Consider the following 221724-nt stretch of genomic DNA (forward strand, 5'->3'; position numbering starts at 1 on the left):
GAGCTCGTCGCGCAGCGCGATACTGACCGCCGACGCGAACAGTGCCTTGATCGCACGCTGCGACGTCACGTTGCCGGGATCGGCGGAAAACCCGTCCCAGATCCGGGCAGCCTCGGCGGCCGGGTCCGGTGCGTGGTCCGGCGGCGGCGGCATCGACTGCGCGGCTTGCATCGGCTGCATCGGCAACGCCGGCGCGGCGGCCTGCCCGACGCCATCGGCTTCAATACGCTGCTCAAGGTCCGCGGGTGGCCGGTCCGGCCGCGATCCATCCGTTTCGACCAGCGTGATCGTCTCGCCGGAGGCCGCGTTGCGGGCCAGCAGCAACGCATGCTCGTACGCGCCGCGCAATGCCTGAAACGCGTCGGGATCCTCGTCCGCGCGGCGCTGCTTCAATGCCCGTGCATAGGCGCGGCGCACCGCACGCTCATCCGAGCCGTCGTCGATCTCGAGGACACTCCAAGGCCATGCATTCATGCGGGCTCCCGGCTCAAAGGGTGAATTGCGCTTCGATCTGGTCGAGCACGGTGCTCAACTCCCGCCTCACCCGGGGAATCTCGTCGGTCGCCTGCCGTTCGAGCAGCGCCTGGAAACGCGCGATCTGCGCCGCGAGATAGCGGCGCGGCTCGCCGAGCAATTCCTCGTAGATCCGGTCGGCCCTCGCCAGCACGGTGCGGTTCTCGATCTGCTCGCGCGGGTGGATCTTCAGCGACGCCAGGGCCGCGAAGCAGCGTGCGATTTCGTCGGCTGACATGACACCCGGATTCTCCTCGATGACGATCGTCCGCGTCACACCGTCCGGAAACGCCGTTGCCTGGACTTCGAGCACGCCGCTCACGTCGTATGTGAAGCGAACGTCGGCGCCGGCCTGGCCGGCCGGCTTGAGCGGCACTTCGAGTTTCAGTTCGCCGAGCGCGATGTTGTCACGGGTCAGGCGCGCTTCGCCCTGAAACACCCTGATGCTCAGGAACTGCTGGCGATCGCGGATCGTCACGATCTGCTGTTCGCGGCTCACCGGAACGATCGTATTGCGCTCGATGATCGGCAGGAAGTGACCGCCGGAAAAATCGTCCGCCCCGATCTGGATCGACGTGTCGATGCCGAGGCTGTACGGCGCGACGTCGGTCATCACCATTTCGTCGAGCGCGGCATGACGGCCGACGAGCCCGGCCTGCACCGCCGCGCCCAGCGCAACGACTTCGTCCGGATTCAAGTGACCTGCCGGCAGGCGGGAGAACATCCGCGTCACGAGCCGGCGAACCGCGGGCATGCGGGTCGCGCCGCCGACCAGGATGATCTCGTTGAGTTCGCCGAGCGGAATCTTCGCGTCCCGAAGCGCGCGCTCGACCGGCTTGCGCAGCTTGTCCAGCAACGGCTCGAACGCGCGATCGATCTCTTCGCCGCCGACCTCGATCGCGTGATCGACCTCGCCGACACGCAGCTCCAGCGCAACGCGCCCGTTGTCGCTCTGCGTCAGCCGCCGCTTGGCGCCCTCGACCTGACGCCACAGCCGCTGCGTATCACCCGCCGAGAGCGCGCTCGGCTCGATGCCGCGCTTGCGGCAGAACAGCTCGCACAGCGCCTGCGTGAAGTCGTCGCCGCCCAGGAAGTTGTCGCCCGTGCTGGCGCGCACCTCCATCACACCCTCGAAGAAATCGAGCACCGACACGTCGAACGTGCCGCCGCCCAGATCGAAGATCAGGAATTTCCGTTCCCCGTCGCGCTGATGCACGCTGTATGCAAGCGCCGCGGCCGTCGGCTCGTTGACGAGGCGCAACACCTTGATGCCGGCCAGCTCGCCTGCGATTCGGGTCGCCTTGCGCTGAGCATCATTGAAATAGGCCGGCACTGCAATCACGGCTTCCGTCACCGGCTCGTTGAGCCACGCCTCTGCGTCGGCCTTCAGCGACTTCAGCACCAGCGACGACAATTCCTCCGGCCGGAAGAAGCGATCGGCCAGATGCAGTTTCCGTTCCGTGCCCATGTAGCGCTTGAAGCTGGCTGCGGTGCGTTCCGGATGCTTGCTGCGGCGCTCGAGCGCGGGCCGGCCGACCAGCATCGAACCGTCCGCATCGACCGATACGCATGACGGCGTGAGGACATCGCCGAGCGCATTCGGAATGAGTTCGGCCCGGTCCTCCCGCCAGACGGCGATCAGGCTGTTCGTGGTGCCCAGGTCGATTCCAACGATGTGAGACATATGACGGTTCCCCGGATTCGTGCAGGTGCGGGTCGGCGCCCGGGCGGTCATCCGGCCGTGCGACTGGCTTCTGATTGTTTGCGTAACCCTGTGTATCGGCAGCCCGACCGGCAATCTTGAATGCAAGTTCCAGCCGTTCGCCCGAGCACCCACATGAACCAGCGCCCGATTCACCGTTCGTGATAAATCGCAAGCCAGACGGTTTGCTCTTCCGCATGCGTCCACGCGACGCGATGCCGGCAATGCGGCTCGATCAGCACGTAGTCGCCGGGACGCATCTCGTGCAGCGTCGAATCCTCTTCGAACTCGAGCACGGCCGCGCCCGACAGCAGCGCCACCCATTCGGCGCGCGAATCGTCATACCAGAACCCCTCGGGACTTGCGTGTCCCATCGACACGATCCGCTCCACGTTCAGGCGTTGCCCCGTGACGAGCACGTCGATCCGCTCGTCGCCGCCGCGCTTCCCTTCGGGGCTGAACAGGTTGCCGGTTTGAAGTTGCATCGCGTGACCTCGCGTCAGCCTTCGTGTGAAGGCGGTTGGTTCAAAGGTGCCGGGAAAATGTCCACTGTAGTCCGGGAACCGCCATTGCAGCAGGCTTATTTCCAAGGCCCGAAACGGGTAGTCAAGCGCCTGTCTCCCGCTCCCCTTCCCGCCTGCTAGACTGGAAGTTCCCCCAGCAAACCATGGAGGGAGACATGACGACCATCTATGTCGTGAAGACCGGTCAGCAGTTCCTGTGCACCGCCGAGGACGGAGACATCGGCATGGCACCGGCGATTGAAGACGCCATGTCCTTTCTCTCGTATGAGGAAGCGAAAAAAGCGGCGAACGAGCACGCCGACGCCGGATACGAAATCGTGGCCGTCAACATCACCACACACTGACGCGGAGTCCGCTGCGGGGCGCTCCGTGACGGAGGGCACTGGCAATTTTGCCAGCGCCGTGCGATAGGGCGCCCCGGTTGGCTGCGTCCAAAATCATCTGCGAAAGGCCAACCCCTAAACCCGAGCAGTTTGCTGCCGTTAATGAACATTACAGAATGCATTCATTATCACGGTGGCTGGCTTCTCGTTGTCCGTGCCTTGCCGCCGCCAGATGACAAGGTTTCCATGACAATCAAGGCCACCAACTATTCCAGCAGCGCCTACGCTTACCCCGCTCGCGAGCGTGAAAGCGCCAAGAACGCAGACGGCTCGACGAACACGGGGCCTTCCCTCCGGGACTTGCTCAAACGGAACGAGGAGGTTCGTGTCGCATTGAGCGACCTTGGGCGGTCACCGGCGCAAAGCGCGAAGGAGTACGCGCGCAGGCGCCTGGAAGAGCTTGAGGACATGCTGCGAAAGCTGGCAATGCTCGGGATGTCGCCCAAGCAGCTCGCGGCGATGATGAAGGAAGTGAAAGGCCTCGTTGAGCAATACCAGGCTGCGGGAAAAGAACTGGGCGCCGACGTGTCCGCCGCTTCCCCGGCCGTGTCGGGAGACGCCGGAAACGCGAGCAACATCGCGGCGACGGGCAATGGTGCATCAGAGGCCGCAGCAGGCGTCAACGCCGCGTCGCTGGATGCTTCCGCGGCAGTGACGGGAATCGCGACCGGGAATCCGGCGGCCGCTGGTGATGCGACATCGCCATCGGGTGCCGGCCGCCAAGACAGCCCCGCAAACGCCTATCTCGAGATGGCCGGCAATCTTTCCCGTACCAGCGACGCCGCTACCGCCGATGTCACTTTCATGGCGCACGCGAAAAGCCTGCTGGAGCGGCTCAAATCCATGCTGAAGCATGCGAACGAGCAAGGCCACTCGCGCTGATCCGGGAAGAACCTGAAAAAAAGGCCCGACAAGGTCGGGCCAATCGGTGACACAAGGAAAAGGCCGTCCACCACACGGGACGGCCACACCGCTCGCACTACCGCACTACACGACGTTCTTTTCGACGATCGGCCGGTTCTCGAGCACCCGCTCCCAGCCGAGCGACGACAGGTCGAGCGTCGCATAGCGTCCGCCGAGGATCAGCTCGCTGACGCCGCGCCCCGTCGCCGGCCCCTGCTGCAGCCCGTGGCCGCTGTAGCCGTTCGCGAACACGCAGTTATCGAGATCCGGGTGATAGCCGATGATCGCGTTGTGATCGAACACGTTGTACTCGTAATAGCCGGACCAGCAGTGCTCGACGCGCAGCGCCTCGAATTCCGGCACGCGATGCGCGAGCGTCGGCCAGATCACTTCGTCGAACAGGTCGTGATCGACTTCGTCGAGCGGCAGGTCGTCCGGATCCTTGTCCGGGCTCGGCGACGTGCCGCAAATATAGGTCTTGCCCTCCGGCCGGAAATACACGCCGGTCGGATCGATCAGCAGCGGGCACGCCGTCAGCCTCGCCGGCGACGACACGTTGAAGATGCTGCGCCGCCGCGCGTAGACCGGAATGTCGATGCCCATCATCGCGGACAGCGTGCGCGCCCACGCGCCGGCCGCGTTGACCAGCGTGTCGCACGCATGGCGCTCGCCGTCGCGCGTGACGACGTGCGTGACCTTGCGGCCGTCGCGCACGACGCCCGTCACATCCGCCGGCACGTAGCGCGCGCCGAGCGCCTGCGCCTTCTTGCGCAGCGCCTGCACGAGCCCGTAGCCGTCGAACCAGCCTTCGCCGCTGACGCCGTAGGCGCCCGACGCGAGATCGTCGACGTTCAGCCACGGAAACGTCGCCTTCAGCGCGTCGCGATCCATCAGGCGGATGTCCGCGCCGAGACGCGTCTGCAGCGCATGGTTCTCGCGCAGCGTCGCGTCGCCGGCCGGCGTCGCGAGAAACAGGTAGCCGCCCTCGTGCAGATCGATCGACGGCCGGTGGCCGTCGACTTCGAGCCGCTCGCCGAGGGTACGCAGGAATTCGATGCCGTACAGCGACATCTCGATCGACAGCGGCGTCGAGAACTGCTGGCGAATCGACGCGGCCGACAGCGCCGACGACGATCTCGCATAGGTCGGATCGCGCTCGATCACGGTCACGGACACCGTCGGATCGGATGCGCGCAGGAAGTAGGCGATCGAGCTGCCGATGACGCCGCCGCCGACGATTACGACTTGAGAACTCACGACTGACTCCAGATTGCGGATGAATGGCGCGGCGCGCGATGCGCACCGGACTGCTTGCGGTATTTCAGCATGGACGGAACCGGCGGGAAAGCGTCGCGCGCCCCCCGCCCGTCCGCTCAATTCGCCGACTTCGTCGTCACCGGCTGCCACGCGGCGTTCTTCACTTCGTACAGCGTCGAGCTCGGGTTCTTCAGGTCGCCGGTGTCCGTGAACGCGATCGTGCCGGTGATGCCGTCGTAGCTGGTGCGCTTCAGCGCGCCGTTGAAATCCGCGGGCTTCGTCGAATTCGCCTTCTCCATCGCCTTGATCGCGATCCACGTCGCGTCATACGCGAACGGCGCATACGCGAGCATGTCGACGCCGTACTTCTGCCGGAACTTCGTCTCGAACGTCTTGCCCTTCTCGAGGCGCGACAGCGGCTGGCCGTACTCCCACGCCGATGCGCCTTCCGCCGCGCCGCCGGCGAGCCGGATGAAGTTCGCGTTCATCACGCCGCCGCCGGCGAGGAACTGCGCCTTGATGCCGAGCTGGCGCATCCGCTTGACGAGCATCGCCGCCTGCGCGTCGAGGCCGCCGAAGAACACGAGGTCGGCGTTGACGCTCTTGATCTTCGTGAGCTGCGCGCTGAAGTCGACCGCCTTGTCGTTGGTGAACTCGCGGGTGACGATCGTGCCGCCGTTCGCCTTCACCGCCTTCTCGAACTCGTCGGCTTCGCCCTGGCCGAACGCGGTGCGGTCGTCGATGATCGCGATGCGCTTCGCCTTCGTGACGCTCGCCGCATACGCGCCCGCGTTGCCGGCGTTCTGCGTGTCGGTCGCGATCACGCGATACACGGTGCCGAGGCCCGCGCGCGTGATCTCCGGATTGGTCGCGGACGGCGTGATCATCGGAATGCCCGCCTTCGCGTAGATCTTCGACGCGGGCAGCGTCGTGCCCGAATTGAAGTGGCCGATCACGACCGCGACCTGCGCGTCCGCCAGCTGCTGCGCGGCCTGCACGCCGGCGCGCGGATCGCTCTGGTCGTCCTGCGACGCGACGACGAACTTCACCGGCTTGCCGCCGATCGTCGGGCGCGCCGCGTTCGCCTCGTCGACCGCCATGCGCACGCCGTTCTCGATGTCCTTGCCGTACGCGGCGCCGCCGCCCGTCAGCGGACCGGCGACGCCGACCTTGACGACCGCCTCCTGCGCATGGGCCGCGCCTGCCGGGAGCGCGAGGATCGCCGCGGCCAGCGCCGCGCCGGAGAGAGAGCGAATTCGGAACTTCATCGGGCATTCCTTCGGTCTGGGGGGAGCGGATGCGCAGCGCGGCTCCGTCTCCGGGAGCCTTTCACCGCGAAAGAGGTGAGCCGATTGTGGGTAGCCAATACCCGCGCAGCAAACGAAATATCGGAACTAGGTTGTGCGCAATAGTCATCAAGTCGCGGCGAACGCGCGATCCGGCAGGCGACAAGCGTCAGCCGCTCAGGCGCTAGAATAGCCGCTTGTTTCATGCACCGCAGCCGCCGAGAGGAACCGCCATGCCCCGCACAAACAGCCGGTCCGTCAGCATCGCGCCGGACTCCGGCAAGACCGTCCTGTCCAAGGGGCAGAAGGCATTCAACGCACTGATCAAGCAAATCGAGAAGCGCCGCAAGCGCCTGTCGGCATGGGAGCACGTCATTCCCGCGTTCCAGAAGAGATATCTGGACGAGCTGTTGCCGCTCGAACGCGCGTGGACGGATCTGCGCACCACGATGGCTTTCCGGCTCGACGAGGCAAGCGGCCGGAAAGGCTTGACCAAGGCCGAGCAACGCACGATCTCGACGCTGATCGCCAGCATCGCCGGCGACCTGCTCGACGGAAACGCCGACGCGCAGTTAAAGGCCATCTACAACCGGCATGGCGGAACCGACTACGACGTCGAAATCGCCGCCGAATTCGCGACGATGAAGGCCGAGCTGGAAGCGATGCTCGGCGTCGAGCTCGGCGACGATCTCGACATGAGCGCGCATGACGAAGTCCTGCGACACGTTCGGGCGAAGCTGGAACAACAGCAGGCTCGGGAGGAGGCCAATAAGCGGGCGCGGGAAGCGCGGCGGGCCGAACGGCAAAAATCGGCGAAGCAGCTTGCCAAGGAGTCGCAGCAACAAGCTGAACAGGTCGAGTTGAGCCAGTCGATCCGTGGCGTCTATCGCAAGCTCGCCAGCGCGCTGCATCCCGATCGAGAGCCCGATCCGCTGGAGCGCGAGCGCAAGACTGCGCTGATGCAGCGCGTGAACCAGGCATACGACAAGAACGATCTGCTGAAGCTGCTGGAACTGCAGCTCGAACTCGAGCACATCGACCAGCACGCGATCAACCAAATCAGCGAAGATCGCCTGAAGCACTACAACAAGATACTCAAGGAGCAAGTCGCCGAACTCGACCAGGAAATCCGGCACGTGGAATCCCACCTCAGACTCACCTACGGACTTTCTCCGTACGCCGACGTCTCTCCCGACACGGTGTTGCTCAATCTCGCGCGTGAAATCGTCGGGCGCGAGCAGGACATTCGCAATCTGAAGGAAGAGATGCCACTGTTCGACGACGTCGGGAGCCTGAAACGTTGGCTGAAGGAGCTGAAACGTCAGCAGTCGGCCTTCGCTAGCGACGCGTTGCCGTACTGACGCGCGGGCGTCGACGCCCGGCCCGGCGTCGACGCCCGCGTCACACCCCGAGCGCCCGTTTCGCGAGCTGCGCGATATGCAGCGGCGTGCGGCCCGCGCCCTGCTCGATCTGCTCACGGCAGCTGAAGCCGTTGGTGACGACGATCGCGTCCGCGCTCGCCTGCCGCACGAGCGGCAGCAGCTTGCCCTCGCCGATCTTCATCGACAGGTCGTAATGGTCCTCGTTGAAGCCGAACGACCCCGACATCCCGCAGCAGCCCGTGTCGAGCAGTTTCCAGCGCACGCCGAGCTTGTCGAGCAGCGCGGTTTCGCCCTTCATCCCGAACAGCGATTTCTGATGGCAATGCCCGTGGACGATCACGTCCGCGTCGAGCCGGGGCCACGCGAAATCCGCCTGCGCGACGAAATCGGAGAACAGGAACGTCTGCGCGGCAAGGCGCTTCGCGAGCGGTTCGTCGGGCAACTGCTTCAGCAGTTCGTCCTTGAACACCGACAGGCAGCCGGGTTCGAGCCCGACGACCGGCACGCCCGCGCCAATCTCGCCGGCGAGTTCGTCGACCGCCGTGCGCAGCAGCGCGCGCGCCTCGTCGAGCAGGCCGTAGTCGTACAGCGGCCGGCCGCAGCACAGGCGCTTCCGCGGCAACGTCACGTCGTAGCCGAGCGCGGTCAGCACGTCGACCGCGGCCGCCGCGATGTCGGGCGAGAAATGCTCGTTGAACGTATCAACCCACAGAATCACCTTGTTGCGGGCCGGCGACGCGCCCGTGCGTTGGCCGATCCCGCGCCGCTTCGCGATCGCACGGAACGGGCGCGGCGCGAACGCCGGCAGCGCCCGCTGCGGCGCGATGCCCGCGAGCCACTTGCCGATACGCGCCAAGGGCGGGGTCGAGGTCATAAAATTCGTAAGCCGAGGAAAACGGCTCGCCAGCGGCGCCCATTGTCCGATCCTCCCCATGAACATCGCCTGCCGCGGCCGGCGATGCGTTTCGTAGTAGTGCGACAGGAATTCCGCCTTGTACGACGCCATGTCGGTGTGCGTCGGACAATCGGACTTGCAGCCCTTGCACCCGAGGCACGCGTCGAGCGCTTCCTTGACCTCGGCGCTGTTCCAGCCGTCCTTGATCACGTCGCCCTGCAGCATCTCCCAGAACAGGTGCGCGCGGCCGCGCGTCGAGAACTTCTCCTCGCGCGTCGCGCGATAGCTCGGGCACATCGTGCCGCCGTCGAGCGAGCGGCACTTGCCCATGCCGATGCAGCGCTCGATCGCGCGCTGCATCCCGTCGCCCTCGGGGCTCGCGAAGGTCAGCTTCGTCTGCAGCGTCACCGGCTTGTACGCGGGGCCGAGCCGCAGGTTCTCGTCGGCGCGGTACGCGTTGATCACCTTGCCGGGGTTCAGCCGGTTCGCCGGATCCCAGATCGCCTTGAACTCGGCCATCGCCTGCATCAGCTCCGGGCCGTACATGATCGGCAGGAACTCGGCCTTCGCCTGGCCGTCGCCGTGCTCGCCGGACAGCGAGCCGCCGAAGTCGACGACCAGTTGCGCCGCTTCGCGCAGGAAGCCGCGCCACACCTGCACGCCTTCGGCGCTGCGCAGGTCGAACGTGATCCGCGCATGCACGCAGCCGTCGCCGAAATGGCCGTACAGGCAGGTTTCGTAGCCGTAGCGGTCGACGAGCGCCTGGAACGCGCGCAGATAGTCGCCGAGCCGCAGCGGATCGACGGCCGCGTCTTCCCACCCGGCGACCGGATCGGGCTTGGACCGATCGACCGACAGCGCGACGGCCGACGCGCCGGTTTCGCGGATCGACCAGATCTTCTGCTGCTTCGCCTTCTCCTCGACGACGAAGCCGCTCACGTCCGGGCCCGCGCCGCCGCCGTTGAAATACGCCTCGGCTTCGCGCGCCTGCGCGAGCGCTGCATCGACGGTATCCGCACCGAACTCCAGCACGACCCACGCGTCGCCCGGCGGCAGCAGCGCGATTTCGTCGGCCTTCAGCCCGCGCGCCTGCAGCCCGCGGATGATCGCGCGATCGAGGCCCTCGATCGCGATCGGCGCGAAGCGGTTGTAATGCGGCACCGCATCCGCCGCGGTGAAGATGTCGGTGAAGCCGAGCACGAGCAGCACGCGGCACGACGGGCTGTGCACGAGCCGCACCTTTGCCTGCAGCGTGATCGCGCAGGTGCCTTCGGTGCCGACCAGCGCGCGCGCGACGTTGAAGCCGTTCTCCGGCAAGAGCTGGTCGAGGTTGAAGCCGGACACGCGCCGCTTGATCTGCGGAAACTCGTTGCGGATGCGGTCCGCGTAGCGGTCGCGCAGGTCGCGCAACCGGCGGTAGATCTCGCCGCGCCGGCCGCCTTCCGCGATGATCGCGTCGAGCTCGTGCTCGGGCGTCGGGCCGACCCAGAAGCGTGCGCCGTCATAGGTGAGGATCTCGAGCGCCTCGACGTTCTCGACCGTCTTGCCGGCCATCACCGAATGCGCGCCGCACGAGTTGTTCGCGATCATCCCGCCGAGCGTGCAGCGGCTGTGGGTCGCCGGGTCCGGCGCGAACGTCAGGCCGTGCGCCTCGGCCGCGTCGCGCAGCGTGTCGCAGACGACGCCCGGCTCGACGATCGCCGTCTGCGCGTCCGGATCGACCGACACGACGCGGTTGAAGTACTTGCTCGCGTCGGCGACCACCGCGACGTTCACGCCCTGCCCGTTCTGCGACGTGCCGCCGCCGCGCGTCAGGAACGGCACGTCGAAGCGCCGGCACACGGCGAGCGCCGCGGCGAGATCGTCCGCGTCGGTCGGCACGACGACGCCGAGCGGCACCTGCCGGTAGTTCGACGCGTCGGACGCATAGAGCGCCTTCGTGCCGGCATCGAAACGCACCTCGCCGCGCATCGCGGTGCGCAGGTCAGCCGCGAGCGCGTCGAGCAGTTCCTGCCCGACTTCGATCGGAGTCGCGCGCTTCACGATTATTTCGCGGCGTTCGCGGTCATCTTGAAGATGCCCTGCGCGTTGCCGGCATCGAAGCGCAGGTCGGTCACCCAGCGGCGCTGCGCCTGGTCGAACGTGCGCTTGCGGGTGATGAACTCGTAGAACGAGCCGGGCACATGGCGCTTCACGAGCACGCCGTCGCGCGTCCTGAACTCGCGCTCGACGACGTCCGCGCGATACGCGGTCTGGAACACGCGGCCCGAGCGCGAACGCTCGACCTCCGGCTTCATCGGCCGGCCCTTCGCCTTCTCGTCGTCGGACAGCTTGAACACGTCGGCAACGCGGTCGGTCGCGTGATTGAACGCGTTGCCTTCGGTCGCGATCCACGCCATCTCCGCCGATTCGAGCAGCAGCGTCTCGTAGTCGAGCTCGCCCGGCACGTCGTGCTGGCGCGCGAATGCGCCGACGATCTCCGGCAGCAGCGCGTGCGCGGCGTCGAGCGACAGCCAGCCTTCCCGTTCGATTTCCCACAGCAGCGCGACGGCGGCCGGGCTCAGCGGATCGCGCGACGAGCTCACGACGTTCGTCACCGCCTGCTGGAATTCCTTCGAGAAGCGTTCCGGATGCAGCTCGCTGACGAAGAACTGCGCGATCTCGTCGGGCGCATCCTCGTGCGCGTACGCGCGGCCCGTCATGCCGAGCTTGTCGAGCGGATAGCGGCCGTTCAGGCGGAAGCCGAGCGGACGCAGGATGCGCGTGAACGCCGCCTCGCCCGGCGGCAGCGCGCCGGTGTGCGGCCAGCGCACCGTGCGCAGCGCGCCGTGATCGAAATACACCGAGCCGCCGTTGCCGGTCGCGTCGGCCGTGTACGCGCGGCCGTTCGGCGAGCGTTCGAGCAGCCCCTCGAACAGCGCCATGTTCATCGCCTGCGCGATTTCCGCGCGCGTCACGACGCCGTCTTCCCATTCCTCGAGGATGGCCGGCATGTTCAGGGTCGCGAACAGGGCGTCGGTTTTCGCCTGTCCCAGCAGCTTCGTCAGCAAGCTCTCGATATTCGGATTGCGCATCTTGTTTCTCTTCGGGGGGACCGGCCGGCAACGGTGCCGGCGACTCGTCGGCCAGCCGCCCGATGGACGCCCGGCCTTGCGTGGGATGCATTATTCAAATGGTTGCAGGCGGGCGTAAAGCGAGATTAAATTGACACGTAATGAGTTTTTGGAACAATCGGCGGTATTTGCCCGGCGTCCCGCCCCGGGCGATGCCGGCCCGTTCGTCAGACGAAACGACCCTCATGCGCAAATTCAAGATTCCGAACATGGGCGCGCTCGTGGCCTTCGAAGCCGCCGCGCGCCACGAGAGCTTCACGCACGCGGCGAAGGAGCTGTTCCTGACCGAAAGCGCGGTATCGCGGCAGATCGCGACGCTCGAAGCGAGCCTCGGCGTGCGGCTGTTCGCGCGCGTGAAGCAGCGCGTGGTGCTGACCCGCGCGGGCAAGCTGTACGGCACCCAGGTGCGCCGCGCGCTCGAGACGCTCGACCGCGACACGCTGTCGATCATCGCGCACGGCAGCGGCGGCGGCTATCTGGAGCTCGCGGTGCTGCCTACGTTCGCGTCGCACTGGCTGATCCCGCGCATCAAGAACTTCTACGACCGCACGCCCGACGTGCGCGTGAACATGGGCAGCCGCACCGACCTGTTCTCGTTCGAGGACACCCACTTCGAGGCGGCGATCCATTACGGCAAGCCGACCTGGCCCGGCACGTCGGCCGATTACCTGTTCGGCGAGGAAGTGGTGCCGATCTGCTCGCCGGCGCTGCTCGACGGGCCGGTCACGCACGCGCAGGACCTGCTCGCGTACCCGCTGCTGCACTCGACGACGCGCCCCGGCGCGTGGGCGCAATGGTTCGAGACGCTCGGCGTCGAGGACACCCGCACGATGCACGGCGTGCGCTACGAGCTGCATACGATGCTGATCAGCGCCGCGCAGGCGGGGCTCGGCATCGCGCTCGTGCCGAAGTTCTTCGTCGAGGGGCAGCTGCAGCAGCTCGGCCTGATCATGCCGATCGACGCGGCGACGGCCGAGGATTCCGCGTACTACCTCGTCTACCCGACGGAACTCAGCCACAGCAAGCCGCTGGAGCTGTTCAGGGCGTGGCTGCTCGAACAGGCGAGCGCGTATGCGGCGCCGGGGCGGAACGGGGACGATGACGGGGACGAATATGAGGACGACGAAGACGTCGAATGACGCATGGGAAAGGAGGGAGACGCGGCCCGCCTGTCGCGGCCGCGTCGTTCTGCGCGCGGAACGACGGGCCGAAGCCCGCCGCCCCGTGCGTCACTTCAGCCGGCAGTCGCTCGCCGTGGCGATGCCCGATGCGACGTCCGCGCGGCAATGCAGCGTGATCTGCTTGCCGACGAGGCGTTCCGCCTTCTGCTCGTTCGCCGCGTCGGCGAAGGTCACGCGCACGGCCTCGTCGGCGTCCTCGCCGTCGCCGATCTCGGCAAGCTTCGCGCCCGTGAAGCCCTGCTGGAAGCCGAGCAACGTGCCGGTCAGCGCGATCGGCTTGTCGAAGTACTTGTCGCCGCCCGCACCTGAGTAGGCCGCAATCATCTGCGCGGCCGACACCTTGATTTCGCCTTTGGCGGCGAATGCGCCCGATGCGATCGTCAGGGCAAGCGCGGCAAGTGCCATTCGTTTCATGGTCTGGTTTCTCCGTAGTTGAACACACTGCAAAAGATCGGCGCGACAGCGCCGACGAAGGACGGCGGCCTTGCGCGCGCAGGCGGCATCGGTCCGCGACGCCGCGATCGGGCAACCCGTCGACAGCGCATCGCGCAAGGCCGCGCGATTACTGAGGCGGCGCCCGCTCGATCAGCGCGGCGGCCGCAGCGTCGAACAGGTCCGGCGCGGACTTCGCCTTGCGCGCCACAACCTCGCGCACGCTGCCTGCGTAGTCGCTGCCGTCGACGTTGCAGCTCATCGCCGGCGCGTCGGGATTCGCGCCCGCTTCGAGCAGCGCCTTGACGCAATCGGGGTTGTGCGCCATCGCCGCGTAGAGCAACGGCGTCGGGACGCTCTTGGCCGGGCCCGCGGGCCTCGGGGGTTCGATCGGCGTGCCGGGCTTGTGCAGGATCGCGATGCGCTCGGCCGCCGTCGGGTCGGGCTGGCCATTGAGCTCGTAGCCCCGCTCGCAGACAAAGGTCAGCGGCGACGCCCCGGCCTTTGAATGCGCATAGGGATCCGCGCCGCCGTCGACCAGCGTCTTCAGCATCGTGAGATCCGATGCGACTCGACCGAACAGGATCGTGCGGCCGTTCGGGTCGGCGGCGCGCGGGTTGGCGCCGGCCTTCAGCAGCATCCGGACCAGCTCGAGCGAAGGCGTGTAGGCGCTCGCGGCCGTCTCGAGCGGCGTTTCGCCGTTCGGCGCAATCACGTTGACGTCCGCGCCAGCGTCGATCAGCAGTCGCACCGTTTCGATCTGTTCCGGCTTGGCCTCGCCCAGCGACAGATTGCCGATCGTGTACGTCAGCAGCGTCGCGCCGTCCGGCGACATCGGCATGTTGACCGCGACCCCGGACGCCAGGAACAACCCGACCACGTCAGGCACCCGGCTGACGACGGCGAGGCCCATCGGCGTCAGCTCGCCATCCGGCATCGCGTACGGCTGCGTGGCCGTCTTGTTGTACGGGCGGGCGCCCCGCTTCAGCAGCGCCTTGACGCGCGCCATGTTCTCCGGCGTCTTCTTCACCGCGTAATCGCCCATCGCGGCCATCAGGTCCCATTCCTTGCCTTCCAGCGCGTGGCTCGCGCCGGAAAACGCCAATCCGGCGCACAGGCACGCCAGCCCCCGTGCCAGCACAGTGGCAAATCTTCTATTTCTTTCGATCATCCAGGTTCTCAGGTTCTTTTTTGCTCGCAGCGCAAGCGCTGGGCCGCCATTATCAGCGCAATTCGGGAAACGGGAAGCGCTTGGTTCGGGACGCGTTGAATCGGACGCCCGGCGCACCAGGGCGAAAACGATGCAGGCATTGAATGACACAGGCGAGAGGACGCGTGTCCGGCGCGCGCCGGACCGGGCAACCCCGATCCGGCGCACCGGCCAGCCGACCTCGTATCGGCATCGCGGCAGATCCGCTTTTCACGACGCGCGTGCTCTCAGGTTCGCTGTATTTGTTCGACGTTGCCGCGCCACGTCATTATCCGCCTGATCCGGCGAAAGTGAAACGTTTGCGCACGCACTGAATCCGCACCGAATCGCTTCGCGCCGGCCATTCGGAAACATGCTTTCTTTTTCATTACAGCGCCGGTCGGCGTCGCTTTAAATCTTGGACATCCGATTGAGACCGTTCAGCTTCTGCTGGACCATTCCCGCCTCGATCATGTGGCCCCTTATCCGGAAGTGTCAAAGAAGACCCGGCGCCACGCAATCGCCGATCTCGGCGGGGTGTTCGAAGAGGATTGATTGCTATCCCCGATGGGGATATAAAATCGGAAGTGAATTTGACCGATAAAGAGACGCATGACGATGAAGGAAGATCTCGCGGCACTCCCCCAGCAGGAACTGTTGCGCGTGGCGATGAATCGGCTGGGCATGACGCGGGCGGAGTTCGCAGCGCGGCTGAGTATCGCCGTTCGCACGCTGGACAAGTGGCTTCTGCCGGATGGCTCCCATGACGCACGCACAATGCCCGATATGGGCCGATCGTACGTGCTTGATATCCTGCAATGGCAGAAAAAGCGAAAGCCCTCTTGACCATCCCCATTAGGGATATATCCTGTTCTTCAATTTACCTCGCTCTGAGACGCAAATGCCGAATCAAACCGCCGCGCTGCTGAACACGATCGACGCCGACAAGGCGACGCTCGACGCTGCGCGCCCGCTGCCGCAGCACACGGTTGCCTCGCTGCGCGAAAAGCTGTTGCTGGAATGGACGTATCACTCGAACGCGATCGAGGGCAACACGCTGACGCTGCGTGAGACGAAGGTGGTGCTCGAAGGCATCACGGTCGGCGGAAAGTCCCTTCGCGAACACTTCGAGGTGACGAACCATCGCGACGCGATTGTCTATGTCGAGGACATCGTGTCGAAGGCGGAAGTGCTGTCGGAATGGCAGATCCGCAACATCCACAGTCTCGTGCTGAAAGGCATCGACGCCGAAGAGGCGGGCCGGTATCGCCGTGAGAACGTCGTGATCGCGGGCGCGAGCACGACGCCGCCTGACTTCATGCATCTGCCTGTCGATATGGCCGCGTTGATCGACTGGTACGAGAAGGCCGGAGGCATGCATCCGGTCGAGCGGGCAGCGGAACTGCACACGCGATTCGTGAAGATCCACCCGTTCGTCGATGGCAACGGGCGGACCGGACGGCTGCTGCTCAACTTCGAGTTGATGAAGGCGGGCTATCCGCCCGCGATCATCCGCAAAGAGGATCGGCTTGCCTACTACGACTCGCTCGACAAAGCCTGCGTCAGCGGTGACAACGGCGACATCACGCGCCTGGTCATCGAATCGGTGCAGCGTTCGCTTGACACGTATCTCGACGTGCTCGGGCTGCGGCATGCGCCCGCTCCGGATGCAGGTCCGCCGTCGCCGGGTTTTCGGATGTGATTGAGGAAAACGACGTGCAAAATTTTATATTAAGCCCATATGTCGGCTCCCTTTACTACGCAGACCTGTTTCGAATCAGCGGCAAGATCTGGATGATTATGGGCGAAGGCAAGACAGCCGCCGCGCGGATCGCGTCTAAAGAGGTTGGAAGCGACGAGCTGGCCCTGGATGGCGTAGCGCTCGCTATACAAGGCGGACAGCTCGTCGGGCGATTCGATTTGGGGGGCGGGGAAGCTAGTGCAGACCATACCGATAGCCCGTTTTTTCTGATTGACCGAATTGCGTATTGTCTCGACGAGCGACAGACATCAGAAGCTCCCCGTTCTGTGTCAAGAACTGAGCTACATGCCGTGAGCGCGAATCAGATGGCCTATATGGCTGCGACGAAGCCATTTCCCGGTTGGGGAGCGAAGCGTGCTGGGATGTCCGAAGCTGACTATCGGAAATATGAAGATCGCGATCGCCGCGAGGCGAAATTCTTCGAACTCGTAACCCAAGCGAACTTCCGCGATTTCGTCTTCGTTCCCTATATGAAAACGGTCGCGGACAAAGCCGCTCTGTACGCCTAACGTGCGCAACAACGAAGCATCTGGCATCGCGCCAGAACACTACGGTCAACGTAATGACACAAACCTATGTCGGCCAGATTTTCGGCTCGATGTATGACGTAATTGGATGGGTGGTCGCAATCGGGATCTTTGTGTACTTTGGGCTCGGCGCTCAAGGGATGACGATCGAGCAGCGCGCGCGTTCCACGCTGGCTGTTTAACAAGAAAATTTGCTTGGGACTTGCAGCCTTGTCAGCCGTCTTTGCGATCGGCAAGTTTGCCCGCTGGCTTTGAGACGGAAAACAAGTGCATCCACGGATGCAAAATAAACGGAAAGATGAGTGTGATGACGTTACCGCCTTCACCAGAGCCCGATATGGTCGAGGCAATACGCTACGGATGGGCCTCTGATGCCTTGCGGCATGCCTTCACAGAGCTACAGTGCCGCGTCTATCCGGAGCCCGGATCAAGCGGCGCGTCGGCAGATGCGCTGCTACACGATCCGTCGTTCGACTGTCTCTCGTTCTACATCTGCGTTGCTGACCGCGTCGTTAGCTATGCTGCAGCGGCGCGGAAGACAATCATGCACGCCGGTGCGACTTTCGAGATCGCTGGCTTGAGCTGCGTCATGACCGATCCGGCCTGGCAGGGCCGTGGTCTTGGACTGCGGACTGTTGCCGCCGCCACTCGCTGTATGGAGCGAAGCAATCTCGATATTGGCATCTTCACCTGTGATCCGCACCTTGCGCACTTTTATGCCCAAGCCGGCAAATGGGGGGTAGCGCGGAACGTGGTAATGATCGGCAGCCGCGACGAGGGGGCGTTGCGCAGCGACGCCTTGGGCAAGCTCGTGCTGATGCGTCTATTCTCGGCACGAGCCGTTGCAGCCGCGACGACACTCGACCATTCCACCATCGACCTCGACCTGCCGGTCGGGCAGTTCCTGTGACGGCGTGCTTCGGCGACAAGGGGCACGGCCATCGCAGGATGCATTCGGTGCGACTGCACGTACTGCGTGGATCCACAAACGTCGAGAAACGGCATCCAAGTACGGAACCGCGAAGACAAGCATGAAAGGAACTGATTTCTGGTTTATGTGATTGAATGGGTTCGGCGAGCTCTTTCATCGCGCATGCATGGCTCCTAGCGGTGCGGGAACTCTACGGCCTTCTGCGCGACTGCGCCATGATGGTTCCACAGTCGCTGCGCGCTCGCATCACGGCGGCAGTTGACGAATAGGAAAACAGCTAAGCCGCGGCTGTGCCGCATCTATCAACCGCAACATGCGGATACCCTGAATCTTGCATTTTTCCCGCAGTTCCCTTTAAATGGAACTGGTTCCAATCCGTGCTTCCGCCATGCATGCACGTGACGCCTCGTCGTCCGCACGTCATCATGCCGATTCAGGATCGAGGACCACCATCAGGATTCCTCATCGCCCGTCCATCACGGACACCCTCAGCCAAGCGAGACCGTCATGCCCGATTCCGCCGCACTGCAGCAGCTGTTCCCCGCTTACGAAGACATCCCCGCCGAATTCCGGCTGAAAGCGCCGATCCACCAGCGCGTGTCGCTCGTCGACGGCGAGCTGAAGCCGTGGGACGGCGCGACCAAGACGGTGCTGTCGCCCGTGTGCGTGCGGCAGCCTGACGGCAGCGTCGAGCAGCTCGAGATCGGCAGCTACCCGGTGATGGGCGAGCCGGAAAGCGACGCGGCGCTCGACGCCGCGGTGCGCGCGTACGACGCCGGCCGCGGCGAATGGCCGACGATGAAGGTCGAGCAGCGCATCGCGTGCATGCAGGACTTCATCAAGCGGATGGTCGCGCAGCGCGAGCTGGTCGTGAACCTGATCATGTGGGAGATCGGCAAGAGCCTCGCCGATTCGCAGAAGGAGTTCGACCGCACCGTCACCTATATGCTGCAGACGATCGATGCGCTGAAGGAGCTCGACAACGCGAACTCGCGCTTCGTGATCGCCGAAGGCACGATCGGCCAGATTCGCCGCACGCCGCTCGGCGTCGTGCTGTGCATGGGGCCGTACAACTATCCGCTGAACGAGACGTTCGCGACGCTGATCCCCGCGCTGCTGATGGGCAACACCGTCGTGTTCAAGCCGCCCCAGTACGGCACGCTGCTGTTCGAGCCGCTGCTCGAAGCGTTCCGCGCCGCATTCCCGAAGGGCGTGATCAACACGATCTATGCGCCGGGCGCGGTGGTCGTGCCGCACATGCTCGCGTCGGGCAAGATCAACGTGCTCGCGCTGATCGGATCGAGCAAGGTCGCCGATCACCTGAAGAAGCAGCACCCGAAGTCGCACCGGCTGCGCGCGATTCTCGGGCTCGACGCGAAGAACGCGGCGATCGTGCTGCCCGATGCGGACCTCGACCTGACGGTCAAGGAATGCCTGCTCGGCGCGCTGTCGTTCAACGGGCAGCGCTGCACCGCGCTGAAGATGCTGCTCGTGCATCGCTCGATCGTCGACGCATTCCTGAAGCGCTTCACGGAAGAGCTCGCGAAGATGAAGATCGGCATGCCGTGGGAGAAAGGCGTCGGCATCACGCCGCTGCCGGGCATGCACCGCACCGCGTACATGACCGACGCGATCGACGACGCGAAGGCGCACGGCGCGCAGGTCGTCAACGAATCGGGCGGCGTGTTCAGCAAGACGCTGTTCTATCCGGCCGTCGTGTATCCGGTGTCGGAAGGGATGAAGCTGTATCGCGAGGAGCAGTTCGGGCCGATCATCCCGGTCGCGCCGTTCGACGACGTCGAGACCGCGCTCGACTACGTGACGACGTCGGACCACGGGCAGCAGGTCAGCATCTTCGGTTCGGACCCGGCGCAGATCGGCGCGCTCGTCGATCCGCTCGTGAACCAGGTGTGCCGCGTGAACATCAACTGCCAGTGCCAGCGCGGCCCGGACGTGTTCCCGTTCGCCGGGCGCAAGGATTCGGCGGAAGGCACGCTGTCGGTGACCGATGCGCTGCGCGCGTTCTCGATCCGCTCGATGGTCGCCGCGAAGCAGACCGACGGCAGCAAGCAACTGCTCGACGCGATCGTGTCGGATCACCATTCGAAGTTCGTGAACACCGGGTTCATTTTCTGAAGCGGGTGCGGGCCGAACGCGATCGTGGCGGCCACGCATTCGTGGCGACGTGCAAGAATGCCCTCTTTCTCCTCGAAGGGAAGCATCGATGCCTGACATGCGAGACATGCTGCGCGGACTCAAGTCGCTGCCGGGTCCGTACCAGCCGTTCGATCCCGTGCAAGCGCCAGCCGAACCCGTCGCGCTGTTCGCCGAATGGCTGCGGATGGCGATCGACGCCGGCATGCGCGAGCCGCATGCGATGACGTTGTCGACCGTGGACGAAGACGGCAACCCGGACGCCCGCGTGCTGATCCTGAAGAATGTCGACGAGCACGGCTGGCATTTCGCGATCACGCGCACGAGCCCGAAGGGCCGCCAGATCGCGCATCGGCCGCGTGCGGCGCTGACGTTCTATTGGCCGCTGCTGGGCCGCCAGGTCCGCATCCGCGGCCGCGTGCACGACATGGGGCCGGCGGCGCAGGCCGCCGACTTCCTCGCCCGACCGCCGGGATCGCGCGCCGGCGGGCTCGTGGGACGGCAGAGCGAGGTTCTCGCCGCCGAGCATGAGCTCGACGACGCACTGGCGGCTCAACTCGCGCGGCTGCGGGACGCGCCCGATCTGGTGGCGCCGCACTGGGCCGTCTATGCGGTCGAACCCGACACGGTCGAATTCTGGCAAGGCAGCGAAGAACGCCGGCATACGCGCTTGCGTTACGTGCGCGTGACGGACGGCTGGCACGTCGAACGACTTTGGCCGTGACACGTTCGCGCGTGGCAACCGCGATTGCGCATGCCGTCGTCACGCATGTTCCGCGACGACCTCGTTCAGCCACGGCCTCAACCCGCCGAGCGTAAATCCGCCGTCGACCAGGATGCTCTGCCCCGTCACGAACCGCGCGTCGTCGGACAGCAGCCACGCGACGGCATCCGCGACATCCTCGGGCCGGCCGATGCGCCGCAACGGCGTATGCAGCAGGAACGGTCGCATCGCGCGCGCATCGCCCAGCGCGGCTTCCGACATCGGCGTCGCGATCACGCCGGGGCTGACGTTGTTGACGCGAATTCCGTTCGCGCCCACTTCCAGCGCGACCGTCCGCATCAACGCATCGAGCGCCGCCTTGCTGGCCGCGTAACCCGCCGTGCCCGGCACCGCGCCGTGCGCCGTCCACGACGACGTATTCACGATCGCCCCACCGACGCCGGCGGCCAGCATCGCTTCGAGTTCGACCTTCATGCAGGCCGCCACGCCGCGCAGATTGGTCGCGATCACGGCGTCGAAGGCATCGAGCGCCGTTTCGTGCAGCGGCGCGAACCCGCCGAGCATGCCCGCGTTGTTCCACGCCATGTGCAGGCCGCCGAACGTGTCGACCGCGCGCGCGACCAGGCGTTGAACCTGAGCGGCATCGGTCACGTCGGTCGGCACCGCGAGCGCCTGCCCGCCGGCCGCCGCGATCGCCTGCGCCACCGCGTCGATTTCGCCGGCGCGCCGCCCGGCGATCACCACGTTCGCGCCCTCGCGCGCCAGGCGCAGCGCCGCGGCCTTCCCCATGCCGGTGCCGCCGCCGGTGATCAGGATCGTGCGCCCCGCGAAGCGCGCCGGGAGTCGGGATTCGGAATGGGGGGTCGTCATTTTAGGTATCTCCGGAGTCGGGCCGGCAGCGCGTGCCGCCATGCATGTCAAATGGAGCGGCCAGTATGATTAAAAATGTTTTCGAGATAATCTCGTCGGCAATTGATTCAGATTGCAGCCAGAGTGTGAAATGGACCTCCTGACCAGCATGGAAGTATTCGTCCGGGCCGTCGACGCCGGCAGCCTGAGCGCCGCGGCCGCCGCATGCGGGATGTCCGCGACGATGGCCGGCAATCACCTGCGCGCGCTGGAAAGCCGGACCGGGATGAAGCTGCTCAACCGGACGACGCGCCGCCTCGCGCTGACCGAGTTCGGCGAGACCTATTACGTGCGCTGCCAGGAAATCCTGCGGCTGGTATCCGACGCGGACCGGCACGCGCAGCATCGGCACACGCTGCCGAGCGGCAAATTGCGGGTGACGGCGCCGGTATCGTTCGGCAACACGGTGCTCGTTCCCGCGTTGTCCGACTACCTCGCGCAGTACCCGGACATCGACGTCGAACTGACGCTCAGCGATCGCACGATGGACCTGCTGGACGACGGCTTCGATGCCGCCATCCGCATCGGGAAGCCCGCGGATGCGCGGCTGGTCGCACGGCCGCTCGCGCCGTACCGGATGATGGTGTGCGCGTCGCCCGCGTATCTCGCGGCGCACGGCACGCCGACGCATCCCGACGAACTGGCGCGCCACGCGTGCGTGTCGTTCGCGGTTTCAGCGCCAGGGTCGTGGAAGTTCAGGCAGGGAGAGCAGACCTTTATCGCGAAGCCATCCGGCCGGCTGACCGTCAATCAGGGCGAGGGGCTGCGCAATGCGGCGCTGTGCGGGATGGGCATCGTGATGCAGCCCGCGGTGCTGCTGGAAGCCGACGTCAACGCGGGCCGGCTGGTGCCGTTGCTCGGCGAGTACGAGATGCCGAGCCGCCCGATGCACATCGTCTATCTGCCGGACAATCGATCGCCGAAGCTGCGCAGTTTCGTCGAGTTCGCATTGCGGCGGTTCGGTGGATAGGCGGCGCGGTCGTCGAACGACCCTCGATCCGGCCGGAAGCGGCCGGCGTTACGCGATCCCGGCGGCATGCCCGGCCACGACTCGCCAGACAGCGCCGGACTGCCGCCACAGCCGGGTATAGGCGAACTCACCGTCGAACGGCGTCGCGCCGAAGTGGCCTGCCAGCGTGGCCTTCGTGGTGACCAGGATCATCTCGCCGATACGGTGGGCGGCAGTCCCGTGCAAATCCAGCCGTTCCAGGCGCAGCAGCCTGTCGCGGTGAACGGACAGATCGTCGTGTTTCGACAGCACCTGCCCGTCCGGGCCGGTGAAAACGAGGTCGTCATCCAGCAGATTCGCGAGCGCTTCGACGTCGTTGGCCAGCATCGCCGTCCGGAGCGCCGCTTCATATTTCCCGATGATCGTCATGTCGTCCATATCGAAGCCTTGCATCGCCAATGCGTTGTTGAAGTTGCCGGCACCCGTCGCTGCCTTGCCTTCGCTTCGGGCGCGCTCCGTTCCTTACTCCAGCCCCACCAGCGGCATCCCCGGCGACCACGCATCCGCCACCGCCTTCGCGCGCTGGATCTCGCCCGCCGACAAGTCGCGCTCGAGCTCGCGCGACGTAAGTCCCGACAAATCCTTGACGTCGCGGTCGCCGTTCGCGTATTTCAGCGCGGCCTGGTAGAGCGTATAGGCGGTCGACAGGCTGCGCCGGACGCCGCGGCCCTGCTGATACATCACCGCCATGTTCTGAAGCCCTTGCGCATAGCCCTGACGCGCCGCCGCCCGATAGAGCGTCACGCCCTTCTTCACGTCGGCCGGCAGCTTCATGCCCACCTCGTACATCATGCCGAGCGCATTCTGCGCGGGCGCATAGCCTTGATCGGCCGCCATCTGGAAACAATCGGCGGCCGTGCGGAAATAGCGCTTCGCGGGTTGCTCGTTGAAACGGAACAGCCGCCACGCGATGTCGTCGATCCGCACGCCCATCTCGTATTGCATCTTGACGTCGCCGTGCTGCGCGGCGACGAGACTCCATTTCACCGCCTGCTCGTCGTCCGCGTAGCGATAGTGATCGCCGAGCACCGAGGCCGCCTCCGGATTCCCGGCCTTCGCCACCGGCGTCAGTTCGGCGATCGCCGTCGGCCAGTCGTTCTTCTCGGACGCGTCGAGGCCCTCCTGAAGCCCGGCGAACGCCGGCGCCACGCCCAACAGGAAACTCAGACTCAATACGGTTTTTTTCATTTTTTTCGATGGATTCATTGTGATTGGGACGTCGTGCCCTCGACCGTCCGGCGTCGTTCATCCAGTGATCGACGTGTTTCTCTCATGCGATGCCGACGATCCGACTGCGCCGCACCGCCCGGTTTTTTACCGCAGACTCGAACCGCCCGTCAATCGACCAGCCAGATCCGCGACCACGCGCCGCTATTGACCGGCCCATCCGCGAAACGCTACGATGCCCTTCATGCCCAGTCACGCTCGACTCCCCCTTTCTCCGGTGCGCGCATGTTGTCGAAACATGCCGGGGGGAACCTGCGTCTAGCGTATCGCTATGCGTCACTGCATCACATCCTTCTGGCCGCCCGTTGCAAAACCGGCGGCCTTTTCGTTTTCGCGCGCTGCCTTCGAGCCGGAGCAACACGATGCCACTTGCGCTGTACGACACCTGGTCACGCACCCTGCGCCCGTTCGCAGCGATACGCGACGATCATGTCGGCCTGTATTGCTGCGGCCCCACCGTCTATGACCATGCGCATATCGGCAACCTGCGAACCTACGTGTTCGAGGACATCCTGCGTCGCGCGCTGACCCGGAACGGGCATGAAGTCCGGCATGTCGTGAACATCACCGACGTCGGCCACCTGACCTCGGATGCCAACGAAGGCGAAGACAAGATGGAAAAGGGCAGCCGGCGAACAGGCCGATCCGCGTGGGAAATTGCCGCGCACTACACCGACGCCTTCAAGTCGGACTGGCGCGCGCTCAACCTGCTGGAGCCGTCGATATGGTGCCGCGCGACGGATCACATCGCGGAGCAGATCGCCTTTATTGAGGAAATCGAACGAGCCGGCTACGTGTATCGCACCGATGACGGCCTCTATTTCGACACCAGCAAGCAAGACGATTACGGCCTTCTCGCGCGGCTCGATCGCGCCGGCCTGCAGGCCGGCAAGCGGGTTGCCGTCGGCGCAAAGCGGAACGCGACGGATTTTGCGTTGTGGAAATTCAGTCCGGCCGAGGTCAGGCGCCAGATGGAATGGGACAGCCCGTGGGGACGGGGATTTCCGGGCTGGCATATCGAGTGCTCGGCGATGTCCGCGAAGTACCTGGGCGTCTGGTTCGACATCCATTGCGGCGGCGAAGACCATGTCGCCGTGCATCACTGCAACGAGATTGCGCAGACCGAAGCGGCCCACGGCACGCGACTCGCGAACTTCTGGATGCACGGGCACTTTCTGACGCTGGACGCGACGAAGATGTCGAAGTCGAACGGCGATTTCGTTCGCCTGCAAACGTTGCGCGACCGGAACATCGATCCGCTCGCGTACCGTTACCTGTGCCTGACCGCTCATTACCGGAGCAAGCTGAATTTCAACTGGACGTCTCTCGATGCTTCGCAGACGGCGTTGAATCGCCTCAGGCAACTCCATTCCGGCTGGCCCGACGGCGGCAGCGCCGATCCGGCGTTCGTCGCGCGATTCGATGCCGAGGTCGATCAGGATCTGAACCTGCCGCGCGCGCTGGCGGTCCTGTGGGAACTCGTCAAAAGCAACCTGCCGGGCGCAACCATGAAGGCGACGGTGGACAACTTCGACGCAGTGCTGGGGCTCAAGCTGCGCGACTGGCGGCCATCGGCATCCGACGTTCCGGAAGAGGTTCGCGCGTTGCTTGGCGAGCGCGAGCGGGCCCGGGCGGAAAGGAACTGGGCCAGGGCCGACGAAATCCGCGAGACGCTGAAGGCGCGAGGCTGGCAGGTCGAAGACGGCAAGGATGGACAACGCGTGACCGGACTCGCCACGAACGTCACGCATGCCGGGCCGGAATGAGCCGGCCCGGGTGTCAGGTCAACGACGGCCGGCCGCGTCGCGCCGCGTCTCAAGCAAAGCGCCCGCCGCCATCGACATGCAGGATTTCGGCGTTCACATAGCCATTGCCCAACAGGAACGCAATCGCTTCGCCGACTTCGTCCGGCCGCCCGACGCGGCCAACCGGCAACGTGGCCGCCGCTTGGGCAAAGATCGCGTCGCGGCTCTCCGGGCCGAACGCGTCGAACAGCGGTGTATCGACGAACCCCGGCGAAACGACGTTGACCCGGATCGGCTTGAGTTCGAGCGCAAGCGAGCGCGCGAGCGCCTCGACGCCGCTCACCGCGGCGGCGATGACCGCCGTGCCGTCCCCTGATGGACGATCGGAAAGCTGTCCGCTCGTCAGGACGATCGACGCCGTGGGCGGCATCAGCGGCAACGCGGCCCGGATCGCATGCACCGGCCCCGCGATGCGCTCGTGAACCGCGGCCAGCAATTGCTCCGGATCGGAGTCGGCCAGCTTGCCGGCAATGAAGCTGCCCGCGGTAATGACCAGATGGTCGACGCGGGCCATCCCGGCGAACACCGCGTTGACCGCTTGCCTGTCGGCGATGTCGGCCACCGCCGTGCGCGCGCCGCCGATCGTTCGCGCGGCGGCTTCGAGTTTCGCGGGCGTCCGGCCGACGAGCGTGAGGTCGGCGCCGCGCGCCTTGGCCGCCGCCGCTGCCGCAAGGCCGATTCCCGAGCTTCCGCCGAACACGACGACGTGCGCGCCGCCGAGCGCCGATTGCGTGGCTGATTGCATGGTTTTCCTGTCGAAAGAAGTGGAGGTGAGGCAACGTTACGTCATGCCAATCCTGGATGGAATGCGCGAAAATCGCATACGGCCTATTCCACAGGGGAATGACTTGGATTCGCTTCAATCGATGTGGCTGTACACGCGCGCCGTCGAGCTGGGCAGTTTCTCGGCGGTTGCCCGCGAAGAAAAGATCGGGCAGCCGACGATGAGCAAGGTCGTCTCCGCGATGGAGAAGCACCTCGGCGTCAGGCTGCTGCAACGGACCACCACGAGCCTGACGCCGACCGACGAAGGCCGGCGCTTTTACGAGCGCTGCAAGCAGATGCTCGAGACCTATGCCGACGCCGTCGCCGACGTGCGCGGACAGGCGCAGCGGCCGGTCGGCAAGCTGTCGGTCAGCGCGCCGATGGGGCTCGGCGAATTGCGCCTCAACGCGCTCGTGCTCGAATTCCTCGCGCAATATCCGGAGATCGAGGTCGAGCTGAACCTGACCGATCGCATCATCGACCTCGTCGAGGAAGGCATCGACGCCGCGATCCGCATCGGCAACGCCCTTCCCCCGGATGCCGTCGCCCGCAACATCGCGTGGTCGCCGCGCGTGCTGGTCGCGACGCCCGATTACCTGAAGCGCGCGCCGCGGATCCGCCGGCCGGAAGACTTGCCCAGGCATCCGTTCGTCGGCTATGCGCGCGCCGCCGTCGGCGCGCAGCTCGAACTCAGCAAGGGCGCCGAGACCATCGTCGTCCCGACCAACGGGCGCTACCGCGTCAACAACTCGGTCGCGCTGCGCGAATGCTATCTCGCGGGCATCGGGCTGGGCAGTGCGCCGGCGTGGGTCGTGCAGGACCTGATCGATGCGGGGCGGCTGGTCAGGGTGCTTCCCAAGTGGGCAATCCCGCCGCATTCGGTTCACCTGATCACGCCGTCGCGCCGCTACCCGCCGCTGAGGGCGCGCGTGTTCCTGCAGTTCATGGCCGAGCGCATTCCGAAGCTGCCGGGGTTTCATGCGTCGGGGTTTGAAGCAAGCGGCCGCCCCGTCGACCGCCCGCTGCTGTGAGACGATACGACCTGTCGAACGTCATCCTTACGGAGAGTCTGCTTGAAACAAGAAAAAGTGATTGCAGCGTTAGGTCGGGCCAGCGCGCCCATGGCGATTTTCGTGACCGGCGACGGAACCCCGGTGCCGTGGGGAACGGCATACGGCATGGCCGATGCATCCGCCAACCGGCCGTTGGGCATCGACACGCCGCTGCGGGTCGCCAGCAATACGAAGATGTTCACTGCAGCCGCCGTGCTGAGACTTTGGGAGCAAGGCAGGATCGACCTCGATGCGTCGATCGCGTCCGTCGCGACGCCGAGCCTCATTGCCGTGCTGCAGGCAGGCGGCTATCGCACCGAATCGATGAGCGTGCGCCAGTTGATGAATCACAGTGCGGGACTGTACGACCACGGCGACGCCCCGAGCTTCATGCAGACGGTGCTCACCGATCCGTCCCACCACTGGACCCGCGACGAACAGGTCCGCCTGTCGGCCCGGTATGCCGGCCCGCAAAGCGAACCCGGCGCGCGGTTCCAGTACTCCGATACCGGATACGTGTTGCTGGGCGACATCGTCGAACGCGCGACCGGCGAAACGCTTGCCGCGGTGGTGCGCAACGCACTGCGCTTCGACGCGCGGGGCTTGCGTTCGACCTGGTGGGAGCTGATCGAGCAACCGCCGTCGCATATCGAGCCACGGGCGCGCCAGTTCTACGGCGATCACGAAATGACGGCCGTCAACGCGACGATGGACCTCTATGGCGGCGGCGGGCTGGTGATGTCGGCGCGCGACCTCGCGTCGCTGGCAGCCGATCTGTTCGAAGGCAGGGTGTTCGACAACCCGCAGACGCTGGCCGAAATGCTCAAGGCGGACGCACACGAAGGCGCCGACGCATACCGGCTCGGGGTGTTCGTCAGCGAGATCGGCGGCACCGTGTGCTACTCGCATGCCGGCTTCTGGGGAACCGTCGTCTACTACGTGCCTCGGCACCGCATCGCCGTATCGGGTGTCACCACGGCTCGTGGTGCGCGGCCCGAGCTCGAGTCGATCATCGAAACCGCGATCGGCGAGCTGGGCCGCTAAGCCGCTCCGTTCTCCGAATTACCTATTCGCGCCGCTCCATCGGCTCCCCGACGACGAATCCGCCGCCCTGGAAACGCTGCGCCGGATCGTCGAGATCGGCGCTCGGCGCGGTGAGCGCGAAGCGCCCGGCGAACTGCTCGGAGCTGTCGCGCGGACGGAAGCCGAGGAAGCCCGCCTTGGTGTTGTCCCACCACTTGACCGGATTGTCCGACACGCCGTACACGACCACGTGCCCGACGCGATTCGTCAGCAGCGAACAGCGCACGAGCTCGATGAAGTCGCGATAGCTGAGATAGGTGACGAGCATGCGCGGGTTCTTCGGCGCGTCGAACGACGAACCGATCCGCAGGCACACCGTCTCGATGCCGAAGCGGTCGAAGTAGTAGCGCGACAGCGCCTCGCCGAAGCACTTCGTCACGCCGTACAGGCTGTCCGGACGCTGCGGCGAATCGGCGTCGAGGACTTCCGTCACCGGATGAAACCCGATCGCGTGATTCGAGCTCGCGAACACGATCCGCTTCACCCCGTGCTTGCGCGCCGCTTCGTACAGGTTGTACGTGCCGCGGATGTTCGCTTCGAGCAGGTCGTCGAACGGCGCGTCGACCGAAATGCCGCCGAGATGCACGATCGCGTCGACGCCGTCGACGAGCGCCGTGACCGCCTGCCGGTCCGCGAGGTCGACGCCCCGGACTTCCTCGTGCGCAGCCGCGTCGCCCAGCGGCGCGACGTCGCTGACGCGCACGATGTCGGCCCAGTCGGCGAGCGCGCCGCGCAACTGGCAGCCCAGGTTGCCGGCCGCGCCCGTCAGCAGCAGGCGCCGGAACGGCTTGCCCGCTTCGGTGGTTGAGGCGTTCATCGAATCTCCTTGAAACTGGCTTGATTGGAAAACGTTTTCCAACTATAAGTTTGATGCGGGCGCGACGTCAATGACTCAAGCCGTCGCCCTTCTTGCGCTTTGCGCCGACCACTCACACCAGGCCGCGCGCCGGCTTTTTCTGCCACAATCCCGTGCTCAGCGAAGAAAACGTTACCCTCCGCATGAAAAAAGTTTCCCCGACGATTCGCGACGTCGCCGCCGAAGCGGGCGTGTCGGTTGCGACGGTGTCGAAGTACGTGAACGGCGCGCAGCGGTTTTCGCCGACGGTCGAGGCGCGGCTCAAGGCCGCGATCGACAAGCTCGGCTATCGCTCGAACCCGCTCGCCCGTTCGATGATCACCGGGCGCACGCGCACCATCGGCCTCGTCATCCTCGACATCAGCAATCCGCACTTCACGAACGTCGTGAAAGGCGCGAACCGGGTCGCGCTCCAGCACGACTACACGCTGCTGCTCGTCGACACCGACGAGAACCAGGCTCGCGAGCGCGCGCTGATCGAGGCGCTCGCGCCGCGCGTCGACGGGCTGATCGTCAGCTCGCGCCTGCCCGACGAGGGCCTGCGCTGGATGCTCGACCTTCACAAGCCGCTCGTGCTGCTGCGGCGCAGCCCGGACCTGCCGATTCCCGGCGTCGGCATCGACAGCCGGCTGTCGACCTACATGCTCGCGCGCCATCTGCTGAATCTCGGCCACCGGCATATCGCGTACCTCGGCTTCGGGCAGGCGCGCATCAACGACGAGCGCATCCAGGGCGCGCGCGACTGCCTCGCGGAAGCGGGGCTCACGCTCGACGTGCACGACGCGCACGCGCCGACCGCCGAGGCCGGCGAACGCGCGTGCTCGCGCGTGATGCTCGGGCCGCAGCGCCCGCAGGCCGTGATCTGCTACAACGACCTGATCGCGCTCGGCTTCATGAAGGAGGCCGCGTCGCTCGGCTTCAGGCTGCCGCAGGACGTGTCGGTCGCGGGCATCGACAACGTGCCTTATGGCGAATACGCATCGCCCGCGCTGACCACCGTCGACATCCAGAGCGAGAAGATGGGCGAGCTCGCGATGCAGAAGCTGATCGACGCGCTCGCGGGCCACGCGGACGCCGGCTACTCGATGTTCGAGCCGCGGCTGATCGTCAGGGGCTCGACGGCCGCGTGCCGCTGAACGCGGCCGGACGCGGCCGCGAACACTCCGGGTCGCGGCGTCACGCATCAAATCAAGCATCGAGCTTCGCGGGCGCCATGCGCGGCGTGAGCGCATGCATGATCGCGAGCGCCAGCAGATAGGCGAGCGCGCCGATCGCGAACAGCACCCAGTAGTGGCCCGTGCGCTGCAGCACCTGGCCGATCACCTCGGAGAACAGCACGCCGCCGATCGAGCCGGCCATCCCGCCGATGCCGACCACCGACGCCACCGCGCGGCGCGGAAACATGTCCGACGCCGTCGTGAACAGGTTCGCCGACCAGCCCTGGTGCGCGGCGGCGGCGAGGCCGACGATCAGCACCGCAACCCACAGGTTCTGGACCTGCGAGACGAACGCGATCGGCAGCACGCAGCACGCGCAGATCAGCATCGCGGTCTTGCGCGCGGCGTTCACGCTCCAGCCGGAACGCAGCATCGTCGACGAGATCCAGCCGCCGCCGATGCTGCCGACGGTCGTGAGCGCATAGATGCAGACGAGCGGCAGGCCGATGTGCTGCATGTCCATCCCGCGCGACTCGTTGAGCCACTTCGGCAGCCAGAACAGATAGAACCACCAGACGGGATCGGTCAGGAACTTGCCGATCAGGAATGCCCACGTTTCGCGCTTGCGCAGCAGCATGCCCCAGCCGGGCGCGCCGGCGTTCGCGTTGGCGGCGTCGAGCGCTTCCGCTTCGTCGCGCGGCTCGTCGAACTCCCGGCTGAGCGCCTGCGGGTCGGCGGGCCGGTAGAACACGAGCCACACGACCAGCCAGAGAAGGCCGACCGCGCCGATGATCACGAACGCCGCGCGCCAGCCGTAGGTGACCGCGATCGCCGGGATGATCGCCGGCGCGAACACCGCGCCGATGTTCGCGCCCGAGTTGAAGATGCCGGTCGCGAGCGCGCGCTCGCGGCGCGGGAACCATTCGGCCGTGGTCTTGATGGCCGCCGGGAAATTGCCGCCCTCGCCGATGCCGAGCAGCGCGCGCACGGACGCGAAGCCCGTCACCGAGCCGACCGCCGCATGCAGCATCGCGGCGATGCTCCAGAACAGCATCGCCAGCGCATACGACACGCGCGTGCCGAGCCAGTCCACCACGCGGCCGAAGCCCAGCAGGCCGAGCGCATAGAACGCGGAAAACGCCATCACGATCCGGCCGTACTGGACCTGGGTCCAGCCGATGTCGTGCTGGAGCATCGGCGCGAGCAGGCCGAGGATCTGCCGGTCCATGTAGTTGATGACGGTGGCCAGGAACAGCAGCCCGCACACGGCCCAGCGGTAGCGGCTCGCGACGCGCGCGACGCCGACGACGGCAGATTGCATGAATGTCTCCGTTGCGCGCCGCCGCTCGTCGTGCCGCGCGCTTGTTCGTTGCCGGCGACGAGCACCGGGGCGGGTGCGCCGCGGGTCTCGCACGCGGCGCCACGTTTCACCATGCTTTGGAAAACGTTTTTCAAAGAATAGGCAGTTTTCCGACGTCTGACCAGTGCGGGATTTCTATGAGTCATCTCTAAACACGCGGCGCGGAGATACGACTCAGGCGCTGGTCTGAGTTAATCGTTTTTTTACCCGTACTACGGGCCGTCGCCGGGACGCGCGTCCGATTCCGGCCGGGATCCGCGGCCGCGATGGTTTACATTCGTCACCTGAACCTCGATCCGGACACCATCCATGACACCCGGCAACCTGATATCGAGCCCGTTGGGCGACATCGTCGTGCGCGTGGAAGACGACTGCCTGACGGGTCTCTTCTTCGTCGGGCAAAAGTATTTCCCGTCGATCGCGATCGCGACCAGCGAGCAGCCCCTGTCGCCGGTGGCGCAGCAGGCTCGGGAAGAAATCGCCGAATACTTCGCCGGCGCGCGCACGGCGTTCTCGGTGCCGCTGCATCTGCGCGGCACCGGATTCCAGCGGCGCGTGTGGAAGGAATTGCTGGCGATCCCGTTCGGCGCGCTGGCCTCCTATGGCGAGCTGACGCAGCGCATCGGCCTGCCCGTCAGCGCCGCGCGCGCGGTCGGCGGCGCGGTCGGGCGCAATCCGGTGTCGATCATCGTGCCGTGCCATCGCATCATCGGCGCGACGGGCAGCCTCACCGGCTATGCGGGCGGCATCGACAGGAAGCGCGCGCTGCTGTCGCTCGAAAGCGCCGGCCGCCGCTCCGGCAGCGACCATCCGGCGCAATACGTGCTGGCGCTTTGACAGGCGGCTTGCGACGGCGCAGCGCGCCGCGCGCGGCCGTCAACCCGACTTGACGATGCGCCGCGCCGCCTGTTTCGCAAACGCGCCGGGCGTGACGTGGAATTTCTGCTGGAACAGCCCGATGAACGACGACGTCGAGTCGTAGCCCAGCCGCGCCGCCACCGCGCCGACCGCCTCGCCGCCCTCGAGCAGCGGCAACGCCGCCAGCAGGCGCACGGCCTGCCGCCATTCGGTGAACGACAGCCCGGTGTCGTGACGGAACAGGCGCGACAGCGTGCGGCGCGTCGCGCCGACCTGCTGCCCCCATGCGTCGAGGCTGCGCGCGTCGCCGGGATCGGCGTGCAGCGCGCGGGCGATCTTCAGCAGGCGCGGATCGCGCGGCAGCGGCACGGTCAGCGGCGCCGGCCGCAGGCGCTGGATGCGATCCGCGATCAGGCAGGCGAGCGCGCCGTCCGGCCCCGCTTCGTCGTAGTTCACCGGCAGTTCCGCGGTCGCGACGACCAGCTCCCGCAGCAGCGGCGTCATGCACAGAATCCGGCACGTGTCGTCGACGCCGTCGCCGACGATCGCCTCGTCCAGATACAGGCTGTGGAATGCAACGCAGTCGCGCGTCGCGACCGCGTGCGGCACATGCGGCGGAATCCACATCGCATAGTGCGGCGGCAGCAGATGACGCCCGTGCGGCGTGTCGACCTCGATCACGCCCACCGTCGCATACAACAGCTGCGCCCACGGATGGCTATGCGCATCGACGCTGACGTGCCCCGGAATCTCGAACGCGCGGACGTACAGCGGCCTCGGCAGCCGCGTCATCTCCGGCACCGCCGGGACGGCATAGGGTTGGGCCGACGATTGTCCTGCCAGCAGCATAAGACGTCCTCCGAATGCCATTCCGTGCACGGGCGCGGTGATACCTTGACGCACCTTCACCCGACACGGCACGTGTTCATGAGCGCGCACACTACCACCAATCGCAAAACCGTCACCTCGATCCGCACGACGAAAGGCGCCGGCCGCCTCGTCTCGCTGACCGCCTATTCGACGCCGATGGCCAGACTCGTCGACGCAGTCGCGGACGTCATCATCGTCGGCGATTCCGTCGGCATGGTGCTGTACGGCATGCCGAGCACGCTCGGCGTCACGCTGGACATGATGATCGCGCACGGCGCGGCCGTCGTGCGCGGCGCACAGCAGGCGTGCGTCGTCGTCGACCTGCCGTTCGCGACGTATCAGGAATCGCCCGCGCAGGCGTTCCGCTCCGCCGCGCGCCTGCTCGCCGAAACCGGCGCGCAGGCCGTGAAGCTCGAAGGCGGCGCGGAAATGGCCGACACGATCCGCTTCCTGACCGAGCGCGGCGTGCCCGTGATGGCGCACATCGGGCTCATGCCGCAGCAGGTGAACGCGACCGGCGGCTTCAAGGCGCAGGGGCTGGAACCGCGCGCCGCCGAACGCATCTTCGCTGCCGCGCGCGCGGTCGAGCAGGCCGGCGCGTTCAGCGTCGTCATCGAGGGCACCGCCGAAGCGCTCGCGCGCCACATCACGGCCGCGCTCGCGATTCCGACGATCGGCATCGGCGCATCGCCCGCATGCGACGGCCAGGTGCTCGTGACCGAGGACATGGTCGGCGGCTTCGACACCTATACGCCTCGCTTCGTCAAGCGCTATGCGGACGTCAACGCCGTGATGCGCGACGCGATCGCGCAATACGCGCACGACGTCCGGCACAACGCATTTCCCGAAGCGCAGCATTGCTTCGGAATCGGCAAGCCGCTGCAGTTGCTCGGCGCGACGGACGACGCACGCGCCGCTTGATCCCGGCGCACGCGCACCGGCATGCATCGGCAGCGATGCGTCACGTCCGCCGGCGCAGCGCATGCGCGACCGGCGCATTCGCCTCGAACTTCGCGCGATGTGTCGAGAAGAACGTCCGCACGTTGCGGACGTTCGACGCCTCGGTAAACAGCCGTCTCGCGAACGCGTCGTAGTCGGCCACGTCCGCGAGATCGGCGATCACGACGAAGTCCGGCCCCGGCGACACGCGGTAGCACTGCGTGACCGCCGGTTCCGCGCACACGTAGTGCTCGAACGCGTCGTAGTCCTCCGCCGTCTGCCGGTCGAGGCTGATCTCGATGATCGCGGTGACCGCAGAGCCGATCATCTGCTGATCGAGGATCGCGACCTGCCGCCGGATCACGCCGGCGTCCCGCAGCCGGCGCACCCGGCGCAGGCAGGTCGGCGGCGACGACAGCGCGCGCTCGGCCAGCTCCAGGTTCGACACCGACGCATCGTCCTGCAGGATCGCGAGGATGCGGAGATCGAGATCGTCGAGGGTCACGCTGGCCAAGGGGCCTCCCGTTCTTTCAGGCTGAAATTTAATTTCAACATGATACGCGATGATCTTTGCGTTTCAATAATTCATGTTTTTTGAAATTTAATTCCAATTCATCGCCTCTACCATCGCTGTCAGTGATTGAAACAGCACCTTCTACGGAGCGCGATATGTGTGGAATTGTCGGGGCGGTGGCCCAGCGGGACATCCTGCCGAATCTCGTCGACGGCCTTAGGCGGCTCGAATACCGCGGCTACGACTCGTGCGGCGTCGTCGTGTACCGCGACCGGGCGCTTGCGCGGGCGCGCAGCGTCGACCGCGTCGCCAACCTGCAGCGCGAGATCGCCGAGCGCTCGCTGTCGGGCTACACCGGCATTGCCCATACGCGCTGGGCGACGCACGGCGCGCCGGTCACGCTCAACGCGCATCCGCATTTCTCGCCGGGCGACGACGACGCGCGCATCGCGCTGTCGCACAACGGCATCATCGAGAACTGCGACGCGCTGCGCGCGGAACTCGAAGCGCACGGCTATGCGTTCGCGAGCCAGACGGACAGCGAGGCGATCGCCCACCTGATCGATCACCTGTACGACGGCGACCTGTTCGATGCGGTCCGGCGCGCGGTCACGCGCCTGCGCGGCAGCTACGCGATCGCGGTGATGTGCCGCGACGAGCCGCACCGCATCGTCGGCGCGCGCAACGGGATGCCGCTCGTGGTCGGCGCCGGCGACGGCGAGAACTTCCTTGCGTCCGACGCGATCGCGCTGGCGGGCATCACGGACAGGATCGCCTACCTGGAGAACGGCGACGTCGCCGACGTCCAGCTGCATCGCTACTGGATCGTCGATGCGAACGGCCAGCGCGTGGAGCGCGCCGTGCAGCGCGTCGCCGCGCATAGCGGCGCGGCCGATCTCGGGTCGTACCGCTACTACATGCAGAAGGAGATCTTCGAGCAGCCGCAGGCGGTGGCCGACACGCTGCTCGACGTCACGTCGATCATGCCGGAGCTGTTCGGCGACCACGCGTGGCGCGTGCTGAACGATGTCGATTCGGTGCTGCTGCTCGCGTGCGGCGGCAGCTATCACGCGGCGCTGACCGCGAAGTACTGGATCGAGAGCCTCGCGAAGGTGCCGGCCAGCGTCGAGATCGCCAGCGAGTTCCGCTATCGCGACAGCGTGCCGAACCCGAAGACGCTCGTCGTCGCGGTGTCGCAAAGCGGCGAGACGGCCGACGTGCTGGGCGCCGTGCATGCGGCGAAGCAGACGGGCATGCTGCATACGCTCGCGATCTGCAACGTGGCCACCAGCGCGCTGATGCGCGAATGCGCATTGCAGTTCGTGACGCGCGCGGGCATCGAGATCGGCGTCGCGTCGACGAAGGCGTTCACCACGCAGCTGGTCGCGCTGTTCCTGCTCGCGCTGTCGTTGGCGCAGGTGCGCGGCCGGTTGAGCGACGACGACGAGAAGCAGCATCTGCGCGCGCTGCGTCATCTGCCGGATGCGATCGCGAAGGTGCTGGCGCTCGAGCCGCAGATCATCGGGTGGTCGGAGCTGCTCGCGCGCCGGGACAACATGCTGTTCCTCGGGCGCGGGATGCATTACCCGATCGCGCTCGAAGGCGCGCTGAAAATGAAGGAGATTTCGTACATTCATGCGGAGGCGTATCCGGCTGGGGAGCTCAAGCACGGGCCGCTCGCGCTGGTGAGTAATGAGATGCCGGTTATCGCCGTCGCGCCGAACGACATGCTGCTGGAGAAGCTGCGCTCGAACATGCACGAGGTCAGCGCGCGCAACGGCAGGCTGTTCGTGTTCGCGGACGTCGATTGCGGATTGGCGCCGGGTGAAGGGATCGACGTGATTCGGCTCAACGAGTACTACGGGCCGCTGTCGCCGATTTTGCATACCGTGCCGATGCAACTGCTCGCGTATCACGCGGCGATTGCGCGGGGGACGGATATCGACAAGCCGAGGAATCTGGCGAAGTCGGTGACGGTGGAGTGAGGAGGTTCAAGCGCATGCGGCCGTGTTCACAAAAAATGAAAGCGTTCCCGCGCCCTGACTAGAAGCGTTCCCGGAAGGGAGGCTCTTTTAGCGGAGTGGCCCGCCCCAATAGGCCTGGAACGCTTTCGCACTCGCAGGCGCACGCTCACGACTGCCCCGGCTGCTCCAGACACGACACTCGCCGGCATGATGGACGTATCCCTGTTGGGCGCAGCAATGCCCGCTGGTGTTCGGACGGCTTCGAGTTCCGCTGCGATGATGGTTCGCGCCGGACTGCCACGACCGGGAAGCCATCAGTTGGGCGGCCACAACGGGCGGGCATAGCGGCGATGTCGTGCGCCACGAGATGCTGGCTGCTGTCGAGCAGCGCTCCGCGCCACGCAGGCGAGTGCGCCCATCGAATGGCTGTCGGACAACGGTTCGGCCTACATCTCCCATCTCACACGCAGCTTCGCTCGCGAACTGGGCTTGACGCCACTGAACACCCCCGTACGTTCGCCGCACAGCAATGGCATGGCCGAGTCGTTCGTGAAGACCATGAAGCACGATTACAGACAGCAATCGTCGCTCGAGCCATCCGTGCTTGCCCCGCCTCCAACAGCCGAAAGTGCGTTTCGCATTGCGGAATCCACTTCGAATTCCCGCAGCATCATCTTTCCGCCGCTTGAAAACATGTTTTGCATCGCAAAAACCGTCACGTATCCCATTGAAAAATAAGAAAAAATAATGTCTTATGTCTTATATAAGACATCGCCAGATCGCCATCAAGCGGCGTTACTATTTGGTCATGCAGTGCGCTTCGACATACGTAGCGGCACGCTCAACCATTTGCTCAAACGCGCTTTCCTCCTAGGAGATACACATGGCCCAGTATCAAGACGACATCAAGGCAGTTGCCGGTTTGAAAGAGAACCACGGCAGCGCTTGGAATGCCATCAGTCCCGAGTACGCCGCCCGCATGCGTGCCCAGAACAAGTTCAAGACGGGTCTGGACATCGCCAGGTACACCGCCAAGATCATGCGCGCGGACATGGCCGCCTACGATGCCGACCCGTCGAAGTACACCCAGTCGCTGGGCTGCTGGCACGGCTTCATCGGCCAGCAGAAGATGATCTCGATCAAGAAGCACTTCAACAGCACCGAACGCCGCTACCTTTACCTGTCCGGCTGGATGGTGGCCGCGCTGCGCTCCGAGTTCGGCCCGCTGCCGGACCAGTCGATGCACGAAAAAACCTCCGTCAGCGCGCTGATCCGCGAGCTGTACACGTTCCTGCGCCAGGCCGACGCCCGTGAACTGGGCGGCCTGTTCCGCGAGCTGGACGCTGCCGAAGGTGCTGCCAAGGCCGCCATCCAGCAAAAGATCGACAACCACGTCACCCACGTCGTGCCTATCATCGCGGACATCGACGCGGGTTTCGGCAACGCGGAAGCAACGTACCTGCTGGCCAAGCAGTTCATCGAAGCGGGCGCATGCTGCATCCAGATCGAAAACCAGGTGTCCGACGAGAAGCAGTGCGGCCACCAGGATGGCAAGGTCACCGTGCCGCACGAGGACTTCCTGGCCAAGATCCGCGCGATCCGCTACGCGTTCCTGGAACTGGGCGTGGACGACGGCATCATCGTGGCCCGTACCGACTCGCTGGGCGCCGGCCTGACCAAGCAGATCGCCGTGACCAACACGCCGGGCGACCTGGGCGACCAATACAATGCCTTCCTCGATTGCGAGGAATTGTCGGCCGACCAACTGGGCAATGGTGACGTCGTCATCAAGCGCGACGGCAAGCTGCTGCGTCCCAAGCGCCTGCCCAGCAACCTGTTCCAGTTCCGCGCCGGCACGGGCGAAGCGCGCTGCGTGCTGGATTGCATCACCTCGCTGCAAAACGGCGCAGACTTGCTGTGGATCGAAACCGAAAAACCCCATATCGCGCAGATCGGCGGCATGGTCAGCGAGATTCGCAAGGTCATCCCGAACGCCAAGCTGGTGTACAACAACAGCCCGTCGTTCAACTGGACCCTGAATTTCCGCCAGCAGGCGTATGACGCGATGAAGGCCGCGGGCAAGGATGTGTCGGCATACGACCGCGCCCAGCTGATGAGCGTGGAATACGATCAGACCGAACTGGCGGCGCTCGCCGACGAAAAGATCCGCACCTTCCAGGCCGACGCGTCGCGCGAAGCAGGTATCTTCCACCACCTGATTACGCTGCCGACCTACCACACCGCCGCACTGTCGACCGACAACCTGGCCAAGGAATACTTCGGCGACCAGGGCATGCTGGGTTATGTGGCTGGCGTGCAGCGCAAGGAAATCCGTCAGGGCATCGCCTGCGTCAAGCACCAGAACATGTCCGGCTCGGACATCGGCGACGACCACAAGGAATATTTCAGCGGCGAAGCGGCGCTGAAAGCAGCGGGTAAAGACAACACGATGAACCAGTTCTGATACCGGTCATACCCCAAGCAAAACGCCAACCCATACAGGTTGGCGTTTCTTTATCCGGCGAGATGGCTCGCGGGGTTCTCATCGAACATCTTCCTGTGCGCTTCCATGCGGAGTTTCGACACGCATGTCGAAATTGCTAATGCTGGGTCATGTACGCGAGAAGGTCCTGCATCGACAATGCCGGATTCAGATGTTCTTGCTGCTCATAACGTACGATTGCATCAACCGTGCGCGGCCCATATTTCCCATCTGCCGGCCCGCGCAAGTAGCCACGCATAATCAATTGACGCTGAACCGCCCGGCGGACGTCGTCCCCGCTCATCGTCGGAGCAACCGCTTCCGTTGTGCCTGAGGCCGTAAATTTTGCGAGCAGAAGATGCGCTTGCGAGTCTGTAGCGGTATGGGTCATTGCATACGCAATCGCCGGCGTCGCTACCGCGCGCACCGTCGGCACCCATTGCATGGCGCCGGCCGCCCCATACAGCGCACCGACAACGGCGGCGGACGCGGAGAACACGCATGCTCCTTTCAATGGTGCCCAGTTACGCCCTCGCTGTCGGTATTCGATCGGGACCTTGCGTCGCAACAGCGCGCTTGTCATGGCGCTGAGCACCCAACCTGCCGGCGACACCAGCAACATGGCCAGCGTCGCGGATACGACAGCGAATGCCAGCGGCAGCAGCGCACTCCACGGATTCGATAGCGAAAAGTCGGTGAAGCTGTCAGCAGTCAGGATGAAACCTGCGACTGCCGGGAACGCGGCAACGAGCGCCCAAGCCGCACGCGAATTGGGTGGCGATACCTTGTCCAGGATGTGGAGGAATGCTCCTCCAATCGATACAGCCGCCTCCTTCGTGATGAAACCTTCCGCCGCGCTGGCGACGGCATGCTCGGGATTCGCCCGAGCCATCTTGTCGAGCTTCGCAAGCGCGCGCATCGCTCGGTCCAGAACCGGCAACTCACGGAAGGACGAGAAGAAATTCTTGGCCTGCCGCCTGACCTTCGAGCTGCCTCGCCTGCCATTGCTCAATGAAGCAATACGCTCCAGCTCGGGGCGCAGCAGTTGGTCAAATACCGGGGGCGTCACAATAGGGACGATGTTGCTGCCGACCGCAGCAACTTTGTACGGCTGCCGTACGACGTTCAGGCCAAGTTCGACAACGTCGGCTGCGCCCTCATAGCGTGCAACCCAGTTGTCGCTGTCGTTGTACCCCGTGCCAGCCAGTTCGAACGGGACCAATCGCAGAGCACCGGTTGGCCCTCCTCGGTCAAGGGCCCGCACGAGCGCATCGGCCGCAAGCCCTGAATGCGCTGGCACGTGCCACGATGGGCGGGCCAACGCCTGAACACGCGCGACGTCGGTGAGGAATCCATGTCCTGCGCATGTACTGCATGTCTGCGTGCCCGAGCCCCCGCAACGCGCGCACACGACACGCCCACTTCCCATGCAGAAGCCGCAACTCTCGCGTACCGTTTGCGTGTAAGTCTCGTTACGGTTGCCGTTCCATCTTGTATGCGTGACCGTTCGATCCCTCGAGCCGAGGCCCCCGCAACTCGCGCAACCGTGCCGCCCACGTCCAGAGCAGCCTCCGCATGACACTTCGCCGCTGCCACTGCAACTCCCGCATTGACGGAAAACAGAGTACGAGCCGAAATCGTGGACGGGATGAACCGTTGACGACAACTCCAGCCCGCTCGCTCCTGCGATATCGATGCGCTGCATGAACGGAACGCGAATATCGCGGTTGCGTACCGCCTTCTCGCACAGCGCCCGCAAGTGATTCTGGAAGTCGACGGTGTTGTAGCCGAAGTGCCCGCCGGATATTGACGCATTACCTTTCGACGTCGTCGTCGCGACATCGTGCTCGAATCGCCAAACGACATACGCCGTCGCAAGGTAGCGTTCGGCCGACTCGCTCGTCGGCACCACCTGTTCTTCGCGAGCGTGATTGCCGACAAAGAGATGTCGGAGGTTTTTCAGCAAGCCGCGCCCTTGGTCGCTCAGTTCCACGTTATTTTTTCCTGGTCCGCTTATTCTGCTGCCCAATCAGGCAATCTCTCACATCGGCGTAACGGCAAATCCGACCGTAACTTGAGTGGCCGGCGTGCATCTTCAGCGGCGCCGCCACGAGGAACTCACGCTATGCGCTCGAACTCCCGGCGAGCAGTTCGAAGTTGCGCGCGAAGTCGGCGAGGTCTTTCGGATACAGCACGTGGTCGCGAAAAGCGCTGTCATCCAGCTTCAACAAGTAGGCGGCTGCGGCAGCTTCAATCGCCCAATACCCGACGTACCCCCCTTTGCCGCCCTTCTTGGCTTCGAGGTGGCCGTCGTGCCAAGGTGTGTTGGACATTCCCGGATACCAGGCCTCGAGGTATTCATCGATGTCACTGATACATTCGTCTTTCGTCTCGCGATACAGGGAGAACACAAGTGGGCGATATGGGACGTCGTGGAACCAACTATCCACGTCAACGCGGCCTTCGAACTCATACGACAACAAGTCCTCGTACAGCGTGTCCTGGCCGCGATAGGCAGGGTCGAACATCTCGACGATGCGGGGCAGCAGGTCACGTCGATGCATGAGATAGCAAAAGCCGATCAACTGCATGACGTTCTCGTAGTCGCCGATGACGCCAAATGCTAGCGGTGGCTGCTCCGCATCTTCTTCAGACAGCCGTTTCGCTTTGGCGTAGCGCTCGAAAGCATCGACAACCGATTCGAGCTCCAGGCGCAATAGCCCAATGTCCGCGCCGCCCGTGTACATGAGCAAAAAACGGCGGTAGCAATAGGACGAGAGATACAGCAACGTCGCCGCCTTACGCTCATTCTCGGTCTCGCCCGTTGGCGCGATATGTTCCGACCAGTACGTAACGTTGTCACTCAACGAGGTCAACAACCACTTGAAGTAGTCCTCGCCCAGAAAGCGCTGTCGACGTTTCGAATCAAAATCTTCGCTCATGTCCATTGTCTCGTTTTAGTTCCGCGATATCGCGCTGCTGGCTTCGAGCTTGGCTGCTTCGACGTGTTGACGCGCAGAAGGCAGGTAGAACGGCACATACAGGATGTGCCGGGCATACCCGGCTCTCAAGATTGACTCCACCGAAGATTCCGGCACGGCCTGTGGAAGACTCTTCCGAATCCAGGCATCGACGTCGATCAAATCGAAAAAGGCCAACGATCAGGGCACGACGCGCTGCGATTCATCTCCGTTCATGCTCACATGCCGCTCACGGAACCGGTGCACGTCACGCTTCGGATTTTCCATGATCGCGCCGGTACTCCGCCGGCGCCTTGCCCACCAGCTTGCGGAAGTCGCGCGTGAAGTGCGCCTGGTCGAAATAGCCGAGCGCGTGAGCCAGTTCCGCCAGGTCGATCGGCTCGCCGCTGGCGAGCTTGTCGGCGGCTTCATGCAGGCGGTAGCGGCAGATCACCCACTTCGGCGTCACCCCCACATAATCGGCAAAGAGCTGCTGCAGCGTGCGCTCGCCCAGGCCGGCGCGTTCGGCCAGGTCGCGCACCTGCGTGAGACCGATGTCCTGCTGCAGCATCTGCAGGATCGCGTGGATGCGCTCGACCTGCGGATCGGGCCGCGGCAGCACACGCAACAGCAGCGACTCTGCGGCCGATACCATGCCGGCGTCGTCCTGGGCGCCGAGCACGATGTCTTCGGCTTCGGCATCGCTGCAGCCGAGCAGCGTCGACACCGGCAGCACCTTGTCGGTCAGCAGATGCACGGGCTTGCCGAAGAACGCGCGGAAGGCGCCGGGTCGAAAGCGCAGGCCGATCACGCGCCCCGCTTCAGCCAGCGTGGTCTCGAACGCACCCGACACTACGCCGAAGACACCCGTCTGCCGCCGGTCGAACACCAGGTTCACGCACGGATACGGCAGCGTGCGCTGCACATGGGGCGGCTGGTCGCGCAAATCCCATTCGACAATCCAGTGGTGATCCAGCACGCCGGCCAGTTCAGCGCACGGGTGGTAGCGATTCAGGCGGAAGCGCTGGTGGAAGGCCCGTGGGCCGACCACGCCCTTGGGTGTGTCGTTGACGTTACGCAAGTCGGTCATGGCGCAGGCGGTAGATGCGATTTCGCGATGATGCACTGCCGCAGCGGATTTTTCCAAGACGACGGCGCGCGGCCGCCCTACATTCGGATACCTCTTCCCGACCACACTCCGGAGCCCGCGATGCCGCAAGACCGCCACCTGATCCTCTACCACGCCGCGCGCAGCCGTTCGGCCGGCGCCCGCATGCTGCTTGAAGAGCTGAACGCCGACTATGACCTGCACGCGTTCGACCTTTCCGGGGGCGAACACCACGAGCCCGATTACCTGGGCATCAACCCGATGGGCAAGGTTCCCGCGCTGCGCCACGGCGACGTGATCGTCACCGAACAGGCCGCCGTCTACATGTATGCGGCGGAACTGTATCCGGAAGCCGGCCTGGCGCCGGCGGTGGGCGACGCCCTGCGCGGACCGTACCTGCGCTGGATGGTGTTCTACGGTTCGTGCTTCGAGCCGGCCATCGTCGACCGCTCGATGAATCGCCCGCCCGCGACGTACTCGACCTCGCCCTACGGCGACTTCGATGCCGTCGTCAACGCGGTCTGCGCGCAACTGGCCAAGGGGCCCTATCTGCTGGGCGAGCGCTTTACGGCGGCGGATGTGCTGTGGGGCTCGGCGCTGAACTGGACCACGATGTTCAAGCTGATACCCGAGACGCCCGTGGTGCGCGCCTATATCGACCGCATCCTGGCACGCCCGGCCATCGAGCGCGCGCAGGCGGCGGATGCGGCGCTGGCAGCGGAGCATGACAAGGCCAGGGCGGCCGCTGCTCAGGTGGAAGAAAAGGCGATCGCCGGATCCGGCGATCGCTAGGCCGCCTACATCGAGCCAATATTAGAAACGCAGGCGGGACGCAAGAGTAGGGACTCGCGTCGAAACGGGATACATCAACAGCGGCTCAAGTGGATCGCCAGTAACCATCGCCAGGCCGGTGTCGGCGCCCCCGAACGGACGCCAACTCATCTCGGCTTCCTGCGCGCTGGATTCCACGCGTCCTTCCTGCCTGCCGTCGATTCCATCAGCCACTCGCGACCCATCGAGCGCTCCGGGACCGCACTTCGCTTTCGCTCGGCGCCTAGACCGAGGACTGAACACACACGTGAAACAGTCGTTCCGGAAGAACCACGCCTCCGTACGGAACAGCAAACGAAGTCAACAGAATTCTTCCTGATTATTTACGAAACGCACCCGAAAGGCCGCACAGTTTCAAAAAATCAAAAACAACAACAAAGGCAACGAGGTCAAATCACCCCACATAATTCCCATTGAAAATCCGCCGTCACGGCAAGGTTCGAGTTATTTTCCACAGACGGCGCCGGCAAGACATCCGCGAAAATTACTGATACAGTAGACACGTGCGCATGCTAGATTGAAATGTGAACGATAATTTCCCGAAACTATCCAGGGGATTTTTAATCAATTCGTTTACAATGCGCCGGACCACCTTCGCACCTCACAGGGCTACGCCATGAAATGCGACAGCGCAATTGCCAGCCTCATAGAAAATTTTCCAACTTCGGCAAGCCTGAAGGAAGCGGATACCGGCAGATACATTGTAAATAACCTGCACAACTCACTTCAATTTGGAATAAAAAACCCAAAGGATCTTTTGGGGCTGACGATACAAGACATCAGATTCAATCAGCCCGAGTGGGGAACACAGTACGCAAAGTCGATCGAGCGCCTGGATTTTTCGGCGCGCGATAAAAAATCCCACGTGATCGGCAGACACCAATTCCTCGACGATTGCGGAGAGGCGCAGGTCGAGGAAATGGTAAAATTCCCGGTACTGGGAACTCGCAAGAACATCATTGGGATCGTCACCTATCGGCACGACATTACTCGAACTCTCCCGCCGATCAATGTTTATCTGCTTAACAGGAAATTTTATAACACGGCAACGTCGATCGAACGAACGCTCACCTATTTCAAGGTCCACCAGCATTTCATTACTCCCTTGACGGATGCTCAGGTCCGCGTTTTTCTTTTAAGATCGGAGCGACTCAGCACCAAGGAAATCTCCCGATTCCTTCGCATCTCGGACAGAACGGTAGAGTGCCATTTCGCCGCCCTGCGCAACAAGGTAATAGACGGAAACCTTCCCTACGTCCTGTCTCTTGTGAAAGAAAGCGTTTCATGCGATCAAGATTTGACCCAATCCTGAAAATAGCGCTCACGGCCAATCTTTTTGAATGGTATGAATTTTCACTGACCGCCTTCATGGCATTGGAAATCGGCCGACTATTCTTTCCTCCCGCAAGTGACAAACTGGCGCTGGCGCTGAGTTTTTCGGTGTTCGCGAGCAGCTACCTGGCACGCCCGTTCGGCAGCCTGTTTTTCGGCGCCTTGGGCAATCGATACGGCACCGGCACGGCGCTCAAGTTCAGCATGCTGGGAATGGCGACGCCGGCGTCGCTGATCGCATTCCTGCCGACTTATCAGGCGGCCGGCTACGTTGCGACTATCCTGCTGCTGACATTGAAAGTGCTGCAAGGCTTTTGCGCCGGCGGGGAAATGCCATTAAGCGGATATTTCGTGTCGCTCAACGCGAATGACCGGAATCGCGGACCTTATTGCGCGTTCGTCGTGGTCAGCGGATTCATCGGCATGCTATTGGCGTCAGGCACCACGTTCGGCCTGCCGTATCTTGCCAAGGCGCTGCACCCTCTCGCGGACCGGTCGACTGCGGGGCACTGGTCCGAATCGTGGCGCTGGCCGTTTTTGCTCTGCATTCCGTTGTCACTCGCGATCTACTCGCTCAGGTCGTCGGTCAGCAAGGGCCTGAGCGCGCAGGCGCGCCGCACTTCGCGCCGGAAGCCGGCCTTGCCGTTGGTGCAGGCTTTCATCCTGGTTGCGTTCATGGAAATCGTCATCTATGCGTTGCTCGTGTGGATGCCGAATTATCTACACAGCTATCTCGGCGCATCCAGCTTCGACGCGCATTTTTCGAATGTCGTCACCTTGATCATCTTCTCTGCGTCGACGATCGCCGCAGGCTATGGCGCTCGCGTCACAAGCGCGGCCAATCTCGTCCTGGCCGGGATCGTCTCGCTGGTCTTCAGCAGCTATCCGCTGTTCCGTGTGTTGCAGACGGGCGATCCCCTTTTGCAATTGCTTGCGCAAGCCGCTTTGGCACTCATGGCCGGCTGCATCGTCGGCGTCATTTTTGTCGTTCTGGCGGACTTGTTCAAGGAGAGTTGGGGGGATGTCGGCATGGCCAGCACCTACTCCTTTGCCACTGCGATTTTTGGCGGGACCGCGCCCGTCGTGTGCGCTTACCTGATCGAAGTCACGCATCTGGTGACTGCACCCGCAATCTATATTCTGGTAACGGGTTTGCTGGCCGCTCCCGTTGCGTACAGCCTGGCGTCGACGCAACGCGGCCGGATGCGTTTGCGCGTATCAGACTGATCTCCGACAACGATACCGGCCACCCTTTGTATTTCATCGCCTGTCACCCAGCCCGATGCAGCATTCAACCAAGTTGCCGTTGACCTATCTGGTCACGCCGGAACCCTCGGCTGACACACCGTTAGCCGGTTTTCTCGTGGATCTCGAACGCGCGCTGAAGGCGGGCATCCGCCTGGTTCAGCTCCGCGCCAAAACCGTGACGGCAGCGCAGTATGCGTGGCTGGCCGGACAAGCGTTGACGTGTTGCCGGCGCTACGATGCACGGCTGCTGCTGAACGCGCCACCTGACTTAGTAGAGACACTGCAGGCAGACGGCGTACATCTCACCAGCACTCGCCTGATGGCGTGCTCGAGCAGACCGTTGCCTGCCGGATTCCTGGTTTCCGCTGCATGTCACGACGCCTGCCAGATACGGCATGCCAATCGGATAGGGGTCGACCTATTGACCGTCTCGCCGGTTCTGCCGACTGCAACGCATACCACTGCCGAGCCGCTTGGCTGGCCGCGCTTTCGCGAACTCGCTGCGCTGACCTCGATTCCGGTCTTTGCGTTGGGCGGAATGTCCGCCGATACCTTGGCCGAAGCCCGCAACGCCGGTGCATATGGTGTCGCGGCAATTCGCGCGCTGTGGGGAGGGGTTGTTGAAAGATCGTGATCGATGACGCACGGTCAGCGATCTGCTAAGCGCCATCGCCCGATGCTTCGCTTGCGACCTCGCCCGCCTGTATTCCGAAGATTTCCACGCCATCCGGCGTTGCGTGGCCGATCCGAACGGCACGTTGCTCGATCGGCGCGTTCGCGGCGCTTCGGTACCGAACAAATGACTTCCCGTCGGCCGTGATGATCGTGGTCGACGGCACGACGATCGCTCGTTCATTTCGATACACGAGAATCGACAGCCGCGCGCTCATGCCGATCAGGACGCGCCCGATCTGATCCGCGGCCAAAGGCGCCAGTGACACCTTCACCTTGTATCGGCCTACGCCAGCCTGATCTGCACCCTCCAGCGCTTCCGCCCCAAGCGACTCGACGCGCCCAGGCAACTGGATATTTTCGAAGCTGTCGCCGCTGACTTCCACCCGTTGCCCGGGCGTCAACTGACTGATGTCCGTCTCGTTGACACTCGCCACCGCACTCACCCGCTCGACGCTGGACAACGTGATCAGCGCTTGCCCCTCGCTGACTTGCGAGCCTGCACCCAGTGGAGCGCGTCCTGACGATCCACCCGGGTTGACGGCAAACGCCACCACGCCGGAAAAGGGCGCGGTGATGTTGACGTGCTCCCGCGCCCTCGCCAGTGCCGCATACCGGGCTTCGGCGTTCTGGACTTCAATCCGGGCGAGCGCGAGCTCATCCGCGCCGCCTTGTTGAACGAGTGCATTCAATTCGGATTGTGCGCCTGCGAGATTCATCCGCTGGAGTCTCTCTTGCTGTTCCAACGACTCCAGCTCCGAGCGCGACACGATTCCACGGGTAAAGAGCTGCCGTGTATCCGAGAGTTTCTGCGCGACATCGGCCATGCTCAACTGCGCGGTCGCTACGGCACGTCGCGCCCGGCTCACATCCGGACCTCGATCCCAATGCTCGGCATTCCGGAGCGCCCGGCGCGCCTTCAACACATCCGAGAACGCTTCGCGCACCCTGATATCGACCTGGGTCGTATCGAGCGCCAACAACGTGTCGCCGCTCTTGACTTGCTGTCCGTCGACGGCGCGAAGATCGGCAATGCTTCCGGAAAAGGGAGCGGTCAATGTCAGCCTGTCCGCCGGTGCGATATGCCCGGCGAGACCCAACCGAATCTCGACGGGTCGAGGTTCGACGCGAACCCAATGGACTGTCTTCGCGGACTTGTCGGGATTGCTGGCCGTTGCGACATGAAGCAGCGCCAGCACAGCCAGCCCCACTGAAATGCCTGCCCCGGCCCAGGCCACACGCCGACGATCGAACATCCATTTTCTAGTCATTCAGTGAAATGTCCCAGCTCTGCAGTGTCATGCCGAGTCGTTGATCAAGCTCGGTCTGAGCATTCAGGTATCCGATCAACGCGTTCAAGCGCGCATTTTCCGCACTGCGAAGCGCGGTCTCGAAACTCAGCACCTGGAAATTGTTCGATCGTCCGACCTGCAACTTCTCATGCTCGATCTCCAGCGTCCTGCGGGAAAGATCCAGGGCCCGCTGCGAAATCTGATATTGCCGCCAGCGGGACAGCACGTCGCGTACGGCGTCGTCGACATCCTTCCTCAGCCGCACCTCGGATTCGGCCGCCTGGACCTTCGTGGTCTCGACGCCGACCGCCGCGTGCACGTCCGCTTGACGAAGCGTCAAATCGCCAATTGGAATCTGCACCTGCACGCCGACATACCCCTGCCAGTGACGATTCGAGAATGTGCCGAAGTCACCCGCGACGCGATCCCTGCCCTGACCGGCGCCGGCTACGAGGGAGACATCCCACAACCGGTTGTTCTTCGCGACCGCGAGATTGATTTTCGCTTCCTCTTGGGCGATGAGCTGCTTCAGGTAATCGGGCTGATGCGACAGCGCCACGTCCTCGGCTTGCGCCAGACCTATCGCGGTCGTCTCCGCCCGCATATCGTCACTCGCCCTGATACGCGTGGTCAGATCGACGCCGATCAGCTGGAGCAGCGTCGCACGGCTCGACGCCAGCCGGTTGTGCGCCTCTTCGACGTCGAGTTCCTGGGTCGCGACATTGGCCTCGGTCTGGACGATATCCACCGCGGCCATACGGCCGGCCGCAATGAGCGCCTGATTCATCTCGAGCAATTTTCCCGATCGCGCCAGCGCGTCTCTCGTGATCTGGAGTTGTGCCTGCGCGCGCAGCAACTCCCTGTAGGCAATCACGGTTTGCGTGACGGTCTGCGAGACGGCCGACTGAAGGTCGAGCTTGTTGCGCTCCTCGGCGAGGCGCGCCAGGCGAACGGGTGCCGTGGCGATATCGCTGCCCGCGCCGCGAAGCAACGGCTGGATGACCTGCAACGTCACGCCGTCATCCTGGAAGCGGCCGTTGTTGCCGGTACGGCTGAACAGGCTCGTCCACGACAGGCTGAATTGCGTACCGACCTTGCTCAATAGCGTCGCGGTCGGCGCGAGCGCGCCCTGGCTCCCATTCCCGTCCTGGTTTCTCGCGCTGCTGTACTGCCCGGCCAGCACCAGTTTGGGCGTGAACCTGTCTTCGGCCACGCGCAGATCGAATTTCTGCGCGATCCGGCCCAGATAGGCGCTACGAATCTGGCGATTGCCGCGCAGCGCCAGGAAAACGGCATCCTGCAAGCTCACGTCGACCGTTTCCCCATTCAGCGATACGGAACGCGTATGCCCCATGGTCGCCTGTGACGGTTCGAGCCGCTCGGCCGACCAGGTCGTACCGTGGATCGGGATGACGAGCAGCCCCGCAAGCAGCCGCGCATGCTTATGCATCGCGCAATGCCTCGACAGGTGGCAATCGCGCCGCGGAAATGGCCGGATAGATGCCGGAGAAGATACCGATCGCAAGCGAACTGCCCACCCCGAGCGGAAGGGCGAATGGCGCAAACGCAAACTCCCATCCGGACATCCGTGCGAATGCAAAGGCCGCGCCCACGCCGAGCGCGCTCCCGAGTATCGCGCCGGCCGCGCTCACATTGACGGACTCCAGCAGAAACAGCGTGAATATATCGATCCGGCGCGCCCCCAATGCCATGCGCACCCCGATCTCCCGTCGCCGCTCGGAGACGTTCATGAGCATGACGTTCATCACGCCAACGCCCCCGACAAGGAGAGCAATGGCGCCGAGCCCCGCGAGCAGGTACGAGAAGGTTGCCGCCTGCTGCCTCAAGCCGTTCAGGAGCTGCTCCGGAATCTGGACATTGACGTCGCGCCCCGGAAACAGCGCGGTGAGACTCCGATGCAACGGCTCGCCGACCGACGCAAGATCCTGGCCGACCGCCTTTCCGACGATCGCGCTGAGCGCTGCCGCGGGCTGCACGCGCTGCAAGCCCTCGATCGGAACGAGGATCGACTGGTTGACGTCGACCGGGATCATCGGGTTGGGCACAACGCGTTGCACGACACCGATGATCTCGAACAGATAGTCTCCAATCTCGACCTTGTCCCCGGTCACGAGCGGCTGGGTGCCCAGGTTCTGCCAGACGTCCGCGCCCACCACCGCGAAGGTTGCCTTTCGATCGAAGTCCGAAAGAAAGCGCCCCGATTCCGGACGAAGGCCGATAACAGCCGCCAGCGCCGACGTTGCGCCTACGACGGAGATACTGCCCGCCTTGCCGGCGCGCCGCACTTCGAGACCATTGACGGATACCGGCGCCACATACCGAAGCGATGGCACCGCCTTTCGAATCACGTCAGGGTCGATGGTCGTCGGCAGCGCGCCGTCGCCCGGCTTGGGCGGAAACGTGACCACGACAATATCGGTCCCCATGTCCCGGAACGTGCGAAGCGCGTGCGAGGTCGCGCTACGGCCGACGTTGAGCAGCGCGACGATGGCGCCGGCTCCCACGGCAATGCCGAGCAATGCCAGCAGCGAGCGTCGCCCCAGGAGGCGCAAACTGTCGATGGACGCTTGCCAGGTATGGAGCAGCGACGGCCCCCGGCCTTCAGCAGGGGCGTTACGCATCGTCATGAGCGATTGCGGAAGTCATTTCATGGATCGCGCCGGATCGAACCTCGATGCGGCGGCGAAAGCGCCCGGCGAGCGTCGCGTCGTGCGTGACCATCACCAGCGTGACACCATGCTCCTCGTTGAGCGACAGGAGCAGCGCCATGATGTCGCCCGCGGTGGCCGCGTCGAGATTTCCCGTCGGCTCGTCGGCCAGGATGATTGACGGATTCCCGATCAACGCGCGCGCAATGGCGACGCGTTGCCTCTGTCCACCGGACAGATCCGCCGGTCGGTGGCCTGCCCTGTCCGCCAGTCCGACCTGCGCGAGACGTTCCATCGCGGCCTCGCGAGCGGCACCGCGCGCAAGCCCTCGGTAGCTCAGCGGCAACGCGACGTTATCCAGTGCGGTGAGTCTGGGCAGCAGGTTGAAGGATTGAAATACGAATCCGATCTCGCGGTTGCGGATGCGCGAGAGATCGTCATGGCCTGCCTGGAGAATATCCGCCCCGCCGAGAAGGAAGCTGCCCGAACTGGGGCGGTCCAACAGGCCCAGGATATTCAGCAGCGTGGTTTTTCCCGACCCCGAGGCCCCCACCAGCGCACACCGTTCGCCGCGCCGAATCGTCAGGCTGACATTGCGAAGCGCTACGACGAGCTGGCCTCCCATCCGGTATGTGCGGCCCACATTTTCAAGCTGGATCAACGCATCGGAATCGGCTGCTGCACGCACTTGACTCGCTCGGGGTGGATACGAGCACGGATTTTAATCATCCGGTCCATATCCAATTCAAGGAAGTAAGAGCAAAAATACCCGCATTTCCTTGATTGACATACGTGACTGCCAAGTAAAGACGTCTTGATATAGGTTCCGGATTCCCGAAAAAAGCATAAAGCCGAGCTAATTCGAGACAGAATGCGACAGGAAAATATGCAATCCACCCTAAATTATTCCAATTGGCCGTCGTATACGGTTATGCAGGGTCCGAGGACTTGCGACAGCAAGTTCCCCTGCCAGATCTGTCGGGCACCCAGTTCCTGACGTATACAACCGATCCAATATCTGGAACGTATCTTGAAAAAAACAATTCTTAAAGCACTTGGACTCGTCTCATTCGTGGCCGCCACGGTCACGACCACCGCATACGCCGCCGGCAATGACAGCATCACGGTCACCGTGAAGCCGGGCAGCGTGTTCGTTTTGTCCACCGGAAAAGGCCTTGATGTTGGCGAATACTTCAGCCTTACGTTCGGCGACTTCAAGGGGCATACCGGGATCGGGATCACCAACAGGCTGACGTCGGTTCAGTATTCCGTGGCAACGTATCCGGCTGCGATTTCCGACCAGCCGCAGATGTGCTACTTCCGGCCGTACTCGAACACGCCGATTCAATGCGTCGATGTCGCCGCGGGCTCGACGGGAACGACCACGGCGTTCAACAACCAGCAGTTTGGCCCCGGCGCACGGATCACCATCACGCACAAGACCACCGGCACCCCCGGCCACAACCTCCAGCCGTCCGGCCCGGAGACGGTCGTTTTCAACTACTCGTACTAAGCGCCACGCCCGCCACCCTGGTGGTGGGCGTCTTTGGCAGCTCCAGGGAGCTGCGGGAAGTTGCCAAAGCGAGCCGGCCCCATCGAATGGGGCAGCTCGGCTTCGCGATGACCCGCGTTTCCGAGCCGGCCGATACACAGGCCGGCTCCAACGCATCAACGCGGCCTGACGCTTACTTTCAACTTCACCTGAAGCAAGGTCAGCGCACCGAGCACGAACACGGCGACGGTCCACGCGCCGTCATGGTGCAACAGCACGGCGGCGGTCGCGGCGATGCCCGCCAGTCCTTGCTGCAGGAAGCCGCACAAGGCCATCGCATGCGCGCCGTATTCATGTGCGTCGCTGACGGCGGTCGCCATGCTGTTCGGAAACAGCACCGCCTGGCCAAAGATCGTCAGGCAGTACAGCGCGATGAAAATCCACAGGCCGGCGAAATGGTTCAGCAGGCCGCCCAGCCACGACGCGAGCATCAGCGTCGTCGCGAGTGCAAGCAGCGTCGCGCCGGCATGCATCAGCCGCACGCCGCCCAGCCGGCTCACGAGGCGATTGACCAGCATCGCGCCGCTGAAATACGCGACGCCGATCAACAGGCCGATACTGCCGAAGCCCGTCACGTCCAGTCGGAAATGCTCCTGGAACACGAAAGGGCTCACTTCCTGCAGGGTCACGGTCGTCGCGAATCCCAACCCTCCCGCGCACGCGGGCCACAGAAAGCCCGGGCGCCGCAGCACGGCCCAATATGTGCCGGCCATGCCCGACGTGACGGCGGTGTGGCGTCCCGCCTTCAAGGGCAACGAATACGAGATGCCGATCGCCAGCGCGGCGGTGACGGCCATCAGCACGAAACCCGCTTGCCAATGGCTGTACCGGCCGATCAGCCCGCCGATGAACTGGCCGCCGCCCAGTGCCGTGATGAAGGCGATCGACAGCACGGAGAGCCGTCGCGCCAGTTCGTCGCCGCGCCAGTTGTCGCGCACGATGATTCTGGCGATGATCGCCGCGCCGCCGCCCGCGATGCCCTGAATGGCGCGCAATGCCAGCAGCGCCACTGCGGACGTGCAGCTCGCGAGCAGCAGACTGCCGGCTGCGAACAGCAGCAGGGAAATCAGCAACGGGCCGCGCCGGCCCCAGCGTTCCGCGGCGGCGCCCCAGAACAGGACAGGCAGCGCCGCGCCGATCACATAGGCGGAGATGGACAGCTCGGCGGCACCCTGAGTCATCTTCAGGTCGCGCATGACGATGGGCAAGGACGGCAGATAAACCGTCGTCGCCATCTGCGCCATGAATACGATCAGGCACGCCAGCGCCATCGCGCGAAAAGCCGATGCGGTGCTTTCCAGCGGCGCATCTGCGGTGAGAGCCGGTTTGTCACTCATGAGCAGCCTTGGCAGGTCTTTCGCGGAGAACAAAGCATGGAATATCTGGAGATGACCAGCCGGTGCCGATCCGCACGCGCAAGAGATGAAATGCGCGCTGCGATATGGCTATTCATCGAACCCGATGGTCGCAAGTGGGGAATCAATTTTAATCATAATCGCCGGACCCGCACGTAAAAAGCGAAGCAAAAATCCTCGCCATATAGAATGATGATTCTATTTGCGGGATTCCGCCACTCACGTGACGAGCGCTACTTTCCATCGGTACGAGCAAATGAACCCACCCATCACGCTACGCGCGGCAACGCCGGCTGACGTCCCGTTCCTCCTGAGACTGCGCAAGCTCACGATGACGGCGCATCTGCAACGGGCCGGCGTACCCACCGACGACGACACGCACTACGGCCGCATCCGCGCGAACTTCGAGGACGCGAAGATCATCTGCGACGGCACCGAATGCATCGGGCTTCTCAAGTTGAGTCGCGCGACGGATGAGTGGCACCTCCACCAGATCCAGGTATCGCCCGCACACCAAGGCAAAGGCATCGGCAACGCGGTGCTGCGTGACGTATTGGCTGAAGCGGCACGCGCGGGGGTACCCGTCTCGCTGAGCGTTCTTCAGGGAAATCCGGCGCGGCGCCTCTACGAGCAACTCGATTTCAGACTCGTCACGGAAACGCCCATCGACGCGAAGCTGACGTGGCATCCGTGATGCATCGAGTCAGCGCGCTCGCAAGAGCGACGGCGGCACGCCCAGCAGCCGCAGGAAGCTGCGGCGCATGTTCTCGGCGTCGCCGAAACCGCATTCGTTCGCCACGCGCTGCAGCGACGACGCGCCGCTTTCGAGCGCGGCGCGCGCCGCTTCCACGCGCAGTTTTTCCACCGCCTTCGCGGGCGTGAGACCGGTTTCCTCCTGGAACGCCCGCGCAAAATGACGCGGACTCATGCACGCGTGCTCGGCCATATCGCTGACGCGATGACGCGCGCCGAGGTTGCGGCGCACGTGATCGAGCAGCGGCTTGAAGCGGCCGCGCGCGCAGTCCATCTCGATCAGCGCGGAGAACTGTGACTGTCCGCCGGGGCGCCGGTAATAGACGACGAGCTGCCGCGCCACCGCGCGCGCCACCCGCTCCCCCAGATCCTCGCCGATCAGCGCGAGCGCAAGATCGATGCCGGCGCTGATGCCCGCGCTGGTCCAGAACGGTCCGTCGTTCACGTAGATATGGTCGGGCTCCAGATGCACCTGCGGGAACGCGCGGGCGAATTGTTCGCTGCGGGACCAGTGCGTGGTGGCGCGCCGGTTGTCCAGCACGCCGGCCGCGGCGAGCAGCAGGCTGCCCGTGCAGACGCTCGTCACGCGCGCGCCGCGCTTTGCGCAGCGCTGCACGAAGCGATGCAGGCGCGCGTCGGCCATCAGCGCGTCCACGCCGTCGCCGCCGGCGATGAGCAACGTGTCGACCGCGCTGGCCGCAGGCAGTCCTTCGGCTGCCCAGCTCACGCCCGACGAGCTGCGCACGAGGCCGGCTTGCGCGGCGATGGTGCGCATCGTGTAGTGGCCGTCGCGATAGTAGCTGGCGACTTCGAACGCGGCCACGGGACCGGCCGCGTCGAGCAGCTGGAAGTCGGGAAAAACGAGCACGGCGATGCGGTGCGGCATGGCAGAAAAAGCAGGATCAGCGACATTGCTGCCAAAACGATAAGGCGCGACGCTGTGGGGTGTCAATCCACCAGAAGGAGATTCGCGACATGACAGCCGCACCCTACGTCGTCGTTTTCGCGCTGTTCGACAATGTGACGCAACTCGATTTCGCCGGCCCTTACGAGGTGTTCCTGCAACTGCCCGGCGCGCAATGCGTGATGGCTTCGTCCCGCGGCGGGACGATCGTCGCCGACGGCGGCCTCACGATCGCGAACGTCAAGCGGCTGGCCGACATCCCGCACGCGGATCTCGTGTGCGTGCCGGGCGGCCTGAGCGTGGTCGACGCGCTGGGCGACGCCGATTACTTGCGCGAGCTGCGCCGGCTCGCGGAGGGAGCGCAATATGTGACGTCGGTATGCACGGGATCGGTGCTGCTTGGGGCGGCTGGGCTGTTGCGCGGCAAGCGGGCGGCTTGTCACTGGTCATGGCGCGACCTGCTGCCACCGTTCGGCGCGATCGTCGATGAGGCGCGCGTGGTGCGCGACGGCAACGTGATCACCGGCGGCGGCGTGACGGCCGGCATCGACATGGCGCTGTCGGTGATGGCGGAGATTGCCGGCGCGGAGCACGCACAGACGGTGCAGCTTTGCGTCGAGTATGCGCCGGCGCCGCCGTTCGATTGCGGGCGGCCCGAGCGTGCGGCGCCCGAGCTCGTGGAGGCGGTGACGGCGCAGCTCGACCGGATGAGGATCGATCGCTACGCCGCGGTGCAGCGGGCGGCGCAAGCGCTCTGACGCAGAGCCGGCCGCGCTTTCCGCGCGCGCTCGGTCGAGCTCGTTCCTTTGCTGGGCAGGCCCGCCGATGCGCATGCAGAAGACGCATACTCCACGCATCCGTCACCGTCGCGAACCGTGAACTCCCGCGCATCAATGTTGCGCCGCCCACACCGGTTCGCGCAGGCTGTGGAGTTCCTTGTTCCGCGCAATGGTTTCGGGGCCCGGCGGATAGTCGTGGTTGCTGGTCGGCAGCAGACCATCGTGATACGCGCGAATCAGCTCCTGACGGACCTCCTCGCGCGTCTTTCCTTGCGGGGCAGGATTCCCGGACGGGCTGACCGGCGCAATGGCAGCGGCGCCGCGGGTGCTCGACGCGCTACCCGCCGCGTATGCGTTGGGGTAATCGTGACCGCCATCCGCGAAGGCGGACGTGGCAGCGGTTGCGGCAACAACCATGGCGACGACAGTTCGAATGTTCACGTGATCTCTCCGGTTCGAAACCCGGAATCGCGACAGGCGACTCCAATGGCATGCATTCTGGAGAGCGGGCCCTGAATGGCCCGTGACACATGCATGACCTTTCGGTCACGCCGCTTTCATACGCCACCGAACTCAATGGATGCCTCCCGCCTTCAATGCGTCCGTGGTCATGTGTGCGCCAAGCGCAAGCAGCATCACGCCCATGGCCCAGCGTTGAGCCAGCAGGAGTCCCGGGCGACCGGCGAGGAACGTCGCCATGCCGCCGGAGCAAACTGCCACGAAGCCATTGACCGATGCGAACGCGACGATCAACGACGAACCGAGCACGAGCGACTGCCTGAGAACGCTGCCGTCCTGATCGTTGATGAATTGCGGCAGCAGTGACAGAAAGATCATCGCGAGCTTCGGATTCAACAGGCTCGTCGTGGCGCCCATCACGAAGAGCCGGCGAGGCTGTTCCCGGGGCAGATCGCGAACCTCCAGCGGAGAACGGCCACCAGGCTTCACGGCCTGCCACGCCAGATAGAACAGATACATGGCTCCCACCGCGCCCAAAACACTGCCTGCATAAGGCACGCTCAAGAAAAATGCCGTGATGCCGAATGCTGCGCCAAACATGTAGAAGAGGTATCCGAGCATGACGCCCGCAAGCGAAATGAGCCCGGCCGTGCGTCCTTGCGCAATCGAGCGCGACATCACGTAGACCATGTTCGGGCCCGGTGTCACGGCAAGCATTCCGGCGACCGTCAGAAATCCGTACATCGATGCCGAACCGTGCATTGTCGCGCCCCCCAAGTGTTCAACGATCGCAGTATCGGTTTGATGCAAACGCTAGTAAAACGAATTAAACTGAATTCATTGATCAGATTTTCTGAATAAAATGAAGAAGCTCGATCTGGACGTGCTCGAGATGCTCGTGGCGATTGCCGATACGGGGTCGTTTGCGCGAGGTGCGGAGTCCGTGCATCGGTCGCCGTCGGCGGTCAGCATGCAAATCAAGGCGCTCGAAGAAGCGCTGGGAAAGCCGCTTTTCGTGCGAAGCACCCGTAACGTAACGATTACCGCGGAAGGCACGACGCTTTTGGACTATGGCCGTCGCATGCTTGCGATGCGGGATGAAGCATGGGCATCGGTCGTTCGCCCCGAAATGAAGGGCCGCGTCACCATCGGCGTTCCCGATGACTACGCGTCGTCGCTGCTGCCACAGGTTCTGGGAAAGTTCGCGGTCGCGCATCCGCGTGTCGAAATTCGGGTGATCGGCCTGCCCAGCCACGCGCTCGTGCCATTGCTCAAGGACAACACGCTGGACCTGGCGTGCATCACGAAAGCGAGGGGCGTTGCGGGCGAATTCCTCCGGTTCGAGCCGATGGTGTGGGCCGGGTCGCCCGCAAGAAAGGTGTGGAAGGAGCGCCCGCTTCCGATCGCCGTTTTTGCCCATGGCAGTACGGCACGCGCCCATGCCATCAGCGCGCTTCAGCGGGCAAGCATCAAATATCGGATGTCCTACGAAAGCCCGAGCCTGATGGGCCTGATCAGCATGGTCGAAGCAGGGCTCGCGATAGCGCCCCTCGCAAAATGCAGCGTGCCGGGGCACCTCGTTCAGCTATCGCAGAACGAAGGGTTGCCGCCCCTGGACGAACTCGAAGTCGTCCTTGCCCGCAGTGCCCGGTCCGGCCGGCCGCCCTGTGATTTTCTCGCCGGACAGATTCTGGCCGAACTGCGTGTTTGAGCCGGTCGCTCGATGGCCGAGCCTGCAAAGGATAGCCGCCGCATGACAATGCCGCAGCATCACATGATCTCGCCGGTTCGAAACCCGGAATCGCGGCACGTGACTCCAATGGCTTGCAAAATGACTCATCGAGGATGACTGCGGAACACGGGGCAGACCGTCCGCATTCGACTGCAGCCGACATTCGACGCAGCTCACCAGATCGCCGACAATCGAGACTTCCGGCGTGGCTGCCGTCGACATCACGCACCGGGAATAACGATGAACTCACCTGCGGCGTGACCATGGATCGTCTGGAGAGCATGACTGTATTCGTCGAGATCGTCGGTACCGGCAGCCTGGCCGCCGCTGCCGACCGACTCGGCTTGTCGCCAAGCATGGTTGGCAAGCATCTCAACGCGCTCGAAGCGCGCCTCGGCGTGAGGCTGCTTCAACGTACGACGCGAAATCACCACCTCACCGAGGCGGGGTCGCTTTATCTCGATCGATGTCGCGACATTCTCGGGAGAGTCAAGGCAGCCGATGAAGATGCGTCCACGCTCCGCGGCAGTCCCGTCGGTCATCTTCGGATATCCGCGCCGATTTCCTTCGGCGTCACGCAATTGACTCCGGCAATTTCAGCGTTCCTTGCGCAATATCCTGGTGTCGATATCGAACTGATGTTGACCGACGCCCCGGTAGACCCGATCGGCGACGGCGTGGATGTCGCATTCCGATTTGGGCCGCTGGTAGATTCGACCTTGATCGCCAGATCGTTGCCGTCGTACTACAGGATGGTCGTATGTGCGGCTCCTGACTATCTGGCGCGCCGCGGAATGCCGACGGCGCCGCACGACCTGGTCCATCACGACTGCCTTGGCCACACGCGCTGGGGGCCGCGGCATACGTGGCGCTTTGACGGGCCGCAGGGGGTGATCGAGATTCCGGTGACCTATCGACTGCGCGTCGACAACGGCCCCGCATTGCGTGAGGCCGCGCTCGCCGGCGGCGGCGTGATACTGCAGCCGTTCGGCCTTGTGAAGACCGACATTGCGAACGGGCATTTGACGCAACTGCTCGTCGAGTACGCAACGCGTGGCAGAGACTTTTATCTGCTCTACGCACGCGATGCCGGCAAATCAGCGAAAATTCAGGCATTCGTCAAGTTCGCGCTTGACCATCTGGGCGATGCCGATTCGACCGCATGAAGCTAGGCGCTTTTGTCCGTCATGCCGAAGACATCCGCAGCGACACCCAACGCATTGTTCACGGCCGCGCCTCCTGCGTAGAACATCGTCTGGAGAATGGCTTCCACGATCTGCTCGCGGGAAGCGCCCGAGGCAATCGCCGCCTCGATATGCGCGCGCAGTTGCGGGAGTGCGTAACCGAGCGTGACGCAGCACGCAATGATGATCAGCTCGCGTGTCGCCAGATCAAGCCCGGGGCGGTCCAGCACGCCCGCAAATGTCCACTGCATGGTCATCGTCAGGAAATCCGGGCAGAGCGCCTCGCGCGACATGGCGAGTTGCTTGCCGCTGTGTTCGCCGTGCAGGCGCTCGAACAGCGCGAGGCCTCGCGCGTAGGTTTCGTCTCTCGGCAGCAGCTGTTCTGACATGTCTATCCTCATCGTTTGTTGTCGAACCGTTAGCGGTCAAGCGAAGTCTGCCCGAGCGGGATTCGCGGAAAAATACCGCTGCAGTGGTTTGACTTCGCACTCAGGGTGTGGGATCGACAGTGCGCTCGCTTTCGGCTGTCATGGGAGCCGGTCGACAACGACGGTCAGATCGTCGACAATCGCCGCCGACTGGGCGAATCACATTCCACAGCCATTCCAACATGAATGCAGGCATGCCCAACCCACTGCACGGCGCCATGAACAATCACCGATTTTCGTCATTTCATTTTTATATATGGCTGGCATTTGGCGCGCTGATTTATTTCTCCGACCAGCTGGACAGATCGCTGAATCTTTCGTTCTTTCTGATTCCCGTACTCTTCATTCCTTCCGCAATCATCGGCATCTTCTGGTTGATTAGTTACGGCAGGTGCGTATGGAATCGCCAGTGGCGAACACTTGCGTCAGTTATCCTGGCCCCTGTGTTGACGTTTGCTCTTTTTGGAACATTGTTGAAGTTTAAAATCGATCCGGACTGGATTCATTTTCAAATCGTGCGGACAGCCTATCTCCGGGAGATCCGTGAAAGTCCGGGGCAGTCGCCCAAGCACCATCGATGGTACTGGGGCGATACCGGTTCGGCGATCGGTCCGAATATCTTTCACGCGCTTATTTATGACGAGGCCGACGAACCCCTTCGAGGACAAACGATGGCTGAGGAGCGAGACGACTCTACCGATGTACGACCGATGGGTAATCACTTCTTCCTGGTCACCCAGTACCGGTAGCGATCACCTGCTTGCAGCATGCTGGAAGATCGGCTCACGCTTACGTCGTGCCCGGCAGCGCACTCGAGACGAGCACGGCCGCGACCAGCAGCACGCCGGCCAGCACGAGCGACTCGACCTTGAGCACCGCGCCGAAACGGCGCAGCGCACCCGCCGGCGAAGCCGCTGCCGGATGCTTCAACGCGGACAGCAGCTTCGGCATTTCGAAGAACCGGTTGTGCCCGCCGAGCGCCGCGGCAATCAGCACCAGTGCGAGCTTGAGCAGCAGAACCTGCCCATAAGCGGACGCCAGCAGGTTCGAAGGCGTACCGACTCCGCGCCATCCGTTGTACGCGCCCGTACTGAACAGGACGATCAGCGCCCAGGTCGATGCGTCGGAAAGCGACTGCACGAACGACGCGCCATTCCGGTATTCACTTCCCGGCGCGCGAATCAACGGCGGCATCACCGCATACGTCGTCACCAGCACGAGGCCGACCCACGCGCTGATGGCAAGCAGATGCAGCCAATCCACCCAGACCGGCGCGCTGAACAGCCCCGCATCCACCGGATGCCCGCCATTGCTGCGCGCAAGCGCGACGCCCGCCAGCGCAATCCACGTCGCGAACGGAACACGCGACTCGCCTCGTGACGGTAGAAACGACAGCACGACGATGCAAAGCGTGAAACCGGCGCCGACCAGCCACGCATGCCCAAAGCCGGTTCCCGCGAGCATCGACCACACGGCCGGACCGGCTTCGAACAGCGTCGACTCGCTCATCAACGCGCAGTGCGCCCAGAAGGACAGCGTGCTCGCCAGCAGCGACACGACGGATGCGATGCGCATCGTCGCGACCAGACGTCGGGCCATGCCCGCCTGCCAGTCGGATTCGCCGCGAGCGAGCCATCGGTGGCCGAGCATTGCGCCCACGACGACGGCGAAGCCGATGTTCTGCACGGCGACCGCGACCAGCCTCAAGATGCCGAGGAACCCGTCGTTCATCACTTCACCTTGAACACGTAGGTGCCTTTGGTCTTGTGCGCATCCGCGGTCATCGCAGTCCACTGGACCGTGTACGTACCCGACGCCAGCTTCGGCACCGCGACCGTCATGACGCGCGGCGCGGACGCGTCGACCCTGGCCTTCTCCTTCGTGACGGCGGCGCCGCTTGCGTCGGATACCTTGACCGAACTGAAGGTCGGTTCGAGGTCTTCGTTGAAGGCAAGGCGCAACACGTCAGGCGCAACGTCGACCGTGCTGCCCGACGCGGGCACTGCGCTTTCCAGCTTGCCGTGCGCCAGCGCTGCAACCGGCGCGAGCGCGATCGCGCCGGCCGCGGCCAGCCCGGCAAGATGCTTGAGGGTGAATGTCTTCATCAGTTGTGGCTCGTCTCGTCAGGTCAGGATGGGACGCGGCAAAAAACGCCGCGCCCCGCATGCCGTCACGGCTTCTGCAGCTTCGTGACGGTGAGCGCGCCATTCACTTCCTCGGCGACGAAATCGATCTTGTCGCCGGCCTTCACCTGCGACAGCATCGCCGGGTCCTTGACCTTGAACACCATCGTCATCGCGTCCATGCCGAGGTTCTCGAGCGGGCCGTGCTTGATGGTCAGCTTGCCCGCGGCCGAGTCGACCTTGCGGATTTCGCCGTGCGACAGGCTGCTGTTCGCGTCGGCGCCCTGCTTCGCACCGCCGCTCATGTCCATGTTGCCCATCTCGCCGGCCGCATGCGACGCGGCCGAGAACGCGAGGGCCCAGCCCATCGCAATCGAAACAAGTGCTTTTTTCATCGTCTTTCTCCAGGGTTGAGGGGATGAAACGGACGGCCGGGTCACGCCCGGCCTGGTTGTGTCGTTCAGCCGTCCGGCAGCTCGCCGGTGTATTCGTAGGCCACGGTTCCCTTCGGATGCCTGAACCAGCCCGGGTCGCGGTAGTCGTTTCGGCCCAGCCCTTGCCGGACCTTGACGACGGTGAACATGCCGCCCATCTCCAGCGGACCGAAAGGCCCGGTGCCGGTCATCATCGGCAGCGTGTTGTCGGGCAGCGGCATCTCCATCTCGCCCATCGCGCCGCCGGTGCTGCCCATCGCCATGTAGTCGGGCACCAGCTTGTTGATGCGTTTCGCGAGATCCTTCTGCGGCACGCCGATGAGGTTCGGCACCTGATGGCCCATCGCATTCATCGTGTGATGCGACTTGTGGCAGTGGAACGCCCAGTCGCCGGGGCGGTTCGCCGTGAACTCGATCGCGCGCATCTGGCCCACCGCGACGTCGGCCGTCACCTCCGGCCAGCGCGCGGCAGGCGGAATCCACCCGCCGTCCGTGCCGGCCACCTCGAAGCTGTAGCCGTGCAGGTGGATCGGGTGATTCGTCATCGTCAGGTTGCCGAACCGGATACGCACGCGGTCGCCCGCGCGCACCGGCAGCGGGTCGATGCCCGGGAACACGCGCGAATTGAACGTCCACATGTTGAAGTCCGTCATCTCGTTGACGCGCGGCGTGTAGCTGCCCGGGTCGATGTCGTAGGCCGCCAGCAGGAACACGAAGTCCCGGTCGACCGGCATCACGCCGCGGTCCTTCGGGTGCACGATGAACATGCCCATCATCCCCATCGCCATCTGCACCATCTCGTCGGCGTGCGGGTGATACATGAAGGTCCCGTGCTTCTCCAGCTCGAACTCGTAGACGAACGTCTTGCCGGGCGGGATGTGCGGCTGCGTGAGCCCCCCGACGCCGTCCATCCCGCAGGGCAGCAGCATGCCGTGCCAGTGAACGGTCGTATGCTCGGGCAGCCGGTTCGTGACGAAGATGCGGACCTTGTCGCCCTCGACCGCCTCGATGGTCGGGCCGGGCGATTGCCCGTTGTAGCCCCACAGGTTCGCCTTCATGCCGGGCGCCATCTCGCGCACGACCGGCTCGGCCGTCAGGTGGAATTCCTTCCAGCCGTTCTTCATTCGCCACGGCAGGGTCCAGCCGTTGAGCGTCGAGACCGGCGTATACGGGCGTCCGTTCGGCGGCACGAGCGGCGGCTGCGTCGCCGCCTGCGCCATCGTCGGCGCTTCGGGGAGCGACGCGGCGCCCGCCTTGCTGACCATCGCGGCGCCAAGGAGTGCGGCCCCGGAGCCGCTGAGGAATTGTCGACGGGACACCATGTTATTGACCTTCCGAATGCGTTGCCAGCGCCGGTTGCGCCGTGTTGGCCGAAGCTGGCTGCGCTGCGCCCGCTCGGGGCAGATGGCCGCCGACCGCCTGCTGGAGATCGGTTTCCGCAAGCCAGTAGTCCTTCAGCGAGTCGATGTAGCTGTTGACCGCGCCGACCTGTTCGCGCGAATCCGCGAGCAGCTCGAAGACGCTGGCGAGCATGCCGTTGTAGCGGAGCAGCAGCTCGTCCGAGATGGTCTTGCGCAGCGGCACGACCTCGTCGCGATAGTGCTTCGCGACGTCGTAGCTGGTCACGTACGCCGAGTACGACTCGCGAACCTCCGAGCGCGCATCGATCGCGGTCCGGGCGAGCTGGTTTGCCGAGCGCATGTAGATGGCTTCCGCACGGGCGACCTTGGCGCCGCCCCAGTCGAAGACGGGAATCTCGATGCTGATCTCGTAACCGTGCTCATGCCCCTTGTCGGTCTCGTAGTTGTTCACGTAGCCGACATCGAGCGCGTTGATGAAGCGCGTCGCCTTGGTGAGGCCCAGCGATGACGCGACGCCCTGCGTTTGCAGCTTCGCCGCCTGAATGTCCAGGCGGTTCTGCATCGCGTAGCTCTCGAGATCCTCGAGATCCGGGCGCGCCTTCGGCAAGTCCGGCAGGCGCTCGGGAAGCGCGTACTGCGTGCCGGCGCCCCACAAGCCCATCGTGCGCGTCAGCTTTTCGCGCGCGGCGACGGCCTGCTGCCGCGTCCTGGCGAGCTGTGCGACCGATTCGGCATAGAACGCCTGCTCGCGCACATGGTCGAGCTTGCTGAAGTTGCCCGCCTGGCGCATGCGCGACGCCAGTTCGGCGCCGGCGTCCGCGGAGTCCTTCACTTGCTCCGCGTACCTGGCGGCCTGCTCGGCCGCGACCGCGTTGACGTACGCGCGACGCGCGTCGGCGGCGACCTTGAGCATGCCGTCCGCCGTCTCGAGCTTGGTCTGCTCGAAGCGACGCCCTTCGATGCGCGCGGCGAACGGCAACGTCAGGAGGCCGAGCACGTTCGCCGAAAACGTGCGGCCGATACTCAGGTCGCCGTTTCCCGCGCGGGTCCGGCTGAACGTGAACCCGGGATTCGGGAGGCGGCCGGCCTGCACCAGGTCGGCTTCGGACAGGCCCAGTTCCGCGTAGGACGCCTGAAGGCCGCGGTTGTTCAGCAGCGCGACCTGCACGGCGGCGTCCATCGTGAGCGGCCCGGCGAGCAGCTCCTGCGTCCGTTTTGCCGCGGCATTCCGGTCGTCGTCCGTCCTGACGATGACCGCGTCCTTGCCGAGCCGCTCCCTGGCGGTCGAGGTCACCGTATCGAAACCGCCGTCCCTAGAAAACGTGGTGCAGCCGGCGAGCAACGCCATCACCGCGATGCCCGCCCCCATTCGAGCGGAAAGGAATCGTCGCATCATTTGGCGGCTTCCTCGCGCTTCAAGTGGTTCGAATGGTTGTCGCCCCCGTGCTTCATGCCGCCTTTGGCCGGCTTGTCGAGGACGGCCTTGTTCAGTTGCAGCCACGTCGGCCCGTCGCCGTCGCGGTAAGGCTGATAGCCGTCGAACGCAGATGGCGCGGTCATCGCCGGCACCGGGGCCGCTGCGTCGGTCGGATCAGGAAGGGTTGTCGCGGCATGCGCGAGCGACGGCAAGGTAGCCGCCGCTCCAAGCAGCGCTGCAGAAATCAGTCGCATACGTGTTCTCGTCATGAATCAGCTGGCAGGCGCATATGAGCGCGCCAGGTCGAATGGCGTGGCGCGGTTCATCGACCGCGGCGGCGAACTAGACCGGAAGACGGCGAGGCGGTCGCTCGATGCCGTCGGTCAGGAACGACACGACGCCGACGGGAGGCGGAATGGGGCTGGCGACGCGAGCGGCGTCCGGTGCGGCGGCCACGGCAGGCACGGCCGGCAATCCCGTTTCGATGCAGCAGGACGCACAGGTCGAACACGCATGCGCGTGGTGCGCGCCGCCGTGATGCCGGGGGTGATGCGCGTCGCCCGCGCGCGCCATGCGTTGCATGTCGGGGTGGTATTCTGGCGCGGCCGGTTCCAGGTGCCGGGGCGCATCGCCCTGCGCGACGGCGCATTGCATCGAGACGGCCGCAAACGACTGGGCCGGAAGGCTCAGCGCCAGCAAGACAACGATGAAGAGTGTGCGCCAGTACGACATGGAAGCGGAATCCGGCAAGCGGCAATCGAGTGAGTCGGGTCGGAAGAACGTGGGACGCAGCTTATCGCCGCGCGCGTGACGTCGGCATGGCCATAAAATGACCGAAATTTCATGCAGCCGCGTCGTCCGGACCGTCGACGGCCGGCGCTTCATGAAAAAAATGTCATCCAGCCGTCATGCCTGGCGCGTCCGCGCCGCCCTAAGCTCGGCCCCTGGACCGACCCGCCTCATTACAGACAGCACGACCCACTTTGCAATGCGGATACTCATAGTCGAAGACGAGCCGAAAATGGCGTCGTATCTCCGGAAAGGATTGATGGAGGCGAGCTACACGGTCGACGTGGCCGAGAATGGCCAGGACGGCCTGTTCCTGGCGCTGCACGAAAACTTCGATCTGATCGTGCTGGACGTCATGCTGCCTGGAATCGACGGCTTCGAGGTGCTCAAGCGCCTGAGGGAGCAGAAGCAGACGCCGGTGCTCCTGCTGACGGCCCGGGAAGCCATCGAAGACAAGGTGACCGGCCTTGAATTGGGCGCGGACGACTATCTGCCCAAACCGTTTGCCTACGCCGAGTTCCTGGCCCGCATTCGCGCGCTGCTGCGGCGCGCACCGCGCAACGTCCGGGACATCCTGCTCATCGCCGATCTCGAGGTGGACCTCATCAGGCGGCGGGTGAAGCGCGGCGACACGCGAATCGATCTCACTGCGCAGGAGTTCGCGCTGCTGCAGCTTCTCGCCGAACGCGAAGGCGAGGTGCTCACGCGCACCTTCATCACGTCCCAGATATGGGACATGAACTTCGACAGCGACACCAACGTGGTGGACGCCGCCATCAAGCGCCTGCGCGCGAAAATCGACAACGCATACGAGAAGAAGCTCATCCATACGATACGCGGGATGGGCTACGTGCTCGAGGACCGCTCGTGACCGACGGCCCCACCCCGTACTCGCTGCTCCGGCGGCTGACGCTCGCATTCGCGCTGGTCGCGGCGCTCGTGTTCGCGTTAACCGGCACCTACCTGTACCGGTCGCTGTCGGCGGAATTGCAGCGGCGCGACGACATCGAGATCGGCGGCAAGCTGAACCAGTTCCTGCAGCTTGCGCGCGCGAGCGGCTCGACCGAGGCCATCCGCACGAACCCGGCCATCGTTCACGAAGTCCTGCTGTCCCATCCCGGGGTCTATCTGGGCATCTACGACAGCCGCAACATGCTGCTGGTCGAGCATACCGACAAGCCGGACGTGAAGCTCGACGCACTCGTCACCGGTCGGCATCCGGGCCGCCAGCCCTTTACCTGCTCGCCCGATGGCGTCGGGCCGTCCCGCTGCATCGTCGCCGCAGCAACGCTCCCGTCCGGCGAGGCGATCCGGGTGGCGCTGGTGCGCACGGCGACCGACCGGCAATCGCTGCTCGAGAGCTACCGGGTCGATATCTGGGTCGCGGTTGCCGTTGGCGCGATCCTCGTCGGCGCGCTCGGCTATGCGGTTGCGCGCCGCGGTCTGCGTCCGGTCGAGAGCCTGGGCCGGCAGACATCCCGCATCGAGGCGCACAACCTGAACGAGCGGCTCGACATCGGCGGCGGCCCGATCGAGCTGCGGGAACTCGCCGTCTCCGTGAATCGCATGCTCGACCGGCTCGAACGCGCGTTCGTCCGCCTGTCACAGTTTTCGTCGGACCTCGCGCATGACATGCGCACGCCGCTGGCCAACGTGATCAGCTCGTCGCAAGTCACGTTGTCCCGACCCAGGACGACCGACGAATACGAGGCGCTGATCGACTCGAACATCGAGGAGTGCGAGCGTCTCCAGCGCATGATCGAGAACATGCTGTTCCTCGCGCGCACCGACCATGCACAACAGCACCTGAGGCTGTCGGACCTCGACGCGGCGAACGAGCTGGGCCGGCTCGCCTCGTATTTCCAGGGCCTCGCCGACGAGAAGGACATCCGCATCGTGGTCGAAGGCGACGCCCGGGTGGCGGCGGACGCCACGCTGTTTCGCCGTGCGGTCAGCAATCTCGTGTCGAACGCGCTGGACCATGCGCTGGCCGGCTCGACGATCGAACTGGCTGCGCTTTCGTCAGCGGGGTTTTCCGTCGTCAAGGTGACGAATCGCGGACGCCCGATCGCGCCGGAGCACATCGACCGCATTTTCGAGCGCTTCTATCGCGTCGACGCGTCGCGGCACGGGTCGTCCAAAAATGCGGGCCTCGGCCTCGCCATCGTCAAATCGATCATGGAGCTGCACCGCGGCAACGCCGAGGCGGTGAGCAACGACGCCGGCACGACTTTCATCCTGCGCTTTCCCGTTCCGGCCACGGCCTGAACCGTTCGTCACTCGCGCTGCCGCGCGGCGCGACATGCACGCCGCGCGGCAAAGCCACCCGGCCGACGATCAGCGGCCGCCCGGCAGCGCAATGTCGACCAGCACCGGATCGTGATCCGACGAGCGGTACGCGTCGGGCGCGTAGTAGGTCCGTTGCTGCTCGGCGCTCTTGTACGCGAGCGTGTACTGCAGCGCGACCGGCTCGTCCGCGTTGATGTGCCACTCGTGCACGGCCTTCACGTGCGCCGCGAGCGGCAGCGACGCGAGCGCGTGATCGAGATAGCCCGCTTCGCCGTTGTAGACGTAGCTGTACGCATCGGCGCCGACCCAGCGCGACACGAGGTTCCGGTAGCCGCGCGACGCGAGCAGGCGGATCGGGTCTTCATGCGTGTAGCTGTTGAAATCGCCGATCAGCAAAACGCCCTGGCTCGACACGCCGGTCGGGGTGCCGGCGAGCCAATCGGCGAGCTTGGCCGCCGCGCGCGTGCGCGTCGCATTCCAGCAGCCCTGGCCGTCGCCCTGGTCGAGATCGTCGCTCGTCGCGTCCGGGCAATTCTTCGATTTCAGATGGTTGACCGCGACCGTCAGCGCATGCTTGCCGCCGACGCGCCGGAACGTCTGCGCGAGCGGCTGGCGGTTCTTGTCGTCGATCGCGAGCGTCGCCGCGCGGCCGACCGGCTCGACCTTGCGGCTGTCGTAGATCAGCGCGACCGCGATCGCGTCGCCGCCGAGCCGCGCCGTGCCCGGATCGACGACGCGCCAGTGGCTGCCGAGCTTCGCCGCGAGCTGACGCACCGCGCTCAGTTCGCCGTAGCCGTTGTTCTGGATTTCCATCAGGCCGATCACGTCGGCGTCGAGCGCCTTCAGCGCGCTGACGATCTTCGCGTCCTGGCGCACGAACTCCTGATAGGTCTTCGCGCCGCGGTTGGCCGGATCGTCGAAGCCGCCGCCGAGGCCGTTGCCGTTGAAATAATTGAGGACATTGAACGACGCGACGCGCAGGTTCGCGTGCCGATCGCGCGCGGGCGCCGCGGCGCGCGGATTCGCGCGCGCATCGAACGCCGGCGCGGCCGCGCCGGGCACCGGCTGCAGGCGCCATGCGCCGTAGCGCATTTCAAGCACGCCCTCGACGTTGCTGACCGTGTAGCCCGCGCGCAGCGTGTTCGCGGCGGAAAGTCCGGGCGCCGGATACGGGACGCTCGCCGGGTTCTGCTTGTTCGAGCCGTCGTCGAGGACCAGCCGGTTGCGCGCGTTTGCGTCGATTTGCGACTGTGCCTGCGCGGGCGGCACGACGCTCGTCGGCGTGCGCAGGCGGCCATTGCTGAGCAGCACGCTGCCGTAGCGGCCGAGCTCGTAGTTGTCGGTGACGTTCAGCTTCTGCGGCAGCCGCACCAGCATGCCTTCATACGCGGCGAACGTATTCACGTTGTCGACGGGCAGCGCGAGCGTCGCGGGCGTGACCGACTGGCCGTTCGCGCACACCGCGATGGCGCCCGACAGCGTGAGCTGCGTCTGCCCGTATTTCTCCTCGACCTTGCCCGTCACGTGGACGAGATCGCCCGCCTTCGCGCGCGCTTTCGGCGCATAGACGAACAGCCCCTCGGAGACCCCCGGCTGGTTGCGGCGCTGCGCATCGGCCTGCTGGACGAAGAAGCCGCCGAAGCCGTCGGCGCCGCCGAAATCGGCGGTGACGACCGCTTCAATCGATACGTTCTGGCCGGCGAGCGGCGACGGCGCGCCCGGCCCCTGAATCTCGGCGATCGGCGTCGCGCTGCCGCCGCAGGTCGCGCTGACGGGCGCGGCGGTGGCCGCGAGCGCCGGCGCGGCGGCAAGGGCGGGCAGGAGCAACAGGAGGGCAGGCACGGGAATCGGAGCGCGCATGACGGAGAGTCCGGTTGTGAGGGTGCCGAAAGCTTAGCGGTGCTTGGTGACAGTTTTCGGTAAGAAAAAGATGGGCGGATGTAATGTTGCCGATCCAACCGGACGGACCGCCGCGTGGCGGATGCCCCGGGTCGCCGGGAAGCCGTTCGCAACCGGCTCGGCCCGACGGCAGCGGTCCCCGCGCCATTCCTTCCGCGCTTCCCGGGCCGAAACCCGGTGCCGTCAATTACTACGAAAAATTACATGTGCTATCGTTCGGCCCACTCGTGCCGTTTGCTCGCGCACGACTCGCTACGCCCGGCCATTTTGGCCCCCAGATAAATAACGCCCGGTCCGCCGGCGAACTCCAGACTCATGCAGATCCAGAACGCCCGCCGCTGGGCGCCACGCGGGCCACGGCGATGGGTTGCCGCACTCGCCGCGCTGGGCCTGGCGAGCGGTGTGCGCCTCCTGTTGCACCCGCTGCTCGGTCCTGTCATGCCGGGCACCGCGTTCAGCGTCGCCGCCGTGCTGATCGAGTACTACTTCGGCCTTGCGCCCGCGCTGACCGTGATGCTGGCCGGCCTGTGCATCGCCGACTACCTGTTCGTGCCGCCTTATGGCGTGTTCGACGTCATCGATCGCACCGACATCCTGTTCGTCGTTTCGTACCCGCTGATCGCGCTCGTGCTGATTTCGCTGATCGAGCGCCTGAGGCGCGCGCAATTCCGCGCGGAACTGATCGCGTCCGTCGCGCAGTCGCGCTACGAGATGCTGCTGCGCCACGACAACGAGCGCTTGCTCGCGCGCCGCGCGATCGATGAAACGCACCGGCTGCTGCATCACCTGTCGCAGTACCACCGGACCTTCGTGCTGATGCAGGCGCTCGAACACAACCCCGCATGGAGCGGCGGCACGAGCGGCCCGGCGAACGGCGCCCATGCCGCGTTGCCGCAGCCGGCGGAAATCGCGCCCGGCCCCCGCTTTGACGACGTCGACCCGGACGATCTCCGCCGCCTGTCGAAGACCCTCTCGGCCGGCCGGCACCGCGTGCGGCTGCGCCGGTCCGGCGCGCCCGCCCCGCGCGCGGCGGGCGACGCGGCAGGCGACGGCGCCAGGCGGTTCGTCGACTGCATCTGCGAACGCTTCACGACGCATGCCGGCGATTTCCTCGTGCTGCGCATCGACGACTGACGCCGGGGTCTGCTTACACATGTCAATCTCCGCCAGAACGGTCTTCAACGAAGGCGACGGCCACGCCGTGCTGATGCTGCACGGGCTGTCCAGCTCGCCGCTGGAATTCCGCTATCTCGCGCGCTTCCTGAACGACGAGGGCTTCACGACGTGCGCGCCGGTGCTGGACGGCTATAGCGCCGGCACGCCGGAACAGGCGATGGAGCAATGGCTCGACGCCGCGACGCGCGAATACGACGCGCTCGCCGCACGCTACGAACGCGTGTCGATCTGCGGGCTGTCGATCGGCGCGGCGCTGGCGCTCGCGCTCGCGCATCGCCGTCCGCAGGCGCAGGCCGTTGCGCTGCTGTCGCTCACCCTCGCGTACGACGGCTGGGCGATCCCGTGGTATCGCTTCCTGCTGAACTGGGCGTATTACTCGCCGCTGCGCCACCGCTACCGGTATCGCGAATCGGCGCCTTACGGCCTGCGCAACGAGGCGCTGCGCGCGAAGATCGCGCGTGCGATGAGCCGCGACAACTTCAGCGAAATCGGTCCGTCGACGATCTCGCTCCCCGCCCTGCACCAGGCCAGCCGGCTCGCGGCTTGCGTACGCCCGAAGGTGCGCGCGATCCGCAACGACTGCCTGATCATCCATGCCATCGACGACGAAACATCGAGCCCGCGCAATGCGCGCTTCATTGCTTCGTCGATCGGGGCCGGCTTCCTGCGAACCATCTGGCTCGACGACTCGTATCACATGATCACTTCCGACAACGAACGCGAAATCGTCGCGCGGGAAACCGCGCTGTTCCTGCGCGAAAGCGAATTGGCAAGCCGCACGGGCGACGCCGGCGCCAAGCCGGTCGTCTCGAAGGCGCTGGCGCGCCGCCTGCGGCAACTGGCGACACTGGGCAAGGGGCGGACGTCGTGATGAAGCTTCCTGCGTTCCTCACCACGAAACAGGCTGCAAAACGGGCCGCGCTGCTGGCGGCAGGATTGTCGCTGACCGTCTGCGCGATCGACGCATCGGCCGGCGACGCCGCAGGCGCAGCCGCCGCCGGCGCGACCGCCCAGCCCGCCAGCAAATGGAAGGTCGCGCTCGGGCCGGGCCTGTTCGTCTCGCCGCAATACCCGGGCTCGCGGGACCTGCGCGTGTTCCCCTATCCCGCGCTCGACATTTCCTACGACGACCGCATCTTCTCGCAAGGCCCCGACGTGCTCGGCGTGAACGTGATACGCGGCGACGACTATCACGTCGGCGCAGCCATCACACTCGATTTCGTGTCGCGCCACGAGAGCGACGATCCGCACCTGCACGGGCTCGGCAACGTGAACGCCGGCCCGAAGCTGAAGCTCTTCGCCGACTACACGGTCTGGATGTTCACGGGCTCCGTCGCGATGTATCAGGACATCGCCGGACACCACCAGGGCAAGACCGTGCTCACCGATCTCTATGCGTCGCTGCCCGCCGGCAGCTGGCTGTTCTCCGCCGGGCCCGGCTTCACGTGGGCGGACGCCGTCTATACGCGCACGTTCTTCGGCGTGTCGAACCAGCAGAGCGCCGCGTCGGGGCTGCCCGTCTACAACACGGGGGCGGGCATCCGCGACGTGCATCTGAACGGCTACGTCAGCTACGACTTCTCGAAGCACTGGGTCGGCTCGGTCGCGGTGACGCTCGGGCGCTTGCAGCACCATGCCGCGTCGAGCCCGATCACCGAGCGCAGGACCGAGCTCAATACGCTCGCGTCGGTCAACTACCGCTTCTGACCGCACGTGTGACCGGGGCAACGAGGCCCGCCCGAATGGCGGGATCGACGCTCGGCAGACGCGGTCGTGGATCATGTCCGACGTCGCGGCTCAACGCCTGGCCTTCGACCTGTTCAGCGCCACCGCATCGCGCACGAGCGTCTTCAACGCGCCTTCGTTGATCGTTTCGCCTTCGCGGAAATCGATCGCGCGCCGCGTGCTCCCTTCGAGACTGGCATTGAACAGGCCGGCGGGATCCTGCAGCGCCGCCCCTTTCGCGAAGGTCATCTTCACGACGCTCTTGTAGGTCTCGCCGGTGCAGATGATGCCCCCGTCCGACCACACCGGCACCCCGCGCCACTTCCACTCCTCGACGACGCCGGGATCGGCCTCCCTGACGAGCGCCCGGAGCCGGCCGAGCATCTCGCCGCGCCAGTCGCCCAGCTCCGCGATTCTCGCGTCGATCAGTTGCGAAGGTGACTGGCCGTTGTCTTGCTGCGACTCGCCTTTCTTCATGCGCGTTTCTCCTTGGACGTGAATGCCGGACCTGCCGTACGGAACCCGCTTCGTTTCGCGTCGCGAAGGCCAATGTCAAGAGCGGCGCTGCCAGAAGCCGGTCATCCGGCTTGTCCAGTCGATCAGCGGGGCCAGCGCGGAAAGCTGCGCGCTGTAGTGCGTCTGCCGGCCCTCGTGACGGTCACGCACCAGGCCGGCTTCCTTCAGGATACCGAGATGCTTCGACACGGCCGGTTGCGAAATCCCGGCCCGCGCCGTCAGCGCGCCGACCGTGTGCTCGCCCTCGCGACACAAGCGCTCGAAGATCGCCCGCCGGGTCGGGTCGGCGAGCGTTCGGAAGAGCACATCGTGATCGTGCGGCATGCCGGATTCATCACTCACGGGTTATGGATTGAATATAGTCGGCGATCGACGTGCGTCAAGTGGTGATGTCGAAACGCCTTCCGCCTCGGCCACCGCGAGCAGAAATGACTCGATCGCCGCCACCAGCGCCAGCGGGGTTTCATTCATCGGATAGTGGCCGGCGTTCGCCAGTACGTCGACCGTGGCAAGCGGATACCGCCGCAGGTAGGTCCTGGCCATCAGCGCCGCATCGAAGGTCGGATCATGCTCGCCCACCAGCACCTTCACCGGATGCCGCCCGTCAATCTCGTCGCTGAAGTCCGTATCGGCCCATGCGTGAAAGTAGGCAGCGAACGCTTCCGTCGACGAATGCTCTGCCGAATACGCCGCTTTCCATGCTACCCACGACGACGGCAATCGGCCGCCGGTGCTGCGATCGATGATGGCCCGCCGACTGTCCGGATGCTCGGCGGCGCCCTCGAACAACGCGCGCCTTGCGGCATCGAACGCGATGCCGCCGCACGGAACAGGCGCGACCGGCACCAGCGAACGCACGCGCTCGGGCGCGCATGCGGCGATCTTCTCGATCGCCATGCCGCCCATCGAATGACCGACGAGGCTGAATGTGCGAAAGCCGAGCGCATCCGCGATCGCAAGCGCATCGGCGGCGATCTCGTCGATCGTGTAAGCGCCGCGCGTTTCGCGCCTGTTGCCATAGCCACGATAATTCAGGAATACATAGTAGAACTTGTCTCGCGAAAGCCATGCTTCGATCGGCTCGAACGAGCGCGCGTCGCCGAACCAGCCGTGCAGCACAAGAACGGCATGAGGGCCATTCCCCACGCGATGAAAGGTATTGGACATATCGACTCCGGAAGAATCTCGATCAGGCGTCCGGCGATTGGTTCAACGACAGCTTCGCGCCAGACGTGAAACGGATCGTAGGCCGGTCGACACCGGCCCGCCTTCGACGTCAGGCCATTCGCCATAGAATACGGGCCATGCGAAATACCCTGCTCGATCCCTACGAGAACATCCCGCGCAGCGTGGTGGTGACCGCGAACGACTATCCGGCCGGCCTGACGTTCCCGGCGCACGCGCATCGACGCGGGCAGTTCGCGTTTGCTTCGCGCGGCGCAATCAGCATGGCCACCCCGCAGGGCCGCTGGCTTGTGCCGCCGCAGCGGGCCTGCTGGGTCCCGGCCGGCGTCGAGCATGAAATGACGATGAGCGGCCCGGTCACGATGCTCAATACCTTCGTGTCAGGCGACGCGGCGCATGCGGCGGGATTGCCGGACCGCTGCTGCGTGTACGGCGTATCGCCGTTGCTGAAGCAACTGCTCGACGGCGCGGTCGACCTCCCGGCGCTGTACGACGTCGACGGACGCGCCGGCAAGCTGATGGCTTTGCTCGTCGCGGAAATGGCGGCCATGCCGCGCCTGTCGCTTCATGCGCCGTTGCCGGACGATCCCCGGCTGGCAAGAGTGTGCCGGCGCCTGTTCGAAGCGCCGTCGATCGCGATCGATCTCGACACCGTGGCGGCCGACGCCGGGATGAGCAGACGGACCTTCACGCGGCTCTTCCGCGTGCAGACCGGCGTGAGCTTCGCCGCATGGCGGCAGCAGGTCTGCCTGCTCGCGGCGGTCGCGCGCCTGAGCCAGGGGCAGCCGGTGACCCGGGTCGCGCTCGACCTCGGCTATGCGAGCCCCAGCGCATTCACGTCCGCGTTTCGGCGCGTGCTTGGGGAGACGCCGAGCCGGTATCTGGCAGTGCGTCCACGGTGCCGCGACGCGAACGGCACCTAGTCCGGCAGCCCGTCCGCCGCCAGCACCTGCTGCACCGACGCGCGGCGCCTGACCCGCTCGTACCAGGCCTCGAGATGACGATACGCGCCAAGGTCGATATCCGCGTTGTACACCGACCGCATCCACGCCGCCTTGCCCCAGCCCGTCAGCGCGAACAGATACGCGTCCGCGATCGTGAACGCGTCGCCCAGCAGGAAGGTTCGTCCGGCCAGTTGCCGGTCGGTCCACGCATAGCGGCTGTCGAGCTTTTTCCGCGCGGGCTCCACGTACTTGCCGGCCAGGCCGGCATACAGCAGCGGGATGAATCCCTTGTGGATTTCCGCCGTCAGGAAATTGAGCCACTCGAGCAGCCGATAGCGTTCCATCGTGCCGTGCGCGGGTGCGAGTCCCGCTTCCGGGCGCTGGTCGGCGAGGAACTGCGCGATGACGGGCCCTTCCCGCAGGCACGTGCCGTCGTCGAGTTCGAGCAGCGGCACGTAGCCGAGCTCGGCGACGTCGTAGTAGTCGCGGCCGTCTTCGGTCACGTGCCTGCGCGGATCGACCTTGATGATGTCGACGTCCAGCTCGAGCTCGCGGAGCACGATATGAACGGCTTGCGAACAGCTGCCGGGGGCGTGATAGAGCTTCATGGCGTTCCCTGATGTTTCGATGTGAATGTATCGATGTGCGACGATGCGGACGCTAATATCACGCATCGAAACGCCGATGAGAAGACGGCAGTTGTTTGTGCCGTAGCCACAAAAATTTCACCGACCGAGCCTGACCGCATGAAAACGAGTGCAACCGGATGTTCCGTTGAAGAAGCGATGCGCCTGCTGGGAGGACGCTGGCGACTGCTGCTGGTGTCGTACCTGCTCGACGGGCCGAAACGCTTCAGCGACCTGCGCCGCGACGTGCCGGGCATCTCGCAGCGGATGTTGACCCTCGATCTCCGGGCGCTCGAAGATGCCGGGCTCGTGCGGCGGACCGTGTATCCGGAAGTGCCGGTCAAGGTCGAGTACGACCTCACCGCCGACGGCGACCGGCTGCGGCCCGTCGTCGAAGTCATGCGCGACTTCGGTCTGTGGCTGAAGGCGCGCGACGCCGAAGCCGTGCCTGCGGACATGCCATGACGGCGGCGCACGCGCGCGTCGCCAGCGTCGATCCGCACACGAACACCCGCCCGCGCCCTCGATCAGGAGAACCGATGAAACGCCCCGTTCCGCCCCGACTGTTCCTGCGCCTCGCCGCGGCCGGCTTCGCCTGTTGCGCGCTGCCCGCCGCCGCGCATGCCGCCGAGCCGCTGCTGACGTTCAAGGTCGACCGCGACGTGACCGCCCGCATCGAGCGCGCCGATGGCGAGCATTTCACCGTCCGCTTCCTGCCGCGCGGCAACACGCAGACGCTGGACGTCGGCGTCACCGACGAAGAAGGACGCTACGATTTCGAGACCGCCGACTACAACTTCGACGGCCATCAGGACCTTGCGGTCACCGCGCCGAGCGGCATGGTCAACTTCAGCTACCGGATCTACCTGTACGACGCGGCCCGCGGGCGTTTCGAGCTGCTGCGCATGCCGGCGGACGACCGGCCGCACGGCCAGTGCGGCGAACTGACCGACGTCGTCCCGAAGCCGACGGAGCATACGCTGTACAGCTCGTGCCGCGGCGGCGCGCTCTGGTACACCGACGCCTATCGCTACGACGGCAACGGCCGGCTGTATCTCTACCAGGCCAGCGAAGCGATGCCGGACGACGTGAGCGCGCTGCTCGACGATGCCCCCGGCGTGGGGCCCGCATCGATGCTCGCGACCTACGACGCGCGCGGCCGCCGAATCGCGCGCCGCCCTGACGCGTATGGCGGCGGCAAGGTCACGTTCAAGGTGCGGGTGGCGCGGCTGCCGCTGCACGACGCGACGACGGATGCGCCGACCCGGCGCTATGTCGTCGCGGGCGACACGCTGGAAATGATCGATGTCAGCGCCGACAATCGCTGGCTGAAGGTGCAGTACGGCAATCCGCGCGCGGGCGTCGTGTCGGGCTGGATCAGCGTGCGGGAAGCAACGGCCGGCTGACGCGGCGCGCCGGCGCTTCCCGCACATTGGACGCGCGGCATACACTCGATCCCTTGCGTGCGAGCGCGCCATGACGCACCGGCTCGCCGCGATCCCGCCAACCACACGGCCCAGAGACATGAACCCGAGCGAACGCGCCTGTATCGAGAAAGTGGCAGCGCTATCCGTCGACGAACTGAATGCATGCGATTTCTCGCTGGACATCGCGCACGAACTGAATGCGCCGTACCAGGACCTTCTCGATTGCCGCCCCGTTCCGCTGCGTCGCAAGGACTACGGCTTCGATCCCGCCGGATGGGCGCAGGAAGCCGCCGGCCGCAACGCGCTGTTTCAGGCGACGGCGCGCGGACGCCTCGCCGGATTCGTCGCGATATCGGAGAGCTGGAACGGCATGGCGGAAATCGCCGAGATCGCGGTCGATCGCGCGCATCGCGGGCAAGGGATCGGGCAATTGCTGCTGTCGGCCGCGGCAACGTGGGCGAGCGGTGAGCGATTCGATTTCATGCGGCTGGAGACCCAGGCCAACAACGTGCCGGCATGCCGCGCGTATGCGCGTGCGGGCTTCGTTCCGGGTGGCCATGATCGCTTCCTTTACGCAGGCGGCGAGAACGACGGCGAGGTCGCGCTGTTCTGGTACAAGGACCTGCGCAGGGAAGCCGCCGGGCAAGCCTGACGTGCTTGCAGACAGCGCATGCGACGGGCCGACCGGGCGATGCGCTCCCGATCGGCCGACGATGCTCAGAGTTCCTTGACCATGAACACGCGCGCGGCCCCGGCCGGCTGGCACGGCACCTCGCCGAATGCGCGGTAGCCGTGCTTCTCGTAGAACGCGGGCGCCTGGAACGTGATCGTGTACAGCACCGCGCGAGCGCAGCCGCGCTGCTTCGCCTCCGCTTCCGCCGTGTGCAGCAGCTTGCTGCCGAGGCCGTCCTTGCGCAGGGATTCGGGCAGGTACAGCAGGTCGATGAAGAACAGCCCCAGCGAGGTCCGGCCGACCAGCCCGCCGAGGATCTCCCCGGTCTTCGGGTCGGTCACGTACACGTCGAGCGCCGTGTTGTCGGGCTGGCCGGTAATCGCGTCGTTGTATTCGTTGAGCTTGCGGCCGATCAGGTCTCGTGCCGTCGGCTGTCCGACAGCGGCCAATTGGATTGCAACGTCTGATGGAGCGGTCATGTCAATGTATTTATCGGCGAAAGAATGTCGGGCCGGTTGATCCGGCCCCCTCGGAAACTGCCGCGCCATTCTGCCCGATATTCACCGCTTCCGCCTCGGCCGCTTGCCGCGCCGAAGCAGCCGCGCGCGTCACGTCAATCGACGCGCTCGGCCTCGACGACCTGCGGGCGGCTTCGGCGATGCGGCTCAGTTGTAGCCGAGGATCGCGGCCGTCGCGACATCCGGCCGGTCGGTCGTGCCGCCGACGAGCGACGCCGTCGGCTCCTGCAGCACCGCCTGATACGACGACACGCGTGCGTCGTCCCCATTGTCCGCATTGCCCGCGTCGTCCCATGCCGGCTCGGCGAGATCGTCCATGCTCGAGAAGAACCCGGGTTGCATTTGCGAAAAAGTCATCTCCACTCCTTACGTTGTCGTTGATTTTCTGAACATCTTCGCCGGCTCGCCGTCGCGGCCGGCATCCGCATGCGCCATCTGCGCGCGGGTGCGCCGCGTGATGTGGATCACCGCGAGCACGACCGGCGCGATCAGCAGCCCTTCCGCCAGCTCGGGATCGACCGGCAGGCTCAGCACGTGCAGCGCCTTGAACGCGGCCGCCGCGAGCGACAGCACGTAGTACGAGATCGCGGCGACGGACAGCCCTTCCACCGCATGCTGCAGATGCAGCTGGTTGCGCGCGGTGCGCTCCATGCCGGCGAGCAGCCGCGTAACGTCCTTTTCCTGCGCGAGATTGACGCGGGTGCGCAGCAGGTCGACCGCGCGCGCGATGCGGTCGGCGATCTGCTCGCGGCGCGCCCATACGCTGCGGCACGTCTCCATCGCGGGCGCGAAGCGCCGCTCCATGAACTCCGCGATCGTCGGCATCCCCTCGATGCGCTCCTCGCGCAGCTCCTGGATGCGCGCGAGCACGAGCTTCTCGTACGCGCGCGACGCGCTGAAGCGCCCGCCGGACCCCGACAGCGATTCGACGCGCACCGCCAGGTGCGTGAGTTCGACCAGCAGCGCCGCGTCGTCGCCCTGCGCGCCGTGCGCGTCCATCCGCTGCATCAGCGCCTGCAGCGACGCGTGGATCTCGTCGAGATCGCGGCTCATCCGGCGCGCGACCGGCAGCGCGAGCAGCGCCATCATCCGGTAGGTTTCGATTTCATACAGACGCTGCAGCAGGCGGCCGCCCTGCTCTTCGCGGAAGTCGTCGTCGACGACGAGAAAGCGCATGAAGCCGTCGTGCCGCACGTGCCAGTCGCAGAACACCTTGCCGCCGCCGAGCACGTTGCCGCCGACCATCATCGGCCCGTCGAACCAGCGCCGCACGTCGCGGCACGCGAGCCGCGCGGCGTCGCCCGACAGCAGCTCCATGCGCACCGCGACGAAGCGGATCCCTGCCAGCCGCGCGAACCACGCGGCCGGGATGCCTTCGATCGCGAGATCGTCGAAATAGCCGGTATCGCGGCGCGGCGCGACGAACGTGAAGGTCGAGAACTCGGTGTGGCGCTCCCACTTCAGATGCCAGCCGCTCGGCGACTGCACCGCGTAGTGCGTCGCGCCGTCGTGCGGCGCCGCGATGCCCGCGTCGCGGCACAGCGCGTGCAGCAGCGTGTCGTGAATCGCCGGTTCGCCATCCGAATAGATCGCGTAATGGGTCAGCGCCACGGATTCGGCCAGCCGCAGGAACGGCCGGGCGTGCAATTCCGCGGCCAGTGCGGCGCGCAACGGATGGTCCATCATCGGTACACCGGGTTTTCCTCGTTCAACAGCGCGGGTTCGGCATGCCGGCAACCGTGGCCTGGCATGGCCCGACGCGCCGGCGGCCGCAGCGGAATCGCTTGCGTGATCGCACTATGGCACGCACGTAGCGACAATAAAAACGCATAATGTTGATCGTTACCTTCAGTTTTCCTGATACCCATGAAGATGCTCGATCACGACGTGCTCGCCACCGTCGTCGCGGTCGCCGAGACCGGCAACATGACCCGGGCCGCCGAAGCCGTGAACCGCTCGCAATCCGCCGTCAGCATGCAGATCAAGAGCCTCGAGGACGCACTGGGACGGCCGCTGTTCATGCGCCGGCCGCGCAGCATCGTGCTGACGCGCGAGGGCGAGGTGCTGCTGGGCTTCGCGCGGCGCATGCTCGCGCTGCGCGACGAGGCGTGGGCCGCCGTGGTGCGGCCGGAGGTGACCGGCAAGGTGGTGATCGGCGTGCCGGACGACTATGCGTCGTCGCTTCTTCCTTCAGTGCTTAAGAAATTCTCCGCGTCGTATCCGAAGGTCGAGATCCAGGTGATCGGGCTGCCGAGCAGCGCGCTCGCGCCGCTGCTCAAGGACGGCACCGTCGATCTCGTGTGCGGCACGCGCGTGAAGGGCCTGTCCGGCGATTTCGTGCGCCACGAGCCGATGGCGTGGGCCGCGATGACCAACGGGCCGCGCGTATGGGAAGAACGGCCGCTGCCGATCGCGGTGTTCATGCCCGGCAGCGTCGCGCGCGAGAACGCGATCCGCAGCCTCGAACGCGCGAAGGTGCCGTACCGGACCTCGTATGAAAGCCCGAGCCTGCTCGGACTGATCAGCATGGTGGAAGCGGGGCTCGCGGTCGCGCCGCTCGCGCGCTGCGCGATTCCCGCGCAACTGACGGTGCTCGGACGCTCGCATGGGCTGCCCGACCTGCCGCCGCTCGAGATGATCCTCGCGCGCAGCACGAAATCGAAGCGGCCGCCGTGCGACTTCCTCGCCGAGCAGATCATGGAGGATCTGCAGCGGCAGACGGGGCAGGCCGGCGACGCGTAGGCGCGAAGCGCGAGTGCTCGGGCGAACGGTGCGCCGGCCGCCGCCGCAGTCACGCCCGCTTCCGCGGCGCGGACGCGTTCACTTCTTTCTCGGATCGTCCGCCGGGTTCACATACACAATCCCCCACGGCCCGTTCACGTTGATCTGGAGCACGGCTTCTTCGCTGGTCCACGCGAAGTGGTGCATCCTCGGCGGCATCACGATCATGCTGCCGGGCCCGAGCGGCCGCGTATTCTCCGGGTCGAGCGTGTCGCCCATCCCGTAGTTGAACACGCCGGACAGCACGGTGACCCGTTCGACGTTCGGATGCCAGTGCGGCGCCACCTTCGCATTGGCCGGTAATCTGACGCGCGCGACGATCGGCCCCTTCTTGTCCATCTTTCCTTCGAGAAGCGCGATCTGTGCGCCGGGCACCAGCGGAAAATCGTCCCATTTGATCTCGTCGGGCGTCACGATCATCACGTGGCCTGCCGACTGCGCCCATCCCGCGGGCGGAGCGGCCAGACAGGCCGCGACAACCAGCACGGCAATCGAGAATTGTCTGCTTTTCATTCTGCTCTCCTTGTGACGGCCACGTACCAGGACTTCGCCGATTCCCGCACCGACGCTGCCGTTCGGCAGCGAATACGCGTTCACAGCGAAGCTGTATCGAACATAGGAGAGGCACGACACGATGCCAATGAGACAAACCCGGAGCGGCCGCGCCGGGATGATCTGAAGAATGGCATGCGTGTGCGTGCGCGATCACGACCGGATCGCGGAATGGCGCGGGCACCGCGAATGACGTCGTGCGTGCCGCAGGCGGTCAAGCCTCGGCACGCACGCTCGCGGTTCCGCGCGTTCGTTACGCGAGCGTCACGCGGCCGGCTTCATCGCGAGAAGCGCAGACTCCCCTTTCAACGCGGCGACTTTACCGACCGTGTCGACGCACGCGCGCGCAAGCTCCGCGCCCTTCACGACGAAATGCTCGTGGAAGAAATTGACGTGTTCGCCCGAGCCATGGAAATGATGCGGGGTCAACACCGCCGACAGCACGACGACTTCGGTTTCGAGCTGGACCTGCATCAGCCCGGAAATCACGGCTTGAGCGACGAACTCATGGCGGTAGATGCCGCCGTCGACGACCAGCCCGGCACAGGCGATGGCCGCATACTTGCCCGTTTTCGCGAGCAGCTTTGCGTGCAACGGAATCTCGAAAGCACCCGCCACTTCGAAGAAGTCGCAGTCCGAACCCATGTTCGCATCGTTCAGTCCCGAGACAAACGCGGCTCGGCACTGGTCCACGATCTCCTTGTGCCAGCAGGACTGGACGAAAGCGATACGACGGGAAGCGGTTTGGGAAAGGCTTGGAATCTGGGTCATGAGCTGATCCTGTGTCTGAGTTAAACGGGCGCACAGGGACGAGCCGCGTACCTTGCGTACGCAACCAACCCCGCTCTCTCTCATCCGGACTTTAACCGTCGGCCCCGGAATCACACCGGGTCTGCTGACCTTGCCGTCGGGAAATCCTTGGCAAGCGCTCGCGGGCTACACGCAACTGCCGTGATTACCGCCGGTGGGGAATTTCACCCCGCCCTGAGAACGTTCACGGCATGACTGCCGCGCGAGGAATCTACCACAATCCCGGCGCGGAATTGGTCGGGGCCGGGTTGACGGGGATATCGAGCGTGCCGACATGAGCCGGCTTCATGGATCCTTCGCACCCTGCGTGCTACGCGAACGCGTCGATCGACGCGCGGCGCCGCGCGTCGACCATCGCTTCGATCAGCGACACGAGATCGTCGGTCAGCGGATCGCAGATGCCGGGCGAGCGGTGCAGTTCGAGATCGGCGGGCGGCAGCGGCGGCAACCCGTCCGCCTCGTCGAGCACGCGCCAGTTCTCGGGCAGCGTGCAGCGATCGATCATCGTCACGGCCGCGCCGTGATTGACCGCGATCTTGATGCCGGTCGGGCTCTGGCTCGTATAGACGACGTGATACGGCCGCTCGGCCGTCGCGAGCGCATGCAGCCCGCGCTGCCGGTAGCAGCACGTCTCCGGAAACAGCGCGAGCGGCACCGACGCCTGCCGGTCGAGCGCGAAATCGCGGTGCGCGGCCCACACGACGTCGTCGCGGCCGAGATGCCGGCCGCCCGCTTGCGGCCCGTGCCGCACGACGAGCGCGACGTCGAGCTCGCCGGCCTGCAGCCGTTCGAGCAGTTCGAGCGACATCCGGCAATGCACGTGCAGACGCGCACCCGGCCGCAGTTCGTAGAACGACTTCAGCAGGTCGGGCAGCCACAGTTCCGCGTAATCCTCGGGCAGCCCGAAGCGCACGACGCCGCGATCGCTGCTGGTCTGCTTCAGCGCGATGATCGCCTCGTTCTGCACCTGGATGATCCGCCGCGCGTGGATCAGGAAGTTCTCGCCGTCGCGCGACAGCTCGAGCCGCCGGCTGTTGCGCAGGAACAGGTGCGTGTCCAGCCGCTCCTCGAGCGTGCGGATCCGCAGGCTGATCGTCGACTGCGTGCGGTGCAGCTGCCGGGCCGCCGCGGTGAAGCCGCCGCTTTCGACGACGGCGACGAACGCGCGGATCAGCTCGGGATCGAGCGAACTCAATTTCGACCAATCGGGCCTTTGAATGGCAGCCATCGGAATTACTCGCTTTCGAAAATTGCCGGGCCGACCAAAGATAGGGCTCGGAGTACGCCGATTGTTGTCCGAACGCGCTCGGCCCTCCAACCCCTGACCGGGTATGACAAACCCGGAGCCGGCACGCGTATTCGCGACCGGATCAGGGCTTTCCCGGAGACGACGAACACGCAACCCCGATCTGGAACCCTCTATTCACGGGCCGCCGTGCCGCCGCCCGCCATCGCCTCACCCTCTATCGACGAGACATCGCAATGACCGCAACCCACCCCAGAACGCTGTATATCGGCGAAGGCTTCGAAGGCCCCGGCGTCAACCTCGCTCACATCAACGTGCTGATCGGCCCGCGCGACGGCCCCGCCGGCCAGGCGTTCGCGACCGCGCTCGCGACGCCGTCGGCCGGCCACGCGCCGTTCGTCGTCATCGCACAACCGGGCGTGCCGACCAAGCCGCTCACGCTCTACGTCAACAAGGCGCAGATCGCGGGCGACTTCCACGGCAACGCGACGTGGGGCGCGTCGCAGGCCGGCATCGCGAAGGCCGTCGCCGAGGCGCTCGAGAACGGCACGCTGCCGCCCGAGGCGGAAAACGACTGGGTGGTCGTGTCGGCAAACTGGGTGAACCCGAGCACCGACGACCTCGACGCCGTCTTCGAGAACAACTACCGCGCATGCCGCAACGCGATCGTCGCAGCGATGGCGGGCCTGCCGCATCGCGATGCCGTGTTCGCCGCCGCGCGCAACGTCTCGAACCCGTTCTACACCCCGAAACAACGCTGACAGACAACGAGCGGCCGCGTCAGGCCGCGCATGGAGGAAACATGGAATACGTCCGCCTCGGCCGGTCCGGCCTGAAGGTGTCGCGCCTGTGTCTCGGCACGATGAACATGGGCACCCCGCAATGGAAGCCGTGGATCTTCGACGAGGCGCAGAGCGAGCCGATCGTGCGCCACGCGCTCGACGCCGGCGTCAACTTCATCGATCTCGCCGACTTCTATTCGACGGGCGTGGGCGAGGAAGTGGTCGGACGCATCCTCAAGCGCAACGCGCGCCGCGAGGAAATCGTCGTGACGACCAAGGTCGGCTACGACATGGGCGCCTACCCGAACGCGGGCGGCCATTCGCGCAAGCACATCCTCGACGGGATCGACGGGTCGCTCGCGCGGCTCGGAATGGACTACGTCGACATCTACATGCTGCACTTCTTCGACGTGAACACGCCGGTCGACGAGACGATGGGCGCGATGCACGACATCGTGCGCGCGGGCAAGGCGCGCTACATCGGCGTGTCGACGATGTACACGTGGCAGTTCGCGAAGATCATGCAGGCGTGCGAGCGCAACGGCTGGGACAAGCCGATCAACATGCAGCTGCAGCTCAACCTCGCGTATCGCGAGGAGGAGCGCGAAATGATTCCGTACTGCGTCGACCAGGGCGTCGGCGTGTCGGTGTTCAGCCCGCTCGCGCGCGGCCTGCTGACCTGCGAGCCGCAGTCGACGCGCAACCGGACCGACTTCTTCACCGCGCAGATGTATGGCGACCCCGCGTCGCGCGCAATCGCGGAATCGGTCGCGAGAGTCGCAATGCGGCGCGGCGTGCCGCCTGCGCAGATCGCGCAGGCGTGGGTGCTCGGCCGGCCGGGCGTCGCGAGCATGCTGGTCGGCGCGGATTCGGTCGCGCAGTTCGACAGCGCGCTCGGCGCGCTCGAAACGCAGCTCACCGACGACGAGCTGCACGAGCTCGAACGCAACTACACGCCGTGCGACCTGATCAACGACTACACGGCCGGCACGCGCATCGCGCGCGAGTCGCGCCCGGCGCAGGGCAGCTTCGCGGCAGACTGAAGGAACGAGACACGATGAGCGAATTTCTGAGGACCGGCCATTACATCGGCGGCGAATGGCATGAACCGCACGGCGCGAGCGACGCGACCTACGCGGTGCTGAATCCGGCGACCGGCGAGACGATCGCGCAGGTCGCGAAGGGCGGCGCCGACGCCGCGCAACGCGCGATCGGCGCGGCCGAACGCGCGTTTCCTGCATGGCGCGCGCTGACCGCGAAGGAACGCGGCGCGCGCGTGAAGCGCTGGGGCGAACTGATGCTCGAGCACCGCGACGCGCTAGCCGGGCTGCTGACGCGCGAACAGGGCAAGCCGCTCGCGGAGGCGCGCGGCGAAGTCGGCTACGCGGCGAGCTTCCTCGAATGGTTCGCGGAAGAAGCGAAGCGGATGTACGGCGACGTGATCCCGAGCCCGAAGCCGGATGCGCGGATCGTGGTCACGCGCGAGCCGGTCGGCGTCGTCGCGGCGATCACGCCGTGGAACTTCCCGCTCGCGATGATCACGCGCAAGGCCGGCCCCGCGCTCGCGGCCGGCTGCACGATGGTGCTGAAGCCGTCCGAGGAAACGCCGCTGTCCGCGTTCGCGCTCGCGGTGCTTGCCGAGCGCGCGGGCATCCCGGCCGGCGTGTTCAACGTCGTGTCCGGCGACGCGGTCGCGATCGGCGCCGCGCTGACCGAGTCGCCGGTCGTGCGCAAGCTGTCGTTCACGGGCTCGACGCGCGTCGGCAAGCTGCTCGCGAGGCAGTCGGCCGACACGTTGAAGAAGCTGTCGCTCGAGCTCGGCGGCAACGCGCCGTTCATCGTGTTCGACGACGCCGATCTCGATGCGGCGGTCGTCGGCGCGATTGCGTCGAAGTTCCGCAATACCGGGCAGACCTGCGTGTGCGTGAACCGCTTCCTCGTGCAGGACGGCGTGTACGACGCGTTCACGCGCAAGCTCGCCGATGCGGTGCTCAAGCTGCGCGTCGGCAACGCGCTCGCGGGCGACGTCGACCAGGGGCCGCTGATCAACGCGGCGGCGCTCGCCAAGGTCGAAGCGCATGTCGCCGATGCGACGGCCAAAGGTGCGCACGTGCTCACGGGCGGCCGGCGGCACGCGCTCGGCGGCACGTTCTACCAGCCGACCGTGCTGACGGGCATGACGCCCGGCATGCTGATCGCCGAAGAGGAAACCTTCGGCCCGGTCGCCGCGTGCTTCCGCTTCGCGACCGAGGAGGAAGCGATCGCGGCGGCCAACGACACGCCGTTCGGGCTGTCCGCCTACTTCTTCACGCGCGACCTCGGCCGCGCGTGGCGCGTGGCCGGCGCGCTCGAAAGCGGGATGGTCGGCGTCAACGACGGGATCATCTCGACCGAAGTCGCGCCGTTCGGCGGCGTGAAGCAGTCGGGGCTCGGCCGCGAAGGCTCGAAGTACGGGCTCGACGAATACGTCGAGCTCAAGTACACGCTGATGGCCGGACTGGGCCGCTGAGCGCCCCGCGCCACGCTCACGTGCGCGTCGCTCGTCACGCTCGCAGGGGGCTGGTCGGGATGATCGTATCGAACCGGGCATCTGATGCCGGCGGAGGCGTCGGGCATCGAAGGGGGGCGGGCCGGGCGTTCATGCGCAGGTCGGCACGCTCGTGTACGCTTGCTCGACCATCCCCCTGCGAACGCCAAACATGATTGAAGACATCGACACCGCGCAGCCCTACCTGAAGGTCTATCCGGCCGATTCGGACGTGTTCGCCGAACCGTCGTCCCCCGTCGCACGCCACGTGCACCCGCTGGTCTCGATCGACCTTGCCGCCGTCGATCCGTCCTGGCAAGGCTGGATCCACCTGGTCAGCCCGGTCGAGCCGTATGACGGGCTCGTCGGACAGAGCACGGCCGAATTCCACAACGACTATCTCCGTGCGAACTGGATCGGGTTCCGGCTGGACGCGAACGACCGCTACGAACTGCTCGGCGACCTGCGCTACTTCTACCTGGAAAACCCGCCGAACGACGACGACGCGGACGACCGGCAGGACCTGGAGCAGCACTATGCGGAGCAGCAGGCCAGCATCGACGCGGCGCGCCGCCGCTATGCGCAGCATGGCCGCCTCTACTCGGCCAACCAGTACGCGCCGGCCGACCGCGATTTCAGCCAGGAGACGCCCTGCAATCTCGTCGACCAGCTCGGCGGCGGCGTCGGCTGGGGCAACTGGTGCAGCACGTCCGATTTCCCGATCGACGACAGCGACAAGGACGATATCCGGCCGATCGGGCCGGACGGCGCGCGCTTTCGCTTTGTCGCCGCCGTCACCGGCTGGGAATACCGCGGCGTCGGCCCCGGCTGGATCCTGCTGTTCTACGAGCCGGCGAGCCGCGTGGCGTTGCTGACCTTCGACTGGTCGTGATGCACGCGGCGTGACCGGCATCGATGCGGGATCGCCAGGCCCCGGCTGCGGCCGGGTTCATGTGTCCAGCCAGGAAGCTATTCGCATTCCAGACAATACGGGAATCGCGGCATCACTCGGAACAGAATCGACGCGTAGTCTCGCGCGCCATGCGGCACGTGAAGCATGTCGATCCGTGTCGGCGCCGCGTTCTGCTTGCGCATCGGCAAGGCTGCGCGCGATCACGGCGTCCAGCGCATCCAGTTGCGCCTCGCGATCCTGAATCAGGCGCACGCCTTCCCGAAGCACTTCGCTCCTGGACCCGTAGCGCGCCGATTCGACCAGCTTCGCGACGTAAGTCTCCAGTTGCCGGCCCGGTTCGGCACCGATCATGTCGACCTCCCGACGGCATTGAACTCAATGCGCGCAGGGTAGCCAGGTTATCAACTATCATCAAAAAGACGGCCTCCAGACGGATCGGCGCGAATGCAGGCATCGCCGATCGAACGGATCGACGGCACGCGGCTCGTATCGGGCACGTCCCGGCCACGCCGGCCTGCTCGCGCCAGTCGGCCCACAGCGTCAGGCGCTTGCCCCCTACAATAAGCATCCCGCACCAAACGACGACCCCGCCCGTGAGACGCAAGATGCCGGCGCTGAATGCGCTGAAAGCCTTCGAGATGGCCGGACGCACCGGCAGCTTCACGCGCGCGGCCGAGCTGCTCAACGTCACGCAAAGCGCCGTGAGCCGCCAGGTCCGGCAGCTCGAAAACCAGCTCGGCGAAACGCTGCTCGAGCGCCGCCATCACCAGCTCGAACTGACGGCGGCCGGCCGCGTGCTGCTACGCGCGCTGCAGCAGTCGTTCGACAAGATCGAGCTGACCGTGCGCAGCCTGCAGGAAAAGACCCATCTGAACCGGCTGCGCGTGAACGTGCCGCCGACCTTCGCCGCGCGCTGGCTGATGCCGCGCCTCGGCCGGCTGCGCGAGGCCCACCCGGAATTCGAGCTGAGCCTCACGACGCGCATCCAGGACAGCCTCGGCGAATCGCGCGTGCTCGACTGCGCGATCCGCTTCGGCGACGGCGAATGGGACGGCTTCGACAATGCGCTGCTGATGCAGGAGCAGCATATCGCCGTCTGCTCGCCCGCACTGTATGCGCGGCTGCGGCAGGACGGCGCGCCGATCGACCTGAGCCGCTTCACGCTGCTGCACGTGCTCGCGACCGACGACCAGCGTTACCTGACCTGGCAGCACTGGCTGAAAGCGGCCGGGATTACGGACGTCGACACGCGCGGCGGCTACGAATTCGATCTGCTCGACCATGCGATCCGCGCGGCGATCGACGGGCTCGGCATCACGATCGCCGACCGCCACATGGTCGCGCGCGAGCTCGCGACCGGACAGCTGATGCAGGTGCTCAACGTGCACGTCGACGGCCACCAGTCGTACTGGCTCGTCACGCGGCCCGAGCAGACGAACCTGCCGCACATCGTGCAGTTCCGCGACTGGCTGCAGCAGGAGGTCTGGCTGTCGAAGCGCCATCTCGAACCGTCGTCGCCGCTGCCGCAGCCGCCGCTGCGCTGACCGGGCGGGCGCTTCCAGCCGCTCCGCCGAGTAACATGCGTTTTTCTCACGCTTCACCCGAAAATAAGTCGTTTGCCGTGCATTAAACGCATGACCAGAATGGCTCCTGTCCCGTGACGCGCGTTTCGCCATCCGAAGCGATCCGCCCGCCCCCCAATCGGAGGAGCCATTTCATGCGCACCGAACGCAATTACGTGAACGGCCGTTTCGTCGCCCCGCAAAGCGACGCGTTCATCGCTGTCCGCAATCCCGCCACCGAAGCCGAGTTCGCGCGCGTGCCCGCCGCGTCGCCCGCCGAAGTGCTCGCCGCCGTCGCCGCCGCCGCCGCCGCGCAGAAGGCATGGCGCAAGCTGCCGAGCGCCGGGCGAGCCGCGTACCTGCACCGGCTCGCCGACGCACTGACCGCGCGTGCGCCGGCGATCGGCGCGGCGCTCGCGCAGGAGTCCGGCAAGAGCGTCGAGGATGCGACCAACGAAGCCGTCTACGCGGGCCAGATCACGCGCTATCACGCGGAATGGGCGCGCCGGATCGAAGGCGAGATCATCCCGAGCGATACGCCCGACGAAAACCTGTTCCTGCAGCGCGAGCCGATCGGCGTCGTCGCGTGCCTGATCCCGTTCAACTATCCCGTCTATACGCTGCTGCGCAAGGTCGCGCCCGCGCTGATCGCGGGCAACGCCGTGGTCGTGCGCCCGAGCAACCACACGCCGGTGTCCGCGTTCGAGATCGCGAAGGCGGTCGACGATGCAGGCTTCCCGCCGGGCGTCGTCAACCTCCTGACGATGGATCACGCGACGGCCGAGGCGCTGTGCACGCATCCGGCGGTCGGCATGATCACGCTGACGGGCAGCGTGAACGCCGGTCGCAAGGTGCTCGACTACTGCAAGGCGAACATCGCGAAGCCGTCGCTCGAGCTCGGCGGCAAGACGCCCGCGATCATCGAGCCGGACGCCGATCTCGAACACGCCGCCGCCGCGCTCGTCGCGTCGAAGACGACGCACTGCGGCCAGTTGTGCACGGCGATCGAGCGCGTGTACGTGCACGACAGCGTGCACGACCGCTTCGTCGCGCTGCTGAAGGAGAAGATGGGCGCGGTGCGCAGCGGCGACCGTGCAACTGATCCGTCGCGAATGGGCCCGCTCGTCAGCGCGTCGGCGCGCGCGCACATCCACGGGATGGTCGAACACGCGATCGCGGAAGGCGCGACGCTCGAAACCGGAGGTGTCATCCCAGACGGCCCCGGCTTCTTCTACCCGGCGACGCTCTTGACCGGCTGCCGGCAGGACATGGAAATCGTGCAGGAGGAAACCTTCGGCCCGATCATGCCCGTGCTGCGCTACCGGACGATCGACGAAGCGATCGCGTTCGCGAACGACCACCAGTTCGGGCTGTCGTCGGTGCTCTACACCGAGAACTACCGCACCGCGATGCAGGTCGCGAACGCGATCGAGGCGGGCGAGCTGTACGTGAACCGCACGCCGGCCGACCCGTACCAGGGCTTCCACGCCGGCTGGAAACGCTCGGGCCTCGGCGGCGACGACGGCAAGCACGGGATGCTCGAATTCACGCAGACGCGCCTCGTCGTCATGAAGTACTGACCGGCCACCCCCGCCGGCGCGCGGCGCGAACCCGCCGCGCACCGGCCCGCGATCCAATACGACAAAGAGACACGGAGACGTCCGCATCGCGGCGATCTCCCGGAGGAAGACATCATGCCGACCCAACCGTCGACGCCCGCCGCGTCGCTCGCGTTGCCCGCCAATGGGCAAGCCGCGCACGACTCGCGCGCGCAGCGCTACCTGCAACTGCTGCTGCTCGTGATCGCCGCGGGCGCGATCTACCCGATGCTGTACCTGCGGCAGGTGTACCAGCCGACGATGCTGCAGTTCTTCCGCATCGACGACGTACAACTCGGCTACCTGTATTCGTCGCTCGGCACGATCTTCCTCGTCAGCTACCTGCCGAGCGGCTGGCTCGCCGACCGCCTGTCGCCGCGCTGGCTGATCTGCTTCTCATTGGTCGCAACGGGCGCGCTCGGGCTCGTCTACGCGACCGGACCGTCGTTCCACGCGCTCGTGCTGATCTTCGGCGGCTGGGGGCTGACGACGGGCCTCACGTTCTGGGCGGCCGTGATCAAGCGCGTGAACGTGATCGCGGGCCCCGACGAGCAGGGCCGCTTCTTCGGCCTGCTCGACGGCGGGCGCGGCCTCGTCGAGGCGCTGCTCGCGACGATCGCGATCACGCTGTTCGCGTACGTCACGCAGACGCGCGGCGGCACCGACGCAGCCGGCTTCAGGCTCGTCGTGCATCTGTATGCGTTCTGCTGCATCGCGCTCGGCGTGCTGCTCGCGCTGGTGAAGGAACCGCCGCGCGGGCACGAACGCCCTACGACGACGAAGCGCCGTCAAGGCAGCGTGCTGACCGACCTGAAGACGCTCGCGGCGATTCCCGAGCTGTGGCTCGTCGCGGCGATCGTGTTCTGCGGCTACCAGGTGTTCTGGGCGACCTTCAGCTTCTCGGCCTACCTGCACGAAGGCAACTTCGGCCTCAGCGTGACGGCGGCCGGCTTCATCACGACGCTCAAGCTGTGGATGCGCCCCGTCGGCGGGATCGGCGGCGGCTTCCTCGGCGACCGCGTGTCGAAGGTGTCGGTGCTGTTCTGGGCGCTCGTGCTCGCGGCGCTGTCGCTCGTCGGCCTGATCGCCGCGCCGCCGCATGGCCCGCAGGCGATGCTCGTCGTGCTCGTGCTGTTCATCGGCATCCTCACCTACGCGATCCGCGGCCTGTACTGGTCGCTGCTCGACGACTGCCGCGTGCCGACCCATTGCGCGGGTCTCGCGATCGGCCTGATCTCGGTGCTCGGCTATTCGCCCGACGTATTCGTGCCGCTGATCAACGGCTACGTGACGCAGACCTGGCCCGGCGCGCACGGCTACCAGCTCTATTTCGGCTACATCGCAGCCATCGCGCTGTGCGGCGCGGGCGCGGCTGCGCTCCTCAAAACCCGCCTCAACCGCATCAAGGAGTCCGCATGAAGATCGTGTCGCTTGAAACCCACATCGTCGCCGTGCCGCCGCCGCATGTCGGCGGCATGTACTGGATCTTCGTGAAGCTGAAGACCGACGACGGCATCGAAGGCGTCGGCGAGATCTATTCGGCGACGTTCCATCCGAAGGCGATGGGCCCGGTCATCGCCGACGTGTTCGACCGCTACCTGCTGAACCACGACCCGCACCACGTCGAGCGGCTGTTCCGCCAGGCGTATTCGAGCGGCTTCACGCAGCGGCCGGACCTGACGATGATGGGCGTGGTCAGCGGGCTCGAGATGGCGTGCTGGGACATCATCGGCAAGGCCGCCGGCAAGCCCGTGTACGAACTGCTCGGCGGGAAGATCCACGAGCGGCTGCGCTCGTACACGTACCTTTACCCGAAGAACGCGAACGGCGAATACGACTACGACGATCCCGACCTCGCCGCCGAATGCGCGGCCGAGAACGTGAAGCTCGGCTTCACGGCGGTCAAGTTCGACCCGGCCGGCCCGTACACCGCTTACTCGGGGCATCAGCTTTCGCTCGACGTGCTCGACCGCTGCGAGACGTTCTGCCGCAAGGTGCGCGAGGCGGTCGGCAGCAAGGCCGACCTGCTGTTCGGCACGCACGGGCAGATGGTGCCGTCGTCGGCGATCCGGCTCGCGAAGCGGCTCGAAAAGTACGACCCGCTGTGGTTCGAGGAGCCGGTTCCGCCGGGGCTGGAGGAAGCGCTCGCCGAAGTCGCGAGGCATACGTCGATTCCGATCGCGACCGGCGAGCGCCTGACGACCAAGTACGAATTCCACAAGCTGCTGCAGGCGGGCGGCGCGTCGATCCTGCAGCTCAACGTCGCGCGCGTGGGCGGGCTGCTCGAAGCGAAGAAGATCGCGACGCTCGCCGAAGTGCACTACGCGCAGATCGCGCCGCACCTGTACAACGGCCCGGTCGGCGCGGCCGCGAGCATCCAGCTCGCGACCTGCACGCCGAACTTCCTGATCCAGGAAAGCATCATGACGTGGGGCGGCTTCCACGCGGAAGTCGTAAAGACGCCGATCCGCTGGGAAGACGGCTACATCATCCCGTCGACCGAGCCGGGCCTCGGCATCGAGCTCGACATGGACGTGGTGAAACGCCACACGCCGTACACCGGCGAGCGGCTGCACCTGCAGATGGGCGAGCTGCCCGTCGACGTGAAGAACCTCGCGCCCGCGAAGGGCTGACGCCGAAGGACACGACATGACCTACGACTACATCATCGTCGGCGCGGGCTCGGCCGGCTGCATCCTCGCGAACCGGCTGAGCGAATCGGGCCGGCACTCGGTGCTGCTGCTCGAAGCCGGCGAACGCGACGCGTCGCTCTGGTTCAAGGTGCCGGTCGGCTTCACGAAGACCTACTACAACCGCCGCTACAACTGGATGTACTACAGCGAGCCCGAAGCGCAACTCGCCGATCGCAAGCTGTACTGCCCGCGCGGCAAGGTGGTCGGCGGGTCGGGCTCGATCAACGCGATGGTCTACGTGCGCGGCCAGCGCAGCGACTACGACGACTGGGCGGCCGCCGGCAATCCGGGCTGGGGGTACGACGACGTGCTGCCCTACTTCCGGAAACTCGAAACGCATCCGGCCGGCGCCGCCGATCCGCAGCACCACGGGACGGCCGGGCCGATCCACATCACGTCGATGAAGGCCGACGTGCATCCGATCGTCCACGAATTCCTGAAGGGCTGCGACCAGCTGAAACTGCCGCGCACCGACGATTTCAACGGCGCGCAGTTCGAGGGCGCGGGCATCTACGACCTGAACACGAAGCGCGGCGAGCGCTGCTCGAGCAGCTTCGCGTACCTGCGCCCCGCGCTGAGCCGGTCGAACCTGACGCTGCGTTCGGGCGTGCTCGTGCGGCGCGTGAAGTTCGACGGCACGCGCGCGGCCGGCGTCGTCGTGGCCGGCGCAGGCGGCGACGAGACGATCGACGCCGCGCGCGAAGTGATCCTCGCGGCCGGCGCGGTCGATACGCCGAAGCTGCTGCAACTGTCCGGCGTCGGCGATCCGGCGCTGCTCGCGCGACTCGACGTGCCGCTCGTGCACGCGTCGCCGGCGGTCGGCCGCAACCTGCAGGACCACCTGTGCGTGAGCTTCTATTTCAACGCGAACCGGCCGACGCTCAACGACGAGATGGGCACCTTGTTCGGCAAGCTGAAGATCGGCCTGCGCTATCTGCTGACGAAGCGCGGCCCGCTCGCGATGAGCGTGAACCAGGCGGGCGGCTTCTTCCGGGGCGCGCGCGACGCGCACGAACCGAATCTCCAGCTCTACTTCAACCCGCTGTCGTACCGGATTCCGAAGAGCGACCGCGCGAGCATCGAGCCCGAGCCGTATTCAGGCTTCCTGATCGCGTTCAATCCGTGCCGGCCGACGAGCCGCGGCGCCATCGAGATCGCGTCGAATCGTGCGGAAGACGCCGCGAAGATCCATATCAACGCGCTGACGACGCGCAAGGATCTCGACGAGGCCGTGCAGGGCAGCAAGCTGATCCGCGCGCTGATGCGCGCCCCGGCGCTGAAAGCGATGACGATCGAGGAAATCTCGCCGGGGCCGCAGGTCGCGTCGGACGATGCGCTGCTGCAGTATTTCCGCGAGCAGTCGGGCTCGATCTATCACCTGTGCGGGTCGTGCGCGATGGGTCCGGACGCGCGCACGTCGGTGGTCGATGCATCGTTGTGCGTGCACGGGCTGCAAGGGCTGCGCGTCGTCGATGCGTCGGTGTTTCCGAACATCACGTCGGGCAACATCAACGCGCCGACGATGATGGTCGCCGAGAAAGGCGCGGACCTGATTCTGGCCGATGCGCTGCGCGAGGAGACGGCCGACGCGCGAACGGGCGAGCGCGAGACCGTCGCGCACTGACGCGGCGGCCGCGCGCGGCGAACGGATACGCGAACGGACAGAAGGCAGGGGGCGCGCAACGCGCTAGGTGCATTGCCACAGATGCGCGCTGGTGCGGCATGTTTCGCACCAGAACGTATAGTTTGCGCCGCCGCTGCCCCACAACCATTCGCCGCCATCGGCCTGCGGAAGACCGGAGTCGAGCTGCATGACGAAACGCATGCGGCAACCGCAATCCGGACATTCGGGATACCACGCGGATTGAACCCACGACGGCGCGCCGCCAACCCGGCTCAGGTTCTGGCGGTCGTTCGACGCCCCCCAGTCCTGACAGGACCAGCGCGTCGGCGCGACAAAGAGTTCCACTTCGGCATCCCTGAGCGCGGCCGCCGTGAATTCCGGCGTCACTGCGGCTTCGCATTGCTGGGACGGGTGCTGGAACGGCCTGCCTTCGTCGTCATGCCGGTAGAACAACGGGCCGCCGTCCCCCTCCCAGCCCAGACAGGACAGACAGGTGCCGAACGCAATGGGCGTCCGACACGCGATTCCCGCGGCGTTCGGCTGCTGCAGTGCCAGCAACTGGTGCAGCGGCTCGTGACACAATCCGCATCGATGAGGCAGGACGCCACCGATGCGCGCATGCAAGCGGTCGGTCCCGCCGGCTCGCCAGGTCGGATGGTTCTCGTGAATCTCCCGCTTCCACCCTGGCAACGCTTGCCGCATCGACGTGAGCAATGTCCGGCCGAAATCGATATGGAACGGCGACTCGCCGTGCAATGCACGCAATCCGCCGTTCTCGAGCGCGTAGCCGGCAGACATCAACCACTCGCGGGCCTGTACGGTCTCCTCCGGAAACAACCGTTTCCATGCATCGTGGACGGCTTCCGATCGCCGCGAATAAAGGAGTGCGATTGCCCGCTCGCGCCCCGTTCCGTCGCAGGCCGGTTCGTGTTCAAGTTGGCGTCGCCAGTCGGACACGGTCGCCGAATCGAGCGCCCGCCATGCGGCATCCCGCTGGTACAGGCGACGCCCTTGCCGGGCGTGTGCCAGATTCAGCAGTCGATCCCAGTCACCGGCGAAAATGGACGGCGACTGCAGCGCGGCGGCGTCCAGCACGTCCGCCAGCACCTCGCCCCAGCGCCCGTCACGGCTCATTCGCCACGCCTCGCATGCGACCTTGTCGAAAGACGCGTCGTCCATCAGGTCGAGCGCCGTGTGCATGAACGTCGCGGACGGCAATGCGCGATCGAGCGCGCCCATGACGAGATCCACGAGTGCGCCGGAATCCTGACGCCTCAGCTGCAAGGTCTGTTGCATCGAGTCGCTGCCGATCAAGCCGAGGCGGTCGAAGTCATCCAGGATGGTTTTTGCGGTCAGCATGCGTGCTCTGCGGTAAGCATTCGGTGGTTGGTGTACGGTCAGGCATCGGCGACCTGATTCGCCGTCAACGCCTTGCCCAGAAAATTCGCCACTCGCGTCAGCACGCTGAGCAATTCGAACGCGACCTCGGCCGTCCACGCGTCGCTGAAGTCGAAGTGCGCGGCCTCGACGTTGCGCCACCACGCGTTGGGCCCCGGCTCGTCGCGCAACACGCAAACGGCCGACACCTGGAAATATCCCGGGCCGCGTGCGGGCATCCCCGTATCGAGGACGAAGCCCAGCAGGGACGCCAGGCGAAAGCGGAAGCATTCGTCGCGCCACCGGAATCCGGCCCACTCGGCGTCGCGCGAACGGAACATGAAGAAGTGCGCATCGTCGTCGGTCGACGCGACCCATTGCCACGACGCGAATCCGTTGAATTCGGCGTCGTTCGTCATCGACGCCGGCGAGCCCATCGGCCCCGCTTCGATTTCGGTGATCAAGCCGAACACCTTCTTCAATCCCGCGAACATTTCTCCATTGAGACGTCCGCCAAAGCTCTGCCGCTCGCTGATGGTGCGAGTGTGAAGGTTCGGACTCAGCCCGATGTGCTCGAACACGGCCTGGTCGCCCAGCAACCCGGAAAGGCAGTTGTCGTCGGCGGGGTCGTCGGCGCGGCGGCCGCCGAGCGGATACGGCAGATCCTCGACCGGCATGCGCTTGTCGGTGGTCCGGGGGAGCGGTCGGCCTTGCGGCACAGTCAGGTTGGAGCTCATCTGGCGAAGTTGGTCGGCGTAGTGTCGGGATCGATGATGTGCGCATGCCGACCGAACCGGCCGTGCGACATGCACGCATGAACGCGCAAACCACCGGCGGGAAGCGGCGGTGCCGCGCGCCGACATACTGACAGAAAACCGACGCAGCGGGCGGCGACAGCGAACGCGAAACGCGCCGCCCGCCTGATCAAGGCATCGCGTCGCACGTCGGTCATAATGATCCGGATTTTTCCCCGCGATGCATTCCCGATTCGATGACCAAACGAAAAGAAGAAATCAAGCGCTGGCACGCAATCACTTTCATGTCGCTCATCATGGTGCCCTTCATGATCATGATGGCCGGCATGTGGTTCACGAAAAATTGCCATCCCGGCGACTGGCCCGGCTCCACGGCTTGTGTCGCCGTGCCTGCCATCGCCTTCGCGGTGCTGGCCGCTTATGTGTCGCCCGACATGCGCAAGGCCGGCAGCATCAAGGAGCTGCTCCTGTGCCTGTTCATGGTCGGCGGCTGGGGCATGGTGTTCGGTCTGTTCGCGCTCTCGATGCTGGTCAGGGTGACCGCGCATTCGCCCCGATCCTTCGAAGCCGGCTTCACGCCGGGAGACAGTGCAAAAGGCTGCCGATACCGCATTCAATTCGACGACACCGCGCTCGGGAAGCCGATCCTGCTCTGCAATCGCGATCTGGGTTTGCCGAACGAATACGTATCCGGGGTGATCAAGGTCAAGGAGCTGGTCGGCCCGTACGGCGTCCGGCTTGTCGACGTGTCGGTCGTCAGATCGTCCGCCACCAACGGATAACGTCTTCACGGGACTGCCCGAAGGCGTTCGGGCGAAGCACTGGTGAACGAGCGGCGTGAACACAAAAATAGCAGCGCGCGCCGCCGATCCCACAGGCGCGAAACATGCGTTCGGTTTTGACGGAAGCCCCCGCGAAAAGGGGGGGCCCGTGCCCCCCGCCGCACGCGAGCAAGGGTTTGTCTGGTTGGCTTCCGAAGCCAGCCTGCACTAGCCTCGTGAAGTCCGCCGCTGCATTGTTCGGGCGGCGGGCGTGACGTTGTGGTGACGTTGTGCACATGACAATCCTGCGTCGGCGCGCGGCCTCGCTGCCGATGTTGCATTGCGCTCGATCGCACACGCGCGTCGATGCCGCCAGGGAGCCATCCTTTGGCGTGCCGTCGATGTGCATCGGGGTGAATCTGCAAGCCTGATCATGGAGACGCACCGTGAAGCGCATGCCATTTCGCCACATTCGTGCCATCACCTATGCAAGCGTGCTGCTCTTTCAAGCCGAGGCGCAGGCGCAATCACTGGACGCCCAGTCGACTCAGGAGAACATCTCCGCGCTGCGCCAGGAAGTCGATCACCATCTGAAGGAACTGGATGCGCTCAAGCGCAAGCTGGCCGATGAAGAAGCGAATCTCTCGCGCCTGAGCCGGGCGCTCGACGCCCGCGAGCTTGCGACCAAACGCGGCGCGGGCACCGGCGACGCCGGCGCAGCAAGCACCGGCGACGCAACGGCGGCCGGCGCCCCCAGCCCTGATCCCGGCTCCGGCAACGTGCAATCGGCATCCGCCCCGGCGCCGAGCCAGCCGGTCGGCCAGGCGCCCGTGCCGGACACCGCGCCGCCGCCCGTCGCGCCGATCTTCGATCAGCCCGGCGTGCTGACGCCCAAGCACAAGTTCGTCGTCGAGCCGTCGTTCCAGTTCAGCTATTCATCGTCGAACCGCGTCGCACTCGTCGGCTACACGATCATCCCGGCGCTGCTGATCGGCCTGATCGACGTGCGCGAAGTCAAGACGACCACGCTGACGGCCGCGGTCGCGGCGCGCTACGGGATCACCAACCGGATGGAAATCGAAGTCCGCATTCCTTACGTGTACTCGACGAACGACACGGTCAGCCGCGAGATCTTTACCGGTTCCGCCCAGGACAACACGTTCAACAGCCACGGCAACGGGCTCGGCGACGTCGAGATGACGCTGCGCTACCAGTTCAACAACGGCGGACCCGACAAGGTCTATTACATCGGCTGGCTCCGCTTCAAGACCGCCACCGGCAAGAGCCCGTTCGACGTCGTCACCGACTGCGTCACGCGCTGCGTCGGCAACACCACCGGCACCGGCCTGCCGCTCGAGCAGCCGACCGGCTCCGGCTTCTACGCGATCCAGCCGGGCCTCACCTGGCTCTTTCCGTCCGATCCGGTGGTGTTCTTCGGCAACTTCAGCTACCTGCACAGCTTCGGCCGCGACAACCTGAGCCTCACGATCCTCAACGGGCAGAAGGACTTCGTCGGCAGCGTGCAGCCCGGCGACATCTGGGGCTTCAACATCGGCATGGGCCTCGCGCTGAACGAGAAGGCGTCGGTCAGCCTCGGCTACGACCAGAGCATCGTGCTGCCCACGAAGCAGAACGGCCAGACGGTGCCGGGCTCGGTGCGCGTGATCCTCGGCACGCTGCTGATCGGCTACTCGTACCGGCTGTCGCCGAAGACCACGCTGAACCTGTCGATCGGCGCGGGCCTCACGCGCGACACGCCGGACGTGGTCATGACGCTGCGCGTGCCGCTTGCGTTCTGAGGCGGCCGCGCGACGCGCGCCGGCCCCCGGCATGCGGCCGCCCGCTCATCGGCCAGGCAATGCGCCGGTCAGCGCGTTGTTGAGCGTCGACATGATGTTCAGGTTCTTGAACATCGACAGCGTGTTGACGGACGTATTGATCGTGGTCAGCGCCTGAATGTGCTGATTGCTCAACGTGTTCTGGATCACCGCGCCGGTCAGCGCCGGCAGCGCGGCCGGCTGCGCGGCGTTGCCGGAGCCGACCTGGATCAGCGCGCCCACGTTCGCGGCCGCCAGCGCCTGCGCCTGCCGCGCGGTGATCTGGCTGACGTCAGGAATGTTGAAGCTGGTCGTCGTGACCAGGTTGCCGTCCACGAACGCGACACGCGATATGCCGAACGAGACCTGCAGGCCGCCCGGCAGGTCGAAGCCGCCGCGCATTGCGTCGAGGCGCGCGTCGCTGAGCGCGACAGCGCCGCCCGCCGGCCAGTTCCGCCCGTCCTGCGCTTGACTGTCCTGCGCGTAACCGGGCGCCGCCGGCCCGGATGCCGGCCACGCCCCGTTCGCCTGCACGGCGCATTCGCCGGTCGCGGCCGGCGATCCGTCCTGCATCGCCGCCGCGCCCATCGACGCCATCCCGCCGCACGCCATCGCGGCGATGCCGGCGATCCTCCTGGTCTCGGATCTCATGACGGTCCTCAAAAGTCGCTCGGTCCGTGCTTCGGCATCACGACGTTGTACAGGCCATCGCGGTCGATGCCGGTGTAGAGCGGCGCGCTGGGCGCGACGCGCCAGTCGCTCGGGTCGTTGAACACCGCAAGTTCGGGCCTGTTGTGGATCACGAAAATCACATGGTCTTCCCACTTCCGCTCGAAACTCGCCTGCGACATCGGCCGCGTGCCGGTGGCCGGATCGCCGACGAGCACACGCCCGTTGCGCAGCCCCTTCACGACCACGAAATGGTGATAGCCGTGCTCGGTGATCAGCACGATCGCCGGCGTGTGCGTCCTGGCAAGCGTCTGCAGCGGCAGTTCGTAGCCGTCCGCGACGAAGCCGTGCGCGTCGAGAAAGCGCCGGATGTCGAGCAGCGAGAATCCCTGCCGGCGGATCTTCTCCTGATTGCCGTTCTCCCACATCTGGGCGAACGCGGTCTGCTCGGTCATCGGATAGCCGTACTGATAAGTCAGCAGCGTCGCAACGGCAGCCGACCCGCAGCTGAAGTCGAACTGCTGCTTCACGGTGCGCTTGAAACGCGCTTCCTTGAGACTCGTGACGTGCATCGCGAAGCCGGCGCCGGCCGGATCGACGACGGTCATCTCGTCCGCCTGCGCAGCCGCACCCGCCAGCGCGCACGCGAGCGCCGCCATCCACGCTGCGGCAGCCTGTCTCATTGCTCAGTTCCCGAAGCGTACGTTGAGCACCGTCGCGTTCTGAATCAGCACGTTGGCGCCGGTATTCTGGATCACCGTCGGCAGGCCGCTCGAATTGGCGAACGAGCCGTCGGCAATCGAGTTCGAGCCTGTCGACACCCGGTTCGCGACGTTGTCGGAAACCGCGCCGGTCAGGTAGTTCTGGCCGATCAGCGCATCGCCGCCCCGATGCTGGTCGAGCTGGTCGGGCGTCATCGCGACTCCGAGGCTGTCGTCGTGCACGGCCGGGGCGCCGGTCGCTGCCGGAGCGGGTGCGGTCCTGTCCGACAGTTCAACCGGTGTGGAAGGCGCGGGCGTCGACGCAGCGCTGACGGCTGCGTCCCCATTGGTTCGCGACGCGTCCGGCGCCGCCCGGGCCGACAGGCCCGCCAACAGCGCAGCGGGCAATAGCACCAGCGAAAATGCCTTGCGGATTCCCATGGCTGTCTCCTTGGGCCCTGCGCGGATTGGCTCGAACCCGACGCGCGGGGAGCGGAATCTGCGTGACCGTCGATCGACGGAAATCAGGCCGGCATGGGCCGGCGACGGCAAGGCGGCCATTCGGCCATCCCGCCGTCGCCGGCCGTCCTGTTCGTCCTGTTCGTCCGGCGAGGGCACGCACGCCGCGGGATCGCCTGCCCCCCGCGGCCATGCGTACATTTCGCCGGGGCTGACCGGCCGTTCTAACGTCCGACGGTCAGGTTCGCCTGCACGGTCACGGCCTGCTGCACCAGCGCCGCCATGCCGCTGTTCTGGTTGGCGATCATGATGCCCGCCGCGGACTGACCGACGCTCGCCATCGCGTTGGACATGTTGAACGTCCCCGCGTCGACCACGTTGGCTCCGCCTGCGCCACCCGCGCCGCCGACTGCGCCGTTACCGACGCCGCCGTTGCCGGTGCCGCCTGCGCCGCCCGCGCCGCCCATCGCGCCCACCGCGCCGCTACCGGCGGTCGCGCTGCCGTTGCTGGCCGTCGTCGACGCGCCACCGTTGGCCGCGCTGCCGCCCGTGCCCGCGCCGCCTGCCGCGCCGCTGCCCGCAACCGCCGCCGCCGCGCCGCCCGCACCGCCCGAAGACGTGCCGGTGCCGCCCGTGCCCGTGCCTGCTCCGCCCGCAGCCGTCGCCGCGCCTGACGTCCCGGCGCCGCCCGAGCCGCTGCCGCTGCCCGTGCCGGTACCCGTACCGGTGCCGGTGCCGCTGCCGGCCGATGCCGTCGCGCTTCCGCTGCCATGATTCCTGGCCCACGCGGAACCCGGATCGGCTGTGCCGGTGCCGCCGCCCCAGCCGGTGCCGCTGCCCTTGCCGGGGCCGCCAACGCCGACCGAAGCCGCGAGTGCGCCGCCACCCGTGCCTGAGCCTGAGCCGCCGCTCGCCGTGGCGTAGCCGCCTCCCCCGCCAGTAGCCCCGGATGCGCCGCCGTTTCCGCCTCCGCCACCGTTGCCGGTGCCGGCCGTCGCGCTGCCGTTGCTGGCCTTGCCCGCCGTCGCGCTGCCGTTATGCGCGCTGCCGCCGCTGCCACCGGCGCCTCCGGCGCCGCCGTTACCGCCGGTGCCGCCCTTGCCGCCGGCGCCATACCCGTTGCCGCCCTTGCCGCCGCTTCCGCCGGCCGCGCTGCCCGAGTTGGTCGCATGGTTGCCGATGCCCCAGACCTGGACGTTGCTGACGTAGCCGTCGAGCTTGCTTATCGCTACGACCTTGGTGGAATTCCAGGAATCCTGATTGACGCTCGCGCCGGGCGAGACTTCGTTCGCATTGGACCCGGTGGTCGAGGTCTGAGTCGAGCCGACCGTGTTGGTCATCGTGTTCGATCCGTCATCGGCCTTCTGGCTGCATGTCGAACTGCTATCGCTGCTGCACGGGTTGGCCATCGCGTAGCCGCTGCATCCTAAGGCGAGGACTGCAGCGGACGCCAATAAAGTTTTGCGCATGAAATCCTCCTGAAGTAACGAGGGGCGGCTTGGCCGACTGCGCCAATCCGGCCAACGTCACGCATTGGCGATGCCAATCACGCAAGCGCCTGAATGCAAAGAGAAAGTTGGATTTTTCGCGCGATTTGGCCCGATCCGCCCGAATTCGGCGTGCGATTTATGTTTCAAGTTTGAAACGCTGCGCTCGGCGCCGCTCCGGGACATCCCTGACGCACGGACGAAATCCCGTTTCCATTCAGACACATGCCTGATCTTTCCAAGGCCGGTTCGACGAACTCGAAACGTTTCAGTTATGGCACGGTCGTTTCGTGCATCCGGGTTCACCCGTATCACCGGATATTCGATCGCGATCGCAAACGCCTGTCCGGCAAGGACTTCCGGCCGGATTCATTCCCCCACGGAGGCAAAGGCCGCGCGCATGGGGCCATTCGGAAACGTATCAACTGCGATCGCGTGTTTTTTTCTTCGAATCCTGTTTGCGTCAAGCGTTGGCGGACGCACATCGGATTCATATGCAAGGAGGATGCCGGGCGGCGTGCCGTGCCGCCCTCGCGGGTTCGATCCGGCGGCTCAGTTCATGCCCGTCCGCTTCTCGACGAACCGTCGCACGTAATCGTCCGCCGGACGCGACAGGATGTCGTCGGGCGTCCCGACCTGCACGAGCGTGCCGTCGCGCAGGATCGCGATCCGATTGCCGATCCGCAGCGCCTCGTCGAGATCGTGCGTGATGAACACGATCGTCTTGTTCAGCGTCGCCTGCAGTTCGAGCAGCTGGTCCTGCATCTCCGTGCGGATCAGCGGATCGAGCGCGGAGAACGCTTCGTCCATCAGCAGCACGTCCGTATCCGCGGCCAGTGCCCGCGCGAGGCCGACCCGCTGCCGCATGCCGCCCGACAGCTCGTCCGGGTAATGATCGGCATAGCCGTCGAGCCCGACCTTCGACAGCCACGTGCGCGCGGCATCGAGCGCGTCGTGCCGCTTCTCGCCGCGCGTGCGCAGCGCATACGCGGCGTTGTCGAGCACGGTCTGGTGCGGCAGCAGCCCGAAGTTCTGGAACACCATGCTGACCTTGTAGCGGCGCAGCTCGCGCAGCCCGTGAGCGTCGAGCTTGATGACGTCGCTGCCGTCGATCACGATCTCGCCGGCCGTCGGTTCGATCAGCCGGTTGAAGTGCCGCACGAGCGTGGACTTGCCCGACCCGGACAGCCCCATGATCACGAAGATCTCGCCGGTCGCGATGCTGAGGCTCACGTCGTTGAGCCCGACGTTGCAGCCGGTTTCGGCCAGCACGTCGGCCTTGCGCCTGCCGGCGCGCAGCAGGTCGAGCACGCGCGCGTGCGTGGATTGCGGGCCGAACAGCTTGTAGACGTGCTTGACGTCGATGGTTGCCATGCCTGTCTCCGTTGCTATGCGCGGGACGACTGCGCCGGTTGATTCGAGTCGACGCCGGGCGTCGACGCCTTGCGCGGCATCCGGTACGGCACGCGCGACGCGCCCTTCTGCCGGCGCTGCCGCGCAAGCCGCCGCCGCGCGCGGCGCTCCTGGCCGAAGCCCTGGCTGATCCGGTCGATCACGATCGCGAGGATCACGATCGCGATGCCGGCCTGCGTGCCCTTGCCGACGTCCATCGTCTGGATGCCCGCGAGCACGTCCTCGCCGAGCCCGCGCGAGCCGATCATCGACGCGATCACGACCATCGACAGCGCCATCATCGTCGTCTGGTTGATGCCCGCCATGATGCTCGGCCGCGCGAGCGGCAGCTGCACGTTGACCAGCAGCTGCCAGCGCGTCGTGCCGAACGCGCGCGCGGCTTCGGTCACGTCGGGGTCGACCTGGCGGATGCCGAGGTCCGTCAGGCGGATCAACGGCGGCAGCGCGTAGATGATCGTCGCGAGAATCGCGGGCACCTTGCCGAGGCCGAACAGCATCAGCACCGGAATCAGGTACACGAAACTCGGCAGCGTCTGCATCACGTCGAGCACCGGCAGCAGCATCCGGCGCAGCCACGGGCTGCGCGATGCGAGGATGCCGGCCGGCACGCCGAGCACGACCGACAGCACCGTCGCGACCAGCATCAGCGCGAGCGTCTGCATCAGCTTGTCCCACAGGCCGAAGCAGCCGATCGCGTAGAGCAGCAGCATGAACAGCGCGCCGAGGCCGGCGCGGCGCGTCGCGTTCCATGCGATCGCGCCGACCGCGAGCAGCACGAGCCACGGCGGTGCGGCGCGCAGCGCGCCTTCGAGCGGCACGAGCAGGTAGCGCAGCAGCAGCGCGCTGAAATGGTGAAAACTGTCGCCGTACTGCGCGACGAATGTCTCGAGCGCGCTGTTGACCCAGTCGGCGATCGACAGGTGCAGGAAGAAGCCGTTCATGTCCAATCTCCATCGCGCCGCGAGGGCGCGCGAGCGTTACGCACCTTTCAGCCCGCCGGCGATCTTCTGCGCGACGTCGTTCGGCACCCACTGCTTCCACATGTCCGGATGGCTGCGCAGGAACTGCGTCGCCATCGCCGCCCCGTCGATCTTCTTCGTCGTCATGTCGAGGATCGTCTGGTTCAGGAAGTCCATCGGGAAGCGAACCTTCTCGAACATCGCGACGAGGTCCGGATTCGCGTCGGCGAACGGCTTCGACACGCCCACCGTCAGCCGCGACACCATGTACGCCGACGCGCACTGCTGCGTGCTGCTCTCGTCGCGCAGCGTCTTCCAGCAGGCTTCGTTATAGGCCGGCATCTTCAGCGCGACGAACCTGTACTTCGCCATCAGCGCGGCCGGCCCCCAGTAATAGAACACGATCGGCGCGCCGCGCTGGTACGCGGACGCGATCGCCGCGTCGAGCGCCGCGCCCGTGCCCGGGTGGAAGTTCGTATACGACTGGTCGAGCTTCAGCACGCGCAAGAGGCGCGTGTTCACGCGCTCGCAGTCCCAGCCCGTCGGGCAGTTCAGGAAGCGGCCCTTGTCGGGCTCCTCCTCGTCCGCGAACACCTGCTTGTACTTCGGCAGATCGTCGATCGACGCGAGCCCCGGCGCGACCGGCTTGAGGTTGCGGGCCGGATCGCCCTTGACCACGTATTCGGGCACGAACCAGCCCTCCTTCGTGCCGCCCGGCAGCGTGTCGCCGATCAGCCTCACCGCGCCCGACGCGACCGCCTTCGCGGTGATCTCGCTGCGGCCCGTCCACTGCTCGGCCCAGACCTGCAGGTCGTTGCGCGCGAGCGCGGTTTCGGTCGCGGCGGTGCTGCCCGGCACGACGTCCGTCTTGCAGCCGTAGCCCTTCTCCATGATCTGCCGCAGCACCTCGGTCGCGAACGACCCGCTTTCCCATGTGATGCCCGCGAAGTGGACCGTCTTGCCGTCCCCGCACGCGCCGCCGGCTGCGTGGGCCGCGGGCGCCGACAGGATCGCGGCGGCGGCGAGAAGAACGGTGTTCAGTCGTCGAATCTGCATGATGGGTCGTCTCCAATAGGGCATGTTGTTGGTGCACCGCGCAACGCGCGGCGCCGGTCAGCGGACTGCCGGCATCGAATCTCGGCGGCCGGCTACGCGTCCGCATCGGGCCACGCTGCATGTTTGGATCGCCAAATTGTTTATGGAAGCGAGTAATTCCGATCATCGCAATCGGCAATGCCAATCGATCCCCGCGATTCGCGGGGCCGCATGACGGCCCCATTGGCGATCCCGATTCCATCCATCGAAATTACTCGCTTTTGGTTCCGCATCCGGTTCGCAAGAATGCGCGTGTCATCGGAGGAGACACGACCGGACGCCGCCCGTCAGGTCGCGCGCGGCGCAACCCGCGGCGCGCCGGCGGCTTCGCATCGCTCCGGATGACGGGGGCGCGCCCCGCGGGATGCGCTCACGACAATCGACACAAGCTGGATACCCGGAGATCTTTCAATGAAAACGAAACTGACGGCGCTCGCCGTGACGGCCGCCTTCGCGTCGCCCGTCTTCGCCCAAAGCAGCGTCACGCTCTACGGCGTGATCGACGAGGGCCTCAACTACACGAACAACGTCGGCGCCGGCCACGTCTACGAGATGGCCAGCGGCTATGCGCAGGGCAGCCGCTGGGGCCTGAAAGGGAACGAGGATCTCGGCGGCGGCCTGAAGGCGCTGTTCCAGCTCGAGAACGGCTTCGACGTGAACAGCGGCCGCCTGAACCAGGGCGGCCGGATGTTCGGCCGCCAGGCCTACGTCGGCCTCAGCCACGCGCAGTACGGCACGCTGACGCTCGGCCGGCAATACGACTCCGTCGTCGACTATCTCGCGCCGACGACGGCGAACGGCAACTGGGGGGGCTACCTGCTCGCGCATCCGTTCGACAACGACAACACCGACAATTCGTTCCGGCTCGACAACACGGTGAAGTACGCGAGCCCGAACTTCAACGGCTTCCAGTTCGGCGGCGCATACAGCTTCAGCAACAGCACGAACTTCGCGGACAACCGCGCGTACAGCTTCGGCGCGCAATACCAGAACGGCGGCCTGCTCGTCGGCGCGGCCTACCTGCAGGCGAACAATCCGGGCAACGGCTCGGCCGGCGCGATCACCGCGAACGACGCGAGCTACATCGCGGCGCGGATGCGCGTGTTCGGCGCGGGCGTCAACTACACGTTCGGGCCCGCGACCGTCGGCTTCGCATACACGAATTCGAACTACAAGAACCCGACCGGCAACGGCTATCTCGGCACGCCGGGCGCAATCATCGCGCCGGGTGCGACGGTCAGCGCGATCAAGTACCAGAACTTCGAGGTGAACGGCGCGTACCAGATCACGCCGGCGTTCATGGTCGGCGCGCAGTACGTGCTGTCGCTCGAGAAGTACGACTCGTCGGCCGGCAGCGCGAAACCGAAGATCCATTCGGTCGGGCTGATGGCCGACTACAACCTGTCGAAGCGCACCGACGTCTACCTGCAGGCCGCGTATCAGCACATTGCCGGCGACAAGACGAACTCGATCCTCGACCAGGCGTTCATCCCGGGCACCGACGCGCCGTCGTCGACCGCGAACCAGGTCGCCGTGCGCCTCGCGCTTCGCCACAAGTTCTGACGGCGCTCCGAGTTCCACGCGGCCCCCGCGTCGCGTTTGCGTGCAGGGGGTTTTTGCCCGCCCGCGTGCGAAAGCACGCCGGCGGGCTTTTTCGTTGATCGCGCCGCGCCGACGTGCTTGCTCGATGCACACGGCACGCGCGACGGCCTCTACAATGTCGCGGGCGGCAACGAAGCGCTGGCCGCCGCCATGAGACTGATCCAAAAACGAAGAACGACATCCCCTTTCCGAGGACCTCATGCTGAAACCGCTGCAACGCACGCTGTTCGCACTCGCGGCCGGCGCACTCGCCGCCGCCGTCGCCCAGGCAAAACCCCTCTGCACCCTCGTCGCCGACGCCGCGACCGGCCACGTGCTCGTCCAGCAAGGCGAGTGCGCGACCCGCGTGACGTCCGCGTCGACGTTCAAGGTCGCGATCAGCCTGATGGGCTACGATGCGGGCGTCCTGAAGGACGAACACACGCCGACGCTCCCCTATCGCGACGGCTATCCCGACTGGGGCGGCGCCGCGTGGCGCGAGCCGACCGACCCGGCCCGCTGGATGCGGATCTCGATCTTCTGGTACTCGCAGCAGGTCGCGCAGGCGCTCGGCCAGGCGCGCTTCCAGCAGTACACGACCGCATTCGGCTACGGCAACGCCGACGTGACCAGCAAAGCGAGCGAACTGAACGGCGTGATGGGCGCGTGGGCCAACGGGTCACTGCAGATCTCGCCGCTCGAACAGATCGACTTCATGCGCAAGATCGTCAACCGGACGCTGCCGGTCAGCGCGCATGCGTACGACATGACCGCGCGCCTCACGCAGCTCGATGTGCAGCCGGGCGGCTGGACGGTGCACGGCAAGACCGGCACCGGCTCGCCCGGCGCGCAATACGACGCGGCGCACGCGTATGGCTGGTTCGTCGGCTGGGCGACGAAGGGGCCGCGCACGCTGGTGTTCGCGAACCTGATCCAGGACGAGAAGCCGCAGCGCCCGAACGCCGGCATGCGCTCGCGCGACGCGTTCCTCGACGCGCTGCCTTCGCTCGCCGATTCCGCGCAGCCGCTATGAGCGCCGGCCCGCGCAATGCGCGGATCGACCTGCTGCGCGGCGTGTCGATCCTGCTCGTCATGCTGCATCACTTCAACATCGCGTATTCGCTGCGCGACACGGCCGTCTCCCGCGCCTTCGGCTGGGACGCCGTGCACGCGGTGGTCCGGAACGGCAACTACGGCGTGACGATGTTCTTCGTGATCTCCGGCTACCTGATCACGTCGAACGCGCGGCGCAGATGGGGCAGCCTCGCCGCGATCAACGCGCGCGCATTCTACGTGTCGCGCGTCGCACGCATCGTGCCGTGCCTGCTCCTGCTGCTCGCGCTCGTCAACGGACTCGCGGCGGCGGGCGTGCCGATCTTCGCGAATCACGCGCCGCAAGGCGTGACGGTATCGCTCTGGCTTGTCAATCTCGCGTCGCTGACGTTCTGGATGAACGTGCTGATCGGCGCGTACGGATGGGTCAATTACGCACTCGGCGTGCTGTGGTCGCTGTCGGTCGAAGAGGTGTTCTACCTGTCGTTTCCGCTGCTGTGCATCGCGTTGCGGCGCGACGCGCGGCTGCTGGCGTTCTGGGCACTCGTCATCCTGATCGGCCCTGTGTACCGCCTCACGCATTCCGGCGACGAAGGCGGCTTCCTCTATGCGTACCTCGCGTGCTTCGACGGCATCGCGATCGGCTGCTGCACGGCGGTGCTGGCCGACCGGCCGCGCTGGCGAGCGTTCGCGCAGCCCGCCGTGCAGTGGCTCGCTGCCGCCGCGATGACCGTGCTCTATTTCGCGTGGCCGATCGCGCAGAGCCACGTCGCGGGCGTGACCGCGATGGCGCTCGGCACGGCCGTGCTGCTGGTCGGCGCGCACGCGCGGGCCGCCGGCGGCGACGCGCGCGACAGCCGCTTGCTGGCGCCGCTGCGCTGGAGCGGCAGGCTCAGCTACGAGCTCTACCTGTTCCATCTGGTCGTGCTCGGCGGAATGCGGACGCTGTTTCCGCCGCGCGCGACATTGGGCGACGACAGGCTGCTGCTGCTCGCGGCCTATCTCCTGCTGTCGGCCGGCGTGAGCGCGGCGATCGCGCGCGGCTACGCGACGCCGCTCGATCGCTTCATCAAGCGGCGATGGGCGAACCCGTCGGCGCGCATGCCGGACGGCGTCCGCCCGTGATGGAGCAGCCGGCGGAACCGCGACACGGATTCCGCCGGCCGCTCGCCGTCCTGCGCGTTTCGTGCGTTCAGGATGTCGAGCGCATCCGGATGTTCGCGAACGGCAAGCCGTCGTCGTCTTCGTCGCGCCGCGACACTTCGTCGAAACCAAGCCGTTCATAGAATGCGCGGGCGCCAGGGTTGTCCGCATACACCTCCAGATCGAGCGTGCCCTTGAGCTTCAGCGCATGCGCGACCAGCGCTCGGCCGATGCCGCGGCCGTGCATCGCGGGGGCCACGAACAGGCCGCCGATCGACGTGTCGAGCAAGCCGATGAAGCCGGCCGGCGCGCCTTCGCACCATGCGACCCAGGTTTCCGCGCCGGGCAGATAGACGTTCTCGATGAGCGCCTGCTGCTCCCGCAGGCGCGCCTCTCCGAGGAACGGATGAGCCTGCATCGATGCGTCGAACCAGATCGCCGACAGTCGGTGCAGGTCGGATGGCGTGTAGGCGCGAATCAGAGTTTCCATGTTTTCGTGATGTTTGACCGGTGTCGAACCAGTGAGACGGACGATGCGCCGCCGCGCTCAGCTCCAGTCCGACGCCGCCTCGTCCGGATCGACGAGCGTCAGCCCCGCCGCCGGCAGCGGCAGCGCGGTCTTGTAGCGCACCTGCTTGAGCGCGAAGCTGGAGCGGATGTTCGACACGCCCGGAATCGTCGTCAGCCGCTCGATGATGAAGCGCTCGAGCGTGCGCATGTCGGGCATCACGACACGCAGCAGATAGTCGGCGTCGCCCGACATCAGGTAGCACTCCATCACCTCGGGCCGCTGCGAGATCGCCTCCTCGAAGCGTTGCAGCGCGTCCTCGACCTGCTTCTCGAGGCTCACCTGGATGAACACGTTGATCCGCAGGCCGAGCGGCTCGGGGTCGAGCAGCGTCACCTGCTGCCTGAACAGGCCGAGCTTCTCGAGCGCGCGCACGCGGTTGAAGCACGGCGTCGCGGACAGGTTGACGGCGCGGGCCAGCTCCGCGTTCGTGATCCGCGCGTTCTGCTGGAGCTGGTTCAGGATGCCGATGTCGATGCGGTCGAGCCGCCGGGGATTCGAGCTCATGGTGGAAATATTCCGGAATCGTGGTTGCACACGGAATATTTACACTATCCGGCGGCGGATGCCCAATGAAATCAGACGCATATTCTGTGGACCGGCGGGTAGCATGATCCCATTGATGCGCGCCCCGGAACCGGCGCGCGGGAGACCTGCGATGACGGATTTATCGAGCGGTATCGAGCAGACGAAATGCGCCGGCGGCATGCCCGCCCCCGTCGACCACGACCCCGAGGAAACCGCCGAGTGGCTCGATGCGCTCGACGCGGTTGTCTTCCACGTCGGCAAGGACCGCGCGCAGTTCCTGCTCGACCGGCTCGCCGGACACGCGCGGGAGCGCGGGCTCGCGTCGGTGCGCACGCCCGTCACGCGTTACCTGAACACGATTCCGGCGCACGAAGAGCCGCGCTATCCGGGCGACCTCGAACTCGAGGAACGGCTGTCCGCCGCGCTGCGCTGGAACGCGCTCGCGATGGTCGTGCGCGCGAACCGCGCGTACGGCGAGCTCGGCGGCCACATCGCGAGCTATGCGTCGGCGTCCGACCTGTTCGAGGTCGGCTTCAACCATTTCTTCCGCGCGGCCGAGCCGGACGGCGGCGCGGGCGCGGGCGGCGACCTGGTCTACTTCCAGCCGCATTCGTCGCCGGGCGTCTATGCGCGCGCGTATCTCGAAGGGTTTCTCGCCGAGGATCACCTGAAGCACTACCGCCGCGAGATCGCCGGGCCGGGCCTGTGCTCGTATCCGCACCCGTGGCTGATGCCGGACTTCTGGCAGTTCCCGACCGGCTCGATGGGCATCGGCCCGATCAACGCGATCTACCAGGCGCGCTTCATGCGCTACCTGCAGCACCGCGGCCTGGCGAGCACCGACGGCCGCACGGTCTGGGGCTTCTTTGGCGACGGCGAGATGGACGAGCCCGAATCGCTCGGCGCGCTGTCGCTCGCCGCGCGCGAAGGGCTCGACAACCTGGTGTTCGTGATCAACTGCAACCTGCAGCGGCTCGACGGCCCGGTGCGCGGCAACGGCCGCGTGATCGACGATCTCGAAGCGCTGTTCGCGGGCGCGGGCTGGAACGTGATCAAGGTGCTGTGGGGTTCCGACTGGGATCCGCTGTTCGCGCGCGATCACGCGGGCGCGCTCGCCCGCGCGTTCGCGGAAACGGTCGACGGCCAGTTCCAGACCTTCTCCGCGAACGACGGCGCGTACAACCGCGCGCGCTTCTTCAGCCGGAACCCGGCGCTCGCCGCGCTGGCCGAGCGGCTCACCGACGCGGAGATCGACCGCCTGCGCCGCGGCGGCCACGACGCACGCAAGCTGCACGCCGCGTACGCGCGCGCGCTCGCGCATCGCGGCCAGCCGACCGTGATCCTCGCGAAGACGATGAAGGGTTTCGGGATGGGCGCGGCCGGCCAGGGGCGGATGACGACCCATCAGCAGAAAAAGCTCGACGTCGACGACCTGAAGGCGTTCCGCGACCGTTTCCGGCTGCCGCTGTCGGACGACGACGTCGAGCAGCTCAGCTTCTACAAGCCTGAGGAAGACAGCCCGGAGATGCGCTACCTGCATGCACGCCGGGCTGCCCTGGGAGGCTATCTGCCCAGAAGGCGGAGAGCGGCATCGGCGGGGCTGACCGTCCCGCCGATGCCGGCCTGGGGAGCATTCGCGCTGGATGCGGGCGGCCGCGAGATGTCGACGACGATGGCGCTCGTGCGCATCCTCGCCGCGCTGCTGAAGGATCGCGACATCGGTTCGCGCGTCGTGCCGATCGTCGCCGACGAGGCGCGCACGTTCGGCATGGCCAACCTGTTCCGGCAGGTCGGCATCTACTCGCCGCTCGGGCAGCGCTACGAGCCGGAGGATCTCGGCTCGATGCTCTACTACCGCGAGGACACGCGCGGGCAAATTCTCGAGGAAGGCATTTCGGAAGCCGGCGCGATCTCGTCGTGGATCGCCGCGGCGACGGCGTACAGCGTGCACGACCTGCCGATGCTGCCGTTCTACATCTACTACTCGATGTTCGGTTTCCAGCGGATCGGCGACCTGATCTGGGCTGCCGCCGACCAGCGCGCGCGCGGCTTCCTCGTCGGCGCGACATCGGGGCGCACGACGCTCGGCGGCGAAGGGCTGCAGCACCAGGACGGCAGCAGCCATCTCGCGGCGTCGGCGATTCCGAACTGCCGCGCGTACGATCCGGCGTTCGCGTACGAAGTCGCGGCGATCGTCGACGCGGGCATGCGCGAGATGGTCGAACGGCAGCGCGACGTGTTCTATTACGTGACGGTGACCAACGAGAACTACGCGCAGCCGTCCGCGCCCGACGGCGATCCGGATGCGCTGCGCGAAGGGATTCTGAAGGGGATCCATCCGCTGTCGCCGGCGTCGCGGGACACCGCGCGCGTGCAGCTGCTCGGCGCGGGCGCGATTCTCGGCGAGGCGCTCGCCGCGCAGCGGATGCTGAAGGAAGACTGGGGCATCGACGCGGCCGTGTGGAGCGTGACGAGCTTCACCGAATTGCAGCGCGACGGGATGGAGGCCGAACGGCTGTCGCGCCTCGGCGACGCCGACGTGATTCCGTATGTCGCGCAAGCGCTTGGCGCGTCGCGCGGGCCCGTCATTGCGGCAACCGATTACGTGCGCGCGGTGCCCGAACTGATCCGCGCGTACGTGCCGCGCCGTTACGTGACGCTCGGCACGGACGGCTTCGGGCGCAGCGACACGCGGCAGGCGTTGCGGTCGTTCTTCGAAGTCGATCGCGGGAGCATCGTGATTGCCGCGCTGAAGGCGCTGGCGGATGAACGCGAAATCGGCGCCGACGTGGTGCGCGCCGCGCGCGAGCGGTATCGGAAAACGGCGGGATCCGGCGACGCGCCGTGGCAGCGCTAGCGCCGCTCGCGCGCCCCGCGCGGCTCAACAGCCGAGCTGCGCGGCGAGATCGATGAAGTCGTGCGCGTTGATGTCGAAGCGGTCGTCGAACGCCGCATCGACGTCGCCGCCCGGACCGAATTCGAGCGGCCGCGCGACGAACGCCGTCTTCATGCCGAGCGCGGCGGCGGCGACCAGGTCGTACTTGTGGCACGCCACCATCATCGCGTCGCCCGCCGCCACGCCGAGATAGCGCAATGCCATCCGGTAGGTGCGCGGATCGGGCTTGAACGTCCCCGCCATTTCCGCCGCGAAGATCGCATCCCACGGCAGCGCGCCGCGTTTCGAGATGTTGACGACGGCGCTCACGTCGGCATTCGACAGCGTCGCCAGCTTGAACTTGCGCTTGAGCCGCTGCAAGCCTTCGACCGTATCCGGCCACGGCTCGATCGTCTGCCACGCGAAATTGAGCGTCTCGCGCTCGTCATCGGTGAAGAACGCCAGGCCCCACGCGTCGATCACTTCGTCGAGCGCGCGCCGGTAGATGCGGTCGACCGGCGACCACGGCCGTTCGCCCGCGAGGATCGCGTCGAGCGCGGGCCGGTACTTGCGCCGCCAGTCGTCGACGAAGCGCCCCCAGTCGATGTCGGGCGCACGCGCGCCGGCGATCTCGCGAGCGGCCGCGCCGACCGTCGTGCGGAAATCCGTGGCCGTGCCTTGAACGTCGAAGATCAGTGCTTGAATGGTCTGCATTGCGGTCTGCATCGGGGGCTCCGTATGGATGCGGCCGCGCGGCGGCCCCGCGCGCGCTGCACTGCAACGAACGTCGAGCATAGCGCGCCGCCCGGGACGCGTCACGCCACGCGCGTAGTGCGACCGTTCGGTACGGGTGCGTTCGAGCATCGCGCCAAACGCGCAAACACCCGGCGATCGACGCGCTACACGGGCAACGCGTGCGTCGACAGGATCTCCTTCAGCACCATGAAGCTGCGCACCTGCCGCACGCCCGGCAGATACAGCAACTGCTCCGCATGCAGCCGGTTGAAGCTTTCGCTGTCGCGCGTGCGCACCAGCATGAAGTAGTCGAATTCGCCGGTCACGACGTGGCATTCGACGCACCCCGACACCTTCTGCGCGGCCTTCTCGAACGCGGCGAACGCTTCCGGCGTCGAGCGGTCGAGCACGAAGCCGATCACGACCAGCATCCCCGCGCCCAGCGCCTTGGGCTCCAGCAGCGCGACGATCCCGCGGATCAGCCCCATATCCTTCAGCCGTTCGACGCGCCGCAGGCACGCCGGCGCGCTCAGCTTGACCTTCGCGGCGAGCGCGACGTTCGAGATCGACGCGTCCTGCTGAAGCTGCCGGAGGATCGCGCGATCGATGCGATCGAGTGCCGGCGCGGCATCCGGCGCCGCCGCTGATCGCCTGCCTAATTTCATTGCGTCTTCCTCCATTTTCACGAACTCGAATTGCCGATATGGCGATGAATTCATCATCAACTTAGGCCGACGTTATTTATTTCGCAAGCTCATTTCCTGCGCGGATGCCTATCATTTTTGCATCGGGACACGGCCTGCCACCGACCGGTCCCGAGCAAACCGATTCCCGCATCCGAACCGACTTCCCGGAGAATTCGATGAACCTGCAACGCTTCCCCCGTTACCCGCTGACCTTCGGCCCGACGCCGATCCAGCCGCTCGAGCGCCTGAGCGCGCACCTCGGCGGCAAGGTCGAGCTGTACGCGAAGCGCGAGGACTGCAACAGCGGCCTCGCGTTCGGCGGCAACAAGACCCGCAAGCTCGAATATCTGATTCCCGACGCGCTCGCGCAGGGCTGCGACACGCTCGTGTCGATCGGCGGCATCCAGTCGAACCAGACGCGCCAGGTCGCGGCCGTCGCCGCGCATCTCGGGATGAAGTGCGTGCTCGTGCAGGAGAACTGGGTCAACTATTACGACGCCGTCTACGACCGCGTCGGCAACATCCAGATGTCGCGAATAATGGGCGCCGACGTTCGGCTCGTGCCGGACGGCTTCGACATCGGCATCCGCCCGAGCTGGGAAGACGCGCTGGAGAGCGTGCGGCGCGCGGGCGGCAAGCCCTACCCGATTCCGGCCGGCTGCTCGGAGCATCCGCTCGGCGGCCTCGGCTTCGTCGGCTTCGCGGAGGAAGTACGCGCGCAGGAAGCACAGCTCGGCTTCAAGTTCGACTACATCGTCGTGTGTTCGGTGACGGGCAGCACGCAGGCCGGGATGGTCGTCGGCTTCGCGGCCGACGGACGCGCGGATCGGGTGATCGGAATCGATGCGTCCGCGACGCCGGAAAAGACGCATGCGCAGATCACGCGGATCGCGCGTCATACCGCCGAGCTGGTGGATCTCGGGCGCGCCATCACCGAACAGGACGTGATCCTCGATACGCGCTACGGCGGCCCCGAGTACGGCTTGCCGAGCGAAGGCACGCTCGAGGCGATCCGGCTGTGCGCGCGGCTAGAAGGCGTGCTGACCGACCCCGTCTACGAAGGCAAGTCGATGCACGGGATGATCGACAAGGTGCGGCTCGGGGAGTTCGAGCCGGGGTCGAAGGTGTTGTATGCGCATCTGGGCGGGGTGCCGGCGTTGAGCGCGTATAGCTTCATCTTCCGGGATGGTTGACGCGAATTCGGGCGGCTGCGAGCGCGACGCGCGTTCGCGGCGGAGGTGTCCGGAATTTCGTGTGTGAGGCGGGTTAAGACTCAGATTCCGATGCTGAACCGTTCCGGGTAAAGCAACGCAAACTGCGTCATCGCGCTTTTCCAATCGTGCCGGGAGCCGGTCCACTTGGCAACGACGTTGCGCAGCGCCAGCCAGATCAGCTTAAGCGCGGCCTCGTCTGACGGGAAGTGGCCGCGTGCCTTGATGATCTTCCGAAGCTGCATGTGCAATGACTCGATCGCGTTGGTCGTATAGATAATCTTCCGGATGTCCGGCGCGAACGCGTAAAAGGGGATGACCTGTTCCCAGGCCCGGCGCCAGAGCGCGGCGATCGGCGGGTATTTCGTGCCCCACGGGCCGGCGTCGAAGGCATCCAGCGCCACGGCGGCTGCCTCGGCCGTCGGCGCCCGGTAGACCTCCTTGAGCGCGGCGGCGGCCGCCTTGCGATCTTTCCAGCTCACGAAGTCCAGCGAGTTCCGGATCAAATGCACGATGCAGGTCTGAACCGTCGTTTCAGGGAACACGGAATTGATCGCTTCCGGGAAGCCCTTCAGGCCGTCGACCACGGCAATCAGAATGTCCTGCACGCCGCGCAGTTTCAGGTCGTTGACGACCCGCAGCCAGAACTTGGCGCCTTCGGTCTGCTCGATCCAGAGACCGAGTACGTCGCGTGTGCCATCGCGGCGCACGCCCAGCGCCAGGTAGATCGCCTTGTTGCGGACCACGCCTTCGTCGCGGATCTTCACGCGCAAGGCGTCGAAGAACACGACCGGATACATCGGCTCGAGCGGGCGCTGCTGCCATTCACGCACTTCGTCGATCACCGCGTCGGTCACCGTGCTGATGAAGTCCGGCGATACCTCGATGCCGTACATCTCCAGCAGGAAGCCCTGAATCTCCCGCACGCTCATGCCGCGCGCGTACATCGCGATGATCTTGTCGTCGAACCCGGTGAAGCGCCGCTCGCCCCTGGCAATCAATACCGGATCGAAGGTGCCTTCGCGGTCGCGCGGAATCTCGACGTCGAGCAGGTCGTCGTCGGTCGTAACGCGCTTGCGGCTCGTGCCGTTGCGGTGGTTCGTGCTGCCAGCCGGCTTGGCTTCGCCCTTCTCGTACCCCAGGTGGTGGGCCAACTCGCCGCCCAGTGCGCGCTCGAAGATCGCCTTCTTGAGCGCGGCAAGCTGCTCGTTGATCGTCGCCCGGTCCAGCGTCCCGGGCACCAGTTGCTTGATCAGTTCCGGGTCAAGGTTCAAGCCCTTGCCCGGTTCAATCGTCACTTCTTCCTTGCGTTTGCGTGGCATAAAGTGGCTCCTTGGCCATCAGTTTATGCCTCACACACAAAAGATCGGATAGGCTCTTCGCGGCGCCCGAGCATGGGCCTGAGCCAGTACCAGGAGATCTGATAAGTGCTCGCGTCATCTTCGCCGCATCACGGCGCAGACGGGACGAACCGCACAGCCTCGCTCCCGTCGCCTCACTCCTCTCGCGTCCGCACGAATCGCATGTTGCCGGCCTCGCACGCCGCGTTCGATTTCGACTTCGCACATCGACATCCCCTTGGAATGCGAACAAGAATTGGATTCGTCGCTGATTGACGATGCGCTTATGCGCAATCGCATCATTTATTTCACGAAAGGTAGTAAGGGTAATTAAGGGTGCGCGTCGAATAGCGATCACTTGACGCTAACGATCGTCCCGGCGCGTACACAACTCGATGCCTGGCGCTCATAAGCCAGTCCCTTGTTCTGCGGCTTCAGCGCGTAGCCGATCGTGCATTGCTTGCCCCAGCGCACGTCGATGCTGCCCTTGTCTTAGATACCGAATACCAGCAACCGCGACTGGTTATCCACCATGCCAAACGGCACCATGTCGCATTCGTCCGTACTCAGTTCGAACCGCACGCGCCACCCCGGCTCGGTCTCGAAGCAAGGTCTCCACGATCGCCCTGCGCGCGGGCACCACCAGTCGCCTGAGTTCACTTCCCGGCATGGCCTCATTATTTATAGTAGAGCTCCACTGCCGCACCGGCATTGAACTTGCCCAGTTTCGGCGTACTGGTGCGCCACTTCAGGCTCGCCAGAAAGCGGTGCAGGTTGGATTGCTGCGATGTTGGCGGAGTCAGGACCAGTTCCTTCTTGAAAGTAAGCGGAGCAAGATCGTCGGCCTTGAGGAGACTGATGCCGACAGACTCGTTGTCCGAAGGCACAAGTGTCGTATCGCTGTCGGCAAGCGTCGCGTTCACCGGGGACAAGTAAGCGTTGACCCCGTAGACAGCGCTACCGCTTGCGCAGGTGCGTACCTCGGCAATCGTGAACGGAATTCGCACGATCACCTGGTCCGGCTTCGGAACCGAACTGGCGGTACTGATTCCGTTGAATTTGATCGTGCTCGGACTGATGTTGATCTTCGACTCGCAAGGGATATAGCGCAGCTTGTTGAGGCCGTTGACCGTGATGTTGTAGCTCGTGCCCGGGCGAACCGATGCCGCTCCATCGAATTGCAAGGCCATGTAATTGGTAACCGATGTCATCGGCCCTTCTTTGGCGATGCCAGCCGGCGACTTCTTGACGAGAAAGATGGAGTACGTGAATTTCTTTCGTGCCTTCTTCCAGCCGCAGTTGACGGTGCAACCGTCGACCCAGATGTCCGTCTTCAACTTTCCATCTGTTAACTCTGAAGCGATGTAGTCCTTCCCATCGTAAGTAACGCCGATTTCCAGGTCATCCCCGAGAGAAACCTTTTTCGGGTTGATATATAAATGGACATACTCACCGGGGTTGATGGAATCCACCCAACAATCCACCGAGGTCGACTGAGTGGGCTGCCGCCAGAGCACCTTTCCTTTCGGCTGCGTATTGGGAACGGCAACCGTCGTGTCAACGGTAGTGGTAACACTCACCGTGGACGAGTCCGCGAGCGTACAGATCAGGGCATAACTCTTTGGCATCCAGAGCATGAGCGCTGCAGCCAGCAACAGGATCCTGTGGAATTTCATTGACTATTCTCCAACGTGAAGCGGGTTCAGAGTGCCGACTGCAGTGCGACCGTGCGAGGGTGCTGAAATCCACTATCGCTGATATAGACATAGCTGACACCATCCGGTGGCATGGCACAGCCGGAAACAGGTAGCGGTTTGGTGGAGTACGGTTCCAGCATCCAATGCCGGAGCGTCTCCCCACATGTCTTTCCAGTACCGTCCTGCAGCTTGATATCGGTCAGTGTGAGGTAGTAAGGCGAATCGTTGTGCGCGCTCGGAACAGCAGATCCTGACTTGCGTGCCCATCTGAGTCGGCCAATCGCCTCTTGCGGATCCATGGAAAGCTGCGGACGATAGAAGAGCTTGAGATGATGCCGGATAGCGAACTGGAGGCTGTCAGCACCTTCCGACTTCTTCGGAATTTCCATCACCGAAAGCATGAAGTAGGATTCCCGATCAACCGGAAGCCCCTTCCCCTGGTAGATGATTTCCTCGAAAGCTTTTTGCCCTGACGGAATGAGGAGCAACGGCTTGGATACCGCAATGGGAAGGTATGACCCGCCCTTGCCGTTTCCTCTCTCGATATTGACCTGAACGAGGGCAGGTTCGTCACCGTCGTTCTCGATCTCGATGCTTTTTCTGCCATTCTTCTCATCCATGACAAAGCGGGTATAACCTCCGAAATGGATATCCGCCAACGCGGCAGTCGATTGCAGCAACGTCGCCAGGAGAGCGCCCCTCAGCAAGGCGGCCGGTGTCCCAGTCAAAAACAAATGTAGTCTGTTCAGCATGTCGCTTACGGCATGAAAAGCGCCGTCTCCATTTCACTTGGTGCACAACGGGTGCAAGCGGGAGCACCCGAGGCGTTGGCGGCCATGTTTGCCGCACCGCGCTACAAACCCGCATCGTTCACCTGATCCGCAATCGTCTGGACTACACAAGCGGGAAAGGCCGCCGCTCACGCAGCTTCTATTGTGTTGCATCGACCGGTTGAATCCACAAGCGCCTCGGCTGGAGCAAGTTCGGTAATCCTTCGCCGACGACGATAGAAGAATGAGGTATTCATACGCCGAGTTCGAACACCATCAGCCTTCATTCTTCCATCGCCGTGGTTACTTATAGTAGATATCCACAGCGGCACCCGCATTGAATTTCCCCATCACGATCTTTCCGCTGTTCCACTTCAGTTGAGCCAGGAAATTGTTCACCACCACCCGGTCCCGGCTGCTTGGCACCAGAACAAACTCCTTGTTGAACGGAATGCTGGTGCGATCGTTCTGCCACATCAGATAGATGCGTACGGAAGCGTTGTCGGTCGGCACCAGCGCATTGTCGTCAGCGCTCACGGTTGCCTTGAGCGGCGTCAGCCTCGCGCCAAGACCGTAAACGCTGTCGCAGCTTTTACGGGCCGTCACGAAGAACGGCACTTCCGTGATCGTCTTCCCGGGTTGCGCTGCATCAACGGCGACCTTCCCGAAATTGATGGTGCCAGGCGAAATGGACAGCGTCGACGCACAGGCGACATAGCGCAGCTGGTCCAGCCCGGTCACATACTGCCGGAAATTCGTCGCCATGTGGTCGTTCATGCCACCCGCGCCGTCAAGCTGGAAAGCACCGTACTTTCCAGCCACGCCGGTCAACTTCCCCTCCTTTCCCGCGCTGGGTGCGCTTTTCTTGGAAATGAAGAAGCTGACTGTCATCTTCATTGTCTGCGCATCTCTCGGGCAACCGTAATCGCCTGGGTTTATGAGGCTCGGCGCGCAATTACCAATGTAAAGATTGAGCTTCTTGCGGCATCGCCCATCCTTGATCTCCATTCCGTTATCGCAATAGTAGTCCGTACCATTCAGCCTGACGCCGAGCTCGAGATCCGGTCCCAACTGGGAGTAGCCGGGATCGGTCGGACTCAGGTAAATATAGACATATTCGGCCGGCCCAAGCCGATCCGCCCAACACGTGATGTCGAGCGAGATATCATCGGAACGCCAGAGCACCGTGTTCTTGGGCAACGTGTTGGGCACCGCAACGGATGTGGCGATCGTGGCGGTGTGCGAAGCGTCGCCGGTGAAGCCGGTCCAACTACTGGTGGCATTGTTCAGGCAGGCAAGCGCGAAGCTTTCCTGCGAAAGTGTCAATGTCAGGCACAGGAAAATACAGCGGACCGTGCGCTTCGCCATCGCGCTTCGAAGCGTCGCCCCGACAGGGAACATTGCCCCGCTCCCACGCTTTCCAACCGTATCGCCCGGCACGCTGATACAAGCCGACAAGCAAGGAATCCAGCGGATATTCGTCAGAAGCACCAAGAGCAGTGTTTTATATCGCTTCATTGTTTGACTTGCCATAAGTCGTCTTTCTCCACATATTGCCCGGCAGACTAGTCTGCGAACTTCAAGCCTGACGTGCGCGGATGCGTCAATCCGCCGTCGCTGACATACTGAAAATCGACCCGAACGGGTAGACCGGCACAAGCGTGTCCTTCAACCGGGCGGAGCGAGAATGGTGCGAGCATGAGATGCCCGGTCACGTCCCCACAGTGATTCCCGGACGAATCCTCAATGCGGACATCCGTCAATGTCAGGTAGTACGGGGAATCGTTCCGCACCTTTGTCTGCACGGCGCTGCCGTCGCGAACCGCGAGCCATTCCAGCTTGCCCACCGCTTCCGGTACGCCGATATCCAGGGGCGGCCGAAAGAAAAACTTGAGATTGTGCCGGAGCGCGATCTGCAGCGTATTCGGCAACGACGGTCGCTGCGGAATCTCGAGCACGCTGAGAAGAAAATACGACTCCCTGTCGGTCGGCAACCCGGTGCCCTGATACAGAATCTGGACGGACTTCCGTTGATTTCCCGGAATCAGCACCAGCGGACTGGATACCACCAAAGGCAGATCCTTTCCTGCTTCCGGCTCGCCCCATTCGATCGACACTTGCACGAGCGCCGGCTCCGTTCCGTCGTTGACGATATCGACTCGCTTCCTGCTGGTCTGCCCATCCATCACGAACCGGTTGAAACCGTCGAAGCTGATGCTCGCCTGTGCTGTGCCGTACTGCCAAATCATGAGCCCCAGGAAACACGCAGCAGCAAGCCCACGGCCAATCCCGGCGACACGCGCGCTGCGTGGCGAAATAATTCGTTTTGGTCGATATGTCATTTCCCGCGTCCCATTTCTTTCGCTGGCGCTACCAGATGCAATAGCCGCTGCGATGACCTCCCAACACTCGGCACATCGTGCGCGCACAAAATTCGCCGCCATGGGATCGCATCCGATGGTGGGCAGCGTTGCGCCGCTCACCGCAGGCCGTCCAGTTGTCACTCACCGTCCGGCCTAGTTGTATTCGAGCACATACGTCAGGGTGCCATCTGCCTTGCCGGCCTTGATTTCGCCCCCGGTGGCAACATAACGGGCCTTGCCCGCGAAGCGGTAGAACTCGCTATCGACCTCGCTTCGGGTCCAGGTCAGGGGCAGCGCGCTTTCCTTCTTGAATGGCAGCGCCACGCCCTTATCGTTGGCCACCTGGATGCCGACCCCGCTTGCCACAGCGGGCTTCCCCTGGCCATCCAGGCTCAGAAGGCCATCCCGGACGGCATCGCCTTCGAAGTAGATCTTCACCGGCGGCTTGGTCGCGGGGTTCATACCATCGCAGCGGATATCCATCGCAAAGCTCCGCTCGGTTACCTCGCCTCGCTTCAGGTCATACACGGAGGGACGGCCCAGGTTGATCGTAGGAGCGGCAACCGGGTTGTAACAGCTGGTGTAGTAGACGGAATGGTCGATCTTGGTCGTCAAGCGTGTCCCTTTAATCGGGATGGACGTCTTCGGATTCGTCGCGATGTAGAACGATGTCTCCAGGTCGAAGGTGAGATCGCCTCTGCCGACGGCCGTATCGGTACGGATGAACTCGATGATCATCCTGTCGGAAAATGCCCTGAGTTGGCCGTTGGCCGTGAGATCGAATGGCGGATAGAGATACGTAGTCCAGGTATTGATGGAATCCGCCTTGAAACCGAACCGGAGGCCGACACCGGGAATTCCGGAGGCATAGATCTGCTTGGCCTCATCGATCAAGGTCAGCCCCTTGGGTGCCGTCATGCCCCAGGCATCGTCGGTGTAGCCACACCACCACATGGCGTGCTGGCCCGATTTCACCACGACAGTGGCCATGATCTCGCCGATCTTCGCGGCTTTGAGGGTCGTCGTCGCGGGCAAGCTGGAAATGGTGGCCGACGTCTGCGATACGCCTGAGTTCTGGACGCAATAAGCCAGGGAATGCGTTGTCCAGCCGCCAAGGATCAACATGAGCCCCAGCAGGGCCGTGCGCAGCGGGGTACCCCTACGCGTCGAAGCTGGGGAAGGATGGCGAACATGCGTTTCACGATGCATAAGAGTCTCTCCGATCTGCAGAATTCAGCGGTGTGTTCCCGGCACGGATCAGTTGGCGCCGGTGGCGATCGCCGCGGGCACGCAGCGCGCCGGCTGGCGCTTGTACGCCAGCCAATTGTTCTGCGGGTGCAGTTGGTAATTCACCGCACAACCGCTGTCGCCCCAGCGCACGTCGATGCGGTCTTCGTCCTTGATGCCGAACACCAGCAAGCGAGACCGGTTTTCCATCAGGCCCACGACCTTGCCCTGCTCGTCGTAGGCATGGGCCGCACGATGCGCGGCCTGTACGGGTGGTTACCCCCGCGAAGGAAGTGGCGTCACCGGATGGCGATCACTTGATGCTGGTGATCGTCCCGGCGCGTACACAACTCACTGCCTGCCGCTCGTAAGCCAGTTCCTTGTTCTGCGGCTTCAGCGCATAGCCGATCGTGCATTGCCGGTCGCCCCACCGCACGTCGATGCTGCCCTGGTCCTCGATGCCGAACACCAGCAGGCGCGACTGGTTGTCCACCATGCCGAGCAGCTTGCCCTTCGCGTCGTACGCCTGCGCGCCGAAAGGCACCTTGCCGCCTTCGTCCGTACTCAGCTCGAACTGCACGCGCCGGCCCGACTCCGCCTCGAAGCGGGTCTTCACGATCGCCCCGCGCGTGGGCACCACCATCTTCGCGTTGTCGGTAATCTCCGTATGCGTGCCGACGCTTGACGGATCGATGTTCAGCCAGTTCTGACGGTACGGCTGCAGGTACGGAACGACCGCGTAGCCGCGGCGGTCGGTGCGAACCGTCGGCGATCCGCCGAACGTCACGTCGCTCACCTTCGGCACCTGGACCACGGCGAACGTCTCGCCGAGCGGCTGGCCGAGCGTGACGCCGCCGCCATGCACGACGACGGAGCCCGACGCGCCCACGTCGACATGCCGGCCCGAACGGTCCTGCGTGAAGTTGCCGGCCAGCTTCGCATTCGGCGTGTCCCAGCCCGCGCTGACGCCGCCCGAACCGCCGCCGTCGCGGCTGTAGCCCGCCTGCACGCCGTAGTTGACCGTGTTGCTGTCGTTCAGGTAACCCGACACGCCGGTCTGCACGTTGAAGTCGCCGCGCGTCGACGACACCGCGTTCGCGTACAGGCGATGCGAACTCGACGCCTTGCCCAGCGGAATGCTCACCGACACGCTGAACTGCGTGTCCGGGCGCCCGAAAGGCCCCGACTCCTGGATATGGGATGCCGACACGCTGTAGCTGACGTTCCTGTAGCTGTTGCTGTAGCCGACCTGGAAGCGCCGGCTGCGCGCTTCGCCGTTCCAGTAGGTCGTGTCGCCGATGCCGGCAAACATCGAGCCGCTGCCGAGCGGCTGATTGACGTTCACGTCGAGGCGGCTTTTCTGACGCGCGACGCGCGGCCCGAACGAGCTGTCCGTATCCTCCACGTGCTGGCTCAACGTGCGGTAGCCGTCGGTCGAATAGCGGTAGCCGACCATCGTGAACGTCGTGTTGGTCGGATAGAGCGTCTTCGAATACAGGAACCGCAAGCTCTGCCCTTGCCGGGTGCCCGCCGACGTGCGCGACCGGCTCGTCGTGACGTCCAGCGACATGCCGCCGATGCGCGTGTTCACGCCGATGCCGAGCGCGGCCGCCACGTAGCCGTCGGCGGCGATCACGCCGCCGTAGCCGGTGAAGTTGTCGGACACGCCGTACACCAGCGTGCCCTGCGTGAACTTCGGGCTCGACTGGCCCTGCACGCGATATTGGCCGGCGGCAAATGAATACCGCAGGCTGCCGCGCCGGACCATCACCGGCAGGTACGAGTACGGCTGGGTGAACCGGCGCACGCGCCCGTCCGACTCGGTGATCCTGATCTCGAGGTCGCCGTTCGAGCCGCTCGGATAGATGTCGGTGATCTCGAACGCGCCCGGCGGCACCGGCGTCGAGTAGATCACGTAGCCGTTCTGCCGCACTTCCACGATTGCATTGCTCTCGGCGATCCCGCGCACGACCGGCGCGAAGCCCACTTCGCTGTCGGGCAGCATGCCGAGATCGGTGCCGATCTGCGCGCCGACGAAGCGCACGCTGTCGAAGATGTCACCGGACGTATACAGCTCGCCGGCCGCCACCTTGCTGCGCAGGCGCCGGATGTCGCGTTCGACGTAGCTGCGGTTGCTGGTGAAGCGGCTGCCCGCACCCGTGGTGCCGGTGAGCGTCGATTCGTTGCGGAAACGCCAGCCGCCGACGTTGAAGCCGTTGCGCAAGCCGACGAAGTAATACTCGTTGCTGCGGCCGTGGCTATCGTTGCGGCTGTAGCTGGCCTGATAGTCGCTGTACAGCGCGGGAATGCCGTCGTCCCACAGCGACTGGTCCACGTAGCCGCGCGAGGTTCGCGACACATACAACTGCGGAAAGCTGATGTTCAGCGACAGCGTATTGGACTCGAATTCCACCGACGCGCCGTCCGCGACGGTGGGCACGTCCACGATCGTCGCATCGTCCGCGCCCGCGATGACGCGCCCGTCCTTCTCCAGCCGCTTGACGTTGACGCCGGCGGCGCGCAACAGCCCGAGCGTCACCATCGGCTTGACGGCGCCGTCGGCGTCCGCGCGGAACACGACGTCCTGGCGCTTGACCAGTGTGTGATTCAGGTAGACGTCGACGTCATAGCTGCCGGGCAGCACCGCGCTGCCCTTCTCGAAATAGCTGAGCTCGACCGGCCCCTCACCCTTGCGCAGAAAGGATTCGTTGAACTCCACCGCGTGACCCTGCGCCGGCAGTACCAGGCCGAGCAGCGCAAGGCACGGTGCGCCGATCTGCGCGGCCGTCCAGATATCCACTTCCTTCCTGACGTTCTCCATAACCTTTTCTCTAAGTTGGTTCACCTCCCGCCCGGATTCGCAAGCGCGAACACTCCCCTCCCCACGGCAAAGGCCCGGGGATAACGAAGATGAAGAGGGATACGACTGCGACCTGCCGAACCGCCTGCGTCAACCGGCGGTGGTGCCGTCGTGCGGTTCGACGGCGCCGTAGTCGTTGATCGATTCGAAGTGGACCTTGGCGCCCGCTGCTGCGGCGCCGGCCGGCAGATCCTTGACGGCGAACTGGCGGGTGGCGGATGGCGGCACCATCTCGGCTTCTGCGGCATAGTCCCGGCCGCCGCTCTGCACCTTGACCGAAGCCAGCGAGACGAAGTACGGCGACGGATTGTTGACTTCGAGCTGCGTGCGGCCATCGCGCTGAACGAGCTTCCAGCGAAGCTGCGCAGGTGCTTCGTCGACCTTGCCGGGCAGGCCGGCGGGCCGGTAGAAGAACTTGATGCGCTGGCGCACGGCAATCTGCAGTGTGTTGTCGTCCTTGGCCTTCTGCGGAATCTCCTGCACATTGAGCCAGAACACCGACTCGCGATCGACCGGCAGGCCCTGACCGTAGTAGAGGACGCGCAGCGTCTGCTGCTTCTCCGCGCCGAGGCGGCCGAGTGCCGGCGTAATCGCGAACGGCACGTCCGCTTTCCCGTCGCTCGCGTCCATCCACGACTGGATCATCACGTCGGCCGGCGCGCGATTGCGGACCAGAATCGACGCCTCCTTGCTCGGCGCGGCCAGCACGACGCGGGTTCCGTCGAGCGTGACGCCAGCGAGCGAAGCGCCCGAAGACAACAACAGCGAACCGGCCAGGGCCAGCCCGGCAAAGTGGAATCGTTTCATGTCGAATGGGAAATCGTTGGTCGGGCGGGGAATGCCTCCCCGCCCGGGGGTGGATTACTCGTAGGTCAGCGTGAACGGCAGCGTGCCGTTGGCCGTACCGGCCTCGACGTCGGTGCCTGCCTTCACGTAGCCGGCGCGCAGCGCCAGGTTGGCCGTGTAGGTCGGCGCGTCGTCGGTGCCGCCCTTCACCAGCGGAGCGTCGAACGTCTCGTTGGCGTTCAGGTTCAGCAGCGTGCCCGCGGTGTCGTAGATACCGATGCCCACGCCCTTGGCCGTACCGGTGGTCTTCAGCAGCTTGTTGTTGGTGCCGTCCACGCCCGAACCGCTGGCCGGGTCGAAGCGCACCTTGACCGTGTTCAGGCCCTTGGCGGTCGCGCCGCAGTCGAGGTTGAGGTTGATCGCGGTGCCGGCCGCGATGTTGCCGCCGGCGGTGCCGCCCAGCGTGTCCACACTGACCTTGCCCAGCTTGACGTCGATCGACTGGTCACCCTTGCCGCCCGTCACGGACGTGCCGTTGCCGCCCGTGATGCCGCACGACGCGGCCACGATCTCGCCCGTGAAGTTGATCGTGCCGTCCGCGGCATGAGCAGCGTTCATCGCCGCGAATGCCAAACCGGCTGCCGCCATCATCATCGTGATTTTTTTCATTTCACTGTTACTCGGTTATAAATTAAAGATTGCGATAATGAATGCAAGGTTTAAATTTGCATTCGCCGCGTGGAAGATCATTCCACTAGCGATATTTTCAATAACTCGTCTCAGACGATAAATAGGACGATTTTTATAGTCAGGCCAAAAAATATCGTACGAGTACGAATTTTGATTTTCGATAAAATTAAGTCTCTGATTGTTAAATCGATTTCACGATTTTTACGATGCCCTGATCGCACCGGGCGACGAGAATCACGGCCCTGTGCCCTGCGCAAACGCGGGTTTCGGGGATCGCGATCACGTCAATGGCGGCGGTGGCTATCGGAAGACGACGGAAGGAGCGGCAAGGCGCACGGCTAGTCCCGTTCGGAACAACCGCTGGAAACGGACATCCGCGCACGCACCGGCATCTGGCGCATTGAGAAGGTGCGCACAATCAAGCGTGCTGAGTTTTGGGGCGACGGAGGGGCGCGCAAGCACCCGACGGGCATCGAACGACACCAGAATACGGCGGTCGACGTTTGAAGATTTCGGAACAGCCGTGGGAAGGCGATGTTGGGATGCGCGGTCGCGAAACGTGTCATGCGCCAAAACGGCACGACCGGGCAGTCATTTTCCGGCTCCCGGGCGCTGCGCTGTGCCGTTGTTCAAGCAATGCGCCGCGTCAGGGGACCGCGGGGCGGCGACCGTGGCGCGCCCACGCCGCGCCACACTCGGTCGCAAATCAGACCGGCTCTGACGAGCCGCGCGACTCGCTCCCGGACAGCCGTTCCAGCGCGCGTTCGATCCCCGCCTCGAACGCCGGCCATGCCGCCTTCATCGCCTCAATGCCGCGTTCGGCCAGCGTCCGCTCAGCGTGCGCACATATGTCCCTCGCATCGGCATCACCCGCCATCGCGAACCCACCCCGCATCGAATGCAGTTCGACCTTGATCGCATCGATATCGCTTTCCGATAATGCCTGTTCGATCACCGCCAGCGAACGCAGCGTCGCCGCGCGCAGCTTCTGCCGCATCTCGTCGGTCACGACCGGCGGCCCATCATGCGCCGGTGCATGTGCCTCACCGCTCGCCGCCGCCCGCCGCCCGCCATGCCGGCGCAACACCGCTTCGAGCGTATCGATCGACAACGGCTTCAGCACGACCTCCACTGCGCCGGCCCGTTCGCAGCGTCGGCGATCTTCATCGGTCGCATGCGCGGTCATCGCGATCACCGGCACCGTCACGCCCTGCTCTCGCAGAAAATTCGCCAGCGCGAAACCATCGAGCTCCGGCATGCCGAGATCCGTCAGCACGACGTCGAACGGATGCTCGAAGTACGCGCGCATTGCCTCCACACCGTTGGAAACGATCGTGGCGTCATAGCGCAATGCATCGAGCTGGTCGCGCAGCAACGCGCGGCCCGCGGGATGATCCTCGGCGACGAGCACGCGCAGCGGTTCTTCGTCGTCCCCGGCCGGTGCGCGCGTTTCGACGCCCGCTGTCGCGTGGGTTTCTTCATCTGCTTCGGAAGCGGATCCATAGCCGCGCACCGCATCCGCGAACGCCGGCAGTTCCAGTGTGTCGGCCCGCCACCCGAGCGGCGCATCGATCAGCGGCAACGCGGCGGTGAACGTCGTGCCTTCGCCAAGACGACTGTCGACGCTCAGCTCACCGCCCATCAGCGTGACGATGCGCTTGCACAGCGGCAGCCCGAGCCCCGTGCCGCCGAAGCGGCGATAGACCGATGCGTCGGTCTGGATGTAGACGTCGAACAGCGTCGACATGCTGTCCTCGGGAATACCGATGCCCGTATCGCGAACGACGATCTCGACGCGCCGCCCTGTCGCGCCGGCCGATGCGAGCCGCGCCTCGACCGTCACGCCGCCGCGCTTCGTGAACTTGATCGCGTTGCTGACGAGGTTCGACACCAGTTGACGCAGCCGGGTCGGGTCGCCCACGTAGCCGTCGGCCAGCTCCGGCGCGACATGACAAGCAAGCTCGAGGTTCTTCGCATCCGCGAGCGGCCGAAAAATCGCGGTCACATCGGTCAATACGCGGCGAAGATCGAACGGAATGGTTTCGAGCACCATCTGGTTCGACTCGGCCTTCGACAGGTCGAGCACGTCGTTGATCACGTGCAGCAACGTGTCCGACGACGACGCGACCGTCCTCAAGCGCCGCCGCTCCGCTGCCGGCAGCGACGCGCGCGCCATCAGTTCCAGATTGCCGATGATTGCGTTGAGCGGCGTGCGGATCTCGTGGCTCATCGTCGCGAGAAACGTCGACTTGGCCTTGTTCGCATGCTCGGCCGCCACGCGCGCTTCCCGGAGCGTCTCCTCCACTTCCTTGCGCGCGGTGATGTCGATCAGCGTGCACAGCAGCACGTCGATGCCGCGGTACTTGGCGCGCACCATGTGCGCGTCGAGATACGCGGTGCCGTGGTCCGCTTGCTCGATCGCGAATTCGTGCGTGACCCGCCTGCGTACGCTGCCCTCGCGCACCGCATCGCGATAGACCTGCCACAGCCGCTTGCCGAGCGGCGGCCCCGACACGGCCTTGTCGTAGGCCGCCATCGCGTCGTTGCGCACGATCGCGTCGCCGTCGGCGAGCGACAGCAGCGCCAGGCCGGCCGGCGCCGTGCGAATCAGCGTCCGGTTGAGCGCCTCGCTTTCGATCAAGCGAACCGCGCGCCGATTGGCGGGGCGCAGCACGCGCCGGTCGAACAGGACGATCGCGGTCCACAGCACCGCGATGCCGAACAGCGCCAGCCCGCATGTGGTGCCGATGCGCGCGGCATTGGCGATCGCCACGCTTCGCCACGAGTAGGTCTTGATCAGAACGAGGTCGGACCCGGCCAGACGATCGCCGAGCACGAACCGGCCGCCGATGCGATGCGGGATGGTCGGCGCCGGGCTCCGATTCAGCACGCGCTCGAGCGTTCTTGCGACGAGCGTGCCGTCGTGCGGCTGTCCGATCACGATATGCCCGCTCGTGTCGACGAGCACGTTCTCCACGTCGGGCGTCTGCGATGTGATGATCCGGTCGAACTCGGGACGCGCGTTGTAGACGAGCCACGCGAACGGCTTTCCGTCCACGCCGCGCAACTGTTGCTCGAACCGGGTGACAGGCCTGCCGAGCAGCGGATCGTCACGCGTCTCGATGACGACGCCGTCGCCGGCATTCGCCGGTGCGAGCCGGCGCGTCAGCGCCTTCAGGTCGGCCCCGGTCAGCCGTGCAGGCGCCCGTCCGGCCAGTTCGGCGCCAAACAGCATCAGATAGTCGCCGTTCACGCCGATCAGGTAGGCCGTGAAATTCGGGGCAATCGAAAGCGGCGACGGTATCGATGCGGATTTGCTCAGCCGGTAGAGCGCGCCGATATGGCGCAGGTACGCGTCGGGCGATTGCCCCGACGCGATATCGGCGAACACGGTGACCGCGGGCTCGCCAAGCCTGGGCCAGCTCATCCGGCCACCGTTGTCGAGCAACTGCTGCACGACGTCCGGCGGCACGGTTTCGGGGAGCCGGTTGGCTTCGGTCACGTTGTCGGCAAGACGTGCCGACAACACCTTCGTCACCTGCAACTCGCCGTGCATTTGCGCCGCTTCCCGCAGGAACGACGAGCGCATCTGCTCGACGTAGTCGCCGACGGCAACCCGCACGACGAGCATCGCGCACAGCAGGATGAATGCAGTGATCGCCGCGCCGCCGCCGTACAGCAGCGCCTGCTGCTGGCGCCGGACCCGGCTTGGGTCGAACGACTTGCGACCGACGGCGGCAGCCTGCGCGGCCAGCCTTTTCAATTTGTCGGGCATACGATTCGCCAGGGTTTCGCCGTCGCGGAACGCAGGCCGGCACTCGCCTGCGCTCGCGGCCTCTCGTCGAACACACGACTGCCGCACCGCACGCGTGCGTGCCGGAACGGCCTCGGCGCCGTGCCGCGCGCGCCGCGCGCCTGCTCGCGGCCGGCGCCCTGCGGTGCGTCTACATCAATCACGTGCGGCGGGTTCGCCCGAGGCGGGCGGATCCTGCACATTGCCTTCGTCCGCGTAGCGGATCAGGTCCGCGTCGCGGACGATCCCCAGCTTCTTCATCGCACTCGACTTCTGGGAACTGATGGTCTGTTTGCTGCGATGCAGCTGGGTGGCAATCTCGCCAACCGTATAGCCCGCGCCGAAGAGCCGGACCACCTCGATCTCGCGCGTGGTCAGCGCGCGCGCGACCGGCGCGGCATCGTTGTCCTGAAGCAGCTGCTTGACGAATGGCGACATGTAGTTTGCGCCGACGTACGCCGCATGCACGGCGCCGATCAGATGCGAGATCGCGTCCGACTTGCTGAGGATGCAGCTCACGCCCTGCCTCTGGATGGCGCGCAGCACGCTCGGGTTGTCGATCATCGTGATCGTCACGATACGCAGCGCGGGGTAGCGACGCTGCAGGAACGACAGCAACACGAGACCGTCGCCGTACTTGCCGCCGGGCATCACGTAGTCGAGCACGAGCACGTCGCTTGGCTGCGCGTCGAGCGCCGCGACCAGTTCCGTCGAGTTGGAAACAGCGTTCACCAGCTTGATCGTACTGTTGCCTTGCAGCGCCTGCGACATTCCGAGCGCGGATGCCGGATGGTCGTCCGCCACCATCACGCGCACAGAGAATTCGTCCATGTTCCTGTTTCTCCCCGAGGCTTTCAGTCACGCATCCGGTTCCCGCCGCAACGGGGAGCATGCTCGCGCCATCTGTCGATGGTCGGTCGCGATCGGCTCGCCGGATAAAAGTGACTCGATTTTAAGATAATTCCGGCTTCGTTTGCCGTTCGGGCGCGCCCGCGCGCCGATCCGCGCACTTTGCGCGCAAAGTGACAGACGCACTTCGACGCCCGCCTCACGCGGCTCGCCCGCTCGCCGGATCGAACCTGGGCGACCGCAGCCCTACCCGACCATTTGCGACAGCAGTGGCGGTACGACCGGCTCCCCTGAACCGACCGGCTTACCCGCGCATTATCGTACGCCGTGCGACGCGATACACGGACGCCGCGCTATCTCGATGCGCTCACGCCCGGCGCCGTGCGCTACCGGCGAATCGACTCGCCGGGTGCGTCATGCTGGCAGCCCTCCTGTCGCATTTTCCATTCGTTGATCGCGCGCCGCCTCTGGGCCGGCGACATCAGCAGATACTCGTTCATCATCGTCAGAAACTCCTTCCGTGACTTCTCGGACAGCGTCGCAAAATCGATCAACAGTGCGAATATCTTCCCCAAGTGACGCACGGCCTTCCCCTCCTGTGTGATTTGAAATATGCCGCGCGACGGGCGCCGGCACCCTGCCTTTGTTGTCTCGAACATGCGTGTCGACGTGTGCGTTGTCGGTTACTCGTCATGCAATGCCGCTTCGCGACCGACCGGCCCGCCCGTTGCGCTCGTCCCGCTTGCCGGAGCAGCTCCGCGCCGCTTCCACGCAGGCGCGAGCGCGCCGTGCAGGTGCGCGAGCGTCACGGGTTTTGTCAAGACGCGCTGCACGCCAGCCGCCATGCAGCGGCTCATGCTTTCGGGCGACACGTGCGACGTGACGATCAGCACATCGCACGCGACGGCTTCGCCGCGCACGGCTTCGGCCAGCACGTGCGCGCGCATGTCGGGCAGGTCGGCGCCGATCAGCAGCACGTCCCAATTTCCGCCGGCTAGCGCCCCGAGCGCCGCGCGCCCGGACCCGACCTCAGCCACCCTGCAGCCGAGCGCGTGCAGTTGCTCGCGGAAAATCGACCCATTGACGGCCTCGTTGTCGGCGACCAGCACGCGCAATGCAGGGGCGACGGACGGACTCCGCCGCGCGGGCCCGGCTCGCCGGATCGGCATATTGGCGCCCGATGGCTCGCCGCGGGATGAAGCGTCGATCGCGCTGTCGCCGGCGAACGATTCGCTGCACGTGAGCGCGGCACGCAGGCCGCCGAGCGAATAACTCGACACGCCCACCGTGCTGCCCGCGCGGTACGGTTCGAGCGGGCCGTCGCGCGCGGCGAGTATCAGCGGCGCGCAGTCGCGCAAGCTGTCCAGTTCGGCGTGCGACCATGTGTCGGGATCGCCGAACAGCACGACCGGGCCCGTCAAGCCGGCCGGCAGGCTCGACGGGCTGTCGTACACGCTGACGTCGAATCCCCACGCATCCAGATGCGGCAATGCGAATTCGCGCCACTCGGGATGCGCGGCAATGAGCGTCAGCGCGCGCGCATGCGCGCCGCGCGGCCGGCTGAGCGCGGCGACGTCCACGCCGAGCGGCAGATGAATCGTGAAGCAACTGCCAACGCCCGGTTCGCTCGCCACCTCGATGTCGCCGCCCATCGCCGTGACGAGCCGGTCGCACAGCGCAAGCCCGAGCCCGGTGCCGCCGTAGCGCCGCGAGATCGACGTATCGACCTGCGAGAACGCCTTGAACAGCTTGCGCCGATGCTCGTCGGCAATGCCGATCCCCGTATCCTCGACCCCGATCGACAGCGCCGGCGCGCCGTGGCCATCGGCGACGACGGCCACGCGCACGGTCACGCGGCCCGCGTCCGTAAACTTGATCGCATTGTTCAGCAGATTGCCGAGCACCTGGGCGAGCCGCGTCGGATCGCCGCGCATTCGCTGCGTGTCGGACGCGTTGACCTCGCAGAACAGTTGCACCCCCTTCGCCTTTGCGATCGGCGCGAACGCGCTCAGCTCGCGCGAGACCGTCGCGATCACGTCGAATTCGATCGACTCGACCTGCATCGCGCCGGCTTCGATCTTCGAGAAATCGAGCATGTCGCTGACGAGCGCGAGCAGGTTCGTCGCCGACGTGCGCAGCGTGCTGACGCGGCCGTGCTGTACCGCGTCGAGCGCCGAGCGCTCGAGCAGTTCGAGGTTGCCGAGGATCACATTCAGCGGCGTGCGAATCTCGTGACTCGTCACCGCGAGGAACGACGATTTCGCGGCGTTGGCCGAATCGGCCGCGCGCACGGCCTCTTCGAGCTTCTGCACGAGCTGCCGCTTCGCGGTCGTGTCTGCGACCGCGGCGATCAGCACGTCCGCGCCCTGATAGCGCGCGCCGCATGCGATGAACTCGAGGTGCAGGTGCGCGGCTTCGTCGCCGTCCAGCACGAGATCGTCGTGCAGCACGCCGCTCGTGTCGCCGCTCGCGACATGCGCCTGCCAGGCCGCGGCCACCTGGTTCGACAGCGCGTGATAGTCGCCGCCGATCCGGGCAACCATTTCCGTCAGCGCGGGACTCGCGAGCATGAAGCGCCCGTCGTCGCGCGCGATCAGCCCGAGCCCGATCGGCGCCATCTCGATCACGCTGCGGCACAGCGCCTCGCTGTCGAACACGCGCTGCGAGCGCGCGTAGAGCGGCGCGAACTCGCGCCGATGAAAGCGCAGCAGCAGCCCCCACATGACCGCGAGCGTCAGCAGCATCGCCGCCACCAGCATGCCGGCCGAACGCGCGACGCCGGCCGCGATGTCGGCCCACGACAGCGCATACGTGAATGTCCAGCCCATCGATTCGAGCTTGCCGTGAAACAGCAGGAAGCCGTCCCGGAACACCGGCGCGCCCGGCGACGCGCCGCCTCGCCACGGGGCCAGCTTCAGCAGGCGCGCCACGCGGTCCGCGTCGCCCGCGGACGCATCCATCGTGACGAGCCGGCCATCGGCTGTCGTGATGTAGAACACGCCTTCGGGACGATAGTCGGTCAGCCACGACAGCAAGTACTCAGGCGGGTATTCGGTGACGAGCACGGCGAACGTCTTGCCGTCGTCGTGCGCCTCGGCCGCGATCCGGATGCGCGACTGCCCCGATACAGGATCGATGAACGGCGCCAGCCAGCGCACGTGCGGGCGGGCGTCGACGACGCCCGGATACGCGCGCTCGAAATCGATCCGCAGCGCCTCCAGCACGCGCGCGCGGCCGTCGGGCGAAACCAGCGCGGGATCGTCGCGGTTCTGGTTCGGCACCAGCCCGAACATGCCCGTGCGCGTGCTGTAGTGGTAGCCCTCCAGCGTGCGCCCGCGATTGATCGAACTCGCCGCGCAGATGCGCGACAGCAGCACCGACAGCGACAGATAGCGCGCCACCTCGGTCCGCTCGCCGGTTTGGCCGGGCACGCCGAGCACGAGCGACGGATGCGGCCGGATCGCGACGCGCTGGTCGTCGCGGAAGAACGCGTAGACAACCGATGCCGGCGCGTTGTCGGCCTCCCGCCAGATCAACTGCGCGTTCGCGACGCCGTTGCGGAACGACGTCTCGCTCACCTGGATTTCGTTGAGCGTCTGCTCGAGGCCGTTCAGATAGTTGCGCCGTTCTCCCTCGACATAGGCCGAGACGATCGACACCATCCCGAGACCGCAAGCGATCAGGACCAGGACGGTAACGACGATGCCGCCACCGAACACCGAAATGCTCAGATAGCGGCGCAGGGACTGAAGCGGGCTCTGCGACATGACGTGCGACGATGGCCGCGCCCCGGAACGATGCCGATCCGGATCGCGAGTCCTTGCCGGAACTCACTCGTGAAAAAATGGAAGTGGTTCCGACGATGCCAAACGCCTGCGCGTGCGTCCACCTTGCATTAACCGTTTCGTACAAGTCAAACATCAATGCATAACAATTTAGAACTTGACCGAAATTCGATGCGAAAAAAAGCCGCGGCAGGACGTGTCCCGGTCGTGAGCCGGGACGTGCAGCGAGCAGTCAGGAGAACGGATAAAAGAGGAGAAGCGGGCGCACGGCGACTGGCTCGCGGCCGGCTGCTACGTGAAGGTCGGCGACTGCGTCTGGTCCCTCGCGCAGCCCCGCGAGATCGTGGCGCCGAACAGCATCGAGCCCTTCGCGCCTTCGCCGTTGATGAGCGTCTGAAGCTCGTCGAACCCGACGAGTCGGTGCGCGCGAACGGCGCCGCGCGCACGGACAGTCAAGCCTCGCGAGTCGGGCTCGGCCGTCGTCGACCGCGATCGTGCCGAGCGGCGACGCGCAGCGCTGGAGCGTCGAGTCGGCACCGGCGCTCGCGCCGCCCGCGGCCGCGCCGGTCACGCCGGCGTTCTGGCCGCCCGGCGGAACGATGCCGCCGCATGCGCGGCAACGGAAGCGGCCACCGCACATTGTGCGAGACGGTCGGAGGAAAGGACGGTCTTCATGTCGTTATTGATTTCAAGCGTCGACGTCCGGCTTACGCGTCCGTGCGAACCTCGACGGCAAGGCGCGCGATGGTGGTCTCCCCGCTGCTGCCCCGATGCTTCCGGCTCCGGTCGATAGCCGTACCAGTACGTCTGATTCCAGACGCCGTATACGGATAGCCCGAATACCAGTAGCCGTAATAGACGTCACGCCATTGCGCGCGCCATTTGTAGTCTTCCTCGTCAGCCTTTTTCTCCGCCCGCGCCATCTCGAGCGGCTTCTTCGACTCCGTGTCGCCGCGGAAATAGCGCAGCCCGATATCGTAAGCGACCTTCGGCCGGGGTTTCGCGCGCTCTTTCAGCGCGGCGATGCGTGGCCCCTCCCGATCGTCATCGCGCTCCTTTTTGATAGGAAACCTGATCTTCAGGTCGATCGGAACATCCACTTTCGTCGCAGATGCGCACCATGCCGGTGGCAGAGGGGTTCTGCGCGCAGGCGGCCAGCAGCATCAGCAGCCCCGGTGCGAGCAAACGCGATACATTGTTACGGTCCTCTGGTTCCATTGGCGCCGCAAATCGAGTTGTTCCGCCCCGTGAACTCGCACCCGGTCGGGCGCGCGGCGCCGGCGGATATCCACCAGCGCCGGCGCTCGGCCCAAGGCTCTCTCAGGTTCCCTGCTTTGACTCGTTTGTCACGTTTTATCGCGCCTCCAAACATGACGCGAAAAACAACAGTGACGTGGTGAGCAATAATAATGGAGAAAAATGGCATGTCAAGCCGATTCTTATTTTGAAGTTTGCATAGCGCGTCAGCTTTGCTATGCTTCGACGCGCAAACCACCGGAGACCTCACCGAGATGCCCAACAGCGAGCAGGCCAATGCCGACCTCATCACCGCCACCAAGGTGCGCGACCTCCTGACCCGGAACGGCATTCCGCCGCGCAGCCACAACACGACGATCGCGAACGTGCTCGGCCTCAGCTTTTCCGTCGTCACCCGCAAGATGAAAGGCCTGATCCCGTGGAACCTGTCGCAGTTGCGGGACATCGCGACGCACTTCGGCGTGCCGCCCGCGATCCTGCTCGACGACAAGGGCGCGCACGCGGGCGCCGCCGCCGAGATGCTCGACGCGACGCTCGTCATCGAATCGCGGCGCTTGCGCTGCCGGGCCGCGATCTCGACGAAGGCCAGCAGCCAGGCCGAAACGGATTTCGTCGCGTTCCAGTCGCAAGGCGAATGGATCGTCATGGAACGCCAGCACGCGCATGAAGGCCGCACCTATCCCGTCGACGTGATCGAGCTGCGCTCCACCCGGCAGCATGCATACGCGGCGCGGATCGCCGTGGTCGACGATTCGCCGGACGTGGCGGAAACGGTCTGCGAGTACTTCATCGAGAAAGGCGTGAACGCGATCCCGTACTACGACGGCGATTCGTTCAGGAAGGCGCTGGAACGCGAGGATTTCGACGGCTACATCCTCGACTGGATGCTCGGCGACCAGACGGCCGCCGATCTCGTGCGCAGCATCCGTTCGAGCGAAAATGGCGACGCGCCGATCTTCCTGCTGACGGGCAAGATCTCCACCGGCGAGGCGAGCGAGGACGAGATCGCGCGCGTGGTGTCGCACTTCAACGCGCGCTGCGAGGAGAAGCCGGTCCGCTTGCCGATCCTGTTCGCCGAGGTGGCGCGCGAGCTGAAGATCGCCCAGCCGTTCAACGCACCCGCGGGTTGAACCCGGTCGAGCCCGGTCGAGCCCGTTTGAGCCCACTACGCATCGACAACAAGCGAGAGGAAACCATGCGAAATCCTAGAATCTGGTTGCAGGGCCTGCTGCTGGCCTGCCTGCTGGGCGCCGCCGCCGCGTCATGGGCCGCGCCGTTCAAGTTCACCGTCGACGGCGACATCGCGAAATCGAACCAGCCCGGGAAAGCCGCGTACGTGTTTTCCGAACAGGAGCTGATGGCGCTGCCGCAGCACGCGATCACGACGTCGACGAGCTGGACGCCGGTGGCGACCTTCAGCGGCCCGCGCCTCGCCGACGTGCTGAAGATCGTCGGCGCGAAGGGCACGCAGATCGAAATTCGTTGCATCGACGAATACTCGTTCACGATCCCCGTGTCCGACGCCGACAAGTACGGCGTGATCCTCGCCCGCAAGATGAACGGCAAGGTGCTCGACAACGCGAGCTACGGCCCGCTGTGGGTCATGTATCCGCGCGACCAGTTCGCGGACGAGCTGAAAACGCCGCTCGGCGAAGCCAAGTTCGCGTGGCAGGTCATCGGCCTCACCGTGAAATGACGGCCAGGCGATGGAAAAAGCGCAAGATCATCGTCGTCCTCGGCTCCCTGTGGATCCTGGGCTTCGCCGCGTGGGCGTTCCTGCTGCATGACCTGCTCGCGACGTCGGTCAACGAAGGCGTGCTCGAAGGCCCGCGCGAAGGGGTGTTCTGGACGGCCGCGCAATACCGGAACGCCTACAGCCGGTTCGACCGGCAGTTGATCCTCTACGCGACGCGCCAGGACGACGACTTCGACCGCGTCGAGACGCAGCTCGACGCGCTGTCGGCGTCGTTCGGCTTCCTGCAGCGGCCGTCCGAAGTGTCCGAGTACTGGCTGCGCATCCCGAAGGCGCGCGACGACATCGCGACGCTCGGCGCATTCATGGCCCGGCTGCAGCGCGAGGTGCCGGCGCTGCGCGATGCGCGCGGCGATGCGCGGCGCATGGCGGCCGACGTCGACGCGCAATGGCCGAAAGTCAACGGCCTCGCCAACTACTTCCGCGCGATCGAGATGTCGCAGCGGGACTTCACGTTCCACCAGCTGAGGGAAAAGCAGGAGGCGATCCTGACCCTCGGCGGCATCCTGGGCGTCATCCTCGGCGCGCTGCTCCTGCTGCTGTTCTACACGGTGCGCACGCGCGACGACCTGCTCGAGCGGCAGCATGCGGCGCTCGTCGCGGAGAAGCAGGCGTCCGACCGCGCGTTCGAGATGGTCGAGGCGAAGAACGCGTTCCTCGGCATGGTCAGCCACGAGCTGCGCACGCCGCTGCAAGCGATCTGCGGGTCGATCGAGATCCTGCTCGCGCGGCCGCAGTCCGATGCGAACCTGAAGACGATCAAGCGGCTGCAGAACTCCGCGTCGTCGCTCGAAGCGCTGGTGAGGGAGCTCACCGACTACATCAAGCTGCGCTCCACCCGGCGCCGCGCCGAACCGGAAATCGTCGGCATCGCGCCGCTGCTGGCCGACGCGATGGAACCGTTTCGCGAGCGGATCTCGGCCAAGCGCATCCGCGCGTCGCAGCGCGTCGATCCGCCCGGTCTCGCTGTCCGCTCGGATCGCCAGCTGCTGCAGCAGGTGCTGTCCAACCTGATCGAGAACTCGGTCAAGTACACGAACGGCGGCACGATCGTCGTGAGCGCGACGCTGCTCGACGCGCCCGCCGGCCCGAAGCTCAGGATCGCCGTGCGCGACACCGGCGCCGGCATCGCGAAGCCGCATCTGCCGAAGATCTTCGACCCGTTCTACCGCGCGAACGACGCGGCGGGCCTGCACGTGGACGGCATCGGCCTGGGCCTCGCCGTCGTGCGCCAGATCGTGACGACGCTGCGCGGGCACATCGACGTGCGCAGCGTCGTCGGGGAAGGCAGCGAATTCGTCGTGACGCTGCCGGTCGAGGTGCCCGACAGCGGCGAACCGGCGGGCGACGCGCCGGCATCGCCGCACGCCGCGCCGCATCGCGACCGGCGCGCGCTCGTCGTCGACGACAACGACAACGCGCGCGAAACGCTCGGCTCGATGCTGGCGGCGCTGGGCATCCACGCGGACCTGTGCGGCAGCGGCAGCGAAGGCGTCGCGCGTTTCGCCGAGCGCCGCTACGACATCGTGCTGCTGGATCTCGAGCTGCCCGACCTGAACGGCGTCGAGGTCGCGAAGCGGATCCGTGCGGCATCGCCGGCGGACGGCACGCGGCGCGCGGCGATCCTGGGCGTCAGCGCGTACGAATCGGCCGCGCTGGAGGCGCACAAGACCGTCTTCGACGCGTTCCTGCCGAAGCCCGTGCACCTGGGCGAACTCGGCGCGCTCGTGGAGCAGTTGATCGCCGAATGACATCACAAGAAGCGGAGCGTCAGCCGGCGGCATCCGGATCAGCATGAAAGCTGATCCGTTACCCGAAGGCCCCGACCATGAACGCTCCGCATCGCGTCAGCGAACCGAACATCCTCTACTTCGGCACGCCCGTCGTGCTGATCGGCACGCGCAACGACGACGGCACGGCCAATCTCGCGCCGATGTCGTCCGCCTTCTGGCTCGGCTGGCGCGGCGTGCTCGGCCTCGCGGCCAGCTCCCGGACCACGCAGAACCTGATCCGCACCGGCGAGTGCGTGCTGAACCTGCCGTCGGCCGCGCAAGCGGATGCGGTGGATCGAATCGCGCGCACGACGGGTTCCAACCCGGTGCCGGCGTCCAAAGCGGCGCGAGGCTACGTATACGAACCCGACAAGTTCGGCCGGGCCGGGCTCGCCGAAGCGGCGTCCGACACGGTGTCGGCGCCGCGCGCGCTCGAATGCCCGGTGCACCTGGAAGCCGTCGTGGCGGCCCGGCACGGGCTCGCCGAGGATTCCCCCGAAGGGCGCGGACGCATCTGCGTGTTCGAGGTGCGGATCCAGCGCGTGCACGTCCATCCGGACCTGCTGATGGACGGCGACCCGGACCGGATCGATCCCGACAAGTGGTCGCCGCTGATCATGAGCTTCCAGAAGTTCTACGGCCTCGCGCCGCGGCAGGTTCACGCGTCGCGGCTCGCGGAGATTCCGGAGCGCCTGTATCGCAGCCCGGACGTCGACCGCGCGCGCGAGGCCGCCAGCTCGCCGCGGCCGATCGGATAAGATACGGCCCGCGATGCCCTTTACCGAACCGACGGAGCGTTTCCAGTGATTCAACCGACCAGCGTATTCAAGGACAACCTCGCGCAACTGCCGTCCATCGACGGCATCGAGCGCATCGACCTCGTCAACGGCAACGGCGACGTGGTCGCGAACATCGAGAACAAGCCGGGCAAGCAGGGCTCGCTCGCGGTGTACCACTATCTGCGGCAGACGTTCGGCGCGCTGGATGCGCAGGCGGCCGAGCACGGCCTCGCGGTGTTCGCCGAACACACGGCCGATGCGCGCAATCGGCCGGGCGCGCATCCGAACGTCGACCACCTGCTCGCGATCGCGGCCGGCGGCGAGCCGCTGCGCATCGACGTCATCGCGCGGGCCTGAGCGCGCGGGCGAGGCTGCACGCGCCCCGGCGCGCATCGATCGATGCGGGGGCGCGCATGTACGGGCAGGCCAGCGACTGCCGCGCATTGAAGCGCGGCAGTCTCGGCAATCCACACGAGCATCGCTTTCCATCGGAGAACGTCCGCGTGTCCGACTCGTTCACGTCCCATCCGCTTCGCCGGCTCGCCGGGATTGCCGCCCTCGCCGCCGCGATGCTGCTGCCGAGCGGCGCGGCTTCGGCCGACCCCGTTCATACGGCGTCCGACATCGCGGGCGCATCGCTGGTCCCGCTCGGCACGCTGCCGCGTTCGCCGGAGCACGGTCTATTCGACGATTTTTGCTCCGGATACCGCGCGAAAACACCGACCGCCGCCGGCCGGAAAGTCGCGACACTTGGCTGGATCGTGACATCCGAGGCGTCGCTTGGCCGCTATCAGGTCGTGACGTTCGCAAGCGGGTTCGAGCGCGGCACGAGCGGGATCTGTATTCCGCGCAACGCGAACGTCGCGATCTTCGACGGGACGGACCTGATCGCGCTCGCGTACACCGCACGTGCCGCCGATTGGCACCTCGGTATCGCCGAGCCGCTGGAAAGCGGCGCGTTGCTGATCTGGGAAGGCTCGGGCGTGGGCACGCCGATCGGCGAACTGCGCGAGGAAAACGGCGGCTTGCGCCTGACCCGGGTGGCGGCCGAGCGCACGTTCTGCCACGGCCGCGCAGTCGTGCCGAATGTCTACGGCAAGCCGCTCGACGTCGCGCGCAAGATCCTGATCTCGCATGGCTGGAAACCGCTGCGCCCGAGTGAAGCGCCGGATGGCCTGGGCGTCGGCAAGGCGCTGGTGAAGCGGGGCATCGTCGAAGTGGAAGCCTGCTCCGGCACCGGCGTGGGCTATTGCGCATTCAACTACCGCGGCCCGGCAGGCGTGCTCCGCGCCATTACGGTCGGCGGCGATCCCCAGCCGGCCAACAACAATCTGGTCAGCTACAGCGTCGCGTGCGGCGCGCAATGACGCGCACGTCGATCCCGGGCGGCGGGCGGCGTCAGCGAGCCGTCACGCCTGCCGGGAGCCCGCCAGCGACGCGGCGAACGCCGTGACCTCGTCGCGGCTCGACAGGCACCGGCGATCGCGCCGGAAGTCGTCGAAGATCCGCTCATGCGCGGTGTACGAACTCGAGCCGTCACGGCTCCGGTACGTCGCGGCCCATTGCAGCAGCGCGGCCAGCGATGCTTCGTCGCCGCCCCGTCGGATGCCGCGCTGCCGGATGTTCGCGACGCAGTCGGCCGGATCGACGCGCAGCCAGACGAGCGCCGTCGCATCCGCGAGTATCCCTTCGACCAGCCAGCCGTAGATGCCTTCGATCACCCAGCGCTCGTGCTCGGCCGCGCGCTTGACCACGCGCATCGCGTCGTCGCGGTCCCGCGGCCGGTCATAGCCGCCGGGCAGCCAGTGAATCAGGTCGAGATCCACGAGCGTCGCCGCGTGCGACCGGGCAATGCGTTGCGCCAGCCAGCTCTTTCCCGAGCCGGAATTGCCGATGACGATCGTTCTGGTGAGATCCATGGGACGCAGGTCGGGGGCGGACAGGAACGTCAGTCTAACCGGATGGCCGGGCCGGTAGCCGCCCCCCGTGACAACTCAGAGATCCAGCACCAGCCGTTCGCCGCGGCATCGCGACACGCACGGCATCATGCAGTCGTTGCGGGCCTTGTCCGCCCCGCTCAGGAACGCGTCCCGATGATCGGGCGTGCCGTCGAGCACGGTCGTCCGGCATGCGCCGCACACGCCCGCCTCGCACGACGTGGCGACCTCGATGCCGTGGTCGTACAGCACATCGGTGATCGACTGCTCCGGCGGCACGCGCAGCGTGCGCTGCGAGCGCGCGAGCTCGATCTCGAACCCGCCGGCCTCGCCCGCGGCAGTGCCCGCGACCGGCGCGGAAAAATGCTCGTGATGGAGCCGCGCGTCGCCGAGCGCCGGGCGCGCGATCGCATCGACGGCCGCCATGAACGGCGCCGGCCCGCAGAAATACAGATGCGAGCGCGCGTCCATCGCGCCGACGATCGCCGCGATCGCGTCGCCGGTCGCGTCGGGCGTCAGCCCCGTGTGCACCGTCGCGACGTTCGCGAGTTGCGACGCGAGCGTCGCCCCGTACGCGGCCGCATCGGCCGAACGCACGAAGTAGTGGAACGCGAGCGGCCGCCCCGCGCGCAACAGGCTATGCGCCATCGCGAGCAACGGCGTCACGCCGATTCCGGCGGCAAGCAGCACGGCCGGGCTGCCGTCCGGCGCGAGCGGGAAATAATTCAGCGGCGCGCCGATCCGCAGCACGTCACCGACCCGGACCGCGTCGTGCACGTGCGCGGAGCCGCCGCGCGACGCCGGCTCGCGCTTGATCGCGATCTCGTACACGCCGCGCTCGAACGGGTCGTTGCACAGCGAGTACTTGCGCGTGAGCCCGTCGCGCAGATGCAGGTCGATATGCGCGCCGGCCTCGAACGCCGGCAGCGCGAAACCCGGCGCGTCGCTGACGAGCCGCAGCGAAATCACGTCGCACGCGACGCGCTCGCGCGCGATCACGCGCGCGGCAATCAGATCGTTTTCGATCATTGGATTCCCCGTTCAGGAAAACTCACAGCAGCCCGATCAGCCGCCACCACAACGCATTGACCGGGATCACGAACACCGCGCCCAGCAGCGCCGTCGCGATGCAGTACCGCAGCACCGCGCCCCGGTCGAGCTGCGCGAGCGCGTTGCCGAACACGATCGGCGGCGACTGGTACGGCAGCACCGTGGTCGCATAGCCCATCACCTGCGCGAGCAGGCCGGCCTTCAGGTGCAGCCCCTGCGCGAGCAGGCGCGACACGATCGGCACGTACAGCGCCGGCTCCGCGTTCGACGTGACCGCGAAGCAGACGACGATCGACAGCGCGGTCAGCGCGAAGTACGCGAGCATCGGGCTGTCGCGCAGCACGTCGAGCGCGAGCGTGTCCGGCACGCGCACATCGAGATGATTGACGAGCGCGGTCAGCCCGATGATCGCCGCGATGAACCACAGCAGGTCCATCTTCAGCGTCGCGGTGAAGCGCTCGAGCTGCGCGGGCGGCGACGTGGCGAAGTAGACGAGCGTGAAGCCGAGCCCGACCCAGCCGGGCGCGACGTGATGCACGGCGTCGGTGAACCACAGCGCGAGCGTGATCGCGAGCAGCACGATCGCGTGCCATTCTCGGCGGCCGAGCGCGACGCGCGCCGCCGGTATCTCGACTTCGCCGACCGTATCCGCGAACAGCCAGTAGGACGCGAGCACCAGCACCGCGCCGCGCACGATCACGCCGGCCGGAAAGAACAGCAGCAGATACTCGGAGAAGCGCAGATGCAGCCCGTGCGACTGCTCGAGAATCCCCGCCATGATCACGTTCGGCAGGTTCGCGGGCAGCACCGCGGCGGCCAGCTCGTACGAGCCGACGATCACGAGCAGCTGGATGCCGCGCCGCCCGTTCGCATGCGCGCCGAGCTTCACGACGTCGCAGTAGCCGATCGCGATCGGAATCAGGATCGCGATCCGCCCGAACGTCGACGGCATCACGAGCGACAGCAGGAAGCTCAGGACCGCGAACGCCAGCAGCGCCTTCAGATACGAGCCGCCGATCCGGCGCGCGAGCGCGATGCCGATCCGTTCGCTCAGGCCGCTCTCCTTCAGCGCGAAGCCGATCGCCGCGCCGCTGAACACGAGCCAGAACGCGCTCGACCCGAAGCCCGAGAAGATCTCGGCGGTGGGCACCGACGTGCAGGTCGCCGCGAGGAAGAAGAACAGCAGCGACACCCAGAGGCTCGCGACCGCGCCTGTCGCCCACAGCACGATGCAGGTGAACACGATCGCGACGATCCGTGCGTCGCCGGCCGGCAGCGCGCCGCGCGCGCCGAGCGCGGCGACGGTCGCGAGCCCCGCCGCGAGCAGCGCGGCCGTGACGCGCCCGCCCGTCAGCATGCCGGCCCCGCGGCCCGGGCCGCCGAGCGCACGGCCGCTCAAGCGCGCATCACCGGCGAGTTCGCCGGGATCTCGTATTCGACGTGCGACTCGTCGAAGATGTCGCCGAATTCGCGCTGCTGGCGGAACGTCGGGTCCGGCGCGCAGCTCATCGGGAGATAGCCGCCCATCCATTCGCGCAGGTCGGTCACGTCCGGCGCGCCGCCGTACACGTTCGCGACCGGCCGCTCGCCGCGCGCGACCGCGTCGATCTGCTCCTGCAGCATCTGGCGGAACATCACGATCCCGCGATCGGACGCGCCGAGGTTCTCGCGCGAACGGTCGAAGATCGGGCCCTGCGTCTCCACCGCCATCGCATCCTGGCTCATGAACGTGTCCATCAGGTAGCGGCCCGATGCATCCGTGCGCGCCGGCTGGCGGACGATCTTCGGCGCCGCGTCCGGTTGCGGCTGCGCGCCGTCCGCGTTCGGCGTGAACGACACCCAGACGATCCGCGTCGTCGTATCGTCGACCGGCACGCGCCAATGCATCTCGGTCATGATCCGGAGCATGTTCGGGAACACCATCAGGTTGCCCCAGCCGCGGCCCTCGCCTTCGTACTCCCAGCTCTTCACGATGCCCCAGTCGAAGCGCTGGAAGCCGAACCGCTTGAACGGCTTGCCGAACCCGGACGCGTCGCGCATGCCGAGATGCTCGAAGTATTTCGAGTGCGTGTAGAACGTGTGCGTGACGTCGACCGCGTTCTCCTGCACCTGGAACCAGTTGCACGCGAGATCGTCCTGCACCTCGAAATGGCGGACGCCGTCGTTGCGCACGAGGATGTCCCAGTTCGGAAACGCGGGCTTCTGTTCCGCCGGCCCCATGTACGCGAAGATCAGCCCGCCGCATTCGTGCGTCGCATAGCTGTCGATCAGCTTCTTGCAGACGCGGCTCGCCTTCGCCGATTCGAACGGCCGCTCCACGCATTCGCCGGCCGCGTTGTACAGCCAGCCGTGATACGCGCAGCGGATCGTCTCCTCCTCGACGAAGCCGTACAGCAGCGACGCGCCGCGATGCGGACAACGCTCCTGCACGAGCAGCACGCCGCCGTTGCCGGTGCGCGCGAGCACCAGGTCCTCGCCGAGAATCCGCACGCGCTTCGTCTGGCCGGCTTCAGCCAGCTCCGACGAATAACCGACCGGATGCCAGTAGCGGCGCAGCAACTCGCCGCACGGCGTGCCCGGCCCCACGCGGGTCAGCAGTTCGTTGGTGGCGTGGTCAAGCATGAATACACCTCTCTCTCAGGTTGTAGCGGGCTGTATCGCCCCGGAGACGTGTGCGTACCGGCGAAACCTCGAGCCGCGATACGTCCGTCGATAAATCTATTTTTTTAGACTAAATAAAGTGAAGGAAAAATGCAAGGCGGGAAAATCCACAATTTTCAAGCCGCCATCGACTCATCACCCTCGAAAATCGGTCGATGTGTATAATTAAAAAGACAAACGATGCGAACGATCGCCGAGATCGGCGCGCCGCGCGTCGGCCAACCAGGAGGACAAGATGGCGATCATTGGCGTGATGGGCTCGGGCAAGAACGAATGGCCGGAGTTGGCGACGCCGCTCGGAGCGTGGATCGCCGCGCAAGGATTCGACCTGCTGACGGGCGCCGGCCGCGGCGTGATGCTGTCGGTCGCGCGCGCGTACGCGACGACGCCGGGGCGCCGCGGCCGCTCGATCGGCATCGTGCCGAGCGAAACGCACCCGCTGTTCGGCTTCGTGCCGCTCGCCGGCTATCCGAATCCGTTCATCGACCTGCCCATCGTCACGCCGCTGCCGCGCAAGGAAGCCGACGCGCCGGACGACGCACTGAGCCGCAACTACGTGAACGTGCTGACGAGCGATGTGGTCGTCGCGCTGCCGGGGAGCAAGGGCACGCTCGACGAGATCCGCCTCGCGACGCGCTTCTCGAAACCGCTGATCTGCGTGGGGCCCGCGGGCGCGTTCGACGGCGTCGCGGCCGGTACGCGCATCGTGTCGGCGCTCGACGACGTCTATGCGTTCGTGCTCGCGCACGTGCGCCGCGCGGAGCGTCGCGCAGGCGCGGACGTCCCGCCTGCGTGAGCGGCGGCGCATCGGCCGCCGTCGCCTCCCGCAGCACCGCTCAGAGCCGCGCAATCGTGTCGGCGAGCACGCGCACGCCCAGCATGAAATCGTCGATCGACATCGCCTCGTGCGGGTTGTGCGACCCGTGCTCGTTGCGCACGAACAGCATCCCGCTCGGCACGCCCGCGTTCGCGAACAACGCCGCATCGTGGCCCGCGCCGCTCGGCAGCGTCGCGAACGGTACGTCGAGCCGCGCGCACGCGTCGGCAAGCGCGGCGCGCAGGGTGGCGTCCATTCGCGCAGGCGCGCTCGACAGCCGCCGATCGAAATCGAACCGCACGCCGCGCTCGCGCGCAATCGAATTGCATTCGGCGAGCAGCAGCTCATGGAAGACGTCGAGCGTCTCCGTGCTCTCGCTGCGCGCCTCGAAGCTGAAATGCACCTGGCCGGGAATCCGCGAAATCGAATGCTCGTCCTGGTCGGTCGACACGATGCCGGTCGTCACGACGAGATCGATGTTGCGTTCGAGCAGCCGGCGCCAGTGCTCGTCGAGCCGCGTGATCAGCTCGGCGACCGCGAAGATCGCGTCGTGCCGCAGGTTGCGCGGCACCGCGCCGGAGTGGCCGGCCTCGCCGATGCAGCTGATGGAGTTGTGGCGCACATTGCCGCGAATGCCGGACACGACCGCGACCGGCAGCCCGCGCGCGACCATCACGGGCCCCTGTTCGATGTGGAGCTCCAGATACGCATGGGCGCGCCGCACGTCGAACAGCGGCCTCTGCGCGCGCACCGCGTCGAGGTCGACGCCCGCCGCCGCCATGCAGTCGGCGAGCGACTGGCCGGTGCTGCGATGCTTCATCGCGAGATCGTCCGGCTTCAGCCGGCCGAACAGCGCGCTCGATCCCATGTAGGCCTTGCCGAACCACGCGCTCTCTTCGCCGCGCAGCGCGATCACGTTCAGCGGGCGCGGCGACGCGCGGCCGGTGCGCCGTTGCGCGACGAGGCACAGCAGCCCCGCGACGATGCCCGCGAGCCCGTCATAGTTGCCGCCGTGCGGCACCGAGTCGAGATGCGAACCGACCCAGATCGCGCTCGCCTGCGGCTCCGCGTCGGGCAGGCTGAAAACCAGGTTGGCCGCGCGATCGGTGCGCACCGCGATGCCCTCGCGCTCCGCGTGCTCCGCGAGCCGCTGCGCGGCCGCCGTTTCGCTCGCGCCGTAGCTCTCGCGCGTGACGCCCGCGCCGTCGGCCGACAGCGCGCGGATCTCGTCGAACCACTGCTCGGCGAGCGTCGTCAGTTCGGCAAGCGGCAGCGCCGCCGCGTCGTCCGTCGCGAACCCGCGCGCGTCGCCGTCCGCCGGCGCGCCCGGCCAGTCTGCATGCGCGTTCATCGCGTCCCCGCCGTCGTGCCGCCCGCGCGCGCCGGCGCCTCGCAAAAGCGCCGCCAGCGCTCGCCGAGGTCCGCGTCGAGCCTGACCTGCCCGGTCAGCGACGCGATCGCGCCGATGCCCTCGTCCGCGCAAAACTGCTCGAGCCCGTCGATGATCGTGCGCATCACGCCCGGATCGCGGAACGACGCGGTGCCCACCTGCACCGCGCTCGCGCCGGCGAGCAGAAACTCGATGGCGTCGGCGGCGCTCCGGATTCCGCCGCAGCCGATCACCGGGATCGACACGGCGCGGTGGCACTGGTGGACGAGCCGCAGCGCGATCGGCTTGATCGACGGCCCGGACAGGCCGCCCATCACGTTGCCGAGCGACGGCCGGCGCGTGCGCACGTCGATCGACATGCCGAGCACCGTGTTGCCCATCACGACCGCGTCGGCGCCGGCGTCCTCGGCCGCTTTCGCGATCGTCGCGATGTTGCCCGCGTTCGGCGTCAGCTTCACCCACAGCGGATGCCCGGTGCGCCTGCGGATCGCCTCGACGACCTGCCGGGTCGTGCCCGCGTCCATCCCGAACGCCATGCCGTCGGCCTCGAGATTCGGGCACGAGATGTTCGCCTCGATCGCCGCGACCTCCGGCCGCGACAGCGCTTCGCACGCGCTCGCGAACGCGTCCGCCGTATCGGCGGACACCGACGCGACGACCGGCGTGCCGTGGCCCGTGTACGCGGGCAGCACGTGTGCGACGTAGTCGTCGATGCCGCGGCTCGGAATGCCGATCGAGTTCAGCATGCCGTCGCCCGCATCGGCGACGCGCGGCGTCGGGTTGCCCGGGCGGCTGACGGGCGACACGCTCTTGATCACGAGCGCGCCGAGCCCGCCCAGGTCGAGCGCGTCGCGATACTCGATCGCGAAACAGCCGGAGGCCGGCATCACGGGATTGCGCAGGCGCAGCTCGCCCACGCGTACGGTCAGGTCAGCCAAACTCCACCTCCGCCACCACCTCGCGAATCGCGAACACCGGGCCCTCGCGGCACACGCGCCGGAATGCGCGGGTTTCGCCGTCGTCGAACATCCGCACGCACGACAGGCACACGCCCATCCCGCACGCCATCCGCTGCTCGAGCGCGACCTCGCCGCGCATGGACGGATGGTCGGCGAGCACGCGCTGCAGCAGCGCGAGCAGCCGTTGCGAGCCGCACGTGTAAACCGCGTCCGGCCGATCGCGCGCGATCGCGTCGCGCAGCAGCGCGTCCACGTTCGCGACCGCCGACGTGCCGTCGCTGTCGAACACCGCATGCACGTCGGCCGGCGCGCCGCGCAGGAATTCCGCGGTCATCAGGTCGTCCGGCGTGCGCGCCGACATCACGGCCGTCAGCGCGATGCCCGCGCGTGCCGCGCGCTGCACGAGCGGCGCCATCGTCGCGAGCCCGACGCCGCGCGCGACGAGCAGCAACCGCCGCGCACCGGGGTCGAGCGTGAACGGGCTGCCGAGCGGCCCGACGATCGGCAGCCGCTCGCCCGCGCCGAGCTGCGCGAGTGCCCGCGTGCCTTCGCCGGTCACGTTGTACAGGAACTCGATTTCGCCGGCGCCGGGGCCGACGCCGTATACGCTCATCGGGCGCGGCAGGAACGGCCGGTGCAGATCGGTGACGGGGCAGACCAGCTGATAGAACTGGCCGGCCTGCGTGACGCTCGCGAGCGGCGCGTCGGCGCGCACGCGCAGATAGCGATAGCGCCGGTTCACCGCATGATGCGCGACCACGTCGCACATGTGCGTGGCGACGCTGGCCGCCCACGGTTGCGCGCAGGCGCGCGCCGCATCGATCACGTCCATCGTTTTCTCCTCGTTGCGGTTGGCCGGACGGCGGGCGCGTCAGTCGAGCGCCCGGTCCTTCAGCTCCGGAATCAGCGTGACCGTGACGATCATGTCCAGCACGTACAGCGCGGCCAGCATCGCGATCGCGATCTGAAACGAGTAGCGCGCGGCGAGCGCGCCGACGACGAGCGGCCCGAGGCCGCCGATCGCGCGGCCGACGTTCCACAGCACGTTCTGCGCGGTCGCGCGGACTGCCGTCGGATACGCTTCGGACATCAGCGTGCCGTAGCCGCCGACCATGCCGTTCACGAACATGCCCATCAGCGCGCCGGCCCACAGCATCGTGCCCGGGTCCGTCAGCCGCGAATACGCGAACACCATCGCCACCGAGCCGACCTGGTACAGCAGGAACGTCGGCTTGCGGCCGATGCGGTCGGCCAGGTGTCCGAACACCCAGACGCCGGCCATCATCCCGAGCACGGTCGCCGCGGTCCACAGTCCGGACTTCGTCAGCGAGAAGCCGAGCTGCTTCGACAGGAACGTCGGCATCCAGATCATGATCCCGTAGTAGCCGAAGTTCTGGACCGCGCACAGCACGACGATGCCGATGCTCGTGCGGGCCGTGCGCGCATCGGCGAACAGCAGGCGGAAACGCGCGCCGGTGCGCGCCGGCTGGCGGCTGCGGACGAACACTTCCGGCTCGTGCAGCTTGTTGCGCAGCACCCAGGCGACGATCGCCGGCAGCACGCCGATCGCGAACATGCCGCGCCAGCCGACGGTCTGCAGCAGCAGCGGCGTCAGCAGCGACGCCGCGAGCACGCCGCTCTGCCAGCCGAGCGCCACGTACGACGACACGCGAGCCCGCTTGCTGGCCGGCCACGCTTCGGCCGCGAGCGCCATGCCGATGCCGAACTCGCCGCCGAGGCCGATGCCGGCGATGGTCCGGTACGCGAGCAGATCCCAGAAGCCCTGCGCGAACGCGCACAGCCCGGTGAACACCGCGAACAGCAGGATCGTCCAGGTCAGCACGCGCACGCGGCCGTAGCGATCGCTGAGCGCGCCGAAAATCACGCCGCCCGCGACCGCGCCGACGAGCGTCCACGTGACGAGCGCCCCCGCCTGCTGCGCGCCGAGCTGCAGCGACGCCGAAATCGCCGGCAGCATGAAGCCGAGGATCAGCAGGTCGAAGCCGTCCATCGCATAGCCGATGGCCGAGCCGGCCAGCACTTTCCACGCGTAGCGCGACACCCGCTCGGGCGGTGCGCCGGCGGGCGCAGCCGCGGAGGATCGAAGGTTCGCTTCCATATTGTCCGTATCGTGAGGAGGGGAGATCGATGCCGGCGGTCCGCATCGCGGCCGTTTGTCGTTTTTTTTAGACAAACGGCCCGAGCAGATCGGCGCCGGCACTGCGCGTCAGACGACCAGTTCCTTCGACACCTGCGCGGCGAAGCCGTTGAGGGCCGCGAGCAGCGCGTCGTCCGAGTGCAGGCTCGCGTCGCTCAGCCGCCGCGCGTGCTCGCGCAGCTCGGCGAGAAACGCCTGCACCGTCTCCGTGCAGACCGCCACGCCTTCCTGCCGTTCGGCGAACGTCGCGGCCGCCTGCGCGAGCAGCACCAGCGCCGCCGATTCGCGCCCGTGCGGCGCCGCCGCGTCCCGGCAGCGCGTGGCGAACCGGTGAATGTCGGAAAAGCCGACGATGTCCTGTGCCAGCCACTGCGTGGCGTCCAAAAGGTTCATGCCTTCCTCCTCGTCTAAATATTTAGACTACTCGCATCAAAAATGGAATGCAAGCGTCCGATGTATCGGGGTAAACCGGGAAACTGCGCGGGAAGCCTCGCATCGCGCGCCTTCGTCAGAAACGCGTGCGCAGGCCCGCGCCGTACGTGATGCCGGTCGACAGCCCGCCGACGTGATCGACCTTGATCGCCGAATAGACGTCGGTGCGCTTCGACAGCAGATAGTCGTAGCCGAGCGCGGCGGTGCCGCGATGCTCGCCGTCGGCGCTCGACCCGCTCGAATGCGTATACGCATAGCTTGCCAGCAGCGATCCGACGCCGATCGGCACGCTGACGCCCGCCTGCACCGTATCGCCGTGGAAGTTGCCGCGCTGCGCGCGGTTCGCGACATTCATGTACTGCGCGAACAGCTTCACGACACGCCAGTCGTACGACGCGCCGATCTGCACCGTGCGCTGGCTCGACAGGCCGGGCGCCGCGGCGAGCGCGCCGCCGAGATCGCCGGGCGTCGCGCTGAAATTCACGTACTGGAACACCGCGGCGGCCGCGAACGCACCGCGCGCGTAGTTCGCGTTGACGCTCCATTTCTTCGCGCCGTTGCGGCCGGCCGTATTGCCGAGCGCATACAGCAGCCCCGCATTGAATCCGCCGAACGTCGGGCTCGTATAGGCAAGCGCGTTGTTCCACGCCGAATCGCCGACCACGCCCTCGGCGCCCGCGCCTTTGAACGTATGGAAGATCATCGGCGAGAACGTGTACGAATTGAACAGCGGGTTGAACTGGATCGTCGCGAGATACAGCGGCGTCGTGATGCGGCCGAGGCGAAGCTGGCCGAACCGCGTCTGCAGCCCTATGTACGCGTTGCGCGAAAACGGGTTGTCCCCGCTGTAGCGGCCGTATGCGCCGCTTTGCGGTTGAAAGTAGCTCTCGAGCACGAAGATGGCCTTGTTGCCGTTGCCGAGATCCTCGGTGCCGCCGATCCCCCAGAACGATGTCGTCATCCCGCCGCCCGACTGCACGATCGCCGTGCGGCCGCCGGGAGCCTTCACCGAGCCGACGAACGCGTCGGCGACGCCGTACAGCGTCACGCTCGACTGCGCGTGCGCGAGCGGCGCGACGCATAGGGCGCCTGCCGCGCCGGCCATCAGGAATCCTGCCCGGAAACGGGTCGGCGGGGTCTGCGGGGTCCGCGGTGTCATGCTTTCTCCTCCCGGCGCAACGGGCCGGCACGTGGGAATGATTGGAATGTGCGATGTCTCCATCGCCGACAGCGTCTGCGTTTTCGCCGGTTGTCCAAATATTTAGACGGCGTGTGCGCGCGCGGACGCGAGCCGGTTGCCGGCCGCTACCGCGCACAAGACGACCGCAAGCCGCGGGTGCGCATGCATCCGCTGTCGTCTACGTTAAAATACCCGATACAAAAAAATAGACAAACATCAGCCATCGCGGCGACTCCGGCATGACGGCCGCGCGGCGCCTTCGCGCAACATGGTGTTTGTCGGTTTTTTTCACCTGCCACCCAGAGGTACTCCATGCCCACAGCCGGTTCCCGAAAAACACGCCTGCGTGGCGCGCGCTTCGATTTCAACAGCATTGGCGAGCGCTTGCGCGCGTACCGGATGGCCGCCGAGCTGCGCAGCGAGGATGTCGCCGAGCGGCTGAACATCTCGCGCGCGGCGGTCTACAAGCTCGAACGCGGCGAGATCGTGAAGATCGATACGCTCGAGCGGCTCGCCGCCCTGTTCGGCGTGTCGCTCGCGAACCTGATGGGCGTCGAGGTCGAGTATCACGATTCGGCGATCAGCTATTTCGAGCGCATGCGGCAGCTCGAGAGCCGCTCGCAGCGGATCGTCGCGCATTTCGATCCGTTCTCGTTCCTGCTGACGTCCGACGACTACGAAGGCTGGCTGCGCCAGATGCTCGAGGAAAGCATCCCGCCGTCGCTGACCGACGCCGCGTGGCGGCAGACGCTGTCGAAAGTGATGGCGATCCTCGCGGACCGCAAGGCCGCGTTCCGGCGCGCCCCGCTGAACGTGACGAGCCTGATCGGGCTGCGCCAGATCGAGCAGTTCCTGCACCACGGCCTGGTCGGCCGCCTCGGGCTGCCGACCGGCGTGCAGCTCGAGCGCAAACTGGCCGCGCGCCGCGAGGTGATGCGGATCGTCGGGATGCTCGAGGACGATGCGAAAGGCGTACGAATCGGGATCGTCAGCGACAACCTGCCGAACGAAACCTTCCAGATCTTCGAGGACGACGACAGCGCGCATATCGCGGTGTCGCCGTTCCGGCTCGGCGAGCTGCCGAACATTCGCACGGGCATCGCGACGATCACCACGTCGGCCGATGCCGTCGCCATGTATCGGAAGATGATCGACCGGCTGTGGACCGATTCCACGAAAGGGGCCGACGGCGCAAAGCTGCTCGTCGACTTGCTCGACCGGGTGTAGTGCCGCGTCGCGTCGGCCACGCGCCATCCCGGTTGACCGGCATCGCGCGCGTTCCTACACTGTTCCTCCTTTTGCGCCGAACCGGTGCAGAGGAACGCCCATGATCGACTTCTCCACGCTCGCGCTGTTTTCGGGCGCGTGTCTCGCGCTGACCGCCACGCCCGGCCCCGACATGCTGCTGATCGCGTCGCGCAGCGTCAGCCAGGGCCGGCGCGCCGGGTTCGCCACGCTGGCGGGCATCCAGGCCGGCACCTACTGTCACGCGCTGGCCGCCGCGCTCGGCCTGTCGCAGCTGTTCCTGGCCGTGCCGATCGCGTATGACGCCGTGCGCTTCGCCGGCGCCGCGTACCTGCTCTATCTCGCGTGGAAGACGTTCCGCTCGGACGCGACGTCGCTGACGCCGGACGCGTCGGCCCCGCGCCGCTCCACCGCGACGATCTTTCGCCAGGGCCTGACGACGAACCTCCTCAACCCGAAGATGGCGCTGTTCGTGCTGGCGCTGTTCCCGCAGTTCATCCGGCCGGAGAACGGCTCGATCGCCGTGCAGATTCTCGTGCTCGCGACCGTGCTCAACCTGGTCGGCCTCGTGGTCAACGGCGCGGTCATCGTGTCCGCGAGCCGGCTGAGCCGCCGGATCGGCGCGCGCCGGCGTCCGTCGAAACTGCCGCAGTACCTGCTCGGCACCGTGTTCGTCGGGCTCGCCGCGCGGCTCGCGGCCGCCGGCCGGAGCTGACCGCCCGCGTCGCGCCGGCCGCCCGTTCACCGTTTCACCGGTTCGCGCCCAGCGACACGCGCAGCACCTCCATCAGCCGCGTGTAGTGCGTGCGCACTTCGGCGCCGTCCACGACGTTCTCGGTCGCAAACCGCTCGTACCACGCCGGGTTCCATGCGTACGTGCCATGCTTCGTGCGATCGCCGTTCGGCGCCTCGACGAGCGAGCGGATCCGCGCATCCTGGCCCGCGCCCGTATGCGTCTCGAACAGCGCATGGATGTAGGTGTGGTACGCGTCGTACACGTCGTCGCCGAACAGGTAGCGGTAGATGTGGAACGCGCGGTCCAGCTCGCGCTTGGCCCGGATCACGTCGTCCGGCGAAATGTCCTTCCAGTGGCCGATCCACGTGTAGAAGCACAGCAGCTGGTTGAGCAGCGGCGCGACCGCGTCGTAGAGCGCGAGCCGTTTCTCGATCAGCTTCTGGTTGGTCCACTGCACGAGCTCCAGCCGCTTCAGCCGGCGCGCGACGAGCCAGCCGAGGCAGGCCACCGACAGCGGCGTCAGCACGCCGAGCACGAGCTTGACGATTTCCAGCGAATTCCACGGATTGTTGAGTGGCTGCATGAATGGCTCGACAAGAAGTAGCGCATCTGTCCCGGCGCATGACCGGGCGCGCGGCGAAGCGGCATGGCCCGCCAGTTTATCCGGCGAATGTGACCGGCGCGGCGCTAGGTCGGCAGCGCCGACGTGAGCTTGACCTTCTGCATCGGAATGTCGGTCTTCACGCTCAGCACGCCCGGAATGCGCGTCAGGTATTCCATCTGGAACCGCCGGTAGTCGTCGATGTCGGCCGCGACGACGCGCAGCAGGAAATCGCAGTCGCCCGCCATCAGATGGCACTCGACGACTTCCGGCATCTGCTGGACGGCCTCGGCGAAGCGGTTCACGGATTCCGCGTCCTGCCCCTTCAGCCACACGCGCGTGAAGATCGTCAGCCCCTTGCCGACCTTCGCGGGGTTCAGCACGGCCACGTATTTCTCGATCACGCCCGCTTCTTCTAGCAACCGCACGCGCCGCAAGCACGGCGACGGCGAAAGCCCGACCTCGTGCGCAAGCTCCACGTTCTGCATGCGGCCGTCGCGCTGGAGCGCGCTCAGGATCCGCCGGTCGATGGCATCAAGCTTCATTTGGCATCCAATTCCAAAAAATCCGCGCATCGCGCGTTAGATGCCAAATTCTCCGAAAGAACTGGCCACAACGCAACCCGATTCGAGTCAAAAAAGCAGACAATCCTTCTCCCGAAGGAGGTGTGATGAGCAGTAGTGTTTCAACGTCGACCGGGCTGCGCCAGCAGTCCGCGTTCTTGCTGGAGATGGGCCGCGGCCTGCGTGCGTCGCTGCCCATGATGCTGGGTTTCGTTCCGTTTGCGCTGGTGCTGGGCGCGCAGGCCGCGCAGAAGGGCTTGAGCCTGCTCGAAGTGCCGATGCTGACCGGTCTCAATTTCGGCGGCGGCTCCGAATTCGCGGCCATCCGGCTGTGGACCTCGCCGCCGCACATCGCGCTGATCGTCGCGATGTCGTTCCTGGTGAATTCGCGGCACATCCTGATGGGCGCCGCGTTCGCGCCGTACATCCGGCGCCTGCCGCGCAGGCGCGCGTTCGCGGCGCTGTTCTTCATGTGCGACGAGAGCTGGGCGATGTCGCTCGCCGACGCGCGGCAGCGCTCGGCCGACCACATCAGCGTCCCGTATTACGCGGGCGTGGCCGCCGGCCTCTACATGACGTGGCTGTCGATGACGACGCTCGGCGCCGCGCTCGGGCCGACGATCGGCGACGTCGAGCGGTACGGCTTCGACATGGCGTTCACGGCGGTTTTCCTGGTGCTGCTCAGAGGCATGTGGAAGGGCATGCGCGCGAGCCGGCCGTGGTTCGTCAGTCTCGTCGTCGCGGCCGCCACGCACCTGGCCGTCCCGGGCGCGTGGTACGTCGCGGCCGGCGCGTGCGCGGGGCTGATCGCCGCCGTGCTGTGGGAGCCGCGCGATGATGCCTGATTTCCACACCGTCGCGACCATCGTGCTGATGGCGTCGACGACGTACCTGTCGCGCATCCTCGGCTACGTGATGCTGCGCAACCGCACGCTCAGCCCGCGCATGACGGCGGTCATGGAGAACGTGCCCGGCTGCGTGCTGATCTCGGTGATCGCGCCGGCCTTCGTGTCGAGCCGGCCCGCGGACCTGCTCGCGCTGGCCGTCACGCTGCTGGCCGCGACCCGCCTGTCGATCCTGCCGACCGTGGCGATCGGCATCGTGTCGGCCGGCGTGCTGCGGCATTTGCTCGGGTAGGCGGAAGCGGCGCGCCGCCTGGCGCCGCTCCCGGCTACCTTGCGGCATTCCATCCCTACGTCAGGTTCAGCCCGCCGTCGAGCAGCACGACCTCGCCGGTGACATAGTCCGACGCGGCCAGCATCGCGACCGTCTGCGCGACGTCGTCCGGCTGCGCCGCGCGGCGCATCGGCGCGTGCTCGCGCCAGCGCTGCTGCGCATCCGTCCAGCCGGCGGTCAGCGGCGTGTCGACGAGGCCCGGCGCGACCGCATTGACGCGGATGTCCGGCGCGAGCGACAGCGCGAGCAGACGCGTCAGGTGGTTGAGCGCCGCCTTCGTCGCCGCATACGGAATCGACGCGCCCTTCGGCCGCACGCCCGCGTGCGAACTGACGTTCACGACGCACCCGGGCCGCCCCCGCGACGCGGCTTCGCGCAGCGCCCGCTCCGCTTCGGCGACCAGCCGGAACGGCGCGATCACGTTGACTTCATGCAATTCCTGCCAGATCGCCGGCGTGGCCGCGGCAAGATCGTCGTGCGGAATCACGCGGCTGATCCCCGCGTTGTTGACCAGCAGGTCGAGCCTGCCCCACACGGCGAGCGCGTCGCGGACCAGCCGCACCCGCTCGGCGTCGTCGGCCAGATCGGCCTGCACGTATGCTGCCGCGCCCAGCGCGCGCGCCATCGCCTGCCCCGTTTCGGCGGAGCGTCTCGAATGCAGGATCACCGCGTAGCCGTCCGCCGACAGACGCCGCGCGATCGCGGCGCCGATGCCCGACGTGGAGCCGGTGACGAGTGCGACAGGCCGCGCGTCGTTCATGAACATGACCGGATCATGCCTGTTCCTCGTCGTCGGGCAGATCGATCATCGCCTCGCGCTTCCCGGCCCAGAACATGCGCTTGCCGCTTCTCGGGTAATCGCACACGTCGTGCTCGAGTCGCTGCCCGCAGACGAAAATCACCAGCGGCTCGTCACCGGTGTTCACCAGCGTATGCGCGTCGCCGCCCCGCGCGAAGCCGAGGAAATCGCCCGGCCCGACCGCGTGGTCCTGCTCGCCGATCGTCGCCGTCCCGCTCCCGGACAGCACGTAGACGAACTCATCTTCATACCAGTGCCGGTGATACTCGGCGGACGCGTGTCCTGGCATCAGCGTGATCAGGTGCACGCCGAGCTGCGTGAGCCCGGTCAGGTCGCCGATCGATTTTCGCAGGCGCACCGCGTTGCCGTTCAGCGAATGGACCGCGCGCTCCGGTTCCATGTTTGCGATATCGGCGGCTTTCAGCAGTTCACGGGGTTGTGTGGACATGGTTGTTCTCGCAACGAGGCTTGCAACGTTTTGGGGGGAGGGGACGGCGGATGCCGAAAACGCATCAGCGCATGAACTGCCGGATGCCGAGCGCGACGATCAGCGCGCCGCAGACGCGGTCGACCCAGCGTTTCGCGCGTCGATACATGGACGCGATCGCGTCATGCGACAGCACGAGCGCGACGAATCCGTACCAGCAGGCGGCGGTAACGCCGACGGTCGCCAGCATCGCGAAGAACGTCGCGGGCGACACATGGGCCGGCGCGGCCGACGAGAACACCGCCGCATAGAAAGCGATCGATTTGGGATTGGCGAGGTTGGTCGCGACGCCGTGCAGGAACGCCGGACGCAGCCCGGCGGACCCGGCCGCCGCGCCCGCGCGGGGCTGCCCGGGCGCGCCCGAAGCCGCGATGAGCCGCAGCCCGAACCAGACGAGATAGGCGGCGCCGGCGACGCGCACGAGCGCCGCGAGCCACGGAAACACGGCGAATACGACACCGATGCCGAGGATCGCGCAGCTCGCCCAGAACAGGTTGACCATCACGATGCCCGCGACGAGCGCGAGCGACTCGGCGCGCGCGCCGGACGCGGCGCGATGCGCGACCGCGACGAAGTTCGGGCCGGGTATCACGACGCCGGCGACATAGACGGAAAACACCGCCGCAACGGCGGACGAGTCGATCATGCGGGACCTTCGGGCAAGGAGGAACGGATCGCGACGGTTCAGCGTGAACGCTATTTTGCGATATTTCGGGACGATCCGGTGGCCCGTATGCTTCCGGGCTTTTCAATCACTTGCCGAAGGTCAGTTGCCATTTGTTGCCATTTATGAATCAAAGCGGCGGGGCGATCGTCAGCGTGGTCCCTCCACTTACATTCGTGATGCCGCTGCCGGCGCAAGCAGTAAGAAAATCAGGCTGGCTCAGGGACGTGAGCGTGCTGACGCCGACGGCGGATTGACCCTTGAATAATCCAGCGGAAATGTTACCCGTTTGCGTAATGACGAAATTCCCGTTGACCGCACTGCTCGTGGCGGTATAGCTGAACGTACTGGACTGTCCGTTCGACCAGCGGATGACTTTCGTCGCGGGTCCTCCGCCAAGCAACATCTGGCACGATAAATCGGCAACACCTTGAGCGCTCTCGGTGGCCGAGTTGATGCCGGACACCCCCACCACGAGGCACGGCGACAGGCTTGCCGTGTCCGTCACGACAAGGTTCCGCTGGGTGTTCGTCAATGCCGGATTGAATGACAACGTCTCGCTTCCGGTGCAAATGACCGTTTGCGCGCCTGCCTGTTCGGAAAAACCGGCCAGGGTAACCATCAGGAATAACGATGCGAACAGTGTTTTGATTGATGCGCGGCCACTTGTTTTTAGCGTCTTCATTTCCGCCTCCTGACTTTCTTTAAATACTTCGTTAGCGCGGTTAAATATCAGCCATTCGCGCGTAAACGAGACTAGCAGCGGGTCGGAGGCGGACAAATAATTTATTGTTATGATGAATGGCGGCGGCACCAGTTCCGATAGATATTAATTAATCCCCTTAAAATATAATCCATCGAATTAAACCGAGATGCCAATTATTGCGAATTGCGCGAGGCTTTGATTGATAGCGGGACTGTGCGAGTTGGCGAAACTCCGAAGGCCGCAGCACGGCGGACGGACGCTCGGCCCGCCCGCCGCGCCCCACTTACGCCGAGTGATGCTTGTACAACTCGGCGAGCAAGTCGACGAGCCGGTCGACGTGCGCTTCCTCCGTGCGCCACGACGACACGCTGATCCGGAACGCCGGCCGCCCTTGCCACACGGTCGGGCCGAACCACACGTCGCCCGACGCCTGCGCGGCCTCGCGAATCGCGACGGTCTGCGCGTCCGTATCGGCGCGCACCAGCACCTGGTTGAGCACGACGCGGCTCAGCACGTCATAGCCGGCCGCGCGCAAGCCCGTCGCGACACGCGACGCCAGCGCGCAATGCCGGTCGATCATCGCGGCGACGCCATCGCGGCCGAGCGAGCGCAACGCGGCCCAGATCGGGATGCCGCGCGCCCGTCGCGAGAACTCGAGGTTGAGGTTCATCTGCGCGTCCCGCGCGGCGCTCGAATACGCGGCGTCGGCGTTCATCGCAACGGCGAGCGCGTCGGCGTCCCGGCAGATCACCATCGCGCCGTCGTACGGCGTGTTGAGCCACTTGTGGCCGTCGGTCGTCCAGCTGTCCGCGCCGTCGATGCCGTCGGTCAGCGCCGCCTTCGACGACGCGCGCGCCCACAGGCCGAACGCGCCGTCGACGTGCACCCACGCGCCTGCCGCCTTCGCGCGCGGAACGAGCACCGCGAACGGATCGAATTCGCCGGTGTTCACTTCGCCGGCCTGCATGCAGAAGATCGTCAGGTCGTCGAGCGGCGGCAGGCGATCGGGATCGATGCGCCCGTGCGCGTCCACCGGCGCGACGACGATGCGCTTCATCCCGAAGCCGAGCACCCGCAGCGCCTTCTTGACCGTGATGTGCGCGAGCGCCGAAATCACCACCTTGACCTCCGGCGCGCCGATCAGGCCATCGCCTTCGAAGTCCCACCCCTTGCGCGCGAGCAGCGCGCGGCGCGCGGCGGCGATCGCGACGAGCGTGCACGCGGTCGCGCTGGTGCCGAAGCCGACCGCGCTGTCGCGCGGCAGATCGAGCGCGTCGACGACCCAGCGCGCCGCCTGCCGTTCGATCGTCGCGGCCGACGGCGCATTGTCGAACGACGACGCGCACTGGTCCCACGCGAGCATCAGGCGCTCGGCCGCCGCGGCGGCCGGCAGCGCGGCGCCGATCACGAAGCCGAAGTAGTTCGGGCCGTTCGACACGACCGTCGCGGGCGAACCGGCGCCGTCGAGCAGCCGGAGCACGTCGTCGGCCGGCTTCCCGTGTTCGGGCAGCGGCTCGTCGAAGACGGCCAGGTTCGCCAGCGCGGCGGCATCCGGAAACACGCGGCGCGCGTCCACCGACGCCAGATAGGCGTGCGCGCGTCGATCCGCGTCCGCCAGCAGGTCAAGTTCATCCATGTGGGTTCTCTCAGAGTTGCGACAGATCGCGGCTCAGCCGCTTCAGCTCGGCGTCGATCCGCTTGTAGTAAGTGAATTTCCCGAGCCGGGTCGCGCGCACCAGGCCGGCATCCGCGAGGATCTGCATGTGACGCGTGGTCGTCGCCGGCGCGATGCCGAGCTTCTCGGTGATGAACGTGCAGCACACGCCGACCGCTTCAATGTCGGCGTGCTGCTGCGGCGGGAAATGCTTTTTCGGGTTCCCGAGCCAGCGCATCACGGCGAGCCGGCTTTCGTTGGCAAGGGCGCTGATGCGGGTTACGTCATCCACAGAGGCTCACTCGGTAGCGTTGAATATTTTGAATATTAGCTAAATGACGAAATGTTTGCAATCGACGGTGGGATGAGCGGTCGGGCATCGTGCGCGCCATCGAGACGCGCATCGCAAACCGTGCGTCGAGCGCGCGCCGCCCCTTGATCCCGCACGCTTGCGCGCGCGGAGATTCTTTCTTTTCGGTAACGTATCCGGCACCGTCATTTCGTCACCACGCGACGTCAAGGCATGTCATGATTGCCGCTGTCGTCCATCGCAGTCCGCATCAATCGCCCCGCAGCAATCATGAGCCTCCGCCCCGAAGCCGCCGCCATCGTCCGGGAACGCGCGACCATCGTGTGCCGGCAAGGCGCGCGCATCCTGCTCGTCGCGCGCAGGCCGTCCCGCTGGTCGTTGCCGGGCGGCATGGTCAAGCGCCGCGAATCGCCGCTGGCGGCCGCGCATCGCGAATTGTGGGAGGAAACGGGACTGGTGAACCTGCCGGTGGAATACGCGTTCCAGTTCGGCGGGCTGGCGAAGCTGCACCACGTGTTCGTCACCGACGTCGCGCCCGGCGCCATGCCCCGGGCGTGCAACGAGATCGTGCATTGCAGCTGGTTCGAGTCGTCCGCCGTCGCGTCGCTGCCGACGAGCGTGTCGACGCAGACCATCGTCGAGCTGGTGAGCAGCCACTCGTTCGCCCGTCTGGCGCACATCGCGGCCTTCTGATCTCTCCGCCGGCACATCACGCGCGACGCCGGCCACATCAAACTCGCGCCATTCGTGCGCGCGATGTCACGCTCCCATCACGTCCCCGTCACGATTTCGTCACATGACACGATCCGGCGCGGCCGTCACTGCCCCGGGTGCGTCGCGGCCCGCACCGCGCACACGCCAGCCCGCCGGCTCGGCAAACGTGACGGACGACGCGGCGCCGCACCGAATCGTCCGGCCAGATAGGCTATCGATCGTTACGACGCACTGTGCGAACGCGACCGGTTTCGTCAGCCCGCCGCCGCGAGCGCGATCATGTCGCCGATCCGCCGCGCGAACCGGTCCATCTGCTCGGCCGGCACGCCGCCATACCCGAGCACGAGGCCGTTGTAGCCCTGCTCCGTTCCCGGCAGGCAGAACGTCGACAGCGGGCGCAGGATCAGCCCGTGCCGCTGCGCGACGCGGCTGAGCTCGACATCCGCCACCGGCACGTCGAGCCGTGCGGACAAGTGCATGCCGCCGGCCCCGCCCGACACCGTCAGGTGCGCGCGCAGATGCCGCTCGAGCGCATCCTGCAGCGCGGCGCGCCGCTCGTCATACAGCCTGCGCATGCGCCGCAGGTGGCGCGTGAAGTGCCCGGCCTCGATGAAGTCCGCCAGCGCCCGCTGCTCGACCGCGCGCCCGTGCAGCATCAGCGCGCCGGCCGTCTCGCGCAGCGCACGCGCGAGCGCCGGCGGCGCGACCAGGAAGCCGATCCGCAGCGCCGGAAACATCACCTTGCTGAAGGTGCCGAGATAGACCACCGGCGCGTCGTCGGCGAGGCCCTGCACCGCGGCGAGCGGCGCGCCGTGATGACGGAACTCGCTGTCGTAGTCGTCCTCGACGATCCACGCGCCGGCCGCGCGCGCCTGCGCGACCAGCGCGAGCCGCCGCTCGAGGCTCATCACCGCGCCGAGCGGATACTGATGCGACGGCGTGATGTAGATCAGCTTCGGCGGGCGATCGCGCCAGTCCTCCGCGCGCGGCGCCAGCCCTTCGGCATCGACGCCGATCGGCGCGACGCGCAGGTCCGCGGCCAGGAACGCATTGCGCGCGCCGTGATAGCCGGGGTTCTCGATCCATGCGGTGTCGCCGGCGTCGGCCAGCGCGCGGGCGCACAGGTCCAGCCCGTTCTGCGTGCCGTCGGTGACGACGATCTGCTCCGCGCTGCAGCGCACCCCGCGCGACACGCGCAGGTAGCCGGCGATCGCGTCGCGCAGCGTCGCGTCGCCCGCCGGCGACTGGTAGCCGAGCTGCACGGGCCCGGCTTCGCGCCATGCGCGCTCGATGCAGCGCCGCCATTGCGCGAGCGGGAATTCGTCGAGCGCGGGCGTGCCGGGCACGAACGGCAGCGATTCGTCGATGCCGTCGGCCGCGCGCACGACGTGTGCGACGCGCCGCGACAACAGCACGGCATCGCCGCACGCGCCGGCCGTCTCGACCGCCGGACGACGCAGCCCCACGCGCGCGACCACCGTGCCCTGCCGCGTGCCGATCACGAAGCCTTCCGCGGCCAGCCGTTCATAGGCGTACAGCACGGAATTGCGCGCGATGCCGAGCTCGTCTGCCAGCGTGCGCGACGGCGCGAGGCGCGCGCCTTCCGCGATCTTGCCGTCGAGAATCGCGGTGCGCAGGCACGCGTACAGCCGATGCTGCTGCGACATCCGCGCGGGGCCGTGCCGCCCGCCTTCGCGTTCGAACATCGACAGCAATACGCCGTAGTCCATCGTGGCTCCAGGATTCGTGTTAGGCATGGATCTACACATGGTGCCACGATTTTTCTATCGTAAACGCCTGCGCCGTTGCCGGTCACGCCGGTGGCGGCGACATTTCCACGCCAACGAGAGGTCGATGCACATGAACGCTACCGATGCGAGCCTGGCCGTACGCCCCGTCCGGGAGGACGACTACGAGCGCTGGCTGCCCCTGTGGGACGGCTACAACCGCTTCTATGGCCGTTTCGGCGAGACGGCGCTGCCGCTCGAAGTGACGAAGCTCACGTGGTCCCGCTTCTTCGACTGCTACGAGCCCGTGCATGCGCTGGTCGCGGAGCGCGGCGGCGCGCTCGTCGGGCTCGTGCACTTCCTGTATCACCGCAGCACGACGCTGATCGGCCCGACCTGCTACCTGCAGGACCTGTTCACGCTCGACCGCGAGCGCGGCAAGGGCGTGGGGCGCGCGCTGATCGAGGCCGTGTATGCGGCCGCGCGCAGCGCGCGGGCGGAACGCGTCTACTGGCATACGCATGAGACGAATCACACCGCGATGCGGCTCTACGACACCGTCGCGGAAAAATCCGGCTTCGTGGTCTACCGCAAGGCGCTGGCCCGGTAAGCGGCGGGAAGCCGCCTCACATCCGGACGATGTCGAGCAGCACCTTCTTCCCGGCCTGGTACGAGTACACGGAAATCGCGCCGTGCTTCAGGTCGCCTTGCGGCGTGAAGCTGGTCTCGCCGATCACGCCGCGATAGTCGGTGGCCGGCATCGCGGCCAGCACCTTCGCGGCCGACGTCGAGTTCGCGCGCTTCATCGCGTCGACGATGATGTACACGGCGTCGTACGAGAACGGCGCATAGACCTGCAGCGGCTGGTGGTAGCGCGCCTCGTAGCGCTTCGCGAACGCCGCGCCGCCCGGCATCTTCTCGAGCGCGATGCCGGCTTCGGAGCACACGACGTTGTCGGACGCGGCGCCCGCGAGCTTCGGCAGGTCCGTCGAGCACACGCCGTCGCCGCCGAGGATCTTCGCGCGCAGGCCGAGCTGGCGCGCCTGCTTCGCGAGCGGGCCGCCCGTCGCGTCCATGCCGCCGTACATGACCGCGTCGGGATTCTCGCCCTTGATCTTCGTGAGGATCGCGCGGAAATCGATCGCCTTGTCGTTCGTCGCGTCGCGCGACACGACTTTCAGGCCGGCCGCCTTCGCCGCCTTCTCGAACTCGGTCGCGAGCCCCTGCCCGTATGCGGTCGCATCGTCGATCACCGCGACGGTCCGGATGCCCATGCGCTTCGCCGCATAGGCGGCGAGCGCGGGGCCCTGCTGCGCGTCGGTCGCGACGACCCGGTACGTGGTCTTGAACCCCTGCTGCGTGTACGTCGGATTGGTCGCCGCCTGCGAGATCTGCACGATGCCGCCGTCGCGGTAGACGCGCGACGCCGGGATCGACGTGCCGGAGTTGTGATGGCCGACGACGCCCGCCACCTTGTCGTCGACGAGCCGCTGCGCGACCTGCGTCGCGGTGCGCGGGTCGCCGGCGTCGTCCTGCGGATCGAGCTGCAGCGTCACCTTCTTGCCGTCGATCACGAGCCCTTTCGCGTTGATCTCCTCGACGGCGAGCCGCGCGCCGTTCTCGCTGTCCTTGCCGAGGTGCGCGATCGCGCCGGTCAGCGGCGCCACGTGGCCGATGCGCACGATTTCGTCCGCGTGCGCGGACAGCGCGCAGGTCATGGCGACGGCCGCGGCCAGTGCGTTCCTGTGATGTCGGTTCATGTCTGTCTCCTGGTGGGTATGTTGTTCGTGTGGTGCGAGCCGTCAATGCCGGAGGGCCGCGAGCATCACGCGCCCCGCGGCATCCGGCACCATGCGCTCCTCGCTGCCGAGCGCGACGCCGAACAGGTTCTTCGGATCGCGCGGCGTCGGAATGAGGTCGAGCTCGATGCCGATGTCGCGCTCGCGCGCCGCCGCGTTCAGATAGCGCAGCGCCGAGAAATCCTCGAGCGCGAAGCCGACCGAGTCGAACACCGTCACCTGCGCGTCCGACTCGCGGCCGCTCTCTACGCCGGACACGATCCGCTGGAACTCGACCACCGGAGAATCCGCCGGCAACTGCTGGATGTCGCCTTCGATGCGAGTCTGCGGCTCGTACTCGACGACGACGCGCGCGCGCCGCAGGATGTCCGCATGCAGTTCGGTCTTGCCGGGGCAGTCGCCGCCGACGGCGTTCACGTGCATGCCGGCCTCGATCATGTCCGGCGTCAGGATCGTCGCGTTGGTCTTGTCGGCGGTGACCGTCGTCACGATGTCCGCGCCGCGCACCGCGTCGGCCGCCGACGCGCAGCGGATCACGCGCAGGCCCGCGAACGGCGCGAGGTTGCTCGCCAGCTTGTCGGTCGCCGCGGAATCGATGTCGTACACGCGCAGCTCGTCGATGCCGAGCATCTCGTGAAACGCGATCGCCTGGAACTCGCTCTGCGCGCCGTTGCCGATCAGCGCCATCGAACGCGCGTCGCTGCGCGCGAGGAAGCGCGCGACCAGCGCTGAAGTCGCGGCCGTGCGGATCGCCGTCGTCAGCGTCATCTCGCTGAGCAGCAGCGGATAGCCGGTATCGACGTCGGCCAGCACGCCGAACGCCATCACCGTCAGCAGGTCGGCCTTCGTGTTCTTCGGGTGTCCGTTCACGTACTTGAACGCATACAGTCGCGCGTCGGAAGTCGGCATCAGCTCGATCACGCCGTCGGGCGAATGACTGGCGACGCGCGCCGTCTTCTCGAACGTCTCCCAGCGGCGGTAGTCCTGCTCGATGTACGAAGCCATCGTCGTCAGGATCTGCGGGACCCCGACCTCCGTCACGAGCTTCGACACGCTCGTCACATCCAGATATCGCGTCATGCTTGTTGCTCCATCGGTTTGCGGCAGCCGGAGGGCCGCCGTTGAAACGGTCCGCGCGGCACGCTCACGCGCGGCCTTCGAAGCCCAGCAGCACGTTGACCGCGTTGATGCCGATCTCGTCGACCATGTAGCCGCCTTCCATCACGAACAGCGTCGGCAGGTTCAGGCGCGCGAGCGCCTCGCCGATCCGCAGGTAGTCCTGCGAGCGCAGGCGGAAGTGGCTGATCGGGTCGTGCTCGAACGTGTCGACGCCGAGCGACACGACGAGCACGTCGGGCGCGTGCGCCGCGATCGCCGTCGCGGCGCGGCCGAGCGCTTCGTCATACGTGTTCCAGAGCGTGCCCTTCGGCAGCGGCAGGTTCAGGTTGAAGCCTTCTCCCGCGCCCGTGCCGCGCTCGTCCGCGTAGCCGGAGAAGTATGGGTACGACACCGACGGCTCGCCGTGGATCGACACGAACAGCACGTCCGACCGGTCGTAGAAGATGTCCTGCGTGCCGTTGCCGTGGTGGAAATCGACGTCGAGCACGGCGACGCGCGACGCGCCGCGCGCGATGCAGTGCTGGGCCGCGATCGCCGCGTTGTTCAGGTAGCAGTAGCCGCCCATGTACTCGCGGCCTGCATGGTGGCCGGGCGGACGGCACAGCGCGAACGCCGCGCGCGTGCCGCGCGTACCGTCAGACAGCAGGTCGGCGCCCGTCAGCGCCGAGTTCGCGCTTGCGCTCACCGCGCCCCATGTGCCGGCATTGATCGGCGCGCCCGCATCCATCGCGAAGAAGCCGAGCTTGCCGTCGATGAACGCGGGCGGCGTCGCGGCGGCCGGCATCGCACGCACCGGCCACACGAGCGGCAGCGCCTGACACGTGCGGCCGGTCGCGCGCCATTCGTCCCAGGCCCCCGCGAGGAAATCGACGTAGCGCCGGCTGTGCGCGCCCGCATAGCACGCGCGGTCGAACGGTTGCGGCGCGATCACGTCGCCGAGGCCGGTGGCCCTGACTTGCGCGAGCACCGTTTCGGCGCGCTGGGGGTTTTCGAACGAATCGGTGATCGCGCCGTCCTTCAGTTCGACGCCGCGATGCAGGCGATGATCGCTGCTGTAGATCGTGAGCATGGTTGACTGTTGCGATGAGGGTGAGCAACAGTTTATTGACGGCGCACGGCAATAGCTTTGCTTTTCACTTGCGCCTTTCGTACACTTTTGAGAAAACCGCCTACGGAATCTCGAAAATGAGCAAAAATCGCGCTTCAGCTGAACTGGACGGCGTCGACCGCGCGATGCTGCGCCTGCTGCAGGAGGACGGCGCGCTGTCGAACGCGACGCTCGGCGAGCGGCTGTCGCTGAGCGTCACGCCCTGCTGGCGGCGGCGCAAGCGGCTCGAGGACGAAGGCGTGATCACCGGCTACCAGGCAAATCTCGACCGGCGCGCGCTCGGCATGAACGTGTTCGCGTTCGTGCACGTCACGTTCAACATGCACTCGGACAAGGATTCCGACCACTTCGAGAACGTGATGCGGCGTCACGATGAAGTGCTGTCGTGCCACAAGATCACGGGCGCGGCCGACTACATCCTGCAGGTCGTCGCGACGGATCTCGACGCGTATGCGGCATTCGTCGAACACGTGCTCAGGAAGCAGGCCGGCGTCTCGTCGATCCAGTCGAGTCTCGCGCTGCGCGAGGTGAAGTTCTCGTCGCGCGTGCCGGTGCCGGAGGAATGAACGCCGGCATCACGACACCTTATCGCCATTTCACGGAGCACAACCCCATGAAGCGCTTCATCCCGTCAGTCTCGCTGGCCGCGGCAATCGTGCTCGCATTGAGCGCGTGTGCCGCACAACCGAATCCGCCTGCGCAGGCGTCCGCACCGATCGTCGGCGGCGACCGCGACGCGCACGGCTGCATCGGCTCGGCCGGCTATGCCTGGTGCGAACAGACCAGGCAGTGCGAGCGGCCGTGGGAGCTTGCGAAGCAGAAGGGCTTCGCGAATTCGGCGGAAGGGTTCGCGCAGTTTTGCGGAGGGGGTTCCGGCAAGTAAGCGGCTTGCATATCCGTACCTGAATGCGGCCGGAAAATCGGCCGCGACACCCTCTCCGTCACGTCGAATCCCCACCTGCCCGAGCCCCCGTTCCGGAAACCCGGACGCACGAAAAACCCCACAAAAACAAGGCCATTTTCCGCGTGCGACACGGCAATCGACTTCGGTTATATTACGCGCCCCTTGCCACCCCGCCCCCGGCGAAAGCGTCGCGTGCGGCCCTTTTCGACGCAGCCTGAAACCCCAACCGCTCAGGCTTGCCGCAAGGGCCCCGGCGCATTGCGCGCCCACGCGATGCAGGCGATTGCCTGCCTGTCGCGAGTCGCTCCGAAGGTGTCCTTCGCATCGGCTTCGCGTGCGCAAATGCAACGTCCGCCCGCGTCAATCCGGAATCCCGGATTCGCGCGTCCGGATATCCGGACGCGTGTGTCGCCCCGGCCGGACGGCGTGGCAAACCGATGCATCCAAGTTGAAAAAGGGATCTGCTGTGATCAAAACGTTACGGGTAATGCTGTCAGGGCTCGCGCTGTGCGTAGCCGCGTCGTCCGCGCATGCAGCGGACACGAAGAAGGTCGACGTCCTGCTGGTGGGCGGCGGCATCATGAGCTCGACGCTCGGCGTCTGGCTGCACGAGCTTCAGCCGGACTGGTCGATGACGATGGTCGAGCGTCTCGACGGCGTCGCGCAGGAGAGCTCGAACGGCTGGAACAACGCGGGCACCGGGCACTCCGCGCTCGCCGAGCTCAACTACACGCCGGAGAAGCCCGACGGCAAGATCGACATCTCGAAGGCGATCCAGATCAACGAGTCGTTCCAGATCTCGCGCCAGTTCTGGGCATGGCAAGTGAAGCAGGGCGTGCTGAAGAACCCGCGCTCGTTCATCAATTCGACGCCGCACATGAGCTTCGTGTGGGGCGACGACAACGCCCGCTACCTGAAGAAGCGCTATGAAGCGCTGCAGGCGAGCCCGCTGTTCCGCGGGATGCAGTACTCGGAAGACTACGACCAGATCAAGCAGTGGGTGCCGCTGATGATGGAAGGCCGCGACCGCAAGCAGAAGGTCGCGGCCACCTGGACGCCGATCGGCACCGACGTGAACTTCGGCGAGATCACCCGCCAGTTCGTCGGCTACCTGCAGCGCCAGCCGAACTTCTCGCTGTCGCTGTCGAGCGAAGTGCGCGAGATCAAGCGCAACGCCGACGGCACGTGGCACGTGTCGTGGGTCAAGCTGCACTCGAACGAAGCGCCGCAGGACGTCGACGCGAAGTTCGTGTTCATCGGCGCGGGCGGCGGCGCGCTGCACCTGCTGCAGGCGTCGGGCATTCCGGAAGCGAAGGACTACGGCGCATTCCCGGTCGGCGGCTCGTTCCTCGTGACCGACAACCCGGAAGTCGTGAAGCAGCACCTCGCGAAGGCGTATGGCAAGGCGTCGGTCGGCTCGCCGCCGATGTCGGTGCCGCACCTTGACACGCGGATCATCGACGGCAAGAAGATCATCCTGTTCGGACCGTTCGCGACGTTCTCGACCAAGTTCCTGAAGAACGGCTCGTACTTCGACCTGCTGACCAGCACCAACACGCACAACGTGATGCCGATGATGCGCGTCGGCGTCGACGAGTTCCCGCTCGTCGAATACCTGGCCGGCCAGCTGATGCTGTCCGACGAAGACCGCTTCAACGCGCTGAAGGAATACTTCCCGAACGCGAAGAAGGAAGACTGGCGCCTGTGGCAGGCCGGCCAGCGCGTGCAGATCATCAAGCGCGACCCGGTGAAGGGCGGCGTGCTGAAGCTCGGCACCGAGATCGTCAGCGCGCAGGACGGCAGCATCGCGGGCCTGCTCGGCGCGTCTCCGGGTGCATCGACCGCCGCGCCGATCATGCTGAGCCTGCTCGAGAAGGTGTTCAAGGACAAGGTCGCGACGCCCGCATGGCAGCAGAAGATCCGCCAGATCGTGCCGAGCTACGGCACGAAGCTGAACGGCAACCCGGCGAAGGTCGCTGAAGAGTGGGCCTACACGAGCGACGTGCTGCAGCTGTCGCCGCCGCCGAAGATCGACGTCACCGCGCCGGCGCACCCGACGCCGGACGCACCGGCGCGGCCCGCGAAAGCCGCGAACGACATGGCGCTCTGATGCGCTGAGCGGCAACGCGTGATTCGAACGGCCATCCGCGAGGATGGCCGTTTTTGCTTGTGGGGGCCGCGTCTCCTGCCGCCTCGTCTCGCGGCACGCGCGGTATCCGCTAGAATTGCGCCACGCGCGTTCCTGCGATCGCGCCCCCGATCCATCATCCACCCCGACGAACCATCACGCGAACGGCCGCGCCGCGCCCCGCCGTTACACGCGGGCGCCGCGCGCCACGACCGCGCAATGCCGGCGCCCTCACCCGACACGCCGGGGCGCCCAACCGAATTCAGCTGGAGAATGACCGTGTTTACCTGCCGAAACCAGAGCTGCGGCACGCAGTGGGAAGAATCCGACGTCGTCATCAAGGACGAAGGCCAGGGGCTGCTGTTCCGCTGCCCGCTGTGCGGCGCGCGCAACTATCTCGAGCGCTTCGAAGCCGAAGACGGCACCGTCGTCTACGAACAGATGGAAGGCCGCCCTTACCTCGGAGACCTTTCCTGACATGAGCCAACCGACCGCCACGCCGTTCAGCACGCTGCCGCTGACGCCCGCCACGCTCGCCAATCTCGCGCAGCTCGGCTATGCCGACATGACGCCGATCCAGGCCGCGAGCCTGCCGATCGCGCTCGCGGGCCACGACCTGATCGCGCAGGCGAAGACCGGCAGCGGCAAGACCGCCGCGTTCTCGCTCGCGCTGCTGGCGCGCCTCGACGCGCGCCGCTTCGACGTGCAGGCGATGGTGCTGTGCCCGACGCGCGAACTCGCCGACCAGGTTGCGCAGGAAGTCCGCCGCCTCGCGCGCGCCGAGGAAAACGTGAAGGTGCTGACGCTGTGCGGCGGCACGCCGATGCGCCCGCAGACGCAGAGCCTCGAACACGGCGCGCACATCGTCGTCGGCACGCCGGGCCGCATCATGGACCACCTCGACCGCGGCACCCTCGCGCTCGACGCGCTGAACACGCTGGTGCTCGACGAGGCGGACCGGATGCTCGACATGGGCTTCTTCGACGACATCGCGAAGGTCGCGCGGCAATGCCCGCCGACGCGCCAGACGCTGCTGTTCTCCGCCACGTACCCGGACGGCATCGCGAAGCTGAGCCAGCAGTTCCTGCGCAATCCGAAGGAAGTGAAGCTCGCGGAGCGGCACGACGACAGCAAGATCCGCCAGCGCTTCTACGAAGTGACCGAAGACGAGCGGCTGCATTCGGTCGGCCTGCTGCTGAACCACTATCGCCCCGTCAGCACGATCGCGTTCTGCAACACGAAGCAGCAATGCCGCGACCTGCTCGACGTGCTGCACGCGCAGGGTTTCCACGCGCTCGCGCTGCACGGCGAGCTCGAGCAGCGCGAACGCGACCAGGTGCTGATCCAGTTCGCGAACCGCAGCTGCTCGGTGCTCGTCGCGACCGACGTCGCCGCGCGCGGCCTCGACATCGCGCAGCTCGAGGCGGTGATCAACGTCGACGTGACGCCCGACCCCGAAGTGCACGTGCACCGCATCGGCCGTACGGGCCGCGCGGACCAGGACGGCTGGGCGCTGAGCCTCGCGAGCATGGACGAGATGGGGCGCGTCGGCGGCATCGAGCAGGCGCTGAAGCGCGAAGTCGAATGGCACCCGCTCGCCGAGCTGAAGGCCGACGCCAATGAACCGCTGCTGCCGCCGATGGAAACGCTGCAGATCCTCGGCGGCCGCAAGGACAAGATCCGTCCCGGCGACGTGCTGGGCGCGCTGACGGGCGACGCGGGCTTCAGCGGCGCGCAGATCGGCAAGATCAACGTGACCGAGTTCTCGACGTACGTCGCGGTCGAGCGCGGCATCGCGCGCGACGCGCTGCGCAAGCTCAACGCGGGCAAGATCAAGGGCAAGCGGGTGAAGGTCCGGCTGATGGACGAGTGACGCCGGGCGCGCGGCTTCAACCCAGCGCCGGGTAGCCGAGCGCCGCGGCCTCGGCCGCGAACCGCTCGATCGCCGCGTAGTCGTCCGAAGCGAGCCGTGCGAACCCGCGCAACCGCAGCACGCGCGCCCGTTCGGCATCGGCCGCGACGGCGTGGTCGAGCGCATCGCGCAGCAGCACCGCCTGCGCATCGCCGAGCGCGCGCGACGCGATCAGCGGCAGGCCCGGTGCGGGCGCCGTCATGCCGATCGCGCGCACGCCGCGCAGCAGGCCAGGCAGCGCGTCGCGCACGTAGGCGAACGTCACGCAATCGATCGCCGCGCAGTCCGCTTCATTCTCACCCAGCGCGCGCAGCGCGTTCAGATGCGCACCGAACGGCGCCGCCGACGCGAAGAAACGCCCGCCCCGCGCATGCGGCGCGACCGCATGCCGGAACGCGTTCATCCCGCTGTGCGAATCGTCGCCGTTGTATGCGGCACGCAAGCCGCGGCACGCGGCGAGCGTCGTCGCGCCGCCCGCATGCGCACGCGCCGACACGACGAGCACGCTGCGATAGTGCGGGCCTTCACAGCCTTCCACGTCGAATGCGGGCGTCGCGATCAGGCGCACGGCATCGCCGAGCCCGAGCATCCGGTACGGATACCCGCAGGTCTGCGACAGCAGCAGATCGTCGCGGCGCCAGAAGGACAGCAGCTCGCCGAACGGTTCGTCGCGCAGCGCGACGCCGGCCGGCCCGCCCGCGTGCGCGAAGGCGTCGAGCGCATCGCGCAGCAGCGCGCGCCACAGCGCGGCGTGGCGCGGCGTCACGTTGTACATCGGCAGTCCGGCGATCCAGCGGCTCATGCGCGCATTCTACGCAGGATCGCCTGTCCCGCCGTCCGCGATAAGCAAATGCGAATCCATTGATTGGCCGGCCGGCTTCGCCTGGTTAAAGTGAAACATGGCCGAATACTTCGACGTCGATCACGCGCGCGCGATCGCGGCGCTCGACGCCCGCTTCACCGCGCGCACCGAGTGGCCGACCTGGTTGCTGATTGCAGTCATCTACGGCGGCTGGCTCGGCGTGCTGCTGCTCGTGCGCGCGGGCGCGTTGCCGCTCGCCGCCGCTCGCCGCCGCTGATCCTGCTGTGCGCGTGGCACCTGTCGCTGCAGCATGAACTGCTGCACGGCCATCCGACGCGCTCGGCGCGCGCAAACCAACTGCTCGGCTATCCGCCGCTGTCGGTCTGGTACCCGTACACGCTGTATCGCGACACGCATCTCGACCATCATCGCGACGAAGACCTCACCGTACCCGGCGTCGATCCGGAAACGAACTACCTGTCGCCCCGGCAATGGGCGGCGCTACCGCGCTGGCGCCGCGCGCCATGGGTCGCGCGCAAGACCTTCATCGGACGGCTCGTGGTCGGCCCGCCGGCGAGCGTCGCCGCGATGTTCGCCGCGTCGTTCGCGGCGTTCCGGCGCGGCGACCTGCGCTATCTGCCGATGTGGACCGCGCACGTCGCGTGCGTCGTCGCGCTGCTCGCGTGGCTGCAGCTCGCGATCGGCGTGCCGTGGTGGTATTACCTGCTCGCGGTCACGTGGCCCGCGCACTCGCTCGCGATGATCCGCTCGCTGTACGAGCATCGCGCCGCCCGCGATCCGAAGGCGCGCATCGCGATCAACGAGGCCGGCTTCGCGATGCGGCTCCTGTACCTGAACAACAACTACCACCTCGTGCATCACGACCTGCCGAGGCTGCCGTGGTACGACCTGCCGCGCGCGTACCGGATGCGGCGCGACGCGTATGCGGACAAGTGCGGCGGCTTCGTGATCCGCGGCGGCTACTTGGCATTACTGACGCACTATGCGTGGCGGCCGACCGATGCGCCGGTGCATCCGTTCCCGGCAGGCACGGTGTCGCTGTCGAGCGGCGGCGGCGTGCATGTCGCCGTCGTCGACGGGCATCCGCAGGTCAGCACCTGACGGGCTTCGTGCGCGTCGCTCAGCGCGCGGCGCGTGCCACCAGCGCCGCGAGCGCGTCGCCCGGCTCGGTCCCGCCGAAGCGTCGCTCGGTCGCGCCGTGCTCGACGTCGATCAGCCCGGCGTTGTGCACGTCGTAGAGATCGGTGATCAGGCGCGCATGACGCTCGCCGAGGCCCGCGCGCAGCAGCGTCGCGGTCCATGCGTCACGCGGCAGCTCGCGCGCGACGATCGTCCGGCCGGCCGCCCGGCCGAGCGCATCGGCGACGTCGTGCGCGCTGACGCGCCGCGGCCCTTCGACGCTGACGACGCGCGGTCCGCCGGCCTTCGGATCATCGAGCAGCAGTTCCGCCGCGACGGCGCCGACGTCCGGCGCTGAAACGGCCGGAAACACCTTGTCGACCGGATGGTGCAGGCTCGGTAGAATGCCCGTCGCCAGCGCGACCGGCATGACCCGCGCCCAGTTCTGCAGGTGCTCCGCGGAACGCAGCAGCGTCAGGCGCGTGGCGATGGGCTTCATCCGTTCCTCGAGGTCATGGAACAGGCTCGTGATGCCGGTGTCGATGTCCAGCTCCGCGCCGTAGTCCGACAGCGCCAGCAGCACCGGCGGCGGATTCGCGGCGAGCGCCGCGGCCGCGACGCCGATCATCCGCCGCATCGTCGCCGCGGGATCGGCGTCGGCGGCAGGCACCGGGCACAACATCTGCACGCCGTGCGCGCCGTCGAGCGCCGCGGCAACCGACCGCTCGTCGGTCAGGTCGGCGAGCACGACGTCGCAGCCAATGCGCGCGAGCCGCTCGCGATGACGCGCGTCGCGCACGACCGCGCGCACGGGATGGCCTGCGTGGCGCAGCGCCGTGGCGGTGGCATGGCCGACGTTGCCTGATGCGCCGAAGATGACGAACACGATGCGCTCCGGTTGGGGGGATGTACGGCGATTATCGGCACGCGTGGCCGCGCCGGCGCGCATGCACGGATGAAACGAGCACGATAGGATGACGGTGTCGGCGCAACGCAGCGTACCGCTCGCTGTTCATTGCTGTTGCATTCCGATTAATTGACCCGCTTCCAATCTGCCGGACAAGAACGACGATGAGCGAACTGACCAACGGCCACACTCGCGGCGCACCGGACGCGGGCGACGCGTCCACGCGCCGCCGCTCGCTATGGGCCGCGTGCGGCGCGCACGCGGTGCACGACGGGCTGACGGACGTCATCTACGTGCTGCTGCCGATCTGGCAGGCGCAATTCGGCATCAATTACGCGCAGGTCGGCCTGCTGCGCGGCGCCTATTCCGGCATGATGGCCGGCTTCCAGCTGCTCGCGAGCCGCGCGGCCGGCCGCTGGGGACGCAAGCGCCTGCTGGTCGGCGGCACCGCGCTCGCCGGCCTCGCATACCTGGTCGCCGGCCAGGCCGGCGGGCTCGCGGTGCTGCTGATCGCGCTCGTGCTGGGCGGGCTCGGCGCGAGCACCCAGCACCCGCTCGCGTCGTCGATGGTCACCGATGCGTACGAGGCCGGCGGCGGCGTCAAGGAAGCGCTGTCGCAATACAACTTCTCGGGCGACATCGGCAAGACGCTGATCCCGGGGCTGATCGGCCTGCTGCTGACGGTCGCGACGTGGCGCACCAGCGCGACGCTGATCGGCCTGCTCGGCGTGGTGTCGGCGGTGCTGATGGCGTGGCTGATTCCGTCGCAACACACGGCACGTGCCGCACGCAAGACAGCGCCCGGCGCAGCGGCCGGCGCCGGCTCGTCCGCCGGCTTGCGGGCGCTGCTGGCCACCGGCACCCTCGACAGCGCGGTGCGGATGGGGTTTCTCACGTTCCTGCCGTTCCTGCTGAAGAGCAAGGGCGCCGGCACCGCCGGCATCGGCCTCGCGCTGACGCTGCTGTTCGTCGGCGGCGCATTCGGCAAGCTGCTCTGCGGTTACCTGGGCGCGCGCATCGGCATGATGAAGACGGTGTGGCTGACCGAGTCCGCGACGTCGATGCTGATCCTGCTCGCGGTGTTCGCGCCGCTCGTCGCGATGATGGCGATGCTGCCGCTGCTCGGGCTCGCGCTGAACGGCACGTCGTCGGTGCTGTACGGCGTCGTGCCGGAACTGGCGGGCGCCGGCCGGCGCGACCAGGCGTTCGCGCTGTTCTATACGGGCACCATCGGCGGCGGCGCGCTGGCGCCCGTGGTGTTCGGGCGCCTCGGCGACGTCGCCGGCGTTCCCGCCGCGCTGATCGCACTGGCGGCGTTGCTGCTGCTGACGCTGCCGTTGTCGTGGTACGTGCAGAAGGGGCTGGAGCGCTGATGCACGTCGCGGGCGAGGCGCGTCCCGCCCGGCTTGCCAATATGTCCACCGAAGAAGTCGTGCTCCTCGTCATTTCCTCGCCGCCGACGGCCGGCGATCGAACCAACCTCGGATCGCTGTCCTGACGCGGCCGTTCACGCGCCCGCGGTGCGTGCGGGCGCGAGCGCTTTCGCAAGCGCGACGAACCGCTCGACGCAGGCAGAAGCAAACGGCTCGCGCCACAGCACGGTCTGTTCGAGCACCGGCGCGCCGGCCAGCGGCACGTAGGCGACGCCCGGGCGCTGCAGCGCCGACGTGAAGCCCGGCACGATCGCGACGCCGCGCTCCGCGGCCACCAGCGACACGAGCGTCGTGATCTGCGAAGCGGTCGGGCCCAGCCGCGGCGCGACGCCGGCCTGCTCGCACAGATCGTCCAGCGTCGCGTTCAGCGCGGAGCCGTAGCCGGGCGGATACGTGACGAAGGGCTCCGCCGCGAGGTCGGCGAACGCGATCGTCGCGTTGCGCGCGTGCGCGCTCTGCGCGGGCACCGCGGCGACGAGCGGCTCGCGCGCGACGACGAGGGACCGGACGCACGCGCCGGCCGCCGTCGCCGCGGACCAGCCGAACCCGACGTCCATCGTGCCGTCGGCGATCTGCTGGCGCTGGCCGGCGGTCGACACTTCCCGGAACGCGAGTTCCACGTCCGGCATGCCGCGGCCCGCATCACGGACGAGCGTCGAAAATGCGTCGGACATCGGAATCGAACTCGCGTAGCCGATCACGATGCGGCCGGCGATGCCCTGCGCCATCTTGCGCGCAGTCGCTTCCGCGTCGCCGACCGCCTGGATCACGCTGCGCGCCTGTTCGAGAAACAGCGCGCCTTCCGGCGTGAGACGGACCGCGCGCGTCGACCGCTCGAACAGCCGCACGCCGAGCTCGGCTTCGAGGGCGGCGATGTGACGCGTCAACGGCGGCTGCGCGATGCGCAGGCGCAGCGCCGCGCGCCCGAAATGCAACTCGTCCGCGACGGTCACGAAATAGCGAAGGCGGCGCAGGTCGAGCATTCTTGTCTTTCCGGTATCAATGGCGACGAAAACGGTATTGGCGCGCGCGCGGCCCGATCGTCAGACTGTCACGTGAACCAGACAGGGCGTCATCCGTGAACAACCGCATCGTCCGAACCGCCTTCTTCCTGTGCGGATTCGCAGCCTTTCTCGATCTCTATGCAACGCAGGGCATCCTGCGCGAACTCGCCGCCGCGTTCGACGTGAGCGCGGAGCGCGCGGGCCAGGGCGTCAGCGCAACCACGCTGGCCGTCGCCATTATCGCTCCGTTCGCCGGCGCGCTGGCCGCGCGCTTCGAGCGCCGGACCGTGATCGCCTGCGCCGCGACGGCCGTCGCGCTGCCGGTCGTGTGGTCCGCGCACGCGGCGAGCTTTCCGTCGTTTCTCGCCGCGCGGTTTGCCGCCGGCGTGCTGGTGCCGTTCATCTTCGCGATCTCGATCGCGACCATCGGCGAGACCTTCAGCCGCGCCGAAGCGACGGAAGTCGGCGCGCTGTTCATCGCCGGCACGACGCTCGGCGGCTTCGCGGGCCGCTTCGTCACCAACGTCTTCACGTCCGCATTCGGCTGGCGCCATGCGCTCGACATCGTCGCCGCGCTGTGTCTCGCGACCGGCGTCGCGATCCATGCGTGCCTGCCGGCGTCGCGCGGCGCGCGCCCGGACGCCGCCGCCGGACCGTCGCGATGGCAGCTCGTCAAGCGCGGGCCGCTGCTCGCATCGTTCGCGATCGGCGCGTGCGTGCTCGCGTCGCAGGTCGCCACGTTCACGTTCGTCGGGCTGCGCCTCGCGCGTGCGCCGTTCGGCTTCGACACGGCCGCGATCGGCGCGATCTATGCGGTGTTTCTCGTCGCGGTCGTCGTCACGCCGCTCGCGGGACGCGTCGCCGCGCGTCGCGGGCCGCGCGACCTCGCGCTCGCGGCCGCGGGGCTCGCGATCGTCGGCGCGATGCTGACGCTGTCGAACAGCATCGCGTTGATCCTGACCGGTCTCGCGCTCAGCTCGACCGCGGTGTTCGTCGAGCAGGCGGCGGCCAACGCATTCATCTCGCAGCGCGCGCCGGACGCGCGATCGACGGCGATCGGCCTCTACCTGTCCTTCTATTATTTCGGCGGCAGCCTCGGCTCGATCCTGCCGGTGCCCGGCTGGCATCGCTGGGGCTGGGCGGGTTGCGTCGCGTTCATCGCCGGCGCGCAGGCGATCGTCGCCGCGCTGGTGTGCTTCGGCTGGCGGACCAGGCCCGCGGCCGGGTTCGAGGCCCGGACCGACGCAGGACAACAGGCCGGATAGCGGTCCGTGCTCGGATTCAGTGCGGGGCGGGCCGATCGTCCCCGGCGCTGCCGGCGACGCGCGACGCGGCCTGCCCCGTCGCGGCCGCCGAGCGGGCGATCTCGCGCGGCGTCGCGCCGAGCAGGCGGTTCATCCAGTTCGCCATGTGGCTCTGATGCGCGAATCCCGCTTCGAGCGCGACCTGGCTGATGCTGAGCCGGCCTTCGAGCAGCAGCGCCTTCGCGCGTTCGACGCGGCGCAGCACGACGTATTGATGCACGGGCATGCCGAGCGTCTCGCGAAACAGCACCTTGAAATGCGGCACGCTGATCGCCGCCAGCGCGGCGAGTTCGGACAGCGTCAGCCGCCGCTCGAGGTTGCCCTCGATGTAGTCGATCACGCGCGCGGCAGCCTTCGGCGCAAGCGCGCGCCGCCTGCCGCGAAACGCCGGCGCGGCGTCGACGAGCCGCGCGACCAGCGCCGTGCACAGGCTTTCCGCGTAGAGCGGGTCCGATGCGTCGTCCGCTTCCAGCTCGGCGGACAGCGCCCACGCGATGTGCTGCAGGCGCGGGTCGCGCACCTGCATGCGCCGGCGGATCTGCGCCTGCGACGGCTTGAGTTCGAGCTGGTCGAAGGTCGCGCGCGCGAACGCGTCGCTGATCGAAATGCGCAGGATCCGGCAGTCGCCGTCGTCGGTCCACTGGCCGGGCAGCCCGGCCGGGATCACGTCGGCGTCGCCGTGCGCCTGGATGCGCGCGGACCGGCTCCCGTCGCACACGCAGTGCGCGCGCACGGGCGCGCCGACATGCACGCCGACCCGGTGATAGTCGGCCGCCGGAATCCGGTGGGTGCCCGCGCGGATGCCCAGCAGCGCCGCGCCGAAGCCTTGCCAGCCGCGTTCGGCGCTGGAACGCAGGATGACCGGCACGCCGTGGTCCGGGTGCGCGGCCGGAGTCGCATTGCTCATCGCATCCTCAACTCAAGTCACGAATCGAATGCGCATTGTGACGCCGTTTCGGCCGGCGCGCCTGCCGTCGGCCGCGCATCGTGCGAACACGCGAAAACGATCATCCGTTTCTGTTCGAGCCGATCCTTGCATGCGCGCGGGCGCGCGATCGGCTCGCTACGATCGGGGGCATTCGACCCTTCCGGAGACCGCCATGCAACCCTGTTGTTCGCGGCGAACGGCGTTCGCCGGCCCGCTTCCGCCCGCGTCGTTGCGGAAGGCGCCGCGAAGCGGCTCCCGGGCTGTGCGCTCGGCAATCGCCGCAGCCGGCGCATTCGTGCTCGGCATCGTCGGCTGGCGATGGTTCGAATCGTTGCTGAATGCGGTTCCGGACAGCAACGACGACTTCGGGATCGTGTGAGGTACGTTACCGTCCCGCCGGACGATCGACGGAATCGTCCTCCACGCCGGGTTCCAGCGATTGCGCGAACCGGCGCTGGTACTCGCGCGGCGACAGCCCCGTCTTGCGCTTGAACAGCTGCCGGAACGTGCTCAGGTCGCCATAGCCGACCTGCTCGCCGATCGCGTCGAGGCTGACGTTGCCGGCTTCCAGCAAGCGCTTGGCGACCTCGACGCGCAGCGTCTGCAGATACCCCAGCGGTGCATCGCCCACCGCCTGCCGGAAACGCCGGTTGAGCGTCCGCTCGCTGACGGCCAGCTCGGCGGCGAGGTCGGCCAGCCGGAACCGTTGCCGCAGCGTCGCCTCCATCCGGCGCTGGGCCCGCGCGACGAGCGGGTCGGTATGCCCGTGGTCGTCGAGCAGCGTCGCGTACGACGCTTGCGACGCGCGATTGACGTCGATCAGCAGCAGCTTCGCGACGCGCGCCGCCAGCCGCGGATCGGCGAGCCGTTCGACGACGCGCAGCGCCAGATTGAGATAGGACGTCACGGCGCCGCTGCACACGATGCCGGCCTGCTCCGTCATGACCTCGTGCGCGCGCAGCTCGACCTTCGGGTAGCGCCGCAGGAAATCCGTCGCCCTCGCCCAGTGGGTCGTCGCGATCCGGCCGTCGAGCAGCCCGGCCTCGGCCAGCAGATAGCTGCCCGTGCAATACGACGCGAGCAACGCGCCGGCCTGATGCTGGCGGCGCAGCGCGGCGGACAGCGCGCGCACCCGGTCGTCGCGGGCGAGGAACGTGTCCATGTCGGCGACGAACGGCGCGGTCACGAGGATCGCGTCGGCGCGCTTGCGGGCGTCGATGCGCCCGTCCACCGCGATGGCCTGGCCGGAGGCGGCGCGCACGGGCTGGCCGTCGAGCGACTCGACGCGCCAGACGAGCTTCGGCGACGACGTGCCCGCGCCCAGGCTGTTCGCGGCGTTGAACACGTCGATCGGGCCGGCGACGCCGGACGCCAGGATCCCGTCGTAGACCCAGATGCGGACGATGGCCATGCTGTCTGAATTTCCTTGGAGAATGGCGATCCTGCCACTCGCCGCAACGTGGCGCAAGCGCGATGATGGTCCCGTCCCAACCACTGACGAAGGACGATCGACATGCCGATGATCGACGCACTGATTCCGCAGGACGCACTGACGCCCGAAGCCGAGGCGCGCCTGCTCAAGGAGATGACGGACATCCTGCTGCGGGCCGAAGGCTTCGAGCCGGACAACGCGAACGCGCAAAGCGTGTCCGTGCTCTTTCTGCACCGCCCGGCCGCGACGTTCGTGGGCGGCGCGCCATCGACGCGGCCGCGCTACCGGATCGTGCCGACGGTGCCGGAAGGGCAATACACGGATGCCGCGCGGGAAACGCTCGTCAGGGAGATCACCGCGGCCGTCGTGCGCGCCGAAGGCGGCACGCACGAGGACGTCGCGCCGCGCGTATGGGTCTTTCCGAAGGAGATGCCGGACGGCCAGTGGGGCTCGCGCGGCACGATCCGCCGGCTCCCCGACATCCAGGCGTTCATCGCCGGCGAGCACGAACGGCAGACGGGCGCGGAACGGCTCGCGCGGCGGCGGCGCGACAAGGCGCGCGCGGTACTGGCAAGCGCCGTCGACGCGATCGACCAGATCGACTGACCCGCGCCGCCGAACAGCGATCGCACGGAGGCGCCGCGTCGGCCATCGCTGCGCGGCGGCACGCTCTCCCGAAGCGACGGCTCATTTGCGCGTTGCTGCAGGGCGCTCGCGACGCGCGGCCCGCTCGCGCCGCGCTACGGATTGCCGGCCGCTTTCCTGCGCCCGCCGAAATCCTGCGAAGGCGCCGCCCGCCGTGCGCGCCGGCCCTTCGCGGCCGCCGCCGGCGCTTCCGCCTGCAGCGCGTCCACCTTGAGACACCGCCCCGCCTCCCATTCGGCCTGAAGCGTGTCGCGGATCCGCTGCAACTCCCTGCGCTGCCCGTCCAGCTTCGCGCGCAGCGCGTCGATCTCGTGCAACCGCTCGTCGATGCGCGCGAGCAGGCCCTCTTTCGCGAACGCGTCCATGTCCTCCGCGACGCCGCGCATTTCATCCAGCGAGAAGCCGAGCCGCTGCGCGAGCTGGATCTGCCGCAGCCGCTCCGCCGCGGCTTCGTCGTAGATCCGGTAGCCGTTCGCGCCGCGGCCGGCCGGCGGCAGCAGGCCGCTCTGTTCGTAGAAGCGGATGGCGGACGTCGTCATGCCGGTCCGTGCGGCCAATTCCCCGATTTTCACAGTGCTTGACCTTCAAGTTGACTTGAAACCTAGTATAGGCGCATCAAGCCTATCGAAGAGGTCTTCCCGTGACGACATCGCTCTTTACCCCGCTGACGCTGCCCAACGGCGCCACCCTGCCCAACCGCATCGCGAAGGCCGCGATGGAGGAAAACATGGCCGACCCGGGCCAGTTGCCCGGCGAAGCGCTGCGACGCCTGTACGCCGCGTGGGGCGCCGGCGGCACAGGGCTGCTGATCACCGGCAACGTGATGATCGACGCGCGCGCGCTGACCGGCCCGGGCGGCGTCGTGCTGGAACGCAGCACGCCGCTCGAGCCGTTCCGCGCGTGGGCGGCCGCGGCGCGCCGGCACGGCGCGCGCGTGTGGATGCAGATCAACCACCCCGGGCGGCAGGTGCTGGCGGCGATGGGCCGCGACGGCTGGGCGCCGTCCGCCGTGCCGGTCGACCTCGGCCGGCACAGCAAGCTGATCGCGGCGCCGCGCGAGATGACCGAAGCCGAGATCCACGAGGTGATCGAGCGCTTCGCCGACACCGCGGCGGCGGCCGAGGCGGCCGGATTCGACGGCGTGCAGATCCATGCGGCGCACGGCTACCTGATCTCGCAGTTCCTGTCGCCGCTGACCAACCGGCGCCAGGACGACTGGGGCGGCTCGCCGGAAAACCGCGCGCGGCTGCTGATGTCGGTCGTGCGCGCGGTGCGCGCGCGGGTCGGCGCCGCGTTCAGCGTCGCGGTCAAGCTCAATTCCGCGGACTTCCAGCGCGGCGGGTTTTCCGAGGACGACGCGAAGCAGATCGTGCTACAGCTCAACGAATTGCCCGTCGATCTCGTCGAACTGTCCGGCGGCAGCTACGAAAGCCCGGCGATGCAGGGCCGCGCGGCGGACGGTCGCACGCTCGCGCGCGAAGCCTATTTCCTGACGTTTGCGCGCGACATCGCCGCGATCGCCCGGATGCCGGTGATGACGACCGGCGGCATTCGCCGGCAACCCGTTGCGGAAACGGTGCTCGAGCAGGGCGTCGCGGTGGTCGGCATGGCGACCGCGCTGGCGTCCATCCCGGATCTGCCGCAGCGCTGGCGCGACGGTCAGGCGATCGACGCGCCCGTCGTGCAGGTCAATTGGCGCGACAAGGGCGCCGCCGGCCTGGCCACGATGGCGCTCGTCAAGCGCAGCCTGCGCGCGATCGGGGCGGGACAGCGTCCGCGGCGCCGCTACTCGGCGATCCTGACCCTCGTGCTCGACCAGCTCCGCACGCGCAAGCTGACGCAGCGGTATCGCCGGTGGAGTCCTGCGGGCGCGTGACGCGGCGCGGGCTCATGCTTCGCGCAACCGCGCCGCGTCCGTCGCGAACGCCGGACGCAGGTGCGCCTCCAGGATCTTCATCACGGCCTGCGTTTTCGCCGGCGTCGGCCGCGCGGCCGGATACAGCGCATGCAGCTCGAAGCCGGGCACCGTGTGGCCGGGCAGCAGCTCGACGAGCCGGCCGCTCGCCAGTGCATCACCGCAGACGGGTTCCTGCAGCACGCCGATGCCCGCGCCGCCGACCAGCATCTCGTATGCGGGCCGCCAATGGCTCGTGCTGACGACGATATCGATCGGCGTCGACCGCGGCGCTTCCGATGCGCGCGCCAGCCGCAGCTGACCGTCGGCGAACAGTCCCGCCACGCGGATGAACGGATGCGCGGCGAGATCGGCCGGCTGCTCCGGCCGGCCGTGCGCGTCGACATACGCGCGCGCCGCGACCAGCACGCGGCGCACATGGCCGAGCCGGCGCGCGACGAAGTTGCCGTTCCCGAGCTCGCCGAGCCGCAGTGAAATGTCCACGCCTTCGGTCACCGGGTCGGTGATGGCGTCGTTCAGCACGAGATCGATCTGCAGCTTCGGATGCCGTTCGCGGATCGCCGCCATCACGCCGGGCAGCACGACCTCGCCGATCCCGTGCGGCGCGGCGATCCGGATGCGTCCGCGCACGGCGTCGTCGCCGGGGGTCACCGCGGCCTGCGCTTCGTCCGCCGCGTCGAGGACGACCTTGCTCTTCTGGTAGAACAGCGCGCCCTCGTCCGTGCACGACACCGCGCGCGTGCTGCGCAGGAGCAGCCGGACCCCGAGATGCCGTTCGAGCCGCTCGATGCGATCGCTGACGGCGGGCTGGCCGAGGCCGAGATCCCGCGCGGCGCGCGACAGGTTGCCCCGCTCGACCACCCGCACGAAGATGCGCATCGCGGACAGCAAATCCATAGGTTCTCCGGTAGTGGCAGTGAACGGCACGAGCCGTGTCCGCGCACTATACGCGTTGCGCGCCGACGCGCACCGCCGGCGCGGCCCAGCGCCGGCCATACGCCGTCATCACCGCGAAGCTCAGCACGAAGCTCAGGCCGCCCGTCGCCAGCAGGCCGAGCTCGCCCAGCACGGGCAGCAGGTTCGTGAGGAAGCCCGTCACGACCCACGCGATCGCCATCACCGAACCGGCGACGCCGAGCGCCCAGCCCTGCCGGTCCTCGGCGACGGCGTCCGAGTACGCGGTGTACATCGTCGTATAGGCGACCATGTCGAAGCACCCGACCACCATCCCGAGCGCCCACAGCGCGCCTTCATGCGGGAACAGCGCCGACAGCAGCTGGCCCACGCCGGCGACGAGCAGCCCCGTCCTGGCGATCTCGACGACGCCCCACACCTTCAGCATCAGCCGGACAACGACCACGAGCCCGAACACGAAGCAGATGCCGATCAGGCCGCTGAACAAGCCGAGCTGCGCGCTCGTGTACTGGAAGCGCGTCTGCAGCGCGAGCATGATGGTCTGCAGATACAGCCCGTAGCCCACCTGCATCAGGAAGAACACGACCGACAGGCACGCGACGCGGCCGTGCGCGCCGGCCTCCCAGATGATCCGCACCGGCAGCAGCAGATCGACGCGCGCGCCGCCGGCCGGCGCGACGGCGTCGCGATAGCAGCGCGCCGTCCACAGCCCGCAGGCGACGCTGAGCGCGGCGACCAGCAGGAACGGCGTGCCGTAGTTGAAGAACGGCGCGATCGTGCGGTCCGACGTCAGGCCGCCGAGCACGGGGCCGACGATCACGCCCGCGCTGAACGCGACGGACATGATGCTCATGTTGTACGCCTTGTTCTCCGGCGTGCTGAGATCCGCGATCGCGGCCTGCGCGATGCCCTGGCAGCCGGCCATCAGGCCGGTGAGGCCGCGCCCGGCCAGCAGCAGCACGATGCTCGGCAGCAGCGCGCCGAGCGCCATCAGCAGGTAGCCGAGCGCGAGGCCGAACACGCACAGCAGCATGATCCGGCGGCGGCCGTAGGCGTCGGACAGCTCGCCCATCAGCGACGAGCCGAAGAACATGAAGAACGGATACACGCCGTATCCGAGGCCCAGGTAGAAGTTGCGCAGGTGCGCCGGCGTATCGGCGCCGATCACGCCCGAGCGGGGATCGGAAAAGATCGCCGCCATGATCGGGTACACGAGCCCGAACCCCATCGCGTCAATCGCGATCGCGAGCAGGCACGGACCCAACAGTTTCAGGTTCAGCTTGGACATGTGTGGCCTCGGCAGTAACGGGATCGTCACGGTAGCCGGCGGCCGTGCGCGCGAGTAGTGTCGTCGCGGCAATCTCAGTCATCGGAAAAACCGATGAGCGGCGCTGCGCCCCTTACTTGCGGCGCCGCTCGTGGAGCGCCACCGTCGCGCCGTCGATGACGGGCGCGCCCTGCTTGATCAGGAAATCGCGGAACAGCCCGGTCACCTGCGAGATCCGCCGGTCGGCCAGCGTCACCACGACCCATTCGCGCTCGATCGGGTTGCCGGGAAACGGCAGCTGGCCCAACAGGCCCGTGCGCAATTCGAGCGCGCACGCATGCAGCGACAGGAACGCGACGCCGAGCCCGGCCTCGGCCATCTGCTTGATCGCCTCGTTGCTCGACAGTTCGGAGCCCACATGAAACTTGAACCCGGACGACTTGAACAGGCTCTCCACGGTCGTGCGCGTGCCGGCGCCGCGCTCGCGCACCAGCAGGTGCGCCGATTCGAGATCCTTCAGCGACACGCGCTTGCGCTGCATCAGCGGATGTCCCGGCGCCGCGACGAACACCATCGGATGCTTCGCGAACTCGACCGCGTGGGTGCGCAGCTCCTTCGGCGGGCTCCCCATCACCGCGAGATCGATTTCATGCGTGGCGAGCATGCGGATGATGTCGTCGCGGTTGCCGACCTTGAAATACGTCTTCACATGCGGACGTGTCGCCGTGAACTTGACGAGCAGCGGCGGAATCAGGTACTCGGCCGTCGTGATCGCGCCGATCCGCAGCGTGCCGCCGAGCTCGCCGGTCAGCGCCGCCACCTCGTCGCCCGCCTCGCTCCACAGATGCAGGATCTCGCGCGCATAACGCGCGACGATCTCGCCCGCCGCGGTCAGCTGCACGCCGCGCCCCACCCGCTGCAGCACTGACGCGCCGACCGCCTCCTCCAGCAGCCGGATCTGCAGCGACACGGCCGGCTGCGTCAGGTTCAGCTCCTGCGCGGCGCGAGACACGCTGCCCAGCCGCGCGATCATGTCCAGCGCCTTCAGCTGCCGGAACGTCGCGGTCTTTCCTATAAGTGAATACATATGGGTCGGCGATAAACATTAAATTGTGTGAGCGGATGCCGAACTATATCGTCGTATCTCGAAATCTGTCATCCGTATCGACAACAACGAGGAGCCTCTCATGGCCACGCCCCTCTTCCCCCCAGCAACGGATCGCGCGACGCGCGTTCCGCGCATCGTGATCGTCGGCGGCGGCGCCGGCGGCCTGCAACTGGCGACGCGCCTCGGCAACACCGTCGGGCAGCGCGGTCTGGCGGACATCGTGCTCGTCGATCGCTCTCCGACGCACTTCTGGAAGCCGCTGCTGCATGAAGCGGCCTCCGGGCATCGCGACCCGGCGAGCCACACGATCGAATACGCGGCGCAAGCGAAGCGGCACGGCTTTCAGTTCGTCCAGGGCGAGCTGCAACGCGTGGACCGGGCGCGGCGCGTCGCGACGATCGGCGCCGTGCGCGACGGCGACGGCTCGGAAATCCTGCCGCCGCGGGACGTGCACTACGACGACCTGGTGCTCGCGGTCGGCAGCGTGACGAACTTCTTCAACGTGCCGGGCGCGTCCCGCCATGCGCTCCCGCTCGAAAACGTCGAGCAGGCCGAGGATTTTCGCCGCAAGTTCCTCGCCGCGTGCGCGAAGGCCAACCATCTGGCGGAACGGCAGCCGGACCGGCGCGCGCCGCCCGTCTGCATCAACGTGATCGGCGCGGGCGCGACCGGCGTGGAGCTCGCCGCCGCGCTCACGCACGCGATCGATCAGCTCGCGGCCTATCGCTTCAAGGCGCTGAGCCCGGAACGCGACGTCCGCATCCGCCTGATCGAAGGCGGCCCGCGCGTGCTGCCGGTGCTCGACGAACGCCTCTCCGCACGCATGCACGCGCAGCTCGTCGCGTTGCACGTCGACGTGCTGACGAGCACGCGCGTGGCGGAAGTCGGAGCCGACGCGATCGTGACGGCGACCGGCGAACGACTCGCGAGCGACATCACGATCTGGGCCGCCGGCGTGGCCGGCCCCGCAATGCTGCGGACGATTGGCGACCTTGCGCTCAACAATGCGAACCAGGTGATCGTGACCGGCACGCTGCAAACGCCGGACGATCCGCACGTGTTCGCGTTCGGCGATTGCGCGGCCTGCCCGTCCGCCGGCGCGCACGGCTTCCTGCCGCCGCGCGCGCAGGTTGCGCACCAGCAGGCCGTGTACCTGAGCCAGGCTTTCGCGCGGCGGCTGTCCGGCAAGCCGGTGGCCGGCTTCACGTTCCGCGACGCCGGCACTGTCGTATCGCTCGGCCACGCCGGCGCGGTCTATCAGGCGGAGCTCGGCATGCGCTCGCGCTCGCTGATCGTCGACGGTCTCGCCGCGACCGGGCTGTACCGGTTTCTGTATCGCAAGCACCTGTTCAGCGTCCATGGCGTGACGCGCGCGCTGCTCCAGGCGTTCGGCCATTGGCTGCAGCGTCGCAGCCAGCCGTCGATCAAGCTGCATTGAATCGACGGCAGCCGTGAGAAGCGCACCGGTTCCACGCGAACCGGTGCACTTTTCCTGTGCACGACGCACACGCAGAATGAAGCAATATCGGGCATCGTTGCGAGCCATGCCGGCAATGCGTCAGGACGCAAATACGCACGCGGAATCGCAAAATCGAGATATCAGTCGAACCTTATGAGTCGAACAAAAAGATTAATTGGTTCTGCATTCCGTTTCGACGATATGGTCGTGGCATTCCCGTCAGCGAGCGGACCATCACGTCTCTGAAGAGGAAACACCCGTGGTCATCGAAGCCATCGTCACCAGACTCGACGCAGCGTTTGAACAAATCGAAGCGACCCCCGACTCGCGCGAATCGCAGCAGCAGCGCGAGACCATCCTGCAATGGCTTGATCATGCTTCGGCGGAAGGCTATCGCCTGGGCCTCGTGACGACCTTGCCGGCGGCGCGGTTCAGCGCGCTGTTCGAGGGGCAGTTCGGCACGGCGAGCCTCGACCGCTTCTCGGTCGTCGTCGCGAATGCCGGCCAGCCGTCCGTGGACGCGAGCCAGCATCCGTACGACGTCGCGCTGCAGGCGCTCGGCGTGCCGCGGGAATGTGCGGCGGCGGTCGCCAGCAGCGAGCGCGAACGCCGGGAGGCCGAAATCTACGGCATGTCCCGCTGCGTGCGGATCGCCGACGTCGCGCGCTCCGCCGCGCCGCTCGGCCACTGCTGAGCGCACGCGCGGGCAGCGCGGCCGTTCAAGCGGTGCGCGCCGCCGCAGTCGTCAGCACGACCTTGCCGATGTGCGCGCTCGCCTCCATCAGTGCGTGGGCGGCGCGCGCATCGTCGAGGTCGAAGGTCCGGTCGATCAGCGGCTTCACCGTGCCGCGACGGATGTGCGGCCAGACCGCCTGCTCGAGATCCTCGATCAGCGCCGCCTTTTCCTCCGGCGTGCGTGAACGCAGCGTCGAGCCGAGGTGCGTGAGACGCTTCGTCAGCATCGGGAACAGGTCGAGCGCCTGCGCCGGCCCCTTGATCACGCCGATCTGCACGATGCGGCCGTTCATCGCGGCCGCCGCGTAATTCCGCGCGACGTAATCGCCGGCGACGATATCGACGACCACGTCGACGCCGCGCCCGTGCGTCGCGCGCATCACCGCGTCGACGAAATCCTCGTTCCGGTAATCGACCGCGACATCGGCGCCGAGCGCGCGGCTCGCGTCGCGCTGCGCGTCGGAGCTGACCGTCGTGATGATCGTCGACGCGCCGAACGCCTTCGCGAGCATCGTCGCCGCGGTGCCGATGCCGGACGCGCCGCCGTGAATCAGCACGCTGTCGCCCGCCGCGAACCGGCCCCGCTGGAACAGGTTCAGCCACACCGTCAGGAAGGTCTCGGGCAGCGCGGCCGCCTCGACCATCGACAGGCCGTCGGGAATCGCCAGCGTGTTGCTTTCGTGCGCCACCGCGTACTCCGCGTAGCCGCCGCCCGTGATCAACGCACAGACGCGCTCGCCAACCGCGAACCGGGTCACGTCGCGCCCGACGGCGACGATCTCGCCCGCGATTTCGAGGCCGGGAATGTCCGACGCGCCCGGCGGCGGATCGTACAGCCCCTTGCGCTGCAGCAGGTCGGGGCCGTTCACGCCGGCCGCATGCACGCGGATCAGCACTTCACCGGCGGCCGGCGCGGGCACCGGCCGCTGCACGGGCGCCAGCACGTCGGGCGCGCCCGGCTGCGTGATCTCGATCGCGGTCATCGCCGCGGGACGGGTTTGCGTTACGTTCGACACGACTTCACCTTTTCGAAAGTCCGGATGCGCGGCGGATTCGATCCACACGCCGAATCGCTGCATCGGCTGAAAAAAGTGTAGTGACGCGCCGCGCGCTTGACACGCAGCGAATTGCCGATCGTATGATGCAAATTTGCATCACGCCGGAGGCGCCATGAACTGGGACGACGCGCGCATTTTCGTCGCGCTCCATCGGGAACGGACCTTGCGCGCCGCTGCGCGCGCGCTCGATATCGACCAGGCGACGGTGGGCCGCCGGCTCGCCGCGCTCGAGCATGCGCTTGGCGCGACGCTGTTCCTGCGCACGTCGAACGGCTATGAATTGACGCCGGTCGGCCGGATCGCGATCCGCGCGGCCGAAGCGATGGAACAGTCCGCGCACGATCTCGTGCGCCACACGCAAGGCGTCGACAAGCGCCTGGCCGGTGAGGTGAAGCTGTCGACCACGGACGCGCTCGCGCAGGAATACGTGGTGCCGGCGATCGAGCGCCTGCATGCGAAGCATCCGGACGTGTCGGTGCTGCTCGACACGACGACGCAGGTTCTCAATCTCGCGAAGCGCGAGGCCGACATCGCGATCCGGACCGTCAAGCCGCGCAATCCGGACCTGCTCGCGCGCCGGCTCGCGAGCTGGGAAGTCGGGCTGTTCACGTCACCCGACTATGTGCGTCGCCACGGCGAACCGGTGCCGGGCGAGCGGTTCGCCGGGCACGATCTGGTCGTCTACCAGCCGCATTTCGCGAAGGCGCGCGTGCCGTCGTTCGTCGGGGAACCGCTGGCGGACGGCCGCATCGTCGCGCGGCTCAACACGAACCTGACGCTGCGCGCGGCGCTGAAGGCCGGGCTCGGCCTCTGCGAGATACCGGTGCCGATGGGCGAACGCGACGGCCTCGTGCGCGTCTGGCCCGATCGCGCGAACGATGCGCAGTACGAAATCTGGCTCGTCACGCATCAGGACCTGCGGCACACCGCGCGCATCCGCGTGACGATCGACGAGATCGTCGCCGCGTTCGGCGGATAGCCGCCAGCTCGCGTCACTCGCTCGCCGGAGTGCGCGACACGACGCGCTTGAGCACCCAGCGGATCGACGAGCCATCGGCCGGCGGCTGCACGACCTTGTATTCGTCGATCTGGAGTTCGTAACGGAAACCCGGCTGGAAGTCGAAGCCTTCGATGCCTGCGTACCACAGGCTCCACGCGCCGTCGGGCCGGTCGCGCACCTGCAGGCACTCCATCGGCGCGACGCCGACGCAGCGCCTGGTCTGCGGCGCGACGTAGACGGTCTTCGCGACCGGCCGGCCGTCCGCCGGCCGGGCGGCGGATGCCTGCACATTGCCTGCGCCGGTTTCACACGCAGCGAGCCCTGCCACACCGGCCAGCGCCGCCGTCAACGCCAATCCACGAACAATCCGATTCATCCGACCCTCGACCTTGCAGTTTGAAAGGCCATCAGACCGCGCGCCCGCGCACAGGTTCCGGATGCCGTCGTCGCCTGCGACGCTGCGCGCCGCCGTGCGTCAGATCGCCCAGCCGCCGAGATAGAAGACGACGAGCACGGCCGCGATGCTCACCGTGCCGACGTTGAGCTTGCGGAACTCGCCGCTCGCGATCCGCCCGATCACGAGCGTCGAGAAGCCGAGCATGATGCCCGTCACGATGTTCGCGGTCAGCACGATGAAGACCGCGCACACGAGGCCGGACATCGCGTCGACCATGTCGTCCATGTGCAGCTTGCTGACGCTGCCGAGCATCAGCAGGCCGACGTACATCAGCGCGGGCGCGGTCGCATACGACGGCACGAGCGCCGCGATCGGCGAGAAGAACATCACGACCAGGAACAGCAGCCCGACCACCGCGGCCGCGAGGCCCGTCTTCGCGCCGGCGGCCACGCCGACGCTCGATTCGATGTAGGCCGCCGCCGGCGCGCCGCCGAGGAAGCCGGAGAAGATCGAGCTCACCGAGTCCGCGGTCAGCGCGCGGCCGCCGTTGATGATGCGGCCGTTCTCGTCGAGCAGGCCCGCCTGCCCGGCCACCGCGCGAATCGTGCCGGTCGCGTCGAACACGGCGGTCATCACGAGCGCCAGCACGCTCGGCAGCACCGCGAGCGACAGCGCGCCCTTGATGTCCATCGCGCCGATCAGCGACGCGTGGCCCGGCGCGCTCAGCGAAGGCAGCGCGAACACGCCGCGGAACTTCACGTCCGGATCGAACGCGAGGCCGAACGCCGAGATCGCGATCACGACGAGCAGGATCCCGCCCGGCACGCGGCGCTTTTCCAGCCCGAAGATCGCGGCGAGCCCGATCACCGACATGATCACCGGCAGCGCGGTGACGTGGCCGAGCGACACCGGCAGGCCGGCGCCCGGGTTCTTGACGACGAGGCCGACGTCGTTCGACGCGATCAGCAGCAGGAACAGGCCGATGCCGATCCCCGTGCCGTGCGCGACGCCCGCGGGCAGGTTGCGCAGGATCCACGAGCGCACGCCGGTGACGGAAATGCCGGTGAACACGAGCCCCATCAGGAACACGGCGCCGAGCGCGACCGTCGGCTGCAGGCCCTTGCCGAGCACGAGGCCGAACGCGGTGAAGGCGGTCAGCGAGATCGCGCAGCCGATCGCGATCGGCAGCTTTGCCCACAGGCCCATCAGCAGCGAGCCGAACGCCGTCGTCAGGCACACGGCGACGAACACGGCGCTCGCGTCGAAGCCGGCCTTGCCGAACATGCCGGGCACGACGAACACCGAATAGACCATCGCCAGGAAGGTGGTGATGCCCGCGACGATTTCGCGGCGCCGCGTGCTGCCGCGCGCCGAAATCCCGAAGTATCGGTCGATGGCGCCGTTCGCGCCGAACTCCGCTTGCGCGCCGACGCCGGCGGCCGGCTGCACCGGGGTATCACTCATGAGCTTGCTCCTTTATCAGCATGCTGAAACGGTCTACGTGAACCGTCGTCAGGTTTGTCTCGTCTCTAATGTTGGGGGGGCAACGTCGTCCGCACTTTGCCGTAGCGAAGGGTAGGTGAACAGAACATCACGTCCCATTGGGAGACGAGCATGCAGCGCATGTCGAAGCGCTTATATCGGCGTGAAACCGGGCTTTCCCGCCGCGGAACGCGTGTATACGCCTAGTGGGAATCCGTTAAGGGGAGTATTTGAGTGCGGGATTCGAACCGGGGACGGACCCGGTGGCAAGCGGCGCGTCATTGCGACATTGCGGGTGCTCGCCGGACACGGCGCGCGGGTGTCCCGGGCACGGCGTGAAACAGCGTTCAGCCGTACGCCCGCCGAAACCGCTCCCGCAATCCGAACGGAACCAGGCAGTCGATCACGCATTTGTTGGTAAAGCCCTTCTGCCCGCCGAACACGTAGCTTTCCGACTGAGTGGGGTCCATCGACGTGCCGCGCAGGCTCGGGGTCTGCAGCACGTCACGCTCGAGCCGGCTGCGCGTCGCGATCGCCCACAGCACGTCGTCGGCCGAATGGGGGTTCACGTCGTCGTCGACCAGCACCAGGTTCTTCGTCGTGGCGACCCGCTCCAGCAACCGCATCGCCGCATTCAGCAGCGGCGCGTCGTCGTCGCGCGTGCGCCGCGCGACCTGCAGCACGGTGAACAGGTGCCCGCCGCCCGCGGGCAGCGCGACGGCATCGCGAAACAGGGTCGCGACGCCCTCGTCGTGCAGCACCCGCCAGATCGCCGCCTCCTGCCCGACGCCCAGCAATTCCGACTGCTCCCGCCCCGGGCCGGTCAACGCCGGATAGATCGCGCCGGGCCGCCAGGACAGCGCGCTCACGGCCAGCGTGGTCACCGCGCCGGCGGTCGAGAAATACCCGAGATACTCCGGCATCGAGTGCCCGTGGCCCTGCGGGCCGGCCGACGCGCCATCATGCTCGGCCTCCTTGTCCGCCCCGAGGCTGCCTTCGAGGACGATCTCGGCATGGTCGACATACCACCCGTCGCCGGACGCGCACGGCGCCAGCGCAACGGGCCTGCCGCGCAACGCGCCGGCCACCGCGAGTTCGTCGTCGCCGAACTCGACGGCCGGACTGCTGAGCGCGGCCGCGTAATACAGCGCCGGGTCGAGTCCGATATTGACCGACACCGGAAGCCGCTCGCCCCGCGCGACGTGCCGATCGACGAGCTGCTGCAGATGCCCCTTTGACGAGATCGCCACCACGGTCGAGTTCTGCTTGAGCGTGATCCGGTGTACCGAGCAATTCGCGATGCCGGTGATGGCGTCGCGCGCATAGACGAGGCCGAGCGTCACCGTCGGCCCCGGGTCGCCGGCCGTGCAGGTCAGCGCCGGCAGCCATTGCCGCAGGTCCGGCGCCGTGACCCATTCGCGCGGCGTCGCTCGTGCCGACAGCGTCGGCGCGAGCGGCGAGCGGATGGCGCGGGCGATCCGCTCGCCCGGCCGATCGTCCCCGAGCAGCACGCCGGTGCGCGCGCGGCTGCCGAACAGGCCCATGAGCACCGGAAAACGGCCGCGCGCGGGCCGGCGATATAGCCGCAGCGGCTGCTCCGCCGCAAACCACGACGCAGCGGGCGCTCGATAGGACGCGAGGTAATCGTCGATCAGCCCGACGTGCGGATCAAGCGGCGCATCAATTTCGACCGGCCGCTCACCTGCGCGGGCCAGCGCATCGAGCGCGCTGCGCAGGTCGTGGATTTCGCTCGTCGTGCGCGCCATGCCCGCCCTCCGCTCAGCGCGCCGTGGTCGGGCTCGCGGCCCGCGCGGCGCGCGACGGCGACGCGGCAACCGCGATCAGCGCGACCGACGCCAGTGCGCACAGCGCGCTGAACGCGATCGACGCGACGTAGCTGCCGTAGACGTCGAACAGCAGCCCGCCGATGCTTCCGCCGGCAACCGCCGCGACACCGACCGACACGTAAAGCGCGCCCAGGATCGCACCCAGGTTCGTGGTGCCGAACCAGCTTGCCGCAACCGACGGATAAAGCGAAATGCAGCCGCCGTTCGCGACGCCGAACAACACGGCGAATGCGGCAAGCGCGACAAAGCCGTGCGCGGCGAGCCAGAAGCCGTTCAGCAGCGCCAGCGCGAAGGTCAGCGCCATCAGCAGCGAGCGGGCGCCGATCCGGTCGGCAAGGCTGCCGAGCAACAGCCGGCCGGCCACGTTGCCCACGCCGATCAGCCCGATCAGGAGGTTGGCCTCGACGGCCGAGAGACCGAGCTGTCGCGCATACGGATTGATGTGGACGAGCGCGAGGAACAGCCCGACCGAACCGAGGAAGATCGCGGCGAAATACCACCAGAAGCGCGCGCCGCGAATTGCCGACGCGAGCGTCGCATCGGCGGCCGCCGGCTGCGCGCCGTTCGTCGCGCGGGCCTGCCCGGCATCGCCGTCCGCGCGCAGCCCCAGTTCCTCCGGCCGCCCCCGCACCACGACCGCGGCGGCACAGCCGAGCACCGCGATCCCTGCCGCAAACACGCGCATCGTCGTTTCCCACGACAGGTGCTGCATCAGCAGGCCGGCGAGGCTCGGCCCGACGAAGGTGCCGAGCCCGGTGCCCGCGAGCGCCAGGCCGGACGCCTTGCTGCGGTTCCTGACGAACCAGCGCTGCACCGCGGTCACCGTCGGCACATACACGAGGCCGACCCCCAGCCCGACGAGCGAGCAGAATGCCGCGAGGAAATGCGCCATCGACCGCCCGGCCAGACTGCTGACGAAGAAGCCGAGCGCCAGCAGCACCACGCCTGCGCCGACCACCTTGCGCGTCGACGTACGGTCGGCGATCGAGCCGGCAAACACGCCGACCGCGTAATAGATGAATGCGGTCAGCGAGAAAATCGACGCGACCGAGAATCGCCCGGCGCCGAAACTCGACTGCAGCTGTCCGAAGAACGCGCCGAACGAATAGGCCGCCCCGAAAATCAGCGCCAGCAGCAGGTGCGCCGCGATCACGACATACCAGCCCCGAAAGATCCGGTCACTCATGCGATCCTCCCTGCGATTCGTCAGTAGTTGACATCCAGCACGCGCGACATGTCGCCCGCGACGCTGACGCGCACGAGCGTCGTGACGTCCAGCCCGGTCGCGTCCCGTACTCGCTCGACGCCCGCGTAGTCGGCCTTCTCGGCGACGCAGACGATCTGCTCGACGTGTGCGCCCGCCCGCCTGACGGCCTCGACGAGACCGATCAGCGTGCCGCCCGTGCTGATCAGGTCGTCGACGATGACGACGCGGTCACCGGGCTCGACGCCGTTCAGGTACAGCGCGCCCGCCGTGTATTCGCAGCCGAACTCGACCTTCACCTGCCCTTCGAGCCCGGACGGATACCAGCGCGCGATGCCGTACGGCAGCCCCGACAGCAACGACACCGCGGCGAGCAGCGCGCCGCCCTTGTCCTCTTCGCCGACGAGCTTCAGCCCGGGCTCAACCGACATCACGTCGCATACCCGTTGCGCCGCCATGCGCAGCAGCGGCGCGGGGGTCGCCGGCACCTGCTCGGTCAGCGAATTGACCAGGAAACGCTTGCCGTTGATGCTGACGAGCGGCCGGCCGTCGAACGACGCGCGCAGGATGTCCGCATCGACCGGTCCGTGCGCCGCGCGTTGCGCGCCCCTGACCGCCGCGACGAACTCGCGCATCTTCGCCGGGTCCTTGCGGGTCGCGCTCGCGCCGACTCCCGAGCTGACGTCGACGCCGGACGGCCCGAGCAGGTCGAGCATGCGGCGCACGTTGCCGGCGTTCAACCCGCCCGCCACGATGACCGGCCGCGCGAACCGCAGCCCGCTCAGCCGCTCCCAATCGAAACGCTCGCCGGTGCCGCCGTCGCGGCCGGCCACCGCCGCATCGAACAGGTACGCGCTGACGTCGTACGTATTGACGACCTCGGGATCAAAGCGCTCGCCGACCCGAAATCCCTTGATCACCGGCCGCCCGACCTGTCGGCAATACGCCGGGCTCTCGCTGCCCTGAAGCTGCACGCTCGACACGCCCGACCGCGCCACGACGTCCTGCAGTCGTTCGAGCGGCTCGTCGACGAATACGCCCACCGTGCTGACGAACGGCGGCAACCGGTCGACGATCGCCCGCACGTCGCCCGCCGCCATCCTGCGCGGACCGTCGGAGAACACGAAACCGAGCGCGTCTGCGCCGGCGTTCACGGCGTCGAGGGCATCGTCGAGATTCGTCAGGCCGCAAATTTTGATGCCGGTCTTCATGAATTGCTTGCTCCGCATAGAAAGTTGTCGAGCACCTTGCGCGCCGCGCCGCTGTCGATCGCGTGACGCGCGAGCTGCGCGCCGTCGGCGAAAGTCCGTGCGCGTCCGTCGAGAACGAGCGCCATGCCGGCCGCCGCCGTCACGGTGTCGGCGCGCGGCCCGCGTTCGCCGTCGAGAATCGCGCGGCAGATCGCCGCGTTGGTCTGTGGATCGCCGCCGCGCAGGTCATCGACGCGGCACGGCGACAATCCGAAATCGCGCGCGGTGACGCTGAACGACGCGGTCGCGCCGCGCTCGACGCGCGTGACGAGCGTTTCACCGGCACAGCTCACTTCGTCGAGTCCCGCCACGCCGTGCACGACGAACGCCGCGTCCCGTTCCAGCCTCGCCAGCGCGGCGGCGATCGGCGCCTGCTGTTCGGGCCGCGCGACGCCGACGACCTGGCGGCCGATCCGCGCCGGATGCACGAGCGGTCCGGCGAGATTGAAGAGGCTGCGCATGCCGAGTGCGCGGCGCAGCTCGCCGATCCTCGGCGGAAAGTGGTGATGGCTCGCGGTCGACACGAACGCGAAGCCGCACGCGGCCAGGCTCGCCGCGATCCGTCCGGGCGCGCTGCAATGCAGCGCGTCGGCGCCGAGCGCGTCGATCAGGTCGGCGCTTCCGCACGCGCTCGTCACGCTCCGGTTGCCGTGCTTGATCACGCGCGCGCCCGCCCCGGCCGCGACGAACGCCGCGGTCGTGGAAATGTTGAACGTGCCCGCGCGATCGCCGCCCGTCCCGCCGATGTCGAGCGCGTCTTGCGCCGGCAGCGGCAGCGGCGTGCTGCGCGCGTTGATCGCGTCGACCGCGCCCGCGATCTCGTCCGCCGTCTCGCCTTTCCTCGCGAGCGCCGCGAGCGTCGCCGCGATCTCGACGTCGCTGAATCGCAAATCGAGCATCGCGGACACGGTCCTGGCCGCCTCGGCGCGGTCGAGATCGGCGCGCGCGTCGATCAGCCGGCTCATCACCGCGCGATAGTGCGCATCGGCGTCATGCATGTACGGCTCCGGTCGAGGGCGCGATCCTTGCGATCAGCGCATCGAGCGATACGACCCGCCCGAGCACGTAGCCGATGTGTTCGAGCGCCGCGTCGTGCCGCGCGGCCGTCGTGCCCGCCACGCACTCGCGCGGCACCAGCACGCGGTAGTCGAGCTGCAGCGCGTCCTGCGCGGTCGCGCGCACGCAGACGTCGGTGGCCACGCCGGTCAGCACCAGCGTGTCGACGCGCAGCCCCTTCAGCAGCAGGTCGAGATCGGTCGCGAAAAAGCCGCTGTAGCGGCGCTTGACGAGCACATAGTCGGACGCGGCGGGCGCGAGCGCGTCGACGATCTCGACGCCCGGCGTGCCCTCGACGCAATGCTCGGTCTCGCCGTACTCGAGCTCGAGACCGAAGTCGACCTTCTGCCGGCGATGCGCTTCCTGCGTGTAGATGACGGGCATGCCGGCCGCGCGCGCGGACTGCGCGAGCCGCCGGATCGCCGGCACGACGTCGGGCGCGCCCACGCAGGCGATCGGCGCGCCGGGATCGACGAAGTCCCGCTGCATGTCGATGATCAGGAGCGCCGTGCGGCGCGGGTCGAACGTGTCGCCCAAGGCATTCATCGAATGGCTCCTCCTGGTCAGTCGCGCAGATTCGCGACGATTTCCGCAAGCGCAGCATGGCTGTCGCGGATCGCGCTCATTTCGTCGAGATGGTCGAACCCCATCACGTGCAGCACGCCGAAACCGCCCGACAGCGCCTGCATGGCCTCGATACGCTCGCGCACCGTGTCCGGCGAGCCGACGATCCAGCAGTGCTTGGCGACGTACTCGACGGTGACGTCGCTGTCCGGCATGCCGGGATCCTCCTTGAGCAGGCCAAGCGCGTTGTTGCCCGCGAGCATCGGCAGATAGTCGTCGCGGAAATAGCGGCCCATCTCGCCGTCGACCGCGCGGCGCCAAGCCTCGCGATCCGTATCGGCGACCAGGATCGGCCGGCTGACTCGCCATTCGCTGCGATCGGGCGCCGGCCGGCCGGCCGCGCGCGCGCCCTCCTCGACGACGTCCCAATGCGTGTGCAGGTATTGCGGCGTGAAGCAGAAGCTGATCGGAATCCAGCCGTTCGCGCCGGCGAGCCGCAGCGTCGGCGACGACGCGGACAGGCCGGTCACGCCGATCGGCGGATACGGCGCCTGGAACGGCTTCAGGTGATAGGTGCTGCGCTTGTCGGGCAGATCCGCGGGACGCCGCGCCGTCCAGTACTTGCCGCGATATTCGAACGGCCCGTCGCTCTCCCAGAAGCGCGTCATGATCGCGATCGACTCGGCCGTCATCTCCCGATGCGCGCCGGACTTGTAGTCGATGTCGAACATCTCGAGGTCGAGATTCGTGCCGCTCGCGCCGATGCCGACCATCAGGCGCCCCTGCGAAATGTGATCGAGCATGCAGATCCGGTGCGCGAGCTCCGCCGGGTGATGGAACGGCAGCATGAACGCGCCCGGCGCGAGGCGGATGCGCTTCGTGCGCAGGAAGGCTTGGGCGAGAAGCAGGTCCGGCGACGGGCAGGGCTCCGCCGGCATCATGTAGTGCTCGCCGATCCATGCTTCGGCGAAGCCGGTTCGATCGAAAAACTCGAGTGTGTCGAGGTCGTGGTAGTGACCGTCGTGAAGCGAACGATGCTGCGGATGCGCCGGCATCATGAACGCGCCGAGTTTCATGGCGGATAGTCCTCGGAATGGCCGCGCAGTGCCGCCGCCCGATGTGGCCGGCCGGCATGCGACGTTGGTTTGTTGTGTTTCCGGACCGGCGCCCCGGCGAGCTGCCGCGACGACGATCGGAACGTCTCTCTCTCTCAGGTTCCACGTGAACCGGCGGGCTTGCCCCGCAGGTTCGGGTGGCGGCGTTCAGCCGCCTGACGACTTGCGTGCGGATCGCGCATCATCCCGATGCGGCGCGACGCGTCGTCAATTCAACTCGAGCATGCTTGAATTCCTTGTCTCCAGGTTGGAACACAGGACGCTTGTCGGCCCCGTTTGTGAAGGCGCGTCGCAGCGAGAAGCGCCGATTGACAGGCACAACCGAGCGATGCAAGCCGGGATCCGGACGCGTGGATCCGGATTGCCGAGCGCATCTGGTTGTATAGACAACGACAGAAGCCGCGCCAGTCTATGCCTTAATTTCACGTGCTGCGATGCGCGTAAACCCCGAAGCGATCGGGACCATCCGGCGATGACCGGGACGCGTCCGGCTGCCTGGTCTTGATTCTCGATTCTGTCTGACAGAGGCGCGCCGGAATGCAGGCGAATCGAGCCTACCGGTTCATTTGAACCGCGATTTGATCAGCATCATGCATCGTGGATTTCCAGCCGGGCAGGCACGTCCGGCGGCCGCCCCGCCCAGGCGTTAAAATCCGCCGCCTGGGCACCAACGACGAGCGCGCGTTTTGACGGAATTCGAGCAGGGTTTCATCCTCACCCGCCACTGGCGGGACACCGCAACCGGCGTCGAAATCGAGTTCTGGCTGGCAACCGAACGCGGTCCGCGCCAGGTGCGGCTGCGCCCGCAGGAAGCAGTCGCGTTCATCCCGGCCGAGCAGCAGGAGCCGGCCGCGCGCGTGCTGGCCGGCGAAGCCGGCGCCGAACTGCGCCCGCTCGCGCTGCGCGACTTCCGGCAGCGCCCGGTCGTCGGCCTCTATTGCCGCCGCTATCGCCATCTGGCCGGCCTGCAGAAGCGGCTGGCCCAAGCCGGCGTCGACGTCTACGAAGCGGACGTGCTGCCGCCCGAGCGCTACATGATGGAGCGGTTCATCACCGCGCCGGTCCGGTTTCGCGGCATGCCGGCCGGCGACGGCGCGCTGTCCGACGGCGAGCTGAAGGCCGCGGCCGACTATCGGCCCGCGCTGCGCTGCGTGTCGCTCGACATCGAGACCAGCGCGCACGGCGAACTCTATTCGATCGCGCTGGAAGGCTGCGGGCAGCGGCAGGTGTTCATGCTCGGCCCGCCTAACGGTGATGCGGGCAACACGGGCGACCTCGACTTCCGGCTCGACTACTGCGACGACCGGCCCGCGCTGCTCGCGCGGCTGAACGACTGGTTCGCACGGCACGACCCGGACGTGATCATCGGCTGGAACCTGATCCAGTTCGACCTGCGCGTGCTGCATGCGCACGCCGGGCAGTATCGCGTGCCGCTGCGGCTCGGCCGCGGCGGCGGCGTGCTCGACTGGCGCGCACACAGCCAGCAGCCCGATCATTTCTTCGCCGCGGCGGCCGGGCGACTGCTGATCGACGGCATCGACGCGCTGAAATCCGCCACCTGGACCTTCCCGTCGTTCAGCCTCGAATACGTCGCGCAATCGCTGCTCGGCGAAGGCAAGGCGATCGACAACCCGTATCAGCGGATGGACGAAATCCAGCGCCGCTTCGATCACGACAAGCCCGCGCTCGCGCGCTACAACCTGAAGGATTGCGAGCTCGTCACGCGCATCTTCGAGAAGGCGGACCTGCTGTCGTTCATGCTCGAGCGCGCGACCGTCACCGGCCTCGCCGCGGACCGCACCGGCGGCTCGGTCGCGGCCTTCACGCACCTGTACATGCCGCGCATGCACCGGCTCGGCTACGTCGCGCCGAACCTCGGCGACGTGACGGGCCAGACGAGCCCCGGCGGCTTCGTGATGGATTCGCGGCCGGGCCTCTACGATTCGGTGCTCGTGCTCGACTACAAGAGCCTGTATCCGTCGATCATTCGCACGTTCCTGATCGATCCCGTCGGGCTGATCGAGGGCCTCGCCCAGCCCGGCGACGACGCGTCCGTGCCCGGCTTCCTCGGCGCGCGCTTCTCGCGCACGCGGCATTGCCTGCCGGACATCGTGCGGCGGGTGTGGGAAGGCCGCGACGTCGCGAAGCACCAGCGCAACGCGCCGCTGTCGCAGGCGCTGAAGATCATCATGAACGCGTTCTACGGCGTGCTCGGCTCCACCGGCTGCCGGTTCTTCGATCCGCGGCTCGCGTCGTCGATCACGATGCGCGGCCACGAGATCATGCACCGTACGCGCGCGCTGATCGAATCTCAGGGCTACGAAGTGATCTATGGCGACACCGATTCGACGTTCGTCTGGCTCGGCCAGCCGCACGACGACGACGCGGCCGCGCGCACCGGGCGCGCGATCGTCGAGCACGTGAATCGCTGGTGGACGACGCACCTGCGCGAGCGCTTCGGGCTGGAAAGCGCGCTGGAATTGCAATACGAGCGGCACTACCGCCGCTTCCTGATGCCGACCGTGCGCGGCGCGGAGGAAGGCAGCAAGAAGCGCTACGCCGGTCTCGCGGTCGCGCCGGGCGGCGGCGAAGACGTCGTGTTCAAGGGCCTCGAGACGGTGCGGACCGACTGGACGCCGCTCGCGCAGCAGTTCCAGCGGGAACTGTACCGGCTCGTCTTCAGGCGGGAGCCGTATCAGGACTTCATTCGCGACTACGTCCGCCGCACGCTGGCCGGCGAGCTCGACGAACTGCTGGTCTATCGCAAGCGCGTGCGCCGGCCGCTGCGCGAATACCAGCGCAACGTGCCGCCGCATGTGCGCGCGGCGCGCATGGCCGACGCGTTCAACGACGCGCATGGCCGGCCGCTGCAATACCAGCGCGGCGGCTGGATCAGCTACGTGATGACGACGGCCGGCCCGGAGCCGCTCGAAACGATGCGCTCGCCGATCGACTACGCGTTCTATCTGAGCCGCCAGCTGCAGCCGGTCGCCGATGCGATCCTGCCGTTCCTGCGCGACGATTTCGAGTCGGTGATCTCGGGGCAGGGGCGGTTGTTTCCGGGTTAGTCCCGCAGCCAGAGCTCATCCTGGCGGTCGAGGGTTCGGTCTGTTGCCATGAGCCGTGAAGCTCGACACCAGACGGGCATCCGCTCCAGTTGCTTGCAGTCCTAATGGGTCGCGCCGAATGACGGGGTTGCGAACATGGATATACGGATTGATTCCGCCCGCCAGTCCAATCAGGTCCCTGCTTATGAAGCGTCCCGAACGCGGATCGCAATACCGGTGCCGGTTATGGTGCAGCCCCGTCTCGTGATCCCTGGACGCGAAGCCCCGCGCATCGACCACGATCCCTTTTCCCGCCAGCCGCTTCGTTATTGCACGATCCTCCAACACCAAGGGCCGCTCACGCGGCCCTTGGTGAAGGGAGCCTAAATTCGGCTTGCGAATCTCTTGAGCACCTCGGCTATTTCCATCGCCTCTGACTCGGATAGCTCAACAGGATCGCTTTCCTTCGTCATCGCCTTGATATGGATAGACGAACCTTGTTCAATCCATATCCGGATAGCCCCATCGCATGTTTCGAAATAATCTTGCACAGATCCGCTTTGCATTCCTATTCACCTGTAGTAAACCTGACTCCTTTCTTCGTGGCGCGCAGCACAGCATCGGCCAGTTGATCCCCGACGACAATGTATGTCGGGGAGTCGTATTGCCGACCCATGCCATTGGCCGGGAAATCGGGGCGCAAGACCATCTTTTTGAAACCGACCTTGGCGTCAGGAAATCCCGAGATTTTCACCACTACCGGCTCGGAGGCGTCGTGATCCACCACGTCAACGTTCCTCGTCAGGTTGAGAAGGAAGTACGAGCCATCAATAGCCACTCCGCCCGATCTAATGACTGCCGGGATGAACTGAACATCATCGTCATTCGCCAGTTCTTCGATCGCAACACGCACTGCTTCACTTACGAGCGGAATCAAGATGTCTGACCAGATGACGCCGTAGTCTCGAATCTTTGACAGCCCTTTTTGGGGAAGCTCGAAGAACAAGGGGTCGGGCCTTACGAGGCGCTTTGCCGCCTGCAACTCGAAGCGATCCACCCCATTTTTTGCCTCGTCGTAGCGTGCCATCCGACTTTCCGGATAGTCCGCCTCCGTGGTCCAGATTTTCGTCATGCTGCCTCGCCTTTCGTCATCTGGGATGATAGATCTTGTTGGTTACATGGGCAGGACGGCGCGGCGCCAACCCCAACGGATCGCTCCACTCGACGAGGATTGACGTGTATTGACAGACGTTGATGCCGCCGGCGAGCCCGATCGGGTCTTTCGATACGAATCGTCCGCTGCTCGGATCATAGTACCGATGCCGGTTATGGTGCAGCCCCGTCTACTTGCCGCTTCCCGCGACCTTGCGTTCACCAAAATCCACCGCACCGATGATGGCAAAACGGCCCGGCCGCATCGAAGCGGACCGGGCCGTCGTCGGGCCAAAGCCGATTACTGCGCGGTGCCTTGAGCCGAAACCGAGCCCTTCAGGCCAACCGATGCGCCGCCTTGCGCCGCGTTCGCCGCGCCGTCGAGCGCTTCGCCGGCCTTGGCCTTCGCGCTGCCGGCGACATCGCCCGCCGTCGTCATCGCGCCTTCCGCATGATGCTTCGCCGAGGCCGCGACATGCTTCACGTGCGCCTTCGCCGAATGCGTGGCCGACGTTGCGGCGTCCTTCGCCGAGCCGGCTGCCGAACCCGCTGCGTGGGTCGCGCCGTTGACCGCATCACCGGCCGCAGCGCCGACGCCGCCGACGGTCTTGCCAACACCGTTGAGCGCGCCGCCAACGAGGTTGCCCGCGCCCGAACCCGCTGCGTTCGCGCCTGCGCCAGCCTGCGCGTTCGCGCCGACGCCGAGCACCGGCGTCTGCACCTGCAGGCCGGCACCAGCCGAACCCTGCGCGCCCGTCTGGGCCGTCTGTGCGAAAGCCGCCGAGGTAGCCATTGCCGTCAGCGCAGCGCCGAGCAGAACCGTACGAAGCTTGTTCATGTTTCTTCTCCCCAAGGACATTGTCGGTGCGGCCGCATGCGTGCGGTCCGTCACGTTCCTCGCCGCACCATGCGGCAGGTGGGAGCTACTGTAGCGGGCCTGGGCGGCGCTGCGAGCGGATTTCGCCAACCTGTTACTCACGTTGCAAATGCTAACGAATGGCTCACAGTGTTTGACAGTTACGCGCTTGTGCGGCCGGATCGGCTCATGCGTCGCCGCCCGGCACGGTCGCCGGCGGCGCCGCCCACTTGAACAGGCGGCGGGCGAAGCGGGCGCCCCCCGCCAGCAGGATCGCCGTCAGGCCGAAGTGCCACGCGAGGATCATCACCGTCGCATCGAGCGGATGAAATACGGACAACGCCGCCGCCGTCATCGCCGACACCGCCAGCGCGCATGCCAGCGCCACCGGCAGCGGCGCGAGGGTCGCGACGTGGCGCAGCATCACGATCAACACCAGCCCGAGCGGTGCGCCGACCAGCACGAGCGTCGCGAAACAGCGCGCCGTCTCGCCGAGCGACACGCCGTCCGGCCCGATGGCGACCCAGTTCGTCAGGCAGCCGTAGCCGATCGCCGAGATCCAGACCAGCAGCGCCGGCACCGGCAGCCACAACCAGCGCATCGAGCGCCCGGGTACGCTCGCGACGAACGCCGCGAGCGCCGCCAGCACGCCCGTCGCCACGGCGGCGCCGACGCTCGTGACGAACCCGGGATCGCGCAGCTTCGACGCCAGATCCGGCCGCGCGCCATGGGCGAGCGCGACGCATGCGACCAGCAGCGCGGCAAACAGCAGCCAGCCGGTCGCGCGCCGGAACGGACTGCGCAACACGCGCACGGCCGTCCCGTCGGCGACCAGCGACTCGATCAGTTCGGTTGTCGAGCGCTTCATTGGCCGCTCCCGTCGTCCTTTCCCAGCAGCTTGCGCAGCGTCCTGATCCCGCGATGGACGGCGACCTTCAGCGCAGCGACGCTCATCCCGGTGGCCAACGCCGCCTCCTTGAGGGACATCTGCTCGAGTTTCAGCAGCCGCACGGCGTCGCGCTGCCCGGGCGGCAACTGCGCGAGCATCGCGCGCAGCACCTGCGCATCAGCCGCTTCTTCCATAAGATTCGCTCCGTCGCCGGACAAGGTTTCGTGCTCGGGGTCGAGCGGCGTCTCGCGCGCGAGCGCGCGCCCCTGCCGGCGCAACGCGTCGACGATCCGGCGGCTCGCGATCGCGACCAGCCACGGCCCGAACGGCCGCTCGGGCGAGTACGTGCCGCGCACCTGGTGCAGCGACACCAGGATGTCCTGCACCACGTCGTCGACCGTATCGGGACCGACGCCGTGCCGCGCGACGAGCCGCCTCAGGTAGGGCGTCACGCTTTCGAGCAGGCGGCGGTATGCGGCCCGATCCCCGGCCTGCGCGCGCGCCATCAGCGCCGACCAGTCGGGCGAGCCGTCGGCGCGCGCCGCCGTGACGTCGGCGGCGTCCTCGCGTCGAACCGGCGCCGGCTGCACCAGCCGGACGCGGCGCCTTCGACGGTCATGCGGATCCGGCATGGCTACGCTCCGTGCAGCATGAGCCGGTCCGGAAAATGCCGCCGGCGCTGCGTAACCTTTTGTCGCGCGGGAACGAATTTTCTGACAAGGTCGCGCACCGGCGATCCCCCTTTGGAGACGACACCATGAACCCGTCCGTTTCGACCATTTCCTCGCTGTCGGCCGCCGTCGGACTCGCGCTCGCGATCCAGGTCGCGCCCGCCCAGGCCCAGGCCATGAAGGACATGAGCAACATGCCGCAGGTCGTCAAAGACAATATGGCAAGAATGGCACAGAACCACCTGGAGAAATGCTACGGCGTCAACGCGGTGGCGAAGAACGATTGCGCCGAAGGCGCGCACTCGTGCGCCGGCCAGTCCACGCAGGCGCGCGACCCGAAATCGTTCGTGCTGCTGCCGGCCGGCGACTGCGGCAAGATCGCCGGCGGGAAGCTCAAGGCCGGCTGATCATGCGCGCGGTCGAGACCCGAATTCACGCCGCCGCCAGCCAGGTGCCGGCACGGGCAGGGGTGGGCCTGCGCTTTCGCCATCACCGCGACGCGCTGGAGCGGCCGCCGGCCGGTGCGTGGTTCGAGGTCCACACCGAGAACTACATGGGCGGCGGCAGCGCGCCGCGCTGCCTGGACGCGATCCGCCGCGACCATCCGCTGTCGCTGCATGGCGTGGGCCTGTCGCTCGGCAGCGCGGACGGGCTCGACGACGCCCACCTGGCCCGCGTGCGCGCCGCGGTGCGCCGCTTCGAACCCGGCCTCGTGTCGGAGCATCTGTCGTGGAGCGCGATCGGCGGCAGCTACCTGGCCGACCTGCTGCCACTGCCGATGACCGAAGAGGCGCTCGCGCTGGTGTGCCGCCACGTCGACCAGATTCAGACCGCGCTCGGCCGCCGCATGCTCGTCGAGAATCCGTCCACCTACCTGCGCTATGTCCATTCGACGATTCCCGAGTGGACGTTTCTAGCGGAGCTCGCGCGACGCACCGGCTGCGGGCTGCTGTGCGACGTCAACAACATCTACGTGAGCGCCTGGAATCACGGCTGGAATCCGCAGACCTATCTCGCCGCGCTACCCGCCGCGGCGGTCGGCGAAATTCACCTGGCCGGACACCGCGTCGCGCAGATCGACGGCGGCCGCACGCTGCGCATCGACGATCACGGGTCGCGCGTCGCGCCCGCGGTCTGGGCGCTGTACCGCGACGCGCTGCGCCGCTTCGGCCCGGTGCCGACGCTCATCGAATGGGATACCGACGTGCCGCCGCTGGACGTGCTGCTTCAGGAGGCCGAGATCGCGGAAACGATGCTGGAGGAGGTTCGACATGAACCCCGATGCGCCCACGCTGGCTGAGCTGCAGCAAGCGGTCCGGCAAAGCCTGACCGGCGCCGGGGACGACGCGTCTGCGTGGGTGGCGTCCGACGGGCTGGCTTCGCCTGCGCGCCTGTCGATCCATCGCAACACGGCGACCGCCGTGCTCGTGAACGCGCTGCGGCTGGCCTTTCCCGCGTTCGAGCGCCTCGTGGGCGCGGACTGCTTCGAAGGCGCCGCGCGGCGCTTCATCGCCGCGACGCTGCCGGACAGCGCATGGCTCGACGCCTACGGCGGGGCCTTTCCGGCATTCCTGGCCGGCTTGCCGCAGATCGCGTCGACGCCGTGTCTCGTCGACGTCGCACGGCTCGAATGGCAGATCAACGTCATCCTGCACGCACCCGACGCCGCCCCGCTCTCGCTCGCCGGTCTCGCGTCGCTCGACGACGATACGCTCGGCGCGCTGCGCCTGCAGCGGCATCCGGCCGTCGCGCTGCTGGCGTACGACGGCCCCGCCGACGCGATCTGGCGCGCCGTGCTCGAACAGGACGACGCCGCGTTGTCGCGCATCGATCCGGCCAGCGGCCCCGTACGCCTGCTCGTCCAGCGCACCGAACACAGCATCGAGGTGCTTGCCCTGACCGGCGGCGAATGGTCGATCGCGGCGGCGCTCGTGGCCGGCGAGCCGATTCGCGACGCGCTGTCCCGCGCGCTGGACGTCGACGGCCTGGCATGGCTGACCGTCCTGCTCGCGCGCGGCTGTTTCACCGACATCGGGCCGGCGCACGGGCGCCAGCAGCCTGTACAAGGACCGACATCATGACCCGCCCCGCCCGAACCGAACACATCGGCATGCCGTTGCGCGTCGTGCTGTCGCGCGCGATCCGGTGGCTCGATCGCGTGCCATACTGGCTGCTCGCGGTCCCGCTGCGGCTCGCGGTCGCCACGATCTTCTGGAATTCGGCGATGACGAAGCTCGCGGACTGGAACGCCGCGCTGGCGTTGTTTCGCGACGAGTATCGCGTCCCGCTGCTGCCGCCGGATATCGCCGCTTACGTGGCCGTGTCGATCGAGCTCAGCACCCCCGTGCTGCTCGTGCTGGGGCTCGGCGTGCGGCCGGTCGCACTGGTGCTGCTGGGGATGACCACCGTCATCGAGATTTTCGTGTATCCGCTCGCGTGGCCGACGCACCTGCAGTGGGCGGCGATGCTGCTCATCCTGCTGTGCCGCGGCGGCGGCGTCCTGTCGCTCGACGAACTGATTCGCCGGCGCTCGCCGTGGTCATGGCCGCCGAACGTGCGAGACACGGACCGCTGACGCCGAGCGCGTGCCGGAATTCATGCCCAACCGAACGTCATGAACGAACTCCGTCTGGAATCCATACTGACCTGCCCCCGCTGCGGATTCGCGCGGCAGGAAACGATGCCGGTCGACGCGTGCCAGTTCTTCTACGAGTGCCAGGGCTGCAAGGCGCTGCTGACGCCGAAGCCGGGCGACTGCTGCGTATTCTGCTCGTACGGTTCCGTCTGCTGCCCGTCGAAGCAGCGTGCCGCAGGCGATTCAGCAGCCGGCTGCTGAATCCAGTCGAGACACTGCGCGGACGCCCGAGACGAGCCGCCCGCGCAGCCCCCGCCTCTCACGATCGCCGCGTCGGCAGCACCTCCAGCCGCGCATCCGCGGCCTCGCCCGCCGCAGCATCGGCGCCGCCGTCCGAAATCTCGTCGAGCGCCCGGTTGTTGGTCCGCGGCCCGAACGCGCCGATCGACAGCATCACGATCAGCATGCTGCCGCCGATCAGCACGAACACCGCGGACACCCCGGCGCGTTCGAGCAGCAGCGCGACGACGAAACTGCTCGCGATTCCCGTCAGGCGGCCGATCGAATGCACGAAGCCGAGCGCGCGCCCGCGGATCTCGGTCGGAAACACTTCCGACTGGTACGCGGTGCCGTTGCTCGCGAGCACCGTGTTGGACAGCGTGACGAGCAGGCCGAACGCGATCACGAACGGCGCCTGCGCCGACATCGCGAACGCGGTGCCGAACAGCGCGACGCCGAACGCCGACGCGACGATCAGCCACTTGCGCTCGATCCGGTCGGCAAGCAGGCCGGCGACGAACGGCGACACCGGATACGCGAACGCGATCAAGAACGCATACCAGAGGCTCTTCGTGACGGTCGCGCCCTGCGCGGCGAGCAGCGTCGGCAGCCACTGGCTGAAGCCGAAGAAGCCGATGCTCAGGAATGCATTGAACGCGATCAGCATCGCCGTGCGGCCGCGATGCCGCGCGTCCCACATCGACGGCGCGCGCTGCGCGGCCGGGGCCGCGACGGCCAGCGTCCGGACCGCCGGCAGCGGCCGGCCGGATTCCCGCTCGACCGCCTGCTCGAGCCGCCGCAGCACGGCTTCGGCCTCGGCCTCGCGGCCGGTGCGGGCGAGCCAGCGCGGCGACTCCGGCAACCTCGACTGCAGCCACCAGACGACGACCGCGCCGCTGCCGCCGAGCAGCACGACCCAGCGCCACCCGGACATGCCGAGCGGATCGCGCGGCACCCACAGCCACGACACCAGCGCGAGCACCGGCATCGCGAGATAGCCGACCGCGAAGCACAGCGCGAACGCGCGGCCGCGCACCGCCTTCGGCACCAGCTCGGTCAGGAACGCGCCGATCGTGATCAGCTCCGCGCCGATGCCGCAGCCCGCGACGAAGCGGCACACGAGAATGCCGATCGCATGCGTCTGCACGCACATCGCAAGGCTCGCCGCCGTGTACAGCAGCAGCGCGCCGGTGAACAGCGCGCGCCGCCCGAAGCGGTCCGCGAGGCGCGACACGAACATCTCGCCGACGAACAGCCCGGCGAACGTCGCCGCGCCGAGCGCGCCCTGGTCCGACATGCCGAGCACGCCGTGCGAGCCCGCGCGAAAGATGCCGTCGCGGATCAGCCCCGGCGGCAGGTAGGTCATCTGGAACAGGTCGTAGACCTCGAAAAACCCGCCGACGCTCAGGAACAGCACGAGCGTCCAGATGCTGGCCGTCGCGGGCAGGCGGTCGATGCGCGCGGCGATCGACGCCGCATGGGAATGGGACATGGCGACTCCTCGATGATCCGCCCGCGCGGCCTGCGCGAAGCGGCGGACAGGGCGCCGGCGCGGGGTGCGCGCGGCGCCGGCGTTCATACGGTGGCGACCGGATTGACCGGCGACCCGACGAGCCCGCGCAGGTGCAGCGGCGGCGCGGTCAGCAGGAAGCGGTTGCGCCGGTGCGCGCGCAGCCAGTCGGCGAGCGGCGTCAGGTGCCACAGCTCGCCGAGATGAATGCCGAGCTTGAACAGGCACAGCTCGTGCAGCGGCATCAGCGCGCCGGGCCGCTCGCGCGCCGACGCATGGCGCGGGCGCTCCTCGACCGCGTGGTTGTCCGCCGCGAGCGCGGCGAGCCCCGATGCGTCGATCCATTCGAGCAGGCGCGGATCGTTGCCGTCGAGCACGCAGCACACGTCCGGCGCGCCGGGCTCGCCGCGCGCGTCGGCGTCGAGCAGGCGATCGGCGAAGCCCGTATGCACGCACACGATGTCGCCGCGCTCGACGATCACGTCGTCCGCGCGCAGCACCGCCATCCATTCCGCGTAGCCGATCTTGCGCCGCTCGTCGCCGAAGTGGCGGCGCAGGTCGACCAGCACGCCACGCCCCTGCACGCCGGTTTGCGCCATCACCTCGATGCCGAGCGCGCGCGCGCCACCGCGCGGCGCGCCCGCTTCGGGCACCTGGATGTGCTCGTCCATCCGGTAGCCGTTGTAGAACACGCGGGCGCGCTCGCCGTCGCCCGCCGAATCGAACAGCGAGCCGACGTGCGACAGCGCATCCCACTGCGTCGAGAACTGCGAGTGCATGCAGAACGAATCGTCGCAGACCACGTCGGTTGCGTTGGCAACCTGTTCGTCCGCCCGATAGCCGAAATACGGCTGGTCGCCGAGCAACGCCGGCATGATCGCCGGCGGCCGGCGCCGCGCGTTCAGCCCGCCGCCGCGCGGCACGTCGAGCGGCAGGCTCAGCGAGAACACGCGGCCTTCGCGCACCTCCGCGACGCCGCGCAGCACTGCGTCGGCCGTCAGCCAGTTCAAGCGCCCTTTCTGATCGTCCGGGCCGAAATCCCCCCAGTTCGAGCCGGGCGGCCGATGGGTCCAGCGTGGCTTCATGATGTCTCCTCCATGCAATGTCCAGGGTGCGGCGGCCGTCCTTCGCGGCCGCGTCGCGCGTCGTGCCCAGAATCTTGCGCCTACCGCGTGCGAATCACGCCCAGCCCGGCGAGCCGCTCGTATTCGCGTTCACCGAGCAGCGGCAGCAGGATCTCGCGATTGTTCTCGCCGAGCGCGGGCGCCGGCCGGCGGAATACGCCGGGCGTGGCCGACAGGCGCGGCGTGATGTTGTGCATCGGCAGGCTGCCGACGTCGTCGTCCGGCAGCTCGACGATCGCCTCGCGCTCGATCACGTAGCGGTCCTGAACGATCTGCGCGATGTCCTGGATCGGCCCGACCGTCACGCCCGCTTCCTCGAAGAACGCGAGATTGGCGTCGAGATCGCGCGCGGCGATGAATTCGCCGACGATCGCATCGAGCGCCTCCGCGTGCTGCACGCGCTGCACGTTGGTCGCGTAGCGCGGATCGTCGATCAGGTCCGCGCGGCCGATCGCGCGGAACAGCCGCTCGGCCATCGCCTGCGTCGAGCTCGACAGGCACAGCCACTTGCCGTCTCGGGTGCGATACGCGTTGCGCGGCGCGGTGTTCGACGAGCGGCTGCCGGTGCGCGCCTTGACCTCGCCGGTCAGCACGTAGTTGGCGGCGGCCGGCCCGAGAATCGACAGCAGCGGCTCGAACAGCGACACGTCGATCACCTGCCCCGCCGCGCCGTGCGCGTCTCGCGCATGCAGCGCAACCAGCACGGCGATCGCGCCGGACAGCCCGGCCGTCATGTCGCCGAGAAACATCGGCGGCAGCACCGGCTCGCGATCGGCGAAGCCGTTGATCGCCGCGAACCCCGCATACCCTTCCGCGAGCGTGCCGAAGCCCGGCTTGTGGCGGTACGGCCCCGTCTGCCCCCAGCCGGAGATCCGCGCGATCACCAGTTGCGGCCGGATCGCGAGCAGGTCGTCCGGGCCGAGCCCCATCTTCTCGGCGACGCCGGGCTTGAAGCTCTCGACGAACACGTCCGCGTCGCGCACCAGCCGGCGGACGATGTCGATCCCCTCGGGCGCGCGCAGGTCGACGCACACGCTGCGCTTGTTGCGACCGTACACCTTCCAGTTCGTGCTGATCCCGCCCGCGCCGACCGCGCGCAGCGTATCGCCGCGCTCGCTCTCGACCTTCACGACGTCCGCGCCGAAATCGGCGAGCTGCACGCTCAGCATGTTGCCCGCCATCAGGCGCGACAGGTCGACGACGCGCACGCCCGCGAGCGGCCCCTGCGCGCCGGCGTCGAACGGTTTCGGATGGATCGGGCCGGTGGACGCGCGACGGCGCGCGCCGGCCGCGTGAGCGGCCTGCGGATCGGGAACGAACATGCTTGTCTCCTGGTTGGTGTGTGTGTCGTTCGATGCGGAATGCGGGGAAAGCGCGCGCTCGGCCGCGCGCCGGCGCTACTCGAGCAGCGCGCCGAGCTGGTCGGCCGTGCGGAACGCCGCGCCCGCGGCGGGCAGATCGCCGCCCAGCGCATGCGTCAGCTCGGCGGCGGCCGCCTGCACGCGCGGCAGGTAGTCGGCCAGCACCTTCTTGTTGAAGCGATAGCGCGGCACGCCGAGCGAAATCGCGCCGCTCAGCACGCGGCCGACGCCGAACGCCGGGCACGCGATCGCCGCGCTTTCCGGGTCGCGCTCGGCGATCGACACCGCATAGCCCTGCTCGGCCGTCTTCTCGTAGTCGCCGCCGCGCGTGCCGCTGAACGCGAGCAGCACGCGCCCGGCCGCGCCGACGTCGAGCGGGAAGCGGTCGCCCTCGCGCAGATGCGTTCGCACCGAGCGCTGCGCCTGGATGCGGAACAGGCACACGCGCTGGTCGCCTTCGCGCACGTAGAACGCGGCCGTCTCGCCGGTTTCCGCCGACAGCTTCGACAGGATCGGCATCACGTACTCGCGCAGCTGGAACGACTCGCGATACATCATCCCGAGCTGGAACACGGCCGGCCCCAGCACGTAGCGCCCGTCCGGCAGGCGCTTGATGAAGCGGAACTGCTCGAGCGACTCGAACATCCGCAACAGCGTGCTCATGTTGAGCCCCGTCTCCTCGCTGACCTGCGCGAGCATCAGCCCGCCGGGCGCGTTGCCGAACGCCAGCAGCGCGGTCAGCGCGCGGTTGACCGCGGCCACGCCGCCCTCTGCCGGATTGCTTGTCTCCACCTTGCTCATGTCCACCTCGTGCGATGCCGGGCGATACGTGCCGCGTCGCGGCGGCCGGCATCCAAAAAAATGAAAGTCACTTTCATTATACGCAGATCATCGATGACATCAACATGAATCCGCGCCGCTTCGCTCGCTCATCCTCGTGCAATCTCCCCCGGAAACTAGGCGTTAACGATAATCTTGACGAATGGGGTCATCCATCACAAAAATGAAAGTGACTTTCATTTCTTGAGATCACCGATGAATCCATCGTCCCAACCCGTCTGGCGCTCGCTGCTGTACGTCCCCGCCCACGTCCCCCGTTTCGTCGCATCGGCCGCCGCGAGCGACGCCGATGCGCTGATCCTCGATCTCGAGGACAGCGTCCCGCCCGCGTGCAAGGAGGCCGCCCGCGACGGGCTGGCCGACGCCGTGCCGGCGCTGCGTGCGCCGGGCCGCGACGTGCTGGTGCGTGCCAACGGCCCGCTCGACCTGCTGGTGCCCGACCTGCGCGCGGCCGTGCGGGCCGGCGTGGACGGCGTCGTGCTGCCGAAGGTGCGCGGCGGCTCGCACGTCGAGGCGATCGACGAGCTGCTGGCCGCGCTCGAAGAGGAGGCCGGCGCGCCGCCCGGCCGCACGCGGATCGTCGCGATCGTCGAAACGCCGCGCGCGTTCCAGGCAATGGACCGGATCGCGCGGGCGTCGCCGCGCGTCGTCGCGATGATGCTGGGCGGCGGCGACTTCGCGCTGAACTGCGAAAGCGGCGCGAGCGCCGACGTGCTGCGCGTGCCGAAGCAGCTGCTGATCATCTCCGCGCGCGCCGCCGGCATCCTGCCGCTCGGCCTCATCGGCGGCCTCGACGAGCTGCGCGATCTCGACGCGTTCGAGCGCATCGCGCGCGCATCCGCGGAGCTCGGCTATGCGGGCGCGACCTGCATCCATCCGCTGCAGGTCGGCGCGCTCAACCGCGCGTTCCGGCCCGACGACGACGCGGTGCGCGACGCGAACGCGGTGCTGGCCGCCTACGACGACGCGCGCGCGAACGGGCGCGGCGCGCTGCGCGTCGACGGCAGGATGGTCGACGCGCCCGGCGTCGCCCGCGCGAAGCGCGTGCTCGCGCGTCACGCGGCCGTGCAGGCGCGCGCCGAAGGCGCGCCCCGGTGATGCGCGCGCCGCCCTTCATCGCTGCGTTTCGTCCCTGCGCACGTCCCTGCGCACGCGCGCGTCGCGTGGTACGCGCGTGCGTCCCGCCGCGACGCCGTCCGTTCGCCGCCCGGCCCGGATAGCGTCGACCCGCAGCATCGCCGCGCCGCTCGACCGGCGCGGCGCCCCAATCAAATAACAACCCGAAAAGGAGACCGGCAATGGGCAAGCGGATGTCCGCACTGTGCGGACTGGGCCTCGTATCGGCCAGCGCCTGCGCGCAAAGCACGATCACGCTGTATGGCGTCGCCGACGTCTATACGGAATTCCTCACCCACCAGGCCGCGCCCGACGGCAAGTCGTCGGCGTCGCTCGTGCGAATGGCCTCGGGCGGCAAGAGCGGCTCGCGCTGGGGCCTGAAAGGCGTCGAGGAGCTCGGCGGCGGCTGGCAGGCCGCGTTCCGGCTCGAAAGCGGCATCAACGTGAACAACGGCACCGGCACCGGCGCGGGCGGCTTCGACCGCTCCGCGTGGGTCGCGCTGCAGCACGAGCGCTGGGGCGCGCTGCGGCTCGGCCGCCAGTACTCGACGCTGTTCGACATCATGGAGCACTATTCGCCGACGGGCGCGTACTCGACGCTGTACGAGCCGGCCGGCGCGATCGTCGGCGTCAGCTTCCGCGAGAACAACG

General features: G+C 66.7%; 216 protein-coding genes, 5 pseudogenes and 1 riboswitch (2 of these 222 only partly in view). Of the genes and pseudogenes, 93 read left to right on the forward strand and 128 right to left on the reverse strand.

All coding sequences use genetic code 11. The annotated features are described in order from the left end of the window. The 3 genes from ACFIMZ_RS32505 to ACFIMZ_RS32515 all read right to left on the reverse strand — a co-directional run. On the reverse strand, positions 1-474 hold the start of the coding sequence (locus ACFIMZ_RS32505) for a hypothetical protein (protein ID WP_431823533.1). Its footprint begins 1260 nt before the window's first position; only the first 474 of its 1734 coding nucleotides appear in the window; the start codon lies at positions 472-474; the stop codon falls past the left edge of the window. 13 nt (positions 475-487) lie between these two features. Further along, the gene (locus ACFIMZ_RS32510; protein ID WP_431825420.1) at positions 488-2197 is read right to left on the reverse strand and encodes an Hsp70 family protein; all 1710 of its coding nucleotides are present in this window, start codon (positions 2195-2197) and stop codon (positions 488-490) included. 170 nt (positions 2198-2367) lie between these two features. Next, positions 2368-2700 (reverse strand): cupin domain-containing protein, encoded by a 333-nt coding sequence (locus ACFIMZ_RS32515; protein WP_059916109.1) that lies wholly within the window; start codon positions 2698-2700, stop codon positions 2368-2370. 194 nt (positions 2701-2894) lie between these two features. Here ACFIMZ_RS32515 and ACFIMZ_RS32520 point away from each other — a divergent pair, with 194 nt between their 5' ends. Together ACFIMZ_RS32520 and ACFIMZ_RS32525 are read left to right on the forward strand one after the other, a co-directional pair. Continuing rightward, complete coding sequence (locus ACFIMZ_RS32520) at positions 2895-3083, forward strand: hypothetical protein (protein ID WP_431823534.1); 189 nt, start codon at positions 2895-2897, stop codon at positions 3081-3083. Positions 3084-3308: 225 nt separating this feature from the next. Further along, on the forward strand, positions 3309-4004 hold the full coding sequence (locus ACFIMZ_RS32525) for a hypothetical protein (protein ID WP_431823535.1): 696 nt from the start codon (positions 3309-3311) through the stop codon (positions 4002-4004). A gap of 105 nt (positions 4005-4109) precedes the next feature. Here ACFIMZ_RS32525 and ACFIMZ_RS32530 read toward each other — a convergent pair whose 3' ends face one another. Together ACFIMZ_RS32530 and ACFIMZ_RS32535 are read right to left on the reverse strand one after the other, a co-directional pair. Beyond that, positions 4110-5282, reverse strand: coding sequence for an NAD(P)/FAD-dependent oxidoreductase (locus ACFIMZ_RS32530; protein ID WP_431823536.1), 1173 nt, complete (start codon positions 5280-5282; stop codon positions 4110-4112). Positions 5283-5398: 116 nt separating this feature from the next. Continuing rightward, a complete protein-coding gene (locus ACFIMZ_RS32535; RefSeq protein ID WP_431823537.1) occupies positions 5399-6550 on the reverse strand; it encodes a branched-chain amino acid ABC transporter substrate-binding protein in 1152 nt (383 codons plus the stop codon). 251 nt (positions 6551-6801) lie between these two features. Here ACFIMZ_RS32535 and ACFIMZ_RS32540 point away from each other — a divergent pair, with 251 nt between their 5' ends. Further along, on the forward strand, positions 6802-7929 hold the full coding sequence (locus ACFIMZ_RS32540; protein WP_431823538.1) for a molecular chaperone DnaJ: 1128 nt from the start codon (positions 6802-6804) through the stop codon (positions 7927-7929). A gap of 40 nt (positions 7930-7969) precedes the next feature. On the opposite strand, the gene ACFIMZ_RS32545 is transcribed toward ACFIMZ_RS32540, so the two are convergent. Further along, entirely contained in the window at positions 7970-10888 is a 2919-nt protein-coding gene (locus ACFIMZ_RS32545) for an FAD-binding and (Fe-S)-binding domain-containing protein (RefSeq protein WP_431823539.1), read from the reverse strand. 2 nt (positions 10889-10890) lie between these two features. Then, positions 10891-11919, reverse strand: a complete 1029-nt coding sequence (locus tag ACFIMZ_RS32550; protein WP_431823540.1) for a DUF1338 domain-containing protein — start codon at positions 11917-11919, stop codon at positions 10891-10893. A gap of 224 nt (positions 11920-12143) precedes the next feature. Between ACFIMZ_RS32550 and ACFIMZ_RS32555 the strand changes: the two genes are divergently transcribed. After that, complete coding sequence (locus tag ACFIMZ_RS32555; RefSeq protein ID WP_431823541.1) at positions 12144-13097, forward strand: LysR family transcriptional regulator; 954 nt, start codon at positions 12144-12146, stop codon at positions 13095-13097. Positions 13098-13187: 90 nt separating this feature from the next. Here ACFIMZ_RS32555 and ACFIMZ_RS32560 read toward each other — a convergent pair whose 3' ends face one another. Both ACFIMZ_RS32560 and ACFIMZ_RS32565 read right to left on the reverse strand, forming a co-directional pair. After that, entirely contained in the window at positions 13188-13553 is a 366-nt protein-coding gene (locus ACFIMZ_RS32560; protein WP_431823542.1) for a hypothetical protein, read from the reverse strand. Positions 13554-13701: 148 nt separating this feature from the next. Continuing rightward, positions 13702-14949: an ankyrin repeat domain-containing protein gene (locus tag ACFIMZ_RS32565; protein ID WP_431823543.1), complete on the reverse strand. Its 1248-nt coding sequence runs from the start codon at positions 14947-14949 to the stop codon at positions 13702-13704. 423 nt (positions 14950-15372) lie between these two features. Between ACFIMZ_RS32565 and ACFIMZ_RS32570 the strand changes: the two genes are divergently transcribed. From ACFIMZ_RS32570 to ACFIMZ_RS32600, 7 genes are all read left to right on the forward strand, one after another. Further along, positions 15373-15606, forward strand: a complete 234-nt coding sequence (locus ACFIMZ_RS32570; protein WP_431823544.1) for a transcriptional regulator — start codon at positions 15373-15375, stop codon at positions 15604-15606. Positions 15607-15661: 55 nt separating this feature from the next. After that, entirely contained in the window at positions 15662-16462 is an 801-nt protein-coding gene (locus ACFIMZ_RS32575; RefSeq protein WP_431823545.1) for a Fic family protein, read from the forward strand. Between the two features lie 14 nt (positions 16463-16476). Then, positions 16477-17031 carry a hypothetical protein gene (locus ACFIMZ_RS32580; protein WP_431823546.1) on the forward strand — a complete coding sequence of 185 codons (555 nt, stop codon included), beginning with the start codon at positions 16477-16479 and terminating at the stop codon, positions 17029-17031. Between the two features lie 53 nt (positions 17032-17084). Beyond that, on the forward strand, positions 17085-17231 hold the full coding sequence (locus ACFIMZ_RS32585) for a hypothetical protein (protein WP_431823547.1): 147 nt from the start codon (positions 17085-17087) through the stop codon (positions 17229-17231). A gap of 125 nt (positions 17232-17356) precedes the next feature. Further along, positions 17357-17959, forward strand: coding sequence for a GNAT family N-acetyltransferase (locus tag ACFIMZ_RS32590; protein ID WP_431823548.1), 603 nt, complete (start codon positions 17357-17359; stop codon positions 17957-17959). A 528-nt stretch (positions 17960-18487) separates the two neighbouring features. After that, positions 18488-20116 (forward strand): NADP-dependent glyceraldehyde-3-phosphate dehydrogenase, encoded by a 1629-nt coding sequence (locus ACFIMZ_RS32595; RefSeq protein ID WP_431823549.1) that lies wholly within the window; start codon positions 18488-18490, stop codon positions 20114-20116. A gap of 88 nt (positions 20117-20204) precedes the next feature. Next, positions 20205-20858 (forward strand): pyridoxine/pyridoxamine 5'-phosphate oxidase, encoded by a 654-nt coding sequence (locus tag ACFIMZ_RS32600; protein ID WP_431823550.1) that lies wholly within the window; start codon positions 20205-20207, stop codon positions 20856-20858. A gap of 39 nt (positions 20859-20897) precedes the next feature. Here ACFIMZ_RS32600 and ACFIMZ_RS32605 read toward each other — a convergent pair whose 3' ends face one another. After that, complete coding sequence (locus tag ACFIMZ_RS32605; protein WP_431823551.1) at positions 20898-21728, reverse strand: SDR family NAD(P)-dependent oxidoreductase; 831 nt, start codon at positions 21726-21728, stop codon at positions 20898-20900. Positions 21729-21858: 130 nt separating this feature from the next. Between ACFIMZ_RS32605 and ACFIMZ_RS32610 the strand changes: the two genes are divergently transcribed. Continuing rightward, positions 21859-22737 (forward strand): LysR family transcriptional regulator, encoded by an 879-nt coding sequence (locus ACFIMZ_RS32610; RefSeq protein ID WP_431823552.1) that lies wholly within the window; start codon positions 21859-21861, stop codon positions 22735-22737. A 48-nt stretch (positions 22738-22785) separates the two neighbouring features. On the opposite strand, the gene ACFIMZ_RS32615 is transcribed toward ACFIMZ_RS32610, so the two are convergent. Continuing rightward, positions 22786-23154: a nuclear transport factor 2 family protein gene (locus ACFIMZ_RS32615; protein ID WP_431825421.1), complete on the reverse strand. Its 369-nt coding sequence runs from the start codon at positions 23152-23154 to the stop codon at positions 22786-22788. Between the two features lie 84 nt (positions 23155-23238). Continuing rightward, positions 23239-23964 (reverse strand): tetratricopeptide repeat protein, encoded by a 726-nt coding sequence (locus tag ACFIMZ_RS32620; RefSeq protein WP_431823553.1) that lies wholly within the window; start codon positions 23962-23964, stop codon positions 23239-23241. A 401-nt stretch (positions 23965-24365) separates the two neighbouring features. Here ACFIMZ_RS32620 and cysS point away from each other — a divergent pair, with 401 nt between their 5' ends. Next, positions 24366-25769: a cysteine--tRNA ligase gene (gene cysS / locus ACFIMZ_RS32625; RefSeq protein WP_431825422.1), complete on the forward strand. Its 1404-nt coding sequence runs from the start codon at positions 24366-24368 to the stop codon at positions 25767-25769. A gap of 49 nt (positions 25770-25818) precedes the next feature. Here cysS and ACFIMZ_RS32630 read toward each other — a convergent pair whose 3' ends face one another. Beyond that, the gene (locus ACFIMZ_RS32630; RefSeq protein WP_431823554.1) at positions 25819-26553 is read right to left on the reverse strand and encodes an SDR family oxidoreductase; all 735 of its coding nucleotides are present in this window, start codon (positions 26551-26553) and stop codon (positions 25819-25821) included. Positions 26554-26656: 103 nt separating this feature from the next. Here ACFIMZ_RS32630 and ACFIMZ_RS32635 point away from each other — a divergent pair, with 103 nt between their 5' ends. Continuing rightward, entirely contained in the window at positions 26657-27604 is a 948-nt protein-coding gene (locus tag ACFIMZ_RS32635; protein WP_431823555.1) for a LysR family transcriptional regulator, read from the forward strand. Between the two features lie 90 nt (positions 27605-27694). Then, entirely contained in the window at positions 27695-28669 is a 975-nt protein-coding gene (locus ACFIMZ_RS32640; protein ID WP_431823556.1) for a serine hydrolase domain-containing protein, read from the forward strand. 22 nt (positions 28670-28691) lie between these two features. Here the strand turns inward: ACFIMZ_RS32640 and ACFIMZ_RS32645 are convergent, their stop codons facing one another. Beyond that, entirely contained in the window at positions 28692-29525 is an 834-nt protein-coding gene (locus ACFIMZ_RS32645; protein ID WP_431823557.1) for an NAD-dependent epimerase/dehydratase family protein, read from the reverse strand. Between the two features lie 152 nt (positions 29526-29677). Between ACFIMZ_RS32645 and ACFIMZ_RS32650 the strand changes: the two genes are divergently transcribed. Further along, positions 29678-30700, forward strand: a complete 1023-nt coding sequence (locus ACFIMZ_RS32650; RefSeq protein ID WP_431823558.1) for a LacI family DNA-binding transcriptional regulator — start codon at positions 29678-29680, stop codon at positions 30698-30700. 52 nt (positions 30701-30752) lie between these two features. Here ACFIMZ_RS32650 and ACFIMZ_RS32655 read toward each other — a convergent pair whose 3' ends face one another. Next, positions 30753-32042, reverse strand: coding sequence for an MFS transporter (locus ACFIMZ_RS32655; RefSeq protein ID WP_431823559.1), 1290 nt, complete (start codon positions 32040-32042; stop codon positions 30753-30755). 348 nt (positions 32043-32390) lie between these two features. Between ACFIMZ_RS32655 and ACFIMZ_RS32660 the strand changes: the two genes are divergently transcribed. Then, on the forward strand, positions 32391-32918 hold the full coding sequence (locus ACFIMZ_RS32660; RefSeq protein WP_431823560.1) for a methylated-DNA--[protein]-cysteine S-methyltransferase: 528 nt from the start codon (positions 32391-32393) through the stop codon (positions 32916-32918). Positions 32919-32957: 39 nt separating this feature from the next. Here ACFIMZ_RS32660 and ACFIMZ_RS32665 read toward each other — a convergent pair whose 3' ends face one another. After that, on the reverse strand, positions 32958-33788 hold the full coding sequence (locus ACFIMZ_RS32665) for an AraC family transcriptional regulator (protein WP_431823561.1): 831 nt from the start codon (positions 33786-33788) through the stop codon (positions 32958-32960). 78 nt (positions 33789-33866) lie between these two features. Between ACFIMZ_RS32665 and panB the strand changes: the two genes are divergently transcribed. Further along, a complete protein-coding gene (gene panB, locus ACFIMZ_RS32670) occupies positions 33867-34730 on the forward strand; it encodes a 3-methyl-2-oxobutanoate hydroxymethyltransferase (RefSeq protein WP_431823562.1) in 864 nt (287 codons plus the stop codon). A 40-nt stretch (positions 34731-34770) separates the two neighbouring features. Here panB and ACFIMZ_RS32675 read toward each other — a convergent pair whose 3' ends face one another. Beyond that, complete coding sequence (locus tag ACFIMZ_RS32675; protein ID WP_431823563.1) at positions 34771-35262, reverse strand: Lrp/AsnC family transcriptional regulator; 492 nt, start codon at positions 35260-35262, stop codon at positions 34771-34773. A gap of 155 nt (positions 35263-35417) precedes the next feature. Between ACFIMZ_RS32675 and glmS the strand changes: the two genes are divergently transcribed. The 3 genes and pseudogenes from glmS to ACFIMZ_RS32690 all read left to right on the forward strand — a co-directional run bounded on the left by glmS (position 35418) and on the right by ACFIMZ_RS32690 (position 39690). After that, positions 35418-37247, forward strand: coding sequence for a glutamine--fructose-6-phosphate transaminase (isomerizing) (gene glmS, locus ACFIMZ_RS32680; protein WP_431823564.1), 1830 nt, complete (start codon positions 35418-35420; stop codon positions 37245-37247). A 179-nt stretch (positions 37248-37426) separates the two neighbouring features. Further along, positions 37427-37964: pseudogene (locus ACFIMZ_RS32685) on the forward strand (DDE-type integrase/transposase/recombinase); the annotation flags it as partial. A 145-nt stretch (positions 37965-38109) separates the two neighbouring features. Then, the gene (locus ACFIMZ_RS32690) at positions 38110-39690 is read left to right on the forward strand and encodes an isocitrate lyase (RefSeq protein WP_431823565.1); all 1581 of its coding nucleotides are present in this window, start codon (positions 38110-38112) and stop codon (positions 39688-39690) included. A gap of 136 nt (positions 39691-39826) precedes the next feature. Here the strand turns inward: ACFIMZ_RS32690 and ACFIMZ_RS32695 are convergent, their stop codons facing one another. The 3 genes from ACFIMZ_RS32695 to ACFIMZ_RS32705 form a co-directional block, all read right to left on the reverse strand. Further along, entirely contained in the window at positions 39827-41701 is a 1875-nt protein-coding gene (locus ACFIMZ_RS32695; protein ID WP_431823566.1) for a peptidoglycan-binding protein, read from the reverse strand. 130 nt (positions 41702-41831) lie between these two features. Continuing rightward, positions 41832-42650, reverse strand: coding sequence for a PoNe immunity protein domain-containing protein (locus ACFIMZ_RS32700; protein ID WP_431823567.1), 819 nt, complete (start codon positions 42648-42650; stop codon positions 41832-41834). A 286-nt stretch (positions 42651-42936) separates the two neighbouring features. Further along, positions 42937-43758, reverse strand: a complete 822-nt coding sequence (locus ACFIMZ_RS32705) for an AraC family transcriptional regulator (RefSeq protein WP_431825423.1) — start codon at positions 43756-43758, stop codon at positions 42937-42939. A gap of 120 nt (positions 43759-43878) precedes the next feature. Between ACFIMZ_RS32705 and ACFIMZ_RS32710 the strand changes: the two genes are divergently transcribed. The 4 genes from ACFIMZ_RS32710 (at position 43879) to ACFIMZ_RS32725 (ending at position 47821) form a co-directional block, all read left to right on the forward strand. Then, complete coding sequence (locus ACFIMZ_RS32710; RefSeq protein WP_431823568.1) at positions 43879-44568, forward strand: glutathione S-transferase family protein; 690 nt, start codon at positions 43879-43881, stop codon at positions 44566-44568. 655 nt (positions 44569-45223) lie between these two features. Beyond that, entirely contained in the window at positions 45224-45919 is a 696-nt protein-coding gene (locus ACFIMZ_RS32715) for a helix-turn-helix transcriptional regulator (protein WP_431823569.1), read from the forward strand. Then, positions 45892-47166, forward strand: coding sequence for an MFS transporter (locus ACFIMZ_RS32720; protein ID WP_431823570.1), 1275 nt, complete (start codon positions 45892-45894; stop codon positions 47164-47166). Before ACFIMZ_RS32715 ends, ACFIMZ_RS32720 begins: the two co-directional genes overlap by 28 nt. Positions 47167-47221: 55 nt before the next feature. After that, positions 47222-47821 (forward strand): thiamine phosphate synthase, encoded by a 600-nt coding sequence (locus ACFIMZ_RS32725; protein WP_431823571.1) that lies wholly within the window; start codon positions 47222-47224, stop codon positions 47819-47821. 25 nt (positions 47822-47846) lie between these two features. Here the strand turns inward: ACFIMZ_RS32725 and ACFIMZ_RS32730 are convergent, their stop codons facing one another. Genes ACFIMZ_RS32730 through ACFIMZ_RS32745 form a run of 4 tightly spaced genes read right to left on the reverse strand, consistent with a single transcriptional unit; the run spans position 47847 to position 52508 of the window. Then, positions 47847-49130, reverse strand: coding sequence for an efflux RND transporter periplasmic adaptor subunit (locus tag ACFIMZ_RS32730; protein ID WP_431823572.1), 1284 nt, complete (start codon positions 49128-49130; stop codon positions 47847-47849). After that, a complete protein-coding gene (locus tag ACFIMZ_RS32735) occupies positions 49123-50601 on the reverse strand; it encodes a TolC family protein (RefSeq protein WP_431823573.1) in 1479 nt (492 codons plus the stop codon). The genes ACFIMZ_RS32730 and ACFIMZ_RS32735 overlap by 8 nt, the downstream gene beginning before the upstream one ends. Further along, positions 50594-51799, reverse strand: coding sequence for an ABC transporter permease (locus ACFIMZ_RS32740; RefSeq protein WP_431823574.1), 1206 nt, complete (start codon positions 51797-51799; stop codon positions 50594-50596). Before ACFIMZ_RS32740 ends, ACFIMZ_RS32735 begins: the two co-directional genes overlap by 8 nt. Beyond that, positions 51786-52508 (reverse strand): ABC transporter ATP-binding protein, encoded by a 723-nt coding sequence (locus ACFIMZ_RS32745; protein WP_431823575.1) that lies wholly within the window; start codon positions 52506-52508, stop codon positions 51786-51788. The genes ACFIMZ_RS32740 and ACFIMZ_RS32745 overlap by 14 nt, the downstream gene beginning before the upstream one ends. 342 nt (positions 52509-52850) lie before the next feature. Here ACFIMZ_RS32745 and ACFIMZ_RS32750 point away from each other — a divergent pair, with 342 nt between their 5' ends. After that, a complete protein-coding gene (locus ACFIMZ_RS32750; protein ID WP_431823576.1) occupies positions 52851-53333 on the forward strand; it encodes a hypothetical protein in 483 nt (160 codons plus the stop codon). A 155-nt stretch (positions 53334-53488) separates the two neighbouring features. Here ACFIMZ_RS32750 and ACFIMZ_RS32755 read toward each other — a convergent pair whose 3' ends face one another. Next, a complete protein-coding gene (locus ACFIMZ_RS32755) occupies positions 53489-54709 on the reverse strand; it encodes an MFS transporter (RefSeq protein ID WP_431823577.1) in 1221 nt (406 codons plus the stop codon). 274 nt (positions 54710-54983) lie between these two features. On the opposite strand from ACFIMZ_RS32755, the gene ACFIMZ_RS32760 reads away from it, so the two are divergent. Continuing rightward, positions 54984-55421 (forward strand): GNAT family N-acetyltransferase, encoded by a 438-nt coding sequence (locus tag ACFIMZ_RS32760; protein WP_431823578.1) that lies wholly within the window; start codon positions 54984-54986, stop codon positions 55419-55421. Positions 55422-55430: 9 nt separating this feature from the next. On the opposite strand, the gene ACFIMZ_RS32765 is transcribed toward ACFIMZ_RS32760, so the two are convergent. Continuing rightward, the gene (locus tag ACFIMZ_RS32765; RefSeq protein ID WP_431823579.1) at positions 55431-56366 is read right to left on the reverse strand and encodes a GlxA family transcriptional regulator; all 936 of its coding nucleotides are present in this window, start codon (positions 56364-56366) and stop codon (positions 55431-55433) included. Between the two features lie 89 nt (positions 56367-56455). Between ACFIMZ_RS32765 and ACFIMZ_RS32770 the strand changes: the two genes are divergently transcribed. Then, entirely contained in the window at positions 56456-57142 is a 687-nt protein-coding gene (locus ACFIMZ_RS32770; RefSeq protein ID WP_431823580.1) for a DJ-1/PfpI family protein, read from the forward strand. A 132-nt stretch (positions 57143-57274) separates the two neighbouring features. Here the strand turns inward: ACFIMZ_RS32770 and ACFIMZ_RS32775 are convergent, their stop codons facing one another. Continuing rightward, the gene (locus tag ACFIMZ_RS32775) at positions 57275-57604 is read right to left on the reverse strand and encodes a DUF4148 domain-containing protein (protein ID WP_431823581.1); all 330 of its coding nucleotides are present in this window, start codon (positions 57602-57604) and stop codon (positions 57275-57277) included. 132 nt (positions 57605-57736) lie between these two features. Further along, entirely contained in the window at positions 57737-58384 is a 648-nt protein-coding gene (locus ACFIMZ_RS32780; RefSeq protein ID WP_431823582.1) for a LysE family translocator, read from the reverse strand. A gap of 100 nt (positions 58385-58484) precedes the next feature. On the opposite strand from ACFIMZ_RS32780, the gene ACFIMZ_RS32785 reads away from it, so the two are divergent. Together ACFIMZ_RS32785 and ACFIMZ_RS32790 are read left to right on the forward strand one after the other, a co-directional pair. Beyond that, positions 58485-59333 (forward strand): LysR substrate-binding domain-containing protein, encoded by an 849-nt coding sequence (locus ACFIMZ_RS32785; protein ID WP_431823583.1) that lies wholly within the window; start codon positions 58485-58487, stop codon positions 59331-59333. 284 nt (positions 59334-59617) lie between these two features. After that, a complete protein-coding gene (locus ACFIMZ_RS32790) occupies positions 59618-60520 on the forward strand; it encodes a LysR family transcriptional regulator (protein WP_431823584.1) in 903 nt (300 codons plus the stop codon). A 2-nt stretch (positions 60521-60522) separates the two neighbouring features. On the opposite strand, the gene ACFIMZ_RS32795 is transcribed toward ACFIMZ_RS32790, so the two are convergent. Continuing rightward, on the reverse strand, positions 60523-60927 hold the full coding sequence (locus tag ACFIMZ_RS32795; RefSeq protein ID WP_431823585.1) for a carboxymuconolactone decarboxylase family protein: 405 nt from the start codon (positions 60925-60927) through the stop codon (positions 60523-60525). Positions 60928-61160: 233 nt separating this feature from the next. On the opposite strand from ACFIMZ_RS32795, the gene ACFIMZ_RS32800 reads away from it, so the two are divergent. Beyond that, a complete protein-coding gene (locus ACFIMZ_RS32800; protein ID WP_431823586.1) occupies positions 61161-61715 on the forward strand; it encodes a hypothetical protein in 555 nt (184 codons plus the stop codon). A 40-nt stretch (positions 61716-61755) separates the two neighbouring features. Here ACFIMZ_RS32800 and ACFIMZ_RS32805 read toward each other — a convergent pair whose 3' ends face one another. The 7 genes from ACFIMZ_RS32805 to ACFIMZ_RS32835 all read right to left on the reverse strand — a co-directional run bounded on the left by ACFIMZ_RS32805 (position 61756) and on the right by ACFIMZ_RS32835 (position 67033). After that, entirely contained in the window at positions 61756-62697 is a 942-nt protein-coding gene (locus ACFIMZ_RS32805; protein WP_431823587.1) for a copper resistance D family protein, read from the reverse strand. Further along, positions 62697-63071 carry a copper homeostasis periplasmic binding protein CopC gene (gene copC, locus ACFIMZ_RS32810; RefSeq protein ID WP_431823588.1) on the reverse strand — a complete coding sequence of 125 codons (375 nt, stop codon included), beginning with the start codon at positions 63069-63071 and terminating at the stop codon, positions 62697-62699. Before copC ends, ACFIMZ_RS32805 begins: the two co-directional genes overlap by 1 nt. 65 nt (positions 63072-63136) lie before the next feature. Further along, a complete protein-coding gene (locus ACFIMZ_RS32815; RefSeq protein WP_431823589.1) occupies positions 63137-63484 on the reverse strand; it encodes a copper-binding protein in 348 nt (115 codons plus the stop codon). Between the two features lie 65 nt (positions 63485-63549). Continuing rightward, positions 63550-64845, reverse strand: coding sequence for a multicopper oxidase family protein (locus ACFIMZ_RS32820; RefSeq protein WP_431823590.1), 1296 nt, complete (start codon positions 64843-64845; stop codon positions 63550-63552). Position 64846: 1 nt separating this feature from the next. Next, on the reverse strand, positions 64847-66280 hold the full coding sequence (locus ACFIMZ_RS32825) for a TolC family protein (protein ID WP_431823591.1): 1434 nt from the start codon (positions 66278-66280) through the stop codon (positions 64847-64849). Then, the gene (locus ACFIMZ_RS32830) at positions 66277-66555 is read right to left on the reverse strand and encodes a hypothetical protein (protein WP_431823592.1); all 279 of its coding nucleotides are present in this window, start codon (positions 66553-66555) and stop codon (positions 66277-66279) included. Before ACFIMZ_RS32830 ends, ACFIMZ_RS32825 begins: the two co-directional genes overlap by 4 nt. Positions 66556-66643: 88 nt before the next feature. Further along, complete coding sequence (locus tag ACFIMZ_RS32835; RefSeq protein ID WP_431823593.1) at positions 66644-67033, reverse strand: hypothetical protein; 390 nt, start codon at positions 67031-67033, stop codon at positions 66644-66646. A 256-nt stretch (positions 67034-67289) separates the two neighbouring features. Between ACFIMZ_RS32835 and ACFIMZ_RS32840 the strand changes: the two genes are divergently transcribed. Together ACFIMZ_RS32840 and ACFIMZ_RS32845 are read left to right on the forward strand one after the other, a co-directional pair. Then, positions 67290-67961 (forward strand): heavy metal response regulator transcription factor, encoded by a 672-nt coding sequence (locus ACFIMZ_RS32840; protein ID WP_431825424.1) that lies wholly within the window; start codon positions 67290-67292, stop codon positions 67959-67961. Then, the gene (locus ACFIMZ_RS32845) at positions 67958-69358 is read left to right on the forward strand and encodes a heavy metal sensor histidine kinase (protein WP_431823594.1); all 1401 of its coding nucleotides are present in this window, start codon (positions 67958-67960) and stop codon (positions 69356-69358) included. The genes ACFIMZ_RS32840 and ACFIMZ_RS32845 overlap by 4 nt, the downstream gene beginning before the upstream one ends. A gap of 69 nt (positions 69359-69427) precedes the next feature. Here the strand turns inward: ACFIMZ_RS32845 and ACFIMZ_RS32850 are convergent, their stop codons facing one another. After that, positions 69428-71239, reverse strand: coding sequence for an ExeM/NucH family extracellular endonuclease (locus ACFIMZ_RS32850; RefSeq protein WP_431823595.1), 1812 nt, complete (start codon positions 71237-71239; stop codon positions 69428-69430). A gap of 354 nt (positions 71240-71593) precedes the next feature. Between ACFIMZ_RS32850 and ACFIMZ_RS32855 the strand changes: the two genes are divergently transcribed. The 3 genes from ACFIMZ_RS32855 to ACFIMZ_RS32865 are packed head-to-tail and all read left to right on the forward strand — an operon-like array spanning position 71594 to position 74161. Then, the gene (locus ACFIMZ_RS32855) at positions 71594-72412 is read left to right on the forward strand and encodes a DUF4118 domain-containing protein (RefSeq protein ID WP_431823596.1); all 819 of its coding nucleotides are present in this window, start codon (positions 71594-71596) and stop codon (positions 72410-72412) included. A 19-nt stretch (positions 72413-72431) separates the two neighbouring features. Continuing rightward, a complete protein-coding gene (locus ACFIMZ_RS32860; RefSeq protein ID WP_431823597.1) occupies positions 72432-73325 on the forward strand; it encodes an alpha/beta hydrolase in 894 nt (297 codons plus the stop codon). Next, entirely contained in the window at positions 73325-74161 is an 837-nt protein-coding gene (locus tag ACFIMZ_RS32865) for a MipA/OmpV family protein (protein ID WP_431823598.1), read from the forward strand. Before ACFIMZ_RS32860 ends, ACFIMZ_RS32865 begins: the two co-directional genes overlap by 1 nt. Positions 74162-74251: 90 nt before the next feature. Here ACFIMZ_RS32865 and ACFIMZ_RS32870 read toward each other — a convergent pair whose 3' ends face one another. The 3 genes from ACFIMZ_RS32870 to ACFIMZ_RS32880 all read right to left on the reverse strand — a co-directional run bounded on the left by ACFIMZ_RS32870 (position 74252) and on the right by ACFIMZ_RS32880 (position 75862). Beyond that, positions 74252-74656, reverse strand: coding sequence for a DUF1801 domain-containing protein (locus ACFIMZ_RS32870; RefSeq protein WP_431823599.1), 405 nt, complete (start codon positions 74654-74656; stop codon positions 74252-74254). Between the two features lie 75 nt (positions 74657-74731). Further along, on the reverse strand, positions 74732-75019 hold the full coding sequence (locus ACFIMZ_RS32875) for an ArsR/SmtB family transcription factor (protein WP_431823600.1): 288 nt from the start codon (positions 75017-75019) through the stop codon (positions 74732-74734). A gap of 21 nt (positions 75020-75040) precedes the next feature. Next, positions 75041-75862 carry an alpha/beta fold hydrolase gene (locus ACFIMZ_RS32880; RefSeq protein ID WP_431823601.1) on the reverse strand — a complete coding sequence of 274 codons (822 nt, stop codon included), beginning with the start codon at positions 75860-75862 and terminating at the stop codon, positions 75041-75043. Between the two features lie 137 nt (positions 75863-75999). On the opposite strand from ACFIMZ_RS32880, the gene ACFIMZ_RS32885 reads away from it, so the two are divergent. After that, positions 76000-76803 carry an AraC family transcriptional regulator gene (locus ACFIMZ_RS32885; RefSeq protein ID WP_431823602.1) on the forward strand — a complete coding sequence of 268 codons (804 nt, stop codon included), beginning with the start codon at positions 76000-76002 and terminating at the stop codon, positions 76801-76803. Here ACFIMZ_RS32885 and ACFIMZ_RS32890 read toward each other — a convergent pair. Next, entirely contained in the window at positions 76800-77432 is a 633-nt protein-coding gene (locus tag ACFIMZ_RS32890) for a glutathione binding-like protein (RefSeq protein WP_431823603.1), read from the reverse strand. The two genes, ACFIMZ_RS32885 and ACFIMZ_RS32890, sit on opposite strands and share 4 nt — an antisense overlap. 138 nt (positions 77433-77570) lie before the next feature. Here ACFIMZ_RS32890 and ACFIMZ_RS32895 point away from each other — a divergent pair, with 138 nt between their 5' ends. The 3 genes from ACFIMZ_RS32895 (at position 77571) to ACFIMZ_RS32905 (ending at position 79529) form a co-directional block, all read left to right on the forward strand. Then, on the forward strand, positions 77571-77915 hold the full coding sequence (locus ACFIMZ_RS32895) for a winged helix-turn-helix transcriptional regulator (protein WP_431823604.1): 345 nt from the start codon (positions 77571-77573) through the stop codon (positions 77913-77915). A gap of 74 nt (positions 77916-77989) precedes the next feature. Then, positions 77990-78856, forward strand: coding sequence for an FG-GAP repeat protein (locus ACFIMZ_RS32900; protein ID WP_431823605.1), 867 nt, complete (start codon positions 77990-77992; stop codon positions 78854-78856). Positions 78857-78974: 118 nt separating this feature from the next. Then, the gene (locus ACFIMZ_RS32905) at positions 78975-79529 is read left to right on the forward strand and encodes a GNAT family N-acetyltransferase (RefSeq protein WP_431823606.1); all 555 of its coding nucleotides are present in this window, start codon (positions 78975-78977) and stop codon (positions 79527-79529) included. A gap of 65 nt (positions 79530-79594) precedes the next feature. Here ACFIMZ_RS32905 and ACFIMZ_RS32910 read toward each other — a convergent pair whose 3' ends face one another. The 3 genes from ACFIMZ_RS32910 to ACFIMZ_RS32920 all read right to left on the reverse strand — a co-directional run bounded on the left by ACFIMZ_RS32910 (position 79595) and on the right by ACFIMZ_RS32920 (position 81754). Next, positions 79595-80029 carry a GNAT family N-acetyltransferase gene (locus tag ACFIMZ_RS32910; RefSeq protein ID WP_431823607.1) on the reverse strand — a complete coding sequence of 145 codons (435 nt, stop codon included), beginning with the start codon at positions 80027-80029 and terminating at the stop codon, positions 79595-79597. A 186-nt stretch (positions 80030-80215) separates the two neighbouring features. Then, complete coding sequence (locus ACFIMZ_RS32915; protein WP_431823608.1) at positions 80216-80425, reverse strand: hypothetical protein; 210 nt, start codon at positions 80423-80425, stop codon at positions 80216-80218. A 9-nt stretch (positions 80426-80434) separates the two neighbouring features. Then, a complete protein-coding gene (locus tag ACFIMZ_RS32920; protein WP_431823609.1) occupies positions 80435-81754 on the reverse strand; it encodes a DUF3422 family protein in 1320 nt (439 codons plus the stop codon). A 180-nt stretch (positions 81755-81934) separates the two neighbouring features. Here ACFIMZ_RS32920 and ACFIMZ_RS32925 point away from each other — a divergent pair, with 180 nt between their 5' ends. Further along, positions 81935-82810, forward strand: a complete 876-nt coding sequence (locus ACFIMZ_RS32925) for a LysR family transcriptional regulator (protein ID WP_010097423.1) — start codon at positions 81935-81937, stop codon at positions 82808-82810. Between the two features lie 78 nt (positions 82811-82888). Here the strand turns inward: ACFIMZ_RS32925 and ACFIMZ_RS32930 are convergent, their stop codons facing one another. The 3 genes from ACFIMZ_RS32930 to ACFIMZ_RS32940 form a co-directional block, all read right to left on the reverse strand. Continuing rightward, complete coding sequence (locus ACFIMZ_RS32930) at positions 82889-83362, reverse strand: cupin domain-containing protein (protein WP_431823610.1); 474 nt, start codon at positions 83360-83362, stop codon at positions 82889-82891. 303 nt (positions 83363-83665) lie between these two features. Next, positions 83666-84172, reverse strand: a complete 507-nt coding sequence (locus ACFIMZ_RS32935; RefSeq protein ID WP_431823611.1) for a 6,7-dimethyl-8-ribityllumazine synthase — start codon at positions 84170-84172, stop codon at positions 83666-83668. A gap of 68 nt (positions 84173-84240) precedes the next feature. Further along, positions 84241-84397, reverse strand: a riboswitch (FMN riboswitch). Between the two features lie 124 nt (positions 84398-84521). Further along, positions 84522-85439: a LysR family transcriptional regulator gene (locus ACFIMZ_RS32940; RefSeq protein ID WP_431823612.1), complete on the reverse strand. Its 918-nt coding sequence runs from the start codon at positions 85437-85439 to the stop codon at positions 84522-84524. A gap of 254 nt (positions 85440-85693) precedes the next feature. Here ACFIMZ_RS32940 and fae point away from each other — a divergent pair, with 254 nt between their 5' ends. The 4 genes from fae (at position 85694) to ACFIMZ_RS32960 (ending at position 89658) form a co-directional block, all read left to right on the forward strand. Further along, on the forward strand, positions 85694-86218 hold the full coding sequence (fae, locus tag ACFIMZ_RS32945; protein ID WP_431823613.1) for a formaldehyde-activating enzyme: 525 nt from the start codon (positions 85694-85696) through the stop codon (positions 86216-86218). Positions 86219-86259: 41 nt separating this feature from the next. Continuing rightward, the gene (locus tag ACFIMZ_RS32950; RefSeq protein ID WP_431823614.1) at positions 86260-87282 is read left to right on the forward strand and encodes an aldo/keto reductase; all 1023 of its coding nucleotides are present in this window, start codon (positions 86260-86262) and stop codon (positions 87280-87282) included. A 14-nt stretch (positions 87283-87296) separates the two neighbouring features. Further along, positions 87297-88748: an NAD-dependent succinate-semialdehyde dehydrogenase gene (locus ACFIMZ_RS32955; protein WP_431823615.1), complete on the forward strand. Its 1452-nt coding sequence runs from the start codon at positions 87297-87299 to the stop codon at positions 88746-88748. A 190-nt stretch (positions 88749-88938) separates the two neighbouring features. Next, positions 88939-89658 carry a hypothetical protein gene (locus ACFIMZ_RS32960; protein WP_431823616.1) on the forward strand — a complete coding sequence of 240 codons (720 nt, stop codon included), beginning with the start codon at positions 88939-88941 and terminating at the stop codon, positions 89656-89658. A gap of 57 nt (positions 89659-89715) precedes the next feature. Here ACFIMZ_RS32960 and ACFIMZ_RS32965 read toward each other — a convergent pair whose 3' ends face one another. Then, entirely contained in the window at positions 89716-90030 is a 315-nt protein-coding gene (locus ACFIMZ_RS32965) for a type II toxin-antitoxin system ParD family antitoxin (protein WP_431823617.1), read from the reverse strand. A 254-nt stretch (positions 90031-90284) separates the two neighbouring features. Between ACFIMZ_RS32965 and ACFIMZ_RS32970 the strand changes: the two genes are divergently transcribed. The 5 genes from ACFIMZ_RS32970 to ACFIMZ_RS32990 all read left to right on the forward strand — a co-directional run bounded on the left by ACFIMZ_RS32970 (position 90285) and on the right by ACFIMZ_RS32990 (position 97156). After that, positions 90285-91223: a LysR substrate-binding domain-containing protein gene (locus ACFIMZ_RS32970; RefSeq protein WP_431825425.1), complete on the forward strand. Its 939-nt coding sequence runs from the start codon at positions 90285-90287 to the stop codon at positions 91221-91223. A gap of 173 nt (positions 91224-91396) precedes the next feature. Continuing rightward, the gene (aldA, locus tag ACFIMZ_RS32975) at positions 91397-92821 is read left to right on the forward strand and encodes an aldehyde dehydrogenase (protein ID WP_431823618.1); all 1425 of its coding nucleotides are present in this window, start codon (positions 91397-91399) and stop codon (positions 92819-92821) included. 114 nt (positions 92822-92935) lie between these two features. After that, complete coding sequence (locus ACFIMZ_RS32980; RefSeq protein WP_431823619.1) at positions 92936-94258, forward strand: MFS transporter; 1323 nt, start codon at positions 92936-92938, stop codon at positions 94256-94258. Then, a complete protein-coding gene (locus ACFIMZ_RS32985; RefSeq protein ID WP_431823620.1) occupies positions 94255-95472 on the forward strand; it encodes a mandelate racemase/muconate lactonizing enzyme family protein in 1218 nt (405 codons plus the stop codon). Before ACFIMZ_RS32980 ends, ACFIMZ_RS32985 begins: the two co-directional genes overlap by 4 nt. Before the next feature lie 16 nt (positions 95473-95488). Next, the gene (locus ACFIMZ_RS32990; protein WP_431823621.1) at positions 95489-97156 is read left to right on the forward strand and encodes a GMC family oxidoreductase; all 1668 of its coding nucleotides are present in this window, start codon (positions 95489-95491) and stop codon (positions 97154-97156) included. A 63-nt stretch (positions 97157-97219) separates the two neighbouring features. Here the strand turns inward: ACFIMZ_RS32990 and ACFIMZ_RS32995 are convergent, their stop codons facing one another. Together ACFIMZ_RS32995 and ACFIMZ_RS33000 are read right to left on the reverse strand one after the other, a co-directional pair. Next, positions 97220-98515, reverse strand: a complete 1296-nt coding sequence (locus tag ACFIMZ_RS32995; RefSeq protein WP_431823622.1) for a hypothetical protein — start codon at positions 98513-98515, stop codon at positions 97220-97222. A 38-nt stretch (positions 98516-98553) separates the two neighbouring features. Next, positions 98554-99210, reverse strand: a complete 657-nt coding sequence (locus ACFIMZ_RS33000; RefSeq protein WP_431823623.1) for a hypothetical protein — start codon at positions 99208-99210, stop codon at positions 98554-98556. Positions 99211-99524: 314 nt separating this feature from the next. Between ACFIMZ_RS33000 and ACFIMZ_RS33005 the strand changes: the two genes are divergently transcribed. Both ACFIMZ_RS33005 and ACFIMZ_RS33010 read left to right on the forward strand, forming a co-directional pair. Beyond that, positions 99525-100070 (forward strand): hypothetical protein, encoded by a 546-nt coding sequence (locus tag ACFIMZ_RS33005; protein ID WP_431823624.1) that lies wholly within the window; start codon positions 99525-99527, stop codon positions 100068-100070. 425 nt (positions 100071-100495) lie between these two features. Further along, positions 100496-101848: an acetate kinase gene (locus tag ACFIMZ_RS33010; protein WP_431823625.1), complete on the forward strand. Its 1353-nt coding sequence runs from the start codon at positions 100496-100498 to the stop codon at positions 101846-101848. Between the two features lie 45 nt (positions 101849-101893). On the opposite strand, the gene ACFIMZ_RS33015 is transcribed toward ACFIMZ_RS33010, so the two are convergent. The 7 genes from ACFIMZ_RS33015 to ACFIMZ_RS33045 form a co-directional block, all read right to left on the reverse strand. Next, positions 101894-102517, reverse strand: a complete 624-nt coding sequence (locus ACFIMZ_RS33015) for a hypothetical protein (RefSeq protein WP_431823626.1) — start codon at positions 102515-102517, stop codon at positions 101894-101896. An 8-nt stretch (positions 102518-102525) separates the two neighbouring features. Beyond that, entirely contained in the window at positions 102526-103218 is a 693-nt protein-coding gene (locus ACFIMZ_RS33020; RefSeq protein ID WP_431823627.1) for a C39 family peptidase, read from the reverse strand. Between the two features lie 3 nt (positions 103219-103221). Further along, positions 103222-103797, reverse strand: coding sequence for a hypothetical protein (locus ACFIMZ_RS33025; RefSeq protein WP_431823628.1), 576 nt, complete (start codon positions 103795-103797; stop codon positions 103222-103224). 122 nt (positions 103798-103919) lie between these two features. Further along, positions 103920-105164, reverse strand: coding sequence for a hypothetical protein (locus ACFIMZ_RS33030; protein WP_431823629.1), 1245 nt, complete (start codon positions 105162-105164; stop codon positions 103920-103922). 570 nt (positions 105165-105734) lie between these two features. Then, the gene (locus ACFIMZ_RS33035) at positions 105735-106556 is read right to left on the reverse strand and encodes a quaternary amine ABC transporter ATP-binding protein (RefSeq protein WP_431823630.1); all 822 of its coding nucleotides are present in this window, start codon (positions 106554-106556) and stop codon (positions 105735-105737) included. A 14-nt stretch (positions 106557-106570) separates the two neighbouring features. Further along, entirely contained in the window at positions 106571-107536 is a 966-nt protein-coding gene (locus ACFIMZ_RS33040; protein WP_431823631.1) for an ABC transporter permease, read from the reverse strand. A 36-nt stretch (positions 107537-107572) separates the two neighbouring features. Beyond that, positions 107573-108610 carry an ABC transporter substrate-binding protein gene (locus ACFIMZ_RS33045; protein ID WP_431823632.1) on the reverse strand — a complete coding sequence of 346 codons (1038 nt, stop codon included), beginning with the start codon at positions 108608-108610 and terminating at the stop codon, positions 107573-107575. A gap of 450 nt (positions 108611-109060) precedes the next feature. On the opposite strand from ACFIMZ_RS33045, the gene ACFIMZ_RS33050 reads away from it, so the two are divergent. From ACFIMZ_RS33050 to ACFIMZ_RS33060, 3 genes are all read left to right on the forward strand, one after another. After that, on the forward strand, positions 109061-110212 hold the full coding sequence (locus ACFIMZ_RS33050) for a porin (protein WP_431823633.1): 1152 nt from the start codon (positions 109061-109063) through the stop codon (positions 110210-110212). A 238-nt stretch (positions 110213-110450) separates the two neighbouring features. After that, positions 110451-111263 carry an OXA-1043 family class D beta-lactamase gene (gene blaOXA, locus ACFIMZ_RS33055; protein WP_431823634.1) on the forward strand — a complete coding sequence of 271 codons (813 nt, stop codon included), beginning with the start codon at positions 110451-110453 and terminating at the stop codon, positions 111261-111263. Continuing rightward, positions 111260-112408 carry an acyltransferase family protein gene (locus tag ACFIMZ_RS33060; protein ID WP_431823635.1) on the forward strand — a complete coding sequence of 383 codons (1149 nt, stop codon included), beginning with the start codon at positions 111260-111262 and terminating at the stop codon, positions 112406-112408. Before blaOXA ends, ACFIMZ_RS33060 begins: the two co-directional genes overlap by 4 nt. Before the next feature lie 67 nt (positions 112409-112475). Here ACFIMZ_RS33060 and ACFIMZ_RS33065 read toward each other — a convergent pair whose 3' ends face one another. Both ACFIMZ_RS33065 and ACFIMZ_RS33070 read right to left on the reverse strand, forming a co-directional pair. Beyond that, positions 112476-112916 (reverse strand): GNAT family N-acetyltransferase, encoded by a 441-nt coding sequence (locus tag ACFIMZ_RS33065; RefSeq protein WP_431823636.1) that lies wholly within the window; start codon positions 112914-112916, stop codon positions 112476-112478. Between the two features lie 57 nt (positions 112917-112973). After that, positions 112974-113501: an Lrp/AsnC family transcriptional regulator gene (locus tag ACFIMZ_RS33070; protein ID WP_039322783.1), complete on the reverse strand. Its 528-nt coding sequence runs from the start codon at positions 113499-113501 to the stop codon at positions 112974-112976. A 151-nt stretch (positions 113502-113652) separates the two neighbouring features. On the opposite strand from ACFIMZ_RS33070, the gene mdeB reads away from it, so the two are divergent. Next, positions 113653-116379 (forward strand): alpha-ketoglutarate dehydrogenase, encoded by a 2727-nt coding sequence (mdeB, locus tag ACFIMZ_RS33075; RefSeq protein WP_431823637.1) that lies wholly within the window; start codon positions 113653-113655, stop codon positions 116377-116379. A 24-nt stretch (positions 116380-116403) separates the two neighbouring features. Here the strand turns inward: mdeB and ACFIMZ_RS33080 are convergent, their stop codons facing one another. Both ACFIMZ_RS33080 and ACFIMZ_RS33085 read right to left on the reverse strand, forming a co-directional pair. Next, the gene (locus tag ACFIMZ_RS33080) at positions 116404-117111 is read right to left on the reverse strand and encodes a haloacid dehalogenase type II (RefSeq protein WP_431823638.1); all 708 of its coding nucleotides are present in this window, start codon (positions 117109-117111) and stop codon (positions 116404-116406) included. A 185-nt stretch (positions 117112-117296) separates the two neighbouring features. After that, positions 117297-117797 (reverse strand): Lrp/AsnC family transcriptional regulator, encoded by a 501-nt coding sequence (locus ACFIMZ_RS33085; protein ID WP_431823639.1) that lies wholly within the window; start codon positions 117795-117797, stop codon positions 117297-117299. Positions 117798-117994: 197 nt separating this feature from the next. Here ACFIMZ_RS33085 and ACFIMZ_RS33090 point away from each other — a divergent pair, with 197 nt between their 5' ends. Next, on the forward strand, positions 117995-119011 hold the full coding sequence (locus ACFIMZ_RS33090; RefSeq protein ID WP_431823640.1) for a 1-aminocyclopropane-1-carboxylate deaminase: 1017 nt from the start codon (positions 117995-117997) through the stop codon (positions 119009-119011). An 80-nt stretch (positions 119012-119091) separates the two neighbouring features. Here the strand turns inward: ACFIMZ_RS33090 and ACFIMZ_RS33095 are convergent, their stop codons facing one another. From ACFIMZ_RS33095 to ACFIMZ_RS33175, 17 genes and pseudogenes are all read right to left on the reverse strand, one after another. Then, positions 119092-120351: an IS256 family transposase gene (locus tag ACFIMZ_RS33095; RefSeq protein ID WP_431819397.1), complete on the reverse strand. Its 1260-nt coding sequence runs from the start codon at positions 120349-120351 to the stop codon at positions 119092-119094. 695 nt (positions 120352-121046) lie between these two features. Further along, on the reverse strand, positions 121047-122045 hold the full coding sequence (locus ACFIMZ_RS33100; RefSeq protein ID WP_431823641.1) for a fimbrial protein: 999 nt from the start codon (positions 122043-122045) through the stop codon (positions 121047-121049). A gap of 26 nt (positions 122046-122071) precedes the next feature. Continuing rightward, positions 122072-122818, reverse strand: a complete 747-nt coding sequence (locus ACFIMZ_RS33105) for a fimbrial biogenesis chaperone (RefSeq protein ID WP_431823642.1) — start codon at positions 122816-122818, stop codon at positions 122072-122074. A gap of 321 nt (positions 122819-123139) precedes the next feature. Beyond that, the gene (locus ACFIMZ_RS33110) at positions 123140-124369 is read right to left on the reverse strand and encodes a fimbrial protein (protein ID WP_431823643.1); all 1230 of its coding nucleotides are present in this window, start codon (positions 124367-124369) and stop codon (positions 123140-123142) included. A gap of 32 nt (positions 124370-124401) precedes the next feature. Then, a complete protein-coding gene (locus tag ACFIMZ_RS33115) occupies positions 124402-125319 on the reverse strand; it encodes a fimbrial biogenesis chaperone (protein WP_431823644.1) in 918 nt (305 codons plus the stop codon). Between the two features lie 33 nt (positions 125320-125352). After that, a complete protein-coding gene (locus ACFIMZ_RS33120) occupies positions 125353-126408 on the reverse strand; it encodes a fimbrial protein (RefSeq protein WP_431823645.1) in 1056 nt (351 codons plus the stop codon). A gap of 48 nt (positions 126409-126456) precedes the next feature. Then, the gene (locus tag ACFIMZ_RS33125; protein WP_431825426.1) at positions 126457-126636 is read right to left on the reverse strand and encodes a hypothetical protein; all 180 of its coding nucleotides are present in this window, start codon (positions 126634-126636) and stop codon (positions 126457-126459) included. A 103-nt stretch (positions 126637-126739) separates the two neighbouring features. Continuing rightward, the gene (locus tag ACFIMZ_RS33130) at positions 126740-129247 is read right to left on the reverse strand and encodes a fimbria/pilus outer membrane usher protein (RefSeq protein ID WP_431823646.1); all 2508 of its coding nucleotides are present in this window, start codon (positions 129245-129247) and stop codon (positions 126740-126742) included. Positions 129248-129376: 129 nt separating this feature from the next. Beyond that, positions 129377-130093 (reverse strand): fimbrial biogenesis chaperone, encoded by a 717-nt coding sequence (locus ACFIMZ_RS33135; protein WP_431823647.1) that lies wholly within the window; start codon positions 130091-130093, stop codon positions 129377-129379. A 54-nt stretch (positions 130094-130147) separates the two neighbouring features. After that, positions 130148-130741 carry a fimbrial protein gene (locus ACFIMZ_RS33140; RefSeq protein WP_431823648.1) on the reverse strand — a complete coding sequence of 198 codons (594 nt, stop codon included), beginning with the start codon at positions 130739-130741 and terminating at the stop codon, positions 130148-130150. Positions 130742-131468: 727 nt separating this feature from the next. Beyond that, complete coding sequence (locus ACFIMZ_RS33145; RefSeq protein ID WP_431823649.1) at positions 131469-134537, reverse strand: ATP-binding protein; 3069 nt, start codon at positions 134535-134537, stop codon at positions 131469-131471. A gap of 174 nt (positions 134538-134711) precedes the next feature. Continuing rightward, a complete protein-coding gene (locus ACFIMZ_RS33150) occupies positions 134712-135386 on the reverse strand; it encodes a response regulator (RefSeq protein WP_431823650.1) in 675 nt (224 codons plus the stop codon). 404 nt (positions 135387-135790) lie between these two features. Next, positions 135791-136063, reverse strand: coding sequence for a hypothetical protein (locus ACFIMZ_RS33155; RefSeq protein WP_431823651.1), 273 nt, complete (start codon positions 136061-136063; stop codon positions 135791-135793). Positions 136064-136087: 24 nt separating this feature from the next. Continuing rightward, complete coding sequence (locus ACFIMZ_RS33160; RefSeq protein WP_431823652.1) at positions 136088-139171, reverse strand: ATP-binding protein; 3084 nt, start codon at positions 139169-139171, stop codon at positions 136088-136090. Positions 139172-139480: 309 nt separating this feature from the next. Beyond that, a complete protein-coding gene (locus ACFIMZ_RS33165; protein ID WP_431825459.1) occupies positions 139481-139645 on the reverse strand; it encodes a hypothetical protein in 165 nt (54 codons plus the stop codon). Between the two features lie 16 nt (positions 139646-139661). After that, a pseudogene (locus tag ACFIMZ_RS33170) lies at positions 139662-139864 on the reverse strand (hypothetical protein); the annotation flags it as partial. A 120-nt stretch (positions 139865-139984) separates the two neighbouring features. After that, positions 139985-140407, reverse strand: a pseudogene (locus ACFIMZ_RS33175) (sel1 repeat family protein); the annotation flags it as partial. Positions 140408-140700: 293 nt separating this feature from the next. Here ACFIMZ_RS33175 and ACFIMZ_RS33180 point away from each other — a divergent pair. From ACFIMZ_RS33180 to ACFIMZ_RS33205, 6 genes are all read left to right on the forward strand, one after another. Then, the gene (locus ACFIMZ_RS33180; RefSeq protein WP_431823653.1) at positions 140701-141576 is read left to right on the forward strand and encodes a response regulator; all 876 of its coding nucleotides are present in this window, start codon (positions 140701-140703) and stop codon (positions 141574-141576) included. Positions 141577-141641: 65 nt separating this feature from the next. Further along, the gene (locus tag ACFIMZ_RS33185) at positions 141642-142142 is read left to right on the forward strand and encodes a molybdopterin-dependent oxidoreductase (RefSeq protein ID WP_431823654.1); all 501 of its coding nucleotides are present in this window, start codon (positions 141642-141644) and stop codon (positions 142140-142142) included. Next, positions 142139-143950, forward strand: coding sequence for a hybrid sensor histidine kinase/response regulator AtsR (atsR, locus tag ACFIMZ_RS33190; RefSeq protein ID WP_431823655.1), 1812 nt, complete (start codon positions 142139-142141; stop codon positions 143948-143950). Before ACFIMZ_RS33185 ends, atsR begins: the two co-directional genes overlap by 4 nt. A 77-nt stretch (positions 143951-144027) precedes the next feature. Continuing rightward, entirely contained in the window at positions 144028-144729 is a 702-nt protein-coding gene (locus ACFIMZ_RS33195) for a flavin reductase family protein (protein WP_431823656.1), read from the forward strand. A gap of 45 nt (positions 144730-144774) precedes the next feature. Then, complete coding sequence (locus ACFIMZ_RS33200; RefSeq protein WP_431823657.1) at positions 144775-145107, forward strand: DUF2322 family protein; 333 nt, start codon at positions 144775-144777, stop codon at positions 145105-145107. Between the two features lie 212 nt (positions 145108-145319). Next, positions 145320-146117, forward strand: coding sequence for a PASTA domain-containing protein (locus ACFIMZ_RS33205; RefSeq protein WP_431825427.1), 798 nt, complete (start codon positions 145320-145322; stop codon positions 146115-146117). A 42-nt stretch (positions 146118-146159) separates the two neighbouring features. Here the strand turns inward: ACFIMZ_RS33205 and ACFIMZ_RS33210 are convergent, their stop codons facing one another. From ACFIMZ_RS33210 to ACFIMZ_RS33225, 4 genes are all read right to left on the reverse strand, one after another. Beyond that, positions 146160-146669 (reverse strand): adenylate kinase, encoded by a 510-nt coding sequence (locus ACFIMZ_RS33210; protein ID WP_431823658.1) that lies wholly within the window; start codon positions 146667-146669, stop codon positions 146160-146162. A gap of 75 nt (positions 146670-146744) precedes the next feature. Then, the gene (locus ACFIMZ_RS33215) at positions 146745-147716 is read right to left on the reverse strand and encodes a PDR/VanB family oxidoreductase (protein ID WP_431823659.1); all 972 of its coding nucleotides are present in this window, start codon (positions 147714-147716) and stop codon (positions 146745-146747) included. A 22-nt stretch (positions 147717-147738) separates the two neighbouring features. After that, positions 147739-149136, reverse strand: a complete 1398-nt coding sequence (locus tag ACFIMZ_RS33220) for an SLC13 family permease (RefSeq protein WP_431823660.1) — start codon at positions 149134-149136, stop codon at positions 147739-147741. Beyond that, complete coding sequence (locus tag ACFIMZ_RS33225) at positions 149133-150359, reverse strand: Rieske 2Fe-2S domain-containing protein (RefSeq protein ID WP_431823661.1); 1227 nt, start codon at positions 150357-150359, stop codon at positions 149133-149135. Before ACFIMZ_RS33225 ends, ACFIMZ_RS33220 begins: the two co-directional genes overlap by 4 nt. A 274-nt stretch (positions 150360-150633) precedes the next feature. On the opposite strand from ACFIMZ_RS33225, the gene ACFIMZ_RS33230 reads away from it, so the two are divergent. Further along, the gene (locus ACFIMZ_RS33230; RefSeq protein ID WP_431823662.1) at positions 150634-151194 is read left to right on the forward strand and encodes a DNA-binding protein; all 561 of its coding nucleotides are present in this window, start codon (positions 150634-150636) and stop codon (positions 151192-151194) included. Positions 151195-151234: 40 nt separating this feature from the next. Here ACFIMZ_RS33230 and ACFIMZ_RS33235 read toward each other — a convergent pair whose 3' ends face one another. From ACFIMZ_RS33235 to ACFIMZ_RS33260, 6 genes are all read right to left on the reverse strand, one after another. Next, positions 151235-152566, reverse strand: a complete 1332-nt coding sequence (locus ACFIMZ_RS33235) for a hydantoinase/carbamoylase family amidase (RefSeq protein WP_431823663.1) — start codon at positions 152564-152566, stop codon at positions 151235-151237. Beyond that, positions 152563-153543, reverse strand: coding sequence for a dihydroorotate dehydrogenase (locus ACFIMZ_RS33240; RefSeq protein ID WP_431823664.1), 981 nt, complete (start codon positions 153541-153543; stop codon positions 152563-152565). Before ACFIMZ_RS33240 ends, ACFIMZ_RS33235 begins: the two co-directional genes overlap by 4 nt. Beyond that, the gene (locus tag ACFIMZ_RS33245; protein ID WP_431823665.1) at positions 153536-154396 is read right to left on the reverse strand and encodes a dihydroorotate dehydrogenase electron transfer subunit; all 861 of its coding nucleotides are present in this window, start codon (positions 154394-154396) and stop codon (positions 153536-153538) included. Before ACFIMZ_RS33245 ends, ACFIMZ_RS33240 begins: the two co-directional genes overlap by 8 nt. A gap of 39 nt (positions 154397-154435) precedes the next feature. Then, entirely contained in the window at positions 154436-155683 is a 1248-nt protein-coding gene (locus ACFIMZ_RS33250; RefSeq protein WP_431823666.1) for an MFS transporter, read from the reverse strand. A 108-nt stretch (positions 155684-155791) separates the two neighbouring features. Then, positions 155792-156115, reverse strand: a complete 324-nt coding sequence (locus ACFIMZ_RS33255) for a hypothetical protein (protein WP_059893724.1) — start codon at positions 156113-156115, stop codon at positions 155792-155794. 115 nt (positions 156116-156230) lie between these two features. Then, positions 156231-157313, reverse strand: a complete 1083-nt coding sequence (locus tag ACFIMZ_RS33260; protein WP_431823667.1) for a porin — start codon at positions 157311-157313, stop codon at positions 156231-156233. 333 nt (positions 157314-157646) lie between these two features. Between ACFIMZ_RS33260 and ACFIMZ_RS33265 the strand changes: the two genes are divergently transcribed. Further along, a complete protein-coding gene (locus ACFIMZ_RS33265) occupies positions 157647-158561 on the forward strand; it encodes a helix-turn-helix domain-containing protein (protein WP_060170466.1) in 915 nt (304 codons plus the stop codon). A 100-nt stretch (positions 158562-158661) separates the two neighbouring features. Beyond that, positions 158662-159294: a LysE family translocator gene (locus tag ACFIMZ_RS33270; RefSeq protein WP_431823668.1), complete on the forward strand. Its 633-nt coding sequence runs from the start codon at positions 158662-158664 to the stop codon at positions 159292-159294. Positions 159295-159328: 34 nt separating this feature from the next. On the opposite strand, the gene ACFIMZ_RS33275 is transcribed toward ACFIMZ_RS33270, so the two are convergent. After that, the gene (locus ACFIMZ_RS33275) at positions 159329-159898 is read right to left on the reverse strand and encodes a hypothetical protein (protein WP_431823669.1); all 570 of its coding nucleotides are present in this window, start codon (positions 159896-159898) and stop codon (positions 159329-159331) included. A 104-nt stretch (positions 159899-160002) separates the two neighbouring features. Next, positions 160003-160461, reverse strand: coding sequence for an Lrp/AsnC family transcriptional regulator (locus ACFIMZ_RS33280; protein ID WP_006486309.1), 459 nt, complete (start codon positions 160459-160461; stop codon positions 160003-160005). A gap of 125 nt (positions 160462-160586) precedes the next feature. On the opposite strand from ACFIMZ_RS33280, the gene ACFIMZ_RS33285 reads away from it, so the two are divergent. Both ACFIMZ_RS33285 and ACFIMZ_RS33290 read left to right on the forward strand, forming a co-directional pair. Continuing rightward, positions 160587-161324: an AzlC family ABC transporter permease gene (locus ACFIMZ_RS33285; RefSeq protein ID WP_431823670.1), complete on the forward strand. Its 738-nt coding sequence runs from the start codon at positions 160587-160589 to the stop codon at positions 161322-161324. Further along, on the forward strand, positions 161317-161616 hold the full coding sequence (locus ACFIMZ_RS33290) for an AzlD family protein (RefSeq protein ID WP_010097871.1): 300 nt from the start codon (positions 161317-161319) through the stop codon (positions 161614-161616). The genes ACFIMZ_RS33285 and ACFIMZ_RS33290 overlap by 8 nt, the downstream gene beginning before the upstream one ends. 55 nt (positions 161617-161671) lie before the next feature. On the opposite strand, the gene ACFIMZ_RS33295 is transcribed toward ACFIMZ_RS33290, so the two are convergent. From ACFIMZ_RS33295 to ACFIMZ_RS33320, 6 genes are all read right to left on the reverse strand, one after another. Further along, the gene (locus tag ACFIMZ_RS33295; RefSeq protein WP_431825428.1) at positions 161672-162415 is read right to left on the reverse strand and encodes an SDR family NAD(P)-dependent oxidoreductase; all 744 of its coding nucleotides are present in this window, start codon (positions 162413-162415) and stop codon (positions 161672-161674) included. Between the two features lie 13 nt (positions 162416-162428). Next, positions 162429-162902 carry a cupin domain-containing protein gene (locus tag ACFIMZ_RS33300; RefSeq protein WP_431823671.1) on the reverse strand — a complete coding sequence of 158 codons (474 nt, stop codon included), beginning with the start codon at positions 162900-162902 and terminating at the stop codon, positions 162429-162431. Between the two features lie 64 nt (positions 162903-162966). Further along, complete coding sequence (locus ACFIMZ_RS33305; protein WP_431823672.1) at positions 162967-163587, reverse strand: LysE family translocator; 621 nt, start codon at positions 163585-163587, stop codon at positions 162967-162969. Positions 163588-163735: 148 nt separating this feature from the next. Then, positions 163736-164386 carry a hypothetical protein gene (locus tag ACFIMZ_RS33310; protein WP_431823673.1) on the reverse strand — a complete coding sequence of 217 codons (651 nt, stop codon included), beginning with the start codon at positions 164384-164386 and terminating at the stop codon, positions 163736-163738. Between the two features lie 208 nt (positions 164387-164594). Beyond that, a complete protein-coding gene (locus ACFIMZ_RS33315) occupies positions 164595-165947 on the reverse strand; it encodes a pyridoxal phosphate-dependent decarboxylase family protein (RefSeq protein ID WP_431823674.1) in 1353 nt (450 codons plus the stop codon). A 10-nt stretch (positions 165948-165957) separates the two neighbouring features. Further along, positions 165958-166257 carry an ArsR/SmtB family transcription factor gene (locus ACFIMZ_RS33320; RefSeq protein ID WP_431823675.1) on the reverse strand — a complete coding sequence of 100 codons (300 nt, stop codon included), beginning with the start codon at positions 166255-166257 and terminating at the stop codon, positions 165958-165960. Positions 166258-166545: 288 nt separating this feature from the next. Here ACFIMZ_RS33320 and ACFIMZ_RS33325 point away from each other — a divergent pair, with 288 nt between their 5' ends. Further along, positions 166546-166968 (forward strand): NUDIX hydrolase, encoded by a 423-nt coding sequence (locus ACFIMZ_RS33325; RefSeq protein WP_431823676.1) that lies wholly within the window; start codon positions 166546-166548, stop codon positions 166966-166968. Between the two features lie 275 nt (positions 166969-167243). Here ACFIMZ_RS33325 and ACFIMZ_RS33330 read toward each other — a convergent pair whose 3' ends face one another. Continuing rightward, positions 167244-168719: a PLP-dependent aminotransferase family protein gene (locus tag ACFIMZ_RS33330; RefSeq protein WP_431823677.1), complete on the reverse strand. Its 1476-nt coding sequence runs from the start codon at positions 168717-168719 to the stop codon at positions 167244-167246. A gap of 130 nt (positions 168720-168849) precedes the next feature. Here ACFIMZ_RS33330 and ACFIMZ_RS33335 point away from each other — a divergent pair, with 130 nt between their 5' ends. Beyond that, positions 168850-169326 (forward strand): N-acetyltransferase family protein, encoded by a 477-nt coding sequence (locus ACFIMZ_RS33335; protein WP_431823678.1) that lies wholly within the window; start codon positions 168850-168852, stop codon positions 169324-169326. Between the two features lie 16 nt (positions 169327-169342). On the opposite strand, the gene ACFIMZ_RS33340 is transcribed toward ACFIMZ_RS33335, so the two are convergent. The 3 genes from ACFIMZ_RS33340 to ACFIMZ_RS33350 form a co-directional block, all read right to left on the reverse strand. Continuing rightward, positions 169343-170476, reverse strand: coding sequence for a branched-chain amino acid ABC transporter substrate-binding protein (locus ACFIMZ_RS33340; protein ID WP_431823679.1), 1134 nt, complete (start codon positions 170474-170476; stop codon positions 169343-169345). A gap of 42 nt (positions 170477-170518) precedes the next feature. Continuing rightward, entirely contained in the window at positions 170519-171595 is a 1077-nt protein-coding gene (locus tag ACFIMZ_RS33345) for an ornithine cyclodeaminase (RefSeq protein WP_431823680.1), read from the reverse strand. A 64-nt stretch (positions 171596-171659) separates the two neighbouring features. After that, a complete protein-coding gene (locus ACFIMZ_RS33350) occupies positions 171660-172703 on the reverse strand; it encodes a histone deacetylase family protein (RefSeq protein ID WP_431823681.1) in 1044 nt (347 codons plus the stop codon). A gap of 116 nt (positions 172704-172819) precedes the next feature. Here ACFIMZ_RS33350 and ACFIMZ_RS33355 point away from each other — a divergent pair, with 116 nt between their 5' ends. From ACFIMZ_RS33355 to dbpA, 5 genes are all read left to right on the forward strand, one after another. Continuing rightward, complete coding sequence (locus ACFIMZ_RS33355) at positions 172820-173308, forward strand: Lrp/AsnC family transcriptional regulator (RefSeq protein WP_431823682.1); 489 nt, start codon at positions 172820-172822, stop codon at positions 173306-173308. A 47-nt stretch (positions 173309-173355) separates the two neighbouring features. Continuing rightward, positions 173356-173625, forward strand: coding sequence for a hypothetical protein (locus ACFIMZ_RS33360; protein WP_431823683.1), 270 nt, complete (start codon positions 173356-173358; stop codon positions 173623-173625). A 508-nt stretch (positions 173626-174133) separates the two neighbouring features. Further along, positions 174134-175756, forward strand: a complete 1623-nt coding sequence (mqo, locus tag ACFIMZ_RS33365; protein ID WP_431823684.1) for a malate dehydrogenase (quinone) — start codon at positions 174134-174136, stop codon at positions 175754-175756. Positions 175757-176053: 297 nt separating this feature from the next. After that, entirely contained in the window at positions 176054-176251 is a 198-nt protein-coding gene (locus ACFIMZ_RS33370) for a hypothetical protein (RefSeq protein ID WP_010089753.1), read from the forward strand. Between the two features lies 1 nt (position 176252). Continuing rightward, entirely contained in the window at positions 176253-177647 is a 1395-nt protein-coding gene (gene dbpA, locus ACFIMZ_RS33375) for an ATP-dependent RNA helicase DbpA (RefSeq protein ID WP_431823685.1), read from the forward strand. A gap of 16 nt (positions 177648-177663) precedes the next feature. On the opposite strand, the gene ACFIMZ_RS33380 is transcribed toward dbpA, so the two are convergent. After that, positions 177664-178488 (reverse strand): phosphate/phosphite/phosphonate ABC transporter substrate-binding protein, encoded by an 825-nt coding sequence (locus tag ACFIMZ_RS33380; protein WP_431823686.1) that lies wholly within the window; start codon positions 178486-178488, stop codon positions 177664-177666. Between the two features lie 97 nt (positions 178489-178585). Between ACFIMZ_RS33380 and ACFIMZ_RS33385 the strand changes: the two are divergent. Beyond that, positions 178586-179610: pseudogene (locus ACFIMZ_RS33385) on the forward strand (fatty acid desaturase). 19 nt (positions 179611-179629) lie between these two features. Here ACFIMZ_RS33385 and ACFIMZ_RS33390 read toward each other — a convergent pair. Continuing rightward, complete coding sequence (locus tag ACFIMZ_RS33390; RefSeq protein ID WP_431823687.1) at positions 179630-180514, reverse strand: NmrA family NAD(P)-binding protein; 885 nt, start codon at positions 180512-180514, stop codon at positions 179630-179632. Between the two features lie 185 nt (positions 180515-180699). Between ACFIMZ_RS33390 and ACFIMZ_RS33395 the strand changes: the two genes are divergently transcribed. Continuing rightward, a complete protein-coding gene (locus tag ACFIMZ_RS33395; RefSeq protein WP_431823688.1) occupies positions 180700-181908 on the forward strand; it encodes an MFS transporter in 1209 nt (402 codons plus the stop codon). Further along, positions 181908-182033, forward strand: a complete 126-nt coding sequence (locus tag ACFIMZ_RS33400) for a hypothetical protein (RefSeq protein ID WP_431823689.1) — start codon at positions 181908-181910, stop codon at positions 182031-182033. The genes ACFIMZ_RS33395 and ACFIMZ_RS33400 overlap by 1 nt, the downstream gene beginning before the upstream one ends. A gap of 9 nt (positions 182034-182042) precedes the next feature. Here the strand turns inward: ACFIMZ_RS33400 and ACFIMZ_RS33405 are convergent, their stop codons facing one another. Further along, on the reverse strand, positions 182043-182951 hold the full coding sequence (locus tag ACFIMZ_RS33405; RefSeq protein WP_431823690.1) for a LysR substrate-binding domain-containing protein: 909 nt from the start codon (positions 182949-182951) through the stop codon (positions 182043-182045). Between the two features lie 95 nt (positions 182952-183046). Between ACFIMZ_RS33405 and ACFIMZ_RS33410 the strand changes: the two genes are divergently transcribed. Next, entirely contained in the window at positions 183047-184237 is a 1191-nt protein-coding gene (locus tag ACFIMZ_RS33410) for an MFS transporter (protein WP_431823691.1), read from the forward strand. Positions 184238-184253: 16 nt separating this feature from the next. On the opposite strand, the gene ACFIMZ_RS33415 is transcribed toward ACFIMZ_RS33410, so the two are convergent. Beyond that, complete coding sequence (locus tag ACFIMZ_RS33415; RefSeq protein WP_431823692.1) at positions 184254-185183, reverse strand: helix-turn-helix domain-containing protein; 930 nt, start codon at positions 185181-185183, stop codon at positions 184254-184256. Between ACFIMZ_RS33415 and ACFIMZ_RS33420 the strand changes: the two genes are divergently transcribed. Beyond that, positions 185176-185583, forward strand: coding sequence for a hypothetical protein (locus ACFIMZ_RS33420; RefSeq protein WP_431823693.1), 408 nt, complete (start codon positions 185176-185178; stop codon positions 185581-185583). The two genes, ACFIMZ_RS33415 and ACFIMZ_RS33420, sit on opposite strands and share 8 nt — an antisense overlap. Before the next feature lie 6 nt (positions 185584-185589). Here the strand turns inward: ACFIMZ_RS33420 and ACFIMZ_RS33425 are convergent, their stop codons facing one another. Continuing rightward, positions 185590-186615 (reverse strand): GlxA family transcriptional regulator, encoded by a 1026-nt coding sequence (locus ACFIMZ_RS33425; RefSeq protein ID WP_431823694.1) that lies wholly within the window; start codon positions 186613-186615, stop codon positions 185590-185592. 102 nt (positions 186616-186717) lie between these two features. Between ACFIMZ_RS33425 and ACFIMZ_RS33430 the strand changes: the two genes are divergently transcribed. After that, complete coding sequence (locus ACFIMZ_RS33430) at positions 186718-187242, forward strand: tautomerase family protein (RefSeq protein ID WP_431823695.1); 525 nt, start codon at positions 186718-186720, stop codon at positions 187240-187242. Positions 187243-187376: 134 nt separating this feature from the next. Here ACFIMZ_RS33430 and ACFIMZ_RS33435 read toward each other — a convergent pair whose 3' ends face one another. Continuing rightward, a complete protein-coding gene (locus tag ACFIMZ_RS33435; RefSeq protein ID WP_431823696.1) occupies positions 187377-187820 on the reverse strand; it encodes a MerR family transcriptional regulator in 444 nt (147 codons plus the stop codon). A 101-nt stretch (positions 187821-187921) separates the two neighbouring features. On the opposite strand from ACFIMZ_RS33435, the gene ACFIMZ_RS33440 reads away from it, so the two are divergent. Continuing rightward, positions 187922-189157 carry an NADH:flavin oxidoreductase/NADH oxidase family protein gene (locus ACFIMZ_RS33440; protein ID WP_431823697.1) on the forward strand — a complete coding sequence of 412 codons (1236 nt, stop codon included), beginning with the start codon at positions 187922-187924 and terminating at the stop codon, positions 189155-189157. Positions 189158-189169: 12 nt separating this feature from the next. Here the strand turns inward: ACFIMZ_RS33440 and ACFIMZ_RS33445 are convergent, their stop codons facing one another. The 3 genes from ACFIMZ_RS33445 to ACFIMZ_RS33455 all read right to left on the reverse strand — a co-directional run bounded on the left by ACFIMZ_RS33445 (position 189170) and on the right by ACFIMZ_RS33455 (position 192465). Further along, positions 189170-190093, reverse strand: coding sequence for a LysR family transcriptional regulator (locus tag ACFIMZ_RS33445; RefSeq protein WP_431823698.1), 924 nt, complete (start codon positions 190091-190093; stop codon positions 189170-189172). Between the two features lie 46 nt (positions 190094-190139). Then, positions 190140-191399 carry an MFS transporter gene (locus ACFIMZ_RS33450; protein ID WP_431823699.1) on the reverse strand — a complete coding sequence of 420 codons (1260 nt, stop codon included), beginning with the start codon at positions 191397-191399 and terminating at the stop codon, positions 190140-190142. A gap of 112 nt (positions 191400-191511) precedes the next feature. Next, the gene (locus ACFIMZ_RS33455) at positions 191512-192465 is read right to left on the reverse strand and encodes a LysR family transcriptional regulator (RefSeq protein ID WP_431823700.1); all 954 of its coding nucleotides are present in this window, start codon (positions 192463-192465) and stop codon (positions 191512-191514) included. Between the two features lie 100 nt (positions 192466-192565). On the opposite strand from ACFIMZ_RS33455, the gene ACFIMZ_RS33460 reads away from it, so the two are divergent. Both ACFIMZ_RS33460 and ACFIMZ_RS33465 read left to right on the forward strand, forming a co-directional pair. After that, entirely contained in the window at positions 192566-193924 is a 1359-nt protein-coding gene (locus tag ACFIMZ_RS33460) for an NAD(P)/FAD-dependent oxidoreductase (RefSeq protein WP_431823701.1), read from the forward strand. A 280-nt stretch (positions 193925-194204) separates the two neighbouring features. Further along, a complete protein-coding gene (locus ACFIMZ_RS33465) occupies positions 194205-194639 on the forward strand; it encodes a phosphatase (RefSeq protein WP_431823702.1) in 435 nt (144 codons plus the stop codon). Between the two features lie 25 nt (positions 194640-194664). Here ACFIMZ_RS33465 and ACFIMZ_RS33470 read toward each other — a convergent pair whose 3' ends face one another. Further along, positions 194665-195663, reverse strand: a complete 999-nt coding sequence (locus tag ACFIMZ_RS33470; RefSeq protein WP_431825429.1) for an NAD(P)H-quinone oxidoreductase — start codon at positions 195661-195663, stop codon at positions 194665-194667. Positions 195664-195850: 187 nt separating this feature from the next. Between ACFIMZ_RS33470 and ACFIMZ_RS33475 the strand changes: the two genes are divergently transcribed. Next, positions 195851-196717 carry a LysR family transcriptional regulator gene (locus ACFIMZ_RS33475; RefSeq protein WP_431823703.1) on the forward strand — a complete coding sequence of 289 codons (867 nt, stop codon included), beginning with the start codon at positions 195851-195853 and terminating at the stop codon, positions 196715-196717. A 13-nt stretch (positions 196718-196730) separates the two neighbouring features. On the opposite strand, the gene ACFIMZ_RS33480 is transcribed toward ACFIMZ_RS33475, so the two are convergent. The 8 genes from ACFIMZ_RS33480 to ACFIMZ_RS33515 all read right to left on the reverse strand — a co-directional run bounded on the left by ACFIMZ_RS33480 (position 196731) and on the right by ACFIMZ_RS33515 (position 205614). Then, entirely contained in the window at positions 196731-197114 is a 384-nt protein-coding gene (locus ACFIMZ_RS33480) for a DUF4377 domain-containing protein (protein ID WP_431823704.1), read from the reverse strand. Between the two features lie 99 nt (positions 197115-197213). Continuing rightward, positions 197214-198599 (reverse strand): NCS2 family permease, encoded by a 1386-nt coding sequence (locus ACFIMZ_RS33485; protein WP_431823705.1) that lies wholly within the window; start codon positions 198597-198599, stop codon positions 197214-197216. A gap of 365 nt (positions 198600-198964) precedes the next feature. Beyond that, positions 198965-200383 (reverse strand): UbiD family decarboxylase domain-containing protein, encoded by a 1419-nt coding sequence (locus tag ACFIMZ_RS33490; protein ID WP_431823706.1) that lies wholly within the window; start codon positions 200381-200383, stop codon positions 198965-198967. Between the two features lie 13 nt (positions 200384-200396). Continuing rightward, on the reverse strand, positions 200397-201650 hold the full coding sequence (locus ACFIMZ_RS33495) for an MFS transporter (protein WP_431823707.1): 1254 nt from the start codon (positions 201648-201650) through the stop codon (positions 200397-200399). A 20-nt stretch (positions 201651-201670) separates the two neighbouring features. Continuing rightward, complete coding sequence (locus ACFIMZ_RS33500) at positions 201671-202879, reverse strand: phosphoribosyltransferase family protein (protein WP_431823708.1); 1209 nt, start codon at positions 202877-202879, stop codon at positions 201671-201673. After that, positions 202876-203916 carry an anthranilate phosphoribosyltransferase gene (gene trpD, locus ACFIMZ_RS33505; protein WP_431823709.1) on the reverse strand — a complete coding sequence of 347 codons (1041 nt, stop codon included), beginning with the start codon at positions 203914-203916 and terminating at the stop codon, positions 202876-202878. Before trpD ends, ACFIMZ_RS33500 begins: the two co-directional genes overlap by 4 nt. Then, positions 203909-204520, reverse strand: coding sequence for an isochorismatase family protein (locus tag ACFIMZ_RS33510; protein WP_431823710.1), 612 nt, complete (start codon positions 204518-204520; stop codon positions 203909-203911). The genes trpD and ACFIMZ_RS33510 overlap by 8 nt, the downstream gene beginning before the upstream one ends. Before the next feature lie 17 nt (positions 204521-204537). Next, on the reverse strand, positions 204538-205614 hold the full coding sequence (locus ACFIMZ_RS33515) for an LLM class flavin-dependent oxidoreductase (protein WP_431823711.1): 1077 nt from the start codon (positions 205612-205614) through the stop codon (positions 204538-204540). Positions 205615-206339: 725 nt separating this feature from the next. Between ACFIMZ_RS33515 and ACFIMZ_RS33520 the strand changes: the two genes are divergently transcribed. After that, the gene (locus ACFIMZ_RS33520) at positions 206340-208721 is read left to right on the forward strand and encodes a DNA polymerase II (RefSeq protein WP_431823712.1); all 2382 of its coding nucleotides are present in this window, start codon (positions 206340-206342) and stop codon (positions 208719-208721) included. 15 nt (positions 208722-208736) lie between these two features. On the opposite strand, the gene ACFIMZ_RS33525 is transcribed toward ACFIMZ_RS33520, so the two are convergent. The 6 genes and pseudogenes from ACFIMZ_RS33525 to ACFIMZ_RS33550 all read right to left on the reverse strand — a co-directional run bounded on the left by ACFIMZ_RS33525 (position 208737) and on the right by ACFIMZ_RS33550 (position 212229). After that, on the reverse strand, positions 208737-209048 hold the full coding sequence (locus ACFIMZ_RS33525) for an RHS repeat-associated core domain-containing protein (protein WP_431825430.1): 312 nt from the start codon (positions 209046-209048) through the stop codon (positions 208737-208739). A 220-nt stretch (positions 209049-209268) separates the two neighbouring features. Further along, positions 209269-209832: an imm11 family protein gene (locus ACFIMZ_RS33530; RefSeq protein WP_431823713.1), complete on the reverse strand. Its 564-nt coding sequence runs from the start codon at positions 209830-209832 to the stop codon at positions 209269-209271. A gap of 58 nt (positions 209833-209890) precedes the next feature. After that, positions 209891-210043 (reverse strand): annotated as a pseudogene (locus tag ACFIMZ_RS33535) (RHS repeat-associated core domain-containing protein); the annotation flags it as partial. Positions 210044-210153: 110 nt separating this feature from the next. Continuing rightward, a complete protein-coding gene (locus ACFIMZ_RS33540) occupies positions 210154-210690 on the reverse strand; it encodes a hypothetical protein (RefSeq protein ID WP_431823714.1) in 537 nt (178 codons plus the stop codon). 205 nt (positions 210691-210895) lie between these two features. Beyond that, positions 210896-211576, reverse strand: coding sequence for an NrsF family protein (locus tag ACFIMZ_RS33545; RefSeq protein ID WP_431823715.1), 681 nt, complete (start codon positions 211574-211576; stop codon positions 210896-210898). Then, the gene (locus ACFIMZ_RS33550) at positions 211573-212229 is read right to left on the reverse strand and encodes a sigma-70 family RNA polymerase sigma factor (protein ID WP_431823716.1); all 657 of its coding nucleotides are present in this window, start codon (positions 212227-212229) and stop codon (positions 211573-211575) included. Before ACFIMZ_RS33550 ends, ACFIMZ_RS33545 begins: the two co-directional genes overlap by 4 nt. Positions 212230-212354: 125 nt before the next feature. On the opposite strand from ACFIMZ_RS33550, the gene ACFIMZ_RS33555 reads away from it, so the two are divergent. Genes ACFIMZ_RS33555 through ACFIMZ_RS33575 form a run of 5 tightly spaced genes read left to right on the forward strand, consistent with a single transcriptional unit; the run spans position 212355 to position 215104 of the window. Continuing rightward, a complete protein-coding gene (locus tag ACFIMZ_RS33555; RefSeq protein ID WP_431825431.1) occupies positions 212355-212675 on the forward strand; it encodes a BufA1 family periplasmic bufferin-type metallophore in 321 nt (106 codons plus the stop codon). A gap of 2 nt (positions 212676-212677) precedes the next feature. Continuing rightward, on the forward strand, positions 212678-213568 hold the full coding sequence (gene bufB / locus ACFIMZ_RS33560; protein WP_431823717.1) for an MNIO family bufferin maturase: 891 nt from the start codon (positions 212678-212680) through the stop codon (positions 213566-213568). Next, entirely contained in the window at positions 213540-214349 is an 810-nt protein-coding gene (locus ACFIMZ_RS33565) for an HvfC/BufC family peptide modification chaperone (protein ID WP_431823718.1), read from the forward strand. Before bufB ends, ACFIMZ_RS33565 begins: the two co-directional genes overlap by 29 nt. A 29-nt stretch (positions 214350-214378) precedes the next feature. Then, entirely contained in the window at positions 214379-214843 is a 465-nt protein-coding gene (locus tag ACFIMZ_RS33570; RefSeq protein ID WP_431825432.1) for a DoxX family protein, read from the forward strand. 39 nt (positions 214844-214882) lie between these two features. After that, on the forward strand, positions 214883-215104 hold the full coding sequence (locus tag ACFIMZ_RS33575) for a GDCCVxC domain-containing (seleno)protein (protein ID WP_431823719.1): 222 nt from the start codon (positions 214883-214885) through the stop codon (positions 215102-215104). Between the two features lie 58 nt (positions 215105-215162). Here ACFIMZ_RS33575 and ACFIMZ_RS33580 read toward each other — a convergent pair whose 3' ends face one another. The 4 genes from ACFIMZ_RS33580 to ACFIMZ_RS33595 all read right to left on the reverse strand — a co-directional run bounded on the left by ACFIMZ_RS33580 (position 215163) and on the right by ACFIMZ_RS33595 (position 219918). Beyond that, on the reverse strand, positions 215163-216614 hold the full coding sequence (locus tag ACFIMZ_RS33580) for an MFS transporter (protein ID WP_431823720.1): 1452 nt from the start codon (positions 216612-216614) through the stop codon (positions 215163-215165). Between the two features lie 83 nt (positions 216615-216697). After that, entirely contained in the window at positions 216698-217717 is a 1020-nt protein-coding gene (locus ACFIMZ_RS33585; RefSeq protein WP_431823721.1) for a cyclase family protein, read from the reverse strand. A gap of 80 nt (positions 217718-217797) precedes the next feature. Beyond that, on the reverse strand, positions 217798-219078 hold the full coding sequence (locus tag ACFIMZ_RS33590; protein ID WP_431823722.1) for a CaiB/BaiF CoA transferase family protein: 1281 nt from the start codon (positions 219076-219078) through the stop codon (positions 217798-217800). Positions 219079-219153: 75 nt separating this feature from the next. Further along, a complete protein-coding gene (locus ACFIMZ_RS33595; protein ID WP_431823723.1) occupies positions 219154-219918 on the reverse strand; it encodes an IclR family transcriptional regulator in 765 nt (254 codons plus the stop codon). A gap of 234 nt (positions 219919-220152) precedes the next feature. Here ACFIMZ_RS33595 and ACFIMZ_RS33600 point away from each other — a divergent pair, with 234 nt between their 5' ends. Together ACFIMZ_RS33600 and ACFIMZ_RS33605 are read left to right on the forward strand one after the other, a co-directional pair. After that, the gene (locus tag ACFIMZ_RS33600; RefSeq protein WP_431823724.1) at positions 220153-221055 is read left to right on the forward strand and encodes an HpcH/HpaI aldolase/citrate lyase family protein; all 903 of its coding nucleotides are present in this window, start codon (positions 220153-220155) and stop codon (positions 221053-221055) included. A 200-nt stretch (positions 221056-221255) separates the two neighbouring features. Continuing rightward, positions 221256-221724: the 5' end (the start) of a porin gene (locus ACFIMZ_RS33605; protein WP_431823725.1), read on the forward strand. 614 nt of this gene lie beyond the right edge of the window; the window shows 469 of its 1083 coding nt (coding positions 1-469); it begins with the start codon at positions 221256-221258; the stop codon falls past the right edge of the window.

Origin of the sequence: Burkholderia sp. F1, assembly GCF_050813845.1 — a bacterium.
Classification (GTDB): domain Bacteria; phylum Pseudomonadota; class Gammaproteobacteria; order Burkholderiales; family Burkholderiaceae; genus Burkholderia; species Burkholderia ubonensis.

What these genes read in the sequence shown, in the direction of transcription:
- ACFIMZ_RS32510 (WP_431825420.1), bottom strand. Translation starts at nt 2,197, where the DNA reads ATGTCTCACATCGTTGGAATCGACCTGGGCACCACGAACAGCCTGATC.
- ACFIMZ_RS32515 (WP_059916109.1), bottom strand. Translation starts at nt 2,700, where the DNA reads ATGCAACTTCAAACCGGCAACCTGTTCAGCCCCGAAGGGAAGCGCGGC.
- ACFIMZ_RS32520 (WP_431823534.1), top strand. Translation starts at nt 2,895, where the DNA reads ATGACGACCATCTATGTCGTGAAGACCGGTCAGCAGTTCCTGTGCACC.
- ACFIMZ_RS32525 (WP_431823535.1), top strand. Translation starts at nt 3,309, where the DNA reads ATGACAATCAAGGCCACCAACTATTCCAGCAGCGCCTACGCTTACCCC.
- ACFIMZ_RS32535 (WP_431823537.1), bottom strand. Translation starts at nt 6,550, where the DNA reads ATGAAGTTCCGAATTCGCTCTCTCTCCGGCGCGGCGCTGGCCGCGGCG.
- ACFIMZ_RS32540 (WP_431823538.1), top strand. Translation starts at nt 6,802, where the DNA reads ATGCCCCGCACAAACAGCCGGTCCGTCAGCATCGCGCCGGACTCCGGC.
- ACFIMZ_RS32550 (WP_431823540.1), bottom strand. Translation starts at nt 11,919, where the DNA reads ATGCGCAATCCGAATATCGAGAGCTTGCTGACGAAGCTGCTGGGACAG.
- ACFIMZ_RS32555 (WP_431823541.1), top strand. Translation starts at nt 12,144, where the DNA reads ATGCGCAAATTCAAGATTCCGAACATGGGCGCGCTCGTGGCCTTCGAA.
- ACFIMZ_RS32560 (WP_431823542.1), bottom strand. Translation starts at nt 13,553, where the DNA reads ATGAAACGAATGGCACTTGCCGCGCTTGCCCTGACGATCGCATCGGGC.
- ACFIMZ_RS32570 (WP_431823544.1), top strand. Translation starts at nt 15,373, where the DNA reads ATGACGATGAAGGAAGATCTCGCGGCACTCCCCCAGCAGGAACTGTTG.
- ACFIMZ_RS32575 (WP_431823545.1), top strand. Translation starts at nt 15,662, where the DNA reads ATGCCGAATCAAACCGCCGCGCTGCTGAACACGATCGACGCCGACAAG.
- ACFIMZ_RS32585 (WP_431823547.1), top strand. Translation starts at nt 17,085, where the DNA reads ATGACACAAACCTATGTCGGCCAGATTTTCGGCTCGATGTATGACGTA.
- ACFIMZ_RS32590 (WP_431823548.1), top strand. Translation starts at nt 17,357, where the DNA reads ATGACGTTACCGCCTTCACCAGAGCCCGATATGGTCGAGGCAATACGC.
- ACFIMZ_RS32595 (WP_431823549.1), top strand. Translation starts at nt 18,488, where the DNA reads ATGCCCGATTCCGCCGCACTGCAGCAGCTGTTCCCCGCTTACGAAGAC.
- ACFIMZ_RS32600 (WP_431823550.1), top strand. Translation starts at nt 20,205, where the DNA reads ATGCCTGACATGCGAGACATGCTGCGCGGACTCAAGTCGCTGCCGGGT.
- ACFIMZ_RS32605 (WP_431823551.1), bottom strand. Translation starts at nt 21,728, where the DNA reads ATGACGACCCCCCATTCCGAATCCCGACTCCCGGCGCGCTTCGCGGGG.
- ACFIMZ_RS32610 (WP_431823552.1), top strand. Translation starts at nt 21,859, where the DNA reads ATGGACCTCCTGACCAGCATGGAAGTATTCGTCCGGGCCGTCGACGCC.
- ACFIMZ_RS32615 (WP_431825421.1), bottom strand. Translation starts at nt 23,154, where the DNA reads ATGGACGACATGACGATCATCGGGAAATATGAAGCGGCGCTCCGGACG.
- ACFIMZ_RS32620 (WP_431823553.1), bottom strand. Translation starts at nt 23,964, where the DNA reads ATGAAAAAAACCGTATTGAGTCTGAGTTTCCTGTTGGGCGTGGCGCCG.
- cysS (WP_431825422.1), top strand. Translation starts at nt 24,366, where the DNA reads ATGCCACTTGCGCTGTACGACACCTGGTCACGCACCCTGCGCCCGTTC.
- ACFIMZ_RS32630 (WP_431823554.1), bottom strand. Translation starts at nt 26,553, where the DNA reads ATGCAATCAGCCACGCAATCGGCGCTCGGCGGCGCGCACGTCGTCGTG.
- ACFIMZ_RS32640 (WP_431823556.1), top strand. Translation starts at nt 27,695, where the DNA reads ATGGCGATTTTCGTGACCGGCGACGGAACCCCGGTGCCGTGGGGAACG.
- ACFIMZ_RS32645 (WP_431823557.1), bottom strand. Translation starts at nt 29,525, where the DNA reads ATGAACGCCTCAACCACCGAAGCGGGCAAGCCGTTCCGGCGCCTGCTG.
- ACFIMZ_RS32655 (WP_431823559.1), bottom strand. Translation starts at nt 32,042, where the DNA reads ATGCAATCTGCCGTCGTCGGCGTCGCGCGCGTCGCGAGCCGCTACCGC.
- ACFIMZ_RS32660 (WP_431823560.1), top strand. Translation starts at nt 32,391, where the DNA reads ATGACACCCGGCAACCTGATATCGAGCCCGTTGGGCGACATCGTCGTG.
- ACFIMZ_RS32665 (WP_431823561.1), bottom strand. Translation starts at nt 33,788, where the DNA reads ATGCTGCTGGCAGGACAATCGTCGGCCCAACCCTATGCCGTCCCGGCG.
- panB (WP_431823562.1), top strand. Translation starts at nt 33,867, where the DNA reads ATGAGCGCGCACACTACCACCAATCGCAAAACCGTCACCTCGATCCGC.
- glmS (WP_431823564.1), top strand. Translation starts at nt 35,418, where the DNA reads ATGTGTGGAATTGTCGGGGCGGTGGCCCAGCGGGACATCCTGCCGAAT.
- ACFIMZ_RS32690 (WP_431823565.1), top strand. Translation starts at nt 38,110, where the DNA reads ATGGCCCAGTATCAAGACGACATCAAGGCAGTTGCCGGTTTGAAAGAG.
- ACFIMZ_RS32700 (WP_431823567.1), bottom strand. Translation starts at nt 42,650, where the DNA reads ATGAGCGAAGATTTTGATTCGAAACGTCGACAGCGCTTTCTGGGCGAG.
- ACFIMZ_RS32705 (WP_431825423.1), bottom strand. Translation starts at nt 43,758, where the DNA reads ATGACCGACTTGCGTAACGTCAACGACACACCCAAGGGCGTGGTCGGC.
- ACFIMZ_RS32710 (WP_431823568.1), top strand. Translation starts at nt 43,879, where the DNA reads ATGCCGCAAGACCGCCACCTGATCCTCTACCACGCCGCGCGCAGCCGT.
- ACFIMZ_RS32715 (WP_431823569.1), top strand. Translation starts at nt 45,224, where the DNA reads ATGAAATGCGACAGCGCAATTGCCAGCCTCATAGAAAATTTTCCAACT.
- ACFIMZ_RS32720 (WP_431823570.1), top strand. Translation starts at nt 45,892, where the DNA reads ATGCGATCAAGATTTGACCCAATCCTGAAAATAGCGCTCACGGCCAAT.
- ACFIMZ_RS32725 (WP_431823571.1), top strand. Translation starts at nt 47,222, where the DNA reads ATGCAGCATTCAACCAAGTTGCCGTTGACCTATCTGGTCACGCCGGAA.
- ACFIMZ_RS32730 (WP_431823572.1), bottom strand. Translation starts at nt 49,130, where the DNA reads ATGACTAGAAAATGGATGTTCGATCGTCGGCGTGTGGCCTGGGCCGGG.
- ACFIMZ_RS32735 (WP_431823573.1), bottom strand. Translation starts at nt 50,601, where the DNA reads ATGCATAAGCATGCGCGGCTGCTTGCGGGGCTGCTCGTCATCCCGATC.
- ACFIMZ_RS32740 (WP_431823574.1), bottom strand. Translation starts at nt 51,799, where the DNA reads ATGACGATGCGTAACGCCCCTGCTGAAGGCCGGGGGCCGTCGCTGCTC.
- ACFIMZ_RS32755 (WP_431823577.1), bottom strand. Translation starts at nt 54,709, where the DNA reads ATGAGTGACAAACCGGCTCTCACCGCAGATGCGCCGCTGGAAAGCACC.
- ACFIMZ_RS32760 (WP_431823578.1), top strand. Translation starts at nt 54,984, where the DNA reads ATGAACCCACCCATCACGCTACGCGCGGCAACGCCGGCTGACGTCCCG.
- ACFIMZ_RS32765 (WP_431823579.1), bottom strand. Translation starts at nt 56,366, where the DNA reads ATGCCGCACCGCATCGCCGTGCTCGTTTTTCCCGACTTCCAGCTGCTC.
- ACFIMZ_RS32770 (WP_431823580.1), top strand. Translation starts at nt 56,456, where the DNA reads ATGACAGCCGCACCCTACGTCGTCGTTTTCGCGCTGTTCGACAATGTG.
- ACFIMZ_RS32780 (WP_431823582.1), bottom strand. Translation starts at nt 58,384, where the DNA reads ATGCACGGTTCGGCATCGATGTACGGATTTCTGACGGTCGCCGGAATG.
- ACFIMZ_RS32785 (WP_431823583.1), top strand. Translation starts at nt 58,485, where the DNA reads ATGAAGAAGCTCGATCTGGACGTGCTCGAGATGCTCGTGGCGATTGCC.
- ACFIMZ_RS32790 (WP_431823584.1), top strand. Translation starts at nt 59,618, where the DNA reads ATGGATCGTCTGGAGAGCATGACTGTATTCGTCGAGATCGTCGGTACC.
- ACFIMZ_RS32795 (WP_431823585.1), bottom strand. Translation starts at nt 60,927, where the DNA reads ATGTCAGAACAGCTGCTGCCGAGAGACGAAACCTACGCGCGAGGCCTC.
- ACFIMZ_RS32800 (WP_431823586.1), top strand. Translation starts at nt 61,161, where the DNA reads ATGCCCAACCCACTGCACGGCGCCATGAACAATCACCGATTTTCGTCA.
- ACFIMZ_RS32805 (WP_431823587.1), bottom strand. Translation starts at nt 62,697, where the DNA reads ATGAACGACGGGTTCCTCGGCATCTTGAGGCTGGTCGCGGTCGCCGTG.
- copC (WP_431823588.1), bottom strand. Translation starts at nt 63,071, where the DNA reads ATGAAGACATTCACCCTCAAGCATCTTGCCGGGCTGGCCGCGGCCGGC.
- ACFIMZ_RS32815 (WP_431823589.1), bottom strand. Translation starts at nt 63,484, where the DNA reads ATGAAAAAAGCACTTGTTTCGATTGCGATGGGCTGGGCCCTCGCGTTC.
- ACFIMZ_RS32820 (WP_431823590.1), bottom strand. Translation starts at nt 64,845, where the DNA reads ATGGTGTCCCGTCGACAATTCCTCAGCGGCTCCGGGGCCGCACTCCTT.
- ACFIMZ_RS32825 (WP_431823591.1), bottom strand. Translation starts at nt 66,280, where the DNA reads ATGATGCGACGATTCCTTTCCGCTCGAATGGGGGCGGGCATCGCGGTG.
- ACFIMZ_RS32830 (WP_431823592.1), bottom strand. Translation starts at nt 66,555, where the DNA reads ATGCGACTGATTTCTGCAGCGCTGCTTGGAGCGGCGGCTACCTTGCCG.
- ACFIMZ_RS32835 (WP_431823593.1), bottom strand. Translation starts at nt 67,033, where the DNA reads ATGTCGTACTGGCGCACACTCTTCATCGTTGTCTTGCTGGCGCTGAGC.
- ACFIMZ_RS32840 (WP_431825424.1), top strand. Translation starts at nt 67,290, where the DNA reads ATGCGGATACTCATAGTCGAAGACGAGCCGAAAATGGCGTCGTATCTC.
- ACFIMZ_RS32850 (WP_431823595.1), bottom strand. Translation starts at nt 71,239, where the DNA reads ATGCGCGCTCCGATTCCCGTGCCTGCCCTCCTGTTGCTCCTGCCCGCC.
- ACFIMZ_RS32855 (WP_431823596.1), top strand. Translation starts at nt 71,594, where the DNA reads ATGCAGATCCAGAACGCCCGCCGCTGGGCGCCACGCGGGCCACGGCGA.
- ACFIMZ_RS32860 (WP_431823597.1), top strand. Translation starts at nt 72,432, where the DNA reads ATGTCAATCTCCGCCAGAACGGTCTTCAACGAAGGCGACGGCCACGCC.
- ACFIMZ_RS32865 (WP_431823598.1), top strand. Translation starts at nt 73,325, where the DNA reads ATGAAGCTTCCTGCGTTCCTCACCACGAAACAGGCTGCAAAACGGGCC.
- ACFIMZ_RS32870 (WP_431823599.1), bottom strand. Translation starts at nt 74,656, where the DNA reads ATGAAGAAAGGCGAGTCGCAGCAAGACAACGGCCAGTCACCTTCGCAA.
- ACFIMZ_RS32875 (WP_431823600.1), bottom strand. Translation starts at nt 75,019, where the DNA reads ATGCCGCACGATCACGATGTGCTCTTCCGAACGCTCGCCGACCCGACC.
- ACFIMZ_RS32880 (WP_431823601.1), bottom strand. Translation starts at nt 75,862, where the DNA reads ATGTCCAATACCTTTCATCGCGTGGGGAATGGCCCTCATGCCGTTCTT.
- ACFIMZ_RS32885 (WP_431823602.1), top strand. Translation starts at nt 76,000, where the DNA reads ATGCGAAATACCCTGCTCGATCCCTACGAGAACATCCCGCGCAGCGTG.
- ACFIMZ_RS32890 (WP_431823603.1), bottom strand. Translation starts at nt 77,432, where the DNA reads ATGAAGCTCTATCACGCCCCCGGCAGCTGTTCGCAAGCCGTTCATATC.
- ACFIMZ_RS32895 (WP_431823604.1), top strand. Translation starts at nt 77,571, where the DNA reads ATGAAAACGAGTGCAACCGGATGTTCCGTTGAAGAAGCGATGCGCCTG.
- ACFIMZ_RS32900 (WP_431823605.1), top strand. Translation starts at nt 77,990, where the DNA reads ATGAAACGCCCCGTTCCGCCCCGACTGTTCCTGCGCCTCGCCGCGGCC.
- ACFIMZ_RS32905 (WP_431823606.1), top strand. Translation starts at nt 78,975, where the DNA reads ATGAACCCGAGCGAACGCGCCTGTATCGAGAAAGTGGCAGCGCTATCC.
- ACFIMZ_RS32910 (WP_431823607.1), bottom strand. Translation starts at nt 80,029, where the DNA reads ATGACCGCTCCATCAGACGTTGCAATCCAATTGGCCGCTGTCGGACAG.
- ACFIMZ_RS32915 (WP_431823608.1), bottom strand. Translation starts at nt 80,425, where the DNA reads ATGACTTTTTCGCAAATGCAACCCGGGTTCTTCTCGAGCATGGACGAT.
- ACFIMZ_RS32920 (WP_431823609.1), bottom strand. Translation starts at nt 81,754, where the DNA reads ATGATGGACCATCCGTTGCGCGCCGCACTGGCCGCGGAATTGCACGCC.
- ACFIMZ_RS32925 (WP_010097423.1), top strand. Translation starts at nt 81,935, where the DNA reads ATGAAGATGCTCGATCACGACGTGCTCGCCACCGTCGTCGCGGTCGCC.
- ACFIMZ_RS32930 (WP_431823610.1), bottom strand. Translation starts at nt 83,362, where the DNA reads ATGAAAAGCAGACAATTCTCGATTGCCGTGCTGGTTGTCGCGGCCTGT.
- ACFIMZ_RS32935 (WP_431823611.1), bottom strand. Translation starts at nt 84,172, where the DNA reads ATGACCCAGATTCCAAGCCTTTCCCAAACCGCTTCCCGTCGTATCGCT.
- ACFIMZ_RS32940 (WP_431823612.1), bottom strand. Translation starts at nt 85,439, where the DNA reads ATGGCTGCCATTCAAAGGCCCGATTGGTCGAAATTGAGTTCGCTCGAT.
- fae (WP_431823613.1), top strand. Translation starts at nt 85,694, where the DNA reads ATGACCGCAACCCACCCCAGAACGCTGTATATCGGCGAAGGCTTCGAA.
- ACFIMZ_RS32950 (WP_431823614.1), top strand. Translation starts at nt 86,260, where the DNA reads ATGGAATACGTCCGCCTCGGCCGGTCCGGCCTGAAGGTGTCGCGCCTG.
- ACFIMZ_RS32955 (WP_431823615.1), top strand. Translation starts at nt 87,297, where the DNA reads ATGAGCGAATTTCTGAGGACCGGCCATTACATCGGCGGCGAATGGCAT.
- ACFIMZ_RS32960 (WP_431823616.1), top strand. Translation starts at nt 88,939, where the DNA reads ATGATTGAAGACATCGACACCGCGCAGCCCTACCTGAAGGTCTATCCG.
- ACFIMZ_RS32965 (WP_431823617.1), bottom strand. Translation starts at nt 90,030, where the DNA reads ATGATCGGTGCCGAACCGGGCCGGCAACTGGAGACTTACGTCGCGAAG.
- ACFIMZ_RS32970 (WP_431825425.1), top strand. Translation starts at nt 90,285, where the DNA reads ATGCCGGCGCTGAATGCGCTGAAAGCCTTCGAGATGGCCGGACGCACC.
- aldA (WP_431823618.1), top strand. Translation starts at nt 91,397, where the DNA reads ATGCGCACCGAACGCAATTACGTGAACGGCCGTTTCGTCGCCCCGCAA.
- ACFIMZ_RS32980 (WP_431823619.1), top strand. Translation starts at nt 92,936, where the DNA reads ATGCCGACCCAACCGTCGACGCCCGCCGCGTCGCTCGCGTTGCCCGCC.
- ACFIMZ_RS32985 (WP_431823620.1), top strand. Translation starts at nt 94,255, where the DNA reads ATGAAGATCGTGTCGCTTGAAACCCACATCGTCGCCGTGCCGCCGCCG.
- ACFIMZ_RS32990 (WP_431823621.1), top strand. Translation starts at nt 95,489, where the DNA reads ATGACCTACGACTACATCATCGTCGGCGCGGGCTCGGCCGGCTGCATC.
- ACFIMZ_RS32995 (WP_431823622.1), bottom strand. Translation starts at nt 98,515, where the DNA reads ATGCTGACCGCAAAAACCATCCTGGATGACTTCGACCGCCTCGGCTTG.
- ACFIMZ_RS33000 (WP_431823623.1), bottom strand. Translation starts at nt 99,210, where the DNA reads ATGCCGGTCGAGGATCTGCCGTATCCGCTCGGCGGCCGCCGCGCCGAC.
- ACFIMZ_RS33005 (WP_431823624.1), top strand. Translation starts at nt 99,525, where the DNA reads ATGACCAAACGAAAAGAAGAAATCAAGCGCTGGCACGCAATCACTTTC.
- ACFIMZ_RS33015 (WP_431823626.1), bottom strand. Translation starts at nt 102,517, where the DNA reads ATGAGATCCGAGACCAGGAGGATCGCCGGCATCGCCGCGATGGCGTGC.
- ACFIMZ_RS33020 (WP_431823627.1), bottom strand. Translation starts at nt 103,218, where the DNA reads ATGAGACAGGCTGCCGCAGCGTGGATGGCGGCGCTCGCGTGCGCGCTG.
- ACFIMZ_RS33025 (WP_431823628.1), bottom strand. Translation starts at nt 103,797, where the DNA reads ATGGCCGCCTTGCCGTCGCCGGCCCATGCCGGCCTGATTTCCGTCGAT.
- ACFIMZ_RS33030 (WP_431823629.1), bottom strand. Translation starts at nt 105,164, where the DNA reads ATGCGCAAAACTTTATTGGCGTCCGCTGCAGTCCTCGCCTTAGGATGC.
- ACFIMZ_RS33035 (WP_431823630.1), bottom strand. Translation starts at nt 106,556, where the DNA reads ATGGCAACCATCGACGTCAAGCACGTCTACAAGCTGTTCGGCCCGCAA.
- ACFIMZ_RS33040 (WP_431823631.1), bottom strand. Translation starts at nt 107,536, where the DNA reads ATGAACGGCTTCTTCCTGCACCTGTCGATCGCCGACTGGGTCAACAGC.
- ACFIMZ_RS33045 (WP_431823632.1), bottom strand. Translation starts at nt 108,610, where the DNA reads ATGCAGATTCGACGACTGAACACCGTTCTTCTCGCCGCCGCCGCGATC.
- ACFIMZ_RS33050 (WP_431823633.1), top strand. Translation starts at nt 109,061, where the DNA reads ATGAAAACGAAACTGACGGCGCTCGCCGTGACGGCCGCCTTCGCGTCG.
- blaOXA (WP_431823634.1), top strand. Translation starts at nt 110,451, where the DNA reads ATGCTGAAACCGCTGCAACGCACGCTGTTCGCACTCGCGGCCGGCGCA.
- ACFIMZ_RS33060 (WP_431823635.1), top strand. Translation starts at nt 111,260, where the DNA reads ATGAGCGCCGGCCCGCGCAATGCGCGGATCGACCTGCTGCGCGGCGTG.
- ACFIMZ_RS33065 (WP_431823636.1), bottom strand. Translation starts at nt 112,916, where the DNA reads ATGGAAACTCTGATTCGCGCCTACACGCCATCCGACCTGCACCGACTG.
- ACFIMZ_RS33070 (WP_039322783.1), bottom strand. Translation starts at nt 113,501, where the DNA reads ATGAGCTCGAATCCCCGGCGGCTCGACCGCATCGACATCGGCATCCTG.
- mdeB (WP_431823637.1), top strand. Translation starts at nt 113,653, where the DNA reads ATGACGGATTTATCGAGCGGTATCGAGCAGACGAAATGCGCCGGCGGC.
- ACFIMZ_RS33080 (WP_431823638.1), bottom strand. Translation starts at nt 117,111, where the DNA reads ATGCAGACCATTCAAGCACTGATCTTCGACGTTCAAGGCACGGCCACG.
- ACFIMZ_RS33085 (WP_431823639.1), bottom strand. Translation starts at nt 117,797, where the DNA reads ATGAAATTAGGCAGGCGATCAGCGGCGGCGCCGGATGCCGCGCCGGCA.
- ACFIMZ_RS33090 (WP_431823640.1), top strand. Translation starts at nt 117,995, where the DNA reads ATGAACCTGCAACGCTTCCCCCGTTACCCGCTGACCTTCGGCCCGACG.
- ACFIMZ_RS33095 (WP_431819397.1), bottom strand. Translation starts at nt 120,351, where the DNA reads ATGCCACGCAAACGCAAGGAAGAAGTGACGATTGAACCGGGCAAGGGC.
- ACFIMZ_RS33100 (WP_431823641.1), bottom strand. Translation starts at nt 122,045, where the DNA reads ATGAAATTCCACAGGATCCTGTTGCTGGCTGCAGCGCTCATGCTCTGG.
- ACFIMZ_RS33105 (WP_431823642.1), bottom strand. Translation starts at nt 122,818, where the DNA reads ATGCTGAACAGACTACATTTGTTTTTGACTGGGACACCGGCCGCCTTG.
- ACFIMZ_RS33110 (WP_431823643.1), bottom strand. Translation starts at nt 124,369, where the DNA reads ATGGCAAGTCAAACAATGAAGCGATATAAAACACTGCTCTTGGTGCTT.
- ACFIMZ_RS33120 (WP_431823645.1), bottom strand. Translation starts at nt 126,408, where the DNA reads ATGCATCGTGAAACGCATGTTCGCCATCCTTCCCCAGCTTCGACGCGT.
- ACFIMZ_RS33125 (WP_431825426.1), bottom strand. Translation starts at nt 126,636, where the DNA reads ATGGAAAACCGGTCTCGCTTGCTGGTGTTCGGCATCAAGGACGAAGAC.
- ACFIMZ_RS33130 (WP_431823646.1), bottom strand. Translation starts at nt 129,247, where the DNA reads ATGGAGAACGTCAGGAAGGAAGTGGATATCTGGACGGCCGCGCAGATC.
- ACFIMZ_RS33135 (WP_431823647.1), bottom strand. Translation starts at nt 130,093, where the DNA reads ATGAAACGATTCCACTTTGCCGGGCTGGCCCTGGCCGGTTCGCTGTTG.
- ACFIMZ_RS33140 (WP_431823648.1), bottom strand. Translation starts at nt 130,741, where the DNA reads ATGAAAAAAATCACGATGATGATGGCGGCAGCCGGTTTGGCATTCGCG.
- ACFIMZ_RS33145 (WP_431823649.1), bottom strand. Translation starts at nt 134,537, where the DNA reads ATGCCCGACAAATTGAAAAGGCTGGCCGCGCAGGCTGCCGCCGTCGGT.
- ACFIMZ_RS33150 (WP_431823650.1), bottom strand. Translation starts at nt 135,386, where the DNA reads ATGGACGAATTCTCTGTGCGCGTGATGGTGGCGGACGACCATCCGGCA.
- ACFIMZ_RS33155 (WP_431823651.1), bottom strand. Translation starts at nt 136,063, where the DNA reads ATGTTCGAGACAACAAAGGCAGGGTGCCGGCGCCCGTCGCGCGGCATA.
- ACFIMZ_RS33160 (WP_431823652.1), bottom strand. Translation starts at nt 139,171, where the DNA reads ATGTCGCAGAGCCCGCTTCAGTCCCTGCGCCGCTATCTGAGCATTTCG.
- ACFIMZ_RS33180 (WP_431823653.1), top strand. Translation starts at nt 140,701, where the DNA reads ATGCCCAACAGCGAGCAGGCCAATGCCGACCTCATCACCGCCACCAAG.
- ACFIMZ_RS33185 (WP_431823654.1), top strand. Translation starts at nt 141,642, where the DNA reads ATGCGAAATCCTAGAATCTGGTTGCAGGGCCTGCTGCTGGCCTGCCTG.
- atsR (WP_431823655.1), top strand. Translation starts at nt 142,139, where the DNA reads ATGACGGCCAGGCGATGGAAAAAGCGCAAGATCATCGTCGTCCTCGGC.
- ACFIMZ_RS33195 (WP_431823656.1), top strand. Translation starts at nt 144,028, where the DNA reads ATGAACGCTCCGCATCGCGTCAGCGAACCGAACATCCTCTACTTCGGC.
- ACFIMZ_RS33205 (WP_431825427.1), top strand. Translation starts at nt 145,320, where the DNA reads ATGCTGCTGCCGAGCGGCGCGGCTTCGGCCGACCCCGTTCATACGGCG.
- ACFIMZ_RS33210 (WP_431823658.1), bottom strand. Translation starts at nt 146,669, where the DNA reads ATGGATCTCACCAGAACGATCGTCATCGGCAATTCCGGCTCGGGAAAG.
- ACFIMZ_RS33215 (WP_431823659.1), bottom strand. Translation starts at nt 147,716, where the DNA reads ATGATCGAAAACGATCTGATTGCCGCGCGCGTGATCGCGCGCGAGCGC.
- ACFIMZ_RS33225 (WP_431823661.1), bottom strand. Translation starts at nt 150,359, where the DNA reads ATGCTTGACCACGCCACCAACGAACTGCTGACCCGCGTGGGGCCGGGC.
- ACFIMZ_RS33230 (WP_431823662.1), top strand. Translation starts at nt 150,634, where the DNA reads ATGGCGATCATTGGCGTGATGGGCTCGGGCAAGAACGAATGGCCGGAG.
- ACFIMZ_RS33235 (WP_431823663.1), bottom strand. Translation starts at nt 152,566, where the DNA reads ATGAACGCGCATGCAGACTGGCCGGGCGCGCCGGCGGACGGCGACGCG.
- ACFIMZ_RS33245 (WP_431823665.1), bottom strand. Translation starts at nt 154,396, where the DNA reads ATGGACGTGATCGATGCGGCGCGCGCCTGCGCGCAACCGTGGGCGGCC.
- ACFIMZ_RS33250 (WP_431823666.1), bottom strand. Translation starts at nt 155,683, where the DNA reads ATGGAAGCGAACCTTCGATCCTCCGCGGCTGCGCCCGCCGGCGCACCG.
- ACFIMZ_RS33255 (WP_059893724.1), bottom strand. Translation starts at nt 156,115, where the DNA reads ATGAACCTTTTGGACGCCACGCAGTGGCTGGCACAGGACATCGTCGGC.
- ACFIMZ_RS33260 (WP_431823667.1), bottom strand. Translation starts at nt 157,313, where the DNA reads ATGACACCGCGGACCCCGCAGACCCCGCCGACCCGTTTCCGGGCAGGA.
- ACFIMZ_RS33265 (WP_060170466.1), top strand. Translation starts at nt 157,647, where the DNA reads ATGCCCACAGCCGGTTCCCGAAAAACACGCCTGCGTGGCGCGCGCTTC.
- ACFIMZ_RS33270 (WP_431823668.1), top strand. Translation starts at nt 158,662, where the DNA reads ATGATCGACTTCTCCACGCTCGCGCTGTTTTCGGGCGCGTGTCTCGCG.
- ACFIMZ_RS33275 (WP_431823669.1), bottom strand. Translation starts at nt 159,898, where the DNA reads ATGCAGCCACTCAACAATCCGTGGAATTCGCTGGAAATCGTCAAGCTC.
- ACFIMZ_RS33280 (WP_006486309.1), bottom strand. Translation starts at nt 160,461, where the DNA reads ATGAAGCTTGATGCCATCGACCGGCGGATCCTGAGCGCGCTCCAGCGC.
- ACFIMZ_RS33285 (WP_431823670.1), top strand. Translation starts at nt 160,587, where the DNA reads ATGAGCAGTAGTGTTTCAACGTCGACCGGGCTGCGCCAGCAGTCCGCG.
- ACFIMZ_RS33290 (WP_010097871.1), top strand. Translation starts at nt 161,317, where the DNA reads ATGCCTGATTTCCACACCGTCGCGACCATCGTGCTGATGGCGTCGACG.
- ACFIMZ_RS33295 (WP_431825428.1), bottom strand. Translation starts at nt 162,415, where the DNA reads ATGAACGACGCGCGGCCTGTCGCACTCGTCACCGGCTCCACGTCGGGC.
- ACFIMZ_RS33300 (WP_431823671.1), bottom strand. Translation starts at nt 162,902, where the DNA reads ATGTCCACACAACCCCGTGAACTGCTGAAAGCCGCCGATATCGCAAAC.
- ACFIMZ_RS33305 (WP_431823672.1), bottom strand. Translation starts at nt 163,587, where the DNA reads ATGATCGACTCGTCCGCCGTTGCGGCGGTGTTTTCCGTCTATGTCGCC.
- ACFIMZ_RS33315 (WP_431823674.1), bottom strand. Translation starts at nt 165,947, where the DNA reads ATGGATGAACTTGACCTGCTGGCGGACGCGGATCGACGCGCGCACGCC.
- ACFIMZ_RS33325 (WP_431823676.1), top strand. Translation starts at nt 166,546, where the DNA reads ATGAGCCTCCGCCCCGAAGCCGCCGCCATCGTCCGGGAACGCGCGACC.
- ACFIMZ_RS33330 (WP_431823677.1), bottom strand. Translation starts at nt 168,719, where the DNA reads ATGGACTACGGCGTATTGCTGTCGATGTTCGAACGCGAAGGCGGGCGG.
- ACFIMZ_RS33335 (WP_431823678.1), top strand. Translation starts at nt 168,850, where the DNA reads ATGAACGCTACCGATGCGAGCCTGGCCGTACGCCCCGTCCGGGAGGAC.
- ACFIMZ_RS33340 (WP_431823679.1), bottom strand. Translation starts at nt 170,476, where the DNA reads ATGAACCGACATCACAGGAACGCACTGGCCGCGGCCGTCGCCATGACC.
- ACFIMZ_RS33345 (WP_431823680.1), bottom strand. Translation starts at nt 171,595, where the DNA reads ATGACGCGATATCTGGATGTGACGAGCGTGTCGAAGCTCGTGACGGAG.
- ACFIMZ_RS33350 (WP_431823681.1), bottom strand. Translation starts at nt 172,703, where the DNA reads ATGCTCACGATCTACAGCAGCGATCATCGCCTGCATCGCGGCGTCGAA.
- ACFIMZ_RS33355 (WP_431823682.1), top strand. Translation starts at nt 172,820, where the DNA reads ATGAGCAAAAATCGCGCTTCAGCTGAACTGGACGGCGTCGACCGCGCG.
- ACFIMZ_RS33360 (WP_431823683.1), top strand. Translation starts at nt 173,356, where the DNA reads ATGAAGCGCTTCATCCCGTCAGTCTCGCTGGCCGCGGCAATCGTGCTC.
- mqo (WP_431823684.1), top strand. Translation starts at nt 174,134, where the DNA reads ATGCTGTCAGGGCTCGCGCTGTGCGTAGCCGCGTCGTCCGCGCATGCA.
- dbpA (WP_431823685.1), top strand. Translation starts at nt 176,253, where the DNA reads ATGAGCCAACCGACCGCCACGCCGTTCAGCACGCTGCCGCTGACGCCC.
- ACFIMZ_RS33380 (WP_431823686.1), bottom strand. Translation starts at nt 178,488, where the DNA reads ATGAGCCGCTGGATCGCCGGACTGCCGATGTACAACGTGACGCCGCGC.
- ACFIMZ_RS33395 (WP_431823688.1), top strand. Translation starts at nt 180,700, where the DNA reads ATGAGCGAACTGACCAACGGCCACACTCGCGGCGCACCGGACGCGGGC.
- ACFIMZ_RS33400 (WP_431823689.1), top strand. Translation starts at nt 181,908, where the DNA reads ATGCACGTCGCGGGCGAGGCGCGTCCCGCCCGGCTTGCCAATATGTCC.
- ACFIMZ_RS33405 (WP_431823690.1), bottom strand. Translation starts at nt 182,951, where the DNA reads ATGCTCGACCTGCGCCGCCTTCGCTATTTCGTGACCGTCGCGGACGAG.
- ACFIMZ_RS33415 (WP_431823692.1), bottom strand. Translation starts at nt 185,183, where the DNA reads ATGAGCAATGCGACTCCGGCCGCGCACCCGGACCACGGCGTGCCGGTC.
- ACFIMZ_RS33425 (WP_431823694.1), bottom strand. Translation starts at nt 186,615, where the DNA reads ATGGCCATCGTCCGCATCTGGGTCTACGACGGGATCCTGGCGTCCGGC.
- ACFIMZ_RS33430 (WP_431823695.1), top strand. Translation starts at nt 186,718, where the DNA reads ATGCCGATGATCGACGCACTGATTCCGCAGGACGCACTGACGCCCGAA.
- ACFIMZ_RS33435 (WP_431823696.1), bottom strand. Translation starts at nt 187,820, where the DNA reads ATGACGACGTCCGCCATCCGCTTCTACGAACAGAGCGGCCTGCTGCCG.
- ACFIMZ_RS33445 (WP_431823698.1), bottom strand. Translation starts at nt 190,093, where the DNA reads ATGGATTTGCTGTCCGCGATGCGCATCTTCGTGCGGGTGGTCGAGCGG.
- ACFIMZ_RS33450 (WP_431823699.1), bottom strand. Translation starts at nt 191,399, where the DNA reads ATGTCCAAGCTGAACCTGAAACTGTTGGGTCCGTGCCTGCTCGCGATC.
- ACFIMZ_RS33455 (WP_431823700.1), bottom strand. Translation starts at nt 192,465, where the DNA reads ATGTATTCACTTATAGGAAAGACCGCGACGTTCCGGCAGCTGAAGGCG.
- ACFIMZ_RS33460 (WP_431823701.1), top strand. Translation starts at nt 192,566, where the DNA reads ATGGCCACGCCCCTCTTCCCCCCAGCAACGGATCGCGCGACGCGCGTT.
- ACFIMZ_RS33470 (WP_431825429.1), bottom strand. Translation starts at nt 195,663, where the DNA reads ATGACCGCGATCGAGATCACGCAGCCGGGCGCGCCCGACGTGCTGGCG.
- ACFIMZ_RS33475 (WP_431823703.1), top strand. Translation starts at nt 195,851, where the DNA reads ATGAACTGGGACGACGCGCGCATTTTCGTCGCGCTCCATCGGGAACGG.
- ACFIMZ_RS33480 (WP_431823704.1), bottom strand. Translation starts at nt 197,114, where the DNA reads ATGAATCGGATTGTTCGTGGATTGGCGTTGACGGCGGCGCTGGCCGGT.
- ACFIMZ_RS33485 (WP_431823705.1), bottom strand. Translation starts at nt 198,599, where the DNA reads ATGAGTGATACCCCGGTGCAGCCGGCCGCCGGCGTCGGCGCGCAAGCG.
- ACFIMZ_RS33490 (WP_431823706.1), bottom strand. Translation starts at nt 200,383, where the DNA reads ATGGCGCGCACGACGAGCGAAATCCACGACCTGCGCAGCGCGCTCGAT.
- ACFIMZ_RS33495 (WP_431823707.1), bottom strand. Translation starts at nt 201,650, where the DNA reads ATGAGTGACCGGATCTTTCGGGGCTGGTATGTCGTGATCGCGGCGCAC.
- ACFIMZ_RS33500 (WP_431823708.1), bottom strand. Translation starts at nt 202,879, where the DNA reads ATGAAGACCGGCATCAAAATTTGCGGCCTGACGAATCTCGACGATGCC.
- trpD (WP_431823709.1), bottom strand. Translation starts at nt 203,916, where the DNA reads ATGCATGACGCCGATGCGCACTATCGCGCGGTGATGAGCCGGCTGATC.
- ACFIMZ_RS33510 (WP_431823710.1), bottom strand. Translation starts at nt 204,520, where the DNA reads ATGAATGCCTTGGGCGACACGTTCGACCCGCGCCGCACGGCGCTCCTG.
- ACFIMZ_RS33515 (WP_431823711.1), bottom strand. Translation starts at nt 205,614, where the DNA reads ATGAAACTCGGCGCGTTCATGATGCCGGCGCATCCGCAGCATCGTTCG.
- ACFIMZ_RS33530 (WP_431823713.1), bottom strand. Translation starts at nt 209,832, where the DNA reads ATGACGAAAATCTGGACCACGGAGGCGGACTATCCGGAAAGTCGGATG.
- ACFIMZ_RS33540 (WP_431823714.1), bottom strand. Translation starts at nt 210,690, where the DNA reads ATGAACAAGCTTCGTACGGTTCTGCTCGGCGCTGCGCTGACGGCAATG.
- ACFIMZ_RS33545 (WP_431823715.1), bottom strand. Translation starts at nt 211,576, where the DNA reads ATGAAGCGCTCGACAACCGAACTGATCGAGTCGCTGGTCGCCGACGGG.
- ACFIMZ_RS33550 (WP_431823716.1), bottom strand. Translation starts at nt 212,229, where the DNA reads ATGCCGGATCCGCATGACCGTCGAAGGCGCCGCGTCCGGCTGGTGCAG.
- ACFIMZ_RS33555 (WP_431825431.1), top strand. Translation starts at nt 212,355, where the DNA reads ATGAACCCGTCCGTTTCGACCATTTCCTCGCTGTCGGCCGCCGTCGGA.
- bufB (WP_431823717.1), top strand. Translation starts at nt 212,678, where the DNA reads ATGCGCGCGGTCGAGACCCGAATTCACGCCGCCGCCAGCCAGGTGCCG.
- ACFIMZ_RS33565 (WP_431823718.1), top strand. Translation starts at nt 213,540, where the DNA reads ATGAACCCCGATGCGCCCACGCTGGCTGAGCTGCAGCAAGCGGTCCGG.
- ACFIMZ_RS33570 (WP_431825432.1), top strand. Translation starts at nt 214,379, where the DNA reads ATGCCGTTGCGCGTCGTGCTGTCGCGCGCGATCCGGTGGCTCGATCGC.
- ACFIMZ_RS33575 (WP_431823719.1), top strand. Translation starts at nt 214,883, where the DNA reads ATGAACGAACTCCGTCTGGAATCCATACTGACCTGCCCCCGCTGCGGA.
- ACFIMZ_RS33580 (WP_431823720.1), bottom strand. Translation starts at nt 216,614, where the DNA reads ATGTCCCATTCCCATGCGGCGTCGATCGCCGCGCGCATCGACCGCCTG.
- ACFIMZ_RS33585 (WP_431823721.1), bottom strand. Translation starts at nt 217,717, where the DNA reads ATGAAGCCACGCTGGACCCATCGGCCGCCCGGCTCGAACTGGGGGGAT.
- ACFIMZ_RS33590 (WP_431823722.1), bottom strand. Translation starts at nt 219,078, where the DNA reads ATGTTCGTTCCCGATCCGCAGGCCGCTCACGCGGCCGGCGCGCGCCGT.
- ACFIMZ_RS33595 (WP_431823723.1), bottom strand. Translation starts at nt 219,918, where the DNA reads ATGAGCAAGGTGGAGACAAGCAATCCGGCAGAGGGCGGCGTGGCCGCG.
- ACFIMZ_RS33600 (WP_431823724.1), top strand. Translation starts at nt 220,153, where the DNA reads ATGAATCCATCGTCCCAACCCGTCTGGCGCTCGCTGCTGTACGTCCCC.